This window comes from Aureimonas sp. AU20, from assembly GCF_001442755.1.
Taxonomy (GTDB): Bacteria; Pseudomonadota; Alphaproteobacteria; order Rhizobiales; family Rhizobiaceae; genus Aureimonas.
Genome location: NZ_CP006369.1, coordinates 229,071 through 436,017, shown reverse-complemented (window position 1 = coordinate 436,017; position 206,947 = coordinate 229,071). Strand labels below are relative to the sequence as shown.

194 protein-coding genes and 1 pseudogene (1 of these 195 running past the window's edge) are annotated in these 206,947 nt (G+C 66.9%); 84 read left to right on the top strand and 111 right to left on the bottom strand.

The window, feature by feature from the left end:
* Positions 1–316 precede the first annotated feature (316 nt).
* Positions 317–1,318, top strand: coding sequence for an SDR family oxidoreductase (locus M673_RS21075; RefSeq protein ID WP_061978676.1), 1,002 nt, complete (start codon positions 317–319; stop codon positions 1,316–1,318).
* A 186-nt stretch (positions 1,319–1,504) separates the two neighbouring features.
* Here M673_RS21075 and M673_RS21070 read toward each other — a convergent pair whose 3' ends face one another.
* From M673_RS21070 to M673_RS21060, 3 genes are all read right to left on the bottom strand, one after another.
* The gene (locus tag M673_RS21070) at positions 1,505–2,926 is read right to left on the bottom strand and encodes a pentapeptide repeat-containing protein (protein ID WP_082639941.1); all 1,422 of its coding nucleotides are present in this window, start codon (positions 2,924–2,926) and stop codon (positions 1,505–1,507) included.
* Between the two features lie 1,176 nt (positions 2,927–4,102).
* Positions 4,103–6,103, bottom strand: a complete 2,001-nt coding sequence (locus M673_RS21065) for a response regulator (protein ID WP_061978675.1) — start codon at positions 6,101–6,103, stop codon at positions 4,103–4,105.
* A 551-nt stretch (positions 6,104–6,654) separates the two neighbouring features.
* Positions 6,655–8,859, bottom strand: coding sequence for a heavy metal translocating P-type ATPase (locus M673_RS21060; RefSeq protein ID WP_061978674.1), 2,205 nt, complete (start codon positions 8,857–8,859; stop codon positions 6,655–6,657).
* 68 nt (positions 8,860–8,927) lie between these two features.
* Here M673_RS21060 and M673_RS21055 point away from each other — a divergent pair, with 68 nt between their 5' ends.
* On the top strand, positions 8,928–9,350 hold the full coding sequence (locus M673_RS21055) for a MerR family transcriptional regulator (RefSeq protein ID WP_061978673.1): 423 nt from the start codon (positions 8,928–8,930) through the stop codon (positions 9,348–9,350).
* 25 nt (positions 9,351–9,375) lie between these two features.
* Here M673_RS21055 and M673_RS21050 read toward each other — a convergent pair whose 3' ends face one another.
* The 4 genes from M673_RS21050 to M673_RS21035 form a co-directional block, all read right to left on the bottom strand.
* Positions 9,376–9,591: a hypothetical protein gene (locus M673_RS21050; protein WP_061978672.1), complete on the bottom strand. Its 216-nt coding sequence runs from the start codon at positions 9,589–9,591 to the stop codon at positions 9,376–9,378.
* A gap of 234 nt (positions 9,592–9,825) precedes the next feature.
* Positions 9,826–10,233: a hypothetical protein gene (locus M673_RS21045; RefSeq protein WP_061978671.1), complete on the bottom strand. Its 408-nt coding sequence runs from the start codon at positions 10,231–10,233 to the stop codon at positions 9,826–9,828.
* A 183-nt stretch (positions 10,234–10,416) separates the two neighbouring features.
* Entirely contained in the window at positions 10,417–11,376 is a 960-nt protein-coding gene (locus tag M673_RS21040) for a PhnA-like protein (RefSeq protein WP_244493222.1), read from the bottom strand.
* 331 nt (positions 11,377–11,707) lie between these two features.
* Positions 11,708–12,421 (bottom strand): Crp/Fnr family transcriptional regulator, encoded by a 714-nt coding sequence (locus tag M673_RS21035; protein WP_061978670.1) that lies wholly within the window; start codon positions 12,419–12,421, stop codon positions 11,708–11,710.
* A 370-nt stretch (positions 12,422–12,791) separates the two neighbouring features.
* On the opposite strand from M673_RS21035, the gene M673_RS21030 reads away from it, so the two are divergent.
* On the top strand, positions 12,792–13,034 hold the full coding sequence (locus tag M673_RS21030; RefSeq protein WP_061978669.1) for a DUF6894 family protein: 243 nt from the start codon (positions 12,792–12,794) through the stop codon (positions 13,032–13,034).
* Between the two features lie 138 nt (positions 13,035–13,172).
* Positions 13,173–13,442, top strand: coding sequence for a hypothetical protein (locus tag M673_RS21025; protein WP_061978668.1), 270 nt, complete (start codon positions 13,173–13,175; stop codon positions 13,440–13,442).
* 335 nt (positions 13,443–13,777) lie between these two features.
* Here M673_RS21025 and M673_RS21020 read toward each other — a convergent pair whose 3' ends face one another.
* The 3 genes from M673_RS21020 to M673_RS21010 form a co-directional block, all read right to left on the bottom strand.
* Positions 13,778–14,194 carry a hypothetical protein gene (locus tag M673_RS21020; RefSeq protein ID WP_061978667.1) on the bottom strand — a complete coding sequence of 139 codons (417 nt, stop codon included), beginning with the start codon at positions 14,192–14,194 and terminating at the stop codon, positions 13,778–13,780.
* A 139-nt stretch (positions 14,195–14,333) separates the two neighbouring features.
* Entirely contained in the window at positions 14,334–14,894 is a 561-nt protein-coding gene (locus M673_RS25005; RefSeq protein ID WP_244493223.1) for a hypothetical protein, read from the bottom strand.
* A gap of 71 nt (positions 14,895–14,965) precedes the next feature.
* Positions 14,966–15,256, bottom strand: coding sequence for a hypothetical protein (locus M673_RS21010; RefSeq protein WP_061978665.1), 291 nt, complete (start codon positions 15,254–15,256; stop codon positions 14,966–14,968).
* 152 nt (positions 15,257–15,408) lie between these two features.
* Between M673_RS21010 and M673_RS21005 the strand changes: the two genes are divergently transcribed.
* Together M673_RS21005 and M673_RS21000 are read left to right on the top strand one after the other, a co-directional pair.
* Positions 15,409–16,323, top strand: coding sequence for a hypothetical protein (locus M673_RS21005; protein WP_148640203.1), 915 nt, complete (start codon positions 15,409–15,411; stop codon positions 16,321–16,323).
* A gap of 404 nt (positions 16,324–16,727) precedes the next feature.
* A complete protein-coding gene (locus tag M673_RS21000) occupies positions 16,728–17,345 on the top strand; it encodes a hypothetical protein (protein ID WP_061978663.1) in 618 nt (205 codons plus the stop codon).
* A gap of 86 nt (positions 17,346–17,431) precedes the next feature.
* On the opposite strand, the gene M673_RS20995 is transcribed toward M673_RS21000, so the two are convergent.
* Both M673_RS20995 and M673_RS20990 read right to left on the bottom strand, forming a co-directional pair.
* Entirely contained in the window at positions 17,432–17,935 is a 504-nt protein-coding gene (locus tag M673_RS20995; protein WP_061978662.1) for a 6,7-dimethyl-8-ribityllumazine synthase, read from the bottom strand.
* A gap of 237 nt (positions 17,936–18,172) precedes the next feature.
* Complete coding sequence (locus M673_RS20990) at positions 18,173–18,613, bottom strand: GNAT family N-acetyltransferase (protein WP_061978661.1); 441 nt, start codon at positions 18,611–18,613, stop codon at positions 18,173–18,175.
* A 178-nt stretch (positions 18,614–18,791) separates the two neighbouring features.
* On the opposite strand from M673_RS20990, the gene M673_RS20985 reads away from it, so the two are divergent.
* Positions 18,792–21,188: a bifunctional diguanylate cyclase/phosphodiesterase gene (locus M673_RS20985; RefSeq protein ID WP_061978660.1), complete on the top strand. Its 2,397-nt coding sequence runs from the start codon at positions 18,792–18,794 to the stop codon at positions 21,186–21,188.
* A gap of 28 nt (positions 21,189–21,216) precedes the next feature.
* Here the strand turns inward: M673_RS20985 and M673_RS20980 are convergent, their stop codons facing one another.
* Entirely contained in the window at positions 21,217–22,122 is a 906-nt protein-coding gene (locus M673_RS20980) for a LysR family transcriptional regulator (RefSeq protein ID WP_061978659.1), read from the bottom strand.
* A 97-nt stretch (positions 22,123–22,219) separates the two neighbouring features.
* Here M673_RS20980 and M673_RS20975 point away from each other — a divergent pair, with 97 nt between their 5' ends.
* A complete protein-coding gene (locus M673_RS20975; RefSeq protein ID WP_061978658.1) occupies positions 22,220–23,320 on the top strand; it encodes an aldo/keto reductase in 1,101 nt (366 codons plus the stop codon).
* On the opposite strand, the gene M673_RS20970 is transcribed toward M673_RS20975, so the two are convergent.
* From M673_RS20970 to M673_RS20950, 5 genes are all read right to left on the bottom strand, one after another.
* Positions 23,317–24,489 (bottom strand): winged helix-turn-helix domain-containing protein, encoded by a 1,173-nt coding sequence (locus M673_RS20970; RefSeq protein ID WP_061978712.1) that lies wholly within the window; start codon positions 24,487–24,489, stop codon positions 23,317–23,319. The two genes, M673_RS20975 and M673_RS20970, sit on opposite strands and share 4 nt — an antisense overlap.
* Positions 24,490–24,565: 76 nt before the next feature.
* Positions 24,566–25,138 carry a GGDEF domain-containing protein gene (locus M673_RS20965; protein ID WP_061978657.1) on the bottom strand — a complete coding sequence of 191 codons (573 nt, stop codon included), beginning with the start codon at positions 25,136–25,138 and terminating at the stop codon, positions 24,566–24,568.
* Positions 25,139–25,150: 12 nt separating this feature from the next.
* Positions 25,151–25,453: a PAS domain-containing protein gene (locus M673_RS20960; RefSeq protein ID WP_061978656.1), complete on the bottom strand. Its 303-nt coding sequence runs from the start codon at positions 25,451–25,453 to the stop codon at positions 25,151–25,153.
* A gap of 291 nt (positions 25,454–25,744) precedes the next feature.
* Positions 25,745–26,071, bottom strand: coding sequence for an HNH endonuclease (locus M673_RS20955; protein WP_061978655.1), 327 nt, complete (start codon positions 26,069–26,071; stop codon positions 25,745–25,747).
* Positions 26,072–26,195: 124 nt separating this feature from the next.
* A complete protein-coding gene (locus tag M673_RS20950) occupies positions 26,196–27,206 on the bottom strand; it encodes a 3'-5' exonuclease (protein WP_061978654.1) in 1,011 nt (336 codons plus the stop codon).
* A gap of 363 nt (positions 27,207–27,569) precedes the next feature.
* On the opposite strand from M673_RS20950, the gene M673_RS20945 reads away from it, so the two are divergent.
* Positions 27,570–28,145 (top strand): hypothetical protein, encoded by a 576-nt coding sequence (locus M673_RS20945; RefSeq protein WP_061978653.1) that lies wholly within the window; start codon positions 27,570–27,572, stop codon positions 28,143–28,145.
* A gap of 70 nt (positions 28,146–28,215) precedes the next feature.
* On the opposite strand, the gene M673_RS25000 is transcribed toward M673_RS20945, so the two are convergent.
* Both M673_RS25000 and M673_RS20935 read right to left on the bottom strand, forming a co-directional pair.
* Complete coding sequence (locus M673_RS25000; protein ID WP_061978652.1) at positions 28,216–32,028, bottom strand: PAS domain-containing protein; 3,813 nt, start codon at positions 32,026–32,028, stop codon at positions 28,216–28,218.
* A 228-nt stretch (positions 32,029–32,256) separates the two neighbouring features.
* Entirely contained in the window at positions 32,257–33,012 is a 756-nt protein-coding gene (locus M673_RS20935; protein WP_061978651.1) for a DeoR/GlpR family DNA-binding transcription regulator, read from the bottom strand.
* Positions 33,013–33,107: 95 nt separating this feature from the next.
* On the opposite strand from M673_RS20935, the gene M673_RS20930 reads away from it, so the two are divergent.
* Positions 33,108–33,722, top strand: a complete 615-nt coding sequence (locus M673_RS20930; RefSeq protein ID WP_061978650.1) for an NUDIX domain-containing protein — start codon at positions 33,108–33,110, stop codon at positions 33,720–33,722.
* Between the two features lie 9 nt (positions 33,723–33,731).
* Here M673_RS20930 and M673_RS20925 read toward each other — a convergent pair whose 3' ends face one another.
* From M673_RS20925 to M673_RS20880, 10 genes are all read right to left on the bottom strand, one after another.
* Positions 33,732–35,726, bottom strand: a complete 1,995-nt coding sequence (locus M673_RS20925) for a putative bifunctional diguanylate cyclase/phosphodiesterase (protein WP_061978649.1) — start codon at positions 35,724–35,726, stop codon at positions 33,732–33,734.
* Positions 35,727–36,090: 364 nt separating this feature from the next.
* A complete protein-coding gene (locus tag M673_RS20920; protein WP_061978648.1) occupies positions 36,091–37,224 on the bottom strand; it encodes a GGDEF domain-containing protein in 1,134 nt (377 codons plus the stop codon).
* Between the two features lie 266 nt (positions 37,225–37,490).
* Complete coding sequence (locus tag M673_RS20915) at positions 37,491–38,150, bottom strand: glutathione S-transferase family protein (RefSeq protein WP_061978647.1); 660 nt, start codon at positions 38,148–38,150, stop codon at positions 37,491–37,493.
* Between the two features lie 173 nt (positions 38,151–38,323).
* Complete coding sequence (locus tag M673_RS20910) at positions 38,324–38,725, bottom strand: MarR family winged helix-turn-helix transcriptional regulator (protein ID WP_148640216.1); 402 nt, start codon at positions 38,723–38,725, stop codon at positions 38,324–38,326.
* A gap of 896 nt (positions 38,726–39,621) precedes the next feature.
* Positions 39,622–40,434, bottom strand: coding sequence for an IclR family transcriptional regulator (locus M673_RS20905; protein WP_061978645.1), 813 nt, complete (start codon positions 40,432–40,434; stop codon positions 39,622–39,624).
* Between the two features lie 25 nt (positions 40,435–40,459).
* Positions 40,460–40,843 (bottom strand): RidA family protein, encoded by a 384-nt coding sequence (locus tag M673_RS20900; RefSeq protein WP_061978644.1) that lies wholly within the window; start codon positions 40,841–40,843, stop codon positions 40,460–40,462.
* A gap of 51 nt (positions 40,844–40,894) precedes the next feature.
* Positions 40,895–41,665, bottom strand: a complete 771-nt coding sequence (locus M673_RS20895) for an amino acid ABC transporter ATP-binding protein (RefSeq protein WP_061978643.1) — start codon at positions 41,663–41,665, stop codon at positions 40,895–40,897.
* 8 nt (positions 41,666–41,673) lie between these two features.
* The gene (locus tag M673_RS20890; RefSeq protein WP_061978642.1) at positions 41,674–42,336 is read right to left on the bottom strand and encodes an amino acid ABC transporter permease; all 663 of its coding nucleotides are present in this window, start codon (positions 42,334–42,336) and stop codon (positions 41,674–41,676) included.
* Between the two features lie 18 nt (positions 42,337–42,354).
* Positions 42,355–43,017, bottom strand: a complete 663-nt coding sequence (locus M673_RS20885) for an amino acid ABC transporter permease (RefSeq protein ID WP_061978641.1) — start codon at positions 43,015–43,017, stop codon at positions 42,355–42,357.
* 115 nt (positions 43,018–43,132) lie between these two features.
* Positions 43,133–43,969, bottom strand: coding sequence for a transporter substrate-binding domain-containing protein (locus M673_RS20880; protein ID WP_061978640.1), 837 nt, complete (start codon positions 43,967–43,969; stop codon positions 43,133–43,135).
* 393 nt (positions 43,970–44,362) lie between these two features.
* Here M673_RS20880 and M673_RS20875 point away from each other — a divergent pair, with 393 nt between their 5' ends.
* Positions 44,363–44,719: a VOC family protein gene (locus M673_RS20875; RefSeq protein WP_061978639.1), complete on the top strand. Its 357-nt coding sequence runs from the start codon at positions 44,363–44,365 to the stop codon at positions 44,717–44,719.
* Positions 44,720–44,768: 49 nt separating this feature from the next.
* On the opposite strand, the gene M673_RS20870 is transcribed toward M673_RS20875, so the two are convergent.
* Positions 44,769–47,150, bottom strand: coding sequence for a bifunctional diguanylate cyclase/phosphodiesterase (locus M673_RS20870; RefSeq protein ID WP_061978638.1), 2,382 nt, complete (start codon positions 47,148–47,150; stop codon positions 44,769–44,771).
* 261 nt (positions 47,151–47,411) lie between these two features.
* Positions 47,412–49,367: a putative bifunctional diguanylate cyclase/phosphodiesterase gene (locus M673_RS20865; RefSeq protein ID WP_061978637.1), complete on the bottom strand. Its 1,956-nt coding sequence runs from the start codon at positions 49,365–49,367 to the stop codon at positions 47,412–47,414.
* A gap of 365 nt (positions 49,368–49,732) precedes the next feature.
* Between M673_RS20865 and M673_RS20860 the strand changes: the two genes are divergently transcribed.
* The 3 genes from M673_RS20860 to M673_RS20850 are packed head-to-tail and all read left to right on the top strand — an operon-like array spanning position 49,733 to position 52,356.
* Positions 49,733–50,938, top strand: coding sequence for a TadE/TadG family type IV pilus assembly protein (locus M673_RS20860; protein WP_061978636.1), 1,206 nt, complete (start codon positions 49,733–49,735; stop codon positions 50,936–50,938).
* A 6-nt stretch (positions 50,939–50,944) separates the two neighbouring features.
* On the top strand, positions 50,945–51,475 hold the full coding sequence (locus M673_RS20855; RefSeq protein WP_061978635.1) for a TadE/TadG family type IV pilus assembly protein: 531 nt from the start codon (positions 50,945–50,947) through the stop codon (positions 51,473–51,475).
* Complete coding sequence (locus M673_RS20850) at positions 51,475–52,356, top strand: TadE/TadG family type IV pilus assembly protein (RefSeq protein ID WP_061978634.1); 882 nt, start codon at positions 51,475–51,477, stop codon at positions 52,354–52,356. The genes M673_RS20855 and M673_RS20850 overlap by 1 nt, the downstream gene beginning before the upstream one ends.
* An 87-nt stretch (positions 52,357–52,443) precedes the next feature.
* Here the strand turns inward: M673_RS20850 and M673_RS20845 are convergent, their stop codons facing one another.
* Positions 52,444–54,096 (bottom strand): phosphoethanolamine transferase, encoded by a 1,653-nt coding sequence (locus M673_RS20845; protein WP_061978633.1) that lies wholly within the window; start codon positions 54,094–54,096, stop codon positions 52,444–52,446.
* Between the two features lie 183 nt (positions 54,097–54,279).
* On the opposite strand from M673_RS20845, the gene M673_RS20840 reads away from it, so the two are divergent.
* Entirely contained in the window at positions 54,280–54,951 is a 672-nt protein-coding gene (locus M673_RS20840; protein WP_061978632.1) for a response regulator transcription factor, read from the top strand.
* Complete coding sequence (locus tag M673_RS20835) at positions 54,944–56,347, top strand: sensor histidine kinase (RefSeq protein ID WP_061978631.1); 1,404 nt, start codon at positions 54,944–54,946, stop codon at positions 56,345–56,347. The genes M673_RS20840 and M673_RS20835 overlap by 8 nt, the downstream gene beginning before the upstream one ends.
* A 193-nt stretch (positions 56,348–56,540) precedes the next feature.
* Here M673_RS20835 and M673_RS20830 read toward each other — a convergent pair whose 3' ends face one another.
* The 5 genes from M673_RS20830 to M673_RS20810 all read right to left on the bottom strand — a co-directional run bounded on the left by M673_RS20830 (position 56,541) and on the right by M673_RS20810 (position 61,701).
* Positions 56,541–56,918, bottom strand: a complete 378-nt coding sequence (locus tag M673_RS20830) for a hypothetical protein (RefSeq protein WP_061978630.1) — start codon at positions 56,916–56,918, stop codon at positions 56,541–56,543.
* 160 nt (positions 56,919–57,078) lie between these two features.
* A complete protein-coding gene (locus M673_RS20825) occupies positions 57,079–58,650 on the bottom strand; it encodes a TerC family protein (RefSeq protein ID WP_061978629.1) in 1,572 nt (523 codons plus the stop codon).
* Between the two features lie 365 nt (positions 58,651–59,015).
* Positions 59,016–59,675, bottom strand: coding sequence for a DedA family protein (locus tag M673_RS20820; protein WP_061978628.1), 660 nt, complete (start codon positions 59,673–59,675; stop codon positions 59,016–59,018).
* A 93-nt stretch (positions 59,676–59,768) separates the two neighbouring features.
* Positions 59,769–60,392 carry a DUF2076 domain-containing protein gene (locus M673_RS20815; protein WP_061978627.1) on the bottom strand — a complete coding sequence of 208 codons (624 nt, stop codon included), beginning with the start codon at positions 60,390–60,392 and terminating at the stop codon, positions 59,769–59,771.
* Positions 60,393–60,798: 406 nt separating this feature from the next.
* A complete protein-coding gene (locus tag M673_RS20810) occupies positions 60,799–61,701 on the bottom strand; it encodes a sugar phosphate isomerase/epimerase family protein (RefSeq protein WP_061978711.1) in 903 nt (300 codons plus the stop codon).
* Positions 61,702–61,904: 203 nt separating this feature from the next.
* Here M673_RS20810 and M673_RS20805 point away from each other — a divergent pair, with 203 nt between their 5' ends.
* From M673_RS20805 to M673_RS20770, 8 genes are all read left to right on the top strand, one after another.
* The gene (locus M673_RS20805; RefSeq protein WP_061978626.1) at positions 61,905–62,927 is read left to right on the top strand and encodes a LacI family DNA-binding transcriptional regulator; all 1,023 of its coding nucleotides are present in this window, start codon (positions 61,905–61,907) and stop codon (positions 62,925–62,927) included.
* A 16-nt stretch (positions 62,928–62,943) separates the two neighbouring features.
* A complete protein-coding gene (locus tag M673_RS20800) occupies positions 62,944–63,948 on the top strand; it encodes a substrate-binding domain-containing protein (RefSeq protein WP_061978625.1) in 1,005 nt (334 codons plus the stop codon).
* A gap of 62 nt (positions 63,949–64,010) precedes the next feature.
* Positions 64,011–65,504: a sugar ABC transporter ATP-binding protein gene (locus tag M673_RS20795; RefSeq protein WP_061978624.1), complete on the top strand. Its 1,494-nt coding sequence runs from the start codon at positions 64,011–64,013 to the stop codon at positions 65,502–65,504.
* Complete coding sequence (locus M673_RS20790) at positions 65,497–66,528, top strand: ABC transporter permease (protein ID WP_061978623.1); 1,032 nt, start codon at positions 65,497–65,499, stop codon at positions 66,526–66,528. The genes M673_RS20795 and M673_RS20790 overlap by 8 nt, the downstream gene beginning before the upstream one ends.
* The gene (locus M673_RS20785) at positions 66,521–67,594 is read left to right on the top strand and encodes an ABC transporter permease (protein ID WP_082639935.1); all 1,074 of its coding nucleotides are present in this window, start codon (positions 66,521–66,523) and stop codon (positions 67,592–67,594) included. The genes M673_RS20790 and M673_RS20785 overlap by 8 nt, the downstream gene beginning before the upstream one ends.
* Positions 67,591–68,979, top strand: a complete 1,389-nt coding sequence (locus M673_RS20780) for an FGGY-family carbohydrate kinase (protein WP_061978622.1) — start codon at positions 67,591–67,593, stop codon at positions 68,977–68,979. The genes M673_RS20785 and M673_RS20780 overlap by 4 nt, the downstream gene beginning before the upstream one ends.
* Complete coding sequence (locus tag M673_RS20775) at positions 68,976–69,701, top strand: class II aldolase/adducin family protein (RefSeq protein WP_061978621.1); 726 nt, start codon at positions 68,976–68,978, stop codon at positions 69,699–69,701. The genes M673_RS20780 and M673_RS20775 overlap by 4 nt, the downstream gene beginning before the upstream one ends.
* A gap of 190 nt (positions 69,702–69,891) precedes the next feature.
* Complete coding sequence (locus M673_RS20770) at positions 69,892–70,209, top strand: hypothetical protein (RefSeq protein WP_061978620.1); 318 nt, start codon at positions 69,892–69,894, stop codon at positions 70,207–70,209.
* 37 nt (positions 70,210–70,246) lie between these two features.
* Here the strand turns inward: M673_RS20770 and M673_RS20765 are convergent, their stop codons facing one another.
* On the bottom strand, positions 70,247–71,158 hold the full coding sequence (locus tag M673_RS20765) for a LysR family transcriptional regulator (protein WP_061978619.1): 912 nt from the start codon (positions 71,156–71,158) through the stop codon (positions 70,247–70,249).
* A gap of 302 nt (positions 71,159–71,460) precedes the next feature.
* Between M673_RS20765 and M673_RS20760 the strand changes: the two genes are divergently transcribed.
* From M673_RS20760 to mmsB, 7 genes are read left to right on the top strand one after another with little or no spacing between them, the layout of a single operon-like run.
* On the top strand, positions 71,461–72,693 hold the full coding sequence (locus M673_RS20760) for an ABC transporter substrate-binding protein (RefSeq protein ID WP_061978618.1): 1,233 nt from the start codon (positions 71,461–71,463) through the stop codon (positions 72,691–72,693).
* A gap of 11 nt (positions 72,694–72,704) precedes the next feature.
* Positions 72,705–73,538 carry an ABC transporter ATP-binding protein gene (locus tag M673_RS20755; protein ID WP_061978617.1) on the top strand — a complete coding sequence of 278 codons (834 nt, stop codon included), beginning with the start codon at positions 72,705–72,707 and terminating at the stop codon, positions 73,536–73,538.
* Positions 73,531–74,244 (top strand): ABC transporter ATP-binding protein, encoded by a 714-nt coding sequence (locus tag M673_RS20750; RefSeq protein ID WP_061978616.1) that lies wholly within the window; start codon positions 73,531–73,533, stop codon positions 74,242–74,244. Before M673_RS20755 ends, M673_RS20750 begins: the two co-directional genes overlap by 8 nt.
* Positions 74,245–74,249: 5 nt before the next feature.
* Complete coding sequence (locus M673_RS20745) at positions 74,250–75,137, top strand: branched-chain amino acid ABC transporter permease (RefSeq protein ID WP_061978615.1); 888 nt, start codon at positions 74,250–74,252, stop codon at positions 75,135–75,137.
* Complete coding sequence (locus tag M673_RS20740; protein WP_061978614.1) at positions 75,134–76,120, top strand: branched-chain amino acid ABC transporter permease; 987 nt, start codon at positions 75,134–75,136, stop codon at positions 76,118–76,120. Before M673_RS20745 ends, M673_RS20740 begins: the two co-directional genes overlap by 4 nt.
* 4 nt (positions 76,121–76,124) lie before the next feature.
* Positions 76,125–77,723, top strand: coding sequence for a GMC family oxidoreductase (locus M673_RS20735; protein WP_061978613.1), 1,599 nt, complete (start codon positions 76,125–76,127; stop codon positions 77,721–77,723).
* Between the two features lie 42 nt (positions 77,724–77,765).
* A complete protein-coding gene (gene mmsB, locus M673_RS20730) occupies positions 77,766–78,656 on the top strand; it encodes a 3-hydroxyisobutyrate dehydrogenase (protein ID WP_061978612.1) in 891 nt (296 codons plus the stop codon).
* A gap of 554 nt (positions 78,657–79,210) precedes the next feature.
* On the opposite strand, the gene M673_RS20720 is transcribed toward mmsB, so the two are convergent.
* A complete protein-coding gene (locus M673_RS20720; protein WP_061978610.1) occupies positions 79,211–79,960 on the bottom strand; it encodes a PspA/IM30 family protein in 750 nt (249 codons plus the stop codon).
* Positions 79,957–80,382, bottom strand: a complete 426-nt coding sequence (locus tag M673_RS20715; protein ID WP_061978609.1) for a YjfI family protein — start codon at positions 80,380–80,382, stop codon at positions 79,957–79,959. The genes M673_RS20720 and M673_RS20715 overlap by 4 nt, the downstream gene beginning before the upstream one ends.
* A gap of 107 nt (positions 80,383–80,489) precedes the next feature.
* Here M673_RS20715 and M673_RS20710 point away from each other — a divergent pair, with 107 nt between their 5' ends.
* Genes M673_RS20710 through M673_RS20695 form a run of 4 tightly spaced genes read left to right on the top strand, consistent with a single transcriptional unit; the run spans position 80,490 to position 83,323 of the window.
* On the top strand, positions 80,490–81,146 hold the full coding sequence (locus M673_RS20710; RefSeq protein ID WP_374755564.1) for a DUF2491 family protein: 657 nt from the start codon (positions 80,490–80,492) through the stop codon (positions 81,144–81,146).
* A 34-nt stretch (positions 81,147–81,180) separates the two neighbouring features.
* Positions 81,181–81,582 carry a DUF350 domain-containing protein gene (locus M673_RS20705; protein WP_061978607.1) on the top strand — a complete coding sequence of 134 codons (402 nt, stop codon included), beginning with the start codon at positions 81,181–81,183 and terminating at the stop codon, positions 81,580–81,582.
* Positions 81,583–81,592: 10 nt separating this feature from the next.
* Positions 81,593–82,162 carry a DUF1190 domain-containing protein gene (locus tag M673_RS20700; RefSeq protein WP_061978606.1) on the top strand — a complete coding sequence of 190 codons (570 nt, stop codon included), beginning with the start codon at positions 81,593–81,595 and terminating at the stop codon, positions 82,160–82,162.
* A 3-nt stretch (positions 82,163–82,165) separates the two neighbouring features.
* Positions 82,166–83,323, top strand: a complete 1,158-nt coding sequence (locus M673_RS20695; RefSeq protein WP_061978605.1) for a glutathionylspermidine synthase family protein — start codon at positions 82,166–82,168, stop codon at positions 83,321–83,323.
* A gap of 36 nt (positions 83,324–83,359) precedes the next feature.
* On the opposite strand, the gene M673_RS20690 is transcribed toward M673_RS20695, so the two are convergent.
* From M673_RS20690 to M673_RS20675, 4 genes are read right to left on the bottom strand one after another with little or no spacing between them, the layout of a single operon-like run.
* Positions 83,360–84,175, bottom strand: coding sequence for an ABC transporter ATP-binding protein (locus tag M673_RS20690; RefSeq protein WP_061978604.1), 816 nt, complete (start codon positions 84,173–84,175; stop codon positions 83,360–83,362).
* Positions 84,168–84,893 carry an ABC transporter permease gene (locus M673_RS20685; protein WP_061978603.1) on the bottom strand — a complete coding sequence of 242 codons (726 nt, stop codon included), beginning with the start codon at positions 84,891–84,893 and terminating at the stop codon, positions 84,168–84,170. Before M673_RS20685 ends, M673_RS20690 begins: the two co-directional genes overlap by 8 nt.
* On the bottom strand, positions 84,893–85,621 hold the full coding sequence (locus tag M673_RS20680) for an ABC transporter permease (protein WP_061978602.1): 729 nt from the start codon (positions 85,619–85,621) through the stop codon (positions 84,893–84,895). Before M673_RS20680 ends, M673_RS20685 begins: the two co-directional genes overlap by 1 nt.
* Positions 85,622–85,655: 34 nt before the next feature.
* Complete coding sequence (locus tag M673_RS20675) at positions 85,656–86,360, bottom strand: GntR family transcriptional regulator (protein ID WP_061978709.1); 705 nt, start codon at positions 86,358–86,360, stop codon at positions 85,656–85,658.
* Between the two features lie 386 nt (positions 86,361–86,746).
* On the opposite strand from M673_RS20675, the gene M673_RS20670 reads away from it, so the two are divergent.
* The 5 genes from M673_RS20670 (at position 86,747) to M673_RS20650 (ending at position 93,326) form a co-directional block, all read left to right on the top strand.
* The gene (locus M673_RS20670; RefSeq protein ID WP_061978708.1) at positions 86,747–87,592 is read left to right on the top strand and encodes a lysine/arginine/ornithine ABC transporter substrate-binding protein; all 846 of its coding nucleotides are present in this window, start codon (positions 86,747–86,749) and stop codon (positions 87,590–87,592) included.
* Positions 87,593–87,729: 137 nt separating this feature from the next.
* Positions 87,730–89,112, top strand: a complete 1,383-nt coding sequence (locus M673_RS20665; protein ID WP_148640202.1) for an aspartate aminotransferase family protein — start codon at positions 87,730–87,732, stop codon at positions 89,110–89,112.
* Positions 89,113–89,167: 55 nt separating this feature from the next.
* On the top strand, positions 89,168–90,760 hold the full coding sequence (locus M673_RS20660; RefSeq protein ID WP_061978600.1) for a gamma-glutamyltransferase family protein: 1,593 nt from the start codon (positions 89,168–89,170) through the stop codon (positions 90,758–90,760).
* Between the two features lie 29 nt (positions 90,761–90,789).
* Positions 90,790–92,223, top strand: a complete 1,434-nt coding sequence (locus M673_RS20655; RefSeq protein ID WP_061978599.1) for an NAD-dependent succinate-semialdehyde dehydrogenase — start codon at positions 90,790–90,792, stop codon at positions 92,221–92,223.
* A gap of 50 nt (positions 92,224–92,273) precedes the next feature.
* Positions 92,274–93,326, top strand: coding sequence for a bile acid:sodium symporter family protein (locus M673_RS20650; RefSeq protein WP_061978707.1), 1,053 nt, complete (start codon positions 92,274–92,276; stop codon positions 93,324–93,326).
* A gap of 67 nt (positions 93,327–93,393) precedes the next feature.
* Here the strand turns inward: M673_RS20650 and M673_RS20645 are convergent, their stop codons facing one another.
* From M673_RS20645 to M673_RS20620, 6 genes are all read right to left on the bottom strand, one after another.
* Positions 93,394–94,299 (bottom strand): MBL fold metallo-hydrolase, encoded by a 906-nt coding sequence (locus M673_RS20645; protein ID WP_061978598.1) that lies wholly within the window; start codon positions 94,297–94,299, stop codon positions 93,394–93,396.
* A 49-nt stretch (positions 94,300–94,348) separates the two neighbouring features.
* Positions 94,349–95,167, bottom strand: coding sequence for a sulfite exporter TauE/SafE family protein (locus M673_RS20640; protein WP_082639927.1), 819 nt, complete (start codon positions 95,165–95,167; stop codon positions 94,349–94,351).
* Positions 95,164–95,622 carry a DUF6691 family protein gene (locus M673_RS20635; RefSeq protein ID WP_061978597.1) on the bottom strand — a complete coding sequence of 153 codons (459 nt, stop codon included), beginning with the start codon at positions 95,620–95,622 and terminating at the stop codon, positions 95,164–95,166. Before M673_RS20635 ends, M673_RS20640 begins: the two co-directional genes overlap by 4 nt.
* A gap of 3 nt (positions 95,623–95,625) precedes the next feature.
* Positions 95,626–96,051 (bottom strand): YeeE/YedE family protein, encoded by a 426-nt coding sequence (locus tag M673_RS20630; RefSeq protein ID WP_061978596.1) that lies wholly within the window; start codon positions 96,049–96,051, stop codon positions 95,626–95,628.
* Between the two features lie 10 nt (positions 96,052–96,061).
* Positions 96,062–96,409 carry an ArsR/SmtB family transcription factor gene (locus tag M673_RS20625; protein WP_061978595.1) on the bottom strand — a complete coding sequence of 116 codons (348 nt, stop codon included), beginning with the start codon at positions 96,407–96,409 and terminating at the stop codon, positions 96,062–96,064.
* A gap of 94 nt (positions 96,410–96,503) precedes the next feature.
* Complete coding sequence (locus M673_RS20620) at positions 96,504–97,049, bottom strand: TetR/AcrR family transcriptional regulator (RefSeq protein WP_061978594.1); 546 nt, start codon at positions 97,047–97,049, stop codon at positions 96,504–96,506.
* A 90-nt stretch (positions 97,050–97,139) separates the two neighbouring features.
* Between M673_RS20620 and M673_RS20615 the strand changes: the two genes are divergently transcribed.
* The gene (locus M673_RS20615) at positions 97,140–98,660 is read left to right on the top strand and encodes an MFS transporter (protein ID WP_061978593.1); all 1,521 of its coding nucleotides are present in this window, start codon (positions 97,140–97,142) and stop codon (positions 98,658–98,660) included.
* A gap of 75 nt (positions 98,661–98,735) precedes the next feature.
* Here M673_RS20615 and M673_RS20610 read toward each other — a convergent pair whose 3' ends face one another.
* Positions 98,736–98,945, bottom strand: coding sequence for a TOBE domain-containing protein (locus tag M673_RS20610; RefSeq protein WP_061978592.1), 210 nt, complete (start codon positions 98,943–98,945; stop codon positions 98,736–98,738).
* 131 nt (positions 98,946–99,076) lie between these two features.
* Positions 99,077–99,490 carry a RidA family protein gene (locus M673_RS20605; protein WP_061978591.1) on the bottom strand — a complete coding sequence of 138 codons (414 nt, stop codon included), beginning with the start codon at positions 99,488–99,490 and terminating at the stop codon, positions 99,077–99,079.
* Between the two features lie 159 nt (positions 99,491–99,649).
* Between M673_RS20605 and M673_RS20600 the strand changes: the two genes are divergently transcribed.
* The 3 genes from M673_RS20600 (at position 99,650) to M673_RS20590 (ending at position 101,744) form a co-directional block, all read left to right on the top strand.
* A complete protein-coding gene (locus M673_RS20600) occupies positions 99,650–100,246 on the top strand; it encodes a TetR/AcrR family transcriptional regulator (protein WP_061978590.1) in 597 nt (198 codons plus the stop codon).
* Positions 100,247–100,533: 287 nt separating this feature from the next.
* Entirely contained in the window at positions 100,534–101,475 is a 942-nt protein-coding gene (locus M673_RS20595; protein WP_061978589.1) for a dihydrodipicolinate synthase family protein, read from the top strand.
* Positions 101,472–101,744, top strand: coding sequence for a hypothetical protein (locus M673_RS20590; RefSeq protein ID WP_061978588.1), 273 nt, complete (start codon positions 101,472–101,474; stop codon positions 101,742–101,744). Before M673_RS20595 ends, M673_RS20590 begins: the two co-directional genes overlap by 4 nt.
* A gap of 84 nt (positions 101,745–101,828) precedes the next feature.
* Here the strand turns inward: M673_RS20590 and M673_RS20585 are convergent, their stop codons facing one another.
* The gene (locus M673_RS20585) at positions 101,829–102,089 is read right to left on the bottom strand and encodes a hypothetical protein (protein WP_061978587.1); all 261 of its coding nucleotides are present in this window, start codon (positions 102,087–102,089) and stop codon (positions 101,829–101,831) included.
* Between the two features lie 304 nt (positions 102,090–102,393).
* Here M673_RS20585 and M673_RS20580 point away from each other — a divergent pair, with 304 nt between their 5' ends.
* Positions 102,394–102,942, top strand: a complete 549-nt coding sequence (locus tag M673_RS20580) for a DUF3617 domain-containing protein (RefSeq protein WP_244493227.1) — start codon at positions 102,394–102,396, stop codon at positions 102,940–102,942.
* A gap of 102 nt (positions 102,943–103,044) precedes the next feature.
* Here the strand turns inward: M673_RS20580 and M673_RS20575 are convergent, their stop codons facing one another.
* The gene (locus M673_RS20575) at positions 103,045–103,971 is read right to left on the bottom strand and encodes a LysR family transcriptional regulator (protein ID WP_061978585.1); all 927 of its coding nucleotides are present in this window, start codon (positions 103,969–103,971) and stop codon (positions 103,045–103,047) included.
* An 82-nt stretch (positions 103,972–104,053) separates the two neighbouring features.
* On the opposite strand from M673_RS20575, the gene M673_RS20570 reads away from it, so the two are divergent.
* Positions 104,054–104,935, top strand: a complete 882-nt coding sequence (locus tag M673_RS20570; protein WP_061978584.1) for an oxidoreductase — start codon at positions 104,054–104,056, stop codon at positions 104,933–104,935.
* Positions 104,936–105,039: 104 nt separating this feature from the next.
* Here the strand turns inward: M673_RS20570 and M673_RS20565 are convergent, their stop codons facing one another.
* Positions 105,040–105,945 carry an SDR family oxidoreductase gene (locus M673_RS20565; RefSeq protein WP_061978705.1) on the bottom strand — a complete coding sequence of 302 codons (906 nt, stop codon included), beginning with the start codon at positions 105,943–105,945 and terminating at the stop codon, positions 105,040–105,042.
* Positions 105,946–106,043: 98 nt separating this feature from the next.
* Here M673_RS20565 and M673_RS20560 point away from each other — a divergent pair, with 98 nt between their 5' ends.
* Positions 106,044–106,877 carry a helix-turn-helix transcriptional regulator gene (locus M673_RS20560; RefSeq protein WP_061978583.1) on the top strand — a complete coding sequence of 278 codons (834 nt, stop codon included), beginning with the start codon at positions 106,044–106,046 and terminating at the stop codon, positions 106,875–106,877.
* 59 nt (positions 106,878–106,936) lie between these two features.
* Here the strand turns inward: M673_RS20560 and M673_RS20555 are convergent.
* Positions 106,937–107,185 (bottom strand): annotated as a pseudogene (locus M673_RS20555) (Atu4866 domain-containing protein); the annotation flags it as partial.
* 8 nt (positions 107,186–107,193) lie between these two features.
* A complete protein-coding gene (locus tag M673_RS20550) occupies positions 107,194–107,922 on the bottom strand; it encodes an SDR family oxidoreductase (RefSeq protein WP_061978581.1) in 729 nt (242 codons plus the stop codon).
* A gap of 90 nt (positions 107,923–108,012) precedes the next feature.
* On the opposite strand from M673_RS20550, the gene M673_RS20545 reads away from it, so the two are divergent.
* On the top strand, positions 108,013–108,942 hold the full coding sequence (locus tag M673_RS20545) for a LysR family transcriptional regulator (RefSeq protein ID WP_061978580.1): 930 nt from the start codon (positions 108,013–108,015) through the stop codon (positions 108,940–108,942).
* A gap of 293 nt (positions 108,943–109,235) precedes the next feature.
* Here the strand turns inward: M673_RS20545 and M673_RS20540 are convergent, their stop codons facing one another.
* Entirely contained in the window at positions 109,236–109,622 is a 387-nt protein-coding gene (locus M673_RS20540) for a hypothetical protein (protein ID WP_148640201.1), read from the bottom strand.
* Between the two features lie 64 nt (positions 109,623–109,686).
* Here M673_RS20540 and M673_RS20535 point away from each other — a divergent pair, with 64 nt between their 5' ends.
* Positions 109,687–109,890 carry a hypothetical protein gene (locus M673_RS20535; protein ID WP_061978578.1) on the top strand — a complete coding sequence of 68 codons (204 nt, stop codon included), beginning with the start codon at positions 109,687–109,689 and terminating at the stop codon, positions 109,888–109,890.
* 59 nt (positions 109,891–109,949) lie between these two features.
* Here the strand turns inward: M673_RS20535 and M673_RS20530 are convergent, their stop codons facing one another.
* From M673_RS20530 to M673_RS20510, 5 genes are all read right to left on the bottom strand, one after another.
* Entirely contained in the window at positions 109,950–110,609 is a 660-nt protein-coding gene (locus M673_RS20530; RefSeq protein ID WP_061978577.1) for a response regulator transcription factor, read from the bottom strand.
* Positions 110,609–111,688 carry a sensor histidine kinase gene (locus M673_RS20525; RefSeq protein WP_244493228.1) on the bottom strand — a complete coding sequence of 360 codons (1,080 nt, stop codon included), beginning with the start codon at positions 111,686–111,688 and terminating at the stop codon, positions 110,609–110,611. Before M673_RS20525 ends, M673_RS20530 begins: the two co-directional genes overlap by 1 nt.
* A gap of 33 nt (positions 111,689–111,721) precedes the next feature.
* Positions 111,722–112,414: an MgtC/SapB family protein gene (locus M673_RS20520; protein WP_061978576.1), complete on the bottom strand. Its 693-nt coding sequence runs from the start codon at positions 112,412–112,414 to the stop codon at positions 111,722–111,724.
* A gap of 85 nt (positions 112,415–112,499) precedes the next feature.
* Entirely contained in the window at positions 112,500–113,807 is a 1,308-nt protein-coding gene (locus tag M673_RS20515) for an ABC transporter ATP-binding protein (RefSeq protein ID WP_061978575.1), read from the bottom strand.
* A gap of 21 nt (positions 113,808–113,828) precedes the next feature.
* Positions 113,829–115,583, bottom strand: coding sequence for an ABC transporter permease (locus M673_RS20510; RefSeq protein ID WP_061978574.1), 1,755 nt, complete (start codon positions 115,581–115,583; stop codon positions 113,829–113,831).
* A gap of 702 nt (positions 115,584–116,285) precedes the next feature.
* Between M673_RS20510 and M673_RS20505 the strand changes: the two genes are divergently transcribed.
* On the top strand, positions 116,286–117,893 hold the full coding sequence (locus M673_RS20505; protein WP_061978573.1) for an inorganic phosphate transporter: 1,608 nt from the start codon (positions 116,286–116,288) through the stop codon (positions 117,891–117,893).
* A gap of 13 nt (positions 117,894–117,906) precedes the next feature.
* Here the strand turns inward: M673_RS20505 and M673_RS20500 are convergent, their stop codons facing one another.
* The 13 genes from M673_RS20500 to M673_RS20440 form a co-directional block, all read right to left on the bottom strand.
* Positions 117,907–118,731 (bottom strand): sugar phosphate isomerase/epimerase family protein, encoded by an 825-nt coding sequence (locus M673_RS20500; protein WP_061978572.1) that lies wholly within the window; start codon positions 118,729–118,731, stop codon positions 117,907–117,909.
* Complete coding sequence (locus M673_RS20495) at positions 118,728–119,999, bottom strand: DUF6005 family protein (protein ID WP_061978571.1); 1,272 nt, start codon at positions 119,997–119,999, stop codon at positions 118,728–118,730. The genes M673_RS20500 and M673_RS20495 overlap by 4 nt, the downstream gene beginning before the upstream one ends.
* Positions 119,996–121,264, bottom strand: a complete 1,269-nt coding sequence (locus M673_RS24995; RefSeq protein WP_061978570.1) for an AMP-binding protein — start codon at positions 121,262–121,264, stop codon at positions 119,996–119,998. The genes M673_RS20495 and M673_RS24995 overlap by 4 nt, the downstream gene beginning before the upstream one ends.
* On the bottom strand, positions 121,261–122,988 hold the full coding sequence (locus M673_RS24990) for an IucA/IucC family protein (protein WP_061978569.1): 1,728 nt from the start codon (positions 122,986–122,988) through the stop codon (positions 121,261–121,263). Before M673_RS24990 ends, M673_RS24995 begins: the two co-directional genes overlap by 4 nt.
* Positions 122,972–124,750, bottom strand: a complete 1,779-nt coding sequence (locus tag M673_RS20480) for an IucA/IucC family protein (RefSeq protein ID WP_061978568.1) — start codon at positions 124,748–124,750, stop codon at positions 122,972–122,974. The genes M673_RS24990 and M673_RS20480 overlap by 17 nt, the downstream gene beginning before the upstream one ends.
* Positions 124,751–124,874: 124 nt before the next feature.
* Positions 124,875–127,142, bottom strand: a complete 2,268-nt coding sequence (locus M673_RS20475) for a TonB-dependent receptor (RefSeq protein ID WP_082639914.1) — start codon at positions 127,140–127,142, stop codon at positions 124,875–124,877.
* A gap of 281 nt (positions 127,143–127,423) precedes the next feature.
* Positions 127,424–128,182, bottom strand: a complete 759-nt coding sequence (locus M673_RS20470; protein ID WP_061978567.1) for an iron ABC transporter ATP-binding protein — start codon at positions 128,180–128,182, stop codon at positions 127,424–127,426.
* Positions 128,179–129,147, bottom strand: coding sequence for an iron chelate uptake ABC transporter family permease subunit (locus M673_RS20465; protein WP_061978566.1), 969 nt, complete (start codon positions 129,145–129,147; stop codon positions 128,179–128,181). The genes M673_RS20470 and M673_RS20465 overlap by 4 nt, the downstream gene beginning before the upstream one ends.
* Positions 129,148–129,154: 7 nt before the next feature.
* Positions 129,155–130,108: an ABC transporter permease gene (locus tag M673_RS20460; RefSeq protein WP_061978702.1), complete on the bottom strand. Its 954-nt coding sequence runs from the start codon at positions 130,106–130,108 to the stop codon at positions 129,155–129,157.
* A gap of 55 nt (positions 130,109–130,163) precedes the next feature.
* A complete protein-coding gene (locus M673_RS20455) occupies positions 130,164–131,090 on the bottom strand; it encodes a siderophore ABC transporter substrate-binding protein (protein ID WP_244493229.1) in 927 nt (308 codons plus the stop codon).
* Positions 131,091–131,375: 285 nt separating this feature from the next.
* Complete coding sequence (eutC, locus tag M673_RS20450; RefSeq protein ID WP_082639911.1) at positions 131,376–132,200, bottom strand: ethanolamine ammonia-lyase subunit EutC; 825 nt, start codon at positions 132,198–132,200, stop codon at positions 131,376–131,378.
* Complete coding sequence (locus M673_RS20445) at positions 132,197–133,603, bottom strand: ethanolamine ammonia-lyase subunit EutB (RefSeq protein ID WP_061978565.1); 1,407 nt, start codon at positions 133,601–133,603, stop codon at positions 132,197–132,199. The genes eutC and M673_RS20445 overlap by 4 nt, the downstream gene beginning before the upstream one ends.
* 21 nt (positions 133,604–133,624) lie before the next feature.
* A complete protein-coding gene (locus M673_RS20440) occupies positions 133,625–134,401 on the bottom strand; it encodes an inositol monophosphatase family protein (protein WP_061978564.1) in 777 nt (258 codons plus the stop codon).
* A 319-nt stretch (positions 134,402–134,720) separates the two neighbouring features.
* Here M673_RS20440 and M673_RS20435 point away from each other — a divergent pair, with 319 nt between their 5' ends.
* A complete protein-coding gene (locus M673_RS20435) occupies positions 134,721–135,629 on the top strand; it encodes an alpha/beta hydrolase family protein (RefSeq protein WP_061978563.1) in 909 nt (302 codons plus the stop codon).
* A 94-nt stretch (positions 135,630–135,723) separates the two neighbouring features.
* Here M673_RS20435 and M673_RS20430 read toward each other — a convergent pair whose 3' ends face one another.
* The 3 genes from M673_RS20430 to M673_RS20420 form a co-directional block, all read right to left on the bottom strand.
* Complete coding sequence (locus M673_RS20430) at positions 135,724–136,134, bottom strand: hypothetical protein (RefSeq protein WP_061978699.1); 411 nt, start codon at positions 136,132–136,134, stop codon at positions 135,724–135,726.
* Positions 136,135–136,171: 37 nt separating this feature from the next.
* Complete coding sequence (locus M673_RS20425; protein WP_061978562.1) at positions 136,172–136,378, bottom strand: ParD-like family protein; 207 nt, start codon at positions 136,376–136,378, stop codon at positions 136,172–136,174.
* Between the two features lie 130 nt (positions 136,379–136,508).
* On the bottom strand, positions 136,509–136,877 hold the full coding sequence (locus M673_RS20420) for a VOC family protein (RefSeq protein WP_061978561.1): 369 nt from the start codon (positions 136,875–136,877) through the stop codon (positions 136,509–136,511).
* Positions 136,878–137,057: 180 nt separating this feature from the next.
* Here M673_RS20420 and M673_RS20415 point away from each other — a divergent pair, with 180 nt between their 5' ends.
* Positions 137,058–138,296 (top strand): glycosyl hydrolase family 8, encoded by a 1,239-nt coding sequence (locus tag M673_RS20415; RefSeq protein WP_061978560.1) that lies wholly within the window; start codon positions 137,058–137,060, stop codon positions 138,294–138,296.
* 119 nt (positions 138,297–138,415) lie between these two features.
* Here M673_RS20415 and M673_RS24355 read toward each other — a convergent pair whose 3' ends face one another.
* Entirely contained in the window at positions 138,416–138,832 is a 417-nt protein-coding gene (locus tag M673_RS24355; RefSeq protein WP_148640200.1) for a hypothetical protein, read from the bottom strand.
* Positions 138,833–139,099: 267 nt separating this feature from the next.
* A complete protein-coding gene (locus M673_RS25220) occupies positions 139,100–139,351 on the bottom strand; it encodes a diguanylate cyclase domain-containing protein (protein WP_187301357.1) in 252 nt (83 codons plus the stop codon).
* Between the two features lie 163 nt (positions 139,352–139,514).
* Between M673_RS25220 and M673_RS23810 the strand changes: the two genes are divergently transcribed.
* The gene (locus tag M673_RS23810; RefSeq protein ID WP_082639908.1) at positions 139,515–139,658 is read left to right on the top strand and encodes a DUF1127 domain-containing protein; all 144 of its coding nucleotides are present in this window, start codon (positions 139,515–139,517) and stop codon (positions 139,656–139,658) included.
* A gap of 211 nt (positions 139,659–139,869) precedes the next feature.
* On the opposite strand, the gene M673_RS20395 is transcribed toward M673_RS23810, so the two are convergent.
* Positions 139,870–140,565 (bottom strand): HAD family hydrolase, encoded by a 696-nt coding sequence (locus M673_RS20395; RefSeq protein ID WP_061978556.1) that lies wholly within the window; start codon positions 140,563–140,565, stop codon positions 139,870–139,872.
* A 126-nt stretch (positions 140,566–140,691) separates the two neighbouring features.
* A complete protein-coding gene (locus M673_RS20390) occupies positions 140,692–141,708 on the bottom strand; it encodes a LacI family DNA-binding transcriptional regulator (protein ID WP_061978555.1) in 1,017 nt (338 codons plus the stop codon).
* Positions 141,709–141,853: 145 nt separating this feature from the next.
* Between M673_RS20390 and M673_RS20385 the strand changes: the two genes are divergently transcribed.
* The 6 genes from M673_RS20385 (at position 141,854) to M673_RS20360 (ending at position 148,319) form a co-directional block, all read left to right on the top strand.
* Positions 141,854–142,879, top strand: coding sequence for a Gfo/Idh/MocA family protein (locus M673_RS20385; protein ID WP_061978554.1), 1,026 nt, complete (start codon positions 141,854–141,856; stop codon positions 142,877–142,879).
* A 12-nt stretch (positions 142,880–142,891) separates the two neighbouring features.
* On the top strand, positions 142,892–143,785 hold the full coding sequence (locus M673_RS20380) for a sugar phosphate isomerase/epimerase family protein (RefSeq protein WP_061978553.1): 894 nt from the start codon (positions 142,892–142,894) through the stop codon (positions 143,783–143,785).
* 116 nt (positions 143,786–143,901) lie between these two features.
* Positions 143,902–145,110, top strand: coding sequence for an ABC transporter substrate-binding protein (locus M673_RS20375; RefSeq protein WP_061978552.1), 1,209 nt, complete (start codon positions 143,902–143,904; stop codon positions 145,108–145,110).
* Between the two features lie 376 nt (positions 145,111–145,486).
* Complete coding sequence (locus M673_RS20370; protein ID WP_061978551.1) at positions 145,487–146,389, top strand: carbohydrate ABC transporter permease; 903 nt, start codon at positions 145,487–145,489, stop codon at positions 146,387–146,389.
* A 44-nt stretch (positions 146,390–146,433) separates the two neighbouring features.
* Positions 146,434–147,216, top strand: coding sequence for a carbohydrate ABC transporter permease (locus tag M673_RS20365; RefSeq protein ID WP_061978698.1), 783 nt, complete (start codon positions 146,434–146,436; stop codon positions 147,214–147,216).
* An 8-nt stretch (positions 147,217–147,224) separates the two neighbouring features.
* Positions 147,225–148,319: an ABC transporter ATP-binding protein gene (locus M673_RS20360; RefSeq protein ID WP_061978550.1), complete on the top strand. Its 1,095-nt coding sequence runs from the start codon at positions 147,225–147,227 to the stop codon at positions 148,317–148,319.
* 81 nt (positions 148,320–148,400) lie between these two features.
* On the opposite strand, the gene M673_RS20355 is transcribed toward M673_RS20360, so the two are convergent.
* From M673_RS20355 to M673_RS20335, 5 genes are all read right to left on the bottom strand, one after another.
* Positions 148,401–149,477: an alpha/beta hydrolase gene (locus tag M673_RS20355; protein ID WP_187301356.1), complete on the bottom strand. Its 1,077-nt coding sequence runs from the start codon at positions 149,475–149,477 to the stop codon at positions 148,401–148,403.
* Positions 149,478–149,621: 144 nt separating this feature from the next.
* Positions 149,622–150,428 (bottom strand): GGDEF domain-containing protein, encoded by an 807-nt coding sequence (locus M673_RS20350; RefSeq protein WP_187301355.1) that lies wholly within the window; start codon positions 150,426–150,428, stop codon positions 149,622–149,624.
* A 129-nt stretch (positions 150,429–150,557) separates the two neighbouring features.
* Positions 150,558–150,959 carry a type II toxin-antitoxin system VapC family toxin gene (locus M673_RS20345; RefSeq protein WP_061978548.1) on the bottom strand — a complete coding sequence of 134 codons (402 nt, stop codon included), beginning with the start codon at positions 150,957–150,959 and terminating at the stop codon, positions 150,558–150,560.
* Positions 150,956–151,189: a type II toxin-antitoxin system Phd/YefM family antitoxin gene (locus M673_RS20340; RefSeq protein WP_061978547.1), complete on the bottom strand. Its 234-nt coding sequence runs from the start codon at positions 151,187–151,189 to the stop codon at positions 150,956–150,958. The genes M673_RS20345 and M673_RS20340 overlap by 4 nt, the downstream gene beginning before the upstream one ends.
* Positions 151,190–151,287: 98 nt before the next feature.
* On the bottom strand, positions 151,288–152,262 hold the full coding sequence (locus tag M673_RS20335) for a LysR family transcriptional regulator (RefSeq protein WP_061978546.1): 975 nt from the start codon (positions 152,260–152,262) through the stop codon (positions 151,288–151,290).
* Between the two features lie 132 nt (positions 152,263–152,394).
* Here M673_RS20335 and M673_RS20330 point away from each other — a divergent pair, with 132 nt between their 5' ends.
* Together M673_RS20330 and M673_RS20325 are read left to right on the top strand one after the other, a co-directional pair.
* A complete protein-coding gene (locus tag M673_RS20330; protein ID WP_061978545.1) occupies positions 152,395–152,727 on the top strand; it encodes a hypothetical protein in 333 nt (110 codons plus the stop codon).
* Positions 152,728–153,169: 442 nt separating this feature from the next.
* The gene (locus tag M673_RS20325) at positions 153,170–153,451 is read left to right on the top strand and encodes a hypothetical protein (RefSeq protein ID WP_061978544.1); all 282 of its coding nucleotides are present in this window, start codon (positions 153,170–153,172) and stop codon (positions 153,449–153,451) included.
* 95 nt (positions 153,452–153,546) lie between these two features.
* Here the strand turns inward: M673_RS20325 and M673_RS20320 are convergent, their stop codons facing one another.
* Positions 153,547–154,572, bottom strand: a complete 1,026-nt coding sequence (locus M673_RS20320; protein ID WP_061978543.1) for a LacI family DNA-binding transcriptional regulator — start codon at positions 154,570–154,572, stop codon at positions 153,547–153,549.
* Between the two features lie 147 nt (positions 154,573–154,719).
* On the opposite strand from M673_RS20320, the gene M673_RS20315 reads away from it, so the two are divergent.
* From M673_RS20315 to M673_RS20300, 4 genes are all read left to right on the top strand, one after another.
* Entirely contained in the window at positions 154,720–155,742 is a 1,023-nt protein-coding gene (locus tag M673_RS20315) for an ABC transporter substrate-binding protein (RefSeq protein WP_374755563.1), read from the top strand.
* A 94-nt stretch (positions 155,743–155,836) separates the two neighbouring features.
* A complete protein-coding gene (locus M673_RS20310) occupies positions 155,837–158,068 on the top strand; it encodes an ABC transporter permease (RefSeq protein WP_061978541.1) in 2,232 nt (743 codons plus the stop codon).
* On the top strand, positions 158,065–159,129 hold the full coding sequence (locus M673_RS20305; RefSeq protein ID WP_061978540.1) for an ABC transporter ATP-binding protein: 1,065 nt from the start codon (positions 158,065–158,067) through the stop codon (positions 159,127–159,129). Before M673_RS20310 ends, M673_RS20305 begins: the two co-directional genes overlap by 4 nt.
* A gap of 5 nt (positions 159,130–159,134) precedes the next feature.
* Entirely contained in the window at positions 159,135–159,956 is an 822-nt protein-coding gene (locus M673_RS20300; protein ID WP_061978539.1) for an inositol monophosphatase family protein, read from the top strand.
* 401 nt (positions 159,957–160,357) lie between these two features.
* Here the strand turns inward: M673_RS20300 and M673_RS20295 are convergent, their stop codons facing one another.
* From M673_RS20295 to M673_RS20285, 3 genes are all read right to left on the bottom strand, one after another.
* Positions 160,358–162,439 carry a catalase gene (locus tag M673_RS20295; protein WP_061978538.1) on the bottom strand — a complete coding sequence of 694 codons (2,082 nt, stop codon included), beginning with the start codon at positions 162,437–162,439 and terminating at the stop codon, positions 160,358–160,360.
* A gap of 151 nt (positions 162,440–162,590) precedes the next feature.
* Positions 162,591–163,346 carry a lytic transglycosylase domain-containing protein gene (locus M673_RS20290; protein ID WP_061978537.1) on the bottom strand — a complete coding sequence of 252 codons (756 nt, stop codon included), beginning with the start codon at positions 163,344–163,346 and terminating at the stop codon, positions 162,591–162,593.
* A gap of 89 nt (positions 163,347–163,435) precedes the next feature.
* On the bottom strand, positions 163,436–164,161 hold the full coding sequence (locus M673_RS20285; protein ID WP_061978536.1) for a DeoR/GlpR family DNA-binding transcription regulator: 726 nt from the start codon (positions 164,159–164,161) through the stop codon (positions 163,436–163,438).
* Positions 164,162–164,293: 132 nt separating this feature from the next.
* On the opposite strand from M673_RS20285, the gene deoC reads away from it, so the two are divergent.
* The 7 genes from deoC (at position 164,294) to rbsK (ending at position 171,773) form a co-directional block, all read left to right on the top strand.
* Entirely contained in the window at positions 164,294–164,995 is a 702-nt protein-coding gene (deoC, locus tag M673_RS20280; protein ID WP_061978535.1) for a deoxyribose-phosphate aldolase, read from the top strand.
* 47 nt (positions 164,996–165,042) lie between these two features.
* Positions 165,043–166,089, top strand: coding sequence for an autoinducer 2 ABC transporter substrate-binding protein (locus tag M673_RS20275; RefSeq protein ID WP_061978534.1), 1,047 nt, complete (start codon positions 165,043–165,045; stop codon positions 166,087–166,089).
* A gap of 193 nt (positions 166,090–166,282) precedes the next feature.
* The gene (locus M673_RS20270) at positions 166,283–167,779 is read left to right on the top strand and encodes a sugar ABC transporter ATP-binding protein (protein ID WP_061978696.1); all 1,497 of its coding nucleotides are present in this window, start codon (positions 166,283–166,285) and stop codon (positions 167,777–167,779) included.
* Positions 167,779–168,750, top strand: a complete 972-nt coding sequence (locus M673_RS20265) for an ABC transporter permease (RefSeq protein WP_061978533.1) — start codon at positions 167,779–167,781, stop codon at positions 168,748–168,750. The genes M673_RS20270 and M673_RS20265 overlap by 1 nt, the downstream gene beginning before the upstream one ends.
* An 11-nt stretch (positions 168,751–168,761) precedes the next feature.
* A complete protein-coding gene (locus tag M673_RS20260; protein WP_061978695.1) occupies positions 168,762–169,760 on the top strand; it encodes an ABC transporter permease in 999 nt (332 codons plus the stop codon).
* Positions 169,757–170,836, top strand: coding sequence for an aldose 1-epimerase family protein (locus tag M673_RS20255; protein WP_061978532.1), 1,080 nt, complete (start codon positions 169,757–169,759; stop codon positions 170,834–170,836). The genes M673_RS20260 and M673_RS20255 overlap by 4 nt, the downstream gene beginning before the upstream one ends.
* 10 nt (positions 170,837–170,846) lie before the next feature.
* Positions 170,847–171,773, top strand: a complete 927-nt coding sequence (gene rbsK, locus M673_RS20250) for a ribokinase (protein ID WP_061978531.1) — start codon at positions 170,847–170,849, stop codon at positions 171,771–171,773.
* Positions 171,774–172,076: 303 nt separating this feature from the next.
* On the opposite strand, the gene M673_RS20245 is transcribed toward rbsK, so the two are convergent.
* The 11 genes from M673_RS20245 to M673_RS20195 all read right to left on the bottom strand — a co-directional run bounded on the left by M673_RS20245 (position 172,077) and on the right by M673_RS20195 (position 185,247).
* On the bottom strand, positions 172,077–172,982 hold the full coding sequence (locus tag M673_RS20245; RefSeq protein WP_061978530.1) for a PfkB family carbohydrate kinase: 906 nt from the start codon (positions 172,980–172,982) through the stop codon (positions 172,077–172,079).
* A complete protein-coding gene (locus M673_RS20240; RefSeq protein ID WP_061978529.1) occupies positions 172,979–173,848 on the bottom strand; it encodes a MurR/RpiR family transcriptional regulator in 870 nt (289 codons plus the stop codon). Before M673_RS20240 ends, M673_RS20245 begins: the two co-directional genes overlap by 4 nt.
* The gene (locus tag M673_RS20235; protein ID WP_061978528.1) at positions 173,845–174,819 is read right to left on the bottom strand and encodes an ABC transporter permease; all 975 of its coding nucleotides are present in this window, start codon (positions 174,817–174,819) and stop codon (positions 173,845–173,847) included. The genes M673_RS20240 and M673_RS20235 overlap by 4 nt, the downstream gene beginning before the upstream one ends.
* 4 nt (positions 174,820–174,823) lie before the next feature.
* Positions 174,824–176,359 (bottom strand): sugar ABC transporter ATP-binding protein, encoded by a 1,536-nt coding sequence (locus M673_RS20230; RefSeq protein ID WP_061978527.1) that lies wholly within the window; start codon positions 176,357–176,359, stop codon positions 174,824–174,826.
* A gap of 100 nt (positions 176,360–176,459) precedes the next feature.
* Positions 176,460–177,515, bottom strand: coding sequence for a sugar ABC transporter substrate-binding protein (locus tag M673_RS20225; RefSeq protein WP_061978526.1), 1,056 nt, complete (start codon positions 177,513–177,515; stop codon positions 176,460–176,462).
* A 61-nt stretch (positions 177,516–177,576) separates the two neighbouring features.
* Positions 177,577–178,563: a sugar phosphate isomerase/epimerase family protein gene (locus M673_RS20220; protein WP_061978525.1), complete on the bottom strand. Its 987-nt coding sequence runs from the start codon at positions 178,561–178,563 to the stop codon at positions 177,577–177,579.
* Positions 178,564–178,934: 371 nt separating this feature from the next.
* Entirely contained in the window at positions 178,935–180,557 is a 1,623-nt protein-coding gene (locus M673_RS20215; RefSeq protein WP_061978524.1) for an ABC-F family ATP-binding cassette domain-containing protein, read from the bottom strand.
* 250 nt (positions 180,558–180,807) lie between these two features.
* Positions 180,808–182,298 carry an MFS transporter gene (locus M673_RS20210; RefSeq protein WP_061978523.1) on the bottom strand — a complete coding sequence of 497 codons (1,491 nt, stop codon included), beginning with the start codon at positions 182,296–182,298 and terminating at the stop codon, positions 180,808–180,810.
* A 489-nt stretch (positions 182,299–182,787) separates the two neighbouring features.
* The gene (locus tag M673_RS20205; protein ID WP_374755566.1) at positions 182,788–183,576 is read right to left on the bottom strand and encodes an SDR family NAD(P)-dependent oxidoreductase; all 789 of its coding nucleotides are present in this window, start codon (positions 183,574–183,576) and stop codon (positions 182,788–182,790) included.
* A gap of 2 nt (positions 183,577–183,578) precedes the next feature.
* Positions 183,579–183,731 carry a hypothetical protein gene (locus M673_RS20200; protein ID WP_156421132.1) on the bottom strand — a complete coding sequence of 51 codons (153 nt, stop codon included), beginning with the start codon at positions 183,729–183,731 and terminating at the stop codon, positions 183,579–183,581.
* Between the two features lie 304 nt (positions 183,732–184,035).
* Positions 184,036–185,247 carry a methyl-accepting chemotaxis protein gene (locus tag M673_RS20195; protein ID WP_061978520.1) on the bottom strand — a complete coding sequence of 404 codons (1,212 nt, stop codon included), beginning with the start codon at positions 185,245–185,247 and terminating at the stop codon, positions 184,036–184,038.
* A gap of 402 nt (positions 185,248–185,649) precedes the next feature.
* Between M673_RS20195 and M673_RS20190 the strand changes: the two genes are divergently transcribed.
* The 4 genes from M673_RS20190 to M673_RS20175 all read left to right on the top strand — a co-directional run bounded on the left by M673_RS20190 (position 185,650) and on the right by M673_RS20175 (position 191,518).
* Entirely contained in the window at positions 185,650–186,099 is a 450-nt protein-coding gene (locus tag M673_RS20190; protein WP_061978519.1) for a MarR family winged helix-turn-helix transcriptional regulator, read from the top strand.
* Between the two features lie 49 nt (positions 186,100–186,148).
* Positions 186,149–187,342: an FAD-dependent monooxygenase gene (locus tag M673_RS20185; protein ID WP_061978518.1), complete on the top strand. Its 1,194-nt coding sequence runs from the start codon at positions 186,149–186,151 to the stop codon at positions 187,340–187,342.
* 814 nt (positions 187,343–188,156) lie between these two features.
* Positions 188,157–189,179 (top strand): GGDEF domain-containing protein, encoded by a 1,023-nt coding sequence (locus tag M673_RS20180; protein WP_061978517.1) that lies wholly within the window; start codon positions 188,157–188,159, stop codon positions 189,177–189,179.
* 269 nt (positions 189,180–189,448) lie between these two features.
* Positions 189,449–191,518: a HAMP domain-containing methyl-accepting chemotaxis protein gene (locus M673_RS20175; RefSeq protein WP_061978516.1), complete on the top strand. Its 2,070-nt coding sequence runs from the start codon at positions 189,449–189,451 to the stop codon at positions 191,516–191,518.
* 240 nt (positions 191,519–191,758) lie between these two features.
* Here the strand turns inward: M673_RS20175 and M673_RS20170 are convergent, their stop codons facing one another.
* Entirely contained in the window at positions 191,759–192,304 is a 546-nt protein-coding gene (locus M673_RS20170) for a PAS domain-containing protein (RefSeq protein ID WP_061978515.1), read from the bottom strand.
* Positions 192,305–192,477: 173 nt separating this feature from the next.
* On the opposite strand from M673_RS20170, the gene M673_RS20165 reads away from it, so the two are divergent.
* The 8 genes from M673_RS20165 (at position 192,478) to M673_RS20130 (ending at position 201,103) form a co-directional block, all read left to right on the top strand.
* On the top strand, positions 192,478–192,843 hold the full coding sequence (locus tag M673_RS20165; RefSeq protein ID WP_061978514.1) for a helix-turn-helix domain-containing protein: 366 nt from the start codon (positions 192,478–192,480) through the stop codon (positions 192,841–192,843).
* Positions 192,844–193,215: 372 nt separating this feature from the next.
* Positions 193,216–194,310 (top strand): transporter substrate-binding protein, encoded by a 1,095-nt coding sequence (locus M673_RS20160; RefSeq protein WP_061978513.1) that lies wholly within the window; start codon positions 193,216–193,218, stop codon positions 194,308–194,310.
* On the top strand, positions 194,307–194,930 hold the full coding sequence (locus tag M673_RS20155) for an ANTAR domain-containing response regulator (protein ID WP_061978512.1): 624 nt from the start codon (positions 194,307–194,309) through the stop codon (positions 194,928–194,930). Before M673_RS20160 ends, M673_RS20155 begins: the two co-directional genes overlap by 4 nt.
* Positions 194,908–195,816: an ABC transporter permease gene (locus M673_RS20150; RefSeq protein WP_061978511.1), complete on the top strand. Its 909-nt coding sequence runs from the start codon at positions 194,908–194,910 to the stop codon at positions 195,814–195,816. The genes M673_RS20155 and M673_RS20150 overlap by 23 nt, the downstream gene beginning before the upstream one ends.
* A complete protein-coding gene (locus M673_RS20145; RefSeq protein ID WP_061978510.1) occupies positions 195,816–196,736 on the top strand; it encodes an ABC transporter permease in 921 nt (306 codons plus the stop codon). The genes M673_RS20150 and M673_RS20145 overlap by 1 nt, the downstream gene beginning before the upstream one ends.
* 14 nt (positions 196,737–196,750) lie before the next feature.
* On the top strand, positions 196,751–198,367 hold the full coding sequence (locus M673_RS20140; RefSeq protein WP_061978509.1) for an ABC transporter substrate-binding protein: 1,617 nt from the start codon (positions 196,751–196,753) through the stop codon (positions 198,365–198,367).
* Between the two features lies 1 nt (position 198,368).
* Positions 198,369–199,313, top strand: a complete 945-nt coding sequence (locus M673_RS20135; protein ID WP_061978508.1) for an acetamidase/formamidase family protein — start codon at positions 198,369–198,371, stop codon at positions 199,311–199,313.
* Positions 199,310–201,103 carry an ABC transporter ATP-binding protein gene (locus M673_RS20130; protein ID WP_082639907.1) on the top strand — a complete coding sequence of 598 codons (1,794 nt, stop codon included), beginning with the start codon at positions 199,310–199,312 and terminating at the stop codon, positions 201,101–201,103. Before M673_RS20135 ends, M673_RS20130 begins: the two co-directional genes overlap by 4 nt.
* 271 nt (positions 201,104–201,374) lie before the next feature.
* Here M673_RS20130 and M673_RS20125 read toward each other — a convergent pair whose 3' ends face one another.
* From M673_RS20125 to M673_RS20100, 6 genes are all read right to left on the bottom strand, one after another.
* On the bottom strand, positions 201,375–202,013 hold the full coding sequence (locus M673_RS20125) for a TetR/AcrR family transcriptional regulator (RefSeq protein ID WP_082657496.1): 639 nt from the start codon (positions 202,011–202,013) through the stop codon (positions 201,375–201,377).
* Positions 202,014–202,316: 303 nt separating this feature from the next.
* Positions 202,317–203,153: an alpha/beta fold hydrolase gene (locus M673_RS20120; RefSeq protein WP_061978505.1), complete on the bottom strand. Its 837-nt coding sequence runs from the start codon at positions 203,151–203,153 to the stop codon at positions 202,317–202,319.
* A gap of 171 nt (positions 203,154–203,324) precedes the next feature.
* Positions 203,325–203,741, bottom strand: coding sequence for a DUF3830 family protein (locus M673_RS20115; RefSeq protein ID WP_061978504.1), 417 nt, complete (start codon positions 203,739–203,741; stop codon positions 203,325–203,327).
* A gap of 38 nt (positions 203,742–203,779) precedes the next feature.
* The gene (gene hydA, locus M673_RS20110) at positions 203,780–205,192 is read right to left on the bottom strand and encodes a dihydropyrimidinase (RefSeq protein ID WP_061978503.1); all 1,413 of its coding nucleotides are present in this window, start codon (positions 205,190–205,192) and stop codon (positions 203,780–203,782) included.
* A 10-nt stretch (positions 205,193–205,202) separates the two neighbouring features.
* Positions 205,203–205,931: an amino acid ABC transporter ATP-binding protein gene (locus M673_RS20105; RefSeq protein ID WP_061978502.1), complete on the bottom strand. Its 729-nt coding sequence runs from the start codon at positions 205,929–205,931 to the stop codon at positions 205,203–205,205.
* Positions 205,928–206,947: the 3' portion of an FAD-dependent oxidoreductase gene (locus M673_RS20100; protein ID WP_244493230.1), read on the bottom strand. Its footprint extends 1,884 nt past the window's final position; 1,020 of the gene's 2,904 nt are visible here — the last part of the coding sequence; its start codon lies off the right edge, out of view; it ends in the stop codon at positions 205,928–205,930. The genes M673_RS20105 and M673_RS20100 overlap by 4 nt, the downstream gene beginning before the upstream one ends.

The following is a 206,947-nucleotide window of genomic DNA, read 5'->3' as shown; positions in this document are numbered from 1 at the left end:
TTGGTCATGAATCCCTCCGAGTCGCAAGGCGAGTCGGAAAGGGGTTAACGAGGCCTTTCAGGCTCCGGCAAGCTCCGTGTTGCAGGGCGCTGGGATGGCCGGTGACAGGGCTTCGCGGGTCGGAACTGGCATTCCTCTTATCATTCCGATGCCCTTTGATGGCGGTTCTAAAGGGTGCGTTGTCAGGTGACAACTTGCGGCATGGCAATCCGTCGTAGCAGACCCCGTGCCCTGCCCCGCGCGTCCGCGTCGCACCCGGCAACCCCTGCGTCACCCGTGCATTCCCATCCCGACCGGCACGAAAAGGATCGTTGGGATGAAGACCGTTGTAGTGACCGGAGGCAGCGCGGGGATCGGCCTGGCCATCGCGGAGCGCTTTGCCAAGGCCGGGTGGCAGGTGGCGCTCCTGGCCCGCGACAGGGAACGGCTGGCCGAGGCGCGCGAGATGCTGGCGGGCCATGGGCCGCGTATTCTCGACATTCCGACCGATGTCGGCATGGCGTCGGAGGTGGACAGGGCGGCCGAGCGGGTCGTGGCGGAGCTGGGCGGCATCGACGCCTGGGTCAACAACGCCATGTCCACCGTGGTCGCCCCGGCCGACAAGATCACGCCGGAAGAGTATCAGCGCGTCACCGCCGCGACCTATCTTTCGCAGGTCTACGGCACGCTGGCCGCGCTGCGCAGCATGAAGCCGCGCAATCGCGGCGCGATCATCCAGGTGTCGTCGGGTCTGGCAATCCGCTCCGCGCCGCTCCAGGCCGCCTATTGCGGCGCCAAGGCGGCCGTCGGCGGCTTCACGGACTCGCTGCGCTCCGAACTCATCGCGGATCGCTCAAGCGTGACGTTGAGCGTCATCTATCTCCCCGCCGTCAACACGCCGCAGCCGACTTGGGCGCGCAACCGGACGGGCCATGAGCAGGTGATCCCCGATCCGCTGTTCGACCCGCGCCTTTGCGCCGAAGCCGTCTATTCCGCCGTGCGCGATCCGCAGCGCGAAATCTGGGTCGGACGCTCCACCGCCATGATGGCGCTGGCCCAGGCTCTGGCGCCGGGGTTTGCCGATCGCAAGGCCGCCGGCATGCGCGAGGCGCAGGAAGGCGCGCCCATGGCGCCGCGCGAGGGCAATCTGGAGGTGGCGGTCAAAGGCCCGGCGCGGATCGACGGCCCGTCCAAGAGCCGGACGCTTGGCACGCGCCACGAGTTCGTGACGCGCCGTCAGGTGGATCTGGTGAAGGCGGGCGCGGTGGCGGGCGTGTTCGTCGCCGGGCTTGCGGCGCGATCCGTTCTGTCGAGGCTGGTCGGTCGCTCGCGTTACTGAGGGTCTTCAGCGGCGGGAGAGGGCGCTTTGGTCGGTTCCCGCCGCTGACCGCGTGCGGCCTCTCGATTGCGAGCGGTCAATATAAAGAGACGGCCGGGTTTTTAGAGCCGGCAGACGCCGAGGGCGGGCCGGATGTGCGATGCCCGGCCCCGCCCATCATCATCCTGAGCCGCGACTTCGCGCCCGTCAGCGTCGGATGCGGTTTCCCAGGATGTAGCCGAACAGGCCCATGAGGATGATGCCGATCGCGCCTTGCAGGCCCACCAGAATGTTGGCCGTGCGGCCCACCACCTCGATCCCGATCTCGGGCGGGTTGGAGGTCATCATATTGAGGGCGCTGTAGCTGAGAAGGTCGATGACGTTGCGGGTCGGGATCTCAGTGCCCTTGGGCACCAGCCCTCCGTCCAGCCCATAGAGCGCGCCGAAGACGAGGATCAGGATCGCGAAGGCGCGCACGACACGCGACAGGCTCTCGCCATAGTCGCACAGCCATTCCACGAAGCGATCGGCCGCCCAGACGTAGGATTGCTCGAGAAGCGCGCGCCAGCGGCGCTCGCGGAGCGCTTTCCCCGCGCCGGCGCGCGCGCCCAGGCACCCCATCTTGCGACCCTTCTTGTAGGCCCATCCGGCCTCCGCCTTGGCGCCGATGCTGATGAAGTTCGCCTCCAGCGCGGAATAGCTCGCCCGCGCGGCCTCGAACTGGCCGGCGACCTCTTCGCCCACCGCGCCGCCGAGCTGCTCGGCGCGCAAGCGGCAGCCCTCGATCCAGGCACCGCCGAAGCGGACATGGCGAAGATCGCAGCTCGACAGGTCGATGCGCAGAAGCGTCGTGTCGGAAAGGTCCGCGCCGCTGAGATCGGTGCCGGTCAAGGCCGCGCCGGCGAGATTGGCCCCGCGCAGCCGCGAGCCGCGAAGCTTGGCGCGCTTGAGGCTGGCGCCGGTGAAGTCGGAAAAGGTGAGGTTGACGTCGGACAGGTCGGCTTCGTCCAGACGGGCCTTGCGGAACACGGTCCGGTCGGCGTCGGCGCCGGTGAAGTCGGCGCCCCAGCCGTCCGCGCCCTCGAAATCAGCGCCGTCGAGAAGCGCGGTCTTGAAGCTGGAGAAGCGCAGGTTCGCGCCGCGAAAGATCGCGTCCTCCAGCATCGCGCCCTCAAACTCGGCCTGTCCGCCGACGGCGTTGACGAAGGAGGCGCCGCTGAGATCGGCGTTCGAGAAGCGCGCTTCCTCGATCAGCGCGTCGTCGAAGCGCGCGGCGCGGCCCACCCCGTTGGCGACGACGGCGCGTTTCAGATTGGCATGGGTGAGATCGGCGCCCGTGAACGGAAGGCCGGAGAGATCGGCGTCCGCGAGATCGAGCCCCTGCCATTCCGCGTCCCACCAGTCCGGCGGCGAGGGCAGGGCGGCGACGGCCACGGCCAGACGCGGCGCATCCGCCACGGCATCGCGCAGGTTCGCGGCGGGCGAGGGGGCGGGCGCATCCCCGCCGCGCGCCACGGCGAGATAGGCGAGAAAGCTCTGGAGGCGCTGACGGGCGCGCTCCGTGGCGGTGGCGGACTCGGGCGAGGAGGGCGCTGCGCTCGATGCGGCCTCGTCGAACAGGGCGATCATCGGGTGGTGTCCGCAGCAAGGGAGGTGAGCGCGGCCGGGAAATGCGTCATCGCGCGAGGTTGGCTCGCGAGCGGCCGTGGCGAAGCGGGGCAGGGCGAGGGCGTGTCTTGGGTGGGGCGAGGCGATGTGTTGGACAGAGGGCGTGAACGGGTCATTGATGGAGCCTTGGTTCTGCGTAAGGGCAGGCGAGCGGCGAAGGAGAGGGGCGGGATGTTCGGAGCGGGGCAGCGCTTTGCGCCAGACGGGGGCACGGAACCGGTCCGCTCGCCGCCTTCTCCCTGACGCTGGAAACCGTTTCGTGCCAGCCGTCCGGCGACGATATCGCTTTCCCGGCTTTCAGCATGGCAGCCGATTCTGCCTGACGGCACCACCCGCCTTTAGCAGCCCGTTTGAAAACTCGGGCGGGTCGGTCCGACGGTTCTTTTTCGCCGTCGCCTGTCCGCATGGACCGTTGCCAAATCTCGCTGATGCGCTTTAGCATCGACGGCGATCGGCCCCTTGCGACATTCGGAAATCCCGCGCCGGTCCTGCGCTGCCGAGTTTCCGAATATGCGCCGAGCACACCGCGTCGTCCGCGAACAAGCGCTATCGCAAAGACACACGGAAGCGGCTCGCGATCATCCGGGTTGCCCCGCTCGCGGAGGGTGATCGTGCCGTCCTCGCGTTCCTTGGGCGAAACGGTTTCGAGACCGACGCGCGTCTCGTCTCGCACCGCCGCACCCATGGTACGCTCGCGGAACGTCTCGGACGCGACGGATTTCTCAAGGCCTTCGAACGATCGCATGCGAGTGATCCGAGTCATTTGGCAGCTAAGGTTTGGTTCGTGCTCGGACGTGCGGGAGCATGCCGATTTGAGCGAACCGGCAGGCGCCGTGCGATCGAGGAGCAAGCACAGGGCCGGAGCGGCGGCGGTTTCATCGTCGGTCTCGCAACGACATGAGCCGTCGGAAACCGCCGATGGTCCGCCGCACCTTTGGGTATCGCGGAGAGGGCACCCTCCGCCTCATGCGCCTCACCGCGTTCCGACGACCGCACGCGAACGAGCCATCGCGTCCAGCAAGCCAGCGTCCGCCCGAACCTCCATCCATGCCGCCTCGCGACGTCACACCATGGTCGCCGGTCGCAAGAACGCGCCACCGTCCGCCAGTCCCGAGAGCCGCCGGGCGAGGCCGCCGGTCACGTCTTGCCTTCGCCCTCCGTCAGCGCGCGCACATTGGCGGCGACTTCGCGGAGGCTCACCTGGCCTTTGCTGAGGACCTGCGCAGCCGTGTCGAGCTTGCCGCGCTCCTCTGCCGTCAGGTCCCGCGCCGACAGCACGATCACGGGAATGTCGCGGTCGCTCGGACGGGCGCGAAGCGCGCGCAGAAAACCGAACCCGTCCATGATCGGCATGGTGAGGTCGAGCAGGATGACGCGCGGCCTCGCCTTGGCCACGGCGTCCAGCGCCTCCTGGCCGTTTTCGGCCTCCGCCACGGTCCAGCCGTCGCGCTCCAGGGTCTGGCGCACGCGGGCCCGCGCGTCGGGATCGTCGTCCACCACCAGGACATCGCCCACCGCCTCGCGGAACCGGTCCATGACCGAGCGGAAGCGCTCCCATTTCACCGGCTTGTCGACATAGTCGGCAGCGCCCAGCGACGAGGCGAGGCCCCGCTCGCTGACGAAGGTGACCATGACCACGGGAATGTCGGCCAAGTCGGGGTCGGCCTTCAGGCGGCCGAGAACGGTCCAGCCGTCCATGCCCGGCATCATGACATCGAGCAGGATGGCACGGGGCCGAAGCTCCTTGGCGAGCGCCAGACCCGTCGCGCCGTCGGCGGCGGTGACGGTGGAAAAGCCCTCGCGCGCCAGAAAGCGGGTCATGAGTTCGCGCTGCGCCGTGTCGTCGTCGATCACCAGGACGATCTTGGCGGGGTCGACATCGGAGACCACCGGCAGCTGGGCGTCGGGCAGGGCCTCCTCGGGCGGCAGGGCGTCGGCGATGTTGACGGGGAGGGTGAGCGTGAAGCGACTGCCACGCTCGGCCTCGCTTTCCACCGTCACGTCGCCGCCCAGCATGGCCGAGAAGGCCTTGGTGAGGGACAGGCCGAGACCGGTGCCGCCATATTTGCGCGTGGTGGAGGCATCGGCCTGGCTGAAGCGCTGGAACAGGCGCTCCAGCTGCTCGGGCGTCATGCCGATGCCGGTGTCGGTGACCGCGAAGATCATCGCCTCGCCCTCGCGCCGGACGCTGAGCGTGATCGTTCCGTCCTGTGTGAACTTGGCGGCGTTGCTGAGAAGGTTGAGCAGAATCTGCCGCACCTTGGTGACGTCGGAATGAAGCGTGCCGACATCCGCCGCGATGTCCGTGACGAGCCGGTTGTTCTTCTTCTCCACCAGCCGCTGCGCGGTGGTCGCGACATCGGAGACGATCTCGGCGACGTCGAAGGTCTCGGTGTAGATGTCCATCTTGCCGCTCTCGACCTTGGACAGATCGAGCACGTCGTTGATGAGGCTGAGGAGATGGCGCGCGTTGCTTTCGATCTTGGCGATGTCGCCGGCGAGATCGGCCGCCGCCGCGCCGTCCTCCGCCTCCTCGATCAGCATCTCGGCATAGCCGATGATGGCCGAAAGCGGCGTGCGTAGCTCGTGGCTCATATTGGCCAGGAACTGGCTCTTGGCGATGTTGGCTTCCTCGGCTGCCTGCAGCGCGTCCATCGCCGCGCGCTCGGCCAGGATCTGCTCGGTCGTCTCGTTGCAGGCGCAGAACAGCCCGATCACGCCGGACTCGTTGTCGTAGACCGGCGTGTAGGAAAAGGCGAAATGCGCCTCCGTCGTCTCGCCGTTGCGCTCCACGAAGAGCGTGATGTCGTCGAAATGAACGGACTGACCCTCATGGACCTGCGCCACCAGCGGCTCGATCTCGTCCCAGACCTCCAGCCAGACCTCGCGGAAGGTCTGCCCGAGCGCGGCGGGATGCTTGCTCTGGAGAAGCTGGATATAGGCGTCGTTGTAGAGCATCGTGCCCGCCGGACCCCAGGCGACATACATGGGCTGACGCGAGGCCAGCATGAGGCCGACGAGCGTTTTGAGCGAGCGCGGCCAGGTGGAGGGCGCGCCGAGATCGGTGGAGGACCAGTCGTAGCTTCGCAGCCGCGCGGCCATCTCGCCGGACCCGGTCAGGAACCTGGAGGATGTCATGGCGAGTTGGGACCCAAACAGAAGCCGCTCCGCAGGATGCGGAGGGCATGAGACGGTTTAGATATGCAACTCGGCGGCGGCGGACAGGGACAGGCGGTCGACTATTCGCGGTCCTGGGCTGCGACAGGATTGCGCGGGGATGCGGCCTCTCGTCCGGCGGGAGCGGGGAGGGGAGGGCGAGCTGGGATCGTCCGCTTTCCGGGTGGATCGAAAACCCGCGTTGCGCGCCACGCGGACCGGTGTCCCTTCTGATCTGGACGCGGGGCAAAACCTGTCTGGGTCGTTCGCTCGCTCGTGTCGTAGCCAAGGTTGGCCGATGCCCCCTCACGTCCTTCTTGCTTTGCTCGTCGTGAACGAACGAACCCCCCTTCCTTTTCTCCGTCGGCAGGTCCCGTCCCAGTTCTTTTAAGACTGTTTGACAACCCGATCGGGGCGGTCTGTCGGCGCTTTTTCAGCCGACGCCCGTCCGTGAGGATTGGTGCCAATCCTTGCGGATGCGTCCCCGCATCCCTCAAGCTTCGCTCTTCAGAGCGAACAAAAACCCTCTCCCATTATCCGCGAACAGGCCTTGGCCCGAGCTCCGAGCGCGGTGTCCAAGCCAGAAGCCGCATGGCGTTGGCGGTCACCAGCACGGTCGCGCCCGTGTCGGCCAGGATGGCGGGCCAGAGGCCGGTGAGGCCGACGATCGTGGTAACGAGGAAGACGGCCTTGAGCCCCAGCGCCAGCGCGATGTTGACGCGGATATTGCCCATGACGCGCTTCGACAGGGCGATCATGTCTGGGATGTCCTGAACCCGGCCGTGCAGAATGGCGGCGTCGGCGGTCTCCAGAGCCACGTCGGTGCCCCCGCCCATGGCGATGCCGAGATCGGCGGCAGCCAGCGCGGGCGCGTCGTTGATGCCGTCGCCGACCTTGGCGACGATGAGGCCCTGCGCCTGAAGATCGCGCACGATCCGCTGCTTATCCTGCGGCAGGAGCCCCGCCCGCGCCTCCAAACCCAGATCGGCGGCGACGGCCCCGGCCGCGCGCGCATTGTCGCCGGTCAGCATGATCGTGCGAAGCCCATCGGCATGGAGGCGCGCCAGCGCCGATTTGGCGTCCGGCCGCGCCTCGTCGCGCAGCGCGATGAAGCCGGCCACCGCGCCCGCAAGCACCACGACCGACACGGTCTTGCCTTCGGCATTCAATGCCTCGATCGCCTCGCGTTGCTCTTGCGTCAGCTCCACCCGCCGGGCGGCGGCCTCCGGCGAGCCGAGAAACACGCGTTCGCCGCCGACGCCGCCCTCGACCCCCTCGCCGGGCAGCGCGTGCGCGTCGAACGAGGGCGGGGCGGGCGCCCGGTCTGCCTTTGCCCGCGCGAGGATCGCCAGCGCCAGCGGGTGGCTCGACCCTTGTTCCAGAGACGCCGCCAGGGACAGGACCTGCGGCGCGGAGCGGCTGCCGGCCACGATGTCGGTCACCACCGGCCGCCCCACTGTGAGCGTGCCCGTCTTGTCGAAGGCGACAGTCGTGATGCGCCCCAGGCTTTCCAGAACCGCGCCGCCCTTCATCAGGAGGCCGCGACGCGCGCCGGCCGAAAGCCCGGCGGCGACCGAGGCGGGCACCGAGATCACCAGCGCGCAGGGGCAGCCGATGAGGAGGATCGCCAAGCCCTTGTAGATCCATTCCTCCCAGCCGCCGTCGAGCACCAGCGGCGGAACGGTGGCGACCAGCGCGCCCACCACGAGCACGGCCGGGGTGTAGACTTTGGAGAACCGGTCGATGAAGCGTTCGGTCGGGGACTTGGCCTCCTGCGCTTCCTCCACCAGCCGCACGATGCGGGCGATCGTGTTGTCCGCAGCCGTCGCCGTGACGCGCAGGCGCAGCACCGAGCCGCCGTTCACCGTGCCTGCGAAGACGGGATCGCCGACGCCCTTGCGCTTAGGCACGCTTTCGCCCGTCACCGGCGCCTCGTCCACCTCGCCCGCGCCTTCGCTCACCACCCCGTCGGCGGGAATGCGGTCGCCCGGCCGCACGAGGATGACGGCGCCGAGCGTCAGGCTCTCGGCGGAAACCTCGCGGACCTCGCCGTTCGCCTCCACCCGCGCGGTCTTGGGGAGGAGCGTCGAAAGGCCCTGGATGCTGGCGCGGGCGCGGCCCGCTGCCACGCCTTCCAGCATCTCGCCGACGAGAAAGAGGAGCACCACCGTCGCCGCTTCCTCCTCGGCGCCGATCAGGACGGCACCGATCGCCGCGATGGTCATCAGCGTTTCGATGGAAAAGGGCGTGCCGAAGCGCGCGGCGGTGACGGCGCGCCAGGCGACGGGCACGAGCCCGACGGCGAGCGCGGCGAGAAACAGCGGCCGCTCCAGCGCGGGCAGGAGATGGCCGAGCCCATAGGCCAGAAGCAGCGCCGCGAAGGCTGCCGCCGTCAGCCGCGCTTTGGGACCGCTACACCACTGGGCGCCGGCCTCGGCGGCTTGGCCGTGCGAATGGCCGGCATGGTCGCCTGCATGGGGCGCCTTCCGGCTTGCCGTGTCGGACGGGGCGGCGTTCAGTGCGGGCTCGGCGCCATAGCCGAGATTGCCGACCTGCCGCACCAGGGCGGCGGCGTCGAAGCCCGCGCCGTGGCGCACCCGCACCGTGCCGGCGGACACGGACACGGCGACATCCTCGACGCCGGGCAGGCGCCGAAGCGCGGTGTCCACCTTGTTGCCGCAGGCGGCACAATCCATCCCGCTGACGCGGAAGCGGCTTTCGCTCGATACGGCCGACATGGCGCTCTCCTTGCATCTCGATGGATGCAGGGGTACTTCCTCTAGCGACTAGAGGAGCAAGCGAAAAAATGAGCTTGGGCGTTCCGATCGGCGAGGCTTCGCGCGCAAGCGGCATCAAGGTGCCGACCATCCGCTATTACGAGCAGATCGGCCTGCTTCCCGCCCCGCCGCGCACGGAGGGCAATCGCCGGCTCTACGACGCGTCCGATCTCAGCCGCCTGCGCTTCATCCGCCATGCGCGCGAACTCGGCTTCGAGATCGAGCCGATCCGCGAGCTTCTGGCGCTGGCGGGCGAGCCGCTTCATTCCTGCGAGGGGGCGGACCGCATCGCCAAGGCGCATCTGGCTGATATCGACCACAAGATCGCGCGGCTGACGGCGCTGCGCCGCGAGGTGGCCCGCATGGCCGATTGCGGCGAGCATTCCGTGGCGGATTGCCGGGTGATCGAAGTCTTGGGCGATCACGGCGCCTGCCTGTCGGACCATCGCTGAGGGACTCGGCGAAGGCGTCGCCGCCTCAACCGGCAGGGGCGGCACCGTCCAGAGTGGGCGTTTCCAGGGCTGGGGCGCCGCTTCGCACCAAAGCCTCCAGAGCTTCGGCGGCTTGGGTCAACCGATCGCGCAGCGGCTCGGGAGCCTGCGCCGATCTTCGCCCGATCTGATGTCCCCCGACATGATGGGCCATGAGGCGAAGCTCCAGCGCAACCATGAGCAGTTCGGTGTTCTGGCGCATGCTTGCCACCTCCCACTGAAGAGGCATTGATGTCGCGTGGAGCATCGTCGCGCCATATCATAAGTTACATATCTGCTACCGAAAGTTCCACTACGATTTTCCGGCTTCGCCTCTTCAAGCGATGCGCGCCTGCAACAATCGCGTTCGTTTTTAGGCGCAGGCCCATGGTGTCGGCCGCTGCGTAAGGGCGGCGAAGTGACGTAGAGGAATTGGGGGGCGGCGCGCGATCGGGCCTCAGGATCGTTTCGCGTCTTCCGAATCCGTCTCGGGTACGGAGTAGCCGAGTTCGGCTAGACGGTTCTTCAAGGCGTCGCGCGTCTTGGCGTCTTCGATACGATGGACCGCGCGGGACAAGTCGTGAATCAGCTGCGCCTCGTCGCTGAGGGCGGCTGTGTTCCGGGGCTGGCTGAGCGCATGAGCGATGCGCACCAAGTTCGAGATCGAATCCGTCAATGCAGCCGTGTCGCTGGGCGGTCGCTGACCGAGAGCCTGGATCTGATGGGCGCAGTGCAACAGTTCCAGGCGCAACTGGCTGAAGTCGCGCTGGCCCGGAGTTGTCATCGGATCATCCGGGTGGTTGTCCATCGTGATGCTCCTCGACAGTCCTGCATTGGACGCGTCCTGCGCCTGCAGGTCATTCAAGCCCCATCAGTCCCCTTCGCGACCGATCGTCCTACAATCTAAGTTAAGATTAGGACTGAATGACGACCCATCGGGCCGTTCCGTCCCTCGGAAACAGGTCAGGGTCAGCTCCGCCTGGCGCATCTCACGCAAACGAAAGCGGCCGACCCAGAAGGGCCGGCCGCTTTTGCTGGGATCAAGATGTCAGACGCGGTGTCTGGTCGGAACGATTCGATCGGCGAAGACGGGATGCACCACGCCCGAGCGACCGCCCAGCCAACCGGCGATGGCGCCGAGCACCAGGGCCGCGAAGGCGAGGAGCGCGCCGGTCGAGACCACCGAAGCGGCGGTGTCGGCGGCTTTGGTCGCGGTCTCCTTGGCGCTGTCGATGGCCTGACGCGTGCGCTGCTCGATATCGGCCACCTGCTGCTGCGCCTGATCGACGGGGATGTTGCGAGCCTGTGCCAGCGCCTGCACCGCCTGATTGCGCGCATCGTCCGTGCCCGCCTGTCCGCCGACCACGAGGGCGCGGATGGCGTTGACGGCCTTGGCTTGCAGCGCGTCGGGATCGGTGCCGGTGGCGCGCACCTGACCCTCGATCGCGTCGAGCGGGTTGGAATTGGCGAGCATCGGCGCCGCGGTCTGCGCCACGGTCTGGCCGAGGCCGCCGATCGCGCCCGTCACGCCGCTGAAGGCGCCGCCGACGATGCCGCCGATCGCCGAGGTCAGAAGATAGAGAACGAGAAGCGTGGTGAAGGCCCAGGCCGTCAGCCCATGCAGGGCGCCGGTGGTCGGCGCGGTGCGGCCGGACATGCGCGCGGCGATGTAACCGCCGACATAGGCCGACACGATGCCCGACAGGACATACCAGATGCCGGCACCGATCGAGAAGGTGGAGGCGGCGGGATTGCCGGCCGCGCCCATCCCGGGGTCGAGCGTCGCGATGCCGATGCCGACGCCCAGCATGGTCAGCAGAACCTGCGTGATCAGGCCGACCACGACGCCGGCGAAGATCGCGCCCCAGGACACTTTATTGACGAGCATCGTGTGGGCGTCTTCGGCGACCGTCGTGGCGGGGTGGCCCAGCGGGTCGATCGGCACGGCGCCTTCGCGGGCGTTGTCCCGGAAGCTGGGGGAGGGGGAGGGGGTCCGGGCGTCGCTCATGTCGGCATGTCCTTGTCGGTGAAGGGAACCGCCCGGCGGTGTCGAGACATCCGAACGCCACGCATCGCCAAGGGGCGTGCGCGTCTCGTGATATCTGCGACCGAGCACTGGATGCGCTCGCGTTTCGCGGAAGGGTACAGCCGAAACGGCTTGCCGCTATCGTTGAAGGACGGTTCCAGCCAAGAAAAGGCCCCTTTGTCCAAACGGTTCCTAAGTATTTCTCTGATAAGAGAGAAAAGCCGGGAAAATAGACCCCTCTATAACCTGGATTATAAGGTTGAGCCGGCGCTTTCGACTTTTCCCGTCGAAAGCTCTGTCCGCCGGGTGCCGTTCATCGATCGAGATGGAGATAGTTGGGATTGAATCCGCTGAAGGTCTTGAGGCTGGCGACGTCCCTCACCACCACTTCGCGGGCGCTGAGTTCGATCAGGTTCTGATCGCGCAGCGTCATCAGCATGCGGTTGGCATGGACCACCGTCACGCCGAGCGCATCGGCGAGGTCGTTCTGCGAGATGGGCAGGGAGTAGCTGTTGTCCTTCACCAGCCCCACCGCCTCCAGCCGCACCAGAAGCTCGCACAGGAGATGGGCGATGCGAGCGTCTGCGGTGCGCTGGCCGATATTGACCAGCCATTCCCGCAAGGTGGCGGCGTCCACCAGCGAGGCCCACCAGAAGGCGCGAGCGATGGCCGGGCGCTCGGTGAGCTCCAGGATCGCCTCGCGCTTGATCCGCACCACCTGGCAGCGCGACAGCGTGCCGATATTGTGGTCCATGTGCTTGAGGATGAAGACCTGGAAGTCGCAGAAATCGCCCGGCACGAGGAAGGCCATGATCTGCCGCTTGCCGCCTTCGATCAGCTTGTAGCGGCAGGCGAAGCCCGACAGGATCAGCACCACGTCCTCCGGCACGTCGCCCTCGCGGATGATGTCCCGCTTGGCCGGCACCTCGCGCAGGGGGCGGCTGTAGCGCTCCAGCAGGTCGCGGTCGTCGCGCGTCAGCGCATGAAAGCCTTCGAGCTTTCGGATCAGCAGATTGGGCGAGGACATCGGCTGCCGTTTCCCATGAAAGACCGGAAGCCGTCATGAACCAGAGGAAGTCCTGCAGCGGCTGGTGCCGCCTATCCGACGCGTCGGATGGTTTACCCCGTCAAGCATCCGGACTGGACACGCCGGATCAGGGTGGATGGCACAGGACTTGTCCCTGACTTATAGCAGCCTTCAATATCGATTATAGTGTTCTCTTTGATTTGTGCCATACTGAAAAGGTTCGCTCGAATCTGGTGCAATATTCGAACGGCCTGTCGGCCTCTCCCGATGCCCATGCCAGAATTGATCGAACCGGCACCGCCGATGGCTCTACGGTCCTGCGTCGCAGGGCCGAGTTTCGCCGCTCGCGTGTTTGCCGCGGATTGACGTCATGCCCCGCTATTTCTTCCAGGTCTCCGGCGACACGTTGCATGTCGATCGCGAAGGCCGTCTTCTCGACGACGACGAGGCCGCCTGGTCGCTCGCCATCACCTCCACGGGCGAATTGCTGCGCGATATCGACGGCCGCATGCCGAGCCGGGCCGAGATCCTGACCACGGTGACGAACGAGCGAGGCGCGGCGCTGATCTCGCTGCGCTTCACGGCCGAGCGGTTTCCGCCCGTCATGCCTTGATTACGCGCTTCGCCTCGGCGCTGGAAGCTTTTCGGAAATCTCGGCGGTGCATCCTATGTGTAAGCCATGCCGCTGGGTTTCGCAGGGGCGACGCCGCGCCCTTCGATGCGTTTCAGCCCTGACCGCGAAAGAGACTTCATGTTGAACATCTTCGGAAATCTCGCCTGCCTCACCCTGGAGTCGAACCAGGTCATCGGGCTTCGGATGCAGAAGCTCTGGTTCGGCGGCCTTCCGGCCTGGGACGAGTCCGCCCTGATGGTCTGCGAGAAGATCCGCGCCTCGGAAGAGGCCTTCCTGCATCTGGCCACCGGCCGCAGTTTCGGCAGCGTCGTGACGGATTATCGCCGCGTCGTGCGCTCCAATATCGACCGCCTTCAGACGCCTTCTCAGGCGGCGACGGCTGACTGAGAGAGTGCGAGGACGCTCGCGCGATTTCATGCGCGAGGGTTTTATCGCGAGGGGCCGGCTGAGCGGCTTCTGATGGCCGAGCGACTGTTCAAAGGCCGGGCCGGGCCGCTGGCGCTTCCCTGCCATCGGCCTGGGGGACGCGCCTCGCAAGCGCCGTCCCAACGACATTACTCATGCCGATGGCAACGTGCATGCTGGGCGCCGATTAGTCGTCCGGACATCACGCGTCGGCATTGTCGAACAACCTTCCCGACATGTCTCCTCGCTACCCCTCCACCATCGCCGGCCGGACGACTCAAGTCGGCGGCGACCCGAGGGCCGCCGCCGATGAAGGATCAGTTGGCCGGGGGCGTCGGCGCGTCGCCGGGCATCGGCGGTGCGGGCGGAGCCGGCGGGTTGGCGAGCCGGTCCGTCAGCGGCTTGGCGGCGGCGAGGCAGCGGTCCATCGGCTCGTCGCCGCATTCGATGCGCACGCCCGCGTCCCTGCCCATGCGGATATCGACGCCCTTGGCCAGCGGCGGCGGGGGGGGCGGGCCGCGACGGTGGCCCTGCGGACCCTCGCCCGGAGGCGGCGGGGGCGGAGGGGCGAGATCACCCGGCGCCGGGCGCATGTCGGCGGGAGGAGGCGCAGCGCCCGGCGCTGCCATCGGAGCCGGCGGAGCGGCCGGTGGCGGCGGGGGCGCGGTCTGCGCCGAGGCGAAGGAGGTCAGCCCGACGGCCAAAGCCGTTGCGAGCAAGGCTTGCTTCATCATGACATCAGTCTTTCGAAACGTCGGCTCAAAGGGCCCCTTGGGCGGGGCAGGCGGGGAGCCGGGCTTGCGCGACCTCGATCCCGCGCCCGGCAGGGGCGAGGGACGGTCGAACAGGGGGAAGTCTGAGAGGGCGGCGGGATCAGCCGGGTTCGCCCGGCCCGTCGACACCCGGGCCCTCGGCGCCGGGACGCTCAGCGCCGGGGCCGTGGCGCGGGCCATGATGCGGCGGCGGGGGCGGGGTTAGCTCGTCCACGCGCTCGTCGGCATGGCGGATCGCGGCGGCATGAAGGAAGCCATCGTCGAAGCGGCCCTGCACCGTCACCGTCTCGCCGGCATTGACGAGCTTGCCGCCTTCGCCGGCCCGGCCGGTCTCAACCAGCGCGCGAGAGGCGCCGTCGTTCACCACGAACTTGTTGCCGTAGATCTGCTCGACCTGACCGGTGATCCCGATCGAGGAGGCTTCCTTCAGCTCCGCGATCGGCGTCGACTTCATCGAGGCGTCGAAGCTGACATCGTGAGGCCGCGTCGCGCTCCAGGCCGCCGCGCCGCCGGCAAAGCCCAGCGCCAGGATGCCGAGCGCACCAAGGCCCAGGATCGCGTTGCGCCCGCCCTTGCGGGGAGCGCCGGGGCGCGGGTCGGAGGCCGGGGCGGCGGACTGGATCGGCGTGGTGTTGCTAGGCTGCGTCTCGTGATCGCTCATGTCGGTCACCTCGTCGTTTCGGATGACCCGTTCTAGGCGCCCGGCGCCCTCGGCAGACTGAACGGCGGCGTTCAGGTTGAGTTCAGCCGATTCCGGCGGGCACGGACGGCGGTCCGGAGGGAACCGAGCGGCGTGGAAAGGATGCGCCGAACCTCGCGACGCGCGGAGAGGCCGGCGAAGACGCCCACCGCATTCCAAGCCCGGCCTTGCCGGTCATCTCGTCCGCTCGCCTCTTCGAAGCCGATCTGGCTCTCCGGGCGACGGCCGAGGTGGAAAGCCACATCCTCCCGCGACGCCCGCGCGCACCACCTCGCCATCCGCGAATGCCGCTTGTTCGCGCCAAGCCCGGCCTTGTCGCTCATTTCGCCGGCTCGCGTTCTCGAAGACGGCTTGGTCCCCTGAGCGAAGGCCGAGGTGGAAAACCCGTGCGCTCTCCCGCGACGCCCGCGCGCACCGCCTCGACATCAGCGAAATGCCGCTTGTTCGCGCCGCCCGCCTCGCGCAAGAAGCCGGCATGACTCCCCTTCTCGCAGGCTTCGAATGCGGGCGGCTCGGCTGGAACGGGCACGACCTGCTCCACACCACGCGCCACATGCCGGGCGACCGGATGGAGGCCCATTACGCGATCGCGCGCAGCCATGGGTTCCTGCGCTCGCGCGACGGCCTGCCCTGGCGGCACGACGTCGCCGCGCGGCTGCGCCTTGCCGAGCGGATCGGCGCCGACGTGATCTGGGACCTCAACCATTTCGACCCGCCGCAAGACCCGGTGGCCCATGCGCGCACCGCCGCGCTCGCCGCGCGGCCGGACCGCCCGTTCTGGATCTGCCCGGTCAACGAGCCCTCGGTCTATCCCATGCTGGCCGGCATGGGCCGGGACGAGGCGGTGCGCCTCGCCGTGACCATGTCGCGCGTCGCGCGCGATCATCACCCCGACGTGCGCCTTCTCTCCACCGATCCGCTGAACGGGATCGGCGAGCGCCAGTTCGTGGCGACCGACGCGCTGGTGGCGGAGGGGCTGGTCGATCTCGTCGGCGTCAACTACTACCCTCACACCGCCCGGACCTCGCTGCGCAAGGTGCTGGCGAAGGTGGCGCGGCGCTATGGTCTGCCGATCCTCGTCAGTGAAACGAGCTGGCATGACGGCCATCCCGAGCAGCGTCGCCGCCATCCCGGCTGGACCAAGGCGGACTGGCTGCGCCATGTCCTCGCCGAGATCCACGCCGCGCGCGAGAAGGGCGCCGAGATCGCCGGCCTCTGCTGGTATCCGATCGTGGACAGCCCGCCCTGGGAGCGGCCCCGCGCGCGCCATCGCTGGTCGCACGGCCTGATCCGAGGCGATCTCGGCGTCGATCCGCATCTGGCACTGGCGCTGGCCGAGCGAGGCGAAGCGCCCGGCCAACTCGCCTTCGACTATGGGATGACGGGCTGAGAACGCGGAACGGGATTTGCGAGGGGTCTTCGGTCCACTCACATCATCGCAACAGCTTGGGCGGCGCCGCCGACATCCGCTGGCCGTATGCTCCTCGTGGGCGAATGAAATCCGACCGCGCACAGGTCTTGACCCGGGGTTCCGATGCCGCCCGAAAGACTTGCTAAGCGGAAGGGTGGCTTATGCCGGCCACGAAAAGATCCGCCCAGCGAACCCGACGAAGCTTCGTTGAGCGCTCCAAAACAGGCGGCCGCTCGTGCGCGTTTCGTCGGCAGCCTCGACAACCCAGGGACGCTGCGTAAGCGCTACGCGCCCCTTGCCTTGAAACCAACGCGAAGCAGGCGACTTATCGCGCTTTGCTGGTGGGCGATTCAATCGGATGCCCCATGCGAGAGGATCGACCCATGCGCCTAGCCCTTCCCGTCGCGAGCCTCGTTCTCGGCTCGCTTGTCCTGTCGGCCTCGCTCGCGGCCGCGCAGGACCCCCAGCCGTCCCGCGTGCGCGGCACGATCGCCGCCGTCGAGGGATCGACCCTGTCCGTCACCTCGCGCGAGGGGCCGGTGGTGAAGATCGAGATGGCGGCCAATGTCGGCGTGCGCGGCGTGAAGCCGGCCTCCGCCACCGACATCAAGGCGGGCGACTATGTCGGCGTCGCCTCCGCGCCGGCCACCGGCGGCGCGCCCGCCGGCGCGCTGGAAGTCCTGATCTTTCCCGCCGCGATGAAGGGCGCCAACGAGGGCAGCTTCCCCTGGGACCTGCAGCCCAACTCGACCATGACCAACGCCACGGTCTCCAACGCAGTGGAAAGCGTCAACGGCCGGCAGCTGACGCTGACCTATCCCACGGGCTCCAAGACCGTTTCGCTGCCGGCGAACATTCCGGTCGTGACCTTCGCGGACGCAAGCGCCTCCGACCTCAAGCCCGGCGCGCCGGTTTTCGTGCCTGCCACCAAGGCCGCCGACGGCAAGCTCTCGACCGCCTTCGTCGTGGTCGGCAATCAGGGCGTCGTTCCGCCGATGTAAGCCGCAAAGCCGCCGGGGCGGCTGTGCCCCGGTGGCTTCGCTTCAAAAGGCTCACGAAGGCGAGGCCGCCGCGACCCTTCGTGCGGTCAGACCGCGCGGCGATCCTGTGCCTCCACCGGCCAGGGCCGGCGGGGCGAAGCGAGGGGCGCGGCGGACAGGGCCTTGGCGGCCGCGCGGGTTTTGCCGATCGCCAGCGCCGCGCGGGCGGCCTCGCGGCCCTTCTCCACGAAATGGGCGCGGAAGATCGCGTTGTGGTGCTCGGTTTCCTGATAGTGATGCGGGGTCAGCGACACCGAGAGAACCGGCACGCCGGACTCCAGCCCCGCGCGCATCAGCCCGTCCACCACCGCCTGCGCCACGAAGTCATGCCGGTAGATGCCGCCGTCCACCACGAAGGCCGCGCCCACCACCGCCTCGTAGCGCCCCGTGCGCGCCAGCTCCAGCGCCATCAAGGGCAGCTCGAAGGCGCCGGGCACGTCGAACACGTCCACCGCCTCGGGCGAGACGATTTCGGTGAAACCCGCGAGCGACTGATCGACGATGTCGGAATGCCAGTTGGCTTTGACGAAGGCGTAGCGGGCGAGAGTCATGGGGCAGGTCCTTGGTCTGTTACGCGGGGCAAGGGTCGTCGGCGGATCGGCGTCGATTCGGCGAAAGGCTGGGGAGACCGTAGCCCGGCCTTTCGAGCATGGCGATACGGGCCGGGATCATAGGGCCTATCTCTCCATTAAAGAGATAGATTATTCTGATTCCAAGCGCGCGAGGGAAATAGTGTTCGGCCTGCCGGCTGCGCGCCGATGGAGTGCCACCGAGCGTCGAGCGGTCCGTCACAGCCTCAGGATCATGTCCCATCGATCCAACCCCGGCGCGTAGGCGTCCTTGGAAATGTTCTCCACCTCGAAGCCGAAGCGGGCGTAGAAGCCTTGGCTATGCTGGGTCGTGTCGAGCCGCACGCGGGTTATGCCGGGTGCCTGCCGAGCCGCCAGGATGCGGGCCTGCGTCAGGCGGCTGCCGAGACCCTTCCTCTGTAGGGCTCGATCCACCATGCCCCAGCAGAGGCCGACGGTTTCGCCGTCCGCCTCGGGAAGCCAGCCGCCGCAGGCGACCAGCGCGCCGCCCTGTTCCAGGACCCAAAAATGGGCCGTGTGGCTTGGCCGGGACAGGAAGCCCGCGAAATCACCCCGCTCGGACGGGGCGAAGAACTCGGGTACATTGCCGTCGAACAAGCGCAGACAGCCGTCTCGATCCGCCGGTCGATAAGCACGCATCCTTTTCGCTCCCTCAGATTGCTTCAAGTCGACGCGCGATGCCGGCTGAGATAGCCGAATGCAAACCGAGCGAAAACCATCCTGCGTGTCGCGAGCGCGACCCGCAGGTTGTGCGTCACAGCTTTCACGAAAAAAAGAGGTTCGCCCTATAACGCTGGGTTTAATGAAGCGGTGACCCATGGTTGAAATCTTCCTGACGCTCGCCAAGGACCATGCGATCACCCTCGTGGTGGCGGCAACGGTCGTCTGCATCGTGGCGTCCTGGCTTTTCTTCGATCTTTTCGAGCGGGTGCGCGGCACCGTGGGCCTGTCCCGGCTGCAATGGCTGGGCTTTGCGGCGCTGGCCGGCGGCCTCGGCGTGTGGACCACCCATTTCATCGCGACGCTGGGCTACCGGCCGGACTTCGCCTTTTCCTTCGATCCCGACATGACCGCAGCCTCGGCCCTGATCAGCGTGGCGATCGTGGGCCTGCCGGCGGCGCTGACGGCCTTGACCGATCGAACCTGGCTCAAGCTTCTGGGCGGCGCAGTGACGGGCGCGGGGATCGTGCTCATGCATGTCGCCGGCATGGCGGCGCTGACCAATTGCGGCGTCGAGCAACCGGCGGCGGGCGCCGTACCGATCGCGCTCGCCAGCGCCGCCTTGTGCGCGCTGGCGATGGCGCTGCCGGAGAGGACGCGCCCAGGCATCCGCATCGCGCTCGCCGTGGCGGCCGTCAGCCTCGTTCATTTCGGCCTCATCGCCGGCACCGCCATCGTGCCGGTCGGAAGCGAGCCGTCGGGGATCGACCGCAGCATTCTCGGTTTTCTGGTCGGCATCGTGGTCATCTGTCTGGCGCTTAGCGCCGGCGCCCTCGTCACCTCGAGTTCCAAACTGGCCGAGCAGAAGCAGCGGGAGGCCCTGTTCTCCAACGCGCTCACCAACATGTCGAACGGCCTTCTCGTGATCGGGGCCGGCGGACGCATCGACCTCTTCAATGACCGACTGGTGACGCTCTTCGACATCCGGCCCGAGGGGGTCGCGATCGGAATGCCCTGGCAGCGCTATCTCGCCAATCTGGCCGAGCGCCTGGGTTGGAACGAGGCGCGTCTTGGCCGGGTGATCGACAATCACACGCAATGGTTCGCCCTCGACCGGACCACCTATCTCGAACACGCGCTGGAGGATGGGCGAACCATCAGCGTCTCCTGCCGGCCGATCATGGGCGGCGGCGCGGTTCTGACCTATGACGACGTGACCGCCGAGCGGCAGGCGCAGCGGGAGGTGGAGCGGCTGGCCTTCCACGACCCGCTGACCGGCCTGCCCAACCGGCGAAAATTCGCGCAGGAGCTGGAGGCCGCCTATGAAGGCCGGCGGGCGGCGACCCTTTTCCTGATCGATCTCGACCGGTTCAAGATCGTCAACGACACGCTCGGCCATGCGGCCGGCGACTGGCTGTTGACGGAATGCGGGGTTCGCATGGGGCGCGTCTGCGAGCGGGGCGAGCTCGTGGCCCGGCTGGCGGGGGACGAGTTCGCCGTTCTCTCGCTCTCCTGCGACGAGGACGAGGCGGCCGGGCTAAGCCGGCGCATCATCGCCACTTTGAGCGATCCGTTCCTGATCCACGGACGCATGGTGAGCGTGGGCTGCAGCATCGGCATGGCCTCGACGCGGGACGCGGCCAGCGCCGACGTGATGATCCAGCATGCCGACCTCGCGCTCTACAAGGCCAAGACGCTGGGCCGGGGGCGCAACCAGCGCTACGAGGCCGGAATGCAGGAAGCGGCGATGCGCCGAAGCGTGCTGGAGGCGGACCTGCGCGGCGCGTTGGAGCGCGGCGAGTTCACGCTCCTCTACCAGCCGCTCTACCGGATCGAGGATCGCAGCGTCCTGGGCTTCGAGGCGCTGATCCGCTGGCAGCATCCCGCGCGCGGGTTCATCTCGCCGGGCGAGTTCATTCCCGTGGCCGAAGAAACCGGCTTGATCCGCGAGATTGGCCTGTGGATCGTCGAGGAAGCGTGCCGGCATGTTCGCCAATGGCCCGACGGCATCCATGTCGCGGTCAACGTCTCGCCCGTCCAGTTGCGCAGCGAGGGTTTTCCGGGCGAGGTCGCGCGCCTTCTGGAAGCGGCCGGCGTGTCGCCGGACAGGCTCGAGATCGAGCTGACGGAAACCGCCCTGGTGGAGGACAGCGAGCTGATCGCCGCCTCGCTGCGAACCCTGCGCGACAGCGGCATCCGCGTCGCGATGGACGATTTCGGCACCGGCTATTCCTCACTGGCGCATCTCAGAAAGTTCGACCTCGACTGCATCAAGATCGATCTGAGCTTCGTCCAGACCGCGCCGTTCGACCCGGCAGCCGCCGCCGTTCTCCATGCGGTCGTGCAGCTGGCGCGAGGGCTCGGCGTCGGCACGGTGGGCGAGGGCGTCGAGACGGAGGAACAGTTCGAGGTCCTGCGCCAGGCCGGCTGCGAGGTGGCGCAGGGCTATCTCCTGGGGCGGCCGATGACCGCGATGCAGGCCTATGCGCTTTGCCGTGCGGAGACCCGTCAGAACGTCCGGCGGGCGCTCGCTCGGCGCAGCGTCGCCGTGTGAACGCGGCCTCCGAAGCCCGCGGGCGCCGTCAGCTCTGCGGCTGGCTGCCCGTCCAACGCAGCGTGTCGATCAGTGCGCGCAACGCCAGCGGAACCTGCCGGCTGGGATAATAGAGATGGCAGCCGGGGAAGGGCGCGCACCAGCCGTCCAGCACCTGCACGAGACGCCCGTCCGCGATCTCCCCCGCCACGTCGTGCTCCAGCATGTAGCCGAGGCCCGCGCCCGCGCGCACGGCGGCGCCCGCCAGCACCTCGTCGTTGACGATCAGCTGCCCGCCGACCTGCACCTTGATCTCCTGCCCATCCCGCTCGAACTCCCAGGGCAGCAGCCCGCCGCCGCCGATCAGCCGATAGTTGACGCAGCTATGCGTCTTCAGGTCGGCCGGCGTTTCGGGGCGGGCGTGCCTTTTGAAATAGTCCGGCGTGCCGATCACGACGGTGCGCAGGTCCGGCCCGACGCGCACGGCCACCATGTCCCGCTCCACCGTTTCGCCGAAGCGGATGCCGGCGTCGAAGCCGCCCGCCACGAGATCCACCAGCCGGTCGTCCACCACCACCTCCACCGCGATGTCGGGATGGTCGAGCAGGAAGCGCGGCAGGCGCGGCGCGAGGATGGTGCGCGCGGCGTAGTTGAAGGTGGTGAGCCGCAGCGCGCCGGAGGGCGCGTCGCGCCAGTCGGCTAGGATCGAGAGGCCCAGCGCCACCTCGTCCAGCGCCGGTTGAAGCCGCTCCAGGAGCCGTTCCCCGGCGGCGGTGGGCGCCACGCTGCGCGTGGTGCGGGCGAGCAGGCGCACGCCGAGCCGGCTTTCCAGCCCGCGCAGCGCATGGCTGAGCGCGGAGGGCGAAAGGCCGAGTTCGGCCGCCGCGCGCGTGAAGCTGCGCGCGCGCGCGACGGCTGCGAACAGCGCCAGATCGTCCAGCTCACCGCGCCGCATTGCTGTGCTCCGTTCATAAACCCTTGTCAGGAATTGGCGCTAATCCCGCGCCGGCGCAAGCGCTACCTTCGCCTTCAGTTCTGAAGGAGACACAACAATGGATCTCACGACCTATCGCACGCTCGGCCGTTCCGGCCTCGCCGTCAGCCCGCTGGCACTCGGCACCATGACCTTCGGCGCGGGCCGCTGGGGCGCGGAGGAGGCGGGCGCGCGGGCGATCTTCGACGCCTATGTCGAGGCGGGCGGCAATTTCATCGACACGGCCGACGTTTATTCCGGCGGCGAGAGCGAGACCATGCTGGGCCGCTTCATCACGGACCGGGCCTTGCGCGAAAAGCTGGTGATCGCCACGAAGTCCGGCTTTCCCCGGCGCGACGACACGCCGCTCGCCGGCGGCAACAGCGCCCGCAACATCCGCAACGGGCTGGAAGGCTCGCTGCGCCGGCTCGGCACCGATCATATCGACCTCTACTGGACCCATGTCTGGGACCGCACGACGCCCCCCGAGGAGGTCTTGCGGGCGCTGACCGACGCGGTGCGCCGGGGCGACATTCTTTACTACGGCTTCTCCAATGCTCCCGCCTGGTACGCCGCCGAGATCGCGACGCTCGCCCGCGTTCATGGCCTGCCGCAGCCGATCGGCCTGCAATATTCCTATTCGCTGATCGACCGGGGCGTCGAGTTCGACATCCTGCCGGCGGGCGACGCGCTGGGGCTTGGCCTCGTGGCGTGGAGCCCGCTCGCCGCCGGGCTCCTGACCGGCAAGTACGGGCGCGAGAAGATCGCCGAGGCCGGCCCGGCCGGCAGCCTTCCCAACCGCTCCGGCACCGCCACGGCGTCGGGCGAAAGCGACGGGCGCCTGAACGGCGACAATCCCTATGGCGGAATGCTGTTCACCGAGAAGAACTTCGACATCGTGGATGCCGTGCGCGGCGTCTCGGAGGAGATCGGGCGGTCCATGGCCGAAGTGGCGCTCGCCTGGGTCGCCAAGCGGCCGGGCGTCTCCTCCGTGTTGATTGGAGCCAGCCGCGCGGAGCAGGTGAAGCAGAACGTCGCCTCGCTCGACATCACCTTCTCGCCCGAGCAGGAAGCGCGGCTGGCCAGCGCCGGGGTGCTGCCGCTCATCAACCCCTATTTCATCTTCGACCTGCCGCGCGAGCGCATCTTCGGCGGACAGTCGGTGACGCCCTGGCGCTAACCCTTGGAAGCGTGAGCCACGCCTTCCGCAAGGCCGAGCCAGGCGGCCATGGCTTCCAGCTCGGCCGCCAACGCCTCGCGCGTTTCCGCGGGCGCGTCGGGCTCCAGATGGACGGCCTGCACGAGAAGCCGGCCGGCCTGGCGGTCGGATTTTAGATCGACCCGCGCCACCAGCCGGTCTCCCAGGAGAAAGGGCAGGACATAATAGCCGAACTGGCGCTTCTCGGCCGGCACGTAGATCTCGATGCGATAGCGGAAGCCGAACAGGCGCTCGGCCCGCGACCGCTCCCAGATCAGCGGATCGAAGGGCGCGAGCAGCGCCTGGCCCTCGATGCGGCGGGGCAGGCGGGCGTCTCGGTGCAGCCAGGCATGGCGCCAGCCCGGCACCTCGACCGGCCGGATCACGCCCTCCTCGGCCAGCGCGCGGATGGCGGGCTCGGCCTGTTCGGGCTTCTGGCGGAAATAGTCGCGCAGCTCGCCGGTGGTGGCGATTCCGTGCGCGAGAGCCGCCCGCTCGATCAGGGCGCGGTGGGCCTCTTCGTCGGAAGGCGTCGGCCGGGCGAGGATGTCGGCGGGCAGCACCCGCTCGGGCAGATCGTAGACCCGCTCGAACCCGCCCCGGCGCGTCGCGGTCGTGATATGGCCGGCCCAGAATAGCCATTCCAGTGCGCTCTTGGTGTCGCTCCATTCCCACCAGCCGGACTTGCCCTGATGGGCCTCGAAGTCGGCGGTGGCGAGCGGTCCTTCCGCCCGGATGCGATCGAGAAGCGCCATGGCTTCGGGGCGGCGCTCCACGGCGTAGCGGCGCATCCGGTCCCACCCCGCCTCGCCGCGATCGGCCTGCCGCATGCGCCAGCGCAGGAGCGGCTGCAGCTCGAAAGGCAGGAGGGAGGCTTCGTGTGCCCAATACTCGAACAGGCGCCTTTGTCGCTTCGGGCCCCAGGACATCCGGTCGAGATCGGCCCGGTCATAGGCGCCGAGGCGGGAGAAGGCCGGAAGATAATGCGCCCGGGACAGGACGTTGACGCTGTCGATCTGGTGAAGATGCAGTCGCGCGACCGTCCGCGCGAGATGCGAGGGCCCGGGCGCTGCATGGCGCTTGGCCCCGAACCCCTGCGCCGCCAGGGCGATCCGCCGCGCCTGCGGCAGGCTGATCCGCTCGATTGTCATGCCCGGCATTCAGCACGCCGCGCCGGCTTTGGCCAGATGTCAGATGCGGGTCGCGCTCCCGCCGAGCCGCCGTCGCTCAGGCGGCAGCGCTGCGCCGGTCGACGCGTCGGACCAGCCGGCGGATTTCCTTTTCGGCATACATCGCCTCGTCGGCCGCCGAGAGCACGTCGCGAATGTCGGCGCCCTGGCGCCAGACCTCGCCGCCGATGCTGAGCGTGATGGGAAGCCCGAGTTCGGGCAGGGTCAGGCCCCTGTCCACCAGCATGCGAATGGCGTCGAGCCGATCGTCCAGCGCGGCGCGGTTGCCGGCCCGCAGGAGCATGTAGAACTCGTCGCCGCCCACGCGCGCCACCAGTTCGTCCGGCCGCAGCGTTCCCGCCAGAAGCTGGCCGGCATGGTGGATCACCGCGTCGCCGATGCGATGGCCGTGCTGGTCGTTGGTGGATTTCAGCCCGTCGAGATCGACCACCGCCAGCGAGAAGGCGGTGCCGGAGGCCAGCGCCTCGTCGCGCGCATAGGAGATGGCCTGATCGAAGCGGCGCCGATTGGCGAGGCCCGTCAGCTGGTCGACATAGGCATATTCCCGCAGTTCGGCCTGCAGCCGCTTGGTCTCCGTGATGTTCTGGGAAACGCCCATGATCTGCGACACCGCGCCCGTCGCCTAGTCGATCAGGGGCGTCAGGGTCGTCTTGTACCATTTCGCGCCGAAGCCGAGATCGACCTCTTCCTCCGTCTCCTGCACCTTTCGCGTCCGGGCGCAGACGGCGTAGCGCTCGGTCAGCCGCCGGGCATAGTCCGCCGGCAGGCACTCGGAGAACAGGCGCCCGGCGACCTCGCGCCGGTTGAGGCCGCTTTCGCGGGCGGCGCAGTCGTTGATGCCGTAGAACCGGAACACGCCATCACGATCGACATCGACAACGCAGACGGCAACGCCAAGGCGGTTCAGATCGAGATTGAGGGGCATTCGAAGCCTTATGTCGTGACGCCCGCAGGAGAAGCGCCGCGTTGGGTTCAGTTTCGGGACGGTGTGTCTCAGGCACCGAGCCTTGCCGAGGAAAGCCAACCGCGATGGGTTTGGTTCGCCCTGAATCCACTCTGGAGAGATCGCCGTAAACAAGCGCTTAACACCCCGCTTGGCTTACTTCGCGCCGTGCGAGAGGCCAGCCGCGCACTCCTTATCTTGGGTTGTGCGCGCCCGCGATGGAATCCGGAAGCGCCGCCTCTTTCGAGTTGTGGCGGTGTAGGTCCCTGCGGCTTAACGCCCCGTCTTGGTGGCGGAGTGGAAGTCCGCCGGCTTGCCGGAGACCCATTTCACGAAGCGCGCGACGGTCTCGTTGTCGGTCAGCGGCGTGCCGCTTTCGGCGTGGCGCACGAGTTCGCTGGCGGTGAAATTGGCGTCGATCGTCTCGCGGCAGATCGGGTGGACGGGAACGGTGTCCTTGCCGCCCCGGCTCTTGGGGATCGGGTGGAAGCGATCCACCGTCTTGCCCAGCGGGCGGCCGCAGAGCCAGCAGGGCTCCGGCGGCGCGCGCTCCGCTTCCTCGTCCGCCAGCCAGCTTTCGTCCCGGTTCTTGCGTGCCATGTGTCTTGCGGTTCCGTTCGCCGAGCGGGCGCCTCCCGCCCGGGCTTTCGCCTCGTGATGGAACGAAGCGGGGCAGGGGGTCAAGCCGGGCAGCGCCCGGCGATGTTAAGCGATGGGAGGTCCGTCAGGCCTTGAACCGCTCGCAGGCCGTCAGCCGCTCGACATGCGCGTTCATGGCGCCGCCATAGATGTCCTGTTCGAGAAAGCGGACCTCCTCCTCGAACCCGTCTTCCCCAACCTCGCGCCACCAGGCCTTGGGCTTGCCGCCCATCCCGTCGCTCCAGCGATAGCCGCGCGCCTTCAAAACGTCCTTCGTGTGGAAGGGCGAGCCGAGCGCGTGGATGCGAAGGCGGGTGCGCGCGGCCGAGGCGATCAACTGCCCGAAGGCGGGCAGGGCGGCGGTCTTCGGCGCCTGGCAGAGCACTTCCAAAAGGGCGTGGCAGTCGTCCACTGCGCGGTGGCCATTGTGGAAATAGCCGGACTGGCCGACGAGATAGCCAAGCTTGCTGCCTTCGAAGCCGAGCGACACCCAGTCTACCTCGGCGACCGAGCAGGCCCAGGGCTTGACCTCGAAACCGGGCGTCAGCTTCTCGCAGAAGGGCCGGTCGAACCTTGCATTATGGGCGATCACGAGATCGGCCGGCTCCACGAAGCGCCGTACCGCGTCGAGGTCGATGTGCTGACCCGCCACCATCTCGTCGGTGATGCCGGTGATGCGGGTGATCTCGGCCGTGATGGGTTTGGAGGGCGCCTGCAGGGCGGAAAAGACGCCGACCACGTCCCGCACGCCCGCCTCGTCATAGGTGAAGGCCACCATGCCTAGCTCGATCACCTCGTGCTCGGCATGGTCGAGGCCGGTGGTCTCGGTGTCCAGAATGATGCCGAGGCGAGGCCAGCCACCGGGCACGCGGTTGGCCGGCGGCCAGCGATTGGGCAGGACGGGGCGCGGCTCGAGCTTGCGCAGCACGCGGTAACGGCCGGTTTCCTCCAGCCGCGCCGCCAGCGCCTCCTCGTTTAAGGCCTCCGGCGCGCGGGCCGATGCGCCTCGCCCGGCGCGCGGCGCGGGCTTTCGAACGGGCGGCAGCGCGGGACTGAAGCTGAAGAGGTCGATCTGACGCGGTTTGTCCGTTGCCATCAAGCGCCGCTCCCCGCCGTCTCTCGCTGTCACACGGTTTACAAACAAAACCCGCCCGCGACCATCGGTCTGTTCCGCTTACCAAAAGGTTTCTGGGGGCAACCTCACCTCCCAGGTGGGCCGCGCAAGCGAGGCGAATAGCGTCGATCCCTGCCGAAGTGCCGGCCGCCGCTCAAGTTTCGCGCGGGTGATACGGGAGTCGTTTCGCGTGTTGAGGGAAGTGATCTCGCCTCGATGGTGTGATAAAGCAGTTGTCTCAAGTCGTTTGCGCTGGATGATGGCAAATGGCATGATCGCGCCATCCGGGCCGCAGTCGAGATCAACAGCGGACGTTTCTCTTTTCAGCGATATGATACTGGCTTCATGAAGCGTACGATTGGGCCCTTCGCGGTCGAACACAAGCGTCGGTCGAAATTGAACAAGGCGGCCTCCACCTCCATCTGGACCGGCGCCCTCAGCGACGAGATGAAGGATCTGCTCCGCGCCAATGCCGGCGCCGAGACGGATGAGCCGGCCGCCAGCGCGGACGTCGCGCCGCGCCCACGCAAAGGCGGCGGCGAGGCCAAGGGGCGCTCTCCCCGCATTCTCGAAACCCGCATCCTGCAGGCGAGAGAGGAAAGCCTTCCCGCTACCGAGATCGAGGAAACTTCCGAGCCCGAGCTGCCGGTGCGGACCAAGGCGCGCAAACCCCGCAAGGTCGAACGCACCGACGCGCCCGAGCCCGTGCATGCGCCGCCGCCGGTCTCCATTGACGAGGCCGAACCCGACGCGTTCGAATGGGACGAACCGGCCGAGGCCAGCGCCGCCTTGGTGCAGGAGACGCCGAGGCTCCCCATCGACGCGCCCGCCCGCCGCATGCAAAGCCGCGTTGCCCAGCGCCGCGCGCGCATGAAGGACCTGCCCTTCGAGCAGCGCTGGAAGTGGAACCTCATCCCGTAATCGGGGTGGGGTCGACGGGCGATCGGGCGTGGATCATGCCGCGCCCCGCGAACGAGGTGCCCGGCGTCCCCTAATCCTTGATCATCGATCGGATGCGATCGGCGAGCGCGCGCATGTCGAAGGGCTTGGTGACGACCTGCATGCCTGCCTCCAGGTTGCCCTGGCCGAGCACGGCGTTTTCGGCATAGCCGGTCACGAACAGGACCTTGAGGCCGGGGCGCAGTTCGCGCGCAGCGTCCGCCACCTGTCGGCCGTTCATGCCGTTGGGCAAGCCGACATCTGTGACGAGAAGGTCGATCCGCTGGTCGGAGCGAAGCACCTTCAACCCTTCCGGCCCGTCGCCGGCCTCGATCGCGGTGTAGCCGAGGTCTTCCAAGACATCGACCACGAGCATGCGCACCAGCGGCTCGTCGTCGATCACCAGAACCGTCTCGCCCGCGCCGACCGGCTCGATCGCGGACGGGGCCTGAGGCGGGGCAGCGGCGGCTTCCTCCGCGCCGTGATGGCGGGGGAGGTAGATGCAGAGCGTGGTGCCCCGGCCGAGTTCGGACGTGATGCGGACCTGCCCGCCGGACTGACGCGCGAAACCGTAGATCATGGACAGGCCGAGGCCCGTGCCGAGGCCGATCGGCTTGGTGGTGAAGAACGGGTCGAAGGCGCGCTCGATGACGTCCGGCGCCATGCCGGTTCCCGTGTCGGTGACGCACATCGTGACATAGGGGCCGGCGTCGAGGTCCTGCTCGCGCCCGGCGCGCTGGTCCAGCCAGACATTGTTGGTCTCGATAGTCAGCTTGCCGCCGTCCGGCATGGCGTCGCGCGCGTTGATGCAGAGGTTCAGAAGGGCGTTTTCGAGCTGCGGCGGGTCCACGAGGGTCGACCAGAGATCGGGCTTGCCAACCGTTTCCACGGTGATGCCCGGTCCCACGGTGCGCTGGATCAGCTCTTCCATTTCGGCCACGAGGCGGTTCACGTCGGTGGGCTTGGGCGCCAGCGTCTGCCGGCGCGAGAAGGCGAGCAGGCGATGGGTGAGCGCGGCCGCGCGCTTGGCGGCGCCCTGGGCGCCCTGCATGTAGCGCTCGATCTCGTCCACGCGCCCCTGACCGATGCGAGTCTGCATCATTTCCAGCGAGCCCGAGATGCCAGCCAGCAGATTGTTGAAATCGTGCGCGATGCCGCCGGTGAGCTGACCCACGGCCTCCATCTTTTGGCTCTGGCGCAGCGCCTCCTGCGCCGCTTCGAGCTCGGCCTCCTGCGCCTTCACGGCGCTGAGATCGCGCCCGACGGCGATGAAGTTCACGCCGTCCTCCTCCGGCGCTACGGTCCATTCGATCGGCTTCCAGCCGCCGTCCGTGGTGGCGATGCGGTTCTCGAAGCGCGTCGGCCGCTTCGTCTCGCCCATGCGGGCGAGGCCCGCCAGCGTCGGCCCCTCGTCGTCGGGGTGCATGAAGCTGGCATAGGGCCGGGCCAGAAGCTCGGCCTCGCTCCATCCCAGCACCCGCGTCCAAGCCGGGCTCACTGCCGTCATCATGCCGGAAAGATCGGCGCGGGCCAGCATGTCTTCCGACAGGGTCCAAAGCTGGTCGCGCTCGTCGGTGCGCTGCGCGACTTCGCTTTCCAGCCGCTCGTTCAACTCGCGCAGGCGCCCCTCGCTCGCCCGAAGCGCCTCGGCCGTGCGGCTTCGCTCTAAGGCGGCGCGCAGGCGCTCGGCGAACTCGCGGACGAGATCGAGATCGTCGCCGCTCCACTGCCGCGCGGCGGCGTCGTTGACATAAAGAAGCGCGGCCAGCCGGCCCCGCTCGATCACGGGCACGTTGACCAAAGCCGTGGCGCCGATCTCTTCCAGCTCTGCTCCGGCGGCGGACGTGCGCGGATCGAGGCGGGTGTCGGCGATCACCGTCGCCTGCCCGCGCTTCAGCTCGTCCACGAAGGTGCCGTAGTGGCGCAAGACGACGGACCCCGAGATGGAGACGACATCGGGCGCCGTCCATTCGCGCTCGATCAGCATCGTCTCGCTGTCGTGGTCCACCGTGCCATAGCCGACGCGGCCGACATCCAGCGCCGCGCCCAGGATCGCGGCGGCGGCGTGGACCAGCTCGGACGGGCGGTCGAGGTCGCGGATGACGTTGCCGAGCTCGACCAGCGCGTCCCGCCGCACCTCGGAGCGCCGCCGCGCCGTGACATCCTGAAACACGCCGATCCGCCGGTCGGCTTCGCCGTCCGCGCCCGGCACGGCGTCGCTCGTGCTCACCAGCGTTCGGCCCGTGCCGTCCGGCAGCCGAAGACGATATTCGATCTCCAACCGCGCCGTGCTATCGCGAAGCGATTGGATGACGGTGGTGATGCGCTCGAGGTCGCGCGGGTCGACACGGTCCCTCACGTCGAGAAGCGTCACTTCCTCGCCGGGCGGGAAACCGAAGAACCGCCCGGCGGTCTCGTCCATGGCGATGATGTCGGTCGTGAGATCCCATTCGTAGGTGCCGAGGCGCGAGACGGCGAGCGCCGTGCCCAGCCGCGCCCGGCCGTCGCGCAGCTCCTGCTCCGCCAGCCGGCGGGCGATCGCGGCATGGGTGCGCTCGGCGAAATCGCGCACGAAGGCGATCTCGGCCTCGCTCCAGCGCCGGGGCGCGGCGGAATGCACGAAGAGCTGCGCCGTCGCCTGCCCCTGCTCCATCACGGGAACGTCGAGAAAGGCGCGCACGCGAATGGCGCGGAAGGCTTCGGCGCGTTCGGCGGTGCGGGGATCGCGCTCCACATCCGCGTTGGCCACCGCCCGGCCAAGGCGGATGTCCTCGATATAGGAGCCGTATTCCTCGAACCGGTGCAGGCCGGCGAGGCTCTCGAAGCCCGGGGCGGTCCAATGCCGGTCGACGGCGATCGTCCCGCTCGCGGCATGGATCGTGCCGTAGCCGACGCGCGCGCAGTTCAGCGTTTCGCCTAGGAGTTCGGTCGCCGCCAGCGTCAGGCCCGCCGGCGTCGGCACGTCCCGCAGCCGCTCTTCCAGCCGCATCAGCGCCTCGCGGTGCCGGTCGGCCCGCACCCGGTCGGTCACGTCGTAGCCGCCGAGGAAGAGGCCGCGGACCGCCCCGGCATCGTCCCGGATCGGATCGAGCACGAGATCCACGAACCGCTCGCCGCCCTCGCGCGCGAGGCGGAGTGGCTTGCCATGGGCGGCGAAGGGCTCCGCGCGGGCGAAGACCTCGTCCAGAAGCTCGAAATAGCCTTGATCAGCGAATTCGGGAAAGGCCTCGCGCATCGTGCGGCCCTCGACCTCGCGCTCGCCGACGAGCTTGCCGAAGGCTTCGTTGCCATATTGGAAGCGGTGCTCGGGACCTTCCAGAATTGCGGAAAAGCCCGGCATCTGCCGCAGCATCAGGTGCTGGCGCTCGCGCTCGCGCGCCTGCCCGCGCTCGGCCAGAACCTGGCGCGTGGTTTCCGTGCAGGCGCAGAACATGCCGACGACCTCGCCCCCGTCCCCGAAGGCCGGGGAGTAGGAGAAGGTGAAATAGGTCTCCTCCTCGTAGCCGTTGCGGCGCAGGGTGAGGGGCAGATTTTCCAGCCAGCTCGCCTCGCCGTCGAGCGCCTTCTCGATGAGAGGCAGGATGTCGGCCCAGATCTCGCTCCAGATCTCCTGGAACGGCCGCCCCAGCGCCGCGGGATGCCGGGCGCCGAGGATTTCGGAATAGGCGTCGTTGTAGAGAAAGCCGAGCTCCGGCCCCCAGGCCAGAAACATCGGGAATTTCGAGCCGAGCATGAGCGCCACGACCGAGCCGAGCGAGCGGGGCCAGGTCTCGGGCGGGCCGAGCGGCGAGGTCGACCAGTCATGGTCTCGCATCCGCCTGCCCATCTCGCCGCCGTCCCGCAGGAAAGGCTGAGGCTCGATCATCTCGTGACATCTTCATTTGAGCGGCGTCGCAGGACGCAGCGACCTCGCGCAGCCCGCCCCATAGCATCAAGTCGCAAAGCCTGGCTATTGGCGACGGGGGTTTGTCGCATTCCGCCGCAGCGAGACCCGGCCCGACCGCCGGGCAGGCGCGCTGCTCCGGCTCACGCCCTTTGCTCCCGGCCAACGGAATGGGACCGTTTTCGAAACTCCGCCGGAAAGCGCGAGCGTTCAGCCCTCCACGATGTCGAGCCCCGCCGCGCGCAAGGGCGACAGCGTTTCCGGTGGGAGCCCGGCTTCGGTAACGAGCGTCGTGATCTCCGCCAGCGGCACGATGGCATAGGGCGAGGCCGCGCCGAGCTTTTCGCCCGCGGCGAGCACGATCGTCTCGGCCGACTGGCGGCTGATCAGCCGCTTGTGCGCGGCCTCCTCGCCATCGCCCGTGGTCGCGCCCGTTTCGGGATGAAGGCCCGTCACGCCCATGAAATAAAGGTCCACCCGGATGCGCGCGATCGCCTCGGCGCTCGCGGAGCCGAGCGTGACGACGGAGTGCTTGAACAGGCGACCCCCGATCAGCTCGACCTCCACCAGCGGATGGCGCGTCAGTTCCACCGCAATGCTGGGGCTGTGCGTCACCACCGTCAGCTTAATGTCGGGGGGGAGCGCGCGCGCCAGTTGGACATTCGTCGTGCCGCCATCCAGAAACACGATCTGCCCGGGCTGGATCAGCCGCGCCCCGGCCCGCCCGAGCGCCTGCTTGACCGCCGAGCCGGCCTCGGCGCGCACGGAAAAATCCGCGACCGCCGGCGAGGCGGGCAGCGCGCCGCCATGCACCCTTTGCAGCAGACCCTCGCCGGCCAGCTCGCGCAGGTCGCGGCGGATCGTGTCCTCGGAGAGGCCGAGCTGCTGCGCGAAGCTTTTCGCCACCAGACGGCCGTCGCGGCGCAGAACTTCCTGGATCAGCGCCTTGCGCTCCGACGTCAGCATGGTTTCTCCCATTGCACGAATCGTCTTGACTCTGCACGAAATTGCACGAATGGTCCAGTGCGTTGGCTGGAGAGCCGTGCCCTGGAGAATTCGTCATGAGCATTGCCCATCGCATCCGCGTCGAGGACGTGACCGTCCTGTCGGACGACTGGTACGTCCTGCGAAAGACGCGCTTCCATTTCCAACGCAGCGACGGAACGTGGCAGCATCAGTCCCGCGAGACCTACGACCGGGGCAACGGGGCGACCATCCTCCTCTACGATCCGAGCCGGCGTACGGTGGTTCTCACCCGCCAGTTCCGCTACCCCGCCTTCGTCAACGGGCATGACGACCTCCTGATCGAGGCGCCCGCCGGGCTGCTCGACCGGGCCGAGCCGGAAGCGCGCATCCGCGCCGAGGTGGAGGAGGAAACTGGGTTCCGGGTCCGTGAGGTGCGCGAGGTCTTCGACGCCTTCATGAGTCCGGGCTCGGTAACGGAGCGGCTGCACTTCTTCGTCGGCGCCTACGAGCCGGGCGACCGCGCCTCGCAGGGCGGCGGCATCGCGGAGGAGGGGGAGGACATCGCGGTGATGGAACTCGGCATCGAGGAGGCGCTGGCGATGGTCGCGAGCGGCACGATCCGCGACGGCAAGACGATCATGCTCCTGCAACATGCCGCGCTCCATCTCTTCGCGGCCCCGGCCCCGGCCCCGGCTGCGGAGGGAGGCTGAGCCGCCGTCTCAGGCGGTGCCGGAAGCGCTCTTATGGGCGAGAAGGGTGGAGAGCGGCGCGGGATAGCCTAAGAGATAGCCCTGCAACTGATCCACGCCGCTTTCGCGGGCGAAATCGAGATGGGCCGGCGTCTCGATCCCTTCCATGATGATCCCCGCGCCCCGGTTGCGAATGAGCGACACGATGTCGATCAGGAAGCGCCGGCCCTCGGGATCGTCGATGTCTCGAAGGAAGGATTTGTCGATCTTCACGGCGTCGAAGGCGATCTGGCGCAGCCAGGACAGGCCGGCGAAGCCGGTGCCGAAATCGTCCAGCCAGAGCTTCACGCCGAGGGCCTTGATGTCGGCGATGGTGCGCAGCGCGTCGGAATCGAGGTCGAGGTCCAGCCCTTCGGTGATCTCGATCACCAGCCGATGGCCGGGCACGCCCGTGCGCAGCAGGATCTTCGACACTTCCAGCGCGAAGCCGGGCACGCCGAGCTGCACGGCCGAGACGTTGACGCTGGCGGTCGGCGCAAGGCCGGGCACCAGGATCTCGCGGCACACGCGCTCGATGATCCAGAGGCCGAGCGGAATGATGAGCCCGATCTCCTCGGCGATCGGCACGAAGGTCGGGGGCGGGATCGGCTTGCCCTCCAGCGTCCTCAGCCGCATCAGGCATTCCATGGATTCGATCTGCCCGCTCGCGCAGCCGTAGATCGGCTGGTAGGCGACAGACAGGAGCTGGCGCTCCAACGCGATCTTCAACAGGCCGGCGACGAACTCGGTCTCGTCGGAGCGAACGGCATCCCCCGCGTTGAAGACGGAGGCCTGATTGCGGCCCTGCTCCTTGGCGCGGTACAGCGCCTGATCGGCCTGCTGCACCAGTTGTTCCACGGTTTCCAGCGCGTGGAGGCCGCTGGTGGAGACGCCGACGCTGACCGTCACCACGGCGACGCCGTCCCTCCGACAGATATGCTCCATGCCCGCTTCGATGATCCCCGCGCAGATCGCGTTGCCGAACCCTTGCGGGTCGGGCGAGTGGCCGGTCGGTACGACCAGGATGAACTCCTCACCGCCATAGCGCCCGACATGGCCCCGGTGCCGACCGGCGATCGAGGCCAGAACCTCGGCCACGCGGACGAGGCAGGCATCGCCCTGGACATGCCCGTACCAGTCGTTGAAGTTCTTGAAGAAGTCGACATCCACCAGCGCGACGGCGAAGGGCTCCTGCCGCGCCTTCCAGCCGGTCCAACGCTCGTTCAGCTGATCGTCGATGGCGCGCCGATTGGCGACGCCCGTCAGCGGGTCGGTCTTGGACAGGACGGTCAGTTCCTCGTGCGCGTCGTCGCTGACGCGTTGCAGAAGGCTCGCCCGGTGCGAGTTCAGGAAGGTGCGGTAGTGCTCACGGTTCGTCTTGAAGTTGACGTAGACGGTAAGCGCGAAGCACGAGAGATAGAAGACGATATAGGCGACGTCGGAAATGCGGTCGGTCCGCGCGTCGACCCAATGGGTCGCCAGGACGGCGGCGAGGATCGTGGTGCTGGTGGCGAGCGCGGCGGAAAAGCGGAACGCGAAGAAGAGATTCGCGCCCATCATGAAGATGGCGCCGAACACCCGATAGAACCCAACGACATCGCTGTCGGCGGAAAAGGAAGAGGCGACGAACCAGCCGAGGAATGCCACGACGATGCCGGAGCAACAGACAGCATCGAGGCGTTCGGGCGAGGCATCGCGCCGGTAGAGGCTGCGAAACAGGCTGAGGCTCGTCGCGGCGACCACGAAGCGCGCCGCCACCGTGTAGGGCGCGACATCGGGCAAGGTCACGATGTCCAGCAGCGAGAATATGAGATAGACCAGCGCCGAGAGGTGGTAGCCGTACCAGCTCGCTTGGCGGCGCGCCTCGCGGCGGGAGGTCCAGAAGCGCTGCCTCAGGGCTGCGGACGGGCGCGCGAACGGGCCCCGCCGCAGTTCGGCATCCACGGCGTCGATCTCCTCCTGCAGCACGTGCTTGACCTCTGCCATTTCTCGTGCCCGGCGGAATCGCGTCCCGCCATCCTAGAGTTGCACCGGTTGCGGATCGAGACTCGGTGCCGGTTTCAGACGATACGATCGAACTCAGCTTCGGGCGTAAATGAACCGAAAGCGCCGAAAAGTTCCTTGCACCATTCGACAAACACCGACGATTCTCGCGGCATCACACGACGATCCGCCTGCGTGGTAAAGTCGCAGTTAACAAATTCGCGAGCTCGGCGTTTGCGACGACAAAATTCGTCTTCGAGGCTTTGAACGGGGCCGCACCAGGATTGGTGGAGCACGGGGTGCGTCTCCGGCATCCTTTGTCGGCGACGCTGGACGGAGGGCAGCGTGAACGTTCGGTTTGGCAGCGTCAGGCGGTGACGAGCGCATCCTTGGCCGGCGGCGCGTCCTCAAAGACCGCGACCCGATCCCGCCCGTCGCGCTTGGCTTGGTAGAGCGCGGCGTCGGCCCGCCTGATCCCGGCCCGGATCATCTCGCCCGCCGCCACCTCGGCCACGCCGACGCTGATGGTGAAGGGAATAGTGGCACCCTCGAACTCGAGCCCGCCCGCGCGGACCGCATCCCTGAGGCCGATCGCGATCCGCTCCGCCTCGGCCGTGGATGCCCCTGGCAGAAGGGCCACGAACTCCTCCCCGCCGGAGCGGGCGAGCACGGCGCCCTGCGGCAGGCAGGCGTCCGCGCGGCGGACGAAGACGCGCAGCGCCTCGTCGCCGGCGGCATGGCCGTACTGGTCGTTCAACTGCTTGAAATGATCGAAATCGGCCACCAGTACGCCATGCGGCCCGGTGGCGACTTCCTTGTAGGACAGGAGGCCCGCGCGGTTGAGGCACCCGGTCAGCGCGTCTTGATGGGCGATCCGGTCGAGCCGGTGGTTGTCGCGTTCGATCACCATGCCGAGCACGCAGGCGATGACGATCGTGCTGCACACCTGGTCGCTGAGCGAGATGGCGAGCGTGACGTTTTCGGGCGTGATCAGCGCCGAGCCCCAGAGCAGCACCGTGACCGTGAAGACCAGCTGCACGGTGAAGGCCGAACCCGCGACCCAGCGAAACGCCAGGCGATCATGGTTCTGCGTCAGCACGTAGAAGGGAATCTGGACCGAGATCAGGCAGCTGACGACGAAGGTGGCGAGCTCCGGCCAGTCTGTTCCGGGAAGGAGTTTGAGAAGCGCGAGATAGACGATCGGGGGGAGGGGCAGCGACACGAGCATGAGGCCGGAAAAGGCTGGCCTTTCGTCGAAGCTGCGAAAGCCCGAGAGCATCAGAAGCGTTCCAGCGATCAGAAACGTGTAGGTCAGCGCGCCGATGGCGGGATGATTCGAACCCTCGATCTGCGAGAGCAGACCGACGGCGAACAGCATGAAGGACACGGACCACCAGCCGAGATAGGACTTCTCCTCGCGAACGCACCAGGCGACGGCGAGAACGACGCCGCAGGTTATATTCGTCAGCGCACTCGACACATGAAGCGTATGCAAATCCATGGGTTTCGCCCGCGTGTGTAGGGTCCAGAGCCTGCTCGACGGATTGCGCGGCCCGGCTTGACCGCTTGCTTTCGCCCCTTCGTCGCCGAAAGCGTCGAACACCGCTCGTTGATTCTCAGCCAACCCTTACTTGTGGGGTCTTAAGGATCGGTGCGTGTCGCGGTGTCTTCCTCCGGGCATGGGTGCGATCGAAGCCGATCTGGCAGGGGACGAAGGCGAGCGGATCGCTGGGCGCTTCGCTCGCCGGCCAAGGTGCCGCTTGGGCCTCAGAGCCGATGCGCGCGCCGCTGGTCCGCCAGCGCGAAATGCGCCATCTGGTCGGCCAGCGCCTTTGCGAAGGCAGGTCGCTCCGTTCCTCGGGCGAGATAGGCGCGGCAGGCGGGATGGTGGGCGAGCCCTTCGAACCGATCGACGAGGCGCAGAACATCGACCATCAGAATGTCGGCCACCCCGAAGCGAGGGGTCAGCCAGTCCCGCTCCGACAGGACGGTTTCCATATGCCGAAGCCGAATGTCGAGGAAGGCGTCGAGTTGCGCCCGGCCGGGCGAGGGCGTGGTGTCACCGGAAAACCGGACCAGCGCCCAGGGCAGGCTTGCCATCTCGACCGAGTTGAGAGCGGCGAACAGCCATTCGATCGTGCGGCTTCGTCCCGGCGGATCGCGCGGCATGAGCGACTCGCTGCGCTCGGCCATATGAAGAAGGATCGCCCCGCTCTCGAAGATCGAGAGCGCGCCGTCGCGCAGCCATGGCACCTGACCGAAAGGCTGCTGCGCGAAATGCTCGGGCGAGCGATCGGCAAAGGGCACGCTTTCGACTCGGTAGGGAAAGCCGGCCTCCTCCAGCGCCCAGCGGACCCTGAGATCGCGCACGAAGCCGCGCGGCTGTTCCGGCACCCAGTCGAAAGTCGTCAGGATCAGCTCGCCCATTTCAGCCGGTCTCCAGTCGGCCCGATCCATGCTGATCTTGGCAGAGAGCAGAGACAAGCGGCAAACGCGGGGAAGGAGCGGGCGAAAGGTCGATGCCGTTCACCGTGACCCGCGCCGCGATGCGAAACGTCTTGGGAGCTTGCCGCCGAAACTTGGCGATGCAGCCGCTGGGTTCAAAACCCGGCGGCGATCGGAACGGCGGCCGGGGGCTTGGTCAGATTGGCATGGATCGCCTGCAGCCCGGTGGCGACTTTCGTCAACTCGTCCTGATCGATGCCATGGGCCATGACGCGGTAGATCTCCGCCAGCGTGGGCTCGAGATCGCCGACGACCTTGACCGCGTTGGCGGTGGGTTCGACGAGCTTGAGGCGCCGGTCGCCCGGGTCCTTCTTGCGCTCCACGAGATCGAACGCTTCCAGCCGGTCGAGATAGACCGACAAGGTCATGGGCTCGATTCCCATTCGCTCGGCCAGGACGACCTGCCGGGTGCTCCGATGGCGCATGACATAATCCAGGGTCCTTATCTCACCCGGCGTCAAGCCAACGCTGTTCCCCTTCAAATGGCGTTCTGTCATTTGCCGAAGGGCCAGTGCGGTTTCGATCAACAAGAACCACAGCGTTCGTTCGCACGGCTGCGGAGAAGCGCGATGAGGCATGTCATCTCCTGAAAAGGTCGTCCGTTGGACGGGAATAGATAAATCGGAGTGATTAAAAATCACCGTAATCGTTTCCGGTCGCGCTTCAGATAATCAGCCGTCGATACCGATTTTTGGTAATCGAGCATATCCAATAGCGCAGAAGGCCGGCATTGGCAAAGTATTCCGAAAGGGTTCTGAACTCGCGCCGCCATCCATTTCGCGGGGTCGAAATGACGCATTTGCTCAAATCAAGACCTTTTTCATGGTGCATCCAACTGCGAAGTGCAGACCGCGTCGCTTTGCGCTGTTTTAGGCCGATGTAGTTGAAAACGAGCCTAAGTCCGAGCCAATCACTGCCATTGATGACCATTATCGACCCTAGACTTGTTATACCAGTTCGCAAACCCGGAGCTTTCTAGCGGGCAGAAAGACCGTTTTGTCGCTCCTGTCAAGTAACTTGAATGATTGGTAAGGACTTGAAAACTGAGAAGCGGAGCGATGCTCTGACGAGCTCTACCGCCCGCGTTGCGCGGGACAGAAGAAGACCGGAAATATCGGGAATGTTGGTATCCGTCATGGCGGATCGCGAACAGACAAAAGCCTCAGAGAAATAGGCAACGCCTTGGCGTCTCGAATCGATCAACTCTTGGATGCAGTAATGCACCTCAGATCGATCGACGGATGTCCACAGACTGTTCTTCGTCCGGTCTTACCTTGCGTTCCGAACAACGGAACGAGGGTCTGCTCAAGCCATCTGGAAAGCAGACGGCCTCGAGATGGACGCGGGGATCGGACGGCCCGCATCAAGCCGCGTGTCAAGCTCGAGTCCGCCCTCAGGCGCGCCGGATCGGCGTCGGCGGCTGCAGCTTCGCGCCTTCGGCATAGACCGCGCCGAGCAGACCGGCCGCTTTCTGGAGGCGCAGGATATAATCGGCATGGTTGCGCAGAGCGTCGTTCTTCGGCGCGACGAGGCAGAGTGTCGCCGCAATCGTCCCGTCCCGCAGCGTCACCGGAACGGCGAAACAATGTGTGTAGCTGTCTACGATGGAATCGAAGGTGAAGTAGCCTCTGGCCACCGCTTCGTGCGCTTCCGTCGCGAAGAGGGACGGGTCCAGCCATTCGCCGGAGGGCAGGCGAAAATCCTCGGGCGGCACGAAGGCACGGATTTCCGCCTCGCTCATGCGGCCGAGAAGAAGCCGCCCCGAGGCCGTCCAGGGAATGGGCGTGCGTTCGCCGACGCTGGAGGAGATGCGAAACGGGCGCGAGCCCTCGCGCATCATAGCGACCGTGTACTTGTCGCCGTCCAATAGACAGAACTGCGCGGTTTCCTGCGTTTCGGCGACGATGCCTTCCAGCAGCGCCGCGACGCGGTCCGGCAGGCCGGACTGATCGCCATAGGCTTGCCCGTAGAGAAACAGGCGGCCGCCGAGAAAGACGCGGCCTTCGCCGCCGACCGATTCCAGAATGCCGATCTTCAGAAGCAGGCCGACAAGCTCGTAGATGGTGGAGCGCGGCGCGCCCATTGCGACGGCGATCTCGTTGGCGCGAAGCGGGCGCCCCGCCTCGCGCAGACAGTCGAGAATGTCGAACGCCCGTTCGAGCCCACGGGCCCTGCGGTTCGCGGTCTCCTCCACGCGCTTGTCCATTCCCGACCTCTTCGCTTCGGAAGGGTTATTTCCGCTTGAAGGCCACGCAGTCAATCTCGACCTTGCAGTCCACCATCATGGAGGACTGGACACAGGCCCGGGCCGGCGGATGGTCCTTGAAATAGGTGGCGTAGACGCCGTTGAAGCTCCAGAAGTCGCGGGGATCGTCCAGCCATACGCCGACGCGCACCACGTCCTCCAGCCCGTAGCCGGCCTCGGTGAGAATCGCGATGACGTTCTGCATGGTGCGGTGGGTCTGCTCGACGATGCCGCCCGGCACGATCTCGCCGTTCTCCATCGCGACCTGGCCCGACACGTAGAGCCAGCCGTCGGCTTCCACGGCCCGCGCGAAGGGGAGGGGCTGTCCGCCGGCGCCCTTGCCGCCGCCGCCATAGCGAGTGAGTGTCATGAATGCGTTCCTTATGTGGGAAAGGGGCGGGCGGGGCCCGCGCCCATCGGGTCAGTCGAAGCGCGACGACTGAAGAAAGGCGGCAAGCCGCTCGGTTCGGGGCGAGGCGAACATCTCGCGCGGGTTCCCTTCCTCGCCGATGCTGCCCTGGTTCATGAAGATGACGCGGCTCGACACGTCGTGAGCGAAGCGCATCTCGTGGGTGACGAGAAGCATGGTCATGCCCTCCTCGGCAAGGCTTCGCACGACCTGAAGCACCTCGGCGACGAGTTCGGGATCGAGAGCCGAGGTCACCTCGTCGAACAGCATGAGGCGCGGGCTCATGGCGATGGCGCGGGCGATGGCGACGCGCTGCTGCTGGCCGCCCGAAAGCTTGGAGGGGTGGTGGTCCTTGCGCGCGAGGAGGCCGACGCGGTCTAGCCATTTTTCGCCGAGCGCGCGCGCCTCCTCGCGGCCGAGCTTGCGCACGAGCGTGAGGCCGAGCGTGACGTTTTCCAGGGCCGTCATGTGCGGGAAGAGGTTGAACTGCTGAAAGGCCATGCCGGTCAGCGCGCGCTGGCGGGCGATGTCCTTCTCGGCCTTGCGCCGGCGCTGGCCGTTCACGGTCTCGAAGCCGATCTCCTCGCCGTCGATGCGGATCGTGCCGCCCTCGAACTCCTCCAGCATGTTGACGCAGCGAAGCATCGTGGTCTTGCCCGAGCCCGACGAACCGATGATCGAGATCACCTCGCCGGGTTTCACGTCGCAGTCGACGCCCTTGAGCACCTCGACCGGGCCATAGCTCTTTCGCAGGCCCCGGATCTCCAGAAGATTGGCGGTCATGGCAGCTCTCAGGCAGCGCTCAGGCGACGCTCGACCAGACGGCCGAGGCGCTCGATGGCGAAGTTGACGGTGAAGTAGAGAAGCCCGGCCAGGAGATAGAAGGGCAGGCTCTGGAAGGTTCGGGAAATGACCTCCTGCGTGCGCAGGAGCAGTTCGGCAACGCCGATGACGGAAAGAAGCGTCGAGGCCTTCACCATCTCCGCGCCCGTGTTGACCAGCGGGGGAAGGGAAAGGCGAAGCGCCTGCGGCCCCAGCACGTAGCGAAAGGTCTGGCCGAAGGTGAGGCCGATGGCCTTGGCCGCTTCCGTCTGTCCTTTGGGCAGGGTCTGCAACGCGCCACGCGTGATCTCGCCGACATGCGAGGAGCAGAAGACGGTGAGCGCCAGGACGCCTGCCTGAAAGGCCGAGAGGTCCAGCCCGATCGTGCCGAGGATGTAGAAGCTCGCCAGAACCAGAACGAGCACCGGCGTGCCGCGCACGAAATCGGTATAGGCGCGCGCGACGATGCGCACGAAGCGGTTGCCATAGGTCAGCGCCAGGCCGAGCAGCGTGCCGATGACCGTGCCCCCGGCAATTGCCAGCAGCGAGATGGCGACCGTCGTGCCGAGGCCATAGAGCAGCGGCCAGCGGGCCAGCCACACGAGGTCGAGAAAGGAGGGAGGCGGGTTCATGAGCGACCTCGAACGGGCTTATCGCGAAACGGCGAGGCGCGCCTCGATGCGGCGCAGAAGGGCGGCGAGGATCGAGCAGGTCGCGACATAGAGCCCGCTCGCCACGATCCAGGTCTCGATGACGCGAAAGGTCTCGACATTGATCTTGCGCGCTTCGAAGGTGAGTTCGGGAACCGCGATCGCGGCCGCGAGCGAGGTGTCCTTGAACAGGCCGATGAAGGTGCTGCCCAGCGCCGGCAGGACGGCCCGCAGCATGACGGGCAGGATGATGCGACGGCGGATCTGCCCTTCGGTCAGACCGATGGCGAGCCCCGCTTCGCGCAGGCCCTTGGGCACGCCGAGCAGCCCGCCGCGAAAGACCTCCGCCAGATAGGCGGCGGAGTAGAGCGCCAGCGCCAGCACGAAGGAGCTCTGCTTCGACAGGCGCAGGCCGAGCTGCGGCAGGGCGAAGAAGGAAAATAGGACGAGAACCAGAAGCGGCAGGTTGCGCAACAGCGTGACATAGAGCCCGGCCAGCGCGGCGAGGGGCCGCGAGCGGGAGGTGCGCGCGAAGGCCAGAACCAGCCCCAGCGCGCAGCCGACGCCGATGGCGAAGAAGGCCAGAACCAGGCTGAGCCCGAGGCCCCAGAGCAGATGGTCGAAGTTTCGCCAGACGGCGTCGAAGTTCAGCGTGTATCCCATCGGGACCCCTCGCGGCGGGCTGGGCCTCGCCGGGACGTTCGGCCGGAATCAAATTCCGCCTTCACGCCCCGGCGTCTCGTCTAAGCGCGACTGGTGCCGCTTCCTTGAACTCGACTTACTTGAACTCGACGGGGAAACCGATCGCCGGGGGCGGCAGGTCCTTGCCGAACCACTTCTTGAAGGACGCGGCGTAGGTGTCGAACTCGACGCCCGTCATCGCCTCGTGCAGCGCGGTGTTGACGAAGTTCAGCCAGTCCTGGTCGCCCTTGGCGACGGCGCAGGCATAGGTCTGCGGGCTCCAGCCGTAGCCGCCGTCCTTGTACTGGCCCGGGTTCTGCGTGACGTACCAGGCGATGGAGGACTGGTCGGTCGCCGCCGCGTCCGCGCGGCCCGATTGCAGCGCCTGATAGAGAAGATCCTGCGCGTCGTACTGGTCCACCGTCGCCTCGGGCAGCGCCTTGTGGACGAGCTCCTCGGCATAGACGTTCTGGAGAACGGCGATGGTCACGGAGGAGCCGGCGGCCTTCAGCGCGGCGTAGTCGGCATATTGGCCGCCCTCCTTCAGCATGAGGCCGACGCCCTCGCGATAATAGGGAATGGTGAAGTTGACCTGCTGGGCGCGCTCGCCCGTCACGGTCATGAACTGGCAGGTCATGTCGACCTTGCCGGTGGTGATGTTGGGGATGCGTGCGTCGGAGGACTGGTTGACGAACTCGACCTTCTCCGCGTCCCCGAACAGGGCCTTGGCCACGGTCTTCGCCATGTCGATGTCGAAACCCTGGAGCGTGTCGCCGGCGTCCTTGAAGTGCCAGGGCGCATTGGTCGAGCCGGTGCCGACCACGAGCTTGCCGCGCGACAGCACGTCGTCGAGCTTGGCCGCCTGCGCTGGTATCGACGCCAGCGCGAGCGTCGTTGCCGCCGTCAGGCCGAGGATGAGGGACTTCGTATCCATTGCCATTCCTCCAGAGATGGGGTGTCCGATATACCGTACACAGTACCAGAATATTGGATTGCCCCATTTGTGAGCGCGCACGAAATTTTGTCAATGCACATCATGGGAGAAAATTCGCCGCGCGTTCGCTCAAGCGTTTGCAACATGACGACGCTCTGATTGGTGTCGGAGCTTCATTTGCGAAGGCCGAGCTTTCGCCCTCCACTGAAGAGCGCGCGGCTTCTCGTCTGGTGGCCGCGAAAGCTTCCCCCAACCCCCGACCATCAGTCTTGTTGAGCGCTTCGAGGCAGGCCCTCGGGCCGTGATAGGGTCGCGCGGGAACGAACCCGTAGATCCGAGATCCGGCGCTCGACCCCGGCCGAGGAGGTTTGTTGCGGTGGTTGAGGCGAGCGAATGAGCGTGACGCGGATCGTTCCCAATATCGCGACCGATCGGCTGGACGACGCTCGGCGCTTCTACGGGGACCTTATCGGACTGACGATCGGGATGGACTACGGCGGGATCGTCACCTTCGTCGGGTCCGGCGCGGTCGCGCCCCAGATCAGCTTTGCCCTGGAGGGCGGTTCCGGGACGCCGGTTCCCGAGCTTTCGGTCGAGGTGAGCGATCTCGACGAGGTTTTCCGTCGAATCGTGGAGGCCGGCCACCCTATCGAATACGGCCCGGCGACGGAGCCTTGGGGCGTCAGGCGCTTCTTCGTGGGCGATCCGTTCGGCCGGCTCGCGAACATTCTCGCGCACGAGGCGGGATAGCGGCCTGCCGAACCCGGCCTGAGCTCGCCGGCAAGGCGAACCCCGCTCCTTACACGACGCGAAGCTTCGCCAGTTTCGGCGCGGGCCGTTCGCGCATGAAGGTTTCGGCGGCCGGGCCGTCGAGCGGGCGGCCCAGGAGATAGCCTTGCGCCGTTCCGCAGCCTAGCTCGAGCAGGCTCTGGAGCTGCTCTTCCTCCTCGATGCCCTCGGCGGTCGTGTCGATGCTGAGTTCGCGGGCCATGGAAAGAACGGCACGCACGATCGCCGCCGCGCCCGCATCGTGGCTGGAGGCGGAAACGAAGCTGCGGTCGATCTTGATGCGGTCGATCTTGAACTCGCGAAGATGGGCGAGCGAGGAATAGCCCGTGCCGAAATCGTCCATCGCGATCCGCAGGCCGATCGCGCGAAGGCTGGCCAGCGTCAGGGCGATCTGGCCGCTGTTCTCCACCATCGCGGTTTCGGTGATCTCGATCTCGATCCGCGAGGCGTCCACGCGGTGCCGGGCCAGCGCCTCTCTGATCTGCAGAGGGAGCGCGACCGAGCGCAGTTGCACGGCCGAGACGTTGATGGAGATGTAGAGGTCGGCGGGCCAGAGCGCGGCCTGCTCGCATGCGGCCTCGATCACCCAGGCGCCGATCTCGCCGATCAGCCCGCATCGCTCCGCCATGGGAATGAACTCGCCGGGCGGGACGAGGCCGCGGACGGGATGGCGCCAGCGGATCAGCGCCTCGAACCCGCTGTGCCGCCGGTCGGGGAGGCTGTGAAGCGGCTGATACCAAAGCTCCAGCTGACCGAGGGCGATCGCGGCGGATAGGTCCTGCTCCAGCGCGCGCTTGCCGGCTTCCTCCTCCAGCATGCCGTCCTGGTAGAGTTCGAACCGGTTCCGGCCACCGTCCTTGGCGGTATAGAGGGCAAGATCCGCCTTCTGCTGCAGCGTGGAGGCATCGTCCGAGCCTATCGCCGTGGCAATGCCGATGCTGCAGCCGATCGCGACCACGTGCGGTCCGATCTCGAACGGGATCGCGATCGAGGTCGTGATCGTATGCGCCAGCGCGACGACCCGTTCGGGGGGCGCGGACAGAAGCACCGCCAACTCGTCTCCGCCGAGCCGGAAGGCCTGCTCGCCCTCGCGCAGATGGGTCTCCAGCCGCATCGCCACCTGCCGCAGCAACTCGTCCCCGACCGAATGGCCCAGCCGATCGTTGACGCCCTTGAAGCGATCGAGATCGATCATGAGCATCGACAACTCGCCCTCCGGGAGCAGCGCCTCGATGCATTTGGCGAACATGCGCCGGTTTCTGAGTCCGGTCAGCGCATCGTGGAACGCCATATGGGCGATCGTCTTCTGCCCGTTGCGCGTCTCGGTGACGTCCTCGTAGGTCAGGATGGCGCCGCCACGGTGGACGGGCTGGCAGACGATGCTCAGAACGGGACCGTGGTCGAAATGATGCTCGACGCGCGTGGTGGTCTTCTCCCGCATCCAGGCCCGGTGCTTGTCGATGATCCGTTCCAGGCGCGCCTCGTCCCAACCCACGCGCTGGCCGATCGTGCCGAGATAGGCCTCCAGCGTCATCCCGACCTTCAGCTCCTCCGGCTCCAGCCCGAAAAGCTGGCGGACCCGATCGTTGACCAGCGTGACCATGCCGCCGGGCGACAACATGGTCAGTCCGTTCGACATGTTGGCGAGCGCGTCCGAGGCCGCCGCCCGGGCCTTGTTGTCGATGAAGCTGCTGGCAAAGCCCGAGCCGACGATGAACAGGCCGACGCAGCCCACCGCGAAAGCGAGCGCGTTCAGGGCCTCCGGGTTGGAGAAGGAGCCGTCCACCTGCATCGGCGTGACACCGAACGCTGTCATACCGGTGAAGTGCAGCCCGATGATCGACAGGAAGAACAGACCCGACGCGCCATGCGCGCGGGCGCGCTCGCTTCCTGGCCGCAGCGCAAGGTAGAGAGCCGCCGCCGCCAGGGTGCAGGAGATCAGGATGGAGGCCATGAGATAGGACCGATCCCAGCTCACGATGCCCTGCACGCGGTAGGCGAGCATCCCGACATAATGCATGACGGCGATCGACAGGCCGACCACGGCGCCGCCGATCGCCGGCGCCGCCGGCTGTTTCGCGGTGGCGATCAGGAGGCCGAGGCCCGAGCCCGTCATGGCGACCAGCAGCGAGACGATCGTGAGGACGGGATCGAAGGCGATCGGCACGCCCGGCTCGTAGCCCAGCATGGCGACGAAATGCGTGCTCCAGATCGATGCACCGGTGACGAAGGCCGACAGGACGATCCAGGCGATCTTCTCGAGCGAACTGGTGAGCGCCGCGCGCGTGAACAATCGCACCATGGCCCAGGAGCCCGAGCCGCAGATGACGGCGGCCATCAGCACGAGCCAGAGATTATGCTGGTGGACGATACATCCGAGGACCGTCATCATCTCGAACGTTTTCCTTCTCGCTCGCGCCGGGCGCGAGTCGCTGATCTATGGTGCGGACGGCCGTTCCCTAGAAACTATCGCGCGATGAGTTATGGATCGGCTAATGCCGCCGCGTTTCCGGGGCCCAGCGGCCGCCGGGAGGGTGTTTCTGGGAAGGCTGAAAGGGTTCGGCCTTCGCGATCGGGTGCCGATCGGCCGACATGCGAGTTCCCATCGCGCATCGACCGGGTCGGTTCAGACAAGATTTCCAGGCATTGCCGGTCAGGCCGAAGCGCTGGCCTCGATCGAGCTGCGAAGTTCCAGCTGCTGATCGAGGAAGGCCTCGACATCCCCCTCGCGCATCGGCCTTGAATAGAAGTAGCCCTGAATCAGCGAGCAGCCGAGGCCCTGCAGGATGTCGAGTTGCTCGCGCGTTTCGACGCCCTCCACGACACAGCTGAGCGAGAGGTCTCGCGAGAGGGCGGTCACCGAGCTGACGATCTTGCGGCTGGCCGGGTTGGTTTCCAGATCGCGCACGAAGCTCGCATCCACCTTGATCTTGTCGAGCGGCAGCTTCTGGATCTGGCTGAGACTGGAATAGCCCGTGCCGAAATCGTCCAGCGAGATGCGCGCGCCGGTGGCCTTGAGCAGGTGCAGATTGGCCAGCGCCTGATCGAGATTCATCATGATGGCGGTTTCCGTCACCTCGAACTCGACGCGGTTCGGCGCCACGCCGCTGTGCATCAGGATGCCGATGAGGTTCAGGACCTTTTCCGGTGCCACAATGTCGTGGCCCGAAAGGTTGAAGGAGATGCCGACCTCGCCCGGCCATTGCTGGATGGCCAGAAGCGCCTTGCGCAGGAGAATGGGCGTCAAAGTGGAGATGAAGCCGGACTGTTCGGCGGCCACGATGAACTGGGCAGGCGAGACCAGGCCTAGAACCGGGCTCTGCCATCGCGCCAGGCACTCCAAGAGCATGGTCTTGTTCTGGTGCGAATCGACGATGGGCTGGAAGGTGAGGTAGAGTTCTTCCTCGAGATCCGCCGCGCGCAGCGTGCGCTCGATCAGCGCCGTCTGGCGCACGCTGCGCTCGTGCTCCTCGTTGAACACGACCGGCCTCGACCGGCCGGTGCGCTTGGCATGGAACAGCGCGTAGTCGGCGCGGTCGTAAAGCTCCTCGGCGCTTTCCGCACTCTTGGGATAGGTGGCGAAGCCGATCGAACATCCCAGCAGCATGTTGAAGTCGCCGATCCGGATCGGCGTCTGCACGCTCGAGATCAGGTCTTCGCCGATTTCCAGAAGGCGCTCCGGACTCTCCTCGCCGGCGATGATGAAGGCGAATTCGTCGCCGCCCAGCCGGTAGACGTCGCCGAACTCGCCCAGCGTATCGCGGATGCGCGCGGCCATGGCATGGAGGAGCCGGTCGCCGACGACATGGCCGTTGCTGTCGTTGACCGCCTTGAACCCGTCGAGGTCGAGAACGCCGAAGGCGACCGCGCGTCCGGTATCGGCCGCTGCTTGCAGAGCCTTCTCCAGATCATGAAAGCACCGGCGGCGGTTGCCGATATCCGTGAGGGAGTCGGTGTTGGCGAGGCGAAAGTTCGTCTCGCTCAGGAGTTGGACCTCCTCCGCCTTGGTCTCGAGCGTCAACCGGGACACGACGAGGCTGGTGAAGTCGAAATAGTATCCGTAGGCGATAAGCGCGAAGCTCCCGAACCCCATCACCAACACGGTCACGACGCCGATCGTGCCGACCAGCGACTCGATGCCCGATCCCAGGTAGATGAGGCCGGCGAGGCAGATCGCGCCCGAGACGAGCGACGCCAGCCGAAGCTGGAGGAGCCCGAACTGGAGAAACACCATCTGCCCGGCCACGCACAGCATGAGGACGATCAGCGTATCGGCATTGCCCCATTGCGCCAGCCAGATTTCCCAGGCGACGATGAGGCCCATCCAGACGACCACCTCGATGCCGAGCACCCGGATCGCCCGTACGCACTCGTCCACCGGCGGGATCGTATCGCGATTGCGATACCATCTCACGGAACAGATCAAGGCTTTGGGAATCAGGATCGCCGGGAACAGGAATGTCGCCCACCAGGGCGCCATGGCCATGTGAACGAAGGAGACCGCTATCATGTCTCCGACCAGCGCCAGATAAAGCGCCGGCCAGACCTTCGCCAAGGCATGATAACGTGCCTGCTCGATCGATCTCGCCTTGGAGAAATCGCGGTTCAAGAGGCCCCCTGCAGATCGCGTCTCGTTCGATACGATGTTTGTTAGCGCGTTTAGCCCTGCCGTCGCGTGAATCGAATAAATAAACTACTTCGAGAAGTCTATTTGGCGCATCATGATTAATACATAATAAATCAGCGGTTCTCCCTTTGTGTTTGCCCGTTCCTCAAAACGTACCGATCGGCGGTCGGCGCAGTTCTGGAACATAAAGATATCATTTTTCATCAGCTTCCGTTCAAACCATATGCAGTGCTGATGATCTTATTTTATTACATGTAACAGACGAATCAAAACACACTCAGCTTGGGTGGAGAAATATTTACTGACGATTGCTAATCACTGCGATGGATTGTTTGCGGGAATTCCCGATGAAGACGTTTGTTCAAGATCAACGGGGAAACTTCGCCGTTATCACGGGCATCTTGTCCGTGCTGCTGATCGGCTCGCTCGGCGGCATTCTGGATCTGTCGACGCAGTGGATCGACCAGTCCGTTGTCCAGCGCGCGGTGGATGCGGCGGCCTTGGCGGGGGCCAAGAAACTGGAGATCGGCACCGAAGCCGAGGCGCAGAAGGTCATTCAGCTGGCGGCGAAGGCAAATCTTCCCGTCGGCTTTCCCGATGTGACGTTCCAGGGAAAGATCGACCAGACGGCTGGAACGGTCGATGTGGTCGGCTCGGGCAACCTCGCTCCCAACTTCCTGCAGCTTTTCCAGATCAGAAATCTTCCGATCGATGCGAGCTCGCAGGCGCTGATCCAGCGCAAGAGCTTCGTCGATTTCTACTTCCTGCTCGACATCTCCGAATCGATGAACATCGCGGCCAGCGATGAAGACCGAAGTAAGCTGGAAAAAGCAACGAACCAGATGAACGGACGACCTTGTGCGTTCGCCTGCCATGTCCCTGATTGGGACAGAACATTGTCGAACTACGCGATCAGTCAGATCGCGGGCGTCACACTGCGGGTCGATGTCTTGCGATCTGCGGCCGATAGCATGATCGATAAAGTGCTTTCGCTGAACAGCGCAGTCGGCTCGCTCGTGTCGACCCGCGTCGCGACCGCAGGGTTCAGTTCGTCGTTTCACGACTGGCAACCGCCGATCACGCATGCTGGAATCCTAAAGGCGTCCATTCGCACACCGGCGCCCGAGCCTCACCCGCATTCGGACATGAAACTCGCCTTCGAGGATTTCAGACGAAAGCTGGGTGCGCAGGGTTCGGGCAGGACCCAATCCGACCCCAAAAAGATCGCCATCGTCGTGACGGATGGTGTTCGAGATGAAGACGAGAGCTTTTCGCCGTTTTCGTTGGGGCCCGTCGATCCGCTCTCGTGCAAGCCTATCAAGGATGGCGGGATCGACCTCGTCGTTCTGGAAATCAAATACATCAAGAACTTCGATACTGGAAACTTCTTCCGTGACCGCGTGGCTCGATATTACGATCTGATTTCGCCGAACATGAAGTCCTGCGCCAGTCCGAACTACTATTATCAGGCGCAGGACGCTGGATCGGCCGAGAGCCAGTTGCTCCAGATCGTGGACGACATCATGACCGTCCGCCGCCGGCTGTCGAGCTGACGCGCGATGGGCATCCTTGATAGGCTTCGCCTGCGAACCTCAGGCTTCCGCCGGTCGCAATCGGGCAGCACGGCGGTCGAGTTCGGCGTTCTCGCGCTGCTTTATTTTCTGATCGTCTTCGCGATCATCGAAATCGCGCTTCTGTTCACCGCCGAACTCGTTCTCGACAAGGGCACGACCTATGCCGGACGCATGGTGCGGGTCGGGCGGGCGCAGCACGACAATATGACGAAGGAGCAATTCGCGGCCTTCACCTGCGACAAGGTGAAGATCATGCTGGATTGCAACAAGCTCGTCTTCGACATCCGGTCCTATCCTTCCTTCGCCGACGTGCCGGACGATGTGCCGATGAAGGGCGATGCGATCGATACGAGTGGTTTCAAGTACGAGCTCAGTCGCGGCGGCACGATTGTTGCCCTGCGCGTCTTCTACAAATGGCCCATTCTCACCAGCGTCCTCAGACGCTTCTTCGCCGACACCAACGACGGCTCGGTCGTCCTGATGAGCATGAGCACGTTTCGGACAGAGCCCTTCTGATGCGGACAGTCTCCAGAAAGTGGACATGGATCGGGCGCCTGTGGCGCGACCGGAGGGGCGTCAGCGCGGTGGAATTCGCGCTGGTGGTTCCCTTGCTTCTGATCGTTCTCCTGGGTGGGTCCGAACTCGGCATCGCCCTGACGGTGGATCGCAAAGTCAAGGCCACGGCGGGTTACGCCGTGGATCTCGTGTCGCAGTCGACCTCGCTCAGCGAGAGCGATCTGCAGAAGCTGTTCCGCATTTCCAAGGGCACGATCGCTCCGTACTCGATCGTCCCGCTCCGGATGCGCGTCACCCAGATCAAGGTGGTGGACGGAAAGGGAGCGGTGGACTGGTCCTGCCAGACCCGAGGCTACGACCAGCTGGCGAAGGGCTCGGCTATTCCCATTCCAGACAATCTCAAGGCGCAGGGAGAGCTTTTGCAAGGGCGCCTTCGAGAGCGGCTCGACCACGGGCGGGATTATGCAGCGCGCGAAGAAGCGACCAGCGCGCTGCTTCGGGGGAGCGCTTTCCGCAGTTCACTCGCGCGCATGTCGGGCGAGGCCCGGAGTGGCGCCCCTGTTCGACTGGCAAGCCTTGGTGGCGGGTTCGACACTGGCCTGGATCATCCCGCTATCGCACCCCTGCGTGCGCCTTCGGAGGAAAAGGGGCGTCTTTTGAGCCATCATCCGTCGCAACCTTCACAGCAGCCATCGTCCTCGCAACAGCCGACCAACACGCCAGTGGTTTTCTATATCCTCATGGGTGAAGCCAGCTATGACTTCCGGCCGGTGACCGGGGCCGTCCTCGAGCAAGCCATCGTCCTGTCCGGAATGAGCTACGTCTTGCCGCGCTACAGTTCCTCGGTATCGTCTGGAGGATGCGCGACATTCGACCTGTGACGTCCGTCTCATAGAGGCATCGGGCGGGAGAAAGTCTCCATCCCGATTTCGCGATGGCCGAGGCGCTTGGCGACGAGACGTCTTCGCTTACGATCTGGGTTCGGCGGCGGAGGCGAGGCCGCCGGACGGCGCCGGATCGCGGCATGCGGCGAAGGCGTCGAGCCCCTTGTCGTAGGCATTTGTCGAGACGTCCATCATGCCCAGCATCGTGTGGAAGAGATTGTCCTGCGACAGGGACGCGTCCTTCCGGGCCTTGAGACAGGCGAGGTCGGTCGGCCGCAGGGCCTGATAGCCGTCCGAGAACCAGGCCACCATCGGAACCTGCGTCTGCGTCTTCGGGGCGAGGAAGTAGGGCGTGCCGTGGAGGTAGAGGCCGTTCTCGCCCAGCGACTCGCCGTGGTCCGACAGGAACAGGAGCGAGCCCGCGAACTCGGTGTGGTCGTGCAGGAGGTCGATGATCTCGGCGAGCACGTGGTCGGTATAGGCGATCGTGTTGTCGTAGGCGCTGACGATCTCGTCGCGCGTGCAGTCCGCGAACTGCGCGGTGTGGCAGGCCGGCTTGAAACGCTCGAAGCTCTCGGGGTAGCGCTCGTGATAGGCCGGCCCGTGGCTGCCGATCTGGTGAAGGACGAGGACGGTGTTCGACTTGACCTCGCCGAGCTCCCGCTTCAGCCGCTCCACGAGGATCTCGTCCTGGCACTCGCCGCCGGAGCAGAAGCGGGGATCGTTGGTCGAGGGCAGGAATTCGTAAGGAATGCGGTCGGCGACCTGATAGGCGCCCGCGTCGTTGTCGAACCACTTCACCTTGACGCCGGCATGGCCGAGAACGTCGGTCAGGTTCTCGGTGGCGAGCGCCTTGTATTCGGAATAGGCGGAGCGCGGATAGACCGAGAACATGCACGGCACGGAAACGGCGGTCGAGGTTCCGCAGCTCGACACATCCGTGAAATGGGCGACGTTGCGGGCGGCAAGCTCGGGCGTCGTGTCTTTGGCATAGCCGTTCAGTCCGAAATTCTGCGCGCGCGCCGTCTCGCCGATCACGAGGATGGTCAGGACTGGCTTCGCCGACCCAGCCATCCGCTCGCCCTGCCGCGCGTCGCGGCCCAGCGGCTGAGCGACGACGTTGCGCTCGCGCATCTCGTGCGAGGCGTAGCGCACGGCCGCGACCACGGGCGCCGTCGGGTTGAGACTGCCGATCAGGTCGCGATGCTCGCGAAAGGTCGAGGCGAGGGTGGAGTAGGTCGAAAGGCTGATGATGGCGGCGATCGCCAGGGCCGGGAAGATCACCAGACAATTGTGGAGGAGCTTGGCGGGAAAGCGCCGATGGACGATCTCGACCCAACAGATCAGAACGGAAGGCAGAAGCCCGTAGAGCGCGAGATGGCGGATCAGGTCGGGCGTGACGAGGTGCCGGGCCTCGCTGGTCGAGGTCAGCGCCACGTTCTGGATCATGTCCCGCGAGATCAGGATACCGAACGTGTCGGCATAGTAGGAGGCGCTGGCCGAGATCAGGATGAAGGCGATGAACAGCGGCTTGGTCGCGTATCTGACCGAGATCGTCGTCATCAGCGCGACGAACAGAAGGAACAGCGCGATCGCCATCAGGGCGAGATGATCCTCGTGCCCGGCGAAGTAGAGGAAGGCCTTGCGCCAGAACGTCCAGTTCGTGAGAAACAGGAGAAAGGCGGCGGTGAGGATCGACAGCGTCACGCTGCCGATCCGGGGTCGTCTGATACGCATATAAGCCCTACGCGAAACGAAATGGCATGGCGGCGCCCGCCGGGGCCGAACCTTGCGCGACAAGCGGCGCGGCGGCTCCGACAGACGAATCGGAGCCTTCGAATTACACCGCCTTGGTGGCGGAAAACTCGCTGGAACTATACGGTTTGGTATAGTTCGCAGCGAAGCGGGACGAGGCTGCATTTGAAGATCCTGATGATCGAGGACGACCCGTCGACCGCGCATTACGTTTCGGGCGGCCTGCGCGAGGAGGGGCACGAACTCGACCACGCGCCGGACGGCCCGACCGGCTTGGAACTGGCCTGCTCGCGGCGCTACGACGTGCTCGTGGTGGATCGCATGTTGCCGAGGCTCGACGGCCTGTCGCTGGTGCGCGCGCTGCGCTCGGCCGGGCGGGACGTGCCGATCCTGTTTCTGACCTCGGTCGGGGGCATCGACGATCGGGTCGAGGGGCTGGAGGCGGGCGCGGACGACTATCTCCTGAAGCCCTTTGCCTTTTCCGAACTCATGGCGCGGCTGAACGCGCTGGTCCGCCGGGCGCCGAGCCGGCGGGAGGAGACGGTGCTCGAAATCGGCGAGCTGCGGATGAACCTTCTCTCCCGCGCGGTGACGCGCGGGGGCGCGCCGATTGACCTGAAGCCGCGCGAGTTCCGCCTTCTGGAATACATGATGCGCAACCGGGGGCGAGTGATGACGCGCACCATGCTGCTGGAGCGCGTCTGGGACTTTCACTTCGACCCCAAGACCAATGTGGTGGAAACGCATGTCAGCCGCCTGCGGGCCAAGATCGACCGGCCCTTCGCCACCGAGATGATCCGCACCGTGCGCGGCTCCGGCTATATGCTCGATGCCTGAATTCGCCGTCTTCCGCACGATCTCGTTCCGCCTCGCCGCCTCCTACGCCGTCCTGTTCGTGGTGTCGGTGGCCGCGATCATGGGCGCGGCCTACGCTTTCGCGACCAGCGAGATCCGCGGCATTTCCGAGCGCGAGATCCTGCACGACATGGCCGCCTTCCGCTCCGCCTATCGCGAGGGCGGCGGGCGCGAGCTGAGCCTGGCGGTTCGCGAGCGCTCCGAAGGCGCGCCGGGCGACAGTTTCTATCTCCTCCTGGACGAGAACGGAGACTTCCTTTCCGGCAACATTCCCGCCGAGCTTTGGCGCGAGGGCTGGTTCGAGGGCCGGATGGGGGATGCCGTGGTCCGCCAGAGCCAGGACCTGATGGACGCGGCGGCCATGAACACGGACGGCGAGGTGCGCCTGTTCAGCCATGGCGAAAGGCTGGGAAACTTTCGGCTTTTGACCGGCCGGAACTCCCACGTCCTGCACGAGACGCAGGAGATCATGCTGGGCTGCCTGCTTCTGGGGTGCCTTGCGATCACGATCGTGGCGCTGTGTGGGGGCTATCTCATCACGCGAGGGCCGGTGCGGCGGGTGAACGCCATCGCGGGCCTGACGCATCAGGTCGTGTCGGGCCGCCTTGCCGTGCGCCTGCCGATCACCGCCAATGGCGACGAGATCGACCGCCTGTCCTCTGACATCAACGGGATGCTGGCGCGCATCGAGGCGCTGATGGAAAGTCTGCGGCAGGTGTCCACCGACATCGCCCACGACCTGCGCACGCCCATCGCCCGGCTGCGCCAGCGGCTGGACCTCCTGAGCCGCCGCCCACCGGAGGACCGGGCCGAGTTCACGAGCGGGATCGAGGGCGCGATCGAGGAGGCCGACACGATCATCGAGACCTTTAACGCGCTTCTGCGCATCGCGCAGGTCGAGGGCGGCGCCCGGCGCGCGCGGTTTCGAACGCTCGATCTGGCCGAGGTGGCGGAGCGGGTCTGCGACATCTACCGCGACGTCGCGCAGGACGCCGGCCATCGGCTGGAAGCCGAGATCGAGGATCAGGCCTTCATCGAGGGAGACGCCGATCTCCTGACCCAGCTCCTCGTCAATCTCGTCGAGAACGCAATCAACCATGTTCCCGAGCCCGGCCTCATCGTGGTTTCGCTGCGGCGCGCCGAGGGCGAGGCTCTGCTTTGCGTTGGGGATAACGGACCCGGCGTTCCCGAGGCGGAGCGGGAGCGCATCTTCCGGCGCCTCTACAGGCTCGATCGCAGCCGAAGCACGCCCGGCACCGGCCTCGGACTCGCCATGGTCGCGGCCATCGCCGAACTGCACGGGGCCTCGGTGACAGCCTCCGACAACGCCCCCGGCCTCGCTCTCCAGGTCGCCTTTCCCCTATCCGTGACGCGATAGCGCGTTCCGTCCTTAGAGCCTGTTTGGAAACTCGGTCGGGCCGGTCCGACGGTTCTTTTCCGCCATCACTTCGTTGCCAATCCTCGCCGATGCCGCCGGCATCGACTACGTTTGGCGCCTTGCGACATCAAAAAATCCCTCGCCGGCCCTCCGCCGCCGAATTTCCAAACAGCCTCTTAACGGAGACGGCGTGTCAGACGACGGAAATTCCGAGCGCCCAGATCGTGGCGAGGGGGCCGGCGAGGACCGGCAGCACGCCTCGTTTCGCGCGGTCGGCCGTGCGCCAGACGCTGAGACATAGGAAGGCGTTGCAGGGCCAGGACGAAAGCCAGACGGCGATCACCGCCCAGATCGGGGCGTCGTACGCCAAGAGGATCAGCGACGCGCCGGTGGTCGTGAGGTTCAGGATCGTGCCCCAGACCAGCATGTCCACGAACAGCAAGCGCGCGAGCGGGACGTGGCCCCGCCATCTCTGGTCGATCGCGTTGCGAAGCTTGGCTCGGGCCAGCGCGAACGTCCGTCCCGGACCCGTCATGGATCGACCGGGGTGCGGAGACCGGAAGCCGGACATGCGCTGCCGCTTCGGAACGGACCCTCAGTTCGAAACACGTGCGCCCCGCAGCCGTCGAGTCTCGACCCACCCGCACTGAGCGTGAGCGCCGGACGCGCCTGGGCCGTGGAACGCCCGATGCCGAAAGCGGCCTGTCCGGCGGCGTGTGTTCCGAGCGGGTTCAATCCGCCATCTCGCTCACCGCCTCGGCCGCGAGAAGTCGCAGGCGCGCCTTGTCCACGGTCCGGCCCTTCATGGCAAGGATCTCGATCTCCAGCCCATCCGCGCGAAACCGCTGGCCGTCGCGCGGAATGTCGCCGAGCTTCCACACGATGTAGCCGTTCAGCGTGGTGTAGCGATGGCTCGCGTCCACCAGATCGACGCCCAGCGCCGCGCTGGCGCGGTGAACATCCACGAAGCCGTCGAGCGTCCAGCTGCCGTCCTCGGTCAGGTGCATGTCGGCGGGCGCCTCGTCGCGGTCGGGAAACTCGCCGGCGATGGCTTCCAGAATGTCGGTCGGGGTCGCGACGCCCACGACGGAACCGTATTCGTCCACGACGATGGAAATCGGCGTCGAGGATCGCCGCAACTGTTCCATCAGCCGAAGAACGCTGGTTCCCTCGTGGACGATCACGGGCTGGCGCATCTTCGCCTGGAGATCGACGGTCGCACCTTCGGCTAGCGAATGCAGGAGATCGGTTGTGGCGGCGACGCCCACGAACCCGTCGAGCCCGTCGCGGCACAGAAGCACCGTCGAATGGGTGAGATCGAGAATGTCGGCGCGGACCTCCTCCTGCGTCTCGCCAAGGTCGATCCACTGGATTTCGGCGCGCGGCGACATGATCGTGCGCACCGGGCGCTCGGCGAGCGTCAGTACGCCCTGGATCATGTCCGTTTCCGCCGGGGCGAAGACGGCGGCCTCCTCGCCATCCGGCGCGCCGAGGGCGGAGGGCTCCAACCGCGCCTCGCCCCGGCGGCGACCGCCTAGAAGCTTCAGCACGGCGGCGGCCGTGCGCTCGCGCATGTCCATCCCCGCGAACTCGCTGTCCGTCTTGCGGCTGCGAAACTGGTTGGCGGCCTCGATCAGCACGGAGAAGCCGATGGCGGCGTAGAGATAGCCCTTGGGAAGGTGGTAGCCGAACCCTTCGGTGACGAGGCTGAACCCGATCATCAGGAGGAAGCCGAGGCACAGGATGACGACGGTCGGATGCCGGTTGACGAAGGCCATGAGCGGCTTCGAGGCCAGCATCATGATTGCCATCGCGACGATCACGGCGATCACCATGACCATCAGATGCTCGACCATGCCGACGGCGGTGATGACGCTGTCCAGCGAGAACACGGCATCGAGGATGACGATCTGCGCGATCACCTGCCAGAACACGGCCTCGACGCGCACGCCGCCCGTCTTCGCTTCGTGCCCTTCGAGCCTCTCGTGCAGCTCCATCGTACCCTTGGCGAGCAGGAACACGCCGCCGACGATGAGGATCAGGTCGCGCCCCGAAAAGGAAAAGCTGCCGACCGAGAAGAGCGGGCTGGTCAGCGTGACGATCCAGGAGATCGACGCGAGCAGAACGAGGCGCATGACCAGCGCCAGCGAAAGGCCGATCAGCCGGGCGCGGTCGCGCTGCTCGGGCGGCAGTTTCTCGGCCAGGATGGCGATGAAGACGAGATTGTCGATGCCGAGGACGATTTCGAGCACGACAAGCGTCGCGAGCCCGATCCAAGCGTTCGGGTCTGCGATCCATTCCATGGAGATCAGGGCCTTTTGTGGGGGACAGATGCGGGCGCGCCGCCGGAAGCGGTGAGCCTCCCGGCGACGTCGCGCTCCGGCACGAAGGCCTGGAGAGATGATGTCAACGGTTCGGATTGGGGACGCACGTCCCTGCCGGCACTTTGTCCAGGCGCCAGCCGGGCTCGGTGAGCCGGACTGGGCGGGTCTTCGCCGACGGAGCCGTCGGCAGCGCCGGGCGCGTCGGCGCCACTCGTTTCAGGAGCGATCATCGCGGCAATATTGGCGTCAACGTCTGGTCCGTCCAGGGGCGGAGCGTTTCGACGGCGAGCATCGAGCGGCGAACGATCGCTTGCGGACCGTCCGCCGCATTTCCAGTCAAAGCCTCAGAGGCCGGGCTGCGCCGCCGCGCGCACGCGCCGGGGCTTGGCGCGCTTGGCAAGGTGCTTGCCGATATAGGCCGTGCCGATCCCGGTCACCACGATCACCAGCGCGACGACTGCCAGCATATGCTCGCCCCCGACCCATTCGAGCTCGGACAGGCCGCGCGCGCCGATCCAGCCGGGGGCCAGCATCAAGGGCGCCCAGAGCACGGCGGAAAGGACGTTGGCGATCTGGAACCGCACCTGATTCATCGCCATCATGCCCGCGACCAGAGGCACGGTGGAGCGGATGGGGCCGAGGAAACGGCCGACCAGAACGGCGGCGAAGCCGTATTTGCGGAAGAAGAGCCGGGTCTTGGCGACGGCGTGGCGGTAGCGCCGCAGAGGCTTGCGATGGACGATGCCGGGGCCGAGCCAGCGGCCGAGGGCATAGGAGACGATGTCGCCGACGATCGCGCCCAGGATGGCGCCGACCAGCACCGTCACCGGATCGAGAACGCCCGTGCCGACCAGGCCGCCGATCACCAGCATGATGGCCGTCGCCGGAATCAGGAGCCCGGCCAACACGAGCGACTCGCCGAACGAGATCAGGCCGACGATCACGCCGGCCCATCCCTGATGGGTCCGCACGAAATGGCCAATTTCGGCAATGTAGGCTTCCATCACGTTCCATCTCTTTGGGCGGCGCTAGCGCGTCGCGAAAACAAAGGACACGGGCGGGGGAGGTGCCCCGCCCGTGCCGATGGAGAGAGTGTATCAGATCTCGTCGTCGCCGCCGAAATCGTCGAAGCCGCCGTCGTCGTAGGAGGTTTCCTCGACCTGCGGCTCGTCCGCAGCGGCCGGCTCGGCGGCGGCTGTCTCGGCCGATGCCTCCGACCCGCCGAACATGCCGCCGATGGCATTGCCCAGAAGCACGCCGCCGGCGACGCCCATCGCGGTCTGCGCGGCTCCGGCCAGGAATCCGCCGCCGCCGCGCCCCTGCTGAGCGTAGCCCTGCTGGGGATAGCCCTGTTGAGGAGCCTGGGCGGCGGCCGATCCACCCCAGGGACCCGCTGCGGCGGCGGGGCCTCGGCCGGCGGCCGGCACGGCGGCGCGCTCAGGCGTTTGGCTGCCGCCGAACAGGCGGCCGAACATTCCGCCGCTGGACTGCGGCTCGGCCGCCTTGGCGCGGCGCAGCTCTTCCATCTCGCGCTGGGCGCTTTCCAGTGCCATTTCCTGCATCACGATGGTCTGCGCCATGAAATAGGGCGCGCCCGGCTGGCGCGAAACGCGCGAGGCGATGAAGCTTTCGGCCTCCGCGTCGCGCGGCCCGGCCTGACGCTCCACGCCTTCGAGCTTGGTGAAAAGCTGCTCGATGGCCTGACGGTCGTTGGTGTCCATGCCTTAGGTCTCCTTGATGAAGCCGCGAGCTTGCGCCGCCGCGAGGGCGGACGAGAAGCGGAAGAGGGGGAAGGTGAGGTCGAGGAGCGTCGGCACGTCGCCTATGAGGCGCGGCGGGGGCCACGCTGGCGCCGGGACGGTCTCGCGATCGCTCGGAGAGAACACGCGGATCCCGCGAGGGGGAGCCGCTGAAGGCGAGCGTGCCGATCATCGGGTCGCCAGAGCCTGGGACCGAGGGGGGAGGATGTCGGGACTTCGAACCTTCATGCCCCGTATACGCGGGAGCGGCGGATTCCATCCGGTGCGGGGGCGAATTTTTTCGCGGCTCGGGAGTGGATGGAACGGCAAAGGGCGACGAACGCGTCGTCGCCCTTCGATTATTCGGGGTGGGAGAGGGGCGTTGGCCTCAGCCCAGCGGCAGCCGGCTGCGCTCGTTCGCCTGGCGCTCGGCTTCCTGGGCGGCCTTGAGCTGGGCCTTGGTGTACATCAGCGCGTGGGAGGCGAGGTCGTGGCTGTCCTCCCAGAGATTGCGCCAGATGCCCAGAATGCCTTCCAGCGGCTGGCCGACGACGCGCGAGGAGAAGCTCTCGAAGGTGATCGGCCCCTGGTAGCGGCAGCGCACCAGGGCGCGGAACACGGAGGCGAGGTCGATCGTGCCCGAGCCCATGTAGCCGCGATGCGAATCGCCGGTGTGGAAATAGCCGATGTCGTCGCCGGTCTCGACGATCGCCTGCGCGATGTCGGATTCCTCGATGTTCATGTGGTAGACGTCGAGATGGACCTTGACGTTCGGCGCGCCGATCAGCCGAACCATTTCGACGCCTTGCGCCGCCGTGTTGCAGATATTGGTCTCGTAGCGATTCACCACTTCCAGGGCGAGCGTGATGTTGCTGCGCGCGGCGATCTCGGCCACTTCGGCCAGGGTCTCGGCCGATTGGCGAATGCCCTCGGCGGTGGGCTGCACCGCGTATTTGCCGAAGGCGGAGTAGAGAATGCCGCCGATGTTCTCGCCGCCGCAGTCGCGGCACACGGCGATCGCGTCCTCCAGCTTGCGCTTGCCGCGCGCGCGCTTCTCCGGGTCGCCGGAGGAAATGTCGTCCTCGAAACCGAGGCCGAGCGAAAAGTTGATGCCGATGCCGGCCTGCTCCAGCTGGCGGCGGGTGAAGACCGGGTCGATCAGGCTCGGGTCCAGCGCCGGCGCCTCGATGAAGTCGAAGCCGATCTCGGCCGTCTTGCCGATCGCCCGCGCGCATTCCGCCTCGCTCCAGCCCGCTTCCCAGACCAGCGCGTGTACACCCAGCTTGTTCATGTCGTCCTCCCGGTACGTCTCGTTCTTTTGCAAGTGCGCAGTCTCGCAAACGCGAACTGTTCTTTCGCTCTGCAGCAAAGCCCGACGCTCGGCTGCTGATCTGCATGATTGACAAAGTCTGGACCCGTGTCTAGCCTTCGATGAAACGTTTTATTGGCGTTCAAATCGAAGTTTGGGCTCGGTTCGTCTTGGGAGGGGCGTCCATGTCGCGACAACAAACGCCGTCCATCCGCATGGTGGCGGAGCGAGCCGGCGTGTCCATCGCCACGGTTTCCAACGTCATCAACGGCAAGGCGAGCGTGTCGCTCGACTTCGCTGAGCGGGTGCGCGCCGCCGTCGAGGAACTGGGCTACGTCACCGACATCGCCGCCTCGCGCCTGCGCTCGGGCAAGGCGGCGCTGGCGGCGGTCGTGGTGCCGGACCTCACCAATCCCATGTTCGCCGCCTTCGTCTCCACGCTGGAGCACGAGGCGCGCGAGGGCGGGTTCGATCTGGCCGTGGTTTCGGCGCGGAACGACCCCAAGGAGGAGGCCGACCGCCTCGCCAATATCCGCGCCTGGCGCCCGGCGGGGCTGATCGTCATTCCCTGCGACGGGGCGCTCTCGTCGCGCCTGCCCGCCGGCTTCGCCGTTCCCGCCGTGGTGGCGGACCGCATTCCCGACGACAGCCGCTTCGATCTCGTGGCGGTCGACAACGGGCCGGCGTCCGGCGCCCTCGCGCGCCATATGGCGGAGGCCGGGACGGAAAGCTGCCTCGTGGTCGGCACCAGTCTCGCCATCAGCAATGTGCGCGAGCGCTGGGACGGGTTCGCCGCCGAGGCGGGCTCGATGCGCGCCGAGATGCTGGAAGTCGGCTTCGAGTGCGAGGAGGCGACGGCTCGCCTGCGCGAGCGCCTGGAGCGCGAGCGGCCGGGCGCGCTGTTCGCGCTCGACCACATGACCTCGCTCGCGGCCTATCGGCTGATCGGCGCGCTGGAGCTTCGGATTCCGGCCGATCTCGCCTTCGCCTCGTTCGACGAGATGGAATGGATGCGGCTCGTCTCGCCCGGCATCACCGCCGTGCGCCAGCCGGTGGAGGACATGGCCAAGGCCGCCTGGGCGCTGTTGCGCCGGCGCATGGACGGCCATGAGTCCCCTGAAGAAACAAGGCGCCTCGAATGCGCCGTCACCATCCGCGGCTCGACACTGCGGGTCCCGCACCGGCGGGGAGGCCGGGCGGGTTCATGACACGGGAGGATAAGACATGCTGATGTCGCGCCGCCGCGCTCTCGCGGCCATGGGAGGTCTTCTGGCCCTCTCGCTCGCCGGCCCCGCCGCCTTGGCCCAGAGCGCCGAGCCGCAGGCCGGAATCGTCGTGAAGATCGGGGGCATTCCCTGGTTCAACGCGATGGAGGAAGGGATCAAGAAGGGCGCCAAGGAGTACAAGGTCAATGCCTGGATGGTCGGCCCGACGCAGGCCGACGCGGCCCAGCAGGTCCGCGCCATCGAGGACCTGATCGCCCGCAAGGTCAACGTGATCGGCATCGTGCCCAACGATTCCGCCGCGCTCGAGCCCGTGCTCGGCCGCGCCCGCGCCGCCGGCATCAAGGTCCTCGCCCACGAAGGGCCGGACCAGAAGGAGAAGGACTGGGACTTCGAGCTGACCACGACCGAGGCCTACGGCCAGGCGCATATGGACCTTCTGGCCAAGGAGATGGGCGAGGAAGGCAAGTATATCGTCTATGTCGGCTCGCTCACCGTGCCGCTGCACAACGCCTGGGCCGATGCCGCCATCGCCTATCAGAAGACGAAATATCCCAAGATGCAGATGGTGGGGGATCGGTTCGGCGTCGCCGAAAGCCTCGACGAAAGCATCAAGACCACGCAGGACCAGCTGCGCGCCAACCCGGACCTCAAGGGCATCCTGACCTTCGGCAGCCAGGGCCCGATCGGCGCCGGGCGCGTTCTGGACGATCGCGGCAAGGCCAAGAGCATCGCGCTGGTCGGCGGCTTCTCGCCGGGCCAGGGCGCAAAATACGTCAAATCCGGCGTCATTCGCGGCGGCTATATCTGGAACCCGCTGACGGCGGGCGAGGTCTTCGCGCAGCTTTCCTCGCTGCTGGCGGCGGGCAAGGAGCCCACCGACAACATGGAGATCACCGGCGTCGGCCCCGTGCGGGTCTATCCCGACAAGCGGCTGATCCAGGCCCAGAAGCTCGAATCCCTCGACAAGGCCAATATCGACCGTCTGGTCGCGCTCGGCCTCTGACCCCTGCTCCGGCGGCCCGATCGGGCCGCCGGCTCCTCATTTCGGACGGTGGGAGGCGGCCGATGGCGGATGACGTTCCATTTCTCAAACTGACGGGCCTGTCCAAGCGCTTCGGCGGCGTGCGCGCGCTGGAGGGCATCGACTGGGACGTGCGCCCGGGCGAGGTTCATTGCCTCGTCGGCGAGAACGGCTGCGGCAAGTCCACGCTCATCAAGGCCATCGCCGGCGTCCACGCGCCGAGCGAAGGCACGATCGAGATCGAGGGCGAGAACGTCCTGCCGCTGACGCCAGCGCGCGCCAAGGCGCTCGGCATCCAGGTCATCTTCCAGGACCTGTCGCTGTTTCCCAACCTGTCGGTCGCCGAGAACATCGCGATCGACGCCTATCTCGGCGGCGCGCTCAAGCCGGTTCGCGCCGCCCGCATGCGCGCCCTCGCCAAATCCGTGCTGGCGCGGCTCGCCTTCGATCTCGAGCCGTCCGCGCTGGTCTCCGACCTGCCCGTCGCCGAACGGCAGATCGTCGCCATCGCGCGCGGGCTCGCGGCAAAAGCGCGGCTGATCTTCATGGACGAGCCGACCGCTTCGCTCACCCGCGCCGAGGTGAACCGACTGCTCGCCATCGTCGCGCGGCTGAAGGCGGACGGGATCGCGGTGGTCTTCGTCTCGCACCGCCTGGAGGAGGTGGTCGAGATCGCCGAGCGCGTCACCGTGTTTCGCGACGGGCGCAAGGTCGGGACCTGGCCGGTCTCCGAGATGGACCCGCGCCGCATCGCCCATCTGATGACGGGGCTCGACATCGACCATGGCGTGGCGGCGCGCGACATGAGCGCGGCCGAGCCGCTTCTGACGGTGGAGGGCCTGTCGCGGCGCGGCGAGTTCGCAGACGTCAGCTTCACCCTTCGCCGGGGCGAGGTGCTGGGCCTCGTCGGGCTTCTGGGCGCCGGGCGCACGGAGCTGGCGCTGACGCTGTTCGGCATGCACCGCACTGAGGGCGGGACGATCCGCCTCAATGGCGCGCCGCTGTCGCTGCGCTCCAACCGGGACGCCGTGCGCGCCGGCATCGCCTATGTCTCGGAGGACCGCCTGTCGCTCGGCGTCATCCTGCCGCAGTCGATCGAGGACAATGTCGGCCTCGCCGTGATGAAGGATCTCGCGGGCCGCTCGGGCCTCATCCCGCGCCGCCGGCGCGCCGATCTGGCGAGAGACTGGGTGCGTCGCCTCGCCATCAAGGTTCCGGACATCGACCGTCCCGTGCAGACCCTGTCGGGCGGCAACCAGCAGCGCGTCGTGCTCGCCAAATGGCTGGCGACGCGGCCGAGCGTGCTCATTCTCGACGCGCCGACGGTGGGCGTCGACATCAAGAACAAGCAGGGGATCTACGAGATCGTGGCGGAGCTGGCGCGCGAGGGCGTCGGCATCATCGTCATCTCGGACGAGGTGAGCGAGGCCTTCGCCACCTGCGACCGGGTGCTGCACATGCGCGCCGGGCGGATCGTCGACGAGGTCGTGCCCGGGCGCACCAGCGAGCGCGAGTTGGAGGAGAGGATCTATGCCTGATCACCCGCACGGACCCCGCCGCGCCGCCCTGTCGCGCCTTCGGCGCCGCCCCGAAGCCTGGCTCTTCGGCGTCATCGTCCTCGCCGTCCTGTTCTTCGGCGCCATGGCGCCCGGCTTCCTGACGCTGCCCAACGTCATCGACCTTCTGGAAACCTATTCCGTGCAGGCCATCATGGCGATGGGCCTCTTCGTCGTGCTGGTTTCTGGGGGCATCGACATTTCCTTCGCCGCCACCGCCTCCGTGTCGCAATATGTCGCGGCGCTTCTCGCCGCCCGCATGGGGCTTCCCGCGCCGCTGGCGATCGGGCTGGGTCTGGCGCTCGGCACCGCGCTCGGCTGTCTCAACGCGGCGCTGATCCATTTCGTGCGCATTCCCTCCATCATCGCCACGATCGCGATGATGAGCGTCACCTTCTCGCTTCTCATGTATTTCTCGGGCGGGCGCTCGATCTACGACCTGCCGGACTGGTGGACGACGCGCGTCACCTTCTACGAGACGGAGATGGCGAACGGCGATCTGGTTCGCGTCACGCTGCCCATCATGGCCATGGTGGTGGTCAGCCTCGGCACCTGGGCCTTGATGAACAAGACGGCGGTGGGCCGGCAGCTCTACGCCATGGGCGGCAACACGGAAGCGGCGCGGCGCATCGGCATCTCGATCGGCCATCTCCATTTCGTGGCCTACGGGTTCCTCGGGTTTCTCGCCGCCTTCGCCGGGCTTCTCCAGGCCCACCGGGTGGGCGAAAGCGTGCCCAACGCCATGGCGAACACGGAACTTGCCGTCCTCTCCGCCGCCGTGCTCGGCGGCGCCAGCCTGACGGGGGGCATCGGCACCGTGCCGGGCGTGCTGCTGGGCATCGTGCTTCTCGCCATCCTGCAGAACGGGCTGAACCTTCTGGGCGTCTCGTCCTATTTCTTCCAGATCGTGATCGGCCTCACGATCCTCGCCTCCACCTCGCTCACCGTTCTCTCCTCCCGGCGCGGTCGGCGCCATCGCACCCTTGGCGAGGCCGCCCATGCTTGAGAACCGGACGTCCCATCCCCTGGCCGACGACGGCGCCATCGCCGGTTTCATGGCGCGGCTGCGTGCCGGCGTTCCCGGCGCCCATCTCGGCCTGACCGGCCTTCTGGTCGCGCTGGTGCTGGCCTTCTCGCTGGCGGTTCCGGGCTTCGCCAGCCTCGGCACGCTGCAGTCCTTCATGTTCCAGATGCCGCTTCTGGGGCTTCTGTCGCTCGCTATGATCGTGCCGCTCATCACGGGCGGGCTGAATCTGGCGATCATCGCCACCACCAACCAATGCGCGCTGCTGATGGTCTTCGTCATGCAGAACGCCATTCCCGCCGGGGCGGGCGGCGGGGCGGTGCTGGCCGGCGTCGCGCTGGCGCTGGCGGCGGGCCTCCTTCTCTGCCTCGTCATCGGCCTCCTGACGGGCGCGCTCATTGCCTATACCGGCGTTCACCCGATCCTCATCACGCTCGGCACCAAGTCGCTGATCGACGGGATCAGCATCTATCTCACGCGCGGCATGGCGCTGTCGGGCGTACCAGACCTCGTCTCGCGCATCGGCAATTCCAGCCTGTTCGGCGTGCCGCTGGTCTTCGTGGTCATGGTGCTTGTCGCCGTGGTGGTGGGGCTGGTCCTGAAGAAGACCGCCTTCGGCATCGCCTGCCACATGATCGGCTCCAACATGGAGGCCGCGCGCTATTCCGCCATCGACACGAAGCGGGTGCTGATCGGCGTCTACACGCTGTCCAGCCTCGTCTGCTTCGTCGCCGCGCTGGTGATGCTGGTGATCTTCAATTCCGCCAGCGCGGACTATGCGCAGTCCTATCTCCTCGTCACCATTCTGGCGGCGGTGCTCGGCGGGGTCGATCCGTTCGGCGGCTTCGGCACGGTGGGCGGGCTCATGGTGGCGCTCGCCATTCTCCAGGTCATCTCCTCGGGCTTCAACCAGTTCGGCCTGTCGAACTACCTGACCCTCGCCATCTGGGGCGGCACGCTGATCGCCGTCGTCGTGGCGCAGTCGATCCGCCCGCATCTGCCCGCGCTCGCCGGCCTCCTGCGAAAGCGCGGGGAGGGTGCGGCATGAGCGTCGTCGCCGTCTTCGACGTCGGCAAGACCAATGTGAAGCTTCTCGCCGCCACCCCGGACGGCGCGATCCTGGAGGAGATGTCGGCGCCCAATCTCGTGGTGGACGGGCCGCCCTACCGCCATCACGACCTCGCCGCCCTGGAAGCCTGGCTGCTGGATGGCCTCGCCGACTTAGGAACGCGCCATTCGATCGGGGCGATCGTCGCCTGTTCGCACGGTTCGGGCGGCGTGCTGGTGAATGAGAGCGGCGCGGCCATGCCGATGATCGACTACGAGCAGGAGCCGCCGGCGGATGTCGTGCGGGACTATGCCGCCATGGTCGGCTCGTTTCGCGAGCGGGGCAGCGCGGTGATGTTGGGCTCGGCCCATCTGGCGCGCCAGATGCTCTGGCTGGAGCGCGGCTGGCCGGATGTCTTCGCCGGGGCGCGCGCCTTTCTGGCGCTGCCGCAATACTGGGCCTTTCGCCTCTGCGGCGTGGCGGCGGGCGAGGTCACGAGCCTTGGCGCGCAATCGCATCTCTGGTCGAGCGCCGACGCGGCCCCCGCGCGGCTCGTCGAGCGGCGCGGCTGGGCGCGCCTTCTGCCCCCGCTTCGCCGCGCCTATGAGACGCTTGGGCCCCTGAAGCCAGCGCTGGCGACGCGCTGCGGCCTGTCGCCGGACACGCGCGTCCTGTGCGGCATTCACGATTCCTCGGCCAATTTCTACCGCTATCAGGCCGCCGGCCTGTCCGATCTCACCGTGGTCTCGACCGGCACATGGATCGTGGCGCTTACGGACCGGTCCGGCGTCGATCTCGACCGGGAAGCGCCCGGCCGCGCCTGCAATGCTGATGTCTTCGGCCGCCCGGTTCCGGGCATGCTGACCATGGGCGGGCGGGAGTTCGCGGCCGTGGCGGGCGAGGCGCGCGGGCCGGCGACGCGCGAGGCGCTGAGGCGCATCGTCGCCAGCCGGACGCTGGCCCTGCCGTCCTTCGGCGGGGACGACGGGCTCTTTCCCGGCACCGCGCGGCGCGGCCTTGTCGAAGGTCCGCTGGCGGGGGACGCGACCGTGCGCTTCACGCTCGGCCTTCTCTACGCCGCCATGCTCGCCAATCAATGCTTGCGGGACCTGCCGCCGGCCCGCACGCTCGTTCTCGACGGCGGGCTAGTTCGCGATCCCCTGTTCGGCGCGATCCTGGCCGCGCTCAACCCGGCCGCCCGAGTTCTCGTCAACCGCGACGCGCACGGAACGGCGACCGGGGCGGCCCTTCTCGCCGGCCACGAAACGCGCGCCGCCCCCGCGCCGCTCAGTGCGGAAACGCCCGATGTTTCCGACCTGCCCGATCTCTTGTCCTACTGGTCGCACTGGTGCGACCGGTCCAGACCCTGGAGCCAAGCCTCATGACTGCCTATGACGACGCCGCCCTTCGCGAGGAAATGGTCGCCACCTGCCGCCGGATGAACGAAACCGGCATCAACCAGGGCACCGCCGGCAATCTTTCCGTGCGCAATCCGGCGGGCTTCCTGGTGACGCCGACCTCGCTGCCCTACGACCGGATGCAGCCGGGCGATCTCGTGCAGATGTTCTTCGACGGCACCTATGAGGGGCAGCGGCGCCCCTCGTCGGAATGGCGCTTCCACCGCGACATTCTCGCCGCGCGCACCGATATCGACTGCGTGCTTCACTGCCATTCCGTCTATGCGACGACGCTCGCCGTGCATCACCACGCGATCCCGAGCTTCCACTACATGACGGCGATCGCCGGCGGCACCACGATCCGTTGCTCGCGCTACGCCACCTTCGGCACGCAGGCCCTGTCCGACGCCGCGCTCGAAGCGCTGGAGGACCGGCTCGCCTGCCTGCTCGGTCAGCACGGCCAGATCGCGCTCGGCAAGACGCTGGGCGCCGCCCTGGCGCTGGCGGTCGAGGTGGAGACGCTGTCGCGCCTCTATGTGCAGGCCCGCGTCCTCGGCGAGCCGCCGGTGCTGCCGGACGAGGAAATGGCGCGCGTCATCCAGCAGATGAAGAACATGAGCTACGGCCATGCGCCCGATCTCGACGGCGTAAACGACACGCCGAGCGCCAAGTCCGAGAGCACCGATCCCAAGGCCCGTATGAGCGCCTGAGCTTGAGCGGCGAGGGGCGGCGCGCGCCGCCCCTCGGGAGCCTTGCCGCCGCATCGCTCCATTGGCGAGCGCCATTGCGCTTGGCATCTCCTCGAACTCTCATCAACCGAGGCCATCAAACCGTCGGCTTGCTCCCGCACGCTTGTTCTTGAGCGAGAACTCCAGCAACGACATCGGAAGACGACACGACATGCGCATCCCCACCGTTCCCCTGGTCTTCGGTCTGACTGTCGCCGCGATCTCCGGCCCGGCGCTGGCATCGAGCGCCGACGCCTGGGCCGAGTTCGACGCGCGCGTGACCAAGGCCTGTCTCGCGGCCAGCGGCATTCGCAACGCCCGGCCCTCCACCATCGTCGGCTTCGACGATCGCGTCGGCATGGTCGCGATGCTGGTGTCGGACCGCACGCGCGGCTCGTCCCTGTCGAAACTCTGCCTCTACGACAAGAAGGCGGGGAAGGCCTATGTGGACGAGGCCGAAACCTGGTCGGCGCCGCCGCAGCGTCGCTGATCTCGCGGCCCGAGGCCACGCAAGCGCTGCTCGGCCCTCAGGCGCCGAGCAGCGCTTCGGCGCGGAAGATGGGGCCGAACTCGATCGCCTGCCGCCGGATAAAATCGGCGAGCACCCGGATGCGCGGGGCGGCGGCGAGATCTTCGTGGGAGCTCATCCAGTAGTCCCGCTCCAGATGCAGCTCGCGCGGCAGGATGGGCACGAGCTCGGCGTGGCGCGAGGCGATGAAGAAGGGCAGGATACCGATCCCGAACCCCGCCAGAACCGCCTGCAACTGGGCCTGGATGGAGGAGCTTTGATAGCCCGCGCGCATGCCGGGCAGAATCTCGGAGAGATAGTCGAGGCCGGGCGTGAAGATCATGTCCTCGACATAGCCGATCAGCGGATGAAGGTTCACCTCGCCCCGTGTGCCGATCGGCCCGTGCCGGGCGAGATAGTCGCGCGAGGCGTAGAGAAAGAGCCGGTAGCCGGCGATCCGCTCACTGAGATAAGGCCCGGCGCCGGGCGCGTTCAGCGTCACCGACAGGTCGGCCTCCCGGCGCGACAGGGAGACGATCTGCTGGATCGTCACGAATTCCACGAGAAGGCCGGGATGGGCCCGCGCGAAGCCGGGCAGGCGTTCGGCCAGGAAGAAATTGCCGAAGCCCTCCGGCGTCGACAGGCGCGCCACGCCTCTCGCCCAGCCGCCGGCTTCCAGGATCGTCTCCCCGAAGCCCTCCACCTCCCGCTCCATCCGCTCGGCATGGGCGACGAGGCGCTCGCCCAGAATGGTCAGCGTGTAGCCGCGCGCGGAGCGCTCGAAGAGGCGCATGGCGAGCGCCTTCTCCAAGCGGTCGATCCGCCGGGACACGGTCACGTGATTGCTGCGCAACCGTCGCGCGGCGGCGGAGAGTTGGCGCGTGCGCGCAACCGCCAGGAAATGGCGCAGATCGTCCCAATCGAACTGCAATGCAATCTCCCGAGCCGGCTTCCGCTTACGTTTTCGTACAAGGCTTGTACCAAAAACGCCATTCTTAACCCATCCGCTTGATGCTAGCCTTTCGCATCCTCATCGCCCCGTGGGACGGCAGGGCAGTGAGGAGGCTTTCGACGCGCGCGCGAAGACGGGCGGGAAAGCGGGGAGGACGAGCACGGCCGGTCGATCCGACGCCGCCTGTAGCCCTGCGCGTCGCGCGGTGGCCCGGCGGTCGCCAGAGGCGGCCCTCGACACTCCCGACAGGCGATCGATGGAATCGACGAAAGGGAGGAACGATGACGGTTTCCGGCAGGCTCAAACGGACGGTCCTGGCAGGCGCGACGCTCGCGCTGGCGGCCAGCACTTCGATGCAAGCGAAGGCGCAGGAGGTCTCCGACGACATCGTCAAGATCGGCATCCTGAACGACCAGTCCGGCGTCTATGCCGATTTCGGCGGCCGCTGGTCCTTCGAGGCCGCCAAGATGGCGGTGGAGGATTTTGGCGGTACGGTTCTCGGCAAGAAGATCGAGGTCATCACCGCCGACCACCAGAACAAGCCCGACATCGCTTCCAACATCGCGCGCCAATGGTATGACACCGAACAAGTCGACGCCATCATGGAGTTGACGACCTCCTCCGTCGCGCTGGCCGTGCAGGGCCTGTCGAAGGAGAAGAAGAAGATCGACATCGTCACCGGCGCGGCGACCACCGACCTGACCGGCAAGGCCTGCAGCCCCTATGGCTTCCACTGGGCCTACGACACCCATGCGCTGGCGGTCGGCACCGGCGGCGCACTGGTCAAGCAGGGCGGCGACAGCTGGTTCTTCCTGACGGCTGATTATGCTTTCGGCTACTCGCTGGAGGAGCAGACCTCGAACTTCGTCAAGGCGAGCGGCGGCACGATTGTCGGATCGGTTCGCCATCCCCTGTCCAACACGGACTTTTCCTCCTTCCTGCTTCAGGCGCAGTCCTCGGGCGCCAAGGTCATCGGCATGGCCAATGCCGGTCTCGACACGTCCAACGCGGTGAAGCAGGCGGCGGAGTTCGGCATCGTGGCCGGCGGCCAGCGGCTGGCGGCGCTCCTCTTCACCCTCGCCGAGGTCCACGGGCTCGGCCTGGAAGCGGCGCAGGGCCTGTCGCTGACGGAGGGCTTCTACTGGGACCGCGACGACGACTCGCGCGCCTTCTCGCAGCGCTTCTTCGAGCGCACCAAGCGCATGCCCAACATGATCCAGGCCGGCACCTATTCCGCCGTGCTGCAGTATCTGAAGGCCATCGACAAGGCCAAGACCGACGCGACCGAGCCGGTGGCGGCCGCCCTGCATGAGATGCCGGTGGACGATGTCTTCGCGCGCGGCGGCAAGGTCGCCAAGAACGGGCGCATGATCTACGACATGTATCTTCTCGAGGTGAAGAAGCCCGCCGAGAGCACCAAGCCCTGGGACTATTTCAAGGTCCTCGCCACCGTGCCGGGCGACACGGCCTATCTCGATCCGGCCAAGAGCAACTGCCCGCTGGTCACCCCGTAAGCGGCGCGGGCATGAGCGGCATTCTCTCAACCGCCCATCCCGGCGCCCTTGCCAGGGGCGCCGGGGACGCGGCGCCCGGCCGTGGCCTCGCCAAGGGCGAGACCGTCCTGTCCTGCCGGGGCCTCAGGCGCGACTTCGGCGGCTTCACCGCCGTCCGCGATGTCGATCTCGACGTCGGCCATGGCGAGGTCCACGCGCTGATCGGCCCGAACGGGGCGGGCAAGACCACCGTCTTCAACCTCCTGACGAAGTTCCTGCAGCCGACATCAGGCACGATCACGCTTTTGGGCGAGGACATCACCAAGACCCCGCCGGCCAAGGTGGCGCGCCTCGGGCTCGTTCGCTCGTTCCAGATCTCGGCGACCTTTCCGCATCTGACGATCCTGGAGAATGTCCGCGTCGCCCTGCAGCGCCGGAACGGGCTCGCCATCCAGTTCTGGCGCCCGCTCTCCAGCCTCGACCGCTTGAACGCGCGCGCCATGGAGCTGATCGACGCGGTGGGACTGACCGAAGCGCGCGACCGTCCGGCGGCGAGCCTGTCCTATGGGCGCAAGCGCGTTCTGGAGATCGCGACCACGCTGGCGCTGGAGCCCAAGGTGCTGCTGTTGGACGAGCCGATGGCCGGCATGGGGCACGAGGATGTCGAGGTCATCGCCGCTATCATCAAACAGGTCGCCCGCAACCACGCGGTGCTGATGGTGGAGCACAATCTGAAGGTCGTCGCCGATCTCTGCGACCGCGTCACCGTGCTTCAACGCGGCGAGATCCTGGCGGCGGGCGACTATCGCACCGTCTCCACCGACGAGCGCGTGCGCACCGCCTATATGGGAACCGACCATGTCTGACCGCGCCCAGCCGCTGCTCAGCGTTCGCGGCCTCCAGGCCTGGTATGGAGAAAGCCAGGCGCTGCACGGCGTCGATCTCGACATCTTCCCCGGCGAGACCGTCACGCTGCTCGGGCGCAACGGCGTCGGCAAGACCACGACGCTGCGCGCCATCATGGGGCTTCTGCCCAAGCGCAGCGGCACGCTGCGCTTCGAGGACCACGATCTCCTGAAAGTGCCGCTGCACCGCGTCGCCCGGCTCGGCCTCGGCTTCGTGCCGGAGGAGCGCGGCATCTTCGCCAGCCTTTCGGTGGAGGAGAACCTGTTGCTCCCCCCGATCGTGGCGCCGGGCGGCATGAGCGTGGAGGAAATCTACGCGCTCTTTCCCAATCTGAAGGAGCGGCGCCAGAGTGGCGGCACGCAGCTTTCCGGCGGCGAGCAGCAGATGCTCGCCATCGCGCGCATCCTGCGCTCCGGCGTCAAGCTGCTGCTGCTCGACGAGCCGACGGAGGGCTTGGCGCCGGTCATCGTGCAGCGCATTGGCGAGATCCTTCAGGTCTTGAAGGCGCGGGGCATGACCGTGCTTCTGGTGGAGCAGAACTTCCGCTTCGCCGCGAAGGTGGCCGACCGCTTCTACCTCATGGACCATGGGCGCGTGCTGGACGGCTTCGCCGTCGCCGAACTGCCGGACCGCATGGCGCAGATGACGCAAACGCTGGGAGTGTGATCGGAATGACGATGATCTTCGGCGTGCCCGTGCAGGCCTTTCTCGGGCAATTGCTCGTCGGGCTGATCAACGGGTCCTTCTACGCGATGCTGAGCTTGGGGCTTGCCATCATCTTCGGGCTGCTGCGCATCATCAACTTCGCCCATGGCGCGCAATACATGCTGGGCGCCTTCGCCGGCTATCTCTTTCTGTCGGTGGCCGGCATCGGCTTCTGGCCGTCTCTGATCCTGGCGCCGCTCGTGGTCGGGCTGCTCGGCGCCCTCATAGAGCGCGTCGCGCTGCGCCGTCTCTACGATCTCGATCCGCTCTATGGCCTCCTCTTCACCTTCGGCCTCGCGCTCGTGATCGAGGGCACGTTCCGCTACTACTACGGCGCCTCGGGTCAGCCCTATGCGCCGCCTCAGCTTCTCACCGGCGGCACCAATCTCGGCTTCATGTTCCTGCCGAACTATCGCGGCTTCATCGTCTTCGCCTCGCTCGTCCTCTGCCTCGCCACCTGGGCGCTGATCGAGAAGACGCGGCTCGGCGCGTATCTCAGGGCCGCCACCGAGAACCCCCAGCTGGTGCGCGCCTTCGGCATCAACGTGCCGCTTCTGCTGACGCTGACCTACGGGTTCGGAGCGGCGCTGGCCGGTCTCGCCGGCATCCTGGCGGCGCCGATCTACCAGGTAAGCCCCTTGATGGGCACCAACATCATCATCACGGTCTTCGCGGTCGTGGTGATCGGCGGCATGGGCTCGATCGGCGGCGCCATCGCCACCGGCTACCTGCTCGGCCTGTGCGAGGGGCTGACCAAGGTCTTCTACCCCGAGGCCTCCAACATCGTCGTCTTCGTGATCATGGCCGTGGTGCTGCTCATCCGCCCGGCAGGCCTGTTCGGGAGGGCGGCATGACGAGCCTTTCGGCGACGAATTCCTCGTCGGCGCGATCGGGCTCCGGCGGCGCGAAGCTCGCGCTTCTCCTCGTCGCGGTCGGGCTTCTCGTTGCCGCGCCCTTCTTCTTCTATCCGATCTTCCTCATGAAGATCCTGTGCTTCGCGCTCTTTGCGGCGGCCTTCAATCTTCTGCTCGGTTATACCGGCCTCCTCTCCTTCGGCCATGCTGCCTTCTTCGGCAGCGCGGCCTATGTCACCGCCTACACCGTCAAGGAATGGGGACTGACGCCCGAACTCGGCGTCCTCGCCGGCGCGGCGGCCGCCGCCCTGCTCGGCCTCGTGATCGGCGCGCTGGCTATCCGCCGCCAGGGCATCTACTTCGCGATGATCACGCTGGCGCTTTCGCAAATGATCTTCTTCTTCTGCCTCCAGGCGCCCTTCACCGGCGGCGAGGACGGGCTGCAGGGCGTGCCGCGCGGCCGGGCGCTCGGCCTTGTCGATCTGTCCGACCCGATGGCCATGTATCTCTTCGTGCTCGCGATCTTCCTCACGGCGATCTTCGCGATCTACCGGATCGTCAACTCGCCCTTCGGCACGATCCTGCGCTCGATCCGCGAGAACGAGAACCGCGCCATTTCGCTGGGATATTCCGTCAGCGCCTACAAGCTCTCGGCCTTCGTCATGTCGGCGGCGCTGGCGGGCGTCGCAGGTGGCATGAAGGCGCTGGTCTTCCAGTTCGCGACGCTCACCGACGTCACATGGCAGATGTCGGGCGAAGTCATCCTGATGACGCTGCTCGGCGGCATCGGAACGATGCTCGGGCCGATCGTGGGCGCCGGCCTCGTCGTGGCGATCCAGAACTCTCTTGCCACCTCGGCCTTCCCGGTCACGGTCATCACCGGGCTGATCTTCATGGTCTGCGTGCTCCTGTTCCGGCGCGGCCTCGTCGGAGAGCTTCTCGCCTCGCGCTTCGGGCGGCGCTTCGGCGGGGAGGGCGGCTGATCCGATGGAGGAGGCCTACGACTTCATCGTGATCGGCGGCGGCACGGCGGGCTGCGCGCTGGCCAACCGCCTGTCGGCCGATCCGAACGCTTCGGTTCTCCTCCTGGAAGCCGGACAGCGGGACAATTACGCCTGGGTCCACATTCCGGTCGGCTATCTCTTCTGCATCGGCAATCCGCGCACGGACTGGTGCTTCCAGACCGACGCCGAGGCCGGGCTGAACGGGCGCGCGCTCGCCTATCCCCGGGGCAAGGTGCTGGGCGGCTGCTCCTCGATCAACGGCATGATCTACATGCGCGGACAGGCGCGCGACTACGATCTCTGGCGCCAGATGGGCTGCGCGGGCTGGGGCTGGGACGATGTCCTGCCGCTGTTCAAGCGTTCGGAGGATTATTTCGCCGGGGCCGACGAGATGCACGGGGTTGGCGGCGAATGGCGCGTCGAGCCGCCGCGCCTGCGCTGGGACATTCTCGACGCCTTCCGCGCCGCCGCGGAGCAGGCCGGCATTCCGCGCATCGAGGATTTCAACCGGGGCGACAACGAAGGCTCCTCCTACTTCAAGGTGAACCAGCGCCGGGGCGTGCGCTGGAACGCGGTCAAGGCCTTCCTGAAGCCGGTGCGGCACCGGAAGAATCTCACCGTCGTGACCGGCGCGCATGTCCGCAGGCTCCTGATCGAAGATCGGGCGGCCAAGGGTGTCGAGTTCGAAGCTGATGGCGAGGTGCGCCGCGCCGCCTGCCGCCGTGAGGTGGTTCTTTGCGCAGGCGCGATCGGCTCGCCGCATATCCTGGAACTCTCGGGGATAGGTCGGGGCGAGGTGCTGGGCGCGGCGGGAATCGCGCTGGTCGCCGAGCGGCGCGAGGTCGGCGAGAATCTGCAGGATCATCTGCAGCTGCGCTGCGCCTACAAGGTCAGCGGCATCCGCACCCTCAACGAGCGGGCGAGCACGCTTCTCGGAAAGGCCTCGATCGCGCTGGAATATGCCGTGATGCGCTCGGGGCCGATGTCCATGGCGCCGAGCCAGCTCGGAGTCTTCACGCGGTCCGATCCGTCCTTCGAGACGGCCAATCTGCAATATCACGTCCAGCCGCTGAGCCTGGAGAAGTTCGGCGAGGGCGTCCACAGCTTTCCCGCCTTCACCGCCAGCGTCTGCAATCTGCGCCCGGACAGTCGCGGCAGCGTCCATGCGCTGGCGCCCGACCATAAAAAACAGCCCGCCATCCGGCCGAACTATCTTGCCACCGAGACTGACCGGCGGGTCGCCGCCGACGCCATCCGCCTGACCCGCCGCATCGTGTCGCAGGACGCGCTCCGGCCCTACCGGCCGCAGGAGTTCAAGCCGGGGCCGGAGTTCGAAAGCGAGGAAGAACTGGTGGCCGCCGCCGGCGCTATCGGCACCACGATCTTTCATCCCGCCGGGACCTGCCGCATGGGCGCGGACGAGGGCTCCGTGGTGGATCCCGCGCTTCGCGTGCGGGGCATCGGCAACCTGCGCGTGGCGGACGCCTCCATCATGCCCCGCATCGTCTCCGGCAACACCAACTCGCCGACGCTGATGATCGCGGAAAAGGCCGCCGATCTGATCCTTCAGTCTTGGCGCTGAGCCGCCTTTCGTCGCCTGCCGCGTTTTTTCAAGGATGCCATCATGAGTTCGAACCGCATCGCCTTTATCGGTCTCGGCCATATGGGCCGACCGATGGCTCTAAATCTGGGTCGCGCCGGCCACGCGCTGGCGGCCTTCGACGTTTCGCCGGCAGCAGTCGAGGCGGCGCGGGCGGATGGCCTGCCGGTCGCGGAAACGCTCGCGGCGGCGGTGCGCGAGGCGGGCGTGGTGATCACCATGCTGCCGGCGGGAGCGCATGTCTTCTCGCTCTGGCAGGAGGCGCTGCCGCATCTCGCACCCGGCACGCTGCTGGTCGATTGTTCCACGATCGACATCGAAAGCGCGGGGCGCGCGCACGACCTCGCCGCGCAGGCCGGCTTCGCCTCGCTCGACGCACCGGTCTCGGGCGGCACCAAGGGCGCGGAGGCGGGAACGCTTACCTTCATGGCCGGCGGCGAGGCCGCCGCGTTCGAAAGGGCTCGGCCTCTTCTCGAGATCATGGGCTCGCGGATCGTCCACTGCGGCGGGCCGGGGGCGGGGCAGGCGGCGAAGATCTGCAACAACATGATCCTCGGGGTCTCGATGATCGCGGTGGCGGAGGCCTTCGTTCTGGCCGAGCGGCTGGGCCTGTCGCCCCAAGCCCTGTTCGACGTCGCCTCGACCTCCTCCGGCCAGTGCTGGTCGCTCACCAGCTACTGCCCCGTACCCGGCCCCGTGCCCGCCTCGCCCGCCAACAACGACTATAAGCCGGGCTTTGCGACGAACCTGATGCTGAAGGACCTGCGGCTGGCCAAGGCGGCAGCCGATGCGAGCGGCGCGCAGACGCCGCTCGGACACCATGCCGAGCAGCTTTATGCGGGTTTCGCGGAGGCTGGGCAGGGCGATGTCGATTTTTCCGGCATCATCCGGCACTTGCGGGATGGGGGTGCCTGAGGAGCAAGACGGGAAGAACCGTCGAGCTTTATGCAGAGCGCTGGCATTCGAGCCAGTGCGCGCTGGAGGCGAGGGAGACGCGGCACGAAGCCCGATCGCCGCCGCATGGCTTGGGAGCGAAGAGCACTCGCATCCGGCCCAAAGGCGCTACGTGATCGTCTTGGCGAAGCACCTTTTCCCATTCGCGAGGGAGCGCGTTTCCGACATCGGAACATCGATCGCCCTCGATCGGATGATCAGAGACGCCGAGCAGGTCGCGCAAAAGAGCCGCCCGAAACGCTGGCACCAGAGATCGCAGCTTAAGAGAACGCGCGCGGAGTTGAAGGTCTTACCTTCTACGAAGATCATGCGCGGGCCTGCAGCAAACCGACGAAGACGGCAGGGTATGAATGGAGAGACTGTTGGGCGACCCGGCCGGGGCGGTCCGCCAGTGCTTCTCCGCCGTCAGGCCGGGTCGAGCCAACATGCCCGCACGGACCGTTGCCGATCCGCGCGGAGGTGCCCCCGCATCCCGCAAGCTCGGCGGCCCTTCGCCGCCGAGTGCCGAATCGTCGTCAGGATTTCGGCTCGTAGCCGATGCCGGGGACCGACGCGGGCGATGGGAGTTCGTCCCGCTTGGGCTCCGCCCGCAGGATCTCGGCGAAGACGTCGTCCGACGACGAGCGGTTGCCGCCAATCCCCGCTTCCAGCAAGGCCCGATCAAGCGAGGAGCCGCTTTCCAGCGCCTGGAGTTCCGCGCCGGCCTCGATCCGCCCGGCGATGGCCTCCTGCCGCTTCTTCACCCGCTCCAGCGATTCCATGGCGCTGCCGAGCCGCGAGTTGACGCCGGCATGGCTGGAGGCGATGGCCGACTGCGCCTTCAGGAGGGACTCGTTGGCTTTCACGCTTTCCACCTCGCGGCGCATCGTCTGGATGCGCGTTTCGGTGTCCTGCACGGCGCGCAGCATTTGCGCCTGCGACGCCTGAAGGCGCTGCAGCTCCGCCTCGTCGCGCGAGAGGTCCGAGCGGTTGCGCGACATGCGGTCGGCCAGCTGACGGGCCAGGTCCTCGCGGCCCGCCGCAATGGCGGCGCGCGCCGATTCCAGATCCTTCTGGTCCTTGGCCCGCGCCTCGTCCACCCGCCGGCTCAGCGCCTTGGCGGTGGCCATGATGCCGGCGAGGTCGGCGCGCGCCTTGCGCAGCGCGGCGTCCGCGTCGCGGATTTCCTGATCGAGCGTGCGCAGCGCCTGCGTGTCCGCCACGCTTTCCGCCGCCTCGTTGATGCCCCCGCGCACGGCGGAGAACAGCTTGCCCCAAACGCTCATGCTTGGCCCTTTCCCTGGCGCCACTCGGACATGAAGGCGGCGGCGTCCGCCGCGTTGCCGGCGAGAACGGCGATCTCTTCCACGACGACCTCGGCCGAGGACCGGGCCGACAGCGAGCCGAACAGCTCGTACCATTCCTCGCCGTTGACGGTCGAGATGCCGAAGGTGGAGAGCGGCACGAGCTTGTGGGTCTTCAGCGCCAACCGCTCGAAGGCGGACCGGTTCGGCACGCTTTCGGCGGGCGCGAGCATCACGCTGGCGAGGATCTGGTCGCCGCCGGCGACGACGAAGACATCGAGATGCCCTCTCTCCTTCAGCGTCACGCGAAGGACGTCGCCCTCGACCGACACGTCCACGTCGCCGAGCGCCGGCGGATCGGCCGCAAAGAGTTCCGTAAGGGATGCGAGGTTCCAGTTTGCCACGTCTTTGCGAACTCCCGTTCGAACTCGTCACCACGCCTTCACCGGGTGGCCGTTATGTCATACTGGTTGTGCGGGACGGAACAAGGCACGAAGCGATGATCGGACGCATCTTTGGTTGGGGATCGGGGAGCGAGGCGAGCGACCTTCCCGCGGAGCGCGGCCCTCTCGGCGTCGCCATCGGCGGCGGCATCGACATCGACACGCTCAGCCTCCAGGCCACGATGGCCGGCGCGTCGACGGCGATGCCCGTGCCCGCCGGGGGCATGATGATCGTCGCCGCCTATGGCGAGGCGCGGCTCGACGCGGACATGATCCTGTCGCGCTATTATGATGCCGACAACACGATCCTCCAGGTGCTGTCGGCCTCCGGCGCGCCGGGCGACGATCTCATTGACGTCAGCCTCTACCGCCCCTGGGACAGCGTGGTGCCCGTCGGCTCGGCCGAGTGGGCCCATTGGCGCGGGCCCGCCGGCCTGATCGGCCAGCCGCGCTACGACGCCGACGGCGTCCTGTTCGAGCGCTTCTGGGGGGAGGGCTCGGGACGGGCCGATCTCGTGGAGTTCGTCGAGACCGTGGACGACGGCGAGGCGCGCCGCGAGATCCATCAGTCCTGCATGCTCTATGCCCGCCAGCTGGGCGAGGGCCGCGAGATGCTGCTCATCAATATCGAGCGCGACCTCGGCCAGGAGGCGGCCGCGCAGGGAAGCTCGATCGAGTTCATCATCGGCTACGGGCTGATGGCGGCCGACGTGCGCCGTCTCTGACCTCTCGACTCTTCGCAAAAGGAACCCTCCCGACATGTTCGGCTACGTCGCGGGCCTGCCGGCCTTTCTCGCCTATTTCGCCACGGGCCTCGCGGCCCTTGCCGCCTTCGCGGCCGCCTATTCCGCGCTGACCCCGCAGCATGAGTTGCGCCTGATCCGCACCGGCAATTCGGCGGCGGTGGTGGCGTTTCTAGGTGCGATCCTCGGCTTCTCGCTGCCGCTCGCGTCCGCCGCCGCCCATTCCGTGTCGCTGGCCGATTTCGCGATCTGGGCGGTGATCGGCGGCGTGTTCCAGGCGATCGCCTTCGGCGTCGCGTGCCTTGCCATGCGCGACATGCCCCGGCGCATCACGGAGGGCGAAATGGCCGGCGGGCTCTGGTCGGCGGGCATTTCGCTGGCGGTCGGCGTCCTCAACGCCGCCTGCATGACGTCGTGAGACCGCCGCCATGAGGAAGCGCTTCACCGATCTCGCAAGCGGGCCGCTCCTGGCCCTCGGCACGATCGCTGCCGGGACGCTGGTCTTGTCGCGCTGCGACGGCGGGCCGGACGAGAACACGATGTACACCTCGGTCGCGCAATGCGTCGAGGCCGGTTATTCCACCGGCGTCTGCCAGTCGGAATATCAGGCGGCTATGAAGGAGCACATGCGCTCGGCCCCCAGGTTCGACAGCGGGACGGCCTGCGAGAGCGAGTATGGGGCCGGGCACTGCGTTGAGGTGCCGCGCGAGCAGCCGGGCCAGCCGGGCGTCGGCAGCATCTTCCTGCCTCTCATGACCGGCTATCTCCTGTCCTCGGCGGTGCAGAGCCATTCGGGCTACAGCGGCAGCTACAGCGGCGGCTATTATCCGCGCTCGACGCCGATCTTCACCAACCGCTCCGGCAAGACCCTGCGCTCGGACCCGGTAGTCGGGACTGAGGTCACCCCGCCCCGCCCGGCCAACGTGAACACGCGCGCCATCTCGCGCGGCGGCTTCGGGGGCCTGTCCTTCGGGCGTGGCGGCTCCCATGGCGGGTGACGCATGGAACGCCTGACCATTCCCGCCCGCGACGGCTGGCAAGCCAAGGCGGAGGCCGTCGGCTTCGGCTTCCACGAAATGTATGGCGAGCCCTATTGGCTGGACGACGTCTACTACCGCTTCACCATGGAGGAGATCGAGGAGGGGATCGAGGCGCCGACGCAGGCCCTGCATGAGATGTGCCGGGATCTCGCGGCCGAGGTCGTGGAGTCCGAGGCTCTGATGACGCGGCTCGCCATTCCCGTCGATCAGTTCGACACGGTGCGCGCCTCCTTTCGTGCCGGCGAAGCCTCGCTTTATGGCCGGTTCGACCTCGCCTATGACGGGCGAGGCCCGGCCAAGCTTCTGGAATACAACGCCGACACGCCGACCGGCGTCTTCGAAGCCGCCTATTTCCAGTATGACTGGCTGATCGATCAGGTTGGACTCGGCCGGTTGCCGGAGGGCGCCGATCAGTTCAACCTGATCCAGGAAAGCCTGATCTCCGCCTTCGCCGCCCATCCGGCGGACCGCATCTTCCATTTCGCCGCGATCACCGCCAGCGACGAAGATCGCGGCACTGCCGCCTATCTCATGGATTGCGCCGTGCAGGCCGGGCACCGCACGGCCTTGATCGACATGGGTTCGATCGGCGTGGACGAGGCCGGGCGCTTCGTCGATCCGATGGAGCGGGTGATCGATCGCTGCTTCAAGCTCTATCCTTGGGAAGACATGATGCGCGAGCCCTATGCGCGCCATCTCCCAACCTCGGGCACGCAATGGGTGGAGCCGCCCTGGAAGGCGATCCTCTCCAACAAGGGCATCCTACCGCTCCTCTGGGAGCGCCATCCCGGGCATCCCAACCTTCTGCCCGCCTTCTTCGCGGACGACCCGAGAGCCGAAACGGTGACCAGCAGCGTGCGCAAGCCCTTCCACTCGCGCGAGGGAGAGAACGTCGCGATCCTGGAGAACGGCCGGACGGCCGAGGAGACGGAGGGCGACTACGGCGAGGGGCCGACCGTGGTGCAGGCGTTCACGCCCTTGTTCGAGGCGGCGGGGCAGTTCGCGGTTCTCGGCACATGGGTCGTCGGCGATCTCGCCTGCGGCCTCGGCATCCGCGAGGATCGCTCCCGCATCACCTGCAACCTTTCCCGCTTCGTGCCGCATGCGATCGTGGACTGACGCCGCTTCGCGTTCCACCCGAGCAGGGCTCCTTGCTCAGAGTCGATGCCCCGCCGAAAGCGACAGGAATTCGCGGACGCGAGGGGAGGTGGGGTTGGAGAAGAAGTCGGCGGGTGTCGCTTCCTCTTCCACGGCGCCCTTGTGAAGGAAGAGCACCTTGCTGGACACGTCGCGCGCGAAGCCCATCTCGTGGGTGACCACCAGCATGGTGCGCCCTTCCTCGGCCAGCGAGCGCATGACCCGCAGCACCTCGCCGACGAGCTCGGGGTCGAGCGCCGAGGTCGGCTCGTCGAACAGCATGACCTTGGGCCTTTGGGCGAGCGCGCGCGCGATCGCGGCCCTTTGCTGCTGCCCGCCGGAAAGCTGCGAGGGGTAGTGATGGCGCTTGTCCGCGATGCCGACGCGGGCGAGAAGCGCCTCGGCCTCTTCCAGGCATTCCGCCTTCGGGCGCTTCTGAACGTGGATCGGCGCTTCCGCGACATTTTCTAGGATCGTCATGTGGGACCAGAGATTGAAGCTCTGGAACACCATCCCGATATGGGCGCGCAGCCGGTCCACCTGCCGGCGGTCGGCTGGTTCGGTGCCGTGGCGTCGCTTGCGCAAAGCGATGATCTCGCCGCCGACCGCAACATCGCCGGAGTCGGGAACCTCCAGCATGTTGATGCATCGAAGCATCGTGGACTTGCCCGATCCCGAGGAGCCGAGGATCGAGATCACCTCGCCTTCCCGCGCTTCGAGCGACACGCCCTTGAGGACTTCGAGCGCGCCGAACGATTTTCTGAGATCGGTGACCGACACGGCGGGAACGGTGCCGGCCTTGGGAAAGGGGACGGGGCGTTGTCGCTCAAGCATGGGCGCTCCTGACATCGATTTCCCGGACGCGGCTGTCGCGAAGATGGGGCGACAGGCGGTGCTCGACGGCGAGGACGATGCGGGTGAGGATGAAATTGAGGGCGAGATAGATCGCCCCGGCGACGACGAAGACCTCCACGGCGCGGAAGGTTTCCGAGATCAGCTTCTGGGCGAGGCCGGTTACCTCCATCAGGGTGATGATGGAGGCGAGCGCCGTGGCCTTCACCATCAGGATGATCTCGTTGCCATAGGCGGGAAGCGCCTGGCGCAGTGCGATGGGAACGATGATCCGGCGCAGGAGAAGGAAGCCGGACATGCCGCAGGCGCGTGCCGCCTCGACCTCGCGGGCGGGCACCGCCCTGAGGCCGCCCCGGAAGATCTCGCTGCCATAGGCGGCGGTGTTCAGCGTCAGCGCGAGGGCCGCGCACCAGAACGGATCGCGCAGGAAGGGCCAAAGGCCGATTTGCTGCAGCGTCGGTCGGAACTGCCCAAGTCCGTAGTAGATCAGGAAAATCTGCACCAAGAGCGGCGAGCCGCGAAACACGAAGACATAGGCGCTGGCGAAGCCCGAGCCGAGAGGGCCGGCGAAGCTGCCGAGAAAGGCGATCGCCAGAGCCAGGAGGCAGCCGGCCAGGATCGAGATTGCCGCCAGTTCCAGGGTCAGCGGCAGCCCGCCGAGCAGCACCACGAACGTGTTCCAGAGGAAGGGAAGGTCCATCAGACAGCCCTCCGGACGCCGCGCGACACCCGTGTTTCCGCCCGGCGGAACAGGAGCGTGGAGACCCAGGTGATCGCGAGATAGAGGAGAACGGCCGTCAGATAGAAGTCGAGCGGCTTGCGTGTCGAGCCGGCGGCGATCTGCGACTGACGCAGGAGTTCGACCAGACCCGTCACCGAGATCAGGGCGGATTCTTTCAGGACGAGCTGCCAGGTGTTTCCGAGGCCCGGCACGGCGTAGCGCAGCACCAGCGGCACCACGATGCGGCGCGCCATCGGCCAGGGGCGCATGCCGACCGCGCGCGCCGCTTCGAGCTCGCCCTTGGCGACGGACCGGTACGCGCCCCGAAAGACCTCGGCCTGATAGGCCGCCGACACGACGCCGATCGCCAGCATGCCGGTCAGAAAGGCAGGCATGCCGATGAAGCCGCCCGCGCCGAAAATCCCCGCCACGGAGCCGAGCACGGCGCTGCCGCCGAAATAGAAGAGATAGATGACGAGGAGGTCGGGAACCCCGCGAAGCACGGTCGTGTAGGCGTCTCCCAAGACCCGCAAGGCGCGCCGCCGCGACAGCTTGGCCCAGGCGACGAGGGCGCCGAGCGCCGAACCGGCGGCGAAGCCGCAGACGGAGACGGCCAGGGTCATCGCCGTCGCCGTCAGCAGAGCGGCGCCCCAGCCACCGGGGCCGAAACCGACGAGGGAGAAGTAGTCCGTCAAGGCGGGCGGCATGGCGGGGACCTCGGGTTGGAGGGGCGAGCTTTGGTCAGGCGCCCGTGGGCGGGCGCCTGTGCTTCATCAGTTCCTCGAGCTTCATCATGTTGCGCAGCGAGCTTTGCACATGGTCTCGCGCGGCCGTGGCGGCGGCCTCGGGATTCCTCGCTTTCAGCGCATCGGCGATCGCGCGGTGCTCGGCGAGATCGGAATCGGCAAGGTCGATCCAGAGCACTTCGAGCCAGAGCGCCAATTGCAGCTGCTGGTAGATCTGCTCGCTGACGCGCAGAAGCGCCTCGTTGCGCGTGGCGCGGGCGATGACCTTGTGGATGTGGAGGCCGAGTTCGAGATTGCGGGCCTGATCGGACGCCGTCATTCCCGAGCTGGAGCGAAGCGCCGCCATCTCGTCGACGATGCCGGAAATCTCGGCCAGGTCTTCGTCCGTCGCGCGGGCGCAGGCCAGCTCGGCGGCGCAGATGTCGAGCGCCTCGCGAACGCGCAGGAGGTCGCAGACCGCGCCGACATCGAGATCGGCCACGGTGTAGCCGACGTTGCGCTCCCCGACCACGAGCCCCTCGCGCTCCAGCTTCATCAGCGCCTCGCGAAGCGGCGTGCGGCTGACGCCGAAGCGTTTGGCCAGAGCGCTCTCCGCCAGCCGTTCTGCGGGGCGGACCCGGCCGCTCAGGATCAGGTCCTTGAGCTGGAGATAGGTCGCCTGCCGGACGGACTGGGTTTCCGATGGATCGTTAGTGGTCACGGCGCCGTGTCCCGTCTTGTCGAGCTGGTGGGGCTTGTCGGTCGCATCGACACCATCGGGGAGCAAGGCGGGTGCTGACAAATTCTCTTGCCTCGTCAAATTGGATACGATTATGTACCCAACATTGGATGTCCCACGCAATAGGCATATTGACCGATTGTAGAAAACAAAGGCAAGTCCGGTTGTCGCCCCGGCGCCGGTTGGAGCGATGCCCGATATTCGACCCAGCAAACGATGCCGCCGCGAACACCATGAAGCTCTCCGCCAAAGGCCCGCTCGAACGCCTTTGCCTTGCCACCGCCGCCCGCCGAGCCTCGCGCCGACGCGGCCCCGTTTCCTCCCCTGCCGCGCGCCTCAACCCGCCGGCGTCCATCGAAGGTGATCCGATGCTCTCTTGCAGAATTCCGCTTCTCGCCGCGATGACGGCGTTGCTCGCATCCACCGTGGCGGCTCCGGCGCAGACCAAGCCGACCACCGTCACCATCGCCACGGAAGGGGCCTACGAGCCCTGGAACTTCACGGCGGCCGACGGCACGCTTCAGGGCTTCGAGGTCGATCTGGCCGCCGATCTCTGCAAGCGCATGGAGGTCACCTGCACCGTGGTGGCGCAGGACTGGGACGGCCTCATTCCCTCGCTCAACGCGCGCAAGTTCGACGCGATCATGGCGTCCATGATCGTCACCGACAAACGCAAGCAGGCCATCTCCTTCAGCGAACCCTATGCGCCGACCGCGGCCGCCTTCATGGTGGAGAAGGACGGCGCGCTCGCCGGCCTTCCCGGCACGGGGACGAGCGTCGATCTCGCGGCAGACCCCGCCAAGGTCGAGAGCGAGCTGAAGCCGCTGCGCGCGGCGCTGGAGGGCAAGTCCATCGGCGCCCAGAGCTCGACCGCCAACGTCGCCTTCCTGGAGAAATATCTGAAGGGCGCCGTTGAGGTGCGGGAATACAAGACCGTCGAGCAGCACAATCTCGATCTCGCTGCCGGGCGCATCGACGGGGTCGTGGCCCAGAAGACCTCGCTCGACGCCATGCTGGGCAAGCCCGACTTCGCCGGCTACGAGATCGCCGGCCCAACCTTCGAGGGCGATGTCTTCGGTCAGGGCATCGCGGTCGGCCTGCGCAAGGACGACACGGCTTTGAAAGCCGAGTTCGACAAGGCGATCACCGCCGCCAAGGCCGACGGCACAATCGATAAGCTGTCCGACAAGTGGTTCAAGGCCACGGCGAAGTAACGCCCGAATCCTCCGTTCGGCGGCTCGGCGAGACCGGGCCGCCGGGCCGTCATGCGGCCCGCGTTTCCCCCACCAGCTCAAGACCGACCATGCGCCGGGCCAAGGCTCGTCCGCCCGCTCAATTTTCGGAGGCCATCGTGCCAGCGATCCCCAATTCCCTCGAAGCGCGTGACGTCGCCCACGTCCTTCACCCCTACACCAATGCCGCCAAGCATCTGGAAGAGGGGCCCTTCGTGGTCGCTGGCGGCGATGGCATCCACATCATCGATACGGACGGCAATCGCTATATCGAAGGGCTGAGCGGCCTGTTCTGCGCCTCGCTCGGCTTCAGCGAACGGCGCCTCGTAGACGCCGCGATCCGGCAGCTGGAGCAGCTTCCATTCTACCATTCGTTCGGCGGCAAGTCGCACGAGACGGCGATCGAGCTGGCCGAGCGGTTGCTCGCCCTCTCCCCCGTTCCCATGTCGAAAGTGTTCTTCGCCAATTCGGGCTCCGAGGCGAACGACACGGCCATGAAGCTGGTCTGGTATTATCACAACGCGATCGGCAAGCCCGAGAAGAAGAAGATCATCTCGCGCGTCAGGGCCTATCACGGTGTGACGATCGCCTCGGCGAGCCTCACCGGCCTTCCCAACAACCATCGCGACTTCGACTTGCCGATCGACCGCGTCCTGCACACGTCCTGCCCGCTCCACTACCGCTACGCCCAGCCGGGCGAGAGCGAGGAGGCTTTCGCCACGCGCTGCGCGGAAGAGCTGGAAGCCCTGATCCTCAAGGAGGGGCCGGAGACGGTCGGGGCCTTCTTCGCAGAACCGCTGATGGCATCCGGCGGCTGCATCGTGCCCCCGCCGACCTATTACGAGAAGATCCAGGCGGTTCTCGCCCGCTACGACATCCTGCTGATCGCCGACGAAGTCATCTGCGGTTTCGGGCGGCTCGGCACGCTGTTCGGGTCCGAGGCCTTTGGCATGAAGCCGGACATGATCTCCATGGCCAAGCAGTTGTCCGCTGCCTACCAACCGATCTCGGCCCTGATGATCAACGAGAAGATCCAGGCCGCGATCGTCTCCGAAAGCCAGAAGATCGGCACGTTCGGCCACGGCTTCACCTATGGCGGGCACCCCGTGGCGACGGCGGTCGCCCTGGAGACCTTGAAGATCTACGAGGAGCGCGACATCGTCGGCCATGTCCGCGCCATCGCCCCGCGCTTTCAGGCGCGCCTGCGCGCGCTGGGTGCCCATTCGCTGGTCGGCAACGCGCGCGGCATGGGCCTGATCGGCACGCTGGAACTCGTGCGCGACAAGGCGACCAAGGAGCCGTTCGACCCCAAATTCGCCGTGGCCGTCCATGCGGGAAAACGCGCGCAGGCGCACGGTGTCATCACGCGGGCGCTCGGCGACACGGTCAACCTCTGCCCGCCGCTGATCATAACCGAAGCCGAGATCGACGATCTCTTCGATCGGATCGAGCTGGCGCTGGACGACACGGCCGAATGGGTTCGCCAGCGGGTCATGGCCTGAAACGCCGAAGGGCAGGGGCGGCGCGGCCGCAAGACACGGGGATGATGGAGAGAACATGCGCAATTTCGAAGAGCCCGGCCGTTCGCTCGCGGTCGGCCGGAACGGGATGGCGGCGACGTCGCACCCGGCCGCGACGCTGACGGCCGTCGAGATTTTGAAGGCCGGCGGCAACGCGGTGGACGCGGCGGTCGGCGCCTGCGCCGTCCAATGCGTGGTGGAAGCGGGCTCGACGGGGATTGGGGGAGACTGTTTCGCGCTGCTGGCGCCCGGCGGTGGCGACCGTGTTCTCGCCTTCAACGGCTCGGGACGCACGCCCGCCGCTCTGACGCCCGAGCGGCTGGCAGAGCTCGGCGTCACCACGCTGGATCGCTCTTCGCCGCATGTCGTCACCGTGCCGGGCGCGGTGGATGCCTGGACCCGCCTGGTGGCCGATCACGGGCGCATGTCGATGCGCGAGATCCTGTCGCCCGCCATCGCCATGGCGCGGCAGGGCTACGCGATCACGCCGCGCGTCGCGCACGACATCGAGGGCCAGCGCGAGATGCTGGCCGCCGACCCCGTTGCACGAGAACTCTTTCTCGTGAACGGCGAAACGCCCGCCGTCGGAACGCTGCAACGGCAGATGGAACTCGCAGCCACCCTGGAGGCGATCGGCGAAAAGGGCAGAGACGCCTTCTATCGCGGCGCCGTGGCGGAGGACATGGTGGACCGGCTCACCGCTCTCGGCGGCCTGCACACGCTGGAGGATTTCGGCGAGGCGGCGGGAGAGTATGTCGAGCCGTGCAGCGTGACCTATCGCGGGTGGACCGTTCACGAGTGCCCGCCGAACGGCCAGGGCATCGTCGCGCTGATGATCCTGAAGATTCTGGAGCGCTTTCCCGTCCGGTCGCACCCGCTCGACGTGGACGCGATCCATGTCGAGGTCGAGGCGACGCGGCTCGCCTATGCCGCGCGCGACGCCTTCGTGGCGGACCGGAGCGTCAGCGACGTTCCCGTCGACCATCTCCTATCGGACGAACTGGCGGACCGGCTCGCGGCCGAGATCGACCTGTCGCGTGCGATCGACCCGCTTCCCGTTCTGGATGCGGTGGAGCATTCCGACACGGTCTATATCTCGGTGGTGGATCGGGACCGCAACGCCGTCAGCTTCATCAACTCGATCTTCCATCCCTATGGCAGCGGCATCGTGGCGCCCCAATCCGGGGTGCTCCTGCACAATCGCGGCCAGAGCTTCTCGATGGCGCCCGGCCATCCCAACCGGATCGGCCCGCGCAAGCGACCGATGCACACGATCATCCCCGGAATGGTGACGCGAGACGGCCGCACGGTGATGAGCTTCGGCGTCATGGGGGGCCATTATCAGGCCATGGGTCATGCGCACATCCTGTCCAAGCTGTTCGACCACGGAATGGACCTGCAAAGCGCCATGGACCTGCCGCGCCTATTCCCGCTGCCCGGCACGAAGACGGTCGAGATCGAGGAACGGCTGCGCCTGCGCATCGGCGAGGAGCTGACGCGGCGCGGGTTCTTCGTTCAGCCGCCGAAATGGGCGATCGGCGGATCGCAGGGCATCTGGATCGACTGGGACAGCGGCGCGCTGCTCGGCGGCTCGGACCATCGCAAGGACGGCTGCGCCCTCGGTTTCTGACCGGGTCGGCAGCACGAGGAGAAACGAGAATGAGCGGATATTCCGACACGCATCTGTTCGTGGACGGGCGTTGGCGCGACGGCACGGGCGAGCGGCTGGCGGTCGTCTCCCCCAGCACGGGCGAGACGATCGGCACCGTGGCGCACGCGCGCGAAGGCGACCTGGACGAGGCGCTTCTGGCGGCCGAGCGCGCCTTCCGGGACTGGCGCCTCATCAGCCCGCTGGAGCGCTCCAAGCTCATGCGCCGCGCGGCCGACATCCTGCGCGAGCGAGCCGAGAGTATCGCCCGCCTCATGACCATGGAGCAGGGAAAGCCGCTTGGCGAGGCGCGGATCGAAACGCTCGGCGCCGCCGACACGATCGACTGGTTCGCCGAAGAGGCGCGCCGGACCTACGGCCGCGTCGTTCCCGCCCGCGCGCCCAACGTCACGCAGATGGTGGTGAAGCATCCGGTCGGGCCGGTCGCCGCCTTCACACCCTGGAACTTCCCGCTCAATCAGGCCGTGCGCAAGGTCTCCGCCGCGCTGGCCGCCGGCTGTTCCGTGATCCTGAAAGGGCCGGAGGAAACGCCGGCGAGCTGCGCCGAACTGATCCGGGCCTTCGCCGACGCGGGCGTGCCCGCCGGCGTCGTCAATCTCGTTTATGGCGATCCCGCCACGATTTCCGGCTATCTGATCCCCCATCCCGTGGTTCGCAAGATCTCGTTCACGGGGTCGACGGCGGTCGGCAAGCACCTCGCTTCGCTTGCGGGCCTTCATATGAAGCGGGCGACCATGGAACTCGGCGGCCATGCCCCGGCCCTGGTCTTCGAGGACGCCGATCTGGCACTGGCGGTGAAGGTGCTGTCGGGATCGAAGTTCCGCAACGCGGGGCAGGTCTGCGTGGCGCCGACGCGCTTTCTGGTGCAGGACGCCGCGTTCGAGACGTTTCTCAGCGGGTTCTCGCAAGCGGCATCGGCCATCCAGGTCGGCGACGGGCTAGCGGAGGGCACCGCGATGGGGCCGCTCGCCAACCGTCGGCGGGTCGAGGCGATGGAAGCGCTGGTGGCCGACGCGGTGTCGCGCGGCGCGCGGCTGGTGACGGGTGGAAGCCGGATCGGCAACCGGGGCAACTTCTTCCAGCCGACCGTGCTGGCCGACGTACCGCTGGAGGCGCGCGTCATGAACGAGGAGCCCTTCGGCCCGCTCGCCCTGGTGAACCGCTTCGACACCTACGAGGAGGCCTTGCGCGAGGCCAACCGCCTTCCCTATGGGCTGGCCGCCTATGCCTACACCACTTCGGCCAGGACGATCTCGGGCCTGTCCCGCGACGTCGAAAGCGGCATGCTGTCGATCAACCACCATGGGCTGGGCCTGCCCGAACTGCCGTTCGGCGGCATCAAGGATTCCGGCTACGGGTCCGAGGGCGGCTCGGAGGCCATCGAAAACTATCTCGACACGCGTCTCGTCACCAGCGCCGCCTGACCCGCCCGCGCCGACGAACCCCGACCCTGCCGCGAAGGACCCAAGCCTTGCTGAAGCGATTGCCGATCGATCCCTATATCGCGCTCATGCTGGGCGTCGTGGCCCTGGCCTCGCTTCTGCCGGCGTCGGGGCAGGGGGCGGTGGCCGCCGGCCTTGCGGCAAAGCTCGCGATCGCCTTCCTGTTCTTTCTCTACGGTGCCCGCCTCTCGCCGCAGGCTGCCTTCGCGGGCCTGCGGCACTGGCGGCTGCATACGGCGGTGCTGCTCAGCACCTATGCCCTGTTTCCGCTCTTGGGGCTCGCCGTCGGCCTTCTCGTGCCCGGCGTCCTGTCGGAGCCGCTTTACGCCGGCATCCTGTTTCTCTGCGTCCTGCCGTCCACCGTGCAGTCCTCGATCGCCTTCACCTCGATCGCGCAAGGGAACGTCGCCGCCGCGCTCTGTGCCGCATCCGCGTCAAACCTCCTCGGCATCTTCGTAACGCCCGCGCTGGTGGCGCTTCTCCTGCACACCCAATCGGGCGGCTTCTCGTTCGACATCCTCTTCGACATCGTTCTGCAGCTCTTGGCGCCCTTCGTGGCAGGCCAGCTGCTGCGCCCGCTGATCGGCGCTTTCGTGCTCAAGCACAAGAAGGGGCTCGGCCTTCTCGATCGCGGCTCGATCCTTCTCGTGATCTACGTCGCCTTCTCTGCCGGCGTCGCGAGCGGCATCTGGCACCGCCTCGCCCTTGCGGATCTGGCGGTGCTCGTCCTCCTCTGCGCCGTGCTTCTTGGCCTCGTCTTGGCCGTCACCACCCTCGTCAGCCGATATGTCCTGCGGTTTCCCGTGGAGGACGAGATCGTGCTGATCTTCTGCGGCTCCAAGAAATCGCTCGCAAGCGGGCTGCCCATGGCGAGCGTTCTGTTCGCGGGGCCGCAGGTCGGCATGATCGTGCTGCCGATCATGCTGTTTCATCAGATCCAGCTCATGGTCTGCGCCGGATTGGCGCGGCGCTACTCGCTCCGCGCGCTGACGGCGCAGGACGCGGCAGCGCTGGCGGTGCAGGCGGACGAAACGGATTTCGACGTCGAGCCCCAGGCGGAGCAGGTCGGCGCGCGGATCGGCTGAAGCGCCTCCGGGATTGTCCTCGCGAGCAAGGGCGGGAGAGAACCCGAATGGCTCTCTCCCGCCGAGCTCACCAGGCCGCGCCTTCCAGCCTGTCGAGCGGGATCTTGAGATAGCGCCGCCCGTCGCTTTCGGGCTCGGGCAGGCGGCCGCCCCGGATGTTGACCTGGAGCGAATGGAGGATGAGGTTCGGCATGGCGAGCTCGCGGTCTCGCGCTTCGCGCAAGCTCACGAAGGCCTCGCGCGTCGGAGCCCGCACCAGATGGATGTTGGTGCGGCGCTGCTCGTCGACCGTGGATTCCCAGCGCGGCTCGCGCCCGCCCGGCTGGTAGTCGTGGCCGGTAAAGACGCGCGTCTCGCCCGGCAGGGCGAGGAGGCGCTGGATGCTGTCCCACAGCACCCCGGCGCTGCCGCCGGGAAAGTCGGCCCTCGCCGTTCCCCCGTCGGGCATGAACAGCGTGTCGTGAACGAACACGGCGTCCCCCACCCGATAGGCGATCGAGGCCAGCGTGTGGCCGGGGGTGAACAGGACTTCGACCTCCAGCGCGCCGATGCGGAAGCGCTCGCCGTCGGCAAAGAGCCGGCTCCACTGCGAGCCGTCGGTCGGGCAGCACCCCTCGATATGGTAGAGGCCCTGCCATAAGGTCTGAACGCCGCGCACCTTTTCGCCGATCGCGGTCGGCGCGCCCGTCCGGTCGTGGAGATAGCCCGCCGCCGAGAAATGGTCGGCATGGGGATGGGTGTCGAGAATCCATTCGAGCGTCAGCCCCTCGCGCTCGATGAAGGCGAGGATCGCGTCGGCCGAGCCGGTGGCGGTCGCGCCGGACTTGGGGTCGAAGTCGAGCACGGGGTCGATGATGGCGCAGGCCCGCGTCAGCGGATCGGCCACAACATACTGGACGCTGAAGGTCCGCTCGTCGAAAAAGCCCGTGACGATCGGCTTGCCCGCGAGCGGGGCGGGTTTGGGCGATTCCATGCGAAGTCTCCCTTTCTGGGATGGGCTGGGCTTTCTGGGATGGGCTGCGTCAGCCGAGAAGGGCGGGAAGCCCCTTGGCGACGATGAAGAAACCGACCGCGACCACGAGCAGCGCGAAGCCGAGGCCGAGCGCCTGTTTGCGGCCCGACAGATGCGCGCCGAGCGCGGCGCCGGCCCAGCCGCCGACGAGACCGCCGGCGACGAAGAGAAGGGCGAGCGGCCAGTCGACGAGACCGGAGGCGGCGTAGCTCGCCGCCGTCGCCGCCCCGAAGGCCGCGACGCCGACGAGCGAGGTGCCGATGGCGAAGGCGAGCGGCATACCCGTGGCGAGAACCAGCCCCGGCACGATCAAAAAGCCGCCGCCGATGCCGAAGAAGCCGGAAAAGAGGCCGACCGCGAAGCCGATGAGAATCAGCATCGGCAGAAGGCGGGGCGCGGTTTCCCATGTCAGCCGAACGGCGGGATCGCCCTGTGTGCCTCTCCGACGCATCATGGCGAGGCCGACGCCGATCATGACCAGGCCGAACAGGGTCAGAAGCCGCTCGCCGTCGACGGCCTTGGCGAATGCCGCGCCGGCCAGCGAGCCGGCGACGCCAGCAAGGGCGAACACCGCCGCGCAGCGCCACTTGACCCGGTTCGCGCGGGCATGCGGCCAGAGATTGCCGAGCGCGCTGGCGGCGACCGCGACGGCGCTCGTGCCGATCGCGACATGGGGCGACGGGATTCCGACGACATAGACCAGAAGCGGCACGGCGAGGATCGAACCGCCGCCGCCGAACAGGCCGAGCACCAGCCCGACAAGGCCGCCGGACGCGGCGCTCAATGCCAGCATGGCGCCGGATACCAGCGTGAAGGGCAGCGCGATCATGCGTCCGCCCTCCGCTTGGGCGCGGCGGCGCTTGGCGCCGAGCGCGGGGCGGGCATCAGGCGAAGCAGGAGCATTCCCGCGACCATCGCGGCGACGAAGACGAGCGCCGGGGCGGGGGCCAGCGCGAGCGCGGCGAGCGCCGGGCCGGGGCAGAGGCCGACAAGGCCCCAGCCGATGCCGAACACGGCCGCGCCGGCCAGAAGGCGCCGATCGATCTCGCGCCGCGCGGGAATTTCGAAGCGCTCGCCGAGCCACGGCCGCTCCATCCGCCGTGCCAGCGCGAAGGCCGGCGCGGCGACGAGGATCGCGCCGATCATTACCAAGGCAAGGCTCGGGTCCCAGTCGCCGAAAATGTCGAGAAAGCCGAGAACCTTGGCCGGCACGACCATTTGCGACACCACGAGACCCGCGCCGAAAACGAGGCCGGACAGGAGAGCGAGAAGAACGCGCGCCATCGCTCAGCCCCCCATTCCGTGCCGGACGAGGAAGACGGTGGCCATGGCGCTCGCCATGAAGGTCAGCGTGGCGGCGAGCGACCGGCGCGAGCCGCGCGCGATGCCGCAGACGCCATGGCCGCTGGTGCAGCCGGACCCGAGCCGCGTTCCGAACCCGACCAGGAGCCCGGCGAGCGTGACGACGGGCAGCGTGACGTCGATCGAAACGGGAGGCCGTGCGACGCCGGCGAACATCAGCAACGGGGCGGCTGCGATAAGGCCGACGAGAAAGGCGGCGCGCCATTCGAACTCGGAACCGGCGGGCTTCAGCACGCCGTCGAGAATGCCGCTGATGCCGGCGACGCGCCCGTTCGCCAGGAGGAGAAGCGCGGCCGACAGGCCGATCAGGAGGCCGCCAGAGAGGGCGGGGAGGGGGGTGAACTGATCCAACGTCTTTCTCCTACGCGCCGAGGCGCCCCTCGGACTCCGGGTCGTCCGCCTTGTCTGCGGGCGGGCAGAACAGGCCTTGGAGCGTTGCGAAAAGCGCCGAAATGCGGGGGTCGGCGATGCGGTACCAGAGCGTCTGGCTTTCGCGGCGATAGGCGACGATGCCCTGTTCGCGCAGCACGGTGAGATGCTGCGAGAGGGCCGACTGCGACAGGCCGATGGCCTCGGCAAGCGAGCCCGCCGTCGCCTCGCCCATGTCGAGAAGCTTGCACAGCAGCATCAGCCGTCGCTCGTTGGCGACGGCCTTCAGGATCGCGGCGACCTCGGCCGCCTTCTCCTCGAACGCCTGTAGTCCATCCATCGCGATACTCCCTTTGTTGAGGGATACCTAATTTAGAATATTCTAATATGCAAGGGCGCGAGAGATCGTCGTGCTGCAATCCGAAGGAAGCCGGTCAGAGAGGGCGGTCGAGCAGGCGGGAGAGAACGCGCTCGACATCATCGAGCAGGGAGGAGGGAATGCCGTCTTCGCTCAAGCCGATGATCTGCATGAGGAACAGGCCCTCGACCGCGAGAAAGGCCACGCGCGCGGCCTCGGCCTCCGGTGCATCGCCCGAGAGCCGATCGAAGATCGAGCGATACCACGCCCTCGTCTGGCTGAGGTTTTCCGGGTTCTGGATATAGGCGATCATCAGCCCCGCCATCTTGGCGTCCATCGCATTCTGTGAGGACCGCAGGGCCGCGATGTAGCGCCGGACGAACTCGGCCGGTGACGCCGCGCGATCGGGCTCGAGCATCTGGTCGAACCGGTCGGTCCAGCGGTCCACCAGCGCTTTCACCAGGGCGTCCTTCGAGGCGAAGGAATATTGCACGCCGCCTTTCGAGATGCCGGCCGCTTTCGCCAGCTGATCGATCGTCAGGCCCTGCGGCCCCTCGGCCCGCACGATCGCCTCCGCCGCGTCGAGCAGGGTTTCGCGCGTAATGGTCGGCTTTCGTCCCATGCGTCCGGCTCTCCGCGCTCGGATGAATTCTCGTTGAAATCCATACGTATGTATTTATATAACCCGGCGCAACCGGGATAGAGATCCGTCATGACCGCCGAACAGCCCGATCCCAGACGTTGGCTCACCCTCCTCGCCGTCATGCTGGCCTTTCTGCCGGTCGTCCTCGACATGACGATCCTGCATGTCGCCGTGCCGACCCTGACGCAGGATCTGCGCGCGTCGGCCAACGCGGTGCTCTGGATCATCGATATCTATCCGCTGCTGATGGCGGGGCTGGTCGTGCCGATGGGGACGCTGGCCGACAAGGTGGGCGCGCGAAAAATCCTGTTGCTTGGGCTCGTCGTCTTCGGCCTGGCTTCGGCCCTGGCCGCCTTTTCCACCAGCGCCGGCCTGCTGATCGCGGCGCGCGGCCTCCTGGCAATGGGCGGCGCCATGGTCATGCCGAGCGTTCTCGGGATCATTCGCAAGACCTTCGAGGACGACGGCGAGCGCGCAATGGCGCTGGGCCTTTGGGGAACGGTCGGCGCGGCCGGTGCGGCCGTCGGGCCGCTGATCGGAGGCGGGCTTCTCGCCCATTTCTGGTGGGGCTCCGTCTTTCTGGTGAACGTGCCCGTCATGCTCGTCGTCGCGCCGGCCTGCGCCCTGCTTCTGCCCAAGGGCGAGGCGACGGTGCCCGGGCGATGGCCCATCGGCCAGGCGCTGCTCCTGATCGCGGGCATGATGTCGCTGGTCTACGGCATCAAGGCCGGGTTCGGCGCCAAGCAGCCGCTGCCGCTGGTCGCGCTGATCGTTCTCGCCGGCGCCGCTCTGCTCGCGATCTTCGTGCGCTGGCAGCTTCGATCCAGGACACCGATGCTGGACATGACCCTCTTCTCGCATCCCGCCATCGTGGCGGGCATCATCATGGCGGTCGTCGCGTCCGGCGCGCTGGCGGGAGTCGAACTGACGCTGGCGCAGGAGCTGCAATATGTGCTGGGCAAGACGCCGCTTCAGGCCGGCTTGTTCATGATTCCGATCATGGTCGCGGCGGCGCTGGGCGGCCCCGTCGCCGGCACGCTGTCGAACCGGTTCGGCCTGCGGAGCGTCGCCTGCGTGTCGCTCCTGATCGCCGCCGCCTGCCTCGGCGCCCTTGGCCTCAGCGATTTCGGCGAGCCCGGCCTCGCCGTTCCCGCGCTGCTGTCCGCGCTCGGCCTCACCTTGAGCATAGGCCTGACGGCCTCCTCGATCGCGATCATGGGATCGGTGGAAGCGGCCAAGGGTGGCGCTGCGGGCTCGCTGGAGGCGACCTCCTACGAACTCGGCACCGGGTTCGGCATCACGATCTTCGGCGTGTTCATGTCGGCGGTCTTCGCCGCCTCGATCGACCTGCCGCCCGAGCTCGCGCCGCCGCTTGCCGAGCAGGCGTCCCGCTCGATCGGCGACGCGTTTCTCGTGGCCCACGGTATGGGGGGAGAGGAGGCCGCCGCCTTGATCGGCGCCGCGAAACGCGCCTTCAGTCAGACCCACACGGCGCTTCTATCGACCGCGGCGATGATTCTCGCGGCCCTCGCCGTCGCCGTGTTCTTCCTGCTGGGAAGCTACAGGGCGCGGAGCAGCCCCGCCCACTGAGGCCGACGCGTCGCTCACGCATGCGTCGGCCTGCAGCTCTTGATTCCGGGTCGTGTCGGTGACGTCTCGGTTCGGTCAGTCGACCGCGATCATCACGTCGGACGCCTTCACCACGGCATAGGCGTCCTTGCCCACTTCGAGGCCGAGCGCATCCACGGCTTCGTTCGTGATGGACGAGGTGATGATCGCGCCGCCCGCGACTTCGATCCGCACATGCGCGGTGGTCGCGCCCTTGGTGATTTCGACGACCTTGCCCTTGAGCTGGTTGCGAGCGCTGATCTTCATGCGATTTTCTCCGGGCTTGAAGTGACACTCGGCGCGCCGGCGCCGCGTCCGATGGTCCTACATCATGCAGGCGACGAACTCATAGCGGGGTCGATCGGTCGCGACGCATTGTCCGGCTCCTTTTCGCACGCTCAGCGAGACGGTGCGTGCGCGCCTGCCGGAATGCGAGCGATGACCTTGATCTCGAAGTCGAAGCCGGCGAGCCAGTTGACGCCGATCGCCGTCCAGTTGGGATAGGGCGCCTCGGAGAAGATCTCCGTCTTCACTTCCATGATCGTCGGAAACTGGTTCTCGGGATCGGTGTGGAACGTCGTCACATCGACGATGTCGTCGAAGGTGCAGCCCCCGGCGGCCAGCGTCGCTTCCAGATTGACGAAGGCGAGCCGGACCTGCTCCTTGAAGTCGGGCTCCGGCGAGCCGTCCGCACGGCTTCCCACTTGGCCCGAAACGAACAGAAGATCGGCGGAGCGGATCGCGGCGGAATAGCTGTGGGCTTCGTAGAGCGCGTGGCGATCGGCGGGAAAGACGGCGTCGCGTTTGGTCATGATGGGTTCCTTGCTGATGGGATGCGGGGCCTTCGCCTTCGAAAGGCCAAGGGGCTTCGTGCAGCCGGCATTCCGTGATATACGGCCCGTATGTGAAATTATCGCATACGCCCCGTATGTCAACTGGGTGCTTGTGCTTTGCCGAGGATCAACCCTGCCATGGCTCCCAGACGCCGCGCCGAGACCATGGAGGAAAATCGCGCCAAGTTGGTTTCGGCGGGTCGCCGCGCCTTTGCCGAAAAGGGCTTCGCCGCCGCCTCGATGGACGAGCTGACCGCCGAGGCGGGTCTGACACGCGGCGCGCTCTATCACAATTTCGGCGACAAGAAGGGGCTGCTCGCCGCCGTGGTGGCCGAGGTCGATGGCGAGATGGCGGCGCGGGCGCGAGACGCCGCCGCATCCGCAAGCAGCGATTGGGACGGGCTGATCGCAGAAGGCGCGGCCTATATCGAGATGGCGCTCGACCCCGAAATCCGGCGCATCGTGCTTCTGGACGGGCCGGCCTTTCTGGGAGACCCGTCCCACTGGCCCAGCCAGAACGCCTGCCTCGAAATGACGAAACAGGCGGTCGAGCGACTGATGGCGGACGGGATGCTGAAACCCATTGATGTCGAAGCCGTTGCGCGCCTCCTGAACGGCGCGGCCCTGAATGCGGCCCTTTGGGTCGCGGCGAGCGACGAGCCCCGGTCCGTTCTTCCAAGGGCTGTCGAAGCCTTCCGCGTGATGGCTTCGGGTTTGCTCGCGGAGCGCAGATAAGCCGGATCGCTGCCGCTGTTCGGCAAGCGGCTTTCTCTCTCGGAAACATGCTGGCCTCGTTTCACCGAGCCGCACGGGGTGGGCCAGTGAGAGGGGCCTGTATATCGCGGCTCCGGCGGCCGAGGCTTGCATCGAACCCGAGGCAAGCGGCGCGGGCGAGGCGCCGCCGCTCTCTCGCCCGATACAGTTTCGCGCCCCGGCGTCCCCGTTCTGAAAACTCGTATGGACCCTTTATGCGGTCCTGCCGAATTCTCCCCTCATCGAGACAACGGGAGCGATCTCCTTCGATGAGTACGGCATTCACCGGCGTGGTCACGTCCTTGATCACGCCTTTCACCTCCAACTTCGACTTGAACCTCGGCCATGCGTCGCGGGTGGACACGTTCCGCGTCGCCTGCCTCGCGCGATGGCAGGCGCGCTGCGGCGTCTCGGCGCTCTCGGTCGCGGGATGGGCGGGCGAGGGGTCCACGCTTTCGCGCGCCGAGCGCATCGCGCTGATCGAGGCCGCGAGCGGCGCCAAGGGGCCGATGGCCGTTCTGGCCGACATCGGCTTTCCCAGCACGGCAGCGTCCGTCACGCTCGCCATGGATGCCGCCGGTGCCGGGGCGGACGGGCTCGTTCTCGTCATGCCCTATTACAACAAGCCGACCTTTCCCGGCATTCGCCGCCATGTCGAAGCCGTCGCGGGCGCGACGTCCCTGCCGCTCCTTCTGGAGTTCGACGAGGCGAGGACGAAGGTCCGGCTGTCGTCGGTGGAGATGGCGGAACTGACCGGCATCGGAACGGTGGCGTCGGTCATTGACCATTCGCCCAACCCGCTGCATGTCGAATGCATGAGCCGGGCCAGAAATGGCGTCTCGTTTCTCGCGGCTCACGAGCCGACGGCCGCCGCCTGCGGACTGCTGGGGGCGGACGGGCTGTTCAGCGCCGTCGCGAACTGCACACCGGCCTTGGTGGTCGCGCTCTGGCAGGCCATCGAGGAGGGGGATGTCGCCCGCGTGAGGGACGTCGCCGCGCGTTTGAAGCCGCTTGCCGATCTCGTGGAGGCGGAGGGCGTGCCCGCGCTGAAAGAGCTTTTGCAGGATGCCATCGGAAGTGAGACGACGGTTCGCCTTCCCCTGCATCCGCTCGGCCAAGCCGCGCGTCGGCAGGTCGAGGCCGTTCGCCAGATGTTGGACGAAGCGCAGGCGGCGCCCGGTGCCGCTCAGCCGAAGGTCGCCACCCGATGAGTGCCCTGCGCGAATGGGAGAGCGCTTTCGACCCGTTGGCCTTCACGCTGCGGCCCAACGGCCGGGGATGCTGGCTCGTGGAAGGACCATGCAATCGCTGCGGCGGGCTCTTCGTATCGCGAGACGCCGCGCTCGCATTCATTCGCCGCGAGCGGCGGGCGCTGGAGGAAACCTTGCGAAGCGCGAGCGCTCGTTCCCGATCCGACCCGGACACGCCGCCGACATCCACGCTGCCCTTGCGGCTTCTGTCGCCGCCGTCCCGCGTTTGAAGCTCAGCGGTTCGCCGCCGGCGGGAGAAAAGGAAAGGGCCGGCGCTCGCCGACCCTCCCATCAATATCGAACTGAACCAGGCCTTATTTCTTCGGCGCCGGCTGCCCGGCCTGGGACTGAGCTTGGGCCTGAGCCTGCTCTTTGGCCTGATTGCGGGCGTCGACCTTGGCGCGATGGTGGCCGATGGCGCATCCGGCCGCCGCGCCCGCGACGGAATGGCCCTTGCCGACGAAATGGCCACCCACGGCTCCCACCGCGGCGCCCTTGAGGCAGCCGGCGGCATAGGACGGACCGGCAGCGAGAGTGAGGATGGCGAACAGGGCGATCGTTGCAGTCTTGCGCATCATGATCTCCGAATGCAGCGTGGGAGGGGTGTTGAAATCGTCGTCGTCAGCAGGGTCGCGATGTCCCGTCTGTCTCCCTTCAGATCAGGACCGGCGCGGGCTTGTTCAAGCTTTCGTGATAACTCGGTCGGAAGGTCTCTAGTTCCCTAAACGATCGAGAGACGGCCACGCCTTTTTGGCTTCGAGCCTCGCGATCGGGCAGAGACAAGGGGAGCGACACGAGACCCGGAACCGGCTTTGCGCCGCTGCGGATCGGACCCGATCGAGGCTGTTTTGCTTGCCGGTGTGGGGGAACAACCTAGCTTTGTCTCGCTCGGTGGCTCGTGCCACGGTATTCGAGGGAGCGTTTATGCGAGTTCGTGTTGCTACTGCCTGCATCGCCACGATGTTGGCGACACTCGGTTCGGCCGTCGCGGCCGAGACACTGCCGCCCCGCAAGGCCGGCCTGTGGGAGACCCAGACCAAATCGCCGGATGGCGACGTCACGGTCCGCCAGTGCATCGACGAAAAGACGGACCAACTGGCCCAAGGCGCTTTCGGCGCAGGGCAGAACTGCTCCAAGCAAACCCTGGTCAAGACCGGGGCGGGCTATGAGAGCGAATCCGAATGCAAGATCGGCCCGATCTCGGCGACGGGAAAGAGCACGATTAGCGGCGACTTCGACAGCAAGATCCATATGAAGGTGGACACCACGCTGATCGGAATGCCCGACTCCAAGGAGCCCGTCCGGCGCCAGATGGAAATCGACGCCAGCTATATCGGCCCTTGCGAAGCCGGCCAGAGCCCTGGCGACATCATCATGCCGGATGGCAAGGTCATCAAGATGCCCACGGGCGTGCCGCCGAAAGGCTGACCGGCGCGTCGTAAATCTCTCGTCATGACGACGGAAGACCCGGCGGCGAGCCCTTTCGCATTCGGGTCTTTCTCGCTGTTCGGCTGGGAACCCAAGTCCCGTCTAGGCGGACGGCGGCCGCGAGCGCTCGTCGGCTGCCAGATCGATGAAGGCCCGCAGCGGTGCGGGCACAAGGCGGCGCGAGAAGTAGAGGCGTGGACCGTCGAACGGCTGCCACCAGTCGGGCAGGAGCGGCGCGAGAGCGCCGCTCGCAAGATGCGGATCGAGCCAGTTGCGAAACATGTAGACGATGCCGTGGCCTGCGATCGCGAGCTCGATCGCGGCGGCCGCACCCCCCGTTCCCATGGTCAGCCGCGCCGGCGGATCGACGGTGAGTTCCACTCCCTCGCGCTCGAACTCCCAAGGGCCGAGCGCGGCGCCCGAGATCCGGACGCGGATGCAGTCGTGGTCGAGAAGGTCGCTGGGATGGGCGGGGAGGCCACGGCGCGCGAGATAGGCGGGCGAGGCCGCGAGCGCCCCTTCCTGTCGGCGAGGGCCGATCGGAACGGCGATCATATCCTGCTCCAGATGCTCGCCATAGCGGATGCCGGCGTCGCAATCGGCGGCGGTAATGTCCACGAGCCGGTCCTCCACCACGATCTCGACCCGGACATCGGGATAGGCCGCCATGTAGCGATCGATCAGCGGCGGCAGGATGTCCACCATGACGGCGCCCGGCACGTTGAGCTTGAGCCGCCCCCGCAGCGCCGGGCCTGAGCTGGCCGCTTCGTCCAGCGCGGCCCGCGCCTCGAAAAGCAGTGGCGCGACCCGCTCGGTGAGGCGTCGCCCCGCTTCGGTCGGCATGACGCTGCGGGTCGTGCGGCTGATGAGGGGCACGCCGAGACTGCTTTCCAGCCGCGTGATCGTTTCGCTGACGGTGGAGACCGAGAGGCCGAGGCTTCGAGCGGCCCGCCGAAAGCCCCCGGCCTCCGTCACCGCAAGGAGCACCCGAAGATCGTCGAGGGAGGATCGCGCGTCATTGTTCGCCATGCCGAACAGGCTATTCGCCGGAGGCCGGCTTATCAACAATGGGGGAACGCGCGATCTTCACCTCATAAACGAGGAGACACACATGACCGACACGAACCCAAAGGCCTCTGCGGCCGGACGTTTCACCTTTCCCGGCACCACGCTGTCCGTCAACCGGATGGGCTACGGGGCGATGCAACTCGCTGGCCCGCATGTGTTCGGCGAGCCGAGCGATCCGGAGGAGGCGAAAGCTGTCCTGCGCGAGGCCCTGTCGCTCGGCATCGACCATATCGACACCAGCGACTTCTACGGCCCCCATGTCACCAATCGCCTGATCCGCGAAGCGCTCCACCCTTATCCGGCGAACCTCGTGCTCGTCACCAAGATCGGCGCCTGGCGCGACGAGGCGGGCGGGTGGATTCTGGAGCGGAACGCGGATTTCCTGCGCAAGTCCGTGGAGGACAATCTCGACCGGCTCGGCGTTTCGCAGATGCCGATCGTGAATCTTCGCATGGGCAGCCCGGAGGATGACGTCGCCGCGCCGATGAAGGTCATGCGGCAGATGCAGGAGGAGGGGCTTCTCGCCCATATCGGCATCAGCACCGTTAGCGCGGCGCAATTGCGAACCGCCCGCGATCTCGCCGAGATCGTCTGCGTGCAGAACCACTACAACCTCGTGCATCGCACCGACGACGCGATGATCGACGCGCTGGCCGAGGACGGGATCGCCTACGTCCCCTATTTCCCGCTCAGCGGCTTCACACCGCTGCAGGCGGATCGCCTGAGCGAGGTGGCCGGCGACCTCGGGCGGACGCCGCAAGCGGTGGCTCTCGCTTGGCTGCTCCAGCGCAGCCCCAACATCCTCGTCATTCCCGGCACGTCGAAGCGCGCGCATCTTCACCAGAACGTCGCCGCCGCCGAACTGACATTGGGCTCGGATCACATCAGCCAACTCGACGGCCTCGGAAACGCGGACCAACGGTAGCCGCTTTCTCGGCCGTCGCCGAAGCGGCGACCCGGCCGGGCCTCCTTTGGCGGGGGCGGCCCGGCGACGCCAGACCCGAGCATGGCGTCGCCGGCGCCCGACCCTTACGCTGTCGCGGTCGGCAGGGCGTACCGCATCGCCTGCAGGTCGGCGATCAGACCGGGACCGGTCGGCTGCCAGCCGAGCTGGTCCCGGGTCCACGCGCTGGAGGCGCGCATATCCAGCCCGGCGAAGATCGCCAGCCATCCGAAATAGGCCGGGGCGTCCGCAGCCGCGAGCGACTTTGTCGGAAGGCCGAGGCCTTGGGCCACGGCCTCGGCGATCTCGCGCATGGCGACGCCCTCCTCGGCGACGGCATGATACCGCGCGCCTTTCTGCCCGCGATCGAGCGCGAGTGCGTAGAGTTTGGCGACATCGAGCACATGGGCCGCCGACCAGCGATTGGCGCCCTCGCCGATATAGCCGACGAAGCCTTTCTCGCGCGCATTCTCGATGAGCGGCGAGACGAGACCCTGCTTGACCGGGTCGTGAACCTGAGGAAGCCGCACGACGCGAACGTCGACGCCCTTGTCCAGCAGGGCGTTGCCGGCCTCTTCGGACGCAATGCGGGGAATCGGGTGATCGGTGTTGAAGACCGATTCCATTGCCGGCTGACCCGTTCCCGGATCACCGATCGCAACGCCCGAGGTGATGAGCAGCGGCCGGTCGGACCCCTGAAGAACTGAACCCAAGGCGGTTACGACTCGCCGATCCTTCTCGCAGTTCGCGACGAAATTGCTGAACTCGTGATCGAATGCGGTGTGGATCACGGCATCGGCCCGCTCGGCCCCCGCGCGCAGGCTGTCGAGATCTTCGAGCGTGCCCCGATGGGGCTCGGCGCCCGCGACCGATAGGGCTCGCGCCCCGGCGTCGGACCGCGTCAGGCCCAGCACCTGATGCCCGGCCGCCAGAAGTTCGGGCAGGATGCGCGAGCCGATGAACCCGGTCGCACCAGTCAGAAAAACGCGCATGGGATAATCTCCGATCATGTTCGGAGATTGATTTCGGCCCAAACGCTGTCGTGTTAAAGAGGGGACTTTATCAGGGTATAATTGCCAACAGGATCGCCATGCCGAGCGAGACCGACAACGCACTAGGGACGTTTCTCAAGAACCGCCGCACGCGGATGGACCCCGCCACGTTCGGCTTCGCCGGGCGGCGGCGCACGCCGGGCCTGCGGCGCGAGGAGGTGGCGCAGCGCGCCAACATCTCGCCGACCTGGTACACCTGGCTCGAACAGGGGCGGGGCGGCGCGCCCTCCGCCGATGTCCTGAACCGGATCGCCGCTGGGCTGATGCTGACCGAGCCTGAGCGCGAGCACCTCTTCATTCTGGGCCTCGGGCGCCCTCCCGCGACGCGCTACCAAGGCCCGGAGGACGTGACGCCCCGGCTGCAGCGCGTTCTGGACGGGATGCGATTCAGCCCGGCCATCATCAAGACGGCAACCTGGGATGTGGTGGCGTGGAACGCCGCCGCCGCGGCGCTGCTCACCGACTACGGCACGCTGCCGCGCGAGCAGCGCAACATCCTGCGTCTCATGTTCACGAATTCCCGCGTCAAGGCGGCCCAGGCGGACTGGCTCGGCGTCGCCCGCTATGTCGTCGGCGCGTTCCGGGCGGATGCCGCCCGCGCCGGTGCGCAAGGCGACATCGCGCAGCTGGTGGATGAGTTGTCGAAGCTCAGTCCCGAATTCGAGGCCCTGTGGCGCGCCAACGATGTCGCCGGCCATGCGGACGGGCTGAAATGCCTTCGCCATCCCGAGCATGGCCTGATCGAACTGGAGTTCTCCGCCTTCGCCGTGGACGGCCGCCCGGATCTCGGCATGATCGTCTACAATCCCGCTTCGCCGGAGACGGCCCGGCGCATCGAGGCTTTGATGGCGTCGAGGGATCGCGCCTCGTGAGCCTTTCGGATCAACGGGCCCGTGCGAAGGCGTGCGCACGGGCCGCCCGGTCTTCGCCGTCAGGCCTGATCCTTAGTCCTTCTCAGGATCATTCCCGCATGGTGCAGAATGTCGGGCGAGACGAACTCGCCGTCGGCGGTGAAGCCGGTGTCGTCGACATAGTCGATGTGTCGGCCGGTCACGACATAGCGTCCTTGGTAGGCATGCGCTCGCCCGTTCCGCGCTTCGTCGTAGCGCCCGTTTGGCAGGAGTTCGTGCCGGATGCGCCCGTCGGCCGTGACCCATAGGCCGACATAGGGATGGCCCTTATCGCCGTTCATGCCGGGTTGGCGACCGGGCGCACGACGATCTCCGTGGTATCCACGTCCGCCGGCTGCGCGATCGCGTGGAGGATGGCGCGCCCGATCGCCTCCGGCTTCAGCGCCACCGCGCGGTAGCTCGCCATCGCAGCCCGTGCGGCTTCATCGGAGATGCTGTCGGCCAGTTCGGATTCCACAACGCCGGGGCAGACGCTGGTCACGCGGATGCGGTCGTTCTCCTGGCGCAGCCCGTCCGAGATCGCGCGCACCGCGAATTTCGTCGCGCAGTAGACGGCGGCGGTCGGGGAGACCTGAAGCCCGCCGATCGAGGCGATGTTGACGATGTGACCGAAGCCCTGGGCGTTCATCGCAGGCAGCACCGCCGCGATGCCCCAGAGGACGCCCTTGATGTTGACGTCCACCATTTGCTCCCACTCTTGAACCTTGAGCGAGGCCAGGGGCGAGAGCGGCATGACGCCGGCATTGTTGACGAGAACGTCGATGCGGCCGAACTCCGCGAGAGCGGCCCTCGCGAAGGCCACGACGTCTTCGCGATCCGTCACGTCGAGCCGATGCACGCGTGCCGTACCGCCCGCCTCCGTGATTTCGGCGCGCAGGCGATCGAGCCGATCCGTCCGCCGCGCGCCGAGCACCATCGTCATTCCAGCTTCCGCCAGAACGCGAGCGGTGGCTTCGCCGATGCCGCTGCTGGCGCCCGTGATGAGTACGATCTTGTCCATGGTCATCCACCTCAGCTTGTTTTGCGGAAGGTAGCCGGGGCGCGCTTTCTCGACTATCGAGCCAATGGTGCATGGCTTGGTAAGCGAGGGTGGACAATGTCGATCGATCTCAACGCTCTGCGCGTGCTGGCCGCTGTCGCGCGCGTCCGCAGCTTCCGTGCCGCGGCCGATCAGCTCGGCGTCACCCGGTCGGCCGTCAGCCAGTCCGTCCGCAAGGTGGAGGACGAGCTGGGAACGGCGGTGCTCCGACGCACGACGCGCAGTGTCGCCTTGACGGAAGCGGGCGAAGCCTTGCTGGAGCGGGTCGCGCCCGCACTTGCCGAGATCGAGGAAGCCATCGCGGCCACCGCCACGCCCGAAGACACGCCCTCCGGCCTCCTGCGCTTGGCGGTGTCTTCCATCGCGGAAAGCTTCCTGTCCGGCGATCTGCTGGCTTCGTTCGCCGCCGCCTATCCCCGCGTTCGGCTCGACATCGTCGTGACCGATGCCGAGTTCGACATCGTCGCCGCCGGGTTCGATGCGGGCGTTCGGCTGGGCGAGGTGATCGAGCGCGACATGATCGCGGTTCCCGTCAGCCTGGAGCAGCGCCAGATCGTCGTCGCCGCGCCGGCCTATCTGGCGCAGGCCGGAGCGCCCGTTCACCCGCGCGAGCTGACACGCCACCGCTGCGTCGGCTGGCGGTCGTCCGCCGATACGGCCCCGTATCGCTGGGAGTTCAGTGAAGATGGGCAGGACTTCGCTGTCGCTGTCGATCCCGAAGTGACCACCAACGACATGGCCTTGATGGTGAAGATGGCGCGGGCCGGAGCGGGCCTCACCATCGGCATGGCCGAAACCTTCGCGCCATCCCTGCGCGAGGGAACGCTCAGGATCGTCCTGGAGGATTTCTGCCCGCCGCTGCCCGGCTTCTTCCTGTTCTACCCCAGCCGGCGGCACCTTCCCGCCAAGCTGCGCGCGCTTGTGGATCATGCGAAGGGATGGCGGAGGGATCATCTCCGACCGGAGTCGTTCGCGAACGGCGAATGACTTTAGGCCCACTTGGACCGAAGACCTGAGGCCGCCGCTCCGGCATGCCGCCCATCCATGGATCGGCAACAGCACGACCGTTTGGCGATCCGCATCGGAACCTTCCGGACACGAAAAAGCCGCTGGGGATTTCACCCAACGGCTCCAGCGTCTCTTTCGAGATCGGCCCTGCAAATCAACTCGCCAGTACATCCGTGGTCGGACAACCCGCTGGGCCTCGGCGGCGCATCGACCTTTTATGGGACGCGCCGTCGATCTCTCATGTGGGCGGCCCGTGGTGGATGTACAAGGGGTTAAGGACGCTTGAGCGTATTCGATGTCTCGATGGCTGGATCGTTCGAGACCTCGGGTTCGTCGGCATGGTCCCTTTTGGCGTCGGGGCTGCCCGCGTCCGCCTCGGGATCGGTGAACTTCCCGACATTCACCAGATCGTTGTCGAGACCTTCGAACTGCTCGGCGATCACCTGCTCTTCTTTGTCGTCGGTGGTCTTGGCGTCTTTGGGTGTTTTCGTATTCGACATGATGCTCTCCCGGTTTTCTTCGAGGAGCAAGAGCGTCGGGCGGCGAAGTGTTCCTCCATCGCTTGCTCGGCCAACAAGCTTTGCGAGGAATGGGATTGGCGCGCGGACGGTCTCGAACCGCTGACGCGCGGTCGCAGCGAACGATGTCGCGCTATCCATCAGCCAAACGATCGGAACGTCGCCCGGCGCCAGCGGTTGAGGTCTCGCAACGGAGAAAGAGACCATGACCAAGGGTGTGATGAACGCCTGGGAGATCGAGGCCGGCAAGATGCGCGGGCGCGATCTGACCAAAGAGGAGACCGCCGCGCTCAGCGAACAGATGCTTCGCGGCACGCTCACGCCCGAAATGCACAAGCGCAAGCGCAAGAACGTGATCCGCACGGCGATCGACGGGGTTCGGCCGGGCAAGAAGCTGCGCGCCGGCTGAGACAGGACGCAGCAATGCGGTTGGCTCCGCAAGGTGGCCAACCGCACCGCCGCGAATTTTCACGTTTCGACCGGGTAGTCGCAGCCGAGCTGCGTGATCCGGTCTAGCATGCGGATGAGATCGACCAACGATCTGGCCTGCATCTTTCGCATCGCGTGGCCCCGGCGAACCTTCACCGTGATTTCGCTGAGGCCGAGATCGGCGGCGATCTGCTTGTTGAGGAGACCCTGCCCGACGAGGGCCATCACCTGCCGCTCGCCCGGCGAGAGCGATTGCCAGTTGCGGCAGAGGTCCGCGAACTCGCCGTAGATCTGCAACCGCGCGCGGTCCCGTTTCAGCCCGTCCTGGATCGCGTCGAGAAGGTCCTGATCGCGGAAGGGCTTCGTCAGGAATTCGATCGCGCCGTGCTTCATGGCGCGGACCGACATTTCGATATCGCCATGCCCGGTGATGAAGATGACGGGCATGCGCAGGCCGTGCGCGCCCATCCGCCGATGAAATTCGAGCCCGCTCTGGCCGGGCATGCGAACGTCGAGGACGAGGCAGCTCGGGCCGTTCGGCTTTTCGCTGCCAAGGAAATCCTCCGTCGAGCCGAAGGTTTGCGCGGTCAGGTCGACGGAGGCGAGAAGGTCCGCCAGCGCGTCGCGAATGCCGGGGTCGTCGTCCACGACATAGACGACAGGCGCTCTCGAACCCTCGATGCCGGCGATCTTGCCCATCACGTGTCGTCTCCTTCGCAGGAGGGCAGGGTGCAGCGGAAGACGGCGCCGAGCCTTGGTTTGGACGTCGCCCAGATCCGCCCGCCATGGGCCTCGACGATGGAGCGACTGATCGTCAGGCCGATGCCCATGCCGCCCTCCTTCGAAGTCCAGAAGGAATCGAAGAGATGGTCGAGCGCATTGGTGCCGAGGCCGACGCCCGTGTCGGAGATGGAAAAGCCGATATCCCGCGCGCCCTCGCGAAACGATGCGATCTCCAGTTCGCGCTGAGCCTCCGGCACGGCGCTCATCGCCTCGATGGCGTTGAGAAGCAGATTGGCCATGACCTGCTGCAGCTGAACCTTGTCGGCCAGGAGAGGGGGGAGCCCTTCCGCGAGATCGAGCGACAGGGCGATCGCGTTTCGCTCGATCTCACCTTGCGCCAGAACGGTCGCCTCCCGCAGCATCTCGTTGAGATCGAGGCGCTGCTTGCGCGGCATCTCGCCCTTGGCCAGACCCCGAACGCGGATGATCACGTCGCCCGCCCGGTTCGCCGCCTCGACGACGCGCCCGAGCGCCTGCTGCGCCTTGGCCAGATCGGGTGGCTCGCGGTTCAGCCAGCGGCAGCCCGCCTGCGCGCTCATGGAGATGGCGGCGAGCGGCTGATTGATCTCGTGCGCGATGGAGGCGGTGAGTTCGCCGAGGCGCGTCAGCCGGGCCATCTGCCCGAGCTTGGCCTGCGCCTCGAAGACGGCCGCCTTCGCCGCCACGAGCTTGAGCGAGAGATAGGTGGTGACGGCGATGGCGAGAACGCTGATCGCGCAGTTCATGAGGCCGGAATCGAAGGCGCCCGAGCGTGTCAGAAACAGGCTCGCCACCGTCAGCACCGCGCAGAAGACGGCCAGCGCCACGACGCCGCGCACGGACAGAAGCTCGATCGCGAGAAGGATGACCGCCGTATAAAAGACCGCGACGGCGATCTCGAAATGCGTGACCGTGTCGGCGACGAAGATGGAACCCGTCAGAACCGCGAGCGCCGCGAGGCGCCAACGCGGCCGCCGCCGCGCCTCGCGCTTCCGCTCCCCCGCGCTCGCCATCATCGCCCCATTCCCATGCACGTCGTCCGGTTTTCATCAAATTCTGTCGAACCGCCAGCGGGCGGAGGTGACGAGCGGCTCCAGGCTCAGCCTGCCGATGATCTGCTCGATCAAGCGGTCCTGCCGCTGGTCGGCGCGCATCGTCGCGTTGACCTCCACCCGGTTGGAATCCTCGATGTTTGCGCTTTCGATTTCCTGAATGTGGAGGTTGGTCCCGACATCGCGCAGGAGGAGCGCCCGAACATCCGCCTCGCGCTCGCCATGGCAGACGATCGAGACGGTGTAGATGCTTTTCAGGTCCGGCGCCAAGGGCAGGCGCAGCTCGATGGCGCGCACGAGCGGGCGCAAGAGGAGGTTAACGGCGATGACGAAGAGCGTGCAGATCGCGGCATGGGGATAGAAGCCGGCGCCGCAGAGGGTTCCCACGCCGGCCGAGCACCAGAGCGTCGCGGCCGTGTTCAGGCCGCGAACGTTCAACCCCTCCTTGAAGATGATGCCTGCGCCGAGAAAGCCGATGCCCGACACGACCTGCGCGGCCATGCGCGTCGGGCTCGACTCGCCGGGAATGAGGGCGGCGAAGGTGACGAAGATCGCCGCGCCGATCGCCACCAGCGTGTTGGTGCGAAGACCCGCCATGCGCTGGTGCCATTGCCGCTCGAAGCCGATGGCGCAGCCCAGAACCAGGGCGGAAAAGAGGTTCAGCGCCGTTTCGGGCAGGTGGTCGAGCATCGCGATCGGGTCCGGGGAGGTTTTGCGGAGCGGGACGAGCGCTATCGCAGGGCTTCGTCACAGGCGTGTGTCGGCAAGCGGCGCGTCATCTCGGATTGTCCAGGCTGAAGAGATCGGCGCTCTCGTCATAGGCGAAGGTCTCGGCATAGCGGCCCCACTGGATGATGGACTTGAGGGTCCGCGCGGCGTCGGGCTCCGACAGCGTGTCCTCCAGCTCGTCCAGAAACCGGCGGGCCGGCGCGCGGTGGATCGGCCGATCGTCCAGCACGCGGCGCACATGCGCGGCCAGCGGCACGTAGCTCAAGAGATGCTGCGCGAAGATCTGCTTGCGCTGGTCAACCTCCGCCTCGACATAGCGCCGCCCCGCCGTCAAAAGCTTGATGTCGCCATTGCCGAGTTCGGCGAAGCGCAGGAGCTGCAGCACCTCGGCGATGGGGAAGAGGTCGTCGGCCTCGTATTGCAGCTCGGCCGCGAGCTTGGGCAGGTCCGCCTGCCCCTCGTAGGGGGGCGCGGCGATGGTCTCCATCAGGCCGGCCAGCGAGTTGGTGGAAACGCGCGGCAGCGCCATGCCGATGCCCGTTCCCGGGAAGAGCCCCTCCCGATGGTGGTCGACCTCGCTGCGCGTCGTCATCCTGACATAGATGTCCTCGACCAGGGCGCGGAAGTTCGGGTCCTGGCGGCTGCGCGGCTGCGGCAGATCCACTTTGATCTCGGCGATGACGCGGCCCGGATTGGACGAGAAGACGAGGATGCGGTCGCACATCAGCACCGCCTCCTCGATATTGTGCGTCACCATCAGGACCGACTTGATCGGCATGCGGCCCTCGCTCCAGAGATCGAGGAGGTCGGTGCGCAGCGTTTCGGCGGTCAGCACGTCGAGCGCCGAGAAGGGCTCGTCCATCAGGAGAATTGAAGGATCCACCACGAGCGCGCGGGCAAGGCCGACGCGCTGGCGCATGCCGCCCGAGAGCTCCTTGGGATAGGCGCTTTCGAACCCGTCGAGGCCGATCAGGTCGATGGCCGCGAGAGCCCGCTTGCGTCGCTCCTCGCGCGGCACGCGCTTCGCCTCCAGCCCTGCCTCGACATTCTGCAGGACCGTCAACCAGGGAAAGAGCGCGAAGCTCTGGAACACCATGCTGACGCTCGTCACTTCGCCTTTCGCCTGCGCGGCGGGAAAGGACACGCTGCCCACCATCGGCTTGATGAGCCCGGCGATGGAGCGAAGAAGGGTGGACTTGCCCGAGCCCGAGCGGCCGAGAAGCGCGACGATCTCGTTGTCGAACAGCGTGAGGTTCACGTCGTCGAGCACCAGCTTCTCGGCGCCGCTCGCCTTGCCATAGGCATGGCGCACGCCCCGGACATCGACGAGGGGATGAGTCTGGATTGCGTTCATGGTCGCGCTCCCGCTTTCCGGTCAGTTGAGACGCAGGTGCCGCTCGGCATAGCCGTACATCGGCCGCCACACGGTGCGATTGAAGAGAATGACGAAGAGGCTCATCATGGCGATGCCGAGCGCGACGCGGGGAAAGTCTCCTGCCGTCGTCGCGTTGGCGATGTAGGAGCCGAGCCCCGCCGCCTCGAGCTTGGTGTCGCCCCAGGAGACCGTCTCCGCCACGATGCTGGCGTTCCAGGAGCCGCCGGAAGCGGTGAGCGCGCCGGTGACGAAGTAGGGGAAGATCGCGGGCAGCGCGAGCTGGCGCCACCATTGCCACCCTCGGAAGCCGAAGATGGAACTGGCTTCCTTCATGTCGGTCGGGATCGCGCTCGCCCCCGCGATGACGTTGAAGAGGATGTACCACTGGGTGCCGAGCATCATCAGAACGGACAGCCAGATATTGGGGTCGAGATGCAGGCCGGAGATGGCCACGACCGCGAAGGGAAACAGGACGTTGGCGGGAAAGGCGGCGAGGAACTGGGCCACCGGCTGCACGCGTTCGGCCCACTGCGCCCGCAGCCCGACCCAGACCCCGATCGGCACCCAGATGACGCTGGCGATCGCGGTCGTCGCGGCCACGCGCGCCAGGGTCGCAAGTCCAAGGGTGAAGGCCTCCCGGACATCGGCGAAGGTCAGGCTTTCGGCGATGAAGGTCGCAAGCTGCCGCAGGCCCCAGGCGCAGCCGAGGACGACGAGCCCCAGCCACGCGAGATCGACGGCTTTCGCATAGGTCCGGCCCATCGCCGGCATCGGCACGCGGGGCAGGGCCGGCAGGCGAACGGTCTCGGCGAGGCGGAAGGGCCAGGCGAGAGCGGCGGCGATTGTCTTCAGGAGACGCGTCCGGCGCACGAGATCGTAGGCCCAGGACTTGGGTCGGCTCGCGGAGGCGGTCTGCTCGAAGCGGAACTTGTCGGCCCAGGCGACGATCGGCCGGAAGAGAAGCTGGTCGTAGAGCAGGATCACCACGGCCATCGCGGCCACGGCGAGCGCCACCGCCCCGAAGTTCTTCTCCTCGATGGCGAGGGCGAGCCACGAGCCGATGCCCGGCAGGGTCACGGTCTTGTCGCCCACCGTGATCGCCTCGGAGGCGACCACGAAGAACCAGCCGCCCGACATCGACATCATCATGTTCCAGACGAGGCTCGGCATGGCGAAGGGCAGATCGAGGCGGACGAACCGGCGCCAGGCCGAGAAGCCGAACTGCCGCGAGACCTCGTCCAGATCGTCCGGCACGGTGCGCAGCGACTGGTAGAAGCTGAACGCCATGTTCCAGGCCTGGCCGGTGAAGATCGCAAAGATCGAAGCGCATTCGGCCCCGAGCTGCCGGCCGGGAAACAGGCCCATGAAGAAGGTGACGGTGAAGGTCAGAAAGCCCAGCACCGGCACGGACTGAAGAATGTCGAGCGCGGGCACGACGATGAGCGCCGCCTTGCGGCTCTTGGCGGCGAGCGTCGCGACCGTGAAGGTGAAGAGGAGCGAGGCGGCGAGCGCGGCGAACATGCGAAGCGTGGTGCGCAGGGCGTAGTCCGGCAGGCGCGCGGGATCGAGCACGATCGGCGTCTGCTGCAAGGCCTCGAGCGGCTGGCGCGCCTCGTTCGCCCCGTGCACGACCATCACTGCGATGCCCGCCATCAGGAGGAAGGCGATCCCGTCCGCCCAAAGGCTGGTCCTGCCGAGCGAAGCGATCGCTCTCGTCGGGCCGCCGCCTCGGGCATAGGCGAAAAGGAATGACATGAGCCCACCTCCGGTTTGCCTCCGCGCGGCGAACAGGCGCGATCAGGCCCGAGGCCGGGGGCCTCGGGTTTGCCGCGTCGATCGAGTGTTCGCCGGAGAAGTCTGATGGCTTGGAGAACCGCCGCCGAAAGGCCGGCGGCGTTCGCAGCCCTGCGATAGCACCGGGCGCCGCCCTGGGCGAACTGGCATTGGGTCATCCGCGCTATACGAAAGTATAAGGGGCCGATGCCTCGGTGTGCTCGCGCCGCACCCACGAGCGACGCTAGGCCGGGCCGACCTGGCTGCGCCTATCTTCGAAAGCTGACTGTGCATCAGGCGCAGGGTGCACTTGCGAATATGCGACTGGGCGCGAAGCTTATCCTTCTTCCGGCATGACGGAGGTCGAGGGCCTATCTTCGAAGCCCGAAAGCGTATGTCGGGAAAGCGACGCATTCCCTTGATGCCCTGCCGCTGACAATCTCTGCGTGGGATATTGGTAGGCTGACGAAGGCAGGCGCTCGTCAGGCCCTTCGGACCCATCGGGGCAGGTCCGACCTTGCCTCGCATGGATCGGGTCAAGGGACCCCGGCCCCGCATCCTCTCGCATTCCGCGCGGTATCAATGCCGATGTCCAAAGGAGGGGAGCCGCTTCCGCTTGGTTAGCGTTGCGTAAACGTCATGGAAGCGGCGTAGCCTCACCAAATTGTGTAGGGGGACGCCGCGATGAGCACCTTGAATCCGAACCTCAGCCTCGAGGCGCGTCGGCCGGATCTCGATCGTGGGCTCGGAAGCTCGGGGAAGCTGGGATTTGCGGCGGCCGTTCTCGCCGCCATTCTCTATGTCGGCTACAGCATCTATTCCGACGCCACGGCGGCCGGCGTGCAGACCACGACCTATCTGCCCTTCGCGCTTCTGTTTCTCGCTCTTCTCATCGCGCTTGGCTTCGAGTTCGTGAACGGCTTCCACGACACCGCCAATGCGGTTGCGACCGTCATCTACACCCATTCCCTGCCGGCGAACGTCGCCGTCGTCTGGTCGGGCTTCTTCAATTTCCTCGGCGTTCTCCTGTCGAGCGGGGCCGTCGCCTTCTCCATCGTCTCGCTCCTGCCGGTGGAGCTCATTCTCAAAGTCGGCTCCGGCGCGGGGTTCGCAATGGTGTTCGCGCTGCTTCTGGCCGCGATCCTCTGGAACCTCGCGACATGGTGGTATGGGCTCCCGTCCTCGAGCTCCCACACGCTCATCGGCTCCATCATCGGCGTCGGTCTCGCCAACGCGCTGATGAACGGCCAGAGCGGCACCGCCGGCGTCGAGTGGGGCGAGGCGACGAAGATCGGCTATTCCCTGCTTCTGTCGCCGATCTTCGGGTTCGGCCTCGCCGCCCTCTTGTTCTTCGCCATGAAGATCTTGGTTCGCAACGAGGCGCTCTATCAGGAGCCCAAGGGCGCGACCCCGCCGCCGGCCTGGATTCGCGGGCTGCTGATCTTCACCTGCACGGGCGTGAGCTTCCTGCACGGATCGAACGACGGCCAGAAAGGCATGGGCCTCATCATGCTGATCCTGATCGGAACCGTGCCGACGGCCTATGCCCTCAACACCGCCGTGCCCGCTCGCTATGTCGCCGATTTCCATACCGCGTCGGCGGCGGCAACGGCAGTGCTGCAAACCCATGCCGGTCAGGCCGCGGTGCCCGCGGCCCCGGCCGAGATCGTGACGCGCTACATCGCCGACAAGATGCTGTCGCCGGAAACGGTGCCGGCCCTGATCGGCCTCATGCGCGGCATCGACGCGGAAGTCACCGGCTACGGCTCGCTCGCAGCCGTGCCGGCCTCAGCCACCAAGAACTTGCGCAACTCGATGTATCTCGCCGCCGAGGCGGTGAAGCGCCTGTCCAAGGAGACGTCGCTTGGCATCACCCAAGCGGAAGCTCAGACCCTTTCGACCTACAAGGCCTCGCTCGACGCCGCGACCCGCTTCATTCCGACCTGGGTCAAGGTGGCCGTCGCCTTCGCGCTCGGCCTTGGCACCATGATCGGCTGGAAGCGCATCGTCGTGACCGTCGGCGAGAAGATCGGCAAGTCGCACCTGACCTATGGCCAGGGCGCGTCCGCCGAGCTCGTCGCTATGGCGATGATCGGGGCTGCCGACGGCTTCGGCCTGCCCGTCTCCACCACGCATGTCCTCTCGTCCGGCGTCGCCGGCACGATGGTCGCCAACCGCTCAGGGCTTCAGATCGCGACCTTGCGTAATCTCGCGGCCGCCTGGGTCCTGACGCTCCCGGTCTCGATCCTTCTGGCCGGCAGCCTCTACTTCGTTCTGTTCCACCTTTTCTGAAGGCCGCGCCGCCTCAGCCCGTGGCCCGCAGGCGTGATGCGTCCGGCAAGTGCCGGATCGCGGCGAGGTCGGCCGCGAGAACGGCGTGGCAGTTCCCGCCGAACCATTCGAGCGAGGCCTTTGCGTGTCTCGGCAGCGCCCGCAGAAACTGGGGATAATCAACGATTCCCTCGAAAAGCGGCGTCATGCCCTCCCGCCGCCCCGCCGCCGCATAGACATTGGCGGGCTCGAAGACACCGAGATCGGCCCGGCGGCGAACGTTCTTGAGGTGGTAATAGTCGATATGCCCGGCCAGCTGATCATGCGCGGTCAGCGGGTCGGCGCCGCCTTCCCAGACATGCAGCGTGTCGAAGTTGACGCGAAGGGCCGGGTCGGCGGCTTCGTCCAGAAGCTGGAGGAGCGAGCTGAGACCGTCGGCCAGCGTGCCGGGATGGGTCTCCACCAGAAGGCGCAGCCCGTGGTCCCCGAACCGCGCCGCCGCCTCGCGCAGGCGCCGGGTCAGGAAGCGCCGCTCCCCGGCTGATGTCGCCGCGCTCCCCCGGTTTCCCGCGAAGGTGCGCACCCGAGGGGCGCCCCAAAGACGGGCGAGTTCGCCGAGTTCATTAATGCAGCGGCGGAAACAGTCCTCCTCGGCGTCGAGGGGCAGATAGTCGCTGAGCATGGGAACGGTGAGGCCCTGCGCCGACAGCCAGGCCGCATGCTCTCCCGGGCCCAGATTGCGGGCATGGGCGCCCCAGAGCTCGATCCCGTCGAAGCCCGCGCGGCGCGCGAAACCCGCGATGTCGCTGATCGAGACGAGATGATGGCGGAAGGTGATCGTGCACAGCGAGACCTTCATGAGACGACACCCCTGCGCCAGGCGGCATAGGCTTCCCCCAGCCGTTGTTTGATCGCGGTTTCCACCGCGTCGAGACCATCGAGCCGGTCTATGAGCGCGGCGGCGAGCGCGGCGTCGCCGGTCCTGGCGACTTTCAGAGCCTGATAGTGGAGGGCCGTCAGCCCGTTCACGAGCGTCTCGATCTCGTCGCAAACGGTTTCGAACTCGGCATGAGGCCATTTCAGCGCCCGCCAGAAGAAGGCGAAGCCGTGCTCGTAGGCCCATTTGCGAATGGTGATGACGGGGAGTTCGCGCAGCGCCTCGCCGAGGCCGGCGAGTTCGAGACCGTCCCGCCCCTCGGCATGGGCCGAGACGATGGCCCGCACCGCGTCGATCAGTGGGTTGGACGCCAGGTGAAGGCAGGCCTGGAACAAGGCGTCGAGATCGGCGCTGGCGGGCGCATGGGCCTCGGCCATGTCGAAGCGATAGCCGCCCGCGACGCTGGGTTGCCGGATGGCGTTCTCGAGCCTGTCGCGCTCGATCCGGCCCTCCCAGCGGAAGTCGGGATCGCTGACCTGCCAGACGTCGGGGTCCTCGGTTCGCTCCAGCATGAGATAATGCGGGAAGGGGTTCTGGTTGAACTTGTTCTCGCGCTCGGGCAGGTGGAACATATCCAGCATCACCATGACGCATTCGCTTTCGCGCCTCTCTTCGACGAGGTCGTGCAGCGTTGCGAGATTGGCGTCCTTGGAGAGCGAGGCGTCGTACCACGTGTCCAGCCGCACGCCGTAAAGCCGCTCGAACCAGTGGCGGAAAGCTTCGTGGTCGGTCGCGTCCGAATGATAGGCGAGGCGGAAATCGTCGGTGATCGTGAACTCGGCGTCCCAGATCAGGGCGTAATAGGGCCGGTGGTCGATGCCGCGCTTCTTCAACCCGTCGCAGACGCAGCTGACGAAGCAGTGGATCTTGAGGTCGTAGGGCATCTCGCCATGGACGCCCTCGCTTACGGGCTCCTTGACCGCCTCGGCGGCCGGGGCCGGTTCGCCCTGCGGCAGGAGAAGGGCCGCGAGATCCGCCACGGTCGAGACGTCCTGGCGGCTCACGGTCTCGTCTGAAATGGTGAGCGCGAGACGGGTCTCCAGCGCGAGGATGATCTGCAGAAGCTGCACGGAATCGAGGTAAAGGTCCTCGTTCAGCCGCGCGTCCCGCCCGAACCGATCGAGATGGGGATGGCGCATCTCGTCGCTGAGAACGGCGCGGATTGCCTCCACGATCGCCTCGCGGGTCATGCCGTCACCCGGTCGAAGGCGCCGTTTCGATAGGCCTCGGCCACCGCGCGGCGAGAAATCTTGCCGTTCGCCTGCCTCGGCAGGGCCTCGACCTGGATCGCCTCGCCGGGCACCTGATGGCCCGCCAGCCAGCGCCGCGCCCAGTCCTGCAAGGCGCGGGGGTCGATCGGCGTTTCGGCGGTGAACAGGAGCGCGACCCGCTCGCCCGCGAAACTGTCGGGCCGGGCGAAGGCGACGGCGTCGGTGATGCCGGGCATGGCCATCACCCGATCCTCCACCTCGCCGGGGTAGACGTTGAGCCCGGAGACGTTGATCGTGTCGTCCATGCGCGAAACGAAGACGAGCATTCCGTCCTCTTGGAGATAGCCGAGATCGGCGGTGCGCACCGGGCCGCCCACGCCTTCCACCACGATCTCAGCCGGCGCCTCGGCCGACGCGCCGGCGCGAAGGCGGTGATGGGGCAGTGCGCGGCCCATGTGGTCGGCCGCCGTCAGGTCGGGATTGATGGCGATGCAGCCGGCTTCCGAGCAGCCATATTGCTGGAACAGATGGGTGACGCGGCTGCGGATCTGCGCGAACCAAGGCGCGGGCAGGACCGTGCCGGAGGTCATCGCGGCGTGGATCGTCTCCCCCTCCGGCAGAAGGCGACTCACCGTGTGGAGAAGCGCGGGGGAGGTGTAGAGAAGCGGGCGGTCGATGGCCTTGAGGCGACGGATCAGCGCGCGCGGATTGGTGGTGTCGAGGATGACGGGCACGCGCCCGCGCCGCAGCCCCACGAGGACCCCGCAGATCAGGCCGTAGGAATGCGTGATCGGACAGGCGACGACGGGCGTCATCTCGGCGGGCTCGGGGAAGGCCGAGACATAGCTCTCGATCTCCTCGCCCACCGCGCGCCAGGAGCGGGCGATGCATTTGGGCTCGCCGGTCGTGCCCGAACTCATCTGCAGCAGCGCGGCTTCGCCGATGGGATGGGCCGGTGCCGGCGCGAGACGGATCGGCTCGGGACCATCCCAAAACAGGAGATGGCAGCCGGCGCGCTCGGCCAGCCGGCGGGCGCCCTCGTCCGGCAGGGCGGGGTGAATGGGCAGGAGCGTCACGCCATGCTCGCGCGCTGCCAGAACGAAGGCGAGGCTTTCGGCCGGGTCCTGGCAGCGTGCGGCGACGCGCTCGCCGCGTTCGGCCGCAGCGCCGAACAGGGAGGCGACACCGGCGATATGGTCCCGCATCTGGGTGGGCGCGATCACGCGCTCGTCGATCTCGATCATCGGGCGGTCTTTCCGGGTTTCAGGATGGATCGAAAGGGATTGGGCACAAGGTGGCTGCTCTGGTCCGCGCCCGCGCCGAGCTTGCGGCTGAGGAGCGATTCCACGCGCAAGCCCGCCCCGCCGATCTCGAGCGCTTCAAGCCGGGCCTCCAGCCCGTGCTCGGCGGCGTGGCGCAGGAGCCTTCGAGCCAGCGCCGGCCAGAACCCGGCCTCGTCCAGCCCATGCCGACGCGCGAGGCGATGGGTGAGCTCGGCGAGGCTGAAGACGAAGAGGCTGTCGGTGACGAGTTCGGCCAGAACGGCGGGCGAGCGCATGGCGTGGAACCGATCGTCGGCCGGGCCGGCATGGGCGGGGTCGATCGCCCCGAAATCGGGGATGCGGTCGGGCGCGCGCACGAACTCCCGCACATATTCGGCGCTCTCGTGGAAATCGCGCAGGATCACGCGCTCGGGCCAGCCGTCCCGGTGGACGAGGATCATGTTCTGGCCATGCGCCTCCAGCGCCACGCCGTGGGCGAGGAGCATATGCCAGACCGGCAGCACCGCGACCTCCACCAGGCGCGCCAGCCAGCGCTCGGCGCCGCCATGGGCCTCGAGCCAGGGGGCGACGAAGAGCGAGCCGTCCGCCTCCTGCGCCCAGAGCGCGTTGAAGGGCACGGCGGCCTCGCCGGGTTCGAGGCGGGGGCTCCCGCGCCAGATCGCGGCGAGTTGGCCCGCGAGCGGGCCGCCCCGATCGGCCAGCATCGCCGCGTCCTCGGGCAGGAGATCCAGCCTGTAGCGGGTGCGGAACAAGGGATCGCTCGCGACGATCTCGCAGAGCCAGCGCGAAAGGGCAGGGGCGGTCAGAACGAAATGCGGATCGAGAATGCGAAGGCTCGACGTGCTCATCACGCTCATCGCCAGCTTGACGCTGGGCGCGGTCGGGTCGTCGGCGTCGTGGAGCGTGCGCAAGGACTGGCTGGGCCGGTAGCGGCGCCCGGCCTCCCCCAGCTCGCGCGCGCGGCCATCGGTCAGCCATTGGGCGAAGGGGCCGGTTTTGAGATATTGGAGTTGCCAGGGATGGATGGGCATCAGCGCGTGCGTGCGAAGCCCTGCCGGTTCGAGAAGGCGCGCGATCCGGTCGAGATCCTCGCCCAGGAGTCCGCTGTAGAAGCGGTCCTCGGCCTCGGGTAGGACCTGATCCAGACAATCGCGGCGGATCACCAGCCAGGGGAGGCGGAAGGGTTCGGCAGCCTCCGGCCCGTAGCGCCGATGGTCGGCAAGCGTGAAGCCCGTCCGCGCCTTGAAGGCGGGATGATAGGCGTGGCCCTCGTCGATCGCGGCGTCAAGGAGCGCGAAGGGTAAGGTCCGCCGGTCGCGGTACGGCAGCGTCTTCGCGTTCCAATCGCAGAGCGCCACCGTCTGCGCCAGCTCCGCCGCCAGCCGCTCGCGCGCCTCCGGCGAGGCGGGCAGGGCGTTCACCAGAAGCGCCGCCTCCGGCTTGCGCCAGCCGCCGCTCGCGTCCTCCATTTCCACCGTGCCGGCTTCGATGCGCGGACGGCCGAAAGGGCCGATGCCGCCTCGGGCGCGGAGCTTCGTTCGCCCGAGCCGCCAAGTGATCGTCTCAGCGCGCTCGTCCACGGCCACGTCTTCTGCCAGCCCCTCGTAGAGGGCGGCTTCCGCCAGCTGCCGGACGACGCGCTCCTCCGCCCCTTCGCGGGCGACGGCGTCAGGACGCGAGAGCATCGAGCGCTCGTTCCCGGATCTTCGCCAGCGGGTTGGGCAGGGGGCGGTAGAGGCCGCACCCGTCGCCGCTCGCCAGTTCGTCCCGGTCCTGGAGGCGGGTGCGCAGATTGGCCTTGGTGAAGAGCACGGGCGCGTCGAGAAGCGCGCGCGCGAAAGCCCGCCCCGGCCCGCGCGCCTCGCGCCCGATCCGCTCCAGCCGCGCCGCCAGCCTTGTCAGCAGGTCGGCTTCATTTGCCAGCCCGTCCTGCCCGAGCCGCGCCACGACGGAAAACAGCTGGTTGACCACAAGATAATAGGAAAGCCGCCGCCGGATTTCCTGATCGTCGAAGAAGAGCGAGGAGATGCCGCTGAGTTCGGGAACCAGCGCTTCCAGCCGGGGCCGGGCGGCCTCCGAGAGATAGAAGCCCTGATTGTCGCGGTAGAAGCCCCGGGTCGGCCAGCCCGACGAGACGTCGACAAGGGCGTTCTGCTGGTGCGCTTCGAGCGCGATGCCATGCCGGTCGTAGAGGGCGATCACCGGCTCCACGCAGCAGTCGAGATAAAGCTCGAACCAGCGATGGGCGACCGTTGCGGGCCGCTCGCCGCCGGGCGTGCAGAGCCCGCGAACCAGCCGCTCCAAGAGCGACAGCTGGCCCGGCAGCGGCTCGGCCGTCAGCGCCGCGATGGCGGCGATGCCGCGCTCGGACCCGTCGCGAAACGGGTTCTCGCGGAACACGGTCTCGAACCCGCTCTCCTCGCGCCCCGGCAGGGTAAGCGTGAGATAGGCGGGATCGGCGATGACATGGAAGTGCGGAACGCTTGCCGTGAAGGGAAGCCGGGCGAGAAGCCGCGCCATGGCGACGCCGGCTTGGAGCTCGGCCAGACGATTGACGCGCAGCGAATTGGTGAGCGTGACCGGCAGCGAGAACTTCGCCATCCAGGCCGCTTCCGGCGCGTAGACCGTGCGCAGCGAGGATGTGGCGGCGAAGCGGGGGCCGCAGGGCCGGAGAAGGCGCAGGGCGCCAGACGCCATCGCCGCCTCCACAGGGAGCTGAAGAAGAAGCGCCTCAGCCTGCAGCGGATGCATGGGCAGTGCCACCTCGCCTGAGCGGAGCGGCAGCGTGGCTGCGTCCTCGCCCAGCAGGTCGAGGGCGATGGTCTCGGCCGCGCGCCCGGCCGCCGAGTCCTGGCGCACCAGCGAGCGGTCGGCGGCGAAAACCGCGAGCTGGAACGTACCGCCTTCCTCCGGTCCGTACCGGCGAGCCTGCCAGTCGGTCAGCCCGTGCCGGCTCTTGGGCGTCGGGTGCAGCCAGTGACCGAACAGGAGCGCGCGCTCCGCGCCGATGAAATCCGTCTCGTCCAGCGGCTCGCGCCGCCGCAGCGCCACCTGCCGCGCGGTTTCGCGATAGCTGTCGAGAATGCGGCCGAGAAGCGCCAGTTCGCGTCCGCGCGCGCCCTGGCTCTCCGGCCCTTCGACCCGCGCATAAGCCTCGCGTAAAAGAAGCTGGATCGCCTCCATGGGCGCGGTGAGGCGCCAGCGCGGCTCGTGCACCTGCCGGGTCCACAGCCGCCCGAACCCATGCGCGCCGCAGAGCGAGGGCGAGCGAAGCTCGGCCCGCAGCAGCGCTCGCTGGTCCGGCAGAGCCCATTCCACGCAAGCGGCGGGCGGGCCGTCGGCCAGGGCGTGCCGCACGCCGATGCCGGCGTCGATCTCCCGGAGATAACCATTGGCGAAGCTGCGGAACGCCGCCATCTCGGCGACGTGCTCGGAGGTGTCCGACATGGGCAAGGCCCCCCTTGGCTGAAGGTCTGGCTGAAGGTCTGGCGGCTGGGCGGGCGGCGGTGGGAGGGGACAGGGTCTCCCCGTTCGGTTCCGCCGCCCGCCTGCGAGGGCGTCGTTTCGGCGCTCAGAACTCGAAGGAGGCCGAGACGAGGACGGTGCGGGGCGCGCCCGCGGCGAGGAAGCCGCGGGCGGAAGAGGCCCAGTAGTTTTCGTTGAAGACGTTTTCGACCTGCGCCTTCAGCTCCACCGGCTTGTCGTAAGGGCCGGTGAAGGCGTAGCGCGCGCCGAGATCGACCCGCGTCCAGCCGTCCACGCGCTGCGTGTTGGCCTGGTCGTAGCGCGTGCCGCTGCTGTAGACCACGCGGCCGGTGGCGGTGAGGCCCGGCGTGATCCAGGGCAGGTCGTATTCGCCGTAGAGGTTGAACGCGGTCTTGGGCACGCCCGGCACCGTGTTGCCGTCGAACCGGCCCCCGGCCGTGCGCGTCAGCTCCGCCTCGATGAAGGTGACGCCACCGAGAAGGCGCAGATTGTCGCTCACCTCGCCGAACATCGTGAGCTCGACGCCGCGATTGGTCTGCAGCCCGTCCACCGAGAAGAGGCGCGAGGCGGGGTTGGTGAAGCCGCTGGGCAGCTCGATCTCGAACAGCGAGGTGGTGAGCCCGAACGTGCCGAAATCGTATTTGACGCCGACTTCCTTCTGCTTGGCGACGATCGGCGCGAAGATCTCGTTGGCGTTGAGGGCCGTGGAAGGCGCGGTCGGCCCTTCGTTCAGCGACTCGATATAGTTGCCGTAGACGGAGAAATGGTCGGTGAGGCGCACCAGCGCGCCGACCGCCGGGCTGAGACGCGAATCCTCGTAGAGATAGTTGCGCGCGCCGACCGGAGCGCTGGGAATGCCGGGCCGCGTGTTGAAGCCGCGCGAGCGGATTTCCTGGTATCGCCCGCCCAGCGTCAGCTGGAAGCGGTCCTCGGCGAAGGACAGCGTGTCGGACAGCGACAGGCTGTTGGCAAGCACATCGGCAAAGGGAATGAGATTGCTGGCGGTGGGAAGACCGGCAAGGTTCGGCCGGGTGCCTCGGAAGGGCGTCGGGTCGTAGATATTGGTGGTGTAGGTTTGGAAGCGCAGGTTGCGCGGGTTGAACTCGCCGCGGTGGTTCTCGTTGCGCGCGCTGGAGGCCGAGACGGCGAGCTGATGGCCGACAGGCCCCGTGTCGAACCGCGAGCGCAGGCCGATCTCGCCGGAGCGGCCCTCGATCTCCTGCGGGTTGAAGCCGAAGTCGACCTGCGCGTCGCCGGGGCGCGGGTTGCGGATGCGCGAATCGCCGATCGTGTAGGAGGAGGTGAGGAAGTCCTCGCGATAGCGGCTGATGCCGCCGGCGGCGTAGATCGTGGTTTCGTCGAACAGGTCGAACTCCACCCGTCCGGCCGCCATGTTGTAGGTGGAATCGATGAACTCGAAACCGTTCGCGGTGTTGATCCGCCCGTCCGGCGCGCTCGGGATGACGATGCCGGGCGCGGCGGCGTTGAAGAGCGAGGTCGGCGCGTCGATCTTCTGGTCGGAATGGTTGAGATCGATCGAGGCGCGCACGCGCTCGCCGCGATAGTCCGCACCCAGCGCGCCGACGGTGACCTCGTTCTCGTTGCCGTCCAGCGGCGTGTCGCCGGCGCGATAGGAGCCGTTGACGCGCACGCCCCATTCGCCGTTCGGTCCGTAGCGGCGGCCGAGGTCGAACTGCGGCCAGACCTGGCTGTCGCCGACATAGGTCGTGGTCAGCCGTGTGATGGGCTGATCCGTGGCGCGCTTGGGAACGAGGTTGATCGTGCCGCCGACGCGGCCAACGCCGCCACTAAGAAGCGCCGACGGCCCTTTGAGGACTTCGACGCGCTCAATGCCTTCCAGGAACGAGCGGCGCGGGTTGGCGAGATAGAAGAGCCCGTCATAGGCGGTGTCGAGATTGACCACCGAGAAGCCGCGAATGAAGAAGCTGTCGCGCTCGCTGAAGGCCGGCGCGTCGTTGCGCACGGACGGATCGTTTGACACGACGTCCGCGATGGTGCGGGCCTGCTGGTCGCGGATCAGCTTCTCCGTGAAGCTGGTGACGCTGAAGGGTGTGGTGAGCACATCGCGATTGCCGAGCGCGCCGAGCCGTGCGCCGGTCGCCACCTGCCCGCCGGCATAGGGCGCGGGCGGCTGGCCGAGCGTGCCGGTGGCGGGCGGCTGACCCGAGGTGCCCGAGCCCTCCACCACGACCGTGTCGAGGGTCACCGTGTTCGCCGCGCCGTTGCCGGCCGCGCGCCGCGCTTCCTGAGCGGAAGCGGGACCTGCCGTGAGCGCGAGGAGCGAGACGCTCACGAGGACGAGGGAGGACGGGGCGAACGCGCGCGGTGGCATACTGGGGTCTCCGGGACGGGTGGGCTGGCATGCCCACGAAACAGGATCGCGTCGGGTCTAGCGATCCCAAGTGCCCGGCCTCAACGAAGAACGTCTCTAAAACATGAGAATCATACTCATGTTTTGCAGATGTGCCACACCAAATCACAATCGGGTTATCGATGTACTTAAGTCGACCTTAGTAATGGGACGGATGTCGTCTGTCGCCACAGCTTATGCAAGACACGCCGAGGCTCGGCGAGGGTGCTCCGCAGAACCGCAATAGGGTTCGGTGGGCGCTTCTATTCGTAGAAAAGGCAGACCCGGCGCCCGGCGATCTCGTGGACGGCGATGTCCATGTCGTAGATCTCGCGCAAGGCGGCCGCCTGGATGATCGTCTCCGGCCTGCCCTGCCGGCAGACGCGCCCGCCTCGCATCGCGACGATGTGGTCGGAATGCCAGGAGGCGAAGTTGATGTCGTGGAGCACGATCACCACGGTCTTTCCGAGCTCGTCGCAGGCCCGGCGCCAAAGGCCCATCATGCCGGCGGCATGGCGCATGTCGAGATTGTTCAGGGGTTCGTCCAGAAGGACGTAGTCCGTGTCCTGGCAGAGCGCCATGGCGACGAAGGCGCGCTGGCGCTGGCCGCCGGACAATTCGTCCAGGAAGCGATGGGCGAGATCGCCGAGATTGAGATAGCCGAGCGCGCGCTCGACATGATCCCGATCCTCCGGCGTGGGACGCCCGCGCGAATAGGGATAGCGCCCGAAGGCGACGAGATCGCGCACCGTGAGCCGCGCGGTCAGGTGGTTGTCCTGCCGCAGGATGGCGAGATGGCGCGCCATGACGGAGCCGGGCGTCGTCGCGACATCCAGCCCGCCGACATGGATCTCGCCCGCGTCGAGCCCGACCAGCCGGGCGATCATCGACAGAAGCGTCGACTTGCCCGCGCCGTTCGGCCCAATGATGGAGGTGAGGCCGCCCTTGGGGATGGTGAGCGTCACGTCGTCCACCACCAGCGTCTCGCCATAGCGCTTGGTCACGCCGAGCGTTTGGATCATCGGGCGGCTCCCCGCAGCACGAGAACGAGAAAGACGAGGCCCCCCAAAAACTCCACGATGATGGAAAGCGCGGTGTCGAAGCGGAAGACGCGCTCCAATATCGTCTGGCCGCCTACCAGCGTCACGATCGCCAGAAGCACGGCGGCGGGCAGAACGAAGCGATGCCGGCTGTCGCCCACCAGCGCCCGCGCGAGGCTCGCCACCAAGAGCCCGAAGAACGTGACGGGGCCGACAAGAGCGGTCGAGACCGCCACCAGAACGGACACGCAAAGGAGGATGGTCATGACCGTGCGGTGATGGTCGAGCCCCAGACTGATCGCGTGCGAGCGCCCGAGCGTCAGCACGTCGAAGCGATGGCCGATGCGCAGGAGCACGAGCGAAGCCGCCGCGATGAGCACGAGCGAGACGCCGAGAAGGCTCACGTCGGCGCGCGAGAAGCTGGCGAACAGCGTGTCCTGCAGTACCTGAAAGGCATTCGGATCGAGAATGCGCTGAAGGAAGTTGGACAGCGATCGGAACAGGATGCCGAGAACGATGCCGACCAGCACCAGCCGGTGCAGGCTGTGCGTCTCCCTGAGGAAGAGCCATCGGAACAGAAGCAGTGAGAAGCCGGTCATGACCGCGACGTTCAACGCGAAGCGCGGGATCGGACCCAGCGAAACCAGCGCGCCCTGGCCGAGCGCGAAGACGAGCGCGGTCTGCACCAGCACGAAAAGCGAGTCGAACCCCATGACGGACGGGGTGAGGATGCGGTTCTCGGTGACCGTCTGAAACAGGACGGTGGACACGGCGACGGCGAAGGCGACGGTGGCCAGCGCCAGGAGGCGACCGCCGCGAAAGGCGAGAACGAAGCCCCAGCCGCCGCGCGCACCGAGCGTCAGGAACAGGGCGGCGCTTCCAAGCGCGAGGAGCACGAGCACCAGAAGCACCCAGCGCGGCCGGTTCATCACCGCGCTTTCACGCATGGCCGTCTCACGCATGGCGTCCGCGCAGGATCAGGACGAGAAACACCGCGCTGCCCACGAGGCCGACCATGGTGCCGATCGGGATCTCGTAGGGATAGCGCAGGACGCGCCCGAGAATGTCGCAGACCAAGACGAAGAGCGCACCGAGCACCGCCACCCAAGGCACGGTGACGCGCATGTTGTCGCCGACGAGAAGGCTGACGAGATTGGGCAAGACGAGGCCGAGAAACGGGATCGCGCCCACCGATACGAGCGTAACGGCCGCGATGGTGGAAACGAGCGCGAGGCCGAGCGTCACCACGCTCTCATACGACAGGCCGAGACTTGTCGCGACGTCCCGCCCCATTCCGGCGACGGTGAAGCGGTCTGCCATGCCATAGGCCAGAAGCGCGGCGACGAGGCCCAGCCAGAGCAACTCGTAGCGCCCGCGCAGGACGCCGGAAAAATCCCCCATCGTCCAGGCGAGAAGCGAGGGGAGGAGGCCGAAGCGATAGGCGAGAAAACTCGTCACCGCGCCGATGACCCCGCCCAGCATGAGGCCGACGAGCGGCACCAGCATGGCGTCGCGCAGCGGCACGAAGCGCAGGATGCGAAGAAACAGCGCCGTGCCGGCAAAGGCGAAGAGGGCGGCGACGCCCATCTTGGCCATGACCGGCCAGCCCGGCGCCAGCAGCGTGACGGCGAGAAAGCCGAGCGAGGCGGATTCCGTCGTGCCTGCGGTGGACGGCTCCACGAAGCGGTTTCGCACGATCGTCTGCATCACCAGCCCGGCGATGGCGAGCGAAGCCCCGGCCAGCAGAATGGCGAGCGTGCGCGGAATGCGGCTGACGAGAAGCAATTGCAGCGCCTGGCCACCTTCGGCGTCTGACCAGAGACGGTCCGGCGTCACGGTTCCAACGCCGACGAACAAGCTGACGATCGCCAGCGCGAGCGTCACGAGAAGGGCGCCAGCGAGCCACAGGCGCGGCGCGCGCCTAAGCCATCGCCGCGAAGAATTGGACGGCGGCACGAGGGGTTCAGGACGCGTCGCGGGCACGCGCGATGATCTGGTCGAGCATCAGCATCAGCCCGGAATAGCCATGCATGGTGACATAGGCGGCGGCCGGGTCGAGAAAGACGATCTGGTTCTTGGCCCAGAATTTCGTGCCGTGGATCAGCTCGTTGTCCAGCACCTGGCGCGCGGTTCCCTCGTTGCCGATGCCGGCGTCCCGATCCACCACGAAGAGCCAGTCGGGATTGCGCTCCAGGAGATATTCGAAGGACACCGCGTCGCCGCCATGGTCGCGATCACTGACGTCTCCGAGCACGGAGGGAACGCCTAGCGCGTCGTAGATCCAGGCGACCCGCGAGCCCGGCCCGTAGACGCCGAGCCGCCCGCCATTGACCACAAGGACGAGGCCGGTTCCCTTGCCCGCCATGGCCGCGCGCGCCTGCGCGATCCTCTCGTCCAGCGCCGCCACCAGCTCGCCCGCCCGCGCCTCGCGGCCGAAGACGCGGCCATAAGTCTGCAAACTCGCCTTCACGCCGCCGACGAGATCGGCATTGTCGACGCTCATGTCGAGGGTGGGCGCGATCTGGGAAAGGGTCGGCAAGGCCGTGCGCGAGCGCGAGGCGACGATCACGAGATCGGGTTCGGCGGCAGCGATGGCCTCCATGTCGGGCTCCTGCAACGACCCGATGCGCTGGGCGTCGGCGCCGATCCGCCCGGCGAGATAGGGCGGGGTCGCGGAGGCCGGCACGCCGGAAACCGGGACGCCCAGCGCCTCGAGATTGTCGAACGCCGCCCAGTCCGTCACCATGACCTTCGTCGGCACACCGGGCAGCACCGTCTCGCCCTGCGCATGCGGCACGGTAATGGGGGCCGCTGAGACGGACGCGCCGAATCCTCCCATCGCGAGCGCCAGACAGGCAGACAGGATCAGGCTGATGCAAAGTCTGGTCATGAAGCGGGCCCGGGATTGGAGGCGAGGGATCGGGCGTGGCTACGAAATCTGGATCAAACTTGTCAAGTTATCCGCCCGCTTGATGGCACGGACGCGGGAACTGACGTGCGTTCCGCACTTAAGCTTCATTGCCTGAAGCGCGCGTATGAAAGATGTCGGCGGCCTCGATGGATGACCGGCGAAGGCGCGCGCCGTCGGCTCCGTAGACCGCTTTTGGCCGATGGCGCGCTTAAAGGGATGACCCCGGGCCTCCTTCTCGCCCCTTCTTCGAGACGATAGCGGGGCTCAGGTGAGTTCGCCGCCGCGCCGCTCGATCGCGGCCGCCTCGTCCGTGCGGCGCAGTGCGACGCCGCTTGTCGTCTGCGCCCGTATCAGGGCGAGCAGCGCCATGATCTGGTCGGCCGCCGCCTCGATGCCCAGCCCGCCCTCGCGGATGTTGGACAGGCAGTTGCGCCGCGAGTCCGGCAGGCCGGGTTCGGGCGCGAAGGTGAGATAGCAGCCCAGGCTATCGGCTGCCGAAAGGCCCGGCCGCTCGCCCACCAGGAGCGCGACGCAGCGCGCGCCCAGCATCGCGCCCACGGGATCGCCCAAGGCGACGCGGCCCTGATGGGCGATGACGACGGGCGCCAAGCGCCAGCCGAGGCGCGCCGCGCGCTCAGCCAGCGCCCCGGCCAGCGGCGCGGCGTTGAGCGCGACGGCGGTGGCCGAGAGTCCGTCGGCCACGACGATCGCCAGATCGAAGCCCGGCGCCTCGCCCCGCGCGGCCCGCAGCGCATCGGCCGACCCGGACGAGAGCGTGCGACCGAGATCGGGGCGGCGCAGATAGTCGGCGCGGTTGGCGGCGTTGGACCATACTTCCAGCGAGGCGAGCCCTTGCGCCGCCAGCGCGGCGGCCAACGCCTCGGCGTCCATCGCCGTCCAGACCGCCTCGCGCGCCCGGGCGTGGTCGAGATTGAAGCGCAAGGCCGCTCCGGTCGGAACGCCCGAGCCATGCGCGCCCAGCGCGATGCGCGCCTGCGTCAGCCCCGCCAGATCGCGCAGCGAGCGCGGGCGTGGTTCGCCGACGCTGGGTGAAGAAGCCGCGTCGTCTTCCGGCTTTCGCCCGGTCATGCTACGCGCCCTTCCAAAAGCCGGGAGGCGTCGAGAAAGGGCGCGGGCAGGGCGCCGGTGCCGTCCGAGGCGAGGCGCCCCTCGGCATTCAGAATGCGGGTCTCGCGCAGCCAGCGCTCGAACTCGGGCGCCGGAGGTCGCTTCAAGGTCTCGCGCGCATAGACCGCGTCGTGATGGCTCAGCGACTGGTAGTTCAGCATGATGTCGTCGGCGCCCGGCACCGTGATGACGAAGTTGACGCCCGCCGCGCAAAGCATCGTCAGCAGCACGTCCATGTCCTCGCCGTCGGCATCGGCATGGTTGGTGTAGCAGACGTCGACGCCCATCGGCAGGCCGAGCAGCTTGCCGCAGAAATGATCCTCCAGCCCGGCGCGGATGATCTGCTTGCCGTTGAACAGGTATTCCGGCCCGATGAAACCGACCACGGTGTTGACCAGAAGCGGGTCGAATTCGCGCGCGACGGCATAGGCCCGCGTTTCCATGGTCTGCTGGTCGACGCCGAAATGCGCCTCGGCCGACAGGGCCGAGCCCTGGCCGGTTTCGAAATACATGAACTGCCCGCCGGCCGGGCAGCGGCCGAGCGCGCGTCCCGCATCATAGGCCTCGCGCAGCAGGGCCAGATCGACGCCGAAGCCCTGGTTGGCCTTCTGCGAGCCGGCGACGGACTGGAACACGAGATCCACAGGCGCGCCGCGCGCCATGGCCTCGATGGCCACGGTGACATGGCCGAGGCAGCAATGCTGCGTCGGCACGCCGAGCTTGAGGCGCAGCGTCTCCAGAAGCTCTACGATGCGGATATAGTCCGGCAGCGTGTCGGTGGCCGGGTTGACGCCGATCACCGCGTCGCCCGATCCCATCAGCAACCCGTCCAGCGCCGAGACGAGAATGCCGTCCGTCGCGTCGGTCGGGTGGTTGGGCTGGTTGCGGGTCGACAGGTGGCCGGGCAGGCCGATCGTGGAGCGAAAGCGCGTGACCACCGGGCGCTTGGCCGCGATCGCGACGAGATCCTGCATCCGGCAGATCTTCGACACCGCCGCCACCATTTCGGGCGTCAGCCCATAGGTCAGCGTTTCCAGCGCCGCCGCATCGGCCGCCGGCGACAGGAGCCATTCGCGAAACGCGCCGACCGTCAGCGACGAGACCGGAGCGAAGGCCGCCGCATCGTGCTGCCGGGCGATGAGATCGGACACCTCGTCCGTTTCGGACGGGATCAGTTCCTGTTCCAGGAAAGTCTTCAGAGGCAGGTCGGCCAGCGCCATCTGCGCCGCGATGCGCTCCACCGGGCCGGAGGCGGCGATGCCGGCCAGCTGGTCGCCGGAGCGCTCGGGCGTCGCGCGCGCCATCAGCGTGCGCAGGTCCTCGAAGCCGAAGCGCGTTCCCCCGATCGTGGTCGAATAGGCCATGCCCGCGCCGTCTCCTTCACCTCAACCCGCGACGAGCCGCAGCGCCTCGGCATGAAGCGCGGGCGTCGCGGCCGCCAGAACGCGCCCGTCGGAGCCGAGCGTCAGCGCCGCGCCCGACCAGTCGGTCACGACCCCGCCCGACGCCTCGATCACCGGCACCAGCGCCATGTAGTCGTAGGGCTGCAGCCCGCATTCGGCAATCAGGTCGCAATGGCCGGAGGCCAGCAAACCATAGGCGTAGCAGTCGCCGCCGAAACGCCGGATCGCCGTACCCTCCACGAAACGCCGGTAGATCGCCTCGTCCGCGCCCCGGAACGGCTCGGGCGAGGTGGTGAAGAAGCGGGCGTCCTTCACCGCACGGCAGGCGCTGGTCCGCGCCGGTCGCCCGTTCAGGAAAGCGCCGGCGGCGCTGCCGGTCCAGCGCTCGCCGAGCGCCGGCATGTCGATGAGCCCCAGCACGGGGCGGCCCTCCTCCAGCATCGCGATCAGCGTGCCGAACAGGGGCAGGCCGGTGACGAAGCTCTTGGTGCCGTCGATCGGGTCGATCACCCAGGTCGGGCCGCTTCCCCGCTTGACGCCCATCTCCTCGCCGAAAATGCCGTGCTCGGGAAAGCGCGCCTCGATCCGCGCGCGAAGCTCGGCCTCGATCGCCCGGTCGGCGACGGTCACCGGGCTTTCGTCGGCTTTGGAGACGATGTCGAGCGCCGTTCGAAAATGGGCGAGCGCGATCGGCCGCGCGGCATCGGCCAAGCCTTCGGCGAAGGCAAGAAGATCGGCGGGAGAGGGGGAGGATGCCATTCGTCGGAACGCCTTCGGAGGAATCGGCCAGTCGAGGAGACATACACCGCGCCGGCGCCACGCGTCTCGCCTTCGGGCAGCGGAAAAGCGATGGGGGCGGATCGAAACGTGCAAAGAATAGGGGGTGATCTGCTTGGTTCGCACGCCGCGAAGCTGACGGGATGTCGGCGGCATGGGTTGACCATTAGCGGCGCCTTGATCCGGCCGGAACGCGCCAGCCATGCCCGGCCGGTTTTGTCCCGCCTTCCGGCGCCCCGCCACGAAACCGCCGCGAGCCGAGCGCGCGGTGGGAGATGTAGCCGTTCAGCGGGGTCCGCCCATGCTTCTCCACCGCCGCGCCGTTCTTGCAGCGCTCGCCGTCGCGCCCTTCGCCGCGCGCCCCATCCTGGCCCAGACACCGGAATCCGCGCCCCTGCCCGAGCCTCCGCTTCTCGGCAGCGACTACCGCGCCGCGCGGGCGGCCTTCCGAACCAACCTTCTGCGGCGCGGCCCCGCGCCCGACCAGGGCGACCCGTTGACCGCGCCGGAGGGGGCGGAGGCGCTGCGCTACCGCTCAGGGGGGCGCGACCTCGTCGCCTGGGCAAGCCCTGCGGGCGACGCCGCCGCCCTGAAGCCCGCCGTCCTCGTGCTCCATGGCGGCAACGCGATCTGGCACGGCCACTGGCGGGATCTGGCCGCGCCCTACGTTGCGGCGGGCTTCCACGCCCTGATGCCGACCCTGCGCGGCGAGAACGGACAGCCCGGCGACTTCTCGGCCTTCTACGACGAGACCGACGACGTGCTCGCCGCAGCCGAGGCGTTGCGCGCCCGACCGGGCGTCGACCCCGAGCGCGTCTTCGTCAGCGGCCACAGCGTCGGCGGCACGCTGACGCTTCTCGCGGCGCTCAGCGGCGACTTTCGAGGCGCGGCGGCACTCTCCCCCTCGCCCGACACGCGCGTCTTCTTCCAGCGTTTTGCCGACGAGGCGCCGTTCGACCTGTCCGACCCAAGGGAGTTGGAGATGCGCTCGGCGGTATGCTTCGCCTCCGGTTTCCGCTGCCCGGTCCTGATGTCGCATGGCGACGGGGAAACGCGGTCGAGCCGATCGATCGACCTAACGGTCGCCCGCGCCCGCGCCGCCGGCCTTCGCGCCGAACACCGCGTGGTGGCGGGCGACCACATGGGCTCGATCCCCGCCGGCCTGCGCGAGGCGCTCGACTTCTTCGCGTCGGAAGCAGCCCTTCGTTAGTCGATCCTGCTCGGCTGTTCGCTGGTAGGGGAGATTGGGCGAGCGGAGCCGCGACAATGCGGGCGACCAACCACCTGTGCCTGGGGTCGCGATTTCAGAGTTGTGCGCCTCGCGCGGTCCATGCCGCCATTTCACCGTCGGCGATCGTCAGCGAGATCCGCCAGCGGTCGCTCCGGCGCAGGATGTAGACATGCTCCCACTCGGCGATAAGCGCGCCGGCTTCGCCTTCCATCCGGTACGCCATGCGCGCCTGCGCGACGTTCGGGAAAAGTTCGCTCGCCGACAGGAGTTTACCGAGCGGCCGCACGACGCCCTGCTGGCGATAGAAGTCCATCAACGTCACGCAATGATCGCGAAACGCTTCCCTCGGCATCGCGAAGTTGCCGCCCGGCGACGGGAACAGTCCCACCGGCTCCCAAAGCTCGCTCAACGCATCGGCGTCGCGGCGGGCGAACGCATCGACATAGTTGGCGAAGAAGGCCGCGGTCTCGTCCTGAAAGCTCACGATCGCTTTGCCTGATGATCCGCTGTCCATGAAACCGTCAGGCCGCCGCAGCGGGCGCGAGGCGCACATCCGCCGCATCGAGCTGCGCCTTGACGATGTCGTTGAAGGCCAAAGTGGGATTGGCTTGCGCCAGCATCCCGATCTTCATCCAGAACTCGGCCTGCGCATTGATGGAACGGCACATCACGGTGCTGGCGCGCCTGACCTGCTCATGCAGTTCGTCATCGATTTTTACGAGGCCCATACCGACTCCTTTGGTGATATATGAAACGTTTATGGATCGTATAGTGCCATGTCAATTGCCGAGGAAGGCAAGGTGTTCGTCATCGAACCTTGCCCACTGATTCCCGACGATTGGGACGGGTCGATTGCGCCTACGCGGTGCGCTTCTCCATTAGTTCGATCCGGTTTGCGAACGGATCATCGACGTAAAGGCGTTCGTAGCCATCCAAGGGTTGGTCCTCAACGACGCGGTAGCCCCTCGCTTCGAGTCGCGCGCAAAGCGCCGCCAGATCAGAAACGAGAAAGGCCGGGTGGGCTTTTCGTGCGGGGTGAAACGGCGTCTCGACGCCCAGGTGGATTTTGAGATCGTCTTTCTCGAACCAGCATCCGCCCCTTGCCGCCAGATGCGCGGGCTTCGGAACCTGAGGGATGCCGAGCGTATCAGTGTAGAAGGCGACGGCCCGATCCTCTCCGCCCGCTGGCATCGCCAGTTGAACATGATCGAGGCGCAGCAGGGACATCGAGTGCTCCAGTCGATGCAAGTGCCCGCTTTAGTCCGGCGGCCGCGCTAGCCCCGGAAAATGACCCTTTGCCGACCATACGTCGAGGCGGCCCAACCGTCGAGAGGGTGAAATGCGGGTCGCCCTTTCTGAAAGGGCGGGCCATTGTGCTCTGATTGGCGCAGGCAGGCTGAGGGTGACATGGTCCGCACTCCCATCACGATCGCTTGGGCGCTGGCCGTCGGCCTCGTTGCCTCGGCCCCTCTTTCGGCCGCTGCCGCGCCCTATCGCGGCGCGGCGATCTTCCCCTCGGCCAGCGACCGGGACGAGGCGCTTCGCGACTTCTACCGGGCGTGGAAGAACCTCTATGTTGTGCTGGCCTGCGGCGAGGGGCGTTATCTCGTTAAGGTCGACGCCGATGGCAAACGTGTCGGCGGCGGGACGCAGGCGGGCACGCTCACCGTCTCGGAAGCGCATGGCTACGGCATGCTCCTGACGGTCATGATGGCCGACGTGGACCCAGAGGCGAGAGCCGTTTTCGACGGCATGGTGCGATATTTCCACGATCATCCCGCGACCTCCGACCCGGGGCTGATGGCCTGGAACCAGATTTCCGACTGCTCCGACGCGTCGAAAGTGGGCGGCGGCAATTCGGCCACCGATGGCGATCTCGACATCGCCTATGCCCTGCTTCTGGCGGAGAAGAAATGGGGGCGCGGCGGGGCGTTCGACTATGGGGCGGAGGCGCGCAAGGTGCTGGCCGCCATTCTGGCTCACGAGGTCGAGGGCGACGTGCTCCTGATCGGCGACTGGGCCAAGACGGGGGAGGGCGGTGTCTATTCGGCCACGACCCGCGCCTCGGACTTCATGGTCTCGCACTTCAAGGCCTTTGCCAATGCCACCGGCGAGCGTCGCTGGCTGCGCATCCGCGACCGGATCTACGACACGATCCGAACGGTCGGTGCGCGCTACGCGCCGCATACAGGGCTGATGCCGGACTTCATCGTGGACATGCCGAGCCGCCCCAAGCCCGCGCCGTCAGGTTTTCTGGAGGGCGATAACGACGGCGACTACGCCTGGAACTCGGGCCGCTATCCCTGGCGCATCGCGCTGGACCACCTGCTCTACGCCGAGCCCCGCGCCAAGGCCGCCCTAGCGCCGCTGACGGCCTGGGCGCGTTCGGCCACAAGAGGCAAGCCGAGCGCTTTTGCCGATACCTACAAGCTCGACGGGTCGCCCTATTCCGGGCACGGGACGAATTCGATGGCCTTCGTGCCGATGCTCGGCGTCGCCGCCATGCTCGAGCCGGGCGATCAGGCCTGGCTCGACGCGATCTGGTCCGATACGGTCGAGACGGACCTCGCCGACGAGGACTATTTCGGCAACACGCTGAAACTGCTCGGCATGGTGGCCATTAGCGGCCATTGGAGAGCGCCATAAGCGGCGTGGCCGAGCCCGGCTGCATCGAGATCAGCCAGAAGACACGTCGCTTGGAAAAAAGCTCGTTTGGAGATCAATCGCAGATTCCAAGCGGCCTCTCCTACCAAGTCCTCCGGCCGTCACAGCGTCTGGATTTCGCCCGCGGCCACCTCGGCGGTTATGTCGATGAGGCAAGAGGGGCCGCCCGTCACGGGAGCGCCGCCCCAGCGCAGCACGTCTTCCGCCGCGAGTTCGATCTTGTAGCGCTTCTTGGATCGCTCGAAGCCCGTGCGGGTCGCGGTTTCCTTCCAGGCGACCGTTCCGAGATACCGATCCGGCGGCAGCGTGATGTCGCCGGCGATCTTGGTGTCGATCGACACCAAAAAGCCCATCGGGCCGCCTGCTATCCGTGAACCGCTGCGCAGCCTTGCCATGTCGTGTCCGTCCTCAAACTCTTGAGACACGTTGGGAGCATGTCGGGCAAGAAGGCAAGTCTCACGACCCACGGCTTCGACCCGGACAGCCGAGCGGAGCCGCCGGACCTTGATCGACGCCATCTTTCGGCGACGGTCGATCCGACCTCAGGCCGCGTTGCTGCTTTATGTGGGATCGGTCCCCCGCCAGACGAGGACGCTCCTTTGCCGGAGGTCTTGACCACGTAGAAGGCCCGCTTCGATTACCTCATCAGATCGCTCAGAAGGGCTGTCCCGTCGCGATCGAGCGCTCCGCCCACGCTGACGCCGACGCACGCCAGGATGCCCGTGTCGATCTCGACGGGCTTAGAAAGCGCGAAGATGATCCGGGTGCCGAGGTTTCTGACCTCGTCAAAGTCGGCGTGCCGCACGAGAACCAGAAACTCGTCTAAGCCGAGCGGCAGATCGTGCCCCCGGCCCCACTGTCTCCCGCAAGCGCTGGCCGATGGTCTGAAGAAGCGCGTTGCCCGCCCCATGCCCCAGCCGGCCGTTCACCTGCTTGAAGCCGTCGAGATCGAGATGGAGAAGGGAGCGACCCTGCGGCGACGGGCCGATCTCGTCGAAGGCCGCCTCCAGGGCCCGCCGGTTGCCAAGCGCCTTCAAAGGCTCGTTGAGGGCCTGCTCGCGGCTTTCGATCTGCGCTCGGATCGGCTCGATCGCGGCGGTGCGGTGTTGCCGGATACTATCGAAGCCTAGGGCCGGCTATCGGAAGACCTTGAACGCCTCGGCTACGACAACGAGAGTGCGGACCGGCAAAGAAGCCCTCATGATCCGCGCTCGCTCCCTGAGCATTTGGCGCCAGTATCGCCGCACGGCCAACGAACTGAACCGTTTCTCGCAGCGGGAATTCGCCGATCTCCGCATCGCCCGCGCGGACATCTCGCCAATCGCCCGCCAGGCGACGCGCTAACGGTTTCAATCCTTCGCCTCGGCCGGTCCGCCCCCGGCGAAGGCGTTTTCATGTCGAGCGGTCTGTAGCGCGCAGCCGTTGGCGATGCGAACCATCCGACTGAAGATGTCGAGTCGGACGCTCTGTTCAGAAAATCCGAGCCGCTTCACTCCCCGAGACTGCGATCGTCACCTCCATCAACGCCGCGTGGCGGGGAAGCGCTCCTACGGGTTCAGGCGCGAAGCTCGGAGTCTTGCCGCGAGGTCTGACCCGTGCCCGTTCGCTCCCGCACAAATGTCAGGACTTCCTGATTGTTGAAATCTCGCGCGACCACACTGGCGCCAGCAGCGCGCAGCACGTCAGGCTCGACCGAGGTCAAGAGCCCGACGACGCCGACGCCCGCCGCGAAGGCTGATTTGGCGCCCGCCGGCGAATCCTCGAAAGCGACGGAGCGCTGGGGGTCGCCGCCCAGGATCCCGATCGCCGTCAGGTAGGGAAGGGGATGCGGCTTGGCGTTCGCCAGCTCGTCACCGATCACCAGACAGGCGAAGCGATCGGTGAGATGCAGAGCCTTGAGCACGAGCTCGGCATTGGCACGGGGCGCGTTGGTCACGACCGCGCAGGGTATGCCCTCGCTATCGGCCCAGTCGAGAAGGGGCAGGAGGCCGGACGCGGCTTCGAGCTCGGTCACCATCTCGCGGTAGGCAGCCTCCTTGGCGTCCAGCACCGCGGCGCCTTCCGCGACCGAGAGGCTCGGCAGGAAGTTGGCCGCCGTGGCCGTATTGGCGACGCCAATGATGCGCGTTCGATACGTTTCCCAGTCGAGATCGATGCCATAGGGCAGGAACACGCTCTTCATGGCCTGGAAGTGCAGATGATCGGTCTCGACGATCGTGCCGTCCATGTCGAAGAGAAGAGTGGCGGTCATCGATCGGAAACTCGCATCATGTTCGGGCGGAAGGCCATGGCTCTCCTATGCAGCGGAAAGGCGCGGAGGTCGAGGCCCCGCGCAAGCGCTTCACTGCCGAAGGCGGCCGATCCCCGACGCGCCGTTCTACCCGTGGCTTTCTCCGACCACCATTTCGAAGGGCCAGAGGTGGTCCCGGAACGTCTCGGGTCGCCGGCCTACGGCGGGCAGTTGCAGGAGGAGGCGCGAGCCGAGGGCCTGACCCAGTTCGAAGACCGACATGCGAAAGCTGGTGAGCGCGGGCTTCAAATGAGCGTTCTGCTGGATGGCCCGGTGGCCGACCACGCCGATGTCTCGGCCGGGCTCCAGCCCGCCTTCGCGCAGGGTCGCATAGAGGCCTTCGGCCATCAGGTCGTTGACGAGCAGGATCGCCGTCGGCCTCGGGTCGAGAGCCATGAGCGCCTGGGCGGCGACGTGGCCGCCGCCGCCATGCACCGGCGCGGGGATCACCAGTTGCTCATCGAAGGGCAGGCCGCTCTCAGTCAGCGCCTGCCGATAGCCGTCGAGATAGATCGTGCCCAGATTGGCGTCGTCCATCGGCACGGTGATGGCGATTCGCTTGTGGCCGGCGGCCGCTAGAAGCCGCACGGAGGAGGCTGCCAGTCCGTGGAAGTCGAGGTCGATCCAGTCGTAGGCGCGGCCGGACAGGCTGCGCCCGAGCGAGACGAAGGGAATGCCCCGCGTTTCCAGGATTTCGATGCGCGGATCGGTGCGCTTGGTGGCCGACAGGATGAATCCGTCCGCCAGCTTGCGGCCGACGATGCGGTTCATGAACGCCGCCCGGTCGCCGTCGTCGGGGCACATGAGCACGAGATAGTCGAGGCCCGCCGGCGCCGTCACGGACTGAACGCCCTGGTGCAGCATCATGAAGAAGGCGGCGTTCTCGTCCGACGTCTGAGGTCCGACCTCTGTCACGAAGGCCACGATGCCGGTGCTCCCCTTGCGCAGGCTACGCCCGGACTGGTTCGGCTGATAGCCGAGCGCGCGCGCGGCCTCCATCACCCGTTTCCGGGTTTCGGGGTTGACGTCGGGCTTCCCGTTCAGGGCCCGCGACACCGTGCCGATCGAGATGTTGAGGTGCTTGGCAAGCTCTTGGATACGCATCGGTCCACTCGTACACGGCTCACGGGAGGTGAGGGAAGAGGACGACTTGACAAGACCCTCTCCCTCCCATTCTATGAACCGGAAACGTTTACGGACCCTAGAGGTCGCGCCCGGAAAGGGCCGGACGTTGAGGGAGGGAGGAACTATGCACCGCGTCATCGTCGTGGGGTGCGGAGCCATGAGCCATGTCTGGTTCGAGGCGGCTGCCGCGCGCTCTGATCTCGAAATCGTCGCTGCGGTCGATCTCGACCTGAAGCGCGCGGAGGATTGCCTCGCCCGCCATGGCTTGGGTGATGCGCGCGCCTTCACCGACTTCGCAAAGGCCGTGCGCGAGAGCCGGGCCGACATCGTCTTCGACATCGCCGTTCCTTCCGCGCGCTCCGCCATCGTCCGCGCGGCGCTGGAGAGCGGCTGCCATGTCCTCTCGGAAAAGCCGATGGCCGAGACGCTGGACGAGGCCCGGTCGTTGGTCGATGCCGCCCGCCGCGCCGGCCGCCATCACGTCGTGATCCAGAATCGCCGCTATCTCGAACCCGTTCGCCGCATTCGCGACTTTCTGGCGAGCGGGGCGATCGGCGAGGTGACGAGCACGCATTGCGACTTCTTCCTCGCGCCGCGCTTCGGCGGCTTCCGCGAGGAGATGGCGCATGTCCTCCTGCTCGACATGGCGGTCCACACGTTCGACGCGGCGCGCTTTCTCACCGGCGAAAACGCCATCAGCGTCTATGCCGAGGAATGGGAGCCTTCATCCTCCTGGTATCGGCAGGGCTCCAGCGCGGCGGCCTTGTTCCGCATGGAATCGGGCGCCCTCTTTTCCTACCGGGGCTCCTGGTGCGCGCGGGGCCGCGCGACGCCTTGGGAAGCCGAATGGCGCATCGTGGGAACGCTGGGCACGCTGACCTGGGACGGCGCCGAGCGGATCGAGGCCGAAGTGGTCGATCCCGAACACCGGGACGGACTGTTCGAGACGACGCGGTCGCTCGTCGTTCCGCCGCTCGGGCCGGACGCGCGCGTCGGCGGTCATGCCGGCGTCATGCGCGATTTTCTCGAGGCGATCGCCAATGGGCGCGCGGCGGAGACGGACGGCTCGTCCAACATCCAGACGCTCGCCATGGTCCACGGCGCGATCCAAAGCGCCGAGACCGGCCAGCGCGTCGCGATTTCAGTTTAGACGGAGGGCCCGATGGCCGCACCCATGAGCAACATCCGCATCGGCACGATGGTCAAGGCCAACGATCCCGACCCCGCCGCCTCCGTGCGGCGTATCCTGCCGCACGGGTTCGAGAGCATCGAGCCGTTTTTCTGGCAGGTGATGAACAAGGATCTGCCGCGTCTGGCGGAGGAACTCCGCGAGGCGATCGGCGACCGGGACGTGACCATCTCGACGCTCGGCATGTTCGGCAATCCGCTGGAGGAGGGCGAGCTCGACGTCGCCACCCTGCGCGGCTGGGAAGCGCTGATCGACAACGCGCATCTCTTTGGCGCAACGACGATCGCCGGCTTCACCGGCCGCCTGCGCGGCCAGCCGATCGAGGCGAGCCTGCCGCGCTTCCGCGAAATCTGGAGCGAGCTGTCGCGCCGCGCCGCCGACCGGGGCGTGCGTCTCGCCTTCGAGAACTGCGCGATGGACGGCAACTGGGCGAGCGGCGATTGGAACATCGCCCACACGCCCGACGCTTGGGAGCTGATGTTCGATGCGGTTCCGGAGGACAATCTCGGGCTCGAATGGGAGCCCTGCCACCAGATGGTCTATCTCATCGACCCCATTCCGCAGATCCGCAAATGGGCGCCGAAGATATTCCACGTCCACGGCAAGGATGCGACCATCCGCTGGGACGTGATCCGCGAGCACGGGATCTACGGCAAGCTGCCCGCCGTCTTCATGCGCACGCCCGGCTTCGGCGACACGAACTGGACGGACGTCATCTCCGAGCTGCGTTTGGCCGGCTGGTCCGGCTCGATCGACATCGAAGGCTGGCATGACCCGGTCTATTGCGACGCGCTGGAGATGACCGGCCAGGTGCACGGCTTGAATTATCTCAAGCAGTGCCGAGGCGGCACGGTCGTCCCCAACTGAAAATCGAGGTGTCGGCCGCTCGGGTCTGCGCTGCGGCCGGTGCGTGAGGTAGGTTCAAAACACGTGAGCGCGGAGCCAACCGCGCCGCCCGAAACCGTCAATAGAGGAGGAACCCGATGAAACGCCTGTCCGCAATCTTGGCTCTTGGAGCCTTGATGGTCTCGACGCTCGCCGCGCGGGCCGAGCCCGTGACGCTCGAAGTCTGGACCGTCAATCCGCAAGACTATCACGAGACCATGGCCCGCGAGTTCGAGAAGGCCAACCCGGACATCCGCATCAACGTGAAAGTGGTCCAGTTCCCCGACGTGGTGAACGACCTCGCGCGGGCCGTGGCGACCGGCAGCGCGCCGGACGTCACCTATATCGACAACCCCGATATCGCGCTGCTGGCCTCCAAGGGCGTTCTGGCCGACCTGAAGCCCATGATCGACGGCTCGAAGATCGTGAAGCTCGACGACATTTATCCCGGCCCGCGCGCGGCCGCGACCTACAAGGACGGGATCTACGGCATTCCGCGCGGCGCCAACACGCTCGCGCTCTACTACAATGCCGATATGTTCAAGGCCAAGGGCCTCGACCCGGACAAGCCACCCCGGACCTGGGACGAACTCCACGCCGCCGCCAAGGCGCTGAGCGATCCGGCCAAGAACGTCTACGGCCTCGCCTTCTCGGCGGTCGGCTCGGAAGAGGGCACGTTCCAGTTCCTGCCCTGGCTCCAGATGGCGGGCGGCAGCTTCGACAAGGTGAACGGACCGGCGGGCGTCGAAGTGCTCGACTTCTGGGGCAAGCTGCTGGCCGAAAAGCTGGCCTCGCCCGACACGCTGATCCGCAGCCAATACGATTCCACCGCCACGTTCAACGCCGGCAACGCGGCCATGGTGATCTCCGGCCCCTGGGAATTGCCCCGCATGGCCAAGGACGCCAAGTTCGACTACCGCGCCGCGCTCCTGCCCATTCCCAAGGATGGCGCGGAACGCGCCTCCGCGCTCGGCGAGGGCGACAACGTCATCCTGAAGGGCAGCGCCCACCAGGCCGAGGCCTTCCGCTTCCTGGAATACATGGTCAGCCAGATGCCCCGCGTCTGGAACGAATTCGGCTACTTGCCGGCGTCCAAGGTCGAGGTGACGAACCCCAAGCAGCCGGCGATCTACGCCGTCTTCGAGGAAAGCATGAAATACGCGCGTACGCGCGGTCCGAGCCCGCAATGGCCGCAGATCTCCAAGGCGATCTACACCGCCGTGCAGGCCTCGCTCACCGGCCAGTCCACCCCGCAGGCGGCGCTCGACGGCGCTCAGGCCTCGATCGACGCGATCCTCGCCCGCTGAGGCAAGACGGCAGGCGGCTCCCTCGCTTGCGGGGTCGCCTGCTCACCTCAAAGCGCGGGACGGACCCCTGCGGGTCGGCCGACAGGGTCTTTCCGCTGACGCCGCTGCTGCGGACGCGCATCGGCCCCTCGTCGCGCTTCAGAACCCTGACAAGACGGGCGGGGCGGAGAATGGGCGAGGGATGTTGGCTCCCCAAAAGAAGCGCAGTTCAGGTCCAGCTCAAGCTTTTCCGCCGATATGACAGGACATAAAACCGGGGCACCCGACCCCGGTAATCCTGACCCAGGATGCCGACATATCGTCCCGAACGAAAACGCCTCGACCATCCGCCGCGCGGCGGGTTTGTTAGGCCTTCTATCAACAGGAGAGCTTGCCCATGAACGGGTTTCTCGGCAGCCTGCGGGACGGAGCGGGCTTCGACCGGCTCCTGGTCGGACTGGCGCTCGCCTATCTCGCGGTCTTCTCGCTCTTTCCGATCATCTACACGGTCGTGATGTCGTTCCAGAGCGTCGACCTGTTCACGCTGGCCTCGTTCGACCGCCCCTTCGTCGGACTGATGAACTATGCCGACATCTTGTCGCGTCCGCTGGCCCGCACCGTTCTTCTCAACACGGCGATCTTCGTGGTTCTGTCGGTTCTCTTCCAGCTGACGATCGGCTTCGCGCTGGCGCTTTTCTTCGCGCAGGATTTTCCCGGTGCCTCCACCATGCGCGGGCTGTTTCTGGCCGGCTGGATCATGCCGGCCCTCGTCGTCGGCGCGATCTGGAAATGGATCTTCGCGGGCGACTACGGCGTGCTCAACGCCTTCCTCCAGTCGGTGGGGGCGATCGACGGGCGCATCTTCTGGCTCTCCGACCCCTCCGTCGCGCTCTATGCCATAGTCATCGCCAATATCTGGCTGGGCGTGCCCTTCAACATGCTTCTCCTGTCGGTCGGGCTCGCGGCGATCCCGCGCGACATCTACGAGGCCGCCGATCTCGACGGGGCCGGTCCGGTCCGCCGCTTCGTCTCCATCACGCTGCCGCTGATGCGCGCGCCGCTCGGCGCGGTGATCTCGCTCGGCACGATCTTCACGCTGCAACAGTTCGACCTCGTGGCGGCGTTGACGCAGGGCGGCCCGTCCAACAGTTCCAACGTCGCGCAGTACTGGTCCTGGCAGCTGTCCTTCCAGACCTACGAAATCTCGCTCGGCGGCACCGTGGCGGTGCTGATGATGAGCTTCGTGATCCTCGTCGCTGCGCTCTACACGCGCTCGACCCGCCACGAACAATCGTTCTAACCGCGGGGCAAGACGTGAAACGCAAGATCCTCTGCGTGATCGGCATGACGATCACCGCGCTCTACCTCTTTCCGCTCTACTGGATGTATCTCACCGCTTTCAAAGGCGGCACGGAAATATTCCTCTCTCCGCCGACCTTCTGGCCCAGCGATCCGCAATGGAACGTGCTGCGGGTTCTGGAGACGACCAATGTCGGCCGCTACATCTGGAACTCGCTTCTGGTGGCGAGCGGCACGACGGTCGTGGTGATCCTGTTCGGTACGGGCTGCGCCTATGCGCTGGCCCGGCTGCGCGGGCGGTTGGTGGAGGTCTCGCTCTTCGCCATCCTGATGATGCAGGCGCTTCCGTCCTCGCTGATGGTCACGCCCATCTTCGTCGCCTTCAGCCAGTTCGGCCTTCTCGCCACGCCCCGGCTGGCCGTAATCCTGGCCCAGGCGGCCAAGGTTCTGCCGCTCTACATCGTCCTGTGCCGGGCGAGCTTCGTGCAGGTGCCGCGCGAGCTGGAGGAGGCCTCGCTGGTCGACGGAAACTCGCGCGTCGGCGCCTTCTTCCTGATCGCGCTGCCGCTGGCGCGAAACGGCATCCTGATCTCCTCCGTGCTCGTCTTCCTCCAGTCCTTCGGCGAGTATGTCTATGCCCGCTCGTTGATCGCGCAGGAGCCGCTGCAGACAGCGACCGTGGGGCTGCAGGGCTTCATGGGCCCAAACGCCAGCGACTGGACCGGGGTCATGGCCTACTCCGCCCTGTATGTGACCCCCGTCCTCATCGTCTTCATCTTCCTCCAGAAACGCATCGTCAGCGGCCTGACCGCCGGCGCACTGAAGTGAGGCCGTCCATGTCCTCTCCCGCCTATCAGATCGAGATCGATCGGCTGAACAAGCATTACGGCACCTTTCATGCGCTGCACGACATCGACGTGAAGGTCGCGCCCGGCACGTTCGTCGCCCTTGTCGGGCCGTCGGGCTGCGGAAAATCGACGCTCCTGCGGACCCTGGCGGGCCTGGAGACCGTGTCGTCGGGCGACATCCGCATCGCGGGAGAGAGCGTCGCCAAGCGCCCGCCGCGCCAGCGGGACGTGGCCATGGTGTTCCAGTCCTACGCGCTCTATCCCCACATGTCGGTGGCCGACAACATGAGCTACGCGCTACGCCTGCGCGGCCGCGCCAAGCAGGAAATCGCGGCGGCCACGCGCAAGGCCGCCGAGACGCTGGGCCTGACCGGGCTGCTCGACCGCCTGCCGCGCGAGCTGTCGGGCGGCCAGCGCCAGCGCGTCGCGATGGGCCGCGCCATCGTGCGTGATCCCAAGGTCTTCCTGTTCGACGAGCCGCTGTCCAATCTCGACGCGGCGCTCCGCGTTCACATGCGGGGCGAGATCCGCAAGCTGCACGACCGGCTCGGCGCGACCTCGATCTACGTCACGCACGACCAGATCGAGGCCATGACCATGGCCGACCATATCGTGATCCTGCGCGCCGGCGTGGTGGAGCAGCAGGGCGCGCCGCTCGATCTCTACGACCGCCCGGCCAACATTTTCGTCGCCGGCTTCATCGGCTCGCCCGCCATGAACTTCGTTCCTGCCGTGGTGGACGACACGGGCGCGCGGGCCAGAGCCGAGGATGGCGGACTGACGCTTGCGCTGGGCGGGAAGGCGCAGCCCGGCCAGCGCGTCACGCTCGGCCTGCGGCCCGAGCATCTGAAGATCGCGGCATCGGGCGAACCCGATGCGTTCGAGGCGCGTGTGGAGACGCTGGAATCCACCGGCAGCGCCAGCTTCCTCAAGGTGCGCGCGGGCGAACAGACCCTCGTCGTGTCGCTGGCCGAACGGCGGGTTCACATCGCCGACGAGCGAATTCACCTGCGGATCGACATCCCGGCCATCCACGTCTTCGACCGGGAGAGCCAAGAGCGGATCGATCTTCGGGCCTTGTGAGAACGTGTCCGTGGGCGATCGGAAACGCCGCCGACATCGGTCCGATGCCGGCGGCGCCAATAGTTCGGGCTTGGTGCGCGCTTAGTTCGCGAAGGCCTTGGTCAGCGCGGCGACGGCCATTGCGGTCGCGTCTTTGGCCTGGGGCACCACGGCCGCCATGCCGAAGAACTCGTGCGTCACGCCCGCATAGGTCTTCTGCTCGGTCGCAACGCCTGCCGCCTTCAGCTTCCCGGCCAGCATTTCGCCTTCCGAGCGGAGCGGGTCGATCTCGGCATTGATGATCGTCGTGGGCGGAAGGCCCGCGAGGTCGGAGCGGTTCACGAGATCGAGGCGCGGGTCGGCGGCCTGCTGCTTGGACTCGAAGACGTTCGAGACGAACCACTCCATCGCCTTCTTCGACAGGGGCATGGCCTCGGCGTTCTCGACATAGGACGGCGTCGTCATGTCCTTGCCGGCGACGGGATAGACCAGCACCTCGGCCAGCGGCGCGGTCAGCTTCTGGTCGCGCGCGGTGATGGCGACATTGGCCGCGAGATTGCCGCCGGCGCTCTCGCCCACGAGCGCGACCTTCTTCGCATCGCCGTTGAAGGAGCCGGAGTTCTCGATCGCCCATTTATAGGCCGCGTTCGCGTCCTCATGCGCGGCGGGGAACTTGTGCTCGGGCGCGTGGCGATAGTCGGCCGAGACCACCACGGCCTTGGCGCCGGCCGCGATGCCGCGCGCCGAGGCGTCGTAGGTGTCGATATCGGCGATCACCCAGCCGCCGCCATGGAAGTAGACGACGATCGGGAATGGGCCGGTGCCCTCCGGCGTGTAGATGCGAACCGGGATCGGGCCGCTGGCGCCGGGGATCGTCAGGTCGCGGGTCTTCACGGCCTTGAACGCGGCGTCGGGCTGGATGCCCTTTTCCTTCATCACCGCCATGGCGGCGTCGGCGGGGGTCGGCCCTTTGCGGGTTTCCTCGACAGACTGCGTGCCGATAGGCTTGGCGCCGAGCGCGGTCAGCTTGTCGAGAACGGCCTTCATCTCGGGGGCGGGCTGCGCCATGGGCTTCGAGGCGTCGGCTGCGGGGGCCGGGGCGGCGGTTTGGGCAAGGGCTGCGGTCGAAAGCAGGGTGGCCGTGGCGAGAGCCAGGGCGAGGCGGGACACGCGCGTCATAACAAGTCCTTTAAGGCGTTGGATGACAGAAAGCCTCGCCCGACTCTTCCGTTCCAACCCCGCGCGGACTCAAGCTTTCGCCTGCTATCGATCCCTTCGTTCCGGAATTCCTCGCTTCGCCTCACATCGACCGCGCCCGCACTGTCACTGGCCCGTCGCGCACTCCGCCTGGGCCGGGCTCGGCGCACGGGCGGCGAGCGGCATTCGAACGATGTTGCCGCCCGTTTCCAGATCGGCGCTGATGGTGACGTCTCGGCCGCTGTGCTTGGCGTCGTAGAGCGCGCGGTCGGCGCGCGCGTAGGAGATCATGCTCTCCTCCTCTCCCATGTGCGCCAGGCCGATGCTCGCCGTCACCGTGAGATTGGCGGGAAGCGGCGGTCCGCCGATCTCGGAGAGCTTGCCCCGCAACCGGTCCCCCGTCAGGAGTGCCTCGTTCGGCGTCATGCCGCTCAGGGCGACCGCGAACTCCTCGCCGCCCACGCGCCCGACGAAATGCGGGTCCTTCAGCGCGTCGTTCAGCAGGCGCCCGATCTCGGCGATGACGTAGTCGCCGACGAGATGCCCGTAGGTGTCGTTGATCCGCTTGAAATGATCGACGTCGACCACGCCGAGCGTGAGGTCGGCACCGGCGGTTCTCGCCTTGTCGAGGCGGGCGAAGAAGCCGCGCCGGTTGAGGAGACCGGTCTGGATGTCGGTCAGAGCCAGCGCCTCGAAGCGCTCCTTCAGTTCGAACAGGCGCAGGTTCGACCGCGCCAGCAGCCAGAGAAACAGAAGCGACATGGCCGCCGCGACAAGGGTCGTTTGAACGAAGGAAGGCCAGAGCCGGTCGGGCTGCGTGTAGAGGTTGACGAGCGCATCGACACCGTCCGTCACGGCAACGATCCCGAAGGTCGCGATCGCGATCTTGATCCGCATCTCCCGGCGGCTGCGGATCGCGGTCAGATTCGCCAAGCTCAACGTCATCTCGCCCACAATCCTCGTTCCGAGATGATCGTAAGCGATACTTCTTTCGGGACCCTCAACGGTGCGCGGGCAAGGGTCAGGTTGGGAGATCGAAGTGGTGACGCGAGAGCGCCGCAATCACCACAGCCGACCGGGCCATTTCGGCTCTCCGGCAAGGCCTTCGAAGGCGGCGTCGGCCGACACCAGAGTCAATCCCTTGGCCATCGCCGTCGCGCCGATGATCCGATCGAAGGGATCGCGGTGCGCCCAGGGCAGCGTGGCGGCCAGAAGGCTGGCCTCCGCCGACAAGGGCACGAGGCGGGCGCCTTGTTCCTCGGCCAGCTCGACCAGCCGGTGAAGAAACGGCTCCATCTCGGGCCATTTGCCGAGACGCACCTTCTGGCCGATCTCGAACAGGCTAATCGCGCTGACAAACACGGTCTCGGCCTCCGTCATGGCGCTCGTGGCCCTGACTGACAGGCGCGCGTCGCCCGTCAGAGACCACGCCCAGGCATGCGTATCGAGAAGAACCGACCTCACGTGGACCCTTCCCACAGCGCCAGTTCGTCCTCGCTCATGGGTTCGAAGAAGTCGGGGCCTTCGCCAGCGAACTGCCCTTTCAGGAGGCCGATCGTGAAGCGCCCTTGAGCAATGGGGACGATCCTCGCCACGGGGCGCTTGCCCTTGGCGATCACGACCTCCTCGCCGGCGATCGCGGCCTCGATCAGTTTCGAGAGCTGCGTCTTGGCAACATGAACCGTCACCTGCATTCCAGCCTCCTATTAGCTAACTTAGCTAAATCTAATCCGGAGAATGCCGTTTGGCCAGTGTCGCGACGCAGACTCACCATCTGCCAACGCAGAGTTTCTCAAACCGCGACAAGTTCCGACGCGAGAACCCCGTCCGTCATCTCGGCTGCCTCGTGCACCCGCGCCAGCAGCCATTCCACGCCGGGGTCTGTCTTGGAGCGGGTCGCGACATAGGCGCCGATCTGAGCCGCCGGCGATTGTGCGGCCGTTTCGAGCGTTCGCAACTGGGGCGCCAGCAGTGAGCGCGTGGCGATGCGGCGTGGCAGCAGCGCGGTGAAGCCGCTTTCCAGAACGAGCATGAGCGCACTCAAGCTGTCGGGCACCACGACGGCGGGGTCGCAGGCTGGCTCCGGCCCGCAGCCTTGCCGTTCGCTATGGATGAGATCGACATAGGCCGAGCCGGTTCGCTCGCCCATCTGCTGCGTCCAAAGGTCGGGCGACGAAATTCGCGCGAAGGGGATGGTTCGCAACCGCTCGTGGGTGAGCCCGTCGCGTATGGCGGGATGATCCGCCCGAACCACCCAGGCCAGCGTTTCCTCGAACAGGACATGGCACTCCACGGCGTCGTGCTGGCCGCGCGTGCGCACCAGAACCGCGTCGAGATCGCCGTTCTGAAGATCGCGCATCGAATGGTCGGAGAGATGAACGGTCCGCAGCCGGACATGGGGCGCATGGGCCCTCAAGACGCGCAGAAGGGGCGGCACGATCACGAGAGACACGTAGGGCACCGTGGCCACCACGAACTCGCGCGTGCTCTCGGCGGCGACGAACCCCCTGTTTTCCAGAACGTCCTGCAACTGGCGCAGGATGTCCAGAATCGCCGGGGCGATCTCCAGCGCGCGCTGGGTCGGCACCATCTTGCCCGGCACGCGAACGAAGAGCGGGTCGCCCACTGCCTCCCGCAGGCGCGCCGTCGCGTGGCTGACCGCCGAGGGGCTGAGGCCAAGCCGACGCCCGGCGAGGGTGGCGTTGCGCTCTTCGAACAAGGCTTCGAAGACGCGCAGGAGATTCAGATCGAACTGCCTGAAGTGCATGGAATTCACATCCGCGCTGACAAGACTTCAGTTCCCTTCATAACAGAAAGGGACGATCCTGGCTTCAAGGATCGCAATCGACTCGCGAGTTCACAAGGGCCGAGAGATCCGTTTTGGCAAGGACTAAAGATCATGAAGCTCGTCACCCTTATCGCTTTCGCCTCGATGGCCGCGACCGCCGCTCCCGCCTTCGCCGACTCCATCGTCCCGGGCTCCGACGCCGCCTTCTATTCGCAGGCGACCCCCGCTCACTCCACGACCTCGACCACCCGCTACGGCATGCCCCACACCGCCACCTTGGGCGCGGCGCAGCCGGGCTCGAACAGCGATCTGGTCCCCGGTTCCGACGCCGCCTTCCTAAGCAGCGCACCTAAGGCCGCCCCCGCGCAGGCCCACGCGACTCGCTCGGGCACGAGCATCGCGCCTGACATGGTCCCGGGCTCCGACGCGGCCTTTTTGAACTGATACCGCCTCTAAGCTGACACTGTCGCCGAAAGGCGGCCCGCCGACCAACGCCCGCCTCCGATCTCCCGCGCCTCTTCGAGGGCCTTCACGGGAGAACCGGAAGCGGGCGTTTTCGCGTCTTGCGCCAAACACAAACGAAAACGCCCTCGCCGGGGAAAGACCGGCAAGCTCGTGAGGGAGCAGCCGAAAGGGGGGAGGACCCGTTCGGCTCGAGCGCCGCGACCGGGGGAGGACCGGCCGAGGCGAAAGCGAGAAACTGTTAGCGCGTCCGCTGGCGAGCGGTGGCCGGGACGTCCACGCGCGCGAGACCGAGATCGGCGAGTTCGCGCAGCGAAAGGCGGGTTCAGCTAGGTGCGAGCCGAGGCGCGCGCGTTTTCCGCAACGTGGTCGTCTCTGATACACGCGCTCCTGTTTGTTGAATGTAAGACTGGAGTTCAAGCTGATGTCTCTTCTGCCGCGCCTCGCGCTCGCGCTCGTTCTGGCCGTCCTGGTTGGGGGTGGCCTGATGATCTACGACCAGAAGCGCGGCGCCGAATGGGTCGTTTCGCCGGAGGCGATCGCGGCCGCCAAGGCCGAAGGGAAGATGGGCGTCGAAAATGATCGTGGCTCGGTCACGGTGCTGCCGATCCGTTCCGAAACGGCCGATGTCCTGCCCATCAAGTGGATGCTCGCCGGCGTCGCCGCAGGCGCGGTCACCTTCGTCGCGACGCGCCGACGCGCTTAGAACGCCTCATCGCATGTCCAGGCAGAGCGTTTCCGTCTTGCCTGGACATTCGCCAGCAGGCCAATCCCTGCCGGACATCCCCACTGCGCCTGCCCTCAAGCGCTGCCCGACCGGACCGAGTTACGCCAGACGAGCGGGGCGTCGAAGATGCGGTCGGCTGCCGATCCCTGTTCCGCACCGTCCGCGACGAGGCGCACCGTCCATTCGGCGATTTCCTGACACGGTTGGGCGAAGGTGGTGAGTTCGTAGGAGGCCCAGCCCGCCTGTTCGATATCGTCGAAGCCGATGATTCCGACATCCTCGGGAATGCGAAGGCCGAAACGATGGCGGGCCGCGTCCATCACGCCGCAAGCCAGAAGGTCGGTCACCGCGAAGACGCAGTCCGGCGGCTCGGCGGAGGAGAACAGCGCCGTGCCGGCCTGAAGACCGCTTTCATAGGCCGTCGGCCCCTGGCTCCAGACGCGCGGCGAAAGGCCCTCCGCGCGCAGCGCGTCCTGAAAGCTGGCGCAGCGTGCGATGAGGCTCGGCGTGCCGACGCCGGACGCGACCAGCGCGGGCCGGCGATAGGCACTGCGGCGAAACAGCGTCGCCGCCGTGCGCGCTGCCAGATCGTTGTTGACGGCGAGATTGACCGTGCCGGACAGATGGTCGTCTCGGTTGAGAAGAACGAGGCGCTGGCCGCTGTCGAGACAGGCCTGCGCGATCGAGCGATAGGGCGTGCCGGACAGGACGATGGTCGCGTCGGCCCGGTAGTTCAGCGTCTGGCGCAGCGCATCCTCGACATGCAGCGCCTCGCGGCCTGCGTTCAGCACCATCACGACCTTACCCGCCGCCTGCAGGGCACGCGACATGTGGTCGAGAAGACGCGAGAGATAGGGCGTGTGGATGTCGGCGACGACGAGGCAGACGATGCCCGTGCGCTGGCGGATCAGCCCGCGCGCCAGATGGTTGACGTGGTAGCCGAGTTCGCGCGCCGCCGCCTCGACCTTGGCCCGCGTTTCCACTGAGATGCTGGCGCCGGGCGTGAAGGCGCGCGACACCGCCGAGCGCGACACGCCCGCCAGGCGCGCCACTTCCGAAGCGCTCGCGAACGCCGCCGATCGGTCCCGATCGAACTCCATGCCGAACCTCATTCCAGCCGGTGCACTGCATTGCAGCACATTTAGGCCACTATCTCCGACCTTTCCCACATTGACAAGACGGTCCCCTTCACCGAGCTTGCACACGAGTGCAAAGACGATAACAGCTGGGAGGCTTCGACAATGCGCATGGGCTTGAAAGCAACCACCGTCCTCTTCACGCTTGCCGCCAGCGCCCTGCCGGCCAGCGCGGCGGGGACGCTGAACCTCATCTGCGCCGCCGACGTGAAATGGTGCGAGCTGATGGAAACGGCGTTCGAGAAGGACCATTCCGACATCGCCGTGAACATGGTGCGCATGAGTTCGGGCGAGGCCTATGCGCGTGTCCGCGCCGAAGCGCGCAATCCCAAGACCGATCTCTGGTGGGGCGGCACGGGCGACCCGCATCTGCAGGCTGCCGAAGACAAGCTGACCGTGGAATACAAGTCGCCGCGCCTGGGCGACCTGCAACCCTGGGCGCAGAAGCAGGCGGAGGTCTCAGGGTTCAGGACGGTCGGCATCTATTCCGGCGCGCTCGGCTGGGGCTACAACACCGATATCTTCGCGAAGAAAGGGCTCGCCGAGCCCAAATGCTGGAAGGACCTGACGGCGGACGCCTACAAGGGCGAGATCCAGGTCGCCAATCCGAACTCCTCGGGCACCGCCTACAACGCGCTGGCGACGCTGGTCCAGATCATGGGCGAGGAGCCGGCCTTTGCGTATCTCAAGGCGCTCAACGCCAACGTGACGCAATACACCAAGTCCGGCTCGGCGCCGGTCAAGGCGGCGGCGCGCGGCGAGACCGGGCTCGGCATCGTCTTCATGCATGACGCCGTGGCCATGACCAAGGAAGGCTTCCCGATCAAGACCGTCGCGCCCTGCGAGGGCACGGGCTTCGAGGTCGGCTCCATGTCGATCGTCAAGGGCGCCAAGAACCTGGAAAACGCCAAGGTTTTCTACGACTGGGCGCTGAGCCCCGAGGTCCAGTCGCGCGCGGCGGAGGCGAACTCCTTCCAGTTGCCGTCCAACAAGACGGCCGCCGTGCCCCCCGAGGCGCCCAAGCTCACCGAGATCAAACTGATCGACTACGACTTCGCCAAATACGGCAATTCGGAAACCCGCAAGGCGCTGCTGGAGCGCTGGGATCGCGAGATCGGCGCCATCGCCAACTAAGCGATCTCGCGGCGTCGCCCATGTGCGGCGGCGCCCGTTCTGGCCGTGGAGCGGGCCGACGAGGCCTCTCCGCCCGCTGCCTGAGGACATGCCGATGGACCGTCGACTTCGCCGTTTGGACGGAGCCCTTCTCTTGGGGCTTCTCGCGCTCGCGCTTCTGCCCTGGTACGGGATCGAGGGCGGGCTCTTGAGCCTCGGCTGGCTCGAAGCCTATCCCTTGGGCGGGTCCGGCGCGCCGGCGCTGGCGCAGATCGTGCTGCGCCCGGCGCCCTGGCTGCTTCTGCCGATCCTGCCGCTGGCGCTTGCCGTGGCCCTGCGCTTTCAGACGCCGGGCCGGGCGAGGGGTGGGCGGATCGCGGCGCTGGGGGCGCTCGGCTTGGCTGCCCTTGTCTTGGAAGGGCTGTCGATTGGCTATGGCGGATGGAACTGGAGCGGCTGGGAAGCCGTGTTCGGCCCGCTTGCCGACGGCCAGCCGCCCTTCGGCCTCGGCGCCTTCGCGCTGGCCTGCACCTTCCTTCTGCTGATTGCCTTCGGCGCGGCCGAGAGGGGCTGGCTGCGCGGCGACGCTTTCGTTCTCTCGGCCATCACCTTCGTCGTGGCGCTGGTCTCGGCCTTCGTGCTCTATCCCCTGGCGAGCCTTTTCATCGGCGCGTTCCAGGCGGTGGACGGCTCGTTCGACGCGACCAGCTTCACCCGCAACATCCGCGACCCGTCGATCTGGTCGCTCGCCTGCCTCACCGGCTCCGGCACCTGCGGCCTAGCCTGGCGCACGATGTTTCTCGCCATCATGACGGGCCTTGGCACGACCGTTCTGGGTCTTGCCTTTGCGCTGGTCGCGACCCGCACGCGCTTTCCCTTCAAGCGCATCCTGCGGCTTCTCACCATCCTGCCCATCATCACGCCGCCCTTCGTGATCGGCTTGGCGATGATCCTCCTGTTCGGGCGCTCGGGCGTCGTCACCACAGGCATCGCCTCGCTGACCGGCCTCGACGGCGGCCGCTGGCTCTACGGCATGCCCGGCATCTGGATCGCGCAGATGCTGAGCTTCACGCCCATCGCCTTCATGGTGCTGATCGGCGTGGTGGAGGGCATCAGCCCCTCCATGGAGGAGGCGGCCCAGACCATGCGCGCCGATCGCTGGCGCACCTTCTGGACCGTGTCCTTCCCGCTCATGCGCCCCGGTCTCGCCAATGCCTTCCTGGTCGGCTTCATCGAGAGCATGGCCGATTTCGGCAATCCGCTGGTGCTCGGCGGCAGCCACGGCGTTCTCTCCACCGAGATCTTCTTTGCCGTGGTCGGCGCGCAGAACGACCCCGCCCGCGCCGCCGTTCTCGCCTTGGTTCTGCTCGGCTTCACCCTTTCGGCCTTCCTGCTCCAGCGCCTCTGGCTGAAGGGCAAGAGCTACACGACCGTCACCGGCAAGGGCGACAGCGGCCGCCATGTCGCGCTCGACGCGCGGCTGCGCCTCGGCTCCTATGCCATGGTGGTGCCCTGGGTGCTGTTCACGCTTGTGGTCTACGCGATGATCCTCGTCGGCAGCGTGGTGCGCACGCTCGGTCTCGACAACACGCTGACGCTCGACCACTACCGCAAGGCCTTTTCCGTCGCGGTGGGGGAGGGCGGCCTGCGCTGGACCGGAGTGGCCTGGAACTCCTTCTGGACCACCATGGAGATCGCGTTGATCGCCGCGCCGCTCACCGCCGTGGTCGGCCTCCTCTCGGCCTATCTCCTGGTGCGGCAGCGCTTTGCCGGGCGCGAGGGGCTGGAGTTCCTGCTCATGCTCTCCTTCGCTATTCCCGGCACGGTGATCGGCGTGTCCTATGTCCTCGCCTTCAACCTGCCGCCGATCGAGATGACGGGCACCGCTGCGATCCTCGTCGTCTGCTTCATCTTCCGCAACATGCCGGTGGGCGTGCGCGGCGGCATCGCGGCCATGAGCCAGCTCGACCGAAGCCTCGACGAAGCCTCGCTGACGCTCGGCGCCAACACGTTCACCACGCTTCGCCGCGTCGTGCTGCCCTTGCTGCGCCCGGCCATCACGGGCGCGCTGGTCTATAGTTTCGTGCGCTCCATCACCTCGATCAGCGCGGTGATCTTCCTCGTCAGCGCCGAATACAACATGGCGACCTCCTATATCGTCGGCCTCACCGAGAATGGGGAATACGGCGTCGCCATCGCCTACTCCGCCATGCTGATCGTCGTCATGATCGCGGTGATCGGCCTGTTCCAACTCGTGGTCGGCCAGCGCACGCTGCGCCGCGAGGTCCGCCTCGCGCCCGCCGCCGTCGCCGCCCCGCTCGTCCCGTCGAAGGAGAAGATCGCATGAGCCCGACCCTCAAGCCCGGATCGGTCCGGTTCGAATCCGTCGAGAAGCGCTTCGGCGCGGTGGTGGCGATCGCTGATCTCACGCTCGACATCGAGCCGGGAACGCTGGTGACGCTGCTCGGCCCCTCGGGCTGCGGCAAGACCACGACGCTGCGCATGCTGGCCGGGCTCGAACAGCCGACCGGCGGGCGCATCCTGATCGGCGGGCGGGACGTCACGCAACTGCCCGCCAACGAGCGGGACGTGTCCATGGTGTTCCAGTCCTACGCCTTGTTTCCCCATATGAGCATTGCCGACAATGTCGCCTACGGCCTGCGCTCGGGCGGCAAGTCCAAGGCCGAAGCGCGCGAGCGGGCGGAGGAGGGGCTCGCGCTGGTCGGGTTGGTGGGCTACGGCGCGCGCCTGCCCAGCGAATTGTCGGGCGGCCAGCAGCAGCGCGTCGCCGTCGCCCGCGCGCTGGTGCTGGAGCCGCAGGTCCTGCTTCTGGACGAGCCGCTTTCCAATCTCGACGCGCGGCTGCGCCGGCAGGTGCGCACCGAGATCCGCGAGTTGCAGCAGCGGCTCGGCTTCACCGCCGTCTATGTCACGCACGACCAGGAGGAGGCGCTCGCCGTCTCGGACCGGATCGTGGTGATGAAGGACGGCGCGATCGCCCAGGCCGGCACGCCGCGCGAGCTCTACGAATCCCCCGCCTCGCCCTTCATCGCCGACTTCATCGGGGAGGCCAATGTGGTCGCCTGCGAGGTCGTGCGCATCGGCGACGGGCGCCTTGCCGCCCGGCTTGGCGGGCTGGTGCATCCGGTTTCGGGAGCGGGGGCGCGCGAGGGCGCGGCTCGGCTCGCCATTCGGCCCAACGCGCTCTTCCTGCAGGACCATCGGCCGGACGGGTTCGAGGGGCGCGTCGCCAGCGCCGCCTATCTCGGAGACCATATCGAATACGAGGTCGAGACCGCTCTCGGCCGCCTTTTCATCGTCGATCCCGCCATCGAGCATGTCCGCCCCGTCGCCGCACAGGTCGGGATCGGCCTGCACGAGCGCGGCGTCGCCCTCATACCCGCGTGAGCCCCATGTCCTTTTCCGCCCCGACGCCGCTGCCCCTCGACCCGGAGGATGCGATCGCCCGCCGCCATGCCCTGGCCGAAGCCATCGCCCAAGAGAGCGGGCGCATCGCCAGCGCCTATTTTCGCGATCCCGCCCGTCTGACGATCGACACCAAGCTGAACGGGCAGGACGTCGTCTCGATCGCCGACAAGGAGGTCGAAACGCTGCTGCGCCGGCGCATCGCAGACGCGTTTCCGGACGACGCGGTGCTGGGCGAGGAATACGGGTTGCAAGCCGGCACCTCCGGCTTCACCTGGGTCATGGACCCGATCGACGGCACCAGCCCCTTCGTCTTCGGCATCCCCGCCTGGTGCGTGTCGATCGCCGTCATGGCGGAAGAGCGGATCGTTGCCGGCGTCATCTTCGCGCCGGAAACCGCCGAACTCTTTTCCGCCCGGCGCGGGGGCGGCGCGACGCTTAACGGGCGGCCGATGCGCGTCGCGCAAGACTCCTCGCTGCAATCGGGCGTGCTCGGTCTCGGCGCCAACCATCGGGTGCCGAGCGCGGTGATCTCCCGCTTCGTCGGCAAGCTGCTCGACGAGGGCGGCATGTTCATCCGCAACGGCTCGGGCGCGCTGTCGCTCGCCTATGTCGCGGCCGGGCGTCTGGCTGCCTATTGGGAGCCGCACATGAACGCGTGGGACTGTTTCGCCGGCTTCCTTCTGATCGAGGAGGCCGGCGGCTGGATCGTGGATCCCGCCACCTGGGCAGACCTCAGCTCGGGCGGCGTGGTGCTCGCCGGCTCGCCACGCACCCGCGCCGACCTCCTGCGATTGGCGGATGTTTAAATCACTGCCGTTGCAGGGGGCTCACTGGGCGCATAGCATGCTGGGACAGCGATTGGGCAGGGAAGCCGTGTGGCAGCGCAGCTTCTAAAGATATCTATCTGGAATAAAACCAATAATCCGAAGCTCCGTAATTTACATTATGGAACTTGATCACGTTAGCCCATGGTCGAATGCTGCTAGACATGGCGGAGCATTGCCAACCTGACGGGCCTTCTACAATCACGCAGGGCAAGCTGGAGGGATGCCCACCGGCGCAACTCAGGCATTCGCGACAAGGGAGCCAGCGGGCGACCTGACCAGCCGACCCCTTAACTCTGCCGTATCGCTCCTTGCGTCCCCGCAGGCGTCACGAAGCCTGTGAATGGCCGCTCCTATGAGCGGCCATTCGATAATCACAGGTGTTAGGCCAGGGTGCGCACCTTGGCCTCGCGGTCCCAGTAGCGCTTCTTGGCCGCTTCCACGAAGCCGTCGAGCGTCGTGACGCCCTCGTCGGCCTCCACGCCCGCCTTGTCCAGCAGCGGCTTGGCGGCCTTGTTGTGGCCGATCGCCTTCAGGTGGCCGAAGGCGTCCATCACCCACTGCACCGCCGCCGCTTCCTTCACCAGCTTGGCGCAGGCCGCCTCGCTGAGAACCACGGCGCAGGCGTCGACCGTCGCCGAGGGCTGGCCGAAGAGCTGGGCGTCCGCCTTCACGCGGCTTCCGTCCGACAAGGGCACGGCCCCGACCTTGGGCGCGATCGTTATGGGATGGCCGCCCGCCGACTTGACCGCGTCCTTCACCGCCTTCAACTCGGCCGCGTCGGTGCCCTCGGCAAAGAGGATGCCGACCGTGCGCCCCTGCAGCGTGTGCTTTTCCAGCGGTCCGCGCACGATGCGCAGCGCCGGCGAAGGCGCCATGTCGATCACCGGCACCTTGGTCGGCGAGGCCTTGGGCAGGTCCATCGCCAGGCCCTCGGCGACGCGGCTCGCGAGCGCCTCGTCGACATTGCGCAGATTGGCCATCATCGCCACGCGGATGTGCTCGATCGAGACCTTGGAGAGTTCGAACACGAAGGCGGAGGCGATGTGCGCCTGCTCGGCCGGGTCCATCGAGCGCCAGAAGAGGCGCGCCTGGCTGTAATGGTCGGCGAAGCTCTCGGGCCGGATGCGCAGCTTCTCGCCCTCTTCCTGCGAGGGGAAGGTGCGGTAGCCGTTTTCCGGGTCCTCGCGCGCGCCGCCGGGCTCGCCCACCTTGGCCAGACTGTTGGGCTCGTAGTTGGCGCGGCCCTTGGGCACCTGCATCTGCATGTGCCCGTCGCGCTGCTGGTTCATGAACGGGCAGCCGTCCGGGCGGCCCTTGGCCTGGTTGATCGGAAGCTGGTGGAAGTTCACCGTGCCGAGGCGCGAGAGCTGCGTGTCGGTGTAGCTGAACAGGCGCCCCTGCAGCAGCGGGTCGTTGGAGAAGCCGATGCCGGGCACGACATGGCTCGGCACGAAGGCCACCTGCTCGGTCTCGGCGAAGTAGTTGTCGGGATAGCGGTCGAGAACCATCTTGCCGACGATGCGGACGGGCAGGATCTCCTCCGGAATGATCTTGGTCGCGTCCAGGACGTCATAGGGCTGGCTGTCGGCAAAGGCCTGGTCGAAGAGCTGGACGCCCAGTTCCCATTCGGGATAGTCCCCGCGCCCGATCCGCTCGAACAGGTCGCGCCGCTGAAAATCGGGATCGGCACCCGCGACCTTCACGGTCTCGTCCCAGATGGTCGAGGCGAGACCCGCCTTCGGCTTCCAGTGGAACTTCACGAAGGTGGACTTGCCCTCCCGGTTGACGAACCGGAACGTGTGGATGCCGAAGCCTTCCATGTTGGCGAAGGTGCGCGGCAGGGTCCGGTCCGACATGATCCACATCGCCATGTGGGTCGATTCCGGCATCAGGGAGATGAAGTCCCAGAACGTGTCGTGCGCGGTCGCGGCCTGGGGATAGCCACGGTCGGCCTCCATCTTGGCGGCATGGATCAGGTCGGGAAACTTGATCGCGTCCTGGATGAAGAAGATCGGGATGTTGTTGCCGACGAGGTCCCAATTGCCCTCGCGGGTATAGAACTTCACCGCGAAGCCGCGCACGTCGCGCGGCGTGTCGCTGGACCCCGCCCCGCCCGCGACGGTGGAGAAGCGCACGAACACGTCGGTCCGCTGCCCCTTCTTCTGAAAGAGGTCGGCGCGCGTGATGTCGGCCAGGCTGTCCGTGCATTCGAAATAGCCGTGCGCGGCCGAGCCGCGCGCGTGGACGATGCGCTCGGGAATGCGCTCGTGGTCGAAATGGTTGATCTTTTCGCGATAGACCTCGTCTTCCAGCAGAACGGGCCCGCGCTCGCCCGCCTTCAGTTGGTTCTGGTTGTCGCTGATCGGCGTGCCGTGGTTCGTGGTCAGCACGGGATGGTCGGCGTCCGCCACCTGATGGGTCTCCCCGCCATGGCCCGGATTCGTCTTGGAATGGTCTGTCATGGTCGTCCCCGTTCGTCTGAAACCTTCGAACGGTTCCAATCTGGGTCGCGCCCGAGCCCCGGCAACGATCAAAACGGTCGCGGGGGAAATTCCGTAAATGAGAAAACGAAGCAGGCTACGATCAATGGATCGGATAGCGGCGCGAACTCGCCTATTTCGGCCGCGACGCGGCGCCGGCACGGCGAGCCGGCGCCTCCGTGTCGATCACGACGCGGATGCGCCCCTGCCGGGAGGCCTTGACCTGCTGGATGCCGAGGCCCGAGATCAGGAGCGCCTGCCAGCCCGAGGGTTTCAGCGTCCCGTCCGGCATCCTGGCCGTCAGGCCCCGGGCGGCGAGCTTGCGGCAGGCCGTTGCGAAGGGCATCTTCTCCGCGATCGGGAGAAGCGGCAGCGCCTTTGTGGCCGCCGACCAGTCCTCGGCCGAATGCCCGGTGATCCAGTGGACATAGTCCTGCGTTTCCAGCGGCAGGGCGGATTTGCCCTGCTTCCACGCCGCGACCCGGTTCGGGCCGGCATTGTAGGCCGCGGCGGCAAGGCCGAGGCTTCCCATCTTCGCTTTCAGCTCGGTCAGATATTGCGCGGAATGCGCCAGCGCAGTCGGCACGTCGAACGGATCGGCGAGCCCGCGCTCGGCGGCGGTGCCCGGCATGAACTGGGCGATTCCCTGGGCGCCCTTTGGGCTGATCACCTTCGGGTTGAAGAGGCTTTCCCTCCAGATCAGACGGGCGAAGAAGGACGCCGGCAGGCCGTTGCGGGCGGCCTCGTCCTCGATGATCCGGCAGGTCGCCTCGGCGAAACTGACCGACCGCTTGGTCTCCTCGCCTTCGCCGGCCGCCAGCGCCCGCCCGCCCCCGGCCAGAAGCAGACAAAGGAGCAGGAGAGGACGCAGGGTTTTCGCTCGAACCATGCTCGTCCTGTGAAGGGCAAAACCCGCGAATTTGCGGCGCGAAGAGGGGCATGGTGGCTTTCCGCGCGCAAGCCTAAGCGAGGGGGCCGCTACACCGGGGCCAGGGTGACGCTCGTTTCGGTGACAATCTCGTCGAACTGATCGACGGCGGCGAAGAAGGCGGGGCGCACGCATCCCAGCTTGCTCTCGTCCACAACGAGCGTTCGCCGGAGCGCGCGCTTCATCGCCGCCTGCTTGATCGGCACCTCGTTGAAGTTCGAACAGGTGACGCCGTGCGTGGCGTGGACGCCGCCGGCCGACAGGATCGCATGGTTGATGCGCAGGTGCTCGATCGTGCGGATCGCCTCGTCGCCCGAGAAGGTCTGGGCGGAGGGATGAAACAATCCTCCCAGGACGATCATGCGGATATTGGGTCTGAGGGCCAGACGGTTCGCGATGTTGAGGGCGTAGCAGACCACCGTCAAAGGGCCGTCGCCCGGCAGATAGGCGGCGAGATGCGGCGTCGTCGTGCCGCAGTCCAGGAAGATGGTGTCGCCGGGGCGAACGAGCGCGGCGGCGCGCCGGCAGGCCGCGTCCTTGGCGTCGGCATGCTCGTCGTTTTCCGCATCCAGACGATAGAGCCCGCCCCGCTCGCCCTGGGCGGGCAGGATGTATCCGCCGAGATAGTGGAAGGTTTCGGGGGCGCTCGCCAGATCGCGCCGGATCGTCATCTCGGACACGCCGAGAAGCCCCGCCGCCTGCTTGAGGTGGAGAACCCCTTCCGACTTCAGCCGCTCGTCGAGCTTTGCGAGACGCTCCGACTTCTTCAATGCCATCGGCCCTTCCTTCGCAGCCTCGTGGGGGACGTTCGTTTGGGGACCGTCGAATTATCGCCTTGACGGGTCAAGACCCGCGTGAAAAACCTATGCCAAATTCTGTGACGATGTTCACAAATTTTGGGAGAGTTCATGCAGGCCCTCGGAAGTGCGAATGGGGAGATCGGGCTGGCGGGCCTGATCGATCACACGGTCCTCAAGCCTGACGCCTCGCGCGCCGACGTCGCGCGCCATTGCGACGAGGCCCTGGCGCACGGTTTCGCGTCGGTCTGCGTCAACGGCGTTCATGCCGCCTTCGTCGCCGAGCGTCTTCGCGGGTCCAGCGTCAAGACATGCGCGGTTCTGGGCTTCCCGCTCGGGGCGAGCGGCGCGGCGGCCAAGGCTGCGGAAGCGGCCTGGCTCGTCGGCGAGGGCGCCGACGAACTCGACATGGTTCTCGACATCGGAGCCCTGCGGGAGGGCGATCTGGAGCGCGTGCGCGCCGATATCGCCGCCGTTCGCGCGGCGTCCGGCGGCCGGGTTCTGAAGGTGATCCTGGAGACCTGCCTTCTCGACGAGGCGCAGATCATAGCTGCCTGCCGCATCGCGGCCGAGACCGGCGCGGACTTCGTCAAGACATCCACCGGCTTTTCGACCGGAGGCGCCACGGTGGAGGCCGTGGCCCTGATGCGCCGGACCGTCGGCCCCGACATCGGCGTCAAGGCGTCGGGCGGCATCCGCACGGCCGAGGTCGCGCGCGCCATGGTGGCGGCGGGCGCCAGCCGGATCGGCGCGAGCGCCAGCGTCGCCATCGTGGATGCCTCGCAGGAGAAGGCGTCCGCCGGAGGATACTGAATATCGACAAGCGGCTCATCACCGCATCGATCGAGGAGGAGGAATCGATGAAAACACTGATCGCATCTCTGGCGCTGGGCCTGTCGCTCGCCGCCGCGCCCGCCTTGGCGCAAGGCGTCGTCGACACGAGCAAGGCCCGCACCGACATCTCGTCGGAAAAGGCCGGCAAGGAATTCACCATCGCGACCGTCGTGAAGGTGGACGGCATCGCCTGGTTCGACCGCATGCATGCCGGCGTCGACCAGTTCGCCAAGGACACCGGCCACGACGCCTTCCAGGTCGGCCCGAGCCAGGCCGACGCGGCCGCCCAGGTCCAGATCATCGAGAACCTGATCGCGCAGGGCGTTGACGCCATCTGCGTCGTTCCCTTCTCGGTCGAGGCCGTCGAGCCCGTGCTCCAGAAGGCGCGCGAGCGCGGCATCGTGGTGGTGGCGCACGAGGCATCCAACCTCAAGAACGCCGATTACGTGCTGGAGGCCTTCGACAACAAGGCCTATGGCGCCAAGCTGATGGAAACGCTCGGCAAGAGCATGAACGGCGAAGGCCAGTACGTCACCACGGTCGGCAGCCTCACCTCGCAGTCGCAGAACGAGTGGGTCGACGGCGCGGTCGCCTACCAGAAAGAGCACTTCCCCAAGATGTCCGAGGCCACCGGCCGCCTCGAGACCTATGACGACGCCAACACCGACTACACCAAGCTGTCGCAGGCGCTGACCACCTATCCCCAGCTCAAGGGCATTCTGGGTGGTCCGATGCCGACCTCGGCGGGCGCCGGGCGCCTCATCGCCGAACGCGGGCTGAAGGACAAGCTGTTCTTCGCTGGCACCGGCCTGCCTTCCGTCGCCGGCCAGTATCTCAAGGACGGCGACATCCAGTACATCCAGTTCTGGGACCCGGCGGTTGCCGGCTACGCCATGAACACGATCGCGGCCATGGCCCTCGCGGGCAAGAAGGACGAGATCAAGGCGGGCCTCAATCTCGGCCTGACCGGGTACGAGAACCTGACGACGCCTGCCGGCGCCGCGCCGAACCTTCTCTACGGCCAGGGCTGGGTCGGCGTCACCGCCGCCAACATGGCGGACTACAACTTCTAATCGGACCTCGCGAGGGGCGGCCCGAAAAGGGTCGCCCCTCGCGAGCTTCTGTCCGTCCGTCGCGCGCTCGCAAGCGCCCGAGCCGATCCGCCCGCGCGTCGCGGATCGTCCTCCCCTTCTCATTCCCGTCCCGTCGAAGCCATGAGCGGCGCCCCCAGCGGGCGACATGGCCGACCGTTCCGAACGGAATTTCATGGCCGAATTCCTGATCGACCTTCGGTCCGTCACCAAGCGCTTTCCCGGCATGAAGGCGCTCGACGCGATCGACTTCCAGATCCGACCCGCCGAAATCGTCTGCCTCGCCGGCGAGAACGGCTCGGGCAAGTCGACGCTGATCAAGATCATCTCCGGCATCTACCAGCCCGACGAGGGCGAGATCGCCATCGACGGCGAGCCGGTGCGGGCGCTGACCCCGCGCGAGGCGATCGCGCACGGCGTCCAGGTCATCTACCAGGATTTCTCGCTGTTCCCGAACCTCACGGTCGCGGAGAACCTCTCCCTCAACAAGCTGCTCAGCGAGAAGCGCTCGCTCGCCCGCCGCGCCGAGATGCGCCGGCTGGGGGCGGAAGCGCTCGCCCGCCTCGGCGTCGACATCGATCTCGAAGCCGAGGTCGGCAGCCTCTCCACGGCCGACCGGCAGCTCGTCGCCATCGCCCGCGCGCTGATGTCGGACGTGCGCCTCCTCGTCATGGACGAGCCGACGACGGCGCTGACGGGACGCGAGGTCGACCGGTTGTTCCAGCTGGTGCGCGAAATCCAGTCGCGCGGCATCGCCGTTCTCTTCGTCAGCCACAAGATGAGCGAGATGCTCGACATCTCCGAGCGCATCGTGGTGTTCCGCAACGGGCGCAAGGTCGCCGAAGGGCCGACGGCCGAGTTCGACGAGGCGCGCATCACGCGCGAGATGACCGGCCAGGACATCGGCGTCGAGCGGTATCGCTGGACCGGCGATGAAGCCGTTCCGCCCCGGCTCGAAGCGCGATCCTTGAGCGTCGGCACGCTGGTGGAGGGCGTCGATCTTCGCCTGCGCGCCGGCGAGATCGTCGGTCTCAGCGGGCTTCTCGGCTCGGGCCGGACGGAGCTTGCCCTGGCGCTGTTCGGCATGAAGCCCGATCGGCGCGGCACGATCCTGATCGACGGGCTTGAGCGTCGCCTCGCCTCGGTCCAGGAGGCGATCGGCGCCGGCATCGCCTATGTGCCGGAGGACCGCCTGTCGGAAGGGCTCTTCATGAGCCAGTCCATCGCCCGCAACATCGTCTCCAGCGTCATCGAGCGGGCGACGCGCGCGCTCTTCATCGACCGGCGGCGCGTCGCCGCCATGGCCGGCGGCACGGTGGAGGCCATGCGCATCGCCACACCCGACATCGAGAAGCCGGTCGGCCAGCTGTCGGGCGGCAACCAGCAGCGCGTCATCATCGGCCGATGGCTGCTGACCGATCCCAAGGTGCTGATCCTGAACGGGCCGACCGTCGGCGTCGATGTCGGCTCCAAGGCCGAGATCCACCGCCGCCTGCGGGATCTGGCCGTGACGCGGGGGCTCGCCGTCCTGATGATTTCCGACGACGTGCCCGAGCTGATCGGCAACTGCAACCGGATCCTCATGATGCATCGCGGCCGGATCGTCGAGGAGCTCGACGCCGCCACGATCGAAGAGGACGATGTCCACGCCCGCCTGAAGGGCCTACGCTGATGGCTTCCCTGCCCTCCCTGTTCCGCCGCTCCGAAACCGCGGTCGCTGCGATCCTCCTCCTTGCGATGGTGCTGATCGGCCTGATCAACCCGGCCTTCTGGCAGCTCGACAACCTGTTCAATCTCCTGCGCGCCAATGTCGTCATCGGCATCATGGCGCTCAGCGTCCTGATGGTGATGATCTCGGGCGGCATCGACGTGTCCTTTCCCGCCTTCGCGGCGGCGGGCATGTATCTCACCGTCATCGCGATGAACCATTTCGGCTATCAGGGCGTGGTCCTACCCTTCATCGGCGCCACGCTGATCGGCCTCGTCTGCGGTCTCCTGAACGCCGCCTTCATCCATAGCTTCCGCATGATCCCGCTGATCGTGACGCTCGGCACCGCCTCGGTGGTGCGCGGCCTCCTGCTGGGGCTCGTCGGCACGTCGATCATCAATATCGACCGCATGCCCCAGTCGCTGATCGGCTTCGGCCGCACCACGATCGAGATCGGCGGCAGCCAGCTCACGGCCATGCTCTTCGTCTATCTCGGCCTCGCCATCGCGGTCTGGCTGTTTCTGACGCGCACCATGCTCGGGCGCGGCCTCTTCGCCTATGGCGGCGACGCGGAATCGGCCAAGCGCGTCGGCTTCGACAACCGCCGCATCGTCTATGTCGTCTATGGCCTCGCCGGCGCGCTGGCGGGCTTCGCGGGGCTGCTCCACGCCTCGATGATCTGGCTCGCCAACCCGCGCGACTTCGTCGGCTTCGAGCTCGACGTGATCGCCGCCGTGGTGCTCGGCGGCGCGTCGATCTTCGGCGGGCGCGGCTCGGTGCTCGGCACGCTGCTCGGCGTCTTCATGCTGGTGCTGATCAAGAACAGCCTCATCATCATGCGCGTCGACAACACCTGGCAGGGGGTCGTCGTCGGCGCCGTGATCGTCGCGGCGACCGCCCTCACGGCGTGGCGCGACCGCAAGAAACTGGCGTGAAGGAGGCCCTGATGAACCAGACTTTCGACGTCCGCCGTCTCGTCTCGCGCGACAACAATATCGTCCAGCTCCTCGTCATCACCGCCCTGATCTTCGCGCTGATGTCGTTTTTGGAGCCCAACAAGTTCCTGCGCTACTACAATTTCGAGTCCATCAGCTTCGTCTTCCCCGAGCTCGGCATCCTCGCCATCGCCATGATGCTGGCCATGCTGACGGGCGGCATCGACCTGTCGGTGATCGGCATCGCCAACCTGTCGGGCATTCTCGCGGGCGTCTACTTCTCGCGCTACATGCCGGCGGAAGCCGGGGCGAGCGGCGCCTCGGAGGTGTTGCGGGTCGGTACCGGCGTCCTTCTGGCGCTCCTTGTCGGCCTGTCGGCGGGCCTTCTCAACGGCCTGTTGATCGCCAAAGCGCGCATCACGCCGATCCTGGCGACGCTCGGCACGGGCCAGATCTTCACCGGCTTCTGCGTCGTCCTGACCGGCGGCCCGGCGATCACCGGCTTTCCCGCCTATTGGGGCCTGATCGGCAACGGCAAGATCTTCGGCATAGCCGCCCCGCTCGTGCTCTTCCTGCTGGTTGCTGCCACGATCGCGCTCGTTCTGACGCGCACGCCCTTCGGCCTCAACCTGATGCTGATCGGAACCAACCCTCGCGCCGCCGTCTTCGCAGGCCTCAAGCGCGACCGGATGATCCTTTATTCCTACATGACGACGGGCGTTCTCGCCTCGATCGCCGGCATCATGCTGTCGGGCCGCACCAACGCTGCCAAGTCGGACTACGGCACATCCTACCTCCTTCAGGCGGTGCTGATCGCCGTTCTCGGCGGCACCAACCCGGCGGGCGGGCGCGGCACGGTGGCCGGCGTCTCCATCGCGGTGATCGCGCTGATGCTGCTGGCCTCCGGTTTCCAGATGATGCGCTTCTCCAACCATCTCATCGACTTCATCTGGGGCGGGTTCCTGCTTCTGGTGATCGCGATGAACGCCTATCGGAACCGCGCGCGATGACCCATTTCCATCTGCGGCCGGCCGCGTTCGACGAGGTCGAGCGCGACTGCGTCGAGCATGGCGAGCTTTCGGCCAGCCTGTTTCGATACCCGACGGGCGTCGAGGCGATCCGCTTGTCGAACGCGCGGGGCGAGCTGGTGGTGCTTCCCTATCTCGGGCAGATGATCTGGTCGGCCCGCTTCGACGCGGTCGATCTCACCATGAAGAGCATCTTCCGGGCGCCCCGGCGCGTGGCGACGATCGGCGAAACCTATGGCTGTTTCGCCTTTCACTCCGGCCTCCTGCGCAATGGCGTGCCGGGTCCCGGCGACGACCATCCCGCCCATGGCGAAATGGCCTGCGCGGCGATGGACGAAGCCGGGATCGAGGCCGGCGAGGACGAGGCGGGACCGTTCCTGCGCGTGACCGGCTCCACCGAATACGCCATGGGCTTCGGCGCTCACTATCGGGCGCGGCCGAGCGTGACGCTGCGCACGGGGAGCGCCGTGTTCGAGATGGCGATGCAGGTCGAGAATCTGTCGGCCGCGCCGATGGACCTCATGTATATGTGCCACGCCAATTTCGCCTATGCGGACGGCGCCGAGATCCTTCAGGAAGCGCCCTTCAGCCCGGCGGCGACCCGCGTGCGCCGCGCCGTGCCGCGCCATGTCCGGCCCAATCCGGACTATCTCGCCTTCATCGACGCGCTCGCGGCCGATCCGTCCGGCTCGCGCAAGCTGGAGGACGGCGCGCGCTACGATCCCGAGCAGGTCTTCTATCTCGAAGGGCTCGCCACCGACGAGGCGGGCACGACCCGCGCGATGCTTCTGAAGCGCGAGGGCGATGCGTTCTTCATGCGCTACAGCCCGTCGCAGTTTCCGAAAACCGTTCGCTGGATTCTCAAGGGCGGCGACCAGTCGGTCGCGGCCTTCGCCCTTCCCTCGACCTGCGAGCCGGAAGGCCATGCCGCCGAACTCGCCAAGGGCAATGTTCGCCAGATTGCGGGCGGGCAGACCGCCGCCTTTACCGTGCGGCTCGGCCACCTCGACGCCGCCGAGGCTTCGGCCGAACTCGCCCGCTTCGCACCCAATCGCTAAGGAGGCTTCGATGCCGCACAAGATCGCCGTCGTCGGGTCCAACATGATGGACCTTGTGACCTATGTCACGCGCATGCCCGCGCCCGGCGAAACGCTGGAAGCGCCGAGCTTCGAGATGGGCCATGGAGGCAAGGGCGCCAACCAGGCCGTCGCCGCCGCGCGGCTCGGCTCGCGGATCGTCATGGTCAGCAAGGTCGGCGACGACGCCTTCGCCGATGCCACGATCGCCAATTTCCAGGCGAACGGCATCGACACGGTCCATGTCGGCCGCGTTTCCGGCGTGTCCTCCGGCGTCGCCCCGATCTTCGTGGATGCTTCCGGCGAGAACTCGATCCTGATCGTGACCGGCGCCAACGCTCATCTCTCGCCCGCCGACATCGACGCGGCTGCGGCCGAGCTTGGCGATTGCGATCTCATCCTCATGCAGATGGAGATCCCGGCCGAGACGGTCTACCACACGATCGCCTGGGCCAACGCGAACGGCGTGAAGACGCTGCTCAACCCCGCGCCCGCCGCCAGCAATCTCGACATGTCGCGCATCGCCGCCGTCAGCTTCCTGGCCCCGAACGAGACCGAACTCGCCATTCTCTCCGGCCTGCCGGTCGGCGACGAACGGGAGGCGGAAGTGGCCGCCCGCAGCCTCATCGCCAAGGGCGTCGGCACGGTCATCGTGACCATGGGCTCGCGCGGCGCGCTGCTGGTGGAAGCGGAGGCGACACGCCGCGTCGAACCCGTCAGGGTCACACCGGTCGACACGACCGGCGCGGGCGACGCCTTCATCGGCGCCTTCGCCCATTTCCACGCCGCCGGCAAACCGGTCTTCGACGCATTGGAGACCGCCGCCGCCTATGCCGCCGACTCCGTCACGAAGCGCGGCACGCAGAAATCCTATGCGCGGGCGGACGAGTTCGAGCGCTCCGGCGCCGGCAGCCGCTAGGGGCGCGAGGCCCCGGCCGGGAGGCGGTTGAAGGCGGGGACGAACGGCTTGACCGCGTTCAACTCCTGGATCGCTCAAAACCGTTGCAGGACATGCGCTCGGGCTTCGAACTCGTGCGCGGTGTTGGGAAACACCCAGCGCCTTCCCGGCTCCTGTGCTGGAGTGCGGAAGCCAGTTCGGAACTAGCGTGCTCTCTAGTTCGATCGCGCTGATGACGGTCTCCCGGTCTCCCGCCTCGCCCGTCTAGGGTTTGCAGAGCCGAGCGCCGGCTCGACAGCAAACTCGGCCCTCGCAAGCGCGCGGTCAGGACTGCGGCGTCGAGACGTGGCGGGCGGCGGTTTCGTTGGCGCGTTGGAGGCTGGCCTCGAAGGAGATGCCGCTTGCGAGGCCCGCGACCAGCGCGCCGACGAAGCTGTCGCCGGCGCCATGCGTGCTGACGAGACGGACGGGCAGCGCGACGATCGCGATGGGAGGCGCGCCGCGCCGGGCGGCGGCGACGCCCGCCCCGCCCGCCGTCACCACCACGCTTTCGAACCGGGGCAGCAGCGCTTCGGCCGCGAGACCGGCGGAGGCGAGATCGGAGACGGCGAGCCCGGAGAGTTCCTCCGCCTCGATCGCGTTCACCACGAGAACGTCCACCAGGGCGGCGAGGTCGTCGCCGAGCGGCCGGTAGGGCGCGGCGTTGAGGCAGACCACGGCGCCGGCCGCACTGGCGGCGCGCGCGGCGGCGAGGTTGACGGCCTCCGGCACCTCGTTCTGGAGGATCAGCGCCCGCGCGTTCCGCCAGAGATCGGGGGCGGCAAGAGAATTCGGATCGATCGCGAGATTGGCGCCCGAGACGATCACCGCGCCATAGTCGCCCTCGCTGTCCGAGATCGCGACGCTCATGCCCGACGCCGCGCCTTCGATCACCGCCACGAAGCGCCGATCGACGCCACTCGCCTCCAGCCGCTCCAGGAGGAACGTGCCGAACGCGTCGGTGCCGACCGCGCCGGCCATGCGCGCCTCGGCGCCGGCCTTGGCGGCGGAAGCGGCCTGGTTGCCGCCCTTGCCGCCGAATTTCGGCGCCCAGCCATGGCCGGTCACCGTCTCGCCCTTTCGGGGCCGGTCGGGCGCGTCCACCATGATGTCGTAGTGGAGGCTGCCGACCACCACCACCACGGGGGCGACGACGGGCGCGACGGCGGCGGGCTTGGAGCTGTCTGTCATGAACTTCGTCGCTTGGCTTTGACCGCCCCCATCGTGGCGGCGAGATTGCGTTCGGCCGCCTTCAGGTCGCGCTGGGCGACCGCGGCGAAGACGGCGTCGAAGATGATGAGCTGGGCGATGCGCGCCGCCGCGTTCTCGCCGAGCAGCGGCGAGCCCTGCGCCGTGGAGCAGAGAACCACGTCGGCGATCTCGGCCAGCGGCGAGGTGGCGTAATTGGTGAGCGCGATGGTGCGCGCGCCGCGCTTGCGGGCGAGCTCCAAGGGCTCGATAACCGCGTTGGTCTGGCCCGAATGGGAAAAGGCGATGGCGACGTCGCCCTCGGTGAGGAGCGCGGCGGACATCAGCATCATGTGCGAATCGTCGAAGACGCTGGTGCGAACACCGATGCGCAGGAACTTGTGGGCGACGTCGCGCGCGATCTGCGCCGAGCCGCCGATGCCGTAGAGATCGCGCTGCCGAGCGGCGAAGATCAGGTCGGCGGCGCGCTCGAAAGCTTCCGGGTCGAGGATGGAAAGCGTTTCCTCCAGCGCGTGGATCGACGTGCGGAAGACCTTCTGCGCGATCTCCGGCCCCGTGTCGTCGGGCGAAAGCTCCTGGTGCAGCTCGGCCGTGGGCAAGCGGTTGTAATCCGCGATCCCGGCGCGGAAGTCCTTGAAGCCGGAGAAGCCGAGCTTCTTGGCGATCTTCACGATCATCGCCTCGGACACGCCGGCATCCTCGGCGACGGCTTTCAGCGAGGTCGTCTCGTCGAAGTCGCGCCGCCCGAGGATCATGTCCACGACCCGTGCCTCCAACGGCGTCAGATGCGGCATCATCATCCGAATCCGAGGACCGACGGTCCTCGGATCGTTGAAGGAAATGTTCATCCCCGTCCCCTTGTCGCGCGATCGATCAGCATCGCGACGAGGATAATAAGGCCGGTGGCGAGAAGCTGATAGAAGGCCTGGACATTGAGAAGCGTCAGGCCGTTGCGCAAGGACCCGAGGATGATGGCGCCGAGCAGCGTGCCGACCACCGAACCCTTGCCGCCCATCAGAGAAGCGCCGCCGATGGCCGCCGCCGCGATCGCGTCGAGCTCCCAGAGATTGCCGAGCGTCGGGTCGGCCGCGCCGAGCCGCCCGACCAGGATCAGCCCGCCGACCGAGGCGAGGCCGCCGGAGATGACATAGGCGGCGATCTTGGTCATCGCGACCGGGACGCCGGCGATGTGCGAGGCTTCCTCGTTGCCGCCGACGGCCAGGAAATATTCGCCGAGCGGCGTCTTGTTCAGGACGATCCAGACCACGAGCGCCAGCACGGCGACGATCACCACCGGGCTCGGCACGCCGAGGATCGTGGCGTTCAGCAGCGAGCGGAACTCCGGCGGAATGCCGAAGACCGGATTGCCGCCGGTGTAGATGAGCGCCGAGGCGCGGTAGAGCGACAGGGTGCCGAGCGTCACAATGAAGGGCTGCAGCCCGCCATAGGCGACGAGCAGCCCGTTCACCGCGCCCGCCGCCATGCCGAACAGGAGGGCCGCGGGAATGGCGACGATGACCGGCGCGCCGCCCACCATGAGCGCGGCGGCGGCCACCGCCGCGATCGCGGCCGTCGGGCCGACCGAAAGGTCGATGCCGCCCGAGATGATGACCAGCGTCATGCCCAGCGCCACGCAGGCGTTGATCGAGGACTGCTGCAGGATGTTGAGGATGTTGCGCTCGGTCAGGAAGTTCGGCGTCAGCGCGGAGAAGACCGCGACGATGACGACGAGGCCGATCAGGGTGCCGGCGTCGCGCAGTCCGAACTGGAAGGCGCGGCGGGCCGGGGCGGCGGGGTCGAGGCTATCGGTCGTGGACATGGGATCAGGACCTCGGTGCGGAGGTGGGAGCGGTGGGGCGGGCCGACTGGGGAACGGCGAGGGCGACGATCGCCTCCTCGCTCACGTCCTTGCGGTCCAGGATCCCCGCGATGCGGCCTTCGCGCATGACGAGCACGCGGTCGGAGACGCGCAGAATCTCTGGCAGTTCGGAGGAAACGACGATCATCGAGCGCCCCTCTGCGGCGAGCCGCTCGATCAGTGCGTAGATCTCGGCCTTGGCGCCGACATCGATGCCGCGCGTCGGCTCGTCGAAGAGGAGGATGCGCGCGCCGGCGGCGATCCAGCGACCGATAATGGCCTTCTGCTGGTTGCCGCCGGAAAACTGGCCGATCGGCCGCTCGATCTGGAGCGGGCGAAGGTTGAGATCGCGCATCAGGCTTTCGCTCTCGCGCGACAGGGCGCGGCGGCGCACGAAGCCGAAGCGCGAGAAGCGCTTCATGGAGGAAAGTGCGATGTTGGAGCGCACCGAGCGGCGCGCCACGATGCCGTCGCGCTTGCGCTCCTCGGGCAGGAGGCCGAGCCCGGCGGCGATGGCCGCGCGTGGATTGCCGAGCCGGAGCGTCCGCCCTTCCAGGCGGATCTCGCCGCCATCGGGCCTGTCGACGCCCGCGATCAACCGCAGAAGCTCGGTGCGCCCGGCGCCGACGAGGCCGGAAACGCCCAGGACCTCGCCGCGTTTGAGCTGAAAGCTCGCCTCGCGCACGGCCTCGCCGCGCGAAAGATTGGCGACATCGAGAACCACCTCCTCCCGCGCGAAGCCCTTGTGCTCGGCGGTGGACAGCTCGCGGCCGACCATGCGCGAGACGACCTCCGCCTCGCTGGTCTCGCGCATCACGACGTCGGTCACCTTGCGTCCATCGCGCAGGATCGTCGCCCGGTCGCAGACGCGGAACACCTCGTCCATCTTGTGACTGACATAGATGATCGAGACGCCCTTGGCCGCCAGCTGGCCGATCAAAACGGCCAGCCGCTCGAACTCGGCCGGGGTGAGGCTGGAGGTCGGCTCGTCCATGGCGAGGACTTTGGTGTCCTCCATCATGGCGCGGGCGATCTCGACGATCTGGCGCTGGGCGACCTTCAGCGTGCGGATCGGCGCGCCGGGGTCGATCGACGGGTCGAGGGGTCGCAGCGCCTCGGCGGCCGCGCGCTCCTGCGCCCGTCGGTCCACCAGAAGGCCGCCGGCCATGCGCAAGGGGCGGCCGAGAAACATGTTCTGCGCCACGCTGAGCTCCGGCACATGCTGGAGCTCCTGATGGATCATCGCGATGCCGGCCTTGCGCGCGGCGTTCGGCCCATGGCCGGTCACCTGCGCGCCGTCGATCTCGACATGGCCGCTGGAGGGCTCCAGCACGCCGGAGAGAATGCGCAGAAGCGTCGACTTGCCCGCGCCGTTCTCGCCGAGCAGCCCGTGCACCGAGCCGGGCCGGACCGACATGGAGAACCCGTCGAGCGCGCGTAAGGGGCCGAAGCTCTTGCCGATGTCGACAAGCGTCAGACGGTCGTTGGTCGCCGTGTTCATGGGATAGTCGCTCCCTCCCGGAGACGAGGACAGGCCGTTTGCGGGGGCGTCTCGCCCCCGCCTGGCGGAGCGGGACCGGCCGGGGCCGGCCCCGGGCGCCTTACTTGCCGGCCTGCTTCAGAAGCACGTCGCGCAGCGCGTCGCCCTTCACCGCGAAGGTCTCGACATTGTCCTTGGTGATGAGAGCCTGCGGCGTCGAGACGACGCGCGGGATGGCCTGGCCGCCGACGAGGCGCAGCGCCACTTCCATCGCCACTTCGCCGGTGAGAACCGGGAAGCTGTCCACCGTGCCGGTCAGCTCGCCGGCGCGGATCGAGGCATAGGCGTCGGAAATGCCGTCCGTGCCGAAGACCACGACCTTGTCCTGCAGGCCGGCGGCCTTCACGGCCTCCACGACGCCCAGCGCCATGCCGTCATTGTTGGCATAGAAGCCGATGAGGTCGGGGTTCTGCTGCAGGACGGTCGAGGCCGCGTCGTAGGCGACCTGACGATCCCAATTGCCGGGAACGCTGGCGACGACCTGGAACTTGCCGCCCTCGCTGATGGTCTGCGTGAAGCCGCTCGTGCGCTGGCCCGCCGCGAAGACGCCGGCCTGGCCTTCGATCACCGCGACCTTGCCGCCCTGCGGGCGGTTCTGGATGAACCATTTGGCGACGCGCACGCCGTTGTCGCGCTGGACATTGCCGACGTAATGCGTGGCGCTCGGGATCACCGCGTCGTTGACGTTGACGACCGGGATCTTCTGGGCCTGAGCGCTTTCCAGCGCGGGCTGGAGATTGTTGTCGGTCTGCGGCGAGAAGAGCAGCGCGTTGAAGCCCTGGCTGATCAGCGTCTCGGCGATCGAAAGCTGGCCGAGCTGGTCGCCCTCGCTCTGCGCGGCCTGATACACGACCTCGACGCCGGCCTTCTTGCCATAGGCCTGATAGCCCTCGCCGAGGCTGCGCCAATATTCGTTGGTCAGCGTCTTGGACACGCCGCCGACGCGGGCGCCGGCCGGGGCGGCGGGCACGGCGCCGAGCTTGTCCTGTAGCTGGCTCCATTCCACGCGGTCGGTCTCGGTGTCGGAGTTCAACGGCGCGAGCGCCTGCGCGTTCGCCATGCCGGCGGTGAGAGCCAGTGCGCAGCCGGCGACGAGCGCCTTCAGTCGAATGGTCATGCGAAATCCTCCCTGGAACAGACCGGACGGGTGACGCGGGCCGGCGCCGCGATGGGGTGGCTCAGGCCGCCGCGATCAGCGCCTGGTTGACGATGCTCTGGCTGGCGACGCCGTCCTGGCGCGACTGCGCCTCGCCGAGGCGATTGTCGGCGTCGAGGCGCGTGGCGACCGCCAAAAGCTGCTGGACGGTCGCGATATTGGTCTCGCACTCGGCCACGGGGTCGAGGCCCGAAGCGTCGGGGAACGTGTCGAAATAGAGCGCGCCCTCGTAGCCATCGCGGCGGATCTGGCGCAGCAGCTCCAGGGTCGAGCGCAGGTGCACCGCGCCCACCATCAAGCCGTCGTCTCGCTTGGCGTAGCCGTCGTTGAGATGGACACCCATGAGCTTGGAGCGGCGATGAATGAGATGGGCGGCATAGGCCGGCTGCTCGCCGGCATAGAGCGCATGGGCAAAGTCGAGCGTCACGCCGAGATTGGAACAGCCGGCGTCCTGGATGGCGAGCAGCGTGGTGGCGCAGTCGCGCAAGAGCGCATGGGCGCGCGGCTCGTCGGGCTTGTACTCGATGGAAACGCGGCAGGCTGGATCGTGCTCGGCGACCTCGCGGATGCCGTCGATTTCCAGGTCCCAGGCCTCCGCATAGTCGAGCTGGAAATTGTAGTCGAACCCGTCCTGCCCGAGCCAGAGCGTCATCAGGTCGGCGCCCATGGCCCGCGCCGCGTCGATGCCGCGCTTGGTCAGATCGATCGCCTCGCGCCTCACGGCTTTATCGGGATTCGTGAAGGCACCCAGCTTAAAGGCGGGGTTCGTGTAGTAGCGCATGGCGAGGCCGTTGATGGCGAGGCCGAGATCGTTGATGCGACGGCCGACCAAGCCCGGCTCGTCCGTCACATGGTCGGGGAAGTTCAGATCGACATCCGTCAAGCCCTTTGCGGTCGCGGCTCGCTCGGCCATCTGCATGAAGCTCGGCTTGCCCTGCAGGTCCGGCCAGAAGAGATGCGGGGCGGACCCGAAGGAGTTCAGGCGCGTGGCGAAGCGAGAAAGGGTCATGGCATCCGTCGCTAATGTTTCTTCACGGATAACCTGATTGTTGTGATGTTGTCAAACGTCATGCGTCATCGGTGCCGGACGTTCGGCAGCACGCCGCCCGCTTTCCACACGGGCGATGTGTGGAGCGCTTGTTTCGGTCGGCTTGCTGGAGGGCCGGGAAGAGGCGGCCGGCCTCGGGTCATGAGGCGGGCGGAGGCGGACCATCGCAGGCCCCGCCCCCGATCAGCGCAAGCGTCTAGCCTAGGCTGGCGTGCACGAGCCGGGGTCGGCCGGGTCGTGCACAGAATGCGCGCAAGGTTTCCAGGTCGCCCTGGACGACCTAGCGCGCCGCAGAGCGTCTGCTTCCTGAAGGGTCAGCGCGACAGGGCGCTTTAACTGCGCAACCCCGGCGCTTCCTGGCCGGTGCGCTCGACATATTCGGAGTAGCCGCCGCCGTAGAGATGCGGGCCTTCCGGTGTCAGCTCCAGCACGCGGTTGGACAGCGCCGCCAGGAAATGGCGGTCGTGGCTGACGAAGAGCATGGCGCCTTCGAAGCGCGACAGCGCCTCGACCAGCATCTGCTTGGTGGCGATGTCGAGATGGTTGGTGGGCTCGTCGAGGACCAGGAAGTTCGGTGGATCGAATAGCATCTTGGCCATGACCAGCCGTGCCTTCTCGCCGCCCGACAGGACGCGGCATTTCTTCTCGACCTCGTCGCCGGAAAAGCCGAAGCAGCCGGCGAGCGCGCGCAAGGACGCCTGCCCCGCCTGCGGAAAATTGTCTTCCAGAGACTGCAGAACCGTGCGCTCGCCCTCGAGCACTTCCATCGAATGCTGGGCGAAATAGCCCATCTTGACGCTCGGGCCCAGCGCAACCGTCCCGGAATCGGGCTCCGAGGCGCCGGCGATCAGCTTGAGCAGCGTCGACTTGCCCGCGCCGTTCACGCCCATGACGCACCAGCGCTCGCGCCGGCGCACCTGGAAATCGAGCCCGTCATAGATCGTGCGGTCGCCATAGCGCTTGTGGACGCCCTTGACCGTCGCGACATCCTCGCCCGAGCGCGGCGCCGGCTGAAACTCGAAGCGCACCGTCTGCTGGCGCTTGGGCGGCTCGACGCGCTCGATCTTGTCGAGCTTCTTCACCCGGCTCTGCACCTGCGCGGCATGGCTGGCGCGCGCCTTGAAGCGCTCGATAAAGGCGACCTCCTTGGCCAGCATCGCCTGCTGGCGCTCGAACTGCGCCTGCTGCTGCACCTCGGCGATGGCGCGCTGCTGCTGATAGAACTCGTAGTCGCCGGAATAGGAGGTCAGCGTGCCGCCGTCGATCTCGATGATCTTGCCGACGATGCGGTTCATGAATTCGCGATCGTGCGACGTCATCAGGACGGCGCCGTCGAAGCCCTTGAGAAAGCTCTCGAGCCAGATCAGGCTTTCGATGTCGAGATGGTTCGACGGCTCGTCGAGGAGCATGACGTCGGGGCGCATCAGCAAGATCTTCGCCAGCGCCACGCGCATCTTCCAGCCGCCCGAAAGCTTGGCCACATCGCCGTCCATCATCGTCTGGCTGAAGCCGAGCCCGTCCAGCACCTCGCGGGCGCGCCCGTCCAGCGCATAGCCGTCGAGCTCGTCGTAGCTGCCCTGCACTTCGCCGTAGCGGGCGATGATCTCGTCCATCGCGTCGGCCTGGGCCGGATCGGCCATGGCCGCTTCCAGCTCTGCCATCTCGGCGGCCAGCGCGCTGACCGGCCCGACGCCGTCCATCACCTCGGCCACCGCGCTGCGGCCCGCCATGTCGCCGACATCCTGGCTGAAATAGCCGATCGTCACGCCGCGATCGACCGAGACCTGCCCCTCGTCCGGAAGCTCCTGACCCGTGATCATGCGAAACAGCGTCGTCTTGCCCGCGCCATTGGGGCCGACGAGGCCGATCTTCTCACCGCGCTGAAGGGCCGCCGACGCCTCGATGAAGACGATCTGCTTGCCGTTCTGCTTGCCGATGCTCTCAAGGCGGATCATGCTGGAATTCCAAGTCGGTGCGAGGAGGAAGCCGCCTCAAACCATCCCACTTGGCCCCGCGCAAGGGGCGGCGGCGTCATAAGTTCAGTTTTGCCCGCGCCCGAGCGCCATCGCCCGCCCCATGCGGTCCGGACCGGACGGCTCTGGAGGGACCGGAAATCTATCGGCCGAAAGCCGTCCGAGCGAGTGTTCGAGGCGGGGTCGCGTCCGAGACGAGACCGCCCCCCCCTCCCCCCGCGAGACGCCGCCGTTAGCGGGCGTGTTCCAGCGCCTCGCTGGCCTCGGCGGCGGGGCGCTTCACGCTCTCGGCCACATGGCCGTGGCCGCTGATCTCGCGGCCGGCGTCCACGGAGAAGCGCAGGTTCCAGATCGTCGCCACCAGCGAGATCGCCACCACCACCGCGAAGGCGACCGAGAAGTCCGAAAGCTCGGGTACGTCGTGACGCTGGAGGTTCATCGAGCCGTGAAGCGCGAGCGCCGCCACGCAGATGCCGAGCGAGAGCATCAGCTGCTGGAAGGTCGTGTAGAAGCTCGTCGCCGAACTCATCTGCGCCGACGAGATCCGGTCGTAGGCCACCGTGTTGTAGGCGGTGAACTGGAACGACATCGAGAAGCCGCAGCAGACCAGAACGCCGAAGATCAGCGGCAGCGGCCAGTCCGGCCGGAAGAAGGCGCAGGCGCCATAGAGCAGCGCGGCCACGATGCCGTTCACCGCCAGCGCGTTGCGAAAGCCGAAGCGCCGCAGCAGCCGGGGCGCCAGCGCCTTCATCATCAGCGAGCCGATCGCGGTGGCGATGGTGATGAGGCCGCTCGTCGCCGCCGACAGGCCGAAGCCGAGCTGCATCATCAGCGGCAGGAGGAACGGCTGCGCCCCTTGGGTGATGCGCGTCAGCGAACCCGCGATCACCGAGGTGCCGAACGAGGGCACCCGCATCAGGGCGGGATCGAGGATCGGCGCGGGATGGTGCTTGGCATGGCGCAGATAGAGCGCGCCGGCCACGAGGCCGACCGCGACCAGCGCCAGCGCCATCAGCCCCTCGCCCTCGCGGCTGGCGCTTTCGAAACCGAACAGGAGCGATCCCAGCGACACGCCCGACAGGACCATGCCGACGGCGTCGAACGGCCCGGTTCGCTCCCCCTTCGTCTCGTCAATGAAGAGGCTGACGAGCACCATGCCGATGAGGCCGATGGGCACGTTGATGTAGAAGACCCAGCGCCAGTCGGCATAGGTGACGATGAGGCCGCCGACCGGCGGCCCGAGGATCGGCCCGATCAGGGCGGGCACGAGCAGCCAGGACATGGCCGAGACGAGGTCGCGCCGCTCCACCGAGCGCAGGAGCACGAGGCGCCCGACCGGCATCATCATCGCCCCGCCGAGCCCCTGCAAAAGCCGCGCGACGACGAGAAAGCCGAGCGAAGGCGCCTGCGCGCAGAGAAGCGAGCCGACGACGAAGACACCGATCGCGGCGCGAAACACGGTGCGCGAGCCCCAGCGGTCGGCCACCGCGCCGCTGACGGGAATGAACACCGCCAGACTGATGAGATAGGAGGTGAGCGCAATGCTCATCGAGGGCGCGCCGACGCCGAAGTCGCGCGCCATCGTGGGCAGCGCCGTCGCCAGAATGGTGGCGTCGAGCTGCTCCATGAACATGGCGCTGGCGACGATGAGGGCGACGGTGCGGAAATTGCGGCGGGCGGGCGCGGCGTCGGCAAGGCGGACACCGGAAGACTGAACCGACATGAGATCGAAACGAACGCTTCACGGGCGGCGACGAGCCGGGCCGCCGGACGGCGTGACACCTTCGATGGAATCGCAAGGCCGACATATGATTTTACGGTGGGGATGACCACCCCTCCACCGGTCACAATCTTCGCGCCCGCGATATGCCGTCGCGAGCGGGTGGCGCCGGGGTCGGGCGATGACAGGAAAAGGCCATAGCGCTTCCCGGCAGGCGAGAGCTCGGTGGGCGACGGCGAAGGCCCGTTCCAGGGCATCGGCAGAGTTCACGCCGGACCCTTCGCGCCCTGGCCGGCGGCCATTGCGCGCGAAAGCGATCCGGCTGGGTTCGACGCCGAACGGGAATAATGGCCGGGCGGCCTTGCGACCGCCGCGACCGTTCCCTCAGCGAGCAGATCGATTATTGCGAAGGCATGCTCCAAGCCTCTGAGGCGGCGGCACCATGAAGGCGCACGCGCTCCGCCTGTCCTGCTCGTGGGAGGCGCCTGACCCTCAGGCAATCGTATCGACCACGCCGCCATCGACCCTCAGCGCCGCGCCGGTCGTGGCCGAGGCCTGTTTCGAGGCGACATAGACGCAGAGATTGGCGACTTCCTCGACGGTGGCGGCGCGCTGGATGATCGAGGTCGAGCGATGCGCCTTGACGAAGTCGGCCGCGACCTCCTCGATCGGCTTGCCGGTCTTCTCGACCTCACCCGCCAGCATCTCTGCCACCCCCTCCGACAGGGTCGGGCCCGGCAGGATGGCGTTCACCGTCACCCCCGTGCCCGCCATGCGCTTGGCGAGGCCGCGCGAGAGAGCGATGTCGGCCGTCTTGGTCACGCCGTAATGGATCATCTCGACCGGGATGTTGAGACCGGATTCGGAGGACAGGAACAGGACGCGGCCCCACCCCGCCGCCTGCATGCCCGGCAGATAGGCGCGCGACAAGCGCACCCCGGACAGGACGTTGACCGCGAAGAAGCGCTCCCATTCCGCATCGGGCGTGTCGAAGAAGTCCTGCGGGCCGAAAATGCCGGCATTGTTGACGAGGATGTCGACCGCCGGGAGCGCGGCCACCAGCGCGTCGCAGCCGTCAGCCGTGCCGACATCGGCGGCGACGCCGCTCGCCTCGGCTTCCGGTGCCTCGGCCTTCAGCTTGGCGACGGCGGCCTCAGTCCGCGCCGCGTCACGGCCGTTCAGCACGACATGCGCGCCGGCTCTCGCCAAGCCCAGCGCGATGGCGAAGCCGATGCCGGCGGTGGAGCCGGTGACGAGGGCGGTCTTGCCGGAAAGGTCGATCTTCATGGTGCGTCTCCGAGAAGGGTGTCGAGGTCGATGGCGTCGGCCATGGCCTTGTTTCCGGCGTCGCCGGGATGCAGGCGATCGCCGCAGTCGAAGGTCGGGAGCAGCCGCATTGGGCGCGCTGGTTCGGCGAGCAGCCGGTCGAAGTCCATGACCGCGTCGAACGAACCACAGGTGCGGATCAAGGGGTTGATGCCACCGCGCAGATCGTTCTTCGCTCCGCTGTGGTAAGGTGGCCTCCACCCGCGTTCCGGGAAGGGCGCCGGCGAAGGACAAGGCCCAGCGCGGCCAGCGGAAGGAGCGCCGCTGTCAAGAGAACCGTGCGAGCCCGGCCCGTGATCGATCACCAGACCGGCGGCAAGAGCGCCCAGCGCATTGCCGAGGGGCAGACCACGATGTCAGCGGCCGGACGACCCGGCCAGCCGACCCCATCGGGTTTCGCCGGATGCTCTCGGTTCAAGCAGCGCGAAGCTGTGGCACGAAACGGTCCTGCTGCGCGGGCGCCCTCTGCTGCTGTTGCGCCACGAAGTCCTCCGCCAGGGCTTGCAGCGCATCGCCTGTCTTGCCCTCCTCCATCCCCGCAAGAATGATCCGCGCTTCGCCATCGTTGAGATGAAAGGTGGCCATCCGATCTTCCAGCCGGCCCGCCTCGGTGGACAGCTGATCGGCGGTGGCCGCCATCTCGTTGGCCGCCCCGGCGTTCGACTGCGTCACCTGATCCAGCTGCCCGATCGCCTGGTTGATCTGCTCGATGCCGATCGACTGCTCCCGGCACGCCGCCGAAATCTCCGACACCAGCTCCGCCGTCTTGCGAATGTCCGGCACCAGCCGCTCCAGACGCGCCCCGGCATCCTCCGCCACCACCAGCGTGCGGGACGAGAGGTCGCCGATCTCGGCCGCCGCCGCCTGGCTGCGCTCGGCGAGCTTACGCACTTCCGAGGCCACCACCGCAAAACCCTTGCCGTGCTGGCCGGCGCGGGCCGCCTCGATCGCGGCGTTCAGAGCGAGCAGGTCGGTCTGGCGGGCGATCTCCTGCACCACGGCGATCTTCTCGGCAATGGCGCGCATCGCCTCGGTGGACTGCGCCACCGCCGCGCCCGTGGTGCCGGCATGTTCGGCGGCCTGGGCGGCGATCTTCTCGGTGGTGGAGGCGTTGTCGGCGTTCTGGCGGATGTTGGCGGTCATCTCCTCGATCGCGGCGGACGCCTGCTCGGAGGCGGCGGCCTGCTCGGTGGAGCCGGAGGAAAGCTGAGTCGCCGTCGCGAGGGACTGCTGCGAGCCCGATGCGACCTGCATGGCCGCGCCTTGCACGGCATGAACCGTTCCCGACAACCGGAGCCGGGTCTGACACAGGCGGGTCAGAAGGTCTCCGAGTTCGTCGCGGCGCGAATGGACGATGCGCTGCGACAGATCGCCGTTCGCGATCCGATCCATGTTCTCCGCGAGTTGGCGGATGCCGCTGGTTAAGGAGCCGATGATCCAGGCTGCCAGAGCGACACCCATAGCCATCACGGCGGCCATCGCTGCGAAGAGGGTCATCTGCGTGCTGTCATAGCTGGTTTGCCCAGCCGGGGCGAGGGCGTGGATGCAGAGCACGTTGATGGCACAGGCGGAGACGAGCAGAGCACCGAAACTCAATGCGAGGCGCAATTTGATGGAAAGGCGCATGGGTAGACAATCCTGAGTGGAAATGGCTTGGGCGACAAACACTGTCGCGATAAGCGGCACTTAGCACCATTCGGAAAGGCGGCGAGCGTCACTTGCCGGGTTGGTTTTCCGAGAATGAACAGCGTCGTTCGAATGCCGCCGGCTGCTCGATTGCGAACCCTTAACCGTTGAGCTGCTGGGGCGTTTCGAAGCGGTTGCGTGTCGAGATCGAACGGCAAGACGGTTCGCTTCTGTCGGCTCGCATCAGACTGCAACGGGGCGGGAAACAGCCGTTGCGGCCGTGCCGACGAAGGGGCCGGTTCTTTTCTGTCGTTGTCTTCGGCGAACCTTGTCGCAATCCACCGCGTGAACTACCCGACTTCGGGGACGACGAGATCGGTTCCGAAGGCGCAGGTGGCTCTCATGCAGGACAAGGACGACATTCATCCCGATGCCGCGACCGCGCCGGGATACCTCGCCAATCACGCCGCCCGCGCCTTCAATCGCGGGGTGGACGCGGCGCTCAAGCCGCACGGCCTCACCATGTCCCTGATCGGACCGCTCCTTCTTCTGTCATGGAAGGGACCGCTGCTGCAACGCGACCTCGTCCGCTCGTCGGCCGTCAGGCAGCCGGCCATGGTGGCCCTGCTCGACAGGCTGGAGACGATGTCCCTGATCGCCCGCTCGCCGTCGCAGAGCGACCGACGCGCATCGGTGGTTGAACTCACGCAGGCCGGACGCGAGGCCGCCCGCATCGGCGGCGAAGCGCTGGTTGCCGGCAACGCGAAAGGCCTCGAGGGCTTTTCGCCCGAGGAGACCGCCGATCTGGTCGCGCTGCTCGGGCGGCTGATCGTCAATCTTGACCGATCCTGAATCCGATATACATCATGCATGATATTGTTTGTCCGTAGGAGCCTGCCCCATGTCCCGTCGTATTCTCGTCTCCGGCGCCAGCATCGCCGGGAACACCGCAGCGTGGTGGCTGAGCCGTCTGGGCAACGACGTCACGGTGGTCGAACGTGCCCCCGAGTTCCGCGATGGCGGTCAGAATGTCGATGTACGCGATGTCGGCCGAGAGGTGCTGCGCCGCATGGGTTTGGAGCGGACCGCGCTCGAGCGGGGCACCGGCGAGGAGGGAACGACCTGGGTCGACGCGGACGGCGAGGTCGTGGCGGAGTTTTCGCTCGAAGAACTGGGAAGCGACGGCCCGACCGCCGAGATGGAGATCCTGCGCGGCGACCTCGCGCGTCTCGTCTACGAGTCGGCGCGCGAGCATGCCGCGTTCCGCTTCGGCGACAGGATCGAGCGCATCGACGATGACGGCGAGCGGGCGATCGTCACCTTCGCTGGCGGCGCGATTGAGAGCTACGATCTGGTGGTGGTCGCCGAAGGGGTCGGATCGAAGACGCGCGAACTGATGTTTCCCGACGAGAACGATCCGCGATGGATGAATCTGACGATCGCATACTTCACCATTCCCCACGTGCCGGGCGATAACCGGATGTGGCGTTGGTACAACGCGACGGGGGGCCGGAGCCTCTCGCTGCGGCCTGACAATTATGGAACGACGCGCGCCAACCTCGCCATTCAGCAGGCACCGAACGGCGAGCACAAGTGGGATGCCGAACGCCAGAAAGCCTATATGCGCGAGCGCTTCGCGGATGCCGGGTGGCAGTCCGAGCGCATTCTCGCAGGAATGGAAAGCACGCACGACTTCTACTTCGATGTCTTGCGTCAGGTGCGGATGAAGCGCTGGTCGAAGGGCCGCGTGGTTCTGACGGGCGACGCCGCCTGGTGCGCGACCCCGCTTGCCGGCATCGGCACGACGCTGGCGGTGACGGGGGCCTATGTCCTGGCCGCGGAACTCGACCGCCGCGACGATGTGGCCGCCGCCCTCAGCGAGTACGAGGCCAAGATGCGTCCGATGGTGGACGATGCGCAAGGCGTGCCGAAGATCGCCCCGCGCCTGATGCATCCGCGCAGCCGGCTCGGCATCCACCTTCTGCATGGGGTACTGGGCGTCGCGAGCCGACCAACCGTCCGGAACCTGGCCGCCAAGCTGTTTTCTGGCCAGACCAAGTCACCCGACCTCTCCAGCTATCCCCAGCATCCGTGAGGTGGAGGACGCGTCCACCACAGTATCCTAGCAGTAGACCATTCCATTGCTCATGACATCGTTTCGATCATGCGCATCATCCAAACGCGATACTGGATTCACTCGGACTTTCTCTCGTGAGGAGCAGCCCACACATTCCAGAACGAAAGGGAAAGCCTATTAGCGGGAGAACTAATATCGGCCTCAAACGGCGATGAGGCGGCGAGCAGAAACTCTGGCGCGGTGGAGCGCGAGGTCGGCCCGCCTAATCGCGGCATCCAGTCCTCTCCTTACAGCAAGATGACGCTGTTCCCCTAGATCCAAATGGAAGGTGTTGGGATGGTATCTTCAACCCACAGCAGGCGTGTTTTCTTAGGTTCGGCAAAATATTCTCGATGGTATTAAATCTTAAATCCGGTCTCGGAAATCGTCTTGCCTCTATTTTATTAATTAAATTGGAATAGTTAAACAAATAAATGATTGTCGAAATCCAGATCGTAAATCCTGCCCGATCAGGACGAAGAGTGCTTCAGAAATTTATTGCAATTCATCTTGAAAATTCTCGCCGGCGTATCGCTGAAGAGTGATACAGATCCGTCGTTGAGTTGCCCATCGCCGCTAGCACCTGCCATCGACATTCGCTTCGGAAAATCTTCAATCAAAAATTGTAAAGCAATGTTCTATACCAAATCCTAGGATGGGATATGCATCACTGCCTATATGGGCACCTTAGCACAGTTCGTCTCCAGCACCCACGCGCTTGTCTACGCAGCCCTCGTGCTGGGCGTGTGTACACTGATGGCTTGGCTGTTGGAGACCCTGCTCGGCCAGGTGCATGAAAGGACCCTCTCCCGACACGCCGCTCTGGAACGGTTTCGGTTTCACGGTCCTGAACGTCGCCAATATCGTCATGTGGGGTGGCTATCGCATCTTCGATGGCAAGCCTCCGCTCACGAGAACGCTGGGCGCACTGCTCCCCGCCCCGCTGGCGCTATGCGTTATCACCGGTGTTTTGACGAGGGATTGGGAAACCGCCGAACGCATGGCGCTGCTCACCTATTGCGTCGCCAGCACCGCCCAGGTCGTCTATGTCATCGCGGGACGGGTTGGTTTGTTCGGTCCTCGCAGCATCTCGGGCGGAATCGTCCTCTTGAACATTGCGGCGATCCTCATCACGACGTTTACCGGCAACCGATGGCTGGCTGGCGACGCGGGTGAGTCCTTGTTTCTCCTCACCGATCACCTCGTGACGATCGTCTTCACTTTGGCTGTGATCGCCATGGTTGGCGAACGCGATTACCGCACCGTCCTGAGAACGGCTCACCGCGATCCTCTGACGGGCACACTCAACCGATCGGGGGTGGCGGACGCGATCGGAAAGGGCGCCTCGGTGCGCACGCTCCTTCTCATCGACTTCGACCACTTCAAGCAGATCAACGACCGTTTCGGACATGACGGCGGCGACGAGGTGCTGCGCGAGTTTGCCGGACGCATGAGCCATATCGTCAGACCATCGGACCTCCTGGTGCGTCTGGGCGGGGAGGAGTTCCTGGTTGCGACTGACATCAGTTCCGACCAGCACGCCGAAGCGCTGGCCGAACGCATTCGCCTCGCGGCCAAGGAAAAGGCGGTCCAGATCGGAGAGGCCGCGATTCCCTTCACGGTGAGCATCGGCCTTGCCATGCGCCGCCAGCAAGAAGACCTCGACCAGGCGATCAAACGGGCGGATCGAGCGCTTTACCGCGCCAAGGAAGCGGGCCGCGACCGGGTCAGTACCGCGGATCTACCCGTTCCGCAGTTCGAGCCGCAGTCACGAACAGGCGCATCATTCCATCCGTTGCCTGCAATCGACGGATAGTTCAAAGGCAGGCTTCGTTGCTGGCCGTCCGATGTGCTGGTCCAACCGTTTCCGAACGGATCAGCATTCCTTGGCTCGAACGCGCTTGCCCTGCGTGCTCACCCGAGCTCCCTCATCGAAGACAATGTCTCCCGTCGTTCGAGGCGCTGTCGCCCCCAAGCTTTGCCAGCCATCGTTTTAACGTTCTGCGCAGAAGCTCACGTTTCAGTGAATGCTAATCATTTGGGCGCCATCTTATCTCGTCTGCTTAGCATTCTGGGATCTCGACCATGCGACTGAACATGAAGCTTAAGCTCGCTGCGAGCTTCGGGACCCTTCTGGTTGTGACCGGCGCAGTCGGCTATTTTGGTTTGGCGTCCGTCAAGAATACGAACGGAATGCTGCACGCCTTTGCCGAACAGCCTTTTCAGCAGGTCGAGAACAGCAAAGAAATCCAGACAAATCTCGAGACCATCCGACGTGACATTCTCACCTCCTTCTTCACCGCCGACCCCGAAAAACTGAAGACGACGGTTGCCGAGTACGACAAAAACTGGATGGACGTCGACACGAACCTGAAGGACGTCCTGCGCGCCATGCGCCCCGAAGGACGCGAGCTCTTCAAAGATATCGAGCCGATGCTCACGGAGCTGAAATCAGTATCCGACCAGACCTTCCTGTTCGGGCAAAAGGCCGACGCCTCCGCGACCACCAACGGACTCTTGGAAAGCGAAGCGACGGTCGGCGCGGTGAGGCAACAGCTGGAAGCCCTCCAGGCCGGTCCCGCTTCGGCATCGCTGGACGCGTTGGCCATGCAAGAGGCTATCCAGCGGCTTGTCACTTCCGTTCTCGATGCGCGGATCCAGATGGCGAAGGCGCTCGCCTATGACGTTGACACCGACATCGCGGCTGCCAGCAGCCGGCTGAACGAACTCGATGATCAAATCAAGGCTGGCATCGACCAGCTCGGCCTACGCTTTCCTGCTCTGGCTCCCAATATTCAAACTCTGCGAGCCGCCTGGGCCAAGGCGTTCAGCGGGATGAGGGCGTCTGCGGATGTCGGCGTCGACAACTGGCTGGCCAAGGCGACCGACCTTGCCAACAAAAAGCAGATCCCTCTGGCAGTCGCCACGTCCCAGCGTCTGGACGAGCTGGTCAAGGAAGCCGGAGCGCAAGCCCAGCAGTTCATCGCCGATTCCGATAGCAGCTACGACGCGACATGGGTTTGGCTCCTGTGTCTGATCGCGGGTGGCATGGCCGTGGGCGCCAGCGCTGCAACGTGGATCGCGTTGTCGGTGACGCGCGGCTTGAGCAAGGCCGTTGGCCTGGCCAACGCCATCGGCGAAGGTGACGTCTCCCAGCGTGTCGACGCGAAGGGATCGGACGAGATCGGCGACCTGCTGCGCGCCATGAACATGATGAGCGCAAAACTGTCGGGGATTGCCTTGTCGGTGACCACGTCGGCCAGCCAGGTCGCATCCGGTTCGAGCCAGTCGGCGGCTACGGCGGAGCAGCTGTCATCAGGCTCCACCGAACAGGCAGCAGCCTCGGAAGAGGCGTCCGCTGCGATCGAAGAAATGTCGGCCAACGTGCGTCAAAACGCCGATAATGCGAGCCAAACCGAAAAGATCGCAGGGCAGGCATCCAGCAGCGCACAGCGGACCGGCGTCGCGGTGGCGGCTTCGGTGGAAGCCATGCGCACGATCGCCCAGAAAATCTCGGTGGTTCAGGAGATAGCCCGGCAGACTGACCTGCTGGCGCTGAACGCCGCCATCGAGGCCGCACGGGCAGGTCCGCATGGCAAAGGCTTCGCCGTTGTCGCATCCGAGGTTCGCAAGCTGGCCGAGCGGTCGCAGGCCGCCGCGCAGGAGATCGGGACGTTGTCGGCTCAGACGCTTCTGACCTCGGAAGAGGCAGGCCAAATGCTGGACGCCCTGGTGCCCGACATTCAGCGGACAGCCGATCTCGTATCCGAAATCTCAGCCGCTTGCCGAGAGCAGTCTGTCGGCATCGATCAGATCAACCAGGCGATCCAGCAACTCGATCAGGTCACCCAGTCCAACGCTGGAGCGGCCAACGAAATGTCCGCCACCGCCGCACAGCTCTCGGCCGAGGCGGGCCGGCTGGAAGAGAGTGCCGGGTTCTTCAAACTTACAGGATCGGCAAAATCCCCTTCCCCTTTCCAGGCGGCCACTCCGGTATCGCGTCACGAGGACAAGACGGCCACCAGCATCGAACCCAAAGCCATCCCCTCGGCGATTGAAGGTCGGAGATCGACCTCGCTTCCGACCCAGCGGCGAGCGACCGGCTTTGATATGGATCTCAATAGCGACGACAGCTTCGAGCGCCTGAGCGCATAGCCCTCACCAATCCCCGATGGACTTTAAGTCGCCGTATAGCTCCGCTGACAGGATCTGCCAGAAAGGCAAAGTCGATTTGAAACCTGCTTTTGAACCCCACACTCGGCAATAAGAGCCCTAAGCCAGCCCTGTTCAGTTTGGAGACAGGCATTCTCGCCGAGTAATTTCTGTAGAGCTGCACCTCGGTTCGGAGGGGCCGATCAGGGGGAGCTGTCTTGCTTTTCCTCTCGGCGCACGAGATCAGCTTTCCTCTTCCAGGAGGCGCGCGGCGATCTGGAAGCCGGTTTCCAGAAGCGTGGCATCGATCAGCGCACCCACCATGCCGTAATCGAGTGACGCAGCCAACTCACGGGCCTTTGTGAGAAGATCGACGAGAGTTCGTTCCGGCTCTTGGCCTTCATGTTCGAGCTTCGAGGGCTGAGAGCGTTCGATGTCCGTCAGATACCCGGAGATATGGGTAAGACGCCCAGCGGGGGTTCGAAAGCAGCGGCCTTGGGAGCGGACCCGCCGCGTGCCATGCAACGTGCTGCGAAGCCGGTACTCGACCACCATGGAGTCTCCCGCCTCGATCGCCATCTTGACGACCTCATCGAGCGCCGCTCGATCGTCGGGATGGATCGCGGCGATAAAACGCTCCGGGCTCATCCCATGGCGACCAAGTTCGACCGGCACATTGATGTACTCGCAGACCCGTTCGCAGGCGATCACCAGATTGCTGCTGACCTGCCAGTTCCAGATTCCGATCAGATCACGGACAGCCTCATCGGTCTCAGGGTCATTCACCATTATGACAACCCCAGAGCATATCAGGCATAATCGACTTTCATCACAAAACGGTTAGTCGTACAGAGCTTCCGTCGCAATGTCCACTCTCTGGGGTGGCCGGATCATAATCTTAAGTTGTTGATCATGCAGACTTAGTGATTGTAATCTGAAAAAGCCCTTGAGGATCGCAGACCTTGAGCAATGACCCGATCGATATCCATCTGGGCAAGCGGATCGAGCGGCGTCGCTTGGATCAGGGCCGATCGCTTCAGTCCGTCGCGAAAGATCTCGGCATCACGTATCAGCAGGTTCGCAAATATGAGAACGGCGAGAACCGCGTGAGCGCTAGCACGCTTTATCGACTGGCCACGGCGCTGGACGTTCCAACGAGCTTCTTCTTCGAAGGAATGGAGGGCGAGCCGCTCGACGAAGTGAACTTTGCGAACGAGGTGGTGCTCGAACCAGCCGTGGAGGACATGCTTTCCCGGATCAGGGATCCTGAGACAAGGAGGGCGATCCGCCACCTGTTCGTGCGGATGGTCAAGCTCAGATCTCTGTGACCGGGGCTCACGCACAGTTGTTTCGAAAGCGGCCGAAGTAACTCAAGAAAGCCGGAGCCCTCCCATGAAGCCATGGCCAAAGTCCGCACTTGCACCAAAGGTCGAAAGCCAGAACTCTAGGCTGTCCTCTTTAACGGCGGCGGAGCGACAATCCGTTCCTTTAGAAGCCTCTCGTGCTCAAAATTTATACACGCCTCAGATCTTAGCATATCGCTTGACGCGCTTTCGAAGTTAGCGCAGACTTGCCTCATACCGGCCCTGTCCGCCGGATGGCATTCGAGCCCTGCTGACCCTACGCGACGCCTCCAAGCGTCGCGTAGGGTCAGCAGGGCTTTTTCGTTCTGGAACGGGTTTCGCTTGGAACAACAGCCCTTGAAGCAAAGCGTTGGGATCGGCGTCCTCTTCTCGCAGTCGGGCTCTTACGAGCGGCTCGGGCAAGCCTGCCGCGAGGGCGTGTACGGCGCCATCGCGGCGGTGAACGCCGATCCGGCGCGCCGCATCCGGTTCGAGGCCGTGGACTGCGATCCGGCCGGGCGGATCGAGCACTATGCGCCGCTTTGCGCCGAGCTTCTGACGGGGGCGAAGCTGCGACATGTCGTTGGCTGCATCACCTCCTGGAGCCGCAAGGAGGTGATCCCGGTGCTGGAGAAGCATGGGGGCCTTCTCTGGTATCCCGCGCCCTACGAAGGCTTCGAGGCGAACGACCACGTCGTCTACATGAACGCCGCGCCCAACCAGCATCTCGTGCCGCTGGTGGCCCATGTCGCTGCGCGTTACGGCCGAGATGCCTTTCTGGTCGGCTCCAACTATATCTGGGGCTGGGAGATGAACCGCATCGCCCGGGACCTCGTGGCGGATGCCGGCGGCGAGGTGAGGGGTGAGCGCTACTTGCCGCTCGGCGACACCGATGTGGGGCGGCTCGTCGCCGAGATCCGCGCCACCGTGCCGGATTTCGTCCTGAACAACCTGATCGGTCCTTCCTCCTACGCCTTTTACGAGGCCTATGCGGCGCTCGGCCGGGAGGACGAGCGCTTTCGCCCCGAGCGGCGCCCGATCGTCTCCTGCAACCTGACCGAGGCCGAACTCGCCTCGATCGCGCCCTTCGGCGAAGGGCATCTCTCCTCCCTGCCTTTCATTCACGATGGCGCGCCGGGGCCGCGCTCCTCCTTCGAAGCGGCCGCCCATGCGGCGGTGACGGTGCTTGCCGACGCGATCGAGGCGGCCGGAGACGACGAGCCGGACGCGGTGCGCCGTGCCCTGGCGGCCGGGCCGCACGAAACGGCGCTCGGCGCGATCCGCATCGACGCGCGCACCCAGCATGCCGAGCTGCCCGCCAAGATCGGGCGCATTCGCGGCACCCGTTTCGAGCTTCTGGAGGCAAGCCCCAGCTGCATCGGTGCCGACCCCTACCTCTCGCATTACGATCCGGCCGCGACCTTCCGGCCCTCGCTGAGGCTGGTGCGATGAACCGCCGCGCGAGAATTCCCAATCTCGGTGGGGCCAAAGCCCTGGTTCTCCACCGCGAGCATGCCTCGATCGAGGGCCTGATCCGCCAGCTCGGCGCGATCGGGCTGGACGTGGCGCAGACCTGGCCGGACCTGCCGGCCTCGGCCGCCGGGGCGGATTTCCTGTTCTTCGACGTCGATCATGGGTTCGACGAGCAGTTCCCCTGGCAGCCCGGCGAGGCGCCTATGCCGCTCGTCGCTCTGATCGGCTCGGAAGCGCCGGGGCGCATCGAATGGGCGCTGTCGCGCCAGGTGGACGCGCAGATCGTCAAGCCCGTCGTCAATGCCGGCGTCTATTCCGCCCTTCTCATCGCCCGGCGCGCCTTCGACGAGCGGCGAAGGCTCGGACGGGAAATCACCAGCCTTCGCGAGCGCGTTGCCGAGCGTCAGACCGTGGTGCGCGCGGTGGTGGCCCTCGCCGGTGCCGCCGCTGGCTCCGGTGCCGGCATCGGCGACGAACAGGCCTATGCCCAGCTCCGCCAGCTCGCGATGAGCTGGCAGGTGACAATGGAAGAGGCGGCGCGGCGGGTCGTGGAACTCAAGAACAGGGAGGCTTCGGATGAGCGTCCTCGTCGGGCCTGAGGCCGCCGCCCTGCCGCCTTCCCCTCCCGTCGGCGGAGACAGCGTCCTGCGCCGGCTCCTATCGCGCAAGCTGGCGCTGCTCGGCCTTCTCATCATCGCGCTGGTAAGCCTGTCGGCGATCTTCGCGCCCCTTGTAGCGCCCTTCGATCCGAACGAGCAGTTCTTCGACGGGCTGACGCTGGAAGGCTCGCCCCTGCCACCGTCAGCCACCTATTGGCTCGGAACCGACCTTCTCGGGCGCGACCTGCTTTCGCGCCTCCTCTACGGCGCGCGCAACTCGCTCGTCATCGGAATCGTCGCCAATGGCGCGGCGCTGGTGATCGGCACGCTGGTCGGCGTCACGGCGGGCTATTTCCGAGGGTTTCTCGGCACGGTCCTGATGCGCTTCACCGACCTGATGATGGCCTTTCCCGCGCTGCTCCTCGCCATCTGCCTCGCCGCCGTGCTGCGGCCGAGCCTCTGGATCGTGGCGCTGGTGATCGCGCTGGTGAACTGGGTGCAGGTGGCGCGCGTCGTTTATTCCGAAACGCGCTCGCTCGCCGAGCGCGAATTCATCCAGGCCGAGAAGACGCTGGGGGCGAGTTCGTCCCGCATTCTCTTCCGCCATGTCCTGCCGCACCTGACCTCGACCGTCATCGTCTACGGCACGCTCGGCATCTCGACCACGGTTCTCCTGGAGGCGACGCTCTCCTTTCTCGGCGTGGGCGTGCAGCCGCCGGACGCTTCCTGGGGCAACATCATCTTCGAGAACCAGACTTATTTTCAGGCCGCCCCCTGGCTGGTCTTCTTCCCCGGCGCGGCGATCCTTCTTCTGGCGCTCGCCTTCAATCTCGTCGGCGACGCGCTGCGCGACGCGCTCGATCCGACCGAACAGGGGCGCGTCTGATGGCGATCTATCTCGCGCGCCGCCTGCTCCAGGCCGTCCTGATCCTTCTCGGCGTCAGCCTCGTCACCTTCGCGCTGCTCTATCTCCTGCCGGCGGACCCGGCGCGGCAGATCGCCGGGCGCACCGCCACCGCCGCCCAGGTCGCCAATATTCGCGCCCAGCTTGGGCTCGATCAGCCCTTCTTTGTGCAATATGCCCGCTATCTCGGCCAGCTCGTCCAGGGCGATCTCGGGCGGTCCTACCTGCAGCGCTCGGCGGTCTCGGACCTCATCTGGGCGCGCCTGCCGGCAAGCCTCCTCCTGATGCTGGCGGCGATCGTCTGCGAGCTGGCGCTCGGCCTCACCATGGGCATGCTCGCCGCCGTGCGGCGCGGGCGGGCCAGCGACCATGCGCTGATGGTCGCCTCCTTCGTCACCGTCTCGGCGCCGCAATTCGTGGTCGGGCTGCTGCTTCTCTATGTCTTCGCCGTGCGCCTCGGCTGGTTCCCGATCGGCGGCTACGGCACCTTCTCCCATCTCGTCCTGCCCGCGCTCACCCTCGGGATTCTGGGAGCGGGCTGGTACGCGCGCATGATGCGCTCTTCCATGGTGGACGTCCTGCGCCAGGACTATATGCGCACCGCCCGCGCCAAGGGCCTCAGGCGCTGGACCATCCTTGGCCGACACGCCCTGCCCAACGCCATCCTGCCCGTCATCGCCATGATCGGCATCGATATCGGACTCTTCATGAGCGGCATCGTCGTGGTCGAGAGCGTCTTCGGCTGGCCCGGCATCGGCCAGCTCGCCTGGCAGGCGATCCAGCGCGTCGATCTGCCGATCATCATGGGCGTCACGCTGGTCTCGGCGGTCGCCATCGTGCTCGGCAATCTCCTCGCCGACCTCGTCACCCCCTTCGTCGATCCTCGCATCAAGCTCCAGTAAAAGGGAAGCCGACCATGACCTCTCTCCTCAAGCGGGGCGCCGCCGCGCTGGCCATTTCCGCCGCCCTTCTCGCCGCCCCCGCCGCCGCGCTGGCGCAGAGCGGCGGCGCGATCACCGTCACCTACAAGGACGACATCGCCACGCTCGATCCGGCCATCGGCTACGACTGGCAGAACTTCTCGATGATCAAGGCCCTGTTCGACGGGCTGATGGACTACGAGCCGGGCACGGCGACCCTGCGGCCGGGCCTGGCCGAAAGCTATACGATCTCGCCCGACGGCAAGGTCTTCACCTTCAAGCTGCGCGACGGCGTCAAATTCCACAACGGCCGCGCGATGACGGCCGAGGACGTGAAATACTCCTTCGAGCGCACGGTGAGCCCGGCCACCCAGTCGCCCGGCGCCGGCTTCCTTGGCTCCATCGCCGGCTTCGACGCGGTGCAGGGCGGCACGGCGAGCGAGCTTTCCGGCGTGAAGATCCTCGATCAGAGGACCGTGGAAGTGACGCTGTCGCGGCCCGACGCGACTTTCCTCTCGGTCATGGCGTTGAACTTCTCCTTCATCGTGCCGAAGGAGGAGGTCGAGAAGTCGGGTGCCGATTTCGGCCGCCATCCCGTCGGCACCGGCGCCTTCAAGCTGACGGAATGGACGCTCGGCCAGCGCCTCGTCCTCGAAAAGAACGCCGATTATTACCGCGAGGGCGCGCCCAAGCTCGACCGGATCAATTTCGAGATCGGCCAGGAGCCCGTGGTCTCGCTCCTGCGCGTCCAGAACGGCGAGGTGGACGTGCCGGGCGACGGCATTCCGCCGGCCAAGTTCCGCGAAGTCATGGGCAATCCCGATCAGGCCGCCCGGGTGGTGGAGGGCGTGCAGCTCCACACCGGCTACATCACCCTGAACACCAAGGCCGCACCCTTCGACGATCTGAAGGTGCGTCAGGCCGTCAACATGGCGATCAACAAGGAGCGCATCGTCCAGATCATCAACGGCCGCGCGACACCGGCCAACCAGCCCCTGCCCCCGACCATGCCCGGCTATGTCCAGGGCTTCGACGGTTACAAGTACGATGTGGCGGCGGCCAAGACGCTTCTGGCGGAGGCCGGCCACGAAGGCGGCTTCGAGACCGAGCTCTTCGTCGCCAATGTCGATCCGCAGCCTCGCATCGCGCAGGCCATCCAGCAGGACCTCGCCGCGATCGGCATCAAGGCCTCGATCCAGAGTCTGGCGCAGGCCAATGTCATCGCCGCCGGCGGCTCGGCTGAGGGCGCGCCGATGATCTGGTCGGGCGGCATGGCCTGGATCGCCGACTTCCCCGATCCGTCCAACTTCTACGGCCCGATCCTGGGCTGCGCGGGCGCGGCCGATGGCGGCTGGAACTGGGCGAAATACTGCAACAAGGCGCTGGACGAGAAAGCCGCCGCCGCCGATGCGATCGTCGATCCGGCCAAGGCCGCGGAGCGCGCCAGCGCCTGGGGCGAGGTCTACAAGCAAGTCATGGCCGACGCGCCCTGGGTCCCCGTCTTCAACGAGAAGCGCTACACGATGCGTTCGGAGAAGATGGGGGGCGACGACGCCCTGTATATCGACCCCGTCAACACGCCGATGAACTACAGATATGTCGAGGCGAAGTGAGATGTGCAAAGCCTGCGACTACACGATCCATGGCCGCCAGCATCATTTCGGCTGGGACAACGCGTTCGAGCCGGCCCTGCGCGTGGCGCCCGGCGCGACGATCGAGTTCGAATGCCGGGACTCTTCGGCCGGGCAGCTGACGCCCGCCTCCACCGTCGAGAGCGTCACCGCCCTCGATTTCGGGAAGATCAACCCGGTCTCCGGTCCGATCTTCGTTGAAGGGGCCGAGCCGGGCGACGCGCTGAAGGTGACGATCGAGGGCTTCAAACCGTCCGGCTTCGGCTGGACGGCCAACATCCCGGGCTTCGGTCTCCTGGCCGATCAGTTCCCCGACCCCGCGCTCACGCTCTGGTCCTATGATGCGCAGAGCCTGGCGCCCGCCGCCTTCGGTGCGCATGGGCGCGTGCCGCTGAAGCCCTTCGCCGGGACCATCGGCAACGCCCTCGCCGAGCCCGGGCTTCACTCCGTCGTGCCGCCGCGCCGGGTCGGCGGCAATCTCGATATCCGCGACCTGTCGGCGGGCACCACGCTCTATCTGCCGGTGGAGGTCGCGGGCGCCCTTTTCTCGGTCGGCGACACCCATGCCGCGCAGGGCGACGGCGAGGTCTGCGGCACGGCCATCGAAAGCCCGATGAACGCCGTCCTGACGCTCGATCTCGTGAAGGGCGCGAACCTCGCCATGCCGCGCTTCACCACGCCCGGCCCGGTGACGCGCCATCTCGACGCCAAGGGCTACGAGGTGACGACCGGCGTCGGGCCCGATCTGATGACGGGGGCCCGCCAGGCGGTGGCGGACATGGTGGAGCTGCTGGCCTCCCGCTACAATCTCAACCCGGTGGACGCCTATATGCTGGTCTCGACTTGCGGCGACCTTCGCATTTCCGAGATCGTGGACATGCCGAACTGGGTCGTGTCCTTCTACTTCCCCCGGGTCGTGTTCGAGTGAGGGCGGAACCAGCGCGAACAGAGGCGGGCGGCGTCGCTGCGCAGGCGCCCGCTGCCGATCCCGTGCTCTCCGTCGAGGCGCTGTCGATCGCGGTCGGCGGCGGCGCGAAGGCGCGCGTGCTGGTGGAGGGCCTGTCCTTCCAGCTCGCGCGCGGCGAGACGCTGTGCATCGCGGGCGAGTCCGGCTCGGGCAAGTCGCTGACCGCGCTCGCCATCATGGGCCTCCTGCCGCAGCCCGGCCCGGTCGTCGCCTCGGGCGCGATCCGGCTCGGCGGGGAAGACCTGACGCGTCTGTCCGAAGGCGCGATGCGGCGGGTGCGGGGCGACCGGATCGCCATGATCTTCCAGGAGCCGATGACCTCGCTGAACCCGGTCCTGACGGTCGGGCGCCAGCTCACCGAGGCGATCGAGGCGCATCGCGATGTCGGCCGGGCCGAGGCGCTTGGCATGGCGCTGGAGGCGCTGCGGGCCGTGCGCATTCCCGAGGCCGAGCGACGGCTCAGGCAATATCCGCACGAGCTCTCCGGCGGCATGCGCCAGCGCGTCATGATCGCCATGGCCTTGGCGCTGGAGCCCGACGTCCTGATCGCGGACGAGCCGACCACCGCGCTCGACGTGACGATCCAGGCACAGGTCCTCGGCCTTCTCAAGGAGATCCAAGAAACGCGCGGCACGGCTCTGATCCTCATCACACACGACATGGGCGTCGTCGCCGAGATGGCGGACCGGGTCATCGTCATGCGAGAGGGTCAGGTGGTGGAAGGCGGCCTGGTGGCCCCGCTCTTTGCCGCGCCGCGCGAGGACTACACCAGGGCGCTGCTCTCGGCCGTGCCGCGCATGGGAAACGGCGGCGGGCGCGAGGCGGCGGCCGTGCAGCCCGCGCCGGTGGCTGAAATCCGCGATCTCGCGGTGCGCTTGCCCCTCAAGGGCGGCCTGTTCGGGCGCACTGTCGCCGAGGTCCATGCGGTCGCGGGCATCTCCTTCGACGTGCCGGCACAGGGCACGCTCAGCCTCGTCGGCGAAAGTGGCTGCGGCAAGTCCACCACCGCCAAGGCCATTGCGGGGCTCGTGCCCTACGAGGGTCAGCTCTCCGTTGCAGGCCGTGCGGCGCAGGATCTCTCGACGTTTGAGCGCAAGGCGCTGCGGCGCGACGTGCAGATGATCTTCCAGGACCCGTTCGCCTCGCTCGATCCGCGCATGAGGGCCGGCGACCTCGTGGCCGAACCGCTGGTGATCCACGGGATCGGCTCGGCGCGCGAACGCGAGGACCGCGTCGCCGGCCTGTTCGAGCGGGTCGGCCTACCCACAGATGCCATGCGCCGCTACCCCCACCAGTTCTCCGGCGGGCAGCGTCAGCGCATCTGCATCGCCCGCGCGCTCGCGCTGCGACCCAAGCTCATCATCGCCGACGAAAGCGTCTCCGCGCTCGATGTCTCCGTGCAGAAGCGGGTGCTGGAACTCCTGAAGGAGCTACAGCGCGAATTCGGCATCGCCTATCTCTTCATCAGCCACGACATGGCGGTGGTGGAGAACATTTCGGACCGCGTCGCGGTCATGTATCTCGGCCAGATCGTCGAGATGGGCACGGCCTCGCAGGTCTTCGGCAACCCCCGCCATGCCTATACGAGACGCCTGATCGAATCCGTCCCCATCCCCGATCCCGCCCGCCGCCGCGCCGCCTTCCCGCGCCTCGTCGGCGATATTCCGAGCGCGGTGAGGCGCGCCGGCGATCCGCCGGCTCGGCTTGCCCTGACGGATGTCGGCGGCGGCCATCTCGTGGCCATGAGTTGAGGCTGCGGAAGGGTTTGGCTGGGCGTGTTTCGGATAGCAAAGTGGGACACGATGATCCCCTTCCATTCCATTCTCAGCGGATGAACACCTGGAACACTCGTGCGATGGATCGGGTCTCGACCGTCCGCCCAAGCTATCCACCATCGAACGGACCTAACCCCTTCCGAAACATCCGCTGCCCTTCCGAACGCAAGCCATGTCATCGACAGGCCGCCGGTCTGATTCGAGCACAACAACAAGGTTCATGCCTACGAAGGCGCTCGGCACCCCCTCACCGCGCGGATCCATCGCGTTCCGACAAGCCATCCGATCCTGCCCGATCTTTCGGGGGCGACATCATCTCGATCAATCTCGATGCCGCCTCCCGGCCTTCCGAAAGCGTCGCGATCTGCGAGGCGCGGTCACTCGCCAAGCGAGCGGACGAGATCGTTCCAGCCATAAGCAAGTAGAGGGCGCGGCCGTCCTCACGTCGTTCTGTTGGGAGGTAGGACGCAACATCGTCGAAAAGGTGCAGGCACTGCTCTTCGGCGCAGCGGCGCACCACCGACGAGTGACGCCACAGCTCGCCCAATAATGCGGCGACGAGGCATCCCCGCTCTGGATGATCGAGGTGCCGCTTGCTGATATATTCTTCGATGATGCGCGCGATCGGCGCGATACCATCCGCCCGGGCCGCCGCCGCCCAGCTTGCCATGAAGCCACGGGTCTCCTCTGACGCCCACGTCAGAGCTGCGACGAGGAGATCGTCGCGATCGGCGAAGTTCTTGTAGAACGCCCCCTGCGTCATCCCGAGCTCGCGCATCAATGGGACGATGCCGGTCGCAGCGATGCCATCCCTTCGCAGAACGCGCGAGGCTGTTTCGACGATGAGCTGGCGTGTTCTCGTCTTCTGATCAGGAGGATAGCGCATGATAGAGAACGCCGGGTTGGTTCGCGCCAGCCCTTGCCAGAGCACCGGCGGGGACGAAGTTCGGCCAAGACATCGACCGGACAATGGTGATCCGCCGCGCCCTGTCAATGAAGGCACGAGACGATGCTCCGGCGCTGACCTAAAGCACTAGCAGAACCTCGTGGGGTCGGCTGGCCTTCGTCTTCCCACCGTGGAGTTCGTCGCGAATGCTTGGCCCTGTCGCCAACATCACCCAGGCTTCGCTCAATCTCCCGACGAAAACCCCTCGACCTTCCTCCGCCCAGAGGTTTCGTTAGGCGATTTTCAAGCGATTGCGCGCAGGAAGCGGTCGATCTCGGCCACAAACTCATCGACATACTGGAACAGAAAAGCGTGCCCTGCATCCGGGTAGAGCACGAGCTTGGCGTTTGGCGCGTCACGGGCGATCACGAAAGAGCCAAACGGCGGCAGCATCCGGTCACGATTGCCGTTCGCGACGAGGATCGGCATCGCCATCTCGCCAAGTCTCGGACGGCTGGCGTCCGGACCCGCACCATAGGACTTGGACGCGGCCTGCTGCGCGGCGATCGCGGCTTCGCTCACCGCGGGCCCGGCGGATACGGCGGCGACGCGGCCCAAACTCGCCTTACCCGCCGCCAGACTTGCGTCGCTGTCGCCGAAGAAAAGGTAGAGGAAGTCCGCTTCGTTCTGCTGCGGCTTCGCCTTGACGCTCGCCACCTCGGGATCGGGCGCAACCTCGCTAATCGCGCCAGGGCTGGTGCCTGCAAAGATCATGCTGCGGACGCGGGTGGGAGCCTTCAAGGCCATCCACTGGGCGACCTCGCCGCCGAGAGACCAGCCGAGAACATCGAAGCTGTCCAGCGCAAGCGCTTCGGCAAAGGCGAGAGCCCCATCCGCCATCTCGGGCATGGACGAAGGCGTCGTGCCCTTAGACCGCCCGATGCCGGCATTGTCGAACCGAATTATACGCCGTCCGGTCGCGACCAGCGCTTCAACGAAAGCCGGATCCCAATCGTCGATCGTACCTTTGAAACGCTGGCAAAGCAGCATCGGCTCGCCGTCGCCGTCGATGCGATAGGCCAGCTGTCCGACGCTGGTTTCGACATGCTTTACCACGCCGTGGGTGGGAGGGAGTGTCATCGCGATCCTCGCCAAGATTGGATATAGCAGTGTATCCAATGACAACTGCTTTCGGTTGTCTGAGGTTCCCCAAGGGGTACGGACGCTGACGAGCGTGGGAATCGCCTGAGAGATGCCTTTCGGCATCCTGCCCGATCTCGACGAGGCGATGACAATGTCTCCCTCTGTCCGCTACCCTTCGGAGGCGAGAAAGCGAATATCCTTGGCTCCGGTCCAGAGTGTGCCGCGTCCGAGTTCGGCGAGTTTGTCGAGCCCATCCGTGATCGTCAGGAAATGATTCCCGGCGAGCGGACCTGCCTTGGAGGCGAAGGCGACGGGTCCATAGGCGAGAAGGATTTCGGTCTCCGAGACACCACCGGGGTAGAGGATCATCTGGCCTGGATGAGGATGGCTCGTGGCATTCTCATAGCCGAGGCCAAAGTCGGTGCTGCCGAGCGGGATCCAGCAGGCTTCGCCCGACCAGCGCACGTGAATGACGCGCTCGCTATAGGGAAGGAGCTTGCGAAAGGCCTCGACGGTCTTCGGAGCAGCCCCCTCGAAGCGGGCGGGAAAGGAATGGCCGTCGATCTCGACGATGATGTCGCTCATGGAATCTATCCTTGGACGTGAGTGAGGGAGGAAGGCGTTCAGACCGGACCGGCGCGATTTGGAGAAGCAGCGGTCTGACGGCGGCGATAGCGACCGGCGCCCATCTTTCCCGCCAGCACCCCGTTCTCGATCATGACCGTTCCGCCGAGGATCACCGTGGTCGGCCATCCCGTTATCTCCAGGCCCTCGTAGGGGCTGTAGTCGGCGGCATCATGAAGCGCGGCGTGGCGGATCGGGCGCGTCTCGTTCGGGTCCCAGATCGCGATATCGGCATCCATGCCGACCGCGATCGAGCCCTTTGTCGGCAGTCCGTAAGTCTTGGCATGGTTCGTCGATGACAAGGCGACGAAGCGTTGAAGGTCGATCCGACCCTTCATCACGCCTTCCGAGAACAGAATCGGCAGCCGCGTCTCGACGCCCGGAATGCCGTTCGGGATATGACGAAATCCCTCGCGCGCCCTTGGGTTGAGCTTGCCTGTGGGGTCATCGTAGCGGAAGGGACAGTGATCGGAGGAGAAGAGGTCGAAGACGCCGGTCTCGATGCCGTTCCAGCATGCGACCTGAGACGCCGTGTCTCGCGGGGGCGGCGAGCAGACGAACTTCGCGCCTTCCCAATCCAAACCATCGAGGTCGGCGGCCGTCAGCACGAGATATTGCGGGCATGTCTCCCCGACGACGTTGACGCCGCGGGCGCGCGCCGCGCGGATCTCGGCGATCGCCGGCTCGTTCGACACGTGGACGATGACGATGCGCGTGTCGACGATCTCGGCCAGCGAAAGGGCCCGGTGCGTGGCTTCGCGCTCCACCGCGACGGGCCGCGTCGAAGCATGGAAGCGGGGCGCCAGATCGCCTGCGGCTTCGGCCCGGTCGACGAGATAGCGGATCGCGTCCTCGTTCTCGCAGTGAACCATGACCGTCGCGCCCGTTCGGCGCGCGAAATCGAGCGTTTGCAGGATCTCGGCGTCGTTCAGGCGCAGACCCTCGTAGGTCATGAACACCTTGAACGATGGATAGCCATCGGCAACCAAGGCCGGCAGATCCTGCCCGATCATCGCGCCGTTCACCTCGGGCAGGATCAGGTGGAAGGAATGATCGGTGTAGCAGCGCCCTTCCGCAAGCGCGTGGTAATCCTTCAACGCCTCTCGCAGAGGCTGCCCCTTTCGGGGCAGGCAGAACGGCAGGACGCAGGTATTGCCGCCGAACAGGGCCGAGCGCGTGCCGCTCTCGAAATCGTCGGCCATCACGATGCCGTCACCCGAAGGCTGGGACAGATGCACATGGCTGTCGATGCCCCCTGGCAGGACGAAGCGGCCGGAGGCGTCCACCTCGCGCACCGCGGCGCCGAGCCGCTCGCCGATCTGGACGATGCGCCCGTCGCGGATGCCAAGGTCGGCGGCAAAGACGTCGGAGGCGGTGGCGAGCGTGCCGCCGCGAATGATCAGGTCGAGCATGGGTCGTCTCTCAATGGCGCAGGATCTTGCCGAGGAAGCTTTTCGTCCTCGGGTTGGTGACGTCGGAGAAAAACGACTCGGTCGGCCGATCCTCGATGATCTCACCGCCGTCTATGAAGATGACGCGCGAGGCGACGCTGCGGGCAAATCCCATTTCGTGCGTGACGCACATCATGGTCATGCCCTCGCGCGCCAGGCCCACCATCACGTCGAGCACTTCGGCGATCATTTCCGGGTCCAGCGCCGAAGTCGGCTCGTCGAAGAGCATGGCCATCGGGTCCATCGCCAAGGCGCGAGCGATGGCGACGCGCTGCTGCTGGCCGCCGGAGAGCTGCGCGGGATATTTGGCGTAATGGTCCGCGAGGCCGACGCGATCGAGCAGCGCCATCCCTTTGCGTCTGGCCGCGTCGGGGCTGCGCAGGAGCACCTTTTCCTGAGCGATCGTCAGGTTCTCGATGATGGACAGATGGGCGAAGAGCTCGAAGTTCTGGAAAACCATGCCGATGCGGGTTCGAAGGTCCGGCAGATCCGTCTTCGGGTCGCCCACCTCGATCCCGTGGACACGGATCGACCCTTGGTCGAAGGGCTCGAGCCCGTTGACGCATTTGATCAGGGTCGACTTGCCCGAGCCGGAGGGGCCGCACACGACAACGACCTCGCCCTTATCCACCCGCGTGGAACAGTTCTTTAGAACCTGGAACTTCCCGAAGGATTTGGTGACGCCTTCGATCTCGATCATGGACGGCCTCTCGAAAAGCGCGCGACGGAAAAGGGAGCGATATCGTGGGACGGCGCACGCCCGGTCACGAGATCGGCGGTCAGGCGGCCGACCAGGGGTCCGAGCGTGTAGCCGTTGGAGGTTACGGCGTTGAAGAACCCGGGAGCGTCGGGGTGCTCGCCGAGGATCGGCGCGCCGTCTATATTGATGTTCATCGCGGCCCAGCTTCGGATCACATGGGCCTTTCGCAAGCTCGGCACGACATGCTGCGCAACCCAGAGATTGCCTTCCAGGCTGGCCAGCAGCGGACGGGGATGCTGGTCGACGGGATCGAGACCAGCCGTCCAGCCGCCGCCGATGATGACATTGCCGTTGGTGGCCTGCTTCAGCGTCAGATGCCGCCCGGCATGGGCGACGAGGCACGAAACGAGGGGCGCGACGGCCTCGGTCACCACCATCTGAAGGGGCGCGCCGAAGACGGGAACGTCGAGTCCCAGCATGGCGCCGATGCGAGACGAGAAAGCGCCTGCGGCATTGACGATCCGGCGGGCCCGCACGGGCCCGCGTTGCGTTTGAACGGTGAAGCCGTCCGTCTCGCGCGAGATGGCGCAGACCTCGGTGCGCTCCAGAAGCTTGGCGCCTGCCGCGATCGCGGCCGCAAGAATGCCTTCGGTCGCGACGAGCGGGTTGATCTTGCCTTCGGCCGGGCAAAACGCGGCGCCCAGGAAGCGGCTCGACAGGGCGGGCTCCATCAGCTGCAACTCGGCCGCGCCGATCACGTGCGACGGGACCCCTTGCGCCCGCTCCAGGGCCGTCTTGGCGTCCAGAAAGCGCAGATGCTCCTCGGTTTCCGCGACCATCAACCCGCCGGAGACCTTGATCTCGAAATCGCGCCCGAGTTCGGCCTCCAGGCTGCGCCAAAGGTCGATGGAATCGCGCTGCAGCGGCAGCGTGCGAGCCGCCGGCCCCCCGCCCGCTTCGGCGCGCGCGCCATAGTCGAAGGACAGAAGCTGAGCGTGGAGGCTTCCCGCATTGCC

What these genes read in the sequence shown, in the direction of transcription:
- M673_RS21075 (WP_061978676.1), top strand. Translation starts at nt 317, where the DNA reads ATGAAGACCGTTGTAGTGACCGGAGGCAGCGCGGGGATCGGCCTGGCC.
- M673_RS21070 (WP_082639941.1), bottom strand. Translation starts at nt 2,926, where the DNA reads ATGATCGCCCTGTTCGACGAGGCCGCATCGAGCGCAGCGCCCTCCTCG.
- M673_RS21065 (WP_061978675.1), bottom strand. Translation starts at nt 6,103, where the DNA reads ATGACATCCTCCAGGTTCCTGACCGGGTCCGGCGAGATGGCCGCGCGG.
- M673_RS21060 (WP_061978674.1), bottom strand. Translation starts at nt 8,859, where the DNA reads ATGTCGGCCGTATCGAGCGAAAGCCGCTTCCGCGTCAGCGGGATGGAT.
- M673_RS21055 (WP_061978673.1), top strand. Translation starts at nt 8,928, where the DNA reads ATGAGCTTGGGCGTTCCGATCGGCGAGGCTTCGCGCGCAAGCGGCATC.
- M673_RS21050 (WP_061978672.1), bottom strand. Translation starts at nt 9,591, where the DNA reads ATGCGCCAGAACACCGAACTGCTCATGGTTGCGCTGGAGCTTCGCCTC.
- M673_RS21040 (WP_244493222.1), bottom strand. Translation starts at nt 11,376, where the DNA reads ATGAGCGACGCCCGGACCCCCTCCCCCTCCCCCAGCTTCCGGGACAAC.
- M673_RS21035 (WP_061978670.1), bottom strand. Translation starts at nt 12,421, where the DNA reads ATGTCCTCGCCCAATCTGCTGATCCGAAAGCTCGAAGGCTTTCATGCG.
- M673_RS21030 (WP_061978669.1), top strand. Translation starts at nt 12,792, where the DNA reads ATGCCCCGCTATTTCTTCCAGGTCTCCGGCGACACGTTGCATGTCGAT.
- M673_RS21025 (WP_061978668.1), top strand. Translation starts at nt 13,173, where the DNA reads ATGTTGAACATCTTCGGAAATCTCGCCTGCCTCACCCTGGAGTCGAAC.
- M673_RS21020 (WP_061978667.1), bottom strand. Translation starts at nt 14,194, where the DNA reads ATGATGAAGCAAGCCTTGCTCGCAACGGCTTTGGCCGTCGGGCTGACC.
- M673_RS25005 (WP_244493223.1), bottom strand. Translation starts at nt 14,894, where the DNA reads ATGAGCGATCACGAGACGCAGCCTAGCAACACCACGCCGATCCAGTCC.
- M673_RS21010 (WP_061978665.1), bottom strand. Translation starts at nt 15,256, where the DNA reads ATGAGCGACAAGGCCGGGCTTGGCGCGAACAAGCGGCATTCGCGGATG.
- M673_RS21005 (WP_148640203.1), top strand. Translation starts at nt 15,409, where the DNA reads ATGACTCCCCTTCTCGCAGGCTTCGAATGCGGGCGGCTCGGCTGGAAC.
- M673_RS21000 (WP_061978663.1), top strand. Translation starts at nt 16,728, where the DNA reads ATGCGCCTAGCCCTTCCCGTCGCGAGCCTCGTTCTCGGCTCGCTTGTC.
- M673_RS20995 (WP_061978662.1), bottom strand. Translation starts at nt 17,935, where the DNA reads ATGACTCTCGCCCGCTACGCCTTCGTCAAAGCCAACTGGCATTCCGAC.
- M673_RS20990 (WP_061978661.1), bottom strand. Translation starts at nt 18,613, where the DNA reads ATGCGTGCTTATCGACCGGCGGATCGAGACGGCTGTCTGCGCTTGTTC.
- M673_RS20985 (WP_061978660.1), top strand. Translation starts at nt 18,792, where the DNA reads ATGGTTGAAATCTTCCTGACGCTCGCCAAGGACCATGCGATCACCCTC.
- M673_RS20980 (WP_061978659.1), bottom strand. Translation starts at nt 22,122, where the DNA reads ATGCGGCGCGGTGAGCTGGACGATCTGGCGCTGTTCGCAGCCGTCGCG.
- M673_RS20975 (WP_061978658.1), top strand. Translation starts at nt 22,220, where the DNA reads ATGGATCTCACGACCTATCGCACGCTCGGCCGTTCCGGCCTCGCCGTC.
- M673_RS20970 (WP_061978712.1), bottom strand. Translation starts at nt 24,489, where the DNA reads ATGACAATCGAGCGGATCAGCCTGCCGCAGGCGCGGCGGATCGCCCTG.
- M673_RS20960 (WP_061978656.1), bottom strand. Translation starts at nt 25,453, where the DNA reads ATGCCCCTCAATCTCGATCTGAACCGCCTTGGCGTTGCCGTCTGCGTT.
- M673_RS20955 (WP_061978655.1), bottom strand. Translation starts at nt 26,071, where the DNA reads ATGGCACGCAAGAACCGGGACGAAAGCTGGCTGGCGGACGAGGAAGCG.
- M673_RS20950 (WP_061978654.1), bottom strand. Translation starts at nt 27,206, where the DNA reads ATGGCAACGGACAAACCGCGTCAGATCGACCTCTTCAGCTTCAGTCCC.
- M673_RS20945 (WP_061978653.1), top strand. Translation starts at nt 27,570, where the DNA reads ATGAAGCGTACGATTGGGCCCTTCGCGGTCGAACACAAGCGTCGGTCG.
- M673_RS25000 (WP_061978652.1), bottom strand. Translation starts at nt 32,028, where the DNA reads ATGATCGAGCCTCAGCCTTTCCTGCGGGACGGCGGCGAGATGGGCAGG.
- M673_RS20935 (WP_061978651.1), bottom strand. Translation starts at nt 33,012, where the DNA reads ATGCTGACGTCGGAGCGCAAGGCGCTGATCCAGGAAGTTCTGCGCCGC.
- M673_RS20930 (WP_061978650.1), top strand. Translation starts at nt 33,108, where the DNA reads ATGAGCATTGCCCATCGCATCCGCGTCGAGGACGTGACCGTCCTGTCG.
- M673_RS20925 (WP_061978649.1), bottom strand. Translation starts at nt 35,726, where the DNA reads ATGGCAGAGGTCAAGCACGTGCTGCAGGAGGAGATCGACGCCGTGGAT.
- M673_RS20920 (WP_061978648.1), bottom strand. Translation starts at nt 37,224, where the DNA reads ATGGATTTGCATACGCTTCATGTGTCGAGTGCGCTGACGAATATAACC.
- M673_RS20915 (WP_061978647.1), bottom strand. Translation starts at nt 38,150, where the DNA reads ATGGGCGAGCTGATCCTGACGACTTTCGACTGGGTGCCGGAACAGCCG.
- M673_RS20910 (WP_148640216.1), bottom strand. Translation starts at nt 38,725, where the DNA reads ATGACAGAACGCCATTTGAAGGGGAACAGCGTTGGCTTGACGCCGGGT.
- M673_RS20905 (WP_061978645.1), bottom strand. Translation starts at nt 40,434, where the DNA reads ATGGACAAGCGCGTGGAGGAGACCGCGAACCGCAGGGCCCGTGGGCTC.
- M673_RS20900 (WP_061978644.1), bottom strand. Translation starts at nt 40,843, where the DNA reads ATGACACTCACTCGCTATGGCGGCGGCGGCAAGGGCGCCGGCGGACAG.
- M673_RS20895 (WP_061978643.1), bottom strand. Translation starts at nt 41,665, where the DNA reads ATGACCGCCAATCTTCTGGAGATCCGGGGCCTGCGAAAGAGCTATGGC.
- M673_RS20890 (WP_061978642.1), bottom strand. Translation starts at nt 42,336, where the DNA reads ATGAACCCGCCTCCCTCCTTTCTCGACCTCGTGTGGCTGGCCCGCTGG.
- M673_RS20885 (WP_061978641.1), bottom strand. Translation starts at nt 43,017, where the DNA reads ATGGGATACACGCTGAACTTCGACGCCGTCTGGCGAAACTTCGACCAT.
- M673_RS20880 (WP_061978640.1), bottom strand. Translation starts at nt 43,969, where the DNA reads ATGGATACGAAGTCCCTCATCCTCGGCCTGACGGCGGCAACGACGCTC.
- M673_RS20875 (WP_061978639.1), top strand. Translation starts at nt 44,363, where the DNA reads ATGAGCGTGACGCGGATCGTTCCCAATATCGCGACCGATCGGCTGGAC.
- M673_RS20870 (WP_061978638.1), bottom strand. Translation starts at nt 47,150, where the DNA reads ATGATGACGGTCCTCGGATGTATCGTCCACCAGCATAATCTCTGGCTC.
- M673_RS20860 (WP_061978636.1), top strand. Translation starts at nt 49,733, where the DNA reads ATGAAGACGTTTGTTCAAGATCAACGGGGAAACTTCGCCGTTATCACG.
- M673_RS20855 (WP_061978635.1), top strand. Translation starts at nt 50,945, where the DNA reads ATGGGCATCCTTGATAGGCTTCGCCTGCGAACCTCAGGCTTCCGCCGG.
- M673_RS20850 (WP_061978634.1), top strand. Translation starts at nt 51,475, where the DNA reads ATGCGGACAGTCTCCAGAAAGTGGACATGGATCGGGCGCCTGTGGCGC.
- M673_RS20845 (WP_061978633.1), bottom strand. Translation starts at nt 54,096, where the DNA reads ATGCGTATCAGACGACCCCGGATCGGCAGCGTGACGCTGTCGATCCTC.
- M673_RS20835 (WP_061978631.1), top strand. Translation starts at nt 54,944, where the DNA reads ATGCCTGAATTCGCCGTCTTCCGCACGATCTCGTTCCGCCTCGCCGCC.
- M673_RS20830 (WP_061978630.1), bottom strand. Translation starts at nt 56,918, where the DNA reads ATGTCCGGCTTCCGGTCTCCGCACCCCGGTCGATCCATGACGGGTCCG.
- M673_RS20825 (WP_061978629.1), bottom strand. Translation starts at nt 58,650, where the DNA reads ATGGAATGGATCGCAGACCCGAACGCTTGGATCGGGCTCGCGACGCTT.
- M673_RS20820 (WP_061978628.1), bottom strand. Translation starts at nt 59,675, where the DNA reads ATGGAAGCCTACATTGCCGAAATTGGCCATTTCGTGCGGACCCATCAG.
- M673_RS20815 (WP_061978627.1), bottom strand. Translation starts at nt 60,392, where the DNA reads ATGGACACCAACGACCGTCAGGCCATCGAGCAGCTTTTCACCAAGCTC.
- M673_RS20810 (WP_061978711.1), bottom strand. Translation starts at nt 61,701, where the DNA reads ATGAACAAGCTGGGTGTACACGCGCTGGTCTGGGAAGCGGGCTGGAGC.
- M673_RS20805 (WP_061978626.1), top strand. Translation starts at nt 61,905, where the DNA reads ATGTCGCGACAACAAACGCCGTCCATCCGCATGGTGGCGGAGCGAGCC.
- M673_RS20800 (WP_061978625.1), top strand. Translation starts at nt 62,944, where the DNA reads ATGCTGATGTCGCGCCGCCGCGCTCTCGCGGCCATGGGAGGTCTTCTG.
- M673_RS20795 (WP_061978624.1), top strand. Translation starts at nt 64,011, where the DNA reads ATGGCGGATGACGTTCCATTTCTCAAACTGACGGGCCTGTCCAAGCGC.
- M673_RS20790 (WP_061978623.1), top strand. Translation starts at nt 65,497, where the DNA reads ATGCCTGATCACCCGCACGGACCCCGCCGCGCCGCCCTGTCGCGCCTT.
- M673_RS20785 (WP_082639935.1), top strand. Translation starts at nt 66,521, where the DNA reads ATGCTTGAGAACCGGACGTCCCATCCCCTGGCCGACGACGGCGCCATC.
- M673_RS20780 (WP_061978622.1), top strand. Translation starts at nt 67,591, where the DNA reads ATGAGCGTCGTCGCCGTCTTCGACGTCGGCAAGACCAATGTGAAGCTT.
- M673_RS20775 (WP_061978621.1), top strand. Translation starts at nt 68,976, where the DNA reads ATGACTGCCTATGACGACGCCGCCCTTCGCGAGGAAATGGTCGCCACC.
- M673_RS20770 (WP_061978620.1), top strand. Translation starts at nt 69,892, where the DNA reads ATGCGCATCCCCACCGTTCCCCTGGTCTTCGGTCTGACTGTCGCCGCG.
- M673_RS20760 (WP_061978618.1), top strand. Translation starts at nt 71,461, where the DNA reads ATGACGGTTTCCGGCAGGCTCAAACGGACGGTCCTGGCAGGCGCGACG.
- M673_RS20755 (WP_061978617.1), top strand. Translation starts at nt 72,705, where the DNA reads ATGAGCGGCATTCTCTCAACCGCCCATCCCGGCGCCCTTGCCAGGGGC.
- M673_RS20750 (WP_061978616.1), top strand. Translation starts at nt 73,531, where the DNA reads ATGTCTGACCGCGCCCAGCCGCTGCTCAGCGTTCGCGGCCTCCAGGCC.
- M673_RS20745 (WP_061978615.1), top strand. Translation starts at nt 74,250, where the DNA reads ATGACGATGATCTTCGGCGTGCCCGTGCAGGCCTTTCTCGGGCAATTG.
- M673_RS20740 (WP_061978614.1), top strand. Translation starts at nt 75,134, where the DNA reads ATGACGAGCCTTTCGGCGACGAATTCCTCGTCGGCGCGATCGGGCTCC.
- M673_RS20735 (WP_061978613.1), top strand. Translation starts at nt 76,125, where the DNA reads ATGGAGGAGGCCTACGACTTCATCGTGATCGGCGGCGGCACGGCGGGC.
- mmsB (WP_061978612.1), top strand. Translation starts at nt 77,766, where the DNA reads ATGAGTTCGAACCGCATCGCCTTTATCGGTCTCGGCCATATGGGCCGA.
- M673_RS20720 (WP_061978610.1), bottom strand. Translation starts at nt 79,960, where the DNA reads ATGAGCGTTTGGGGCAAGCTGTTCTCCGCCGTGCGCGGGGGCATCAAC.
- M673_RS20705 (WP_061978607.1), top strand. Translation starts at nt 81,181, where the DNA reads ATGTTCGGCTACGTCGCGGGCCTGCCGGCCTTTCTCGCCTATTTCGCC.
- M673_RS20700 (WP_061978606.1), top strand. Translation starts at nt 81,593, where the DNA reads ATGAGGAAGCGCTTCACCGATCTCGCAAGCGGGCCGCTCCTGGCCCTC.
- M673_RS20695 (WP_061978605.1), top strand. Translation starts at nt 82,166, where the DNA reads ATGGAACGCCTGACCATTCCCGCCCGCGACGGCTGGCAAGCCAAGGCG.
- M673_RS20690 (WP_061978604.1), bottom strand. Translation starts at nt 84,175, where the DNA reads ATGCTTGAGCGACAACGCCCCGTCCCCTTTCCCAAGGCCGGCACCGTT.
- M673_RS20685 (WP_061978603.1), bottom strand. Translation starts at nt 84,893, where the DNA reads ATGGACCTTCCCTTCCTCTGGAACACGTTCGTGGTGCTGCTCGGCGGG.
- M673_RS20680 (WP_061978602.1), bottom strand. Translation starts at nt 85,621, where the DNA reads ATGCCGCCCGCCTTGACGGACTACTTCTCCCTCGTCGGTTTCGGCCCC.
- M673_RS20670 (WP_061978708.1), top strand. Translation starts at nt 86,747, where the DNA reads ATGCTCTCTTGCAGAATTCCGCTTCTCGCCGCGATGACGGCGTTGCTC.
- M673_RS20660 (WP_061978600.1), top strand. Translation starts at nt 89,168, where the DNA reads ATGCGCAATTTCGAAGAGCCCGGCCGTTCGCTCGCGGTCGGCCGGAAC.
- M673_RS20655 (WP_061978599.1), top strand. Translation starts at nt 90,790, where the DNA reads ATGAGCGGATATTCCGACACGCATCTGTTCGTGGACGGGCGTTGGCGC.
- M673_RS20645 (WP_061978598.1), bottom strand. Translation starts at nt 94,299, where the DNA reads ATGGAATCGCCCAAACCCGCCCCGCTCGCGGGCAAGCCGATCGTCACG.
- M673_RS20640 (WP_082639927.1), bottom strand. Translation starts at nt 95,167, where the DNA reads ATGATCGCGCTGCCCTTCACGCTGGTATCCGGCGCCATGCTGGCATTG.
- M673_RS20635 (WP_061978597.1), bottom strand. Translation starts at nt 95,622, where the DNA reads ATGGCGCGCGTTCTTCTCGCTCTCCTGTCCGGCCTCGTTTTCGGCGCG.
- M673_RS20625 (WP_061978595.1), bottom strand. Translation starts at nt 96,409, where the DNA reads ATGGATGGACTACAGGCGTTCGAGGAGAAGGCGGCCGAGGTCGCCGCG.
- M673_RS20620 (WP_061978594.1), bottom strand. Translation starts at nt 97,049, where the DNA reads ATGGGACGAAAGCCGACCATTACGCGCGAAACCCTGCTCGACGCGGCG.
- M673_RS20615 (WP_061978593.1), top strand. Translation starts at nt 97,140, where the DNA reads ATGACCGCCGAACAGCCCGATCCCAGACGTTGGCTCACCCTCCTCGCC.
- M673_RS20610 (WP_061978592.1), bottom strand. Translation starts at nt 98,945, where the DNA reads ATGAAGATCAGCGCTCGCAACCAGCTCAAGGGCAAGGTCGTCGAAATC.
- M673_RS20605 (WP_061978591.1), bottom strand. Translation starts at nt 99,490, where the DNA reads ATGACCAAACGCGACGCCGTCTTTCCCGCCGATCGCCACGCGCTCTAC.
- M673_RS20600 (WP_061978590.1), top strand. Translation starts at nt 99,650, where the DNA reads ATGGCTCCCAGACGCCGCGCCGAGACCATGGAGGAAAATCGCGCCAAG.
- M673_RS20595 (WP_061978589.1), top strand. Translation starts at nt 100,534, where the DNA reads ATGAGTACGGCATTCACCGGCGTGGTCACGTCCTTGATCACGCCTTTC.
- M673_RS20590 (WP_061978588.1), top strand. Translation starts at nt 101,472, where the DNA reads ATGAGTGCCCTGCGCGAATGGGAGAGCGCTTTCGACCCGTTGGCCTTC.
- M673_RS20585 (WP_061978587.1), bottom strand. Translation starts at nt 102,089, where the DNA reads ATGCGCAAGACTGCAACGATCGCCCTGTTCGCCATCCTCACTCTCGCT.
- M673_RS20575 (WP_061978585.1), bottom strand. Translation starts at nt 103,971, where the DNA reads ATGGCGAACAATGACGCGCGATCCTCCCTCGACGATCTTCGGGTGCTC.
- M673_RS20570 (WP_061978584.1), top strand. Translation starts at nt 104,054, where the DNA reads ATGACCGACACGAACCCAAAGGCCTCTGCGGCCGGACGTTTCACCTTT.
- M673_RS20565 (WP_061978705.1), bottom strand. Translation starts at nt 105,945, where the DNA reads ATGCGCGTTTTTCTGACTGGTGCGACCGGGTTCATCGGCTCGCGCATC.
- M673_RS20560 (WP_061978583.1), top strand. Translation starts at nt 106,044, where the DNA reads ATGCCGAGCGAGACCGACAACGCACTAGGGACGTTTCTCAAGAACCGC.
- M673_RS20550 (WP_061978581.1), bottom strand. Translation starts at nt 107,922, where the DNA reads ATGACCATGGACAAGATCGTACTCATCACGGGCGCCAGCAGCGGCATC.
- M673_RS20545 (WP_061978580.1), top strand. Translation starts at nt 108,013, where the DNA reads ATGTCGATCGATCTCAACGCTCTGCGCGTGCTGGCCGCTGTCGCGCGC.
- M673_RS20540 (WP_148640201.1), bottom strand. Translation starts at nt 109,622, where the DNA reads ATGGATAGCGCGACATCGTTCGCTGCGACCGCGCGTCAGCGGTTCGAG.
- M673_RS20535 (WP_061978578.1), top strand. Translation starts at nt 109,687, where the DNA reads ATGACCAAGGGTGTGATGAACGCCTGGGAGATCGAGGCCGGCAAGATG.
- M673_RS20530 (WP_061978577.1), bottom strand. Translation starts at nt 110,609, where the DNA reads ATGGGCAAGATCGCCGGCATCGAGGGTTCGAGAGCGCCTGTCGTCTAT.
- M673_RS20525 (WP_244493228.1), bottom strand. Translation starts at nt 111,688, where the DNA reads ATGATGGCGAGCGCGGGGGAGCGGAAGCGCGAGGCGCGGCGGCGGCCG.
- M673_RS20520 (WP_061978576.1), bottom strand. Translation starts at nt 112,414, where the DNA reads ATGCTCGACCACCTGCCCGAAACGGCGCTGAACCTCTTTTCCGCCCTG.
- M673_RS20515 (WP_061978575.1), bottom strand. Translation starts at nt 113,807, where the DNA reads ATGAACGCAATCCAGACTCATCCCCTCGTCGATGTCCGGGGCGTGCGC.
- M673_RS20510 (WP_061978574.1), bottom strand. Translation starts at nt 115,583, where the DNA reads ATGTCATTCCTTTTCGCCTATGCCCGAGGCGGCGGCCCGACGAGAGCG.
- M673_RS20505 (WP_061978573.1), top strand. Translation starts at nt 116,286, where the DNA reads ATGAGCACCTTGAATCCGAACCTCAGCCTCGAGGCGCGTCGGCCGGAT.
- M673_RS20500 (WP_061978572.1), bottom strand. Translation starts at nt 118,731, where the DNA reads ATGAAGGTCTCGCTGTGCACGATCACCTTCCGCCATCATCTCGTCTCG.
- M673_RS20495 (WP_061978571.1), bottom strand. Translation starts at nt 119,999, where the DNA reads ATGACCCGCGAGGCGATCGTGGAGGCAATCCGCGCCGTTCTCAGCGAC.
- M673_RS24995 (WP_061978570.1), bottom strand. Translation starts at nt 121,264, where the DNA reads ATGATCGAGATCGACGAGCGCGTGATCGCGCCCACCCAGATGCGGGAC.
- M673_RS24990 (WP_061978569.1), bottom strand. Translation starts at nt 122,988, where the DNA reads ATGCTCTCGCGTCCTGACGCCGTCGCCCGCGAAGGGGCGGAGGAGCGC.
- M673_RS20480 (WP_061978568.1), bottom strand. Translation starts at nt 124,750, where the DNA reads ATGTCGGACACCTCCGAGCACGTCGCCGAGATGGCGGCGTTCCGCAGC.
- M673_RS20475 (WP_082639914.1), bottom strand. Translation starts at nt 127,142, where the DNA reads ATGCCACCGCGCGCGTTCGCCCCGTCCTCCCTCGTCCTCGTGAGCGTC.
- M673_RS20470 (WP_061978567.1), bottom strand. Translation starts at nt 128,182, where the DNA reads ATGATCCAAACGCTCGGCGTGACCAAGCGCTATGGCGAGACGCTGGTG.
- M673_RS20465 (WP_061978566.1), bottom strand. Translation starts at nt 129,147, where the DNA reads ATGCGTGAAAGCGCGGTGATGAACCGGCCGCGCTGGGTGCTTCTGGTG.
- M673_RS20455 (WP_244493229.1), bottom strand. Translation starts at nt 131,090, where the DNA reads ATGACCAGACTTTGCATCAGCCTGATCCTGTCTGCCTGTCTGGCGCTC.
- eutC (WP_082639911.1), bottom strand. Translation starts at nt 132,200, where the DNA reads ATGACCGGGCGAAAGCCGGAAGACGACGCGGCTTCTTCACCCAGCGTC.
- M673_RS20445 (WP_061978565.1), bottom strand. Translation starts at nt 133,603, where the DNA reads ATGGCCTATTCGACCACGATCGGGGGAACGCGCTTCGGCTTCGAGGAC.
- M673_RS20440 (WP_061978564.1), bottom strand. Translation starts at nt 134,401, where the DNA reads ATGGCATCCTCCCCCTCTCCCGCCGATCTTCTTGCCTTCGCCGAAGGC.
- M673_RS20435 (WP_061978563.1), top strand. Translation starts at nt 134,721, where the DNA reads ATGCTTCTCCACCGCCGCGCCGTTCTTGCAGCGCTCGCCGTCGCGCCC.
- M673_RS20425 (WP_061978562.1), bottom strand. Translation starts at nt 136,378, where the DNA reads ATGGGCCTCGTAAAAATCGATGACGAACTGCATGAGCAGGTCAGGCGC.
- M673_RS20420 (WP_061978561.1), bottom strand. Translation starts at nt 136,877, where the DNA reads ATGTCCCTGCTGCGCCTCGATCATGTTCAACTGGCGATGCCAGCGGGC.
- M673_RS20415 (WP_061978560.1), top strand. Translation starts at nt 137,058, where the DNA reads ATGGTCCGCACTCCCATCACGATCGCTTGGGCGCTGGCCGTCGGCCTC.
- M673_RS24355 (WP_148640200.1), bottom strand. Translation starts at nt 138,832, where the DNA reads ATGGCGTCGATCAAGGTCCGGCGGCTCCGCTCGGCTGTCCGGGTCGAA.
- M673_RS23810 (WP_082639908.1), top strand. Translation starts at nt 139,515, where the DNA reads ATGATCCGCGCTCGCTCCCTGAGCATTTGGCGCCAGTATCGCCGCACG.
- M673_RS20395 (WP_061978556.1), bottom strand. Translation starts at nt 140,565, where the DNA reads ATGACCGCCACTCTTCTCTTCGACATGGACGGCACGATCGTCGAGACC.
- M673_RS20390 (WP_061978555.1), bottom strand. Translation starts at nt 141,708, where the DNA reads ATGCGTATCCAAGAGCTTGCCAAGCACCTCAACATCTCGATCGGCACG.
- M673_RS20385 (WP_061978554.1), top strand. Translation starts at nt 141,854, where the DNA reads ATGCACCGCGTCATCGTCGTGGGGTGCGGAGCCATGAGCCATGTCTGG.
- M673_RS20380 (WP_061978553.1), top strand. Translation starts at nt 142,892, where the DNA reads ATGGCCGCACCCATGAGCAACATCCGCATCGGCACGATGGTCAAGGCC.
- M673_RS20375 (WP_061978552.1), top strand. Translation starts at nt 143,902, where the DNA reads ATGAAACGCCTGTCCGCAATCTTGGCTCTTGGAGCCTTGATGGTCTCG.
- M673_RS20370 (WP_061978551.1), top strand. Translation starts at nt 145,487, where the DNA reads ATGAACGGGTTTCTCGGCAGCCTGCGGGACGGAGCGGGCTTCGACCGG.
- M673_RS20365 (WP_061978698.1), top strand. Translation starts at nt 146,434, where the DNA reads ATGACGATCACCGCGCTCTACCTCTTTCCGCTCTACTGGATGTATCTC.
- M673_RS20360 (WP_061978550.1), top strand. Translation starts at nt 147,225, where the DNA reads ATGTCCTCTCCCGCCTATCAGATCGAGATCGATCGGCTGAACAAGCAT.
- M673_RS20355 (WP_187301356.1), bottom strand. Translation starts at nt 149,477, where the DNA reads ATGACGCGCGTGTCCCGCCTCGCCCTGGCTCTCGCCACGGCCACCCTG.
- M673_RS20340 (WP_061978547.1), bottom strand. Translation starts at nt 151,189, where the DNA reads ATGCAGGTGACGGTTCATGTTGCCAAGACGCAGCTCTCGAAACTGATC.
- M673_RS20335 (WP_061978546.1), bottom strand. Translation starts at nt 152,262, where the DNA reads ATGCACTTCAGGCAGTTCGATCTGAATCTCCTGCGCGTCTTCGAAGCC.
- M673_RS20330 (WP_061978545.1), top strand. Translation starts at nt 152,395, where the DNA reads ATGAAGCTCGTCACCCTTATCGCTTTCGCCTCGATGGCCGCGACCGCC.
- M673_RS20325 (WP_061978544.1), top strand. Translation starts at nt 153,170, where the DNA reads ATGTCTCTTCTGCCGCGCCTCGCGCTCGCGCTCGTTCTGGCCGTCCTG.
- M673_RS20320 (WP_061978543.1), bottom strand. Translation starts at nt 154,572, where the DNA reads ATGGAGTTCGATCGGGACCGATCGGCGGCGTTCGCGAGCGCTTCGGAA.
- M673_RS20315 (WP_374755563.1), top strand. Translation starts at nt 154,720, where the DNA reads ATGGGCTTGAAAGCAACCACCGTCCTCTTCACGCTTGCCGCCAGCGCC.
- M673_RS20310 (WP_061978541.1), top strand. Translation starts at nt 155,837, where the DNA reads ATGGACCGTCGACTTCGCCGTTTGGACGGAGCCCTTCTCTTGGGGCTT.
- M673_RS20305 (WP_061978540.1), top strand. Translation starts at nt 158,065, where the DNA reads ATGAGCCCGACCCTCAAGCCCGGATCGGTCCGGTTCGAATCCGTCGAG.
- M673_RS20300 (WP_061978539.1), top strand. Translation starts at nt 159,135, where the DNA reads ATGTCCTTTTCCGCCCCGACGCCGCTGCCCCTCGACCCGGAGGATGCG.
- M673_RS20295 (WP_061978538.1), bottom strand. Translation starts at nt 162,439, where the DNA reads ATGACAGACCATTCCAAGACGAATCCGGGCCATGGCGGGGAGACCCAT.
- M673_RS20290 (WP_061978537.1), bottom strand. Translation starts at nt 163,346, where the DNA reads ATGGTTCGAGCGAAAACCCTGCGTCCTCTCCTGCTCCTTTGTCTGCTT.
- M673_RS20285 (WP_061978536.1), bottom strand. Translation starts at nt 164,161, where the DNA reads ATGGCATTGAAGAAGTCGGAGCGTCTCGCAAAGCTCGACGAGCGGCTG.
- deoC (WP_061978535.1), top strand. Translation starts at nt 164,294, where the DNA reads ATGCAGGCCCTCGGAAGTGCGAATGGGGAGATCGGGCTGGCGGGCCTG.
- M673_RS20275 (WP_061978534.1), top strand. Translation starts at nt 165,043, where the DNA reads ATGAAAACACTGATCGCATCTCTGGCGCTGGGCCTGTCGCTCGCCGCC.
- M673_RS20270 (WP_061978696.1), top strand. Translation starts at nt 166,283, where the DNA reads ATGGCCGAATTCCTGATCGACCTTCGGTCCGTCACCAAGCGCTTTCCC.
- M673_RS20265 (WP_061978533.1), top strand. Translation starts at nt 167,779, where the DNA reads ATGGCTTCCCTGCCCTCCCTGTTCCGCCGCTCCGAAACCGCGGTCGCT.
- M673_RS20260 (WP_061978695.1), top strand. Translation starts at nt 168,762, where the DNA reads ATGAACCAGACTTTCGACGTCCGCCGTCTCGTCTCGCGCGACAACAAT.
- M673_RS20255 (WP_061978532.1), top strand. Translation starts at nt 169,757, where the DNA reads ATGACCCATTTCCATCTGCGGCCGGCCGCGTTCGACGAGGTCGAGCGC.
- rbsK (WP_061978531.1), top strand. Translation starts at nt 170,847, where the DNA reads ATGCCGCACAAGATCGCCGTCGTCGGGTCCAACATGATGGACCTTGTG.
- M673_RS20245 (WP_061978530.1), bottom strand. Translation starts at nt 172,982, where the DNA reads ATGACAGACAGCTCCAAGCCCGCCGCCGTCGCGCCCGTCGTCGCCCCC.
- M673_RS20240 (WP_061978529.1), bottom strand. Translation starts at nt 173,848, where the DNA reads ATGAACATTTCCTTCAACGATCCGAGGACCGTCGGTCCTCGGATTCGG.
- M673_RS20235 (WP_061978528.1), bottom strand. Translation starts at nt 174,819, where the DNA reads ATGTCCACGACCGATAGCCTCGACCCCGCCGCCCCGGCCCGCCGCGCC.
- M673_RS20230 (WP_061978527.1), bottom strand. Translation starts at nt 176,359, where the DNA reads ATGAACACGGCGACCAACGACCGTCTGACGCTTGTCGACATCGGCAAG.
- M673_RS20225 (WP_061978526.1), bottom strand. Translation starts at nt 177,515, where the DNA reads ATGACCATTCGACTGAAGGCGCTCGTCGCCGGCTGCGCACTGGCTCTC.
- M673_RS20220 (WP_061978525.1), bottom strand. Translation starts at nt 178,563, where the DNA reads ATGACCCTTTCTCGCTTCGCCACGCGCCTGAACTCCTTCGGGTCCGCC.
- M673_RS20215 (WP_061978524.1), bottom strand. Translation starts at nt 180,557, where the DNA reads ATGATCCGCCTTGAGAGCATCGGCAAGCAGAACGGCAAGCAGATCGTC.
- M673_RS20210 (WP_061978523.1), bottom strand. Translation starts at nt 182,298, where the DNA reads ATGTCGGTTCAGTCTTCCGGTGTCCGCCTTGCCGACGCCGCGCCCGCC.
- M673_RS20200 (WP_156421132.1), bottom strand. Translation starts at nt 183,731, where the DNA reads ATGGACTTCGACCGGCTGCTCGCCGAACCAGCGCGCCCAATGCGGCTG.
- M673_RS20195 (WP_061978520.1), bottom strand. Translation starts at nt 185,247, where the DNA reads ATGCGCCTTTCCATCAAATTGCGCCTCGCATTGAGTTTCGGTGCTCTG.
- M673_RS20190 (WP_061978519.1), top strand. Translation starts at nt 185,650, where the DNA reads ATGCAGGACAAGGACGACATTCATCCCGATGCCGCGACCGCGCCGGGA.
- M673_RS20185 (WP_061978518.1), top strand. Translation starts at nt 186,149, where the DNA reads ATGTCCCGTCGTATTCTCGTCTCCGGCGCCAGCATCGCCGGGAACACC.
- M673_RS20180 (WP_061978517.1), top strand. Translation starts at nt 188,157, where the DNA reads ATGAAAGGACCCTCTCCCGACACGCCGCTCTGGAACGGTTTCGGTTTC.
- M673_RS20175 (WP_061978516.1), top strand. Translation starts at nt 189,449, where the DNA reads ATGCGACTGAACATGAAGCTTAAGCTCGCTGCGAGCTTCGGGACCCTT.
- M673_RS20170 (WP_061978515.1), bottom strand. Translation starts at nt 192,304, where the DNA reads ATGGTGAATGACCCTGAGACCGATGAGGCTGTCCGTGATCTGATCGGA.
- M673_RS20155 (WP_061978512.1), top strand. Translation starts at nt 194,307, where the DNA reads ATGAACCGCCGCGCGAGAATTCCCAATCTCGGTGGGGCCAAAGCCCTG.
- M673_RS20150 (WP_061978511.1), top strand. Translation starts at nt 194,908, where the DNA reads ATGAGCGTCCTCGTCGGGCCTGAGGCCGCCGCCCTGCCGCCTTCCCCT.
- M673_RS20145 (WP_061978510.1), top strand. Translation starts at nt 195,816, where the DNA reads ATGGCGATCTATCTCGCGCGCCGCCTGCTCCAGGCCGTCCTGATCCTT.
- M673_RS20140 (WP_061978509.1), top strand. Translation starts at nt 196,751, where the DNA reads ATGACCTCTCTCCTCAAGCGGGGCGCCGCCGCGCTGGCCATTTCCGCC.
- M673_RS20135 (WP_061978508.1), top strand. Translation starts at nt 198,369, where the DNA reads ATGTGCAAAGCCTGCGACTACACGATCCATGGCCGCCAGCATCATTTC.
- M673_RS20125 (WP_082657496.1), bottom strand. Translation starts at nt 202,013, where the DNA reads ATGCGCTATCCTCCTGATCAGAAGACGAGAACACGCCAGCTCATCGTC.
- M673_RS20120 (WP_061978505.1), bottom strand. Translation starts at nt 203,153, where the DNA reads ATGACACTCCCTCCCACCCACGGCGTGGTAAAGCATGTCGAAACCAGC.
- M673_RS20115 (WP_061978504.1), bottom strand. Translation starts at nt 203,741, where the DNA reads ATGAGCGACATCATCGTCGAGATCGACGGCCATTCCTTTCCCGCCCGC.
- hydA (WP_061978503.1), bottom strand. Translation starts at nt 205,192, where the DNA reads ATGCTCGACCTGATCATTCGCGGCGGCACGCTCGCCACCGCCTCCGAC.
- M673_RS20105 (WP_061978502.1), bottom strand. Translation starts at nt 205,931, where the DNA reads ATGATCGAGATCGAAGGCGTCACCAAATCCTTCGGGAAGTTCCAGGTT.